Raw genomic sequence first — 230,686 nt, 5'->3', positions numbered from 1 at the left:
GACTCGTACTACAAACCCATTCCTTTCCACAGGCGATGGTATGGCAGCAGCATTCCGCGCTGGTAACGGCTTGAAAGATATGGAAATGATCCAATTCCATCCAACTGGTCTTGGTCGTACTGGTATCTTGATGTCCGAAGCGGTTCGTGGTGAAGGTGGTTACCTTCTTAACGCTGAAGGCGAACGTTTCATGAAAAAATATGCGCCTAACAAAATGGAATTGGCATCTCGTGACGTTGTAGCGAAAGCGATCGAAGATGAAATCGCTGCAGGTCGTGGTTTCGGTTCTGGCCTTAACGCATATGTAGTAGCTGACCTTCGTCACTTGGGCCCTGAAGTTATTATCGAAAAACTTCATGGTATCCGCGACTTAGCTATGTGCTTCGAACATTGCGATCCATTGACTCAACCGGTACCTATTCGTCCTACATGTCACTATACAATGGGCGGTATCGACGTAGTGGATTACAAAACTTGTGCATGTGAATTGCCTGGTTTGTTCGCTTCTGGCGAAGCATCTTGTATCTCCATCCACGGTGCGAACCGCTTGGGTGGTAACTCCTTGGCAGACGGTGTAGTATTCGGTAAGGTATCCGGTGCTGGCGCAGCTGATTATGCTGAAACACATGAACAACCTAACGTAGATGCGGAACTTGCTGCAGCTGCAAAAGCTTGGGAAGCTCGTTTCACAGAAGTAACATCCCGTGAAGGCGGTCGTCCGGTTGTAGAAATCCGCGATGCATTGGCTGATGCAATGTGGAATAAAGTAGGTATCTTCCGTAATGAAGAAGGTATTACTGAAGCCTTAAAAGAAATCGAACAATTGATTGAAGATTATAAAACTTGCTATGTAGGTGACCCTGAACGTACTTACAATATGGCATTCGTAAACTATTGTGAAATCGGCTCCATGTTAACAGTAGCAAAAGCTATTGCTATGGGCGCTTTACACCGCCGTGAATCTCGTGGTGCTCATATTCGTGAAGACCATCCTAAACGTAATGATGAAAAATACTTAAAACATTCTTTGATCAAATTAGGTGCTGACGGTCAATACGAATTAACAGAACGCGACGTAGTGTTCACTAAATACGAACCACAAGAAAGGAAGTACTAAGATGAGACAAATCACCTACCATATTCACCGTTACCAACAAGGTCGCGCGTTTGTACAGACTTTCAAATTTGATTACGAACCTGACCGTACAATCCTCTGGGGCCTTCAAAAAATTAAAGATACACAGGATCCAACATTGACATTCTTGGCAGCTTGCCGTTCCGCAGTTTGCGGCGCTTGCTCCATTCGTGTAAACGGCGAAGCGATGCTCGGCTGTGAATCTAAAATCGATGAATTAACAGAACGTTATGGCACAGACGAATTGACAATCGCTCCAATCGGCAACTTCCGTGTTATCCGTGACTTAGTTGTTGACTGGGAATCCAAAGTTGATCGCTTGAAAACAGTTGCTCCTTGGATTTTCCTTAAAGCTGAATTCAACGAAGGCGACAAAATCGTTCGTCAAACTCCGGCAGACTTCAAAAAATTCGTTGCCGGTACAGAATGTATTCTTTGCGGTTGCTGCGCATCCGAATGTAACAAATTGACTGCTCGTGAAGATGATTTCTTGGAACCATATGTATTCACTAAAGCTAACCGTTTCGTATTGGATAGCCGTGATGATGCACCTATGGCTCACATTCAACCTGCATTCGACAACGGTCTTTGGAAATGCGTTCACTGTATGAACTGTATTTCCCGTTGCCCTAAACACTTAAAACCTGCTCAAGATATTTCCAACTTGCGTAAAGAAGCTACAAAAGCTGGTCTTACTAACAGCAAAGGCGTTCGCCATGCAGTTGCTTTCAAAGACGATCTCTACAAAACTGGTCGCTTGAAAGAAGTTTCTATGAGCTTGAAATCTGATGGTGTTGTAGATTCCGCTAAACAAGCATTCTATGCTTTACGTTTGTGGAAACACAGCAAAATCAATCCATTCGAACTTGTAGTACCTCAAAAACCTGTAAATGGTATTGATGGTGTTCGCAGACTTATGAAAGCAGCTGAGGAGGTAAGCAAATAATGAAATACGCATTTTTCCCAGGTTGCGTTCTTGAAAGCGCTGCCAAAGAAGACTACTTAGCAACAGTTGCTGTAGCTAAAAAATTAGGCATCGAGTTGGAAGAACTTGACGGCTGGACTTGCTGTGGCGCGTCCCACGTTCAAGACATCGCTCCAGAAATCACACTTGCTACAAATGCTCGTAACATTGCATTGGCAGAAGAAAAAGGATTGAACCTTTTAACTGTATGTAACACTTGTACTTTGATGCTTCGTGAAGCTAAAAATGAGCTTGATGCAAACGAAAAAGAAAAGAACGAAGTTAACAAAAAATTAGCTCAAATCGGTAAACAATACCGTGGTACAACTGATATTACTCATTTCTTATGGGTATTGATCCGCGACTACGGTTTGGACAAATTGAAAGCTAAAGTTGTTAAACCTTTAACTGGTTTACGTGTAGCTGAATACTATGGTTGCCATATTCTTCGCCCTCAAACTGAATTGGGCTTCGAAGATTATCAAATGCCTACATCCTTAGCAGATTTGATTTCCGCTATCGGTGCTACACCAATCGACTTCTCTCGTAAACTTGATTGCTGTGGTTTCCATGCTGTATACCCTGCACATGATTCCGTAATGCAAATGACTGGCTCCATTAATAAAGATGCAGCTACAGAAGGCGCAGATTGCGTAGTTACTCCTTGCCCACTTTGCCAAATGCAACTTGATATGTTCCAAAAAGAAGCTAAAGAAGTTGTAGGCGGCGGCAAAGATATGCCAATCTTGCACATGTCCCAATTAGTAGGTCTTGCTCTTGGCATTTCCCCTGCTGAAATGGGCATGCCTAAACGTCACTTAACTGACACTGCAGCAGTGACAAAATTTGTAGGTTAATTCGTTTGATTTAGACATGATCAGAGTTGATCTATATAATAGTCTGAATCTAAACCTATTATCATAATTACCAGAAGAACCCCCTAGCTTAGGCTAGGGGATTTTTCTTTTTTATAAATAGAGCTCCAGTAATGTTAATGGTAATAGTAATAGTAATAGATTTGGATTTAAGTGTACTGAAATATTAATCGTGAAATATATATAAACCGATAAATGTAAAATAAATACAGTAAAATACTAACTTTATAAATAAATTTGATTTTGATATCGATTGATAATTGTAGTATAATAAGTACACAAATTGTATACACTTATATGAGTAATAGCTAATATGTTGTAATTTATAAATTATTATAATGCTATATATACTAGACTATACAATATAAATTTGGGAGATATTATATTGGAAATGCTAGTTATTATGCTTTGAGAGGGCGATTAGCATTATAGAGTGTATATACGGGGGAAAATAATGAATGATATGCTATTAGAATATATCGATCGAATGATTGATCAAGAGACAGAACATCGTGTTTTTTCTGTGGATTTTAACAACAAACAGTACTTTGTAAAACAGGATATAAGTAACCATCGCTCTAGTTGGATTAAGCCCGCACCTAGAGCTTCTTTTGATTATGAGTTTTACAAGATTTCTTTTGTGAATACGCAATTACCAGTAGCTCCTGTTATTGCTGGTTTTAGAGAACATTATTTTGTTACAGAAGATTGTGGCAAAACGTTAACATATTATAGCCAATTGCCTGCTCAACATCCAGAGGATGATAGTTTGCAAGATATGTTAAGTCATATTTTTTATATGTTTGGCAAGACATTGGGTCGCTTGCATGATTATGGTTTAAGTCATGGTCGTCCTGCCATGCGCGACATTACTTATGAGCCAGAAGAAGATAAGATTACTCTGCTAGATTGGGAGAATAGCCGTCGTTGGCCTGAGTTTACACCGCAAGGCTGGGATTTACTCATCTTTGTTCACAGTTTTTTCCGAGAGGATAATTTACCTATATGTTATCTATATGCTATGATGAATGGCTATAGCTCAGCTTGTACAGCCCGTGAGACAGTTCTACATATAAAAGACATTCTGGGTAAACATGAATATCTTTTTAAATTCTGTCGTATGTTAAATCCTCTACATTTTGTGGACACTGAAGCCGCTGTTAAAGCATATGACTTTATGTTGGCTTTGAAAACCGAATAATATGTATATGGATAGTACTCATAGTAAGAGCACTTTATAGACCTTTACCGGTGTTATCTAGATTGATAAGCTTCTAGATAACATTAGGTAGAGGTCTTTTTCTATTTCAATTCATAGTATTACAGTCAGAGTTCAGCTACTTTCACCATAAGTACCTTAAATAACGGCAAGAGGGTTGTCGAATGAGGGCCTCAGGAATATAAGAGGGTGAAAGGAGGTGATACGATGGCTAATATTAAACGCACTAAATTGGTGTTGCGTTTTAACATCGGTACCGAAGATGCGCCGAAGTACAAAGACGTAACCTATACTCGTGTTGCGGAAGAAGCGTCTGACGATAATGTGAAAATCGTTGGTAATGCGCTGGCAGCCTTGTATGACCACAGCTTGTCCGACGTGGTCCGCGTCAATGAAGTATCCTTAGGGCATTAAGTGTAGGTTTTCTACCATTTTGTTTTAGGTGTTCCAAACACATTTTTAATTGCTGGTTTCGTACATTCTTATATAGTCGTAAAAAGGTGTAGAAATAGCAAGTCCACACATTCCCATCCTTATTGATATGAATCGAAGATAGGCATATTTGTAAATTAACTTGTTTATATAGTCTATTTAGATTCGATGAACTTGTTTATGAAACGTGAAAGGAGGCGCCCACATGGCGGAAAAACGCGTTGTATATCTTACATTTTCTACGGTCGGTGGTAAAAGCACATCAGTCACAATTAGTGCTCCTCGTGCTGGAATTACTTTACAAGATGCTAAAACAGCGGCTAATGCGTTAGTGGCTAACAAAGTCATTCTTGGTGCTGGTGATGCAGAATTAGCAGCATTTACTACGGCTCGTGAAGTAAAGACACAAACTACTGAATTGCAATAGTACTGATTATGTACGATGTGATTTGAAGAGTATAAATCTAATAGAATAGAAGTATAAAAACGATCTTGATAACATCAAGGTCGTTTTTATTTTGTGCTCTAATTGAGATGAAAATTCAAAAATATTTCAGATTAATATCTTATAATTTTTATAATATCTTTTAATATATAAGGTTTTTATATAGTGTTGGAAAATCAATTATGATGTGATAGACTTATTAAGTGATTTTGGTTATCAGTTTAAAACAATTTGGTTTAGTTGAAAAGAGTTTGTTAGGAGCAAAAATAAGTTTATAGAATTAAGCTGTTAATAAAGGAGGTTTACGATGAAAGAGGCTTGGGAATTATTTTTACATGGTGGATTTGTTATGTGGCCGTTACTAGTGGCCCTTATCATTGCCGTAGCTATAGCGATTGAACGTATAGCTTATTATCGACAATTGAAGCGGGAAATGTTTGCTCTGAATGATGCATTAGAAGAGAGCGAAATAAACTGGCAATCCTTATTAACTAGCTTAGAATCTAAATATACAGCTAATATTTCATATAATCTGCCTCGCGTGCTTGAACAGTGTCAGGATCGCAATGTATTGCAATCCAAAATGGAGGATATGGTGGCCCATGTTTATACGCACGCTTCCCGTGGACTTGATTGGCTCTCTACCATTGTTACGATAGCACCATTATTAGGCTTGCTTGGTACTGTAACGGGTATGATTGGTGCCTTTCAGGTGTTCGGTGCTGACGGTGCGGTACCTACTGCTATTACCGGTGGTGTGGGGGAAGCCCTTGTCGCAACTGCTTCTGGTCTTTGCGTGGCTATTGTGGCATTATGTTTTCATGCCGGGTTTACTCATCATGTACGTATGACAATATCTCGTTTAGAAGATTCATTTTCTCGTGTCTTAGATTCTTATGATCGGGGGCATGCTGCATGAAACGAATGAGCCGTATGGAGGGAGAAAAGCCTACTTTGATGATTATCCCTATGATTGATATCATCTTTTTCTTGCTCGTATTTTTTATGATTAGCACCATATATACGATTCCACAACAATCCTTATCTATTATGCTACCAAAAACAAAAACACAACAGTCCGCAGAGTTGCGCCCGGTTTTAATTGATTTTGAAAAAAATGGGCAGCTGATGATTGATGATGGATATGTGACGAAAGAACAGCTTATTAGCTCTGTGAAAGCCAAAATTGGAGAGAATAAAAATCAAAATTTCCTTATTCGTGCCGATAAGGATTTGAGTTATGGCAAGGTCGTGGAATTAATGGATGATATGAAAGTAGCCGGCGCTGCAAGTATTAGTATTGCCACTGTTAATAAATAGGTGATGCTATGGCGAAACAATATGTAGATGTGTGGAAATATCCACATATGACCTATAAAAAAGCCTTTGTTATTGCTACCATTATAAGTATTATTACGGTGGGTGTTGCTTTTATTTCTTTTTCTGATTATATCGAATCTCAAATGACCGGATCTTTGCAAATTAATTTTCTAACGGAACAGGAAGCGGAGAAACAAGTAGAAGAAATTAAAGAGCAGATTAAAGAAGAGAAGGTTCATGAGCTTCAATACCAAAAAGAATTGGAAAATAATAAAGTTCAACCTGATAACGGTGGAGCCGGTCACGGAGGACAAAATGGGAACTCTGCTGTTCCTACAAAAAGTGATGTAAGTCCGTCTAGTCAACAAGCGAGTGCTGGTGAAACAGGTACTATTAAACAATCTTCTGTCGGTAGCAATACGGGGAGTGGACTTGTCGGGCCTGAAGGTCCTGGAATTGGATATGCATCGACAGGAAGCGGAGAAGGGCTCAGTGATCGTGAAGGCACCGGGGGTACCGAAGTAGATGTCGGTGGTGGCGGTACATTTAGTTATGATGGATATTGGAGTAATTTACAAAGTGCAATTAATAGTAATTACCCTACAGATGCATATACTATGGGAATTCAAGGTGATGTAACACTAAGAATTTATTTTGCCCCAGGTGGCAGTGTTGCCAGTGTGGAAGTTCTTAATTCTGATGATCCTATGTTATCAGAGCATGCTATGGAATATGCTCGCAGTATTGGTGGCGCTGAAAATTCTACAGGTACACAACAATATGCAGATATTACAATTCACTATAATTTATAAGTATAATGAAAAACTAGTGTCTTTATGGATACTAGTTTTTTTATATGTATATATATTACTTTGATAACATAAAATAATATTGATAGTTATTTCTGATGAATATATAATTGAGATTAGATATCGTTTTATACTATTAGAGCCCTAATATATTTTCTGGAGGTGTGTGATGAAAAAGTCATGGGCAGCACTATTGTGTGTTGTATGTCTAACGTCTGTTGCAGGTGTGGTAGGTGCAGAAAATAATAGTTCTACAAGTGTAGATAGTGTGAATGAATCTCAAAATACTGTGAGTAATGAGCAGTCAAGACGCATGAAAGATATTACGGTTACGGCTACTCGTACGGAGGCTTTAGTTCGCGATGTGCCAATTGCGACAACGATTATTTCACAAGAGGAAATTAAAGATCGCCAATATCGTAATTTAGAGCAAGCCTTACAAAGTGTGCCAGGCGTTGCTTTCAGCACCGATGCCCACGGTGGACAAAATATTACGATGCGTGGTGCCGAATCTCGTCATACATTAATTCTTATTGATGGACGACGTGTTACGGGAGAGTTGACGAAAACAAGAGCTAATGCTATGGGCTGGCTTCGTCAAGGCATGGATAATGTGGAGCGCATCGAAATAACGCGTGGTCCTTCGAGTGCCCTTTATGGTTCCGAGGCGAATGGTGGGGTTATTAATATTATTACAAAGCAATCTAGAAAGCCAAGTGTAGAGGTTAATACTGAAATTTCTCGTCGTGATGCATCGAGTGCGACAGGATATAACTTCAATGTATTGGCTCGTAGTGGGCAAAAAGGAAAGTGGAACGGATCGATTGGTGCAGGTATTCGCAGGAATATAGCGGGTAATAATGATTCTGGCTCGGATAATAATTATCATGGTGATCGGATACCGCTTCATTTTGACGTATCTTATCAAGCGGGAAAAAGAGATAAATTTTCCTTCTTTATAGATCGAGAAACTGAAGACTTGGATATGAATACGAAAAAGGGTAGCTCATTAACTCAATCGGTTGATAAAAATACGACTACTACAAGCACAGGTCTTCGTTGGAATGGTCGTCGCGGTCGGTCATCGCTTATGGTGCAGTCTTACTACAATCATTACAAAGACACCTATGATCAATATAAGCGCATGGGTGGCATAAAAAAACTATCCATTTGGGATGAATATTATAATAAAGAATGGATTACAGACGCACAGGTTAACACATCAATCGATAAGAAGAATCTCTTGACTTATGGCGTTCAATTCCGCCGTCAAGAAGCGATTAGTACGCGTATTAATAATGGCTCCATAGCATGGTCAAGAACTCGAGAAGGCATTACAGATACTGCGGGTAAGGCAACCATTAATTACGGTAGTTACTTTGTGCAACATCAATGGAAACCTAGTCGTAAATGGGTAATTATTCCTGCTGTTCGCTACGATACGTCAAATGCATTTGATAGCCATTGGTCGCCTAAGATTGGTATTACCTATAAAGCAAATGATAGTCTTCGCTTTAAAATGAACTATGGTGCAGGCTACTCCACACCTGGTATGACGGAAATGTATCATCATTGGCTTATGGCATCTAATGTGCCAAGAGGGCGATTAGGGGCTTTCGATATATATTTGCAAGGTAATCCTAATTTGAAACCTGAAAGCTCTTATAACTTTGATTTCTCTGTAGAAAAAGATTGGAAACGGACAAATGTTAAGGCGTCCTATTTCCACAATGTGATTAAAAATTATATTGAAAGTGGTGCCAATCGTATTGATATGGCAAATCGCCGTATTTATGTTTCGTATTCCAATTTACCTCGTGCTGTATTGCAAGGTGTGGAATTATCTGTAAATCATAAACTCAATGATAAATGGGATGTATTCGGTAACTATACTTATTTGGATGCGAAAAATGACGTTACCCATAATCGTCTGTTAAACCGTGGTCGCCATGTATTTAGTGGTGGTGTTAATTATCATCAAGGCCGTTGGACTGGTGCGTTCTGGGGTAACTATTACATTAACTACCTCGATGGCATTGATGCTATCGTTGTTAACCCACGTCTCAGTATCCCGAAAAAGAAAAATATTCAAACTTGGAATATCATGGTTATTCGTCAGTTGAATGACAATGCATCCATGTATGTAGGGGTTGAAAATATATTTGGTGAAAAACAAGACTTACGAGATATTCATGGCGCTACTTATCGCATGGGCCTTAACTTGCGTATGTAATAGTGAGATATTAATGTACGCGTGAAATGCTGAGACCTTAATGTATGAATGAAATACATGCATATGTATGGGTGTATGTAATATAGTGGCATTAATTTGAAACTATAATGTATGAGGTTTAGCTTGCATAAGTAATCTGCGAGGTGATCATTATCAATAAGCCATTATTATGTTTATTGGGGCTTGTTGCCGTTGTGGGAACTTTCACTACGGTTATGAGCTTTGAAGGCAAGCGAGAGGTATTCAGCGAGGCAGGTGCTATTCAGATTGAAGATGATACGAAGCAAATTGTGTCGTTGCCAAACATAGCAAGTCGTGTAGTATCCATTTCTTCGGCGGATAGTGAATTGCTTATCACTTTAGGTGTTAGCCCCGTAGGCGTAGTAAATTCAAGGGAGTTACCGGCAGATGTGCAGGCTAAAATTGCACAGTATCCGAATATGAATAGTGCTGTATCTCCAAGTATTGAACGAATTATTATGTCCGACCCGAATCTCGTTATCGGCATTGCCATGCCGTTTCAAACGGCGTTGCGCAAAGCTTTTAATGCGAATCATATTCCTAGCTTTTACCACTTATCCTCCAATTATAATGACATCATGGACCATATTCGACATGTGGGCACTATGACTGGTCATGATAGGGAGGCGGCTGCGTTGGTCCAGAAATATAATGATATCCTAACGGAAATCATACAGCGTCATAAAGATGAGTCTGCACCGCGTGTCCTCATCGTTTTTGGGACACCTACGAGTTACCAACTAGCCACCAGTAAAACATATGTGGGAGATATTTTCCAAAGATTAGGGGCAAAAAATGTGGCTGATGTATATTTGCCGCAGGATGTATCGGAGAATGCTTTGGATGGATATATTCCGCTTAATCTGGAGACGATGGCCGTTCTTGATTGTGACAAGGTTATCTTGATTAATCATGGCAGTAGCGGTGAGAAAGATATAGCAGCTTTTAAAAAGGCTTTTAAAACGCCGGCATGGCAGAATGTACCTGCTGTTGCTAATGGGAATATAGAGGTCTTGCCCGGTCCTTTGTTTGCGTCGGTGCCGACCGCTCGAATGGATCAAGTGTTATTATATGCGGAAAAGGTGTTATATGGACAATCTCATTAATGTGCAGGAACGTCGTGGCTTACGCGTTTTTGTGGCTGCGCTGATTCTGTTAATAGCAGGAGTGTTGCTGAGTATGAAACTGGGCGCCGTTCCATTAACTTGGGGCGAATTATACCAAATCATAACGGGTGGCGACACATCGAAAATTGGTCAAATTATCATGACTATACGCTTACCACGTGTTGTAGTGGGCTTTTTAGCTGGCATGAATCTTGCCTTAGCCGGTGTGATTTTACAAGGTATCTTGCGAAATCCTTTGGCGGATCCTGGCATTATTGGCATTACCTCTGGCGGTGCTTTGGCGGCTATGATTATTATGATTCTCATGCCTACTTACGTTATGCTTGTTCCTATTGGTGCTTTTGTTGGTGCGTTAGTGGCATCGTTTTTGGTTTATGGGATTTCTTGGCAAGGTGGACTCAATCCGTTACGCCTTATTTTGGCTGGTGTGGCTGTGGCTGCTTTTTTTGGCGGGTTTAATACGATTCTATCCGTATTTTATCCAGATCGTGTTCAAGGAACGGTGAGCTGGATGGCAGGTGGTTTTGTAGGGCGCAGCTGGGACGATGTAATGATGATCTGGCCTTATACGGCTATAGGAATTATTGGATCTATGATATCTATCAGATGGCTTACATTGCTTAGTTTAGGCGATGATACGGCGCGCACTTTAGGTGTGCATGTTGAAAGATGTCGATTGTCCTTACTCGTATTAGCTTCTTTATTAGCCGCATCAGCGGTGAGCGTGTCGGGAATGTTGGGCTTTGTAGGCCTTATCGTGCCTCATGTGGCGCGTCTCATTGTAGGTGTGGATTATCGCTATTTGATTCCTACGTCTATGGTTTTTGGTGGCATATTAATTGTTTATGCCGATACTTTGGCGCGCATGATGATTGCGCCTGGTGAAATCCCTGTAGGCGTACTGATGAGCTTTTTGGGTGCTCCATTCTTCTTGTATCTATTGAAAGGGGTGGGGCGAAGATGAGTGTGTTAACAGTCGATAATATAACGGTAGGTTATGGAAAACGATTGATACTGGAAAATCAATCCATCGTCTTTGATAAACCGGAAATAATATCTATTATCGGTCCGAATGGTTCGGGAAAATCAACGTTTTTGAAAGCTTTGGCCCGACTTATTAAGCTAAAACAAGGCACCATATCGCTGGATGAAAAATCTTTACATTCGTGGAATACAAAGGAATTAGCGCGCCATATAGCTTTGTTACCGCAAATTACGACAGCCCCTGAAGGAATGTTAGTTGAGCAGTTGGTTCGATCCGGACGAAATCCGTATGTATCTATTTTTAAGGAACTATCTGATGCGGATTTAGCTGCTGTGGAGCAGGCGATGAAATGCACAGATGTATGGAAATATCGGTATCGTCACATAGGGGAACTATCCGGCGGTGAACGGCAACGCGTATGGCTTTCATTAAGTTTGGCTCAAGAACCAAATATTTTACTCCTCGATGAACCGACTACTTATCTTGACAGTCGTCATCAAATTGAATTGATGGAACTGGTTAAACGGACACAGCGGGAACGAAATATTATGGTCGTTATGGTGCTACATGATTTGAATCTAGCTTTGCGCTATAGTGACCGCATTATTGCCATCAAAGAGGGGACTATCGTCGGTGATGGAGCTCCGCATATGATGATGACTGCAGAGAATCTAGCAAATTGGTTCGGCATTAAAGCGGATATTTTACAAAGTCCTCGTAGTGAAGAAACATGTCCTATATGTGTACCATATGGTCTTGCTTAAACAGAGGAGGTTGGATGCCGTATAGCTAGTTAATTGTTAGTTGTTTTAATGAGCTGTACACAATAGCAAAAAAAGCTATTGCGAAAATCACATACTGTTTATACCTTAAAGAGGCCCCACTTGTGGTGAGGGTCTCTTTATTATGGTAAAATATATGGTATACCAAATGGTTGGGTGAAACTTTCACGAAATGATGTACAAGAATAAGTACATTATAGAACCCGGATGGGGATTTTTAGTGAGGTAAAATAGTGGAATATATTATTTCGTTTATGGAAACATATGGCTATACGGCCATGTTTATTGCAATGGTTCTAGAAAATGCTAACGTGCCTATTCCGAGTGAAATCGTACTTGGTTTTGCGGGGTATTTGATAGCTCAAGGCATATTTGATATGCATACGACAATGGTAGTAGGTATCTTAGCAGGGATTGTTGGTTCTATAGTATCCTACTGGATGGGTGAGCATGGTGGGCGCCCTTTATTATTGAAATATGGTAAATATATATTTTTTAATGAACATAAATTTGAACTGGCAGAAAAGATGTTTAATAAATATGGCGGTGTAGCTGTATTTTTTGGTCGACTTTTACCCGGTGTTCGTACCTTTATCTCCTTTCCGGCAGGAATGGCACGCTATCCCATGTGGCATTTCATCATCTGGACGGTACTCGGTACGATTCCTTGGACGATTTTGCTCGTTTACTTAGGCAAGGTACTTGGTGAAAATTGGCAAGACCTTATCGAGTACAATCATGAGTTCTTGATTGGTATGATCGTTGTATTTGTCATTATAGCTGCAGTGCTGGGCTTTAGATACTATCGTAATCGTCGATAAGGAGACCCCTTATGAAACTCTCTCGATTAACACCAGTCGTATTTATTGTGTGGCTAGTGTTTTATATGTTTGGCAATAATATGTTGCCTGTTACAGATCCCGTTGAATCTAATTATGCGTTAACGGCAAAGGAAATGGTTCTTTCTGGTGATTGGCTATCTCCACAGATTTATGGTACTTATTGGTATGATAAACCAATCATGATTTATTGGCTCATTGCTCTTGGCTTTAAAGTCTTTGGAATTGCTGATTGGGTGGTGCGCCTACCGAGTGCTATTTTCGGTGCTTTGTCGGTGGCGACCATGTATCAATCTACGCGTACCATGAGCGGTAAGTGGGCGCTTGGTCTCATTGGGGCATCCGTTCTAGGCACATCTCTCATGTTCTGGACCGTAGCTCATGGCGTTATTACAGATATGGTGCTCCTTTATACGACATTGATGGTCATGATTTACTCCTACAAGGGTCTGGTAGAACAGAAACCATATGCCATGATTGTAGCTTATGTATTCGCTGCTTTAGGTGTACTCACTAAAGGTCCTGTAGCTATTGTGTTGCCTGGTATGATTTTACTTGTTTTTGCAGGCATTAATCGTTCTTGGTCTATGGTGAAAGCTATCTTTGATTGGCGTGGCATTTTAGCTTTTTGTGTAGTTTGTTTGCCGTGGTATATGTACATGTACAGTGTTCATGGTCAAGACTTTATCAATGGCTTCTTAGGGCTTCATAATGTGACTCGCGCTACTCAATCGGAGCATCCAGAAGATAATGTGTGGTGGTATTATCTCGCTATCTTCCTTGGTGCATCTATGCCGTGGACCGGTGCCGTTGTTTACGGTATAATCGATGGTTTCAAACAACGCCACACAGGTTTTATCTATAATATGACTTGGGGTGTAGGGATTGTTTTATTCTACACGTTAATGGCTACCAAATATCCACTATATACCTTTGTTAGCTTGGTCCCATTTAGCGCTATCGGTGCTTTGGGCGTTATGAAGCTTATTCGCAAAGGTAAATCTAGAGCCTTAAAATGGATTATTATGGGGCCCACATTGCTTTTGTGGATTGCTTATGTAGCAGGTTCTTTTTTTGCACCATGGGGTTTTTATTGCTTGCTCTATGTCGTGGTTGCTATGGCGATATTGTTTATGTTCTATGCGTGGTATACGAGAAGAGGATATCGTTTAGTTACAATTATTGTACTTGGTACGATAGTTATATCTTCTATAGTTGTTATGGAAGGCTTAGAGCCATTTGTTAAGCAGCGTAGTAATATTGATGTTGTTCCAGTAGTAGATTCCTATGAAGGGGATGTCTATTACTATAATGGCTATAGTACGGCTGTTGTGTATTATACGGGTCATAAGGTTATCAAGATTAATGGTGATGAAAGTCGCTGGGATGATCGAGATAAATTGAAAAAACGTAGCGCTGAATGGCAGAAGAAATATCTCATGGAACAAGTAAGTGAAGAGGAATTTAATAAGACTATCGAATCTGGTAAGCCACTTATGTTAATCGTTCCTAAAGGGGAGGTTAAGCATTTCCGTCAGTCCTCCATTTATCCACATGTATCTGAGTCTAGTGAAGCAGGTACATCTGAAGTTTACGTATTAAATAAAAAGACTCTATTCAAATAATTGTGAAAACTTAATAAACATTAAAAACAGGTAGTATCCAATGATATGTATCCCCTTTACTGGTTGTCTAGTAAAGGGGGTACATATCACAACGAATACTATCTGTTTTTTTGTTAATTAGCACCTTACCACTTTTCGTTAATTAGTTGTTTGCTGTTTTTGGTTAATTAAAATCTTGCGGTTTTATGTTATCTGAAAGTTTACTGGTGTTGATCCTATATATACTATCTATTTATTTGCCTTTTATATTAAAATGCTTATTTAAATGAATAGGATCTTGTCTATATTGACATTTTTCGTACATAAATAATAATACCTACAATATTAATATGATTTATTGACATGATTAATACATATTGATATAGTAGGTTATATTAAGTTTAGAAGACGAGGTGTTCTAAAGCCTGATTTCATCTAAGGTATAGAAAAATGCGAAAAGTGACATGAGTCAGAAACGCCCCTTGTTGTGAGGTAGAAAGAGGGGACATTATGAAGAAAACTTGGTATCTAATCATTGCTATCGTGCTGTTGATAGTAAGTGGGTTGGCGTATGGTTATCATGAACACAGTAAACCAAAGACCGCCCAAGAATTAAAAACTGTACGCGTAGCGTATTTGCCGATTACTCATGCGCTACCCGTATTTGCTACGAAGGAACTGGAGACAGCAGATGGTCCAGTCCATGTAGAGCTTGTTAAATATGGTTCCTGGCCGGAACTTATGGATGCGCTCAATACCGGTAAAGTAGACGCTGCAGCCGTTCTCGTTGAACTCGGAGTAAAGGCTCGTGAACAGGGAATTGATGTGCGCGCAGCGGCATTAGGCCATACGGAAGGCAACATTATCGTTGTAAATAACGACATTAATTCTGTACAGGATTTGAAAGGCAAATCCTTTGCTATCCCTCATAAGCAATCTACACAAAAGATTCTCGTAGACCTTATGCTTGAACGGGCAGGCCTTAGTGAGAAGGATGTACAGATAGTGGAGATGAGTCCTCCTGAAATGCCGTCCGCATTGTCGGTCGGTCAAATCGCTGGGTATAGTGTGGCTGAGCCTTTCGGTTCTCTTGCCATAGAAATGGGCGCCGGGAAGGTCTTTGAAGACCCTGATCACTTATGGCATGACAATATCTGCTGCGCCCTCGTGTTCAACGGTCAATTTGTCGATGAACACCACGACTTGGCGAAGGCTTTCACAAAAGCCTATCTCGATGCAGGTACATATTTAGATGAGCATCCGAAGGCGCAAAAGGAGATTGCCTTGAAATATATGAAATTTAAGGATCCTGTTATCGAGCGTTCCTTGCAAGTAATTGGTTTTGGAGATTTGGCCCTCACCGAGGATCGTTATAATGCGCTCGTGCATCACATGACTCATGTCGATTTGATTAAAAAGGTGCCGAGTTATTCGGAGTTTGTAGATACATCGCTATTGCCATAGGGGGTAGACCATGAAAAAATACACATATGTGCCGGGCGCGTTCATCGCGGTCTGGCTGATTTGGGAGCTGGTTGTCCGCATCGGCGGATTTAACGAAGCCTTGTTGCCGACGCCGTACAAGGTGCTGCTCGGCTTCGGGGAACTCATCGGGGACGGCGTATTGTTCAAGGATATTGCGGACAGTTTGGTGCGCTTTTTCATCGGCTATATCATTTCCGTCGTAGCCGGTGTGTTTTTAGGCCTTATTTTAGGTTGGTATAAGGGCATTTGGAATTATATTAATCCTATCGTTCAGGTGATTCGTCCTATTTCACCGGTAGCATGGTTGCCGTTTATCGTTCTGTTTTTCGGTATCGGTCAAGCGCCTGCTATCGTTATCATCTTTATCGCGGCGTTTTTCCCGGTTCTATTGTCCACGGTGTCCGCGATTCAGAATATCGATCCCGTATACATCAAGGTGGCTCGAAATTTTGGTATCAAGCAGCCGGAGTTGTTATTTAAAATTGTATTGCCCGCGGTGTTTCCTGGTATTGCATCAGGACTTCACATCGCGCTTGGTACGGCGTGGATATTCCTGGTGACGGGGGAAATGGTAGGTTCCCAGACGGGGCTCGGATTCCTCATCATCGATATGCGGAACAATTTGCGCAACGACCTTTTGATGGTGGCGATTCTGATGATTGGCTTTGTGGGACTTTTACTCGATTGGGGCGTATCCCTCATCGAAAAATGGATTTATAGACGTTGGGGCATTGAGGAATAGGAGGTGGACGCATGGGTTACATTTCGGTGCGCAATGCACACAAGGAATTTATGAAAGATGGAGAACCGCTCACCATCCTTGAAAATATTAATCTGGACATTGAACGAGGTGAATTTATTTGTCTCTTAGGTCCTTCCGGGTCAGGTAAAAGTACGCTTTTAAATGCTATGGCAGGCTTTGAGCTCGTTACTTCGGGCTCCGTTACCATCGACGGCGCGGAGGTGAAAGCACCTCAACTGCGGTATGTAACGGTCTTTCAAAATTACGGACTGTTGCCGTGGCGAACGGTGGAAAGCAATATTGAACTGGGCCTTGAAAGTAAGAATGTGCCTAAGGAAGAGAGACCTGCTATCATCGACAAATACGTGAAAATGGTGGGGCTCGACCATGCGCACAATCGCTATCCGGCGGAGTTGTCCGGTGGGATGCAGCAACGTGTATCCATTGCGCGGGCGTTGGCGGTCGATCCGGACATTATCTTCATGGATGAACCGCTAGGGGCCCTCGATGCGTTGACACGCATCAATTTACAGGATGAAATCTCCCGTATCTGCCGTGAAGAGGGTAAAACGGTCGTATTCGTTACGCATGATATCGAAGAGGCGGTGGTTCTTGCGGATCGCGTCGTAGTGCTCGCTGCTAATCCGGGACGGGTGCAAACCATTATCCCCGTCAATCTCATCGATAGGACGGACAGGACCTCGGCGTCCTTCGTCAATATTCGAAACCACATATTTGAACAATTCCAACTCGCCAAAGAAGACAAAATCGAGTTTTATATATAAATGTGATGTTGCATGTAGATATATTTGAGTATTAATTTTGCATCAAACTTTCAGAAATGGGTGCTACTATAAATATAGTAACAGCAACATTTTATGTAGTGCGTGATTATCGGATATAGTATCACATATCATGATTGGGCATCGTAATATATGGATTGTATTACTATAGGTTTTAGTGTATAAATACAGTATATAAAAGCTTGATAATCATGATATACAGCATTATTAATTATATGGTTCGGTAGTATAAATTGGGGGAAATCCTATGTCCTTATTTGCACCAGAGGAAGAAAAAACGCTGTCTTTTGATGAATATATAGCCTCGTTTGATACGAATCAGATTGCAAAAGTACAGCAGTTTGTAGATTGGCTCGGTCAATATAGGGGAGAGCTTGTTCACAATCCGTGGGGTGAGGTGAATACTGCTCTCGAAATTGTTCGGTCTGGCTTTGATGCGGCTCAGGTGCGTCGTAATAATTTGATGGCGTATTTGTTGCCGCGGTTGGGACGCTCCAAAATCTTTGTGGTGGCGGAGGCTGTTGGATATCAAGGTGGGCGCTTTTCGGGCATTGCCATTACTTGTGAACGCATGTTGTTGGATAAGCATAAAACGATTCGGGCCCATCAGATAACACCTGTTACATTACACAGAACTAGTTCCCCTGTGAGTCCTATGCTGAAACGGACTCAACAGGAACAAGGGTTCAACGAACCTACGGATACGGTAGTATGGAGTGCCATCATTGAACAGGGAATCGATCCATACGATGCACTGTTGTGGAATATATTTCCCTTTCATCCTCATAAGGCGGGCGAACCGCTCACTAATCGGACACCGACCGAGTCGGAGCAGCAGCTGGGCTGGAAATATACGAAAAGACTGCTGGCATTGCATACCGAATTAGGTGGACCGAAGCCGCTCGTGCTCGCTGTCGGTCAAAAATCGGCGGACACGATGGGGCGATTCGGCCTTTCAGCCATCGGTCTTAGACATCCGGCTAACGGTGGGGCTAATTTATACCGTGAAGGTTTTGCTAAAGCTATAGGCCAATCAATATGGTGAGGCGTTGAGGAACATCGCCATTGACAAACGGTTGGCATCTATTATGAAGATATCGCCTACGAGTAGCGCTTTCACTACTCGAATTCTCGTTGCATTGCTGGTGAGTGCATATTGAAGGATTTTATAAAAGTATGCCAGATGATAAATAATGAAATGCTTTGGGGCGGTTCGGTTTGAGCCGCCCTTTTAAGTAGTAGTAAAATTTTATGTTACTTTTGATGAATCAAGCGTAGAACTCTTTTGTTTATGTTGTTTTTATGTTATAATGAGCACAACGTATGAAAGTGAGGCTTTCATCAAAACAGATCGGACTATATTGCACTGCGTATCGGATTGAGATAAAAACAGAAGTCTCTTGCGGTTGAAGCATCTGATAGTGCACTATACTCATTTGCTACGGCAAATGGCACACAAACTAGGAACGGCAAAATTTGATAGCGCATTTTTGCGCCCATTTGACGAGACGCTAGTATAATAGCGCCTTTTTCTTTGTGTGACATTTCCTCGTGGCATAGATCAATTCAAGTGATAGGTGAGAAAAACTATGTTAAATAAATTAATGAACAAAATTTTAGGAGGAACTGTGAATACAACAGATAATCAGGTTACTGCGCAAGTGAAAGCAGAACCAACAGTAGCAAAAACTGCTACTCTTACAGCTGCGGCTGAAGGCGAGCAAAAACAAACGCGTCGCCGTACAAATACACGCCGCCCTGCTGGCGAAGGTCGTACGCGCCAACAAACAGCTGGTGAAGGTGAAGGTGCAACACGCCAACGCCGTTCTACAAATACTCGCACAAGTGCGAATGGTGGCCGTACTAATACGACTCGCCGTACAAATACACGTCGCAATGCCGAACAAGGTGAAGGTCAAGAACGCAAAACTCGTCAAACTCGTGCACCGCGTGGTGAAAATACACGTAATACGCGTACTAATAATGGTCGCAATGGTCAAAATGGTCAGAACCGCAATAATAACCGCTCAAATAATCGTTCTACAGGTTGGAACAATCAAGAGGAACAAGTGGAATTAGTCGGTCGCACACCAAATGGCGCCAACAAGGGAAAATTCCAAATCATTCCATTAGGTGGTCTTGGTGAAATTGGTAAAAATATGACTATCTTCCAATACGAGGACGAAATCATCGTTCTTGACTCTGGGCTTGCATTCCCTAGTGAAGATATGCTTGGCGTAGATATCGTTATTCCTGATATGAGCTATATCATCGAGAATAAAGACCGCGTGAAAGCTGTCGTAATTACTCATGGTCATGAGGATCATATCGGTTCTTTGGCATACCTTATGAAAGAAATTAGTTGCCCAGTATACGCAACAAACCTCGTTTGTGGATTAATCGAAGGCAAGTTTAAAGAACATAAGGTATCTCCAAAATGTCTGCGTACGATTGCTGCCGGCGATGAAGTTCAAATTGGTCAAGTGACTGTTGGTTTCATCCAAACAAATCACTCCATTCCTGACTCCTGCGCTGTATACTTTAATACACCAATCGGGACGGTTCTTCATACAGGGGACTTTAAAATTGACCAAACCCCAGTTGATGGCCGTTTGATGGATATGCACAAATTTGCTGAGCTCGGTAACAAAGGCGTATTAGCGCTATTATCGGACTCTACAAATGTAGAAAAACCAGGTACTACTGGTTCTGAAAGTTCCGTAGGTCCTGCGATTAAACAAGCTGTTGGAGAAGCAAAAGGCCGCGTTGTTTTGGCAACATTCGCATCCAACGTATCCCGTATCCAACAAGCTATTGATGCGGCGGTTATGTTCAACCGTAAGGTTGTAGTTATGGGCCGCAGCATGGTCAATGTTACAGAAATTGCCCAAGAACGCGGATACTTGAATATTCCACCAAATACAATCATCGACGTAGATGTAATGCACAACTACACAGATGACCAAATCATGATCTTAACGACTGGTTCTCAAGGTGAACCGATGGCAGGCTTGTCCCGTATGGCAACAAGCAATCATCGCACTGTAGAATTGGCACCGAATGATACTGTTATCATCTCCGCTACACCAATTCCAGGCAACGAAGGTGCTGTAGGTAGAACTATCGATAACTTGCTTCGTTTAGGTTGTAATGTGGTATATGGTAAAGACCGTGGTATCCACGTATCTGGTCATGCGAGCCAAGAAGAGCTTAAAACAATGCTTAACCTTGTTCGTCCAGAATACTTTATCCCAGTTCATGGTGAGTACCGTATGTTGCGTCGTCATGGTGAACTTGGTGTGGCTATGGGCGTAGATCCTAAGAAAGTCCTTATCGGTGACAATGGTCAAATCTTTGAATTTGATAAAGATGGTGGTCGCAAAGGTGGACGCGTACAAGCTGGCGCTATCTTCGTTGATGGCCTTGGCGTTGGTGACGTAGGTAATATCGTTATCCGCGACCGTCAACAATTGGCACAAGAAGGTATGGTTATCGTTGTTATGGCGATGGACAAAGCGTCTGGTACTATCGTAGCTGGTCCAGACCTCGTATCTCGTGGCTTCGTATACGTTCGTGACGCAGAAGAACTCATGCTTGCTGCGGAGCGCCGCGTAGAACAAGTTCTTGAAGATTGTGAAATGCAACGCATCAAAGACTGGACAACCATTAAGCAAAACGTACGTGACGCATTGGGTAAATTCTTCTATGATAAAACCCGTCGTCGTCCTATGATCTTGCCGATTATTCAAGACGTATAATCTTATATAATACAGAAAAGTACCGCACCTCATGGTGTGGTACTTTTGACATTTTAAAAGAGCAATAAAAACTACCATTAATAGCACTGCTATCGCATTCGTCTACTATATGGGGTATTTGAAGTTACCGTTTTAAACTGTTATAATTAAAAGATACCAATTAATATATCTTCTTATGTAAGAATGGTGATTTATGAATAAAACAAATACAAGAGCGATGGTGGAAACTGCCTTTGTTAGTGCTATAGGTGTTATCCTTAGTGCTATCAGTGTTTATATACCAGCTTTCGCCTTTTTATCATTTTTTGTTACACCTGCGGCCATTGGCATAATTGGCACAAAATGGGGCCGCAAATATAGTATATCGGCAGCTATTGTTACTACTTTTTTAGCAGTAATTTTATTTGGACCATGGAATGGTATACCTGTTGGCTTATTTGCTACGGTAGGTGTAGGAGTAGGAGAGGGTAATCGTCTTTCTTTAGGAACAATTAAACGGTTACTACTCCCTAGTATTGCTATGTTTGTTGCTGTATTAGTAACTTTCATTGCACAAGCGTATATATCTGGTATTGACCTATCAATGATAGATATACAGATGACAGAGCAAGCTCGTATGATTGCTGACCAAGCATTACAAACGAATTCTAATATTACACAGGAACAAGCGGATTTATTTGTGAAAAATGTAGATAAGTTAGCTACCGGTTTGAAGGATGCGTTTTTTGTAGCTGTAGCTATAGCTGCCGTATCATATAGTTATATAACTATTCAGATATCTATATGGTTAGGCAAGCGGTTACATATCTCCATACCTCGATTTTTACCGATTGAAGAGTGGAGAATGCCTATCTGGAGTGCCGGTTTATATGCGTTAGGCATTATTGGTATATATGGTGCTCCACATATTAGTATGGACTCTTCATGGGTCACAGCCATTAGTACTAATGTATTACTCCTCGGTAGCTCTATGTGTTCTGTTCATGGCTTTGCAGCTTTAGCAGACTTAATGAGTAGTTATCGCATGAGTAATAAATTGAAGTGGATATTGCTTGGTGTGTATGCCTTCTTCTTTGGACAAGCACTAGCGATATTTGGTGTTATAGATATGTTTTTAGATTTGCGGACACGTTACAAAGCGCGTCAATAGTAATAGAAAGGAGGCCGTTATGAAATCCTTTCAACGGAGATGGAAAGGTTTAGAAATTACCATTGTTGCCGTTCTCGTATTATTGCTATTATTGCTGGCCTATTTAAATTGGGCTATTGCGATTTTAGCATTAATCATTGTAGTAGCGGCGTATTTGGTTAATTATAATACCCTTCATAACCGGCGTCGTTTAGCAAGAGAACAGTTTAGTGCGATGATGAAAAACGTCACACAAGCTTCTAATTTTGCTTTACAAAATTTGCCAATGGGGATTGTTCTTGTTAATAAGCAAGGCACATTGGTGTGGAATAATAGTGTTTTCGCCGACTGGGTTAAGGTGGATTGGAATAAGCTCCAAAAAATGTCTGCTTTGTTGCCTGGTTTCCGTATCGATAAAATCTGGGGTAAGTCCGGATATATGACGGAAAAATATGAAAATCGATACTTCCAAATTATTTATAAATTTATCGATCCTCGGGATACCCGATCAGATATTGATAGTGAAGATGAACTGGCGGAACATGCAGTGATGGCGCTGTACTTCAAGGATATTACGGACCTAGAAAAAGCCCGTATTAAAGCCGAAGAGGGACAGCCTGTATGGGGTATGATTCAAATCGATAATCTCGAAGAATTGACAAAAGGCCTTAGTGATCGTGAGTATACTAGTATTTGGACAGATATAAATAATATCATCATGGATGAAATCGATCGCTACGAAGGCTTTATTCGTAACTTCCAAGATGATATGTATACCTTTGCCATTTCTCGTGGTGCGCTTCATGAGATGGAGGAAGATGGTTTTAAAGTGCTCGAACGAATCCGTAAAGTACCATCTCCGCGTCAAGTTCCAGCTACGATTTCTATTGGTATTAGTGAAAATGTAGGTTCTGTGAAAGATGTATCTGGTCGTGCTCGTGCAGCCTTAGATATCGCCTTAGGTCGTGGTGGTGACCAAGTGTGCATTATGGATGGTGAAAGTACCCGCTTCTTTGGTGGCAATACGGCAGGCGTTGAGAAGAATACGCGCGTTCGTGCTCGTGTTGTATCTCAAGCAATACATGAGCTTATGATTGATTCTGATAAGATTCTTATCATGGGGCATCAACGTGAAGACTACGATGCATTAGGTGGTATTATCGGTGTAGCCGCCATTGCTCGAGCACTTGGTAAAGACGTGCGCATTGCGCTTTCAAAAGAAACTAGTGCCATCGATAAAATGGTGAATGTTCTTAATGAGTCAGAGTTCTGGAAAGAGAATATTATTACTGCAGAAGCTGCAAGAGTATGGGTAGATGCGAATACGCTCACTGTCGTGTGTGATACGCATCGTCAGGAAATGGTGGCGGCTCAAGAGGCGCTTGAAATTTCTGAACGACGCATCGTTATCGACCATCATCGCCGCGCAGCGGACTTTGTGGAAAATCCATTGCTTACCTATTTGGAACCAACTGCATCGTCCACATCTGAGCTCGTAACAGAGCTTGTACAATATGCAGGCGTTCCTGTAAAACTTTCAAAAGCGGAAGCCACAGGTATTTATGCAGGTATCGTATTAGATACGAAGAACTTTATCCAACAAACTGGGGCACGCACCTTTGAGGCCGCAGCATTCTTGCGCCGTGCAGGGGCGGATATCGACAGAGTTAAACAATTGTTTATTGAAACTTTCGATTCTATCCAATTGCGTGCTAAAATGGTATTTGAAGCAAGTCGTACTGAGGGGATTGCTATTTCCGTAGCGCCTGAAGGCTTGAAGGATATGATGGCGTTGGCTGCACAAAGTGCGGACATGCTCATCAGTAATGAAGATATTGAAGCTGCCTTTGTACTATATTCCCTAAATGATGGCGGTATCGGCGTTAGTGCTCGATCCAAAGGTAAGGTAAATGTACAAGTTGTAATGGAAGCCTTGGGTGGTGGCGGTCATAGAACTGTGGCTGGTGCTCAATTACAAGGTATGACCATAGAGGAAGCGAAGCAGGCCATTTTGGAGCATGCTCTTAAGGCGCTTCATTCCGCAGAACAAGAGGAGGAATAACAATGAAAGTAGTATTGTTAGAAGACGTTAAAAAAGTTGGTAAAAAAGGCGAAATCGTTGAAGTTAGTGACGCATATGGCCGTAACGTGTTGATCAAGAAAGGCCTCGGCCTTGAAGGTACAGCAACTAACGTAAATAATGCGAAACAAAAACAAGAATCCATTGCTCATAATAAAGCCGTTGCAAATGACGAAGCTAAGATCTTGGCCGCTCAATTGACTAAGGTTGAAGTGACTGTAAAAGTTCGCATGGGCGAAGAAGGTCGCGTATTCGGTTCCGTTACTGCTAAAGATATTTCCGATGCTGCTAAAGCTCAATATAAAGTAGATATTGATAAAAAGAAAATCGAAATTAAAGAACCATTGAAAACATTGGGCGTACATGACGTACTAGTGCGTGTTCATCCTGAAATTACAAGTACTATCAAGGTTAATGTGGTAGCCGAATAATAGTATTCACCATGCTCTTGGAGTATGGTGAATTCTTTTATCCATAGTGGTTGTGTGAAGGGGATTATCATGGATGTACGCATTCCGCCGCATAATTTAGATGCGGAAAAGGCCGTTTTGGGGGCTTTATTAACTAATGGATCCAATATGGGCGCCGTTGTAGATACGGTGACAAGTATTCTTAAATCTGAAGATTTTTACCGCGATGCACATCGTATTATTTACGATGCCATTTTAGAAATCGTGCATGCCAATAAGACAGCTGACTTTATTACCGTTGGTGAAGAGCTAGATCGTCGTAAGCGCCTCGATGCGGTAGGAGGTCTTGCTTATATTACATCTCTTGCGAATGAATCGGTGTCATACAATGTTGAGGAACATGCGAAAATCATTAGCGAGAAAGCTCAGTTGCGGCGCCTCATCGATGCAGGAAATAAAATTGTTGGCATGACGTATGCTGGCGAAGATGAGCCGACGGCTATCCTTAACAAGGCAGAGCAAATGGTATTAGATGTAAGCGGTCAAACCCAGTCTGAATCATCCTTTGCTGCCATTGGGGAAGTGGTTTTATCTAATCTAGATAAACTTAATGCATTGCAACAGCATGATGGCGCTATTACAGGCGTGCCAACAGGCTTTAAAGATGTGGACCACATTTTTAACGGCTTACAAAAATCTGACCTCATCCTCGTAGCAGCTCGTCCTGCCATGGGGAAAACAGCTTTCACCTTGAACATTGCTCAAAATGTAACGATGTTGTACGACAAGACGGTGGCGTTCTTTTCCCTAGAAATGGGCAAGGAACAGCTTGTGGGCCGTATTTTGTCCTCCGTGGCAGGTGTGAGCTCTGAAAAATTGCGCCGTGCGAATATGGATCCTGCTGACTGGGAAAAGGTGATTGCCGCAGCGGACCGCATGAGCAAATCCAAGCTTTTTATCGATGATACACCGGGCCTTACTGTACAAGATATGCGTTCTAAGTTGCGCCGTCTCAAGGTGGAACATGGCCTTGATCTCGTTATCGTCGATTATATTCAGTTGATGCAAGGTCGAAATGCTGGTAAGGGTAGCGAAAACCGTCAACAAGAGGTGTCCGAAATCTCTCGTAATCTTAAATTGATTGCTCGTGAATTTAACGTGCCGGTTATCGCTTTGTCGCAGTTGTCTCGTAGTGTTGAAAGCAGACCAGATAAACGGCCTGTGCTTTCGGACCTTCGTGAATCTGGCTCCCTCGAGCAGGATGCAGATATCGTTATCTTCTTGTACCGCGATAAATATTACGATGAAAACTCCGAAAAAGGGGACAATGCAGAAGTCCTCATTCGTAAACACCGTAATGGCTCCGTCGGTACCGTGGAACTCCAATTCGTTGGAGAATTAACACAATTTAGAGACGTAGAATTCCGAGACCTAGGGCCGGAACAATAATGAAAACTATCGGGGCGTGCCTATATTGATGGGGCCCCGTGACATAGCTACATTTTAATTAAAAAGAAAGGACTATACTTCTTTGCTCCTCGTGACCTGATGTCGCTGCATAAGTATAGTCCTTTCTTTTTATCACTGTACATATGAAGGTGTCCCATCAATATAGTGGCACTCGATAGTTTTCGTTGTATTGTTGGGAGAGAAGATAATAGAAGTTTTGGCGTTATACTAGTAGAAAATAAATCGTATTCAAGTGTATAATAGTACTAGATAGATTTTATAGTGTCGTACAATACGTAAGTATTGTGAGGTGGAATATAAGGTTTCCATCCTTTGTATGATGAATTTAACTATTAGTGGAAAACAAAATATTGAGTTTTATTTGTTGCTGGTTGGATTAGGTGCTGCAGAGGCTTATAAATACAAGCGTATTAGTCTAGGCGTATTTGAGAGTCTACATTATCATTTGTCTATGATAGATTTAATTGATGAATACCGGTTGTCAAAGGACTTAAGGGAGATTGTTTTCCAAGGTATGGGAATGGAAGATATTGTTGATGCAGCAGAGTGGTTTGAAGACTTTGATTGGGAAGGTCATTTGCGTGATGCGATAGATTCCTTGGAACTGGATTGTGTATCTAGATTAATGGAGTCCTCATATCATACTTGTATTAATGATTTTAATTTGTTTGATGTACCTAATACGGATAGTATTGATCATCTCTATATTTCTTTTGTATCTCATCATAGTTTTGAGCAAATCATGATGATTTTTATGCTAGGGTATACCGTGTTTTTGATTGAGTTAGGTGAGTATTGCGTTGATGCCTTTGATGCTTTTAAGCGTAACTACCTTACTAATCTTCGAGCTATAAACTGTGGTGAGTCCGAGGTTTTTAGTGAAGCTCTTGAATTATTTGATTCTTGTGATAACGGAAAAGATTTTTTGAGCAATAAACGACAACAATTGTGGTTAAGAAAGATTTCTATAGACCTTAGAGGTCACTTTTGTAGCCGCAAAGAGTCTAGCATGGATTATAGTAGTGAAAAGGGTTTAGTTTATTATACAAGTCCTAAAGAAACCATATTGGGTTAAGTTATATGCGTACTTAAGAGTACCTACTATTAGATTTGATGTCTAATAGTAGGTACTCTTTTTATTTTTTATGTTCAAAATTTACTGTTATAAAAACAAACATATGTTTGAAAATACTCTCGGTTTTTGTTATACTAATCATAGAAATTTTTGTGTTCTGTTTTTTGTAAAAGCCCGTTGTTTAGCGGTTTAGGGGGTGTTTGTATGGGTTCAGGTGATACGGATCGGATGTATATGTGTATTGATTTGAAGTGTTTTTACGCGTCTGTAGAGTGTGCCGATTTAGGACTGGATCCGTTTACAACACCTCTGGTGGTGGCCGATGGTTCTCGTGGCAAGGGGGCTATTACGTTGGCTATTTCTCCAGCCTTAAAAAATTTAGGTGTGAAAAATCGCAGCCGATTATTTCAGATTCCACCGCATATTGAGTATTTGACGGTGAAGCCACATATGAAGCGGTATATGCAGGTGTCTGCTGAGATTTATGGAACCTTGCTCAAGTATGTGGCGCCCGAAGATGTACATGTGTACTCTATCGACGAGTATTTCATCGATATCACGCCCTATTTACCACTATATAAAAAGACGCCTCGTCAGTTGGCGCAGATGTTACTCGATGCTGTGCTAGAGGCAACGAAGATTTATGCCACCGTTGGGATTGGTACGAATCTGTTTCTCGCCAAGATTGCCCTCGATATTTTGGCGAAACATGCGCCTGATTTTATAGGTTATCTTGATGTAAGCCTTTTTAAAGAGAAAATTTGGTATCATCAGCCCTTGACTGATATATGGCAGATTGGTAAGGGTATAGCTAATCGCTTGCATAAGTACGGTGCTTATGATTTACATGGTATTACCATGATTCCAGAAGCGAAGTTGTACAAGGAGTTTGGCATTAATGCAGAGCTCATCATTGACCATGCTTGGGGCCGTGAGCCTTGTACGATTGCGGATATCCATGCGTATCGACCTATTAAGCACTCTATCTCGCACAGTCAAATTTTGTTGCGTAATTATACCTATGAAGAGGCATACGTGCCTATGCGCGAAATGGTAGAGTCCTTGGTATTAGAGCTTTTACAAATCAAAGGGGTTACGAACCATATTCACGTTCATATCGGCTATGCTGATGAAATGATGCGCTCTACAGGAGGTTCTAAAAAGCTTAAGCAGTACACTGACTCTTTGCAGGTGTTAACGGCGGCAGTTATTAAATTATACGAGCAGCATTGCCGTAAAAATGAGCTCATCCGTCGCATAGGAATCAGCTTTGAGGATTTAGTCAATCAATCCGCCATACCTCAAGAGGTGGACCTATTTAGCACTCTTACTACAAATGAAGAGGAAAAAGAGCGACAGGTACAAGAGGCTATGCTATCCATTAAGGAACAGTTTGGTAAGAATTCTATTTTGCGTGCATCGAGCTTACAAGAGGAAGGAACCATGCGCTTTAGAAATACCTTGGTAGGCGGTCATAATGGGGAATAGATATTATAATGGATACATTGGAAATACATTAGTCGCGTAAGGGGAGGTATAAATTAATGAAACATCGCATGTCTCGGTTACAGCGAGCAAAACAATTTATGCCCTTTGCGGCATTGAGGGGATTTGAAGCGTTATTAGCCGCTGTAGCAAAGCCAAAAGAAAATCGGGCAGAGTTATCAGAGGATCAAATAGACGAGTTAAATACAGTTTTACAATCTGTACGTTGTGGGGAATGGGTACGAATCGTTTACTACAACAAACGAAAATATACGGAACTTATAGGAGCTGTTGATATGATTAGTGAGCAATTACAAATTCTATCTGTACAAGAAACTGTTATTCCTTTCAGATATATTAAAGAGCTGAACTTGTATGATATATAAATATAAATGATGGCTTTTACTGTGTATGGTAAATAGACTAGAGTTAAGAAATAATTAGGTATACAATAGTATCATGGGTAAATATAGCTTTATAAAGATTTCTTGAGTTTTGTTGACTCTAATATACCTATATAATTTTTCGTGTTTTTTGACTTAGAAAGGCGGTGTATGTAATGCATGATGTCATATCATTACTTATAAATCGCTATGATTTTTTCCTCCAGCTATTATGGGAGCATATAGAAATTTCAGTATTAGCTTCTGTTATTGCTACCATCATCGGTGGATTATTGGGTGTGTTTATATACGAATATAAACGGCTAGCTGTGCCCGTTATGGTAGTAGTTAATTTCCTATATACAATTCCATCTATATCGATGCTAGGTCTCTTGTTGTACGTATCAGGTGTTGGTAATACGACGGCTATCATTGCATTGGTTATATATGCTTTATTACCGATGGTACGAAATACATTTACTGGTCTTAACCAGATTGATCAAGCCATGTGTGAAGCGGGGATTGCATTAGGGCTCACGCGGATTCAACGTTTGTGGAATATAGAGATTCCTTTGGCTATGCCGACGATTATGGCTGGTATACGGACTATGCTCGTTATGACCATTGCCTTGACAGGTATTGCATCCTTTATTGGTGCTGGTGGTTTAGGTGTGGCGATTTATAGGGGCATTACAACGAATCAAAGTGCTTTGACGATTGCCGGTAGTCTACTGATTGCACTATTAGCCATTACTGTTGATGCGCTCTTTTCTCTAGGTGAAAGAGTAACGCGTATTAGCCCTCATATGAAGCGTTATACGATTATATTTGTTTCGATTATGACGCTAATTGCAATGGGTATAGGTGGCTGGGCTATGTATTGCCGTCATGTGAAGACCGATGTTATTCATATTGCAACGAAACCTATGACGGAACAGCTTATTTTGGGGAATGTTTTAAAAGAATTAATCGAGAAGAAGACTGATTTAACCGTAGAGGTTACAGAAGGTGTAGGCGGTGGTACATCAAATATTCAACCAGCTATGCTTTCCGGCCAATTTGATATATATCCTGAATATACTGGTACGGCTTGGTCTGCTGTGCTGAAACGTACGGATGCGTATGATGAAAGCCTATTTAATGAGCTTTCACAGGCCTACAAAGAGGAATATAATTTTGAGTGGGTCGGCATGTACGGCTTTAATAATACTTATGGCATAGGAGTGCGCAATGAGATTGCTCAGGCCTATGGTGTAAAAACGTATTCCGATCTTGCTCGTATAGCACCATCCCTAACATTAGGTGGGGAGTATGATTTCTTTGGTCGTGAGGATGGCTATGCTGGATTACAACGCGTGTATGGTATGAGTTTTAAAGCTACTAAAGATATGGATATAGGGCTAAAATATACGGCTATTGGTCGTGATGAGGTGGATGCAATGCCGATATTCACGACTGATGGTCAATTAAGTATCGCACCGATTACGGTGTTACAAGATGATAAACATTTATATCCATCTTATATGTCTGGCAATGTGGTACGTAGCGAAGTATTGATTGCTCATCCTGAACTGCGCCCTGTATTAGAAAGTTTGAATCATACGATTACAGATCAAGAGATGGCGAAGATGAATTACGCCGTTGAAACGGAACATCAACTACCAGCTGATGTAGCACATAAATTCCTGGTAGAACGAAATTTGATATAAGGTGAATATAGTTAGAACTAAAGTAAATAAAATTTGATATATGTTGAATATGATTTTGTATTGACATTTAATCTCCTTTGATGTAATATAAACATATGAACAGGTATTCATATAAATAAAAATATCTGATGAAAAATGTTTAGGAACATATATAACAAGATATGAAACAAGATATGTCTAATAAGTATTAGAAAAATATTACCTATTAACTTACAATACAGGATAGAAGCGTTCACTATTATCAAAGGAGATATCATGGAAGAAACATTGTTATTGAAGGATTTGAACTGTCCGAACTGCGCAGCAAAAATTGAAGATCGTATCTGTAAAATGGATGTGGTAGAGACTGCCAATTTCACACTTGCTACACATCAATTAAAATTAACCGGCTCTTGGGAAGACCGTGAAGCTCTTAAACGTGACATTCAAGACATTTGTGATGCCATCGAAGAGGGCATAACCGTAGCAGATTATGAACGTAAATCCAAAGCGGCTATGGATGATCATGGTCCTGACCAGGATCGTGATGGTGATGCTGTAACAATTGCAGTCATCGTAGCAGGCTTGTTATTTATGATTTATGATGTTTTGTCATCCTTTGTCCCATCCATCAGCTTACCAGAGAGTATTGAAACTCCAATTTACTATGTTGCGTATATTCTTCTTGCGTTCCCAGTATTGCGCATCGCAGGTCGCAATATCTTAAAAGGCCAAGTGTTCGACGAGAACTTCTTGATGTCTATCGCTACATTGGGTGCTATTGCTATCGATGCATTGCCTGAGGCCGTAGGCGTTATCTTGTTCTACCGTATCGGTGAGTTCTTCGAAGAAAAAGCAACTGATCGTAGTCGTACAGAAATCATGAACGCTGTTGATATGCGTCCTCAAGAGGTGCGCGTTGTAGATACAGACTGCGGTGGTGAAATCGTAGTTATGGCTCCTGAAAAGGTTGAAGTAGGCTGGACTATCGAAGTTCGTCCTGGCGATTTAATTCCTCTAGACGGCACAGTGCTTGAAGGTGAAACACGCGTTAATACAGCACCTGTAACAGGTGAACCTGTACCTGTTCGCGCCGTACCTGGCACTCAACTTATGTCTGGTTGTATCAACGAATCTGGTCGCATTACAATGCGTGTAGATAAGGTTCTTGAAGAATCCATGGTTACTAAAATTCTTGATGCCGTGGAAAATGCAGCATCCTCTAAACCTAAAATCGACCGTTTCATTACTCGTTTTGCTCGCGTATACACACCAATCGTTGTAGCTTTTGCATTGGCTGTAGCTATCATCCCATCCCTTATTACTGGTGAATGGCATAAATGGATCTACACAGCCTTAACATTCCTCGTTATTTCTTGCCCATGTGCATTGGTGCTTAGCGTGCCACTTGCATTCTTCTCCGGTATCGGCAATGCGTCTAAACACGGTATCTTATTAAAAGGTGGTCGAGTTATCGAGGCGTTGGCTAATGTGAAAGCAGTAGCTCTTGATAAAACTGGTACTATCACATCTGGTGAGTTCAAAGTTCACAGCGTAGAAACTGTAGGCTCTCATGTAAGTTCCAGTCAATTGTTATCCATGGCGGCAGCTATCGAAGCCGTTTCTACACATCCAATCGCAACAAGCATCGTGTCTGAAGCAAAAGATCAAGGCCTTACAGTGGAACCTTCTGATTTCGTTCAAGAGTTAGCTGGTGAAGGTATGGTAGGTATGGCAGATGGTCAACAAGTACTTATTGGTAACCGTCGTCTTATGGAACGCTATAATGTGCAAGGCTATCCAACAGAAGCTGCTGAATATGGCACAGAAGTTCTTGTCGCAGAAGGTAATACATACTTAGGTCGTATCATCATCGCCGATGAAGCTCGCCCAGACTCTGCTGAAGCGATTGCTAATCTTAATGGTCAAGATATTAAAACTGTTATGCTTACAGGTGATGCTGAAGCAAGTGCAAATTACATTGCTAAAGAAACTGGCGTAAGTGCTGTACGTGCTCAGTTGTTGCCTCAAGATAAATTGTCTGTTGTACAAGATATTCGCTCTGAATATGGTCCAACTATGTTCGTAGGGGATGGCATCAACGATGCTCCAGTACTTGCAGGTGCTGATGTAGGTGGCGCGATGGGTAGTGGTGCTGATGCGGCTATCGAGGCGGCAGATGTTGTGTTCATGCGTCCATCCTTGACTGCCATTGCACATATCCTAGACTTGTCCAAAGCAACATTGCGTGTTGCTTGGCAAAATGTAGTATTCGCTATTGCCGTTAAAATTCTTATCATGGCGCTAGGCCTTATGGGCTATGCATCCATGTGGTGGGCGGTATTCGGTGATACTGGCGTATCCATTCTTTGTATTTTGAACTCTATTCGTATCTTGCGCCGTTAATTTGGTGAAAGTAATCTTATAGATTAATGCAGAAATATAACAAATGACATGATTCTGATTTGACAGAGTAGGATAAAACAAATAACCTCTATATTAGCGATAAGCTAGTATAGAGGTTATTTTTATAAGATTTAACCTAATGATATATTGCTGATTATTTGTTTGCATACTTACTCACTGTAAGTTTTAGTGGTTTAATCTTTTGGTGGATTTTTTAGTTTAGCAGCTTTATTAATCTATGTGCTCGCTAGATTTTTTGGTAGATTTGATAAAAGGATGTTTTGAGATGCTTTTAACATATACAATTGTGCATTGTTAATAGACATAAAGTGATTTATGTATATACTACATAAACAAAACTTTCACAATTGAATTGAATAATAGCTATAAAATAGTATATAATTTATTAGATGATTACTATATGTTCGTTGAAAGGAGGGATAGCATGATCACGGTGTACAAACACATAGAAGAAGAGTTAGTTTCGGACTGCACTGTATCAGATGCCACAAAAGGTTCTTGGGTAAATTTGGTGAACCCAGACCCCGATGAGTTGTCCCTCATCAATATTTTGACGGAAATTCCAACGGACGTTTTAAAGACCGCCCTCGATATGGAAGAACGTTCTCACGTGGAGTTAGAGGACAACTATATTTTCGTGGTTATCAACATTCCTGCGATTCGCGGTAATGATATGTACGATACGGTGCCGCTCGGTATCTTTTTGACGCCTGACTTCTTCATTACTGTATGTCTTGAAGAATCCGAGGTGTTGTATCCGTTCATTTCAAACCAACTGTCTACATTCTATACATATAAAAAGACGCGGTTCTTGTTCCAAATCTTGTACCGTACAGCCACATTGTTCTTACGTTATTTGCAACAAATTAATCGCCGTACCGACGATATTGAAGTTCAGTTGCGTCATACAACGAAGAATAAAGACTTCTTCCAACTATTGGAATTACAGAAATCCATGACATACTTTACCTCTGCGTTGCGTACGAATGGAACTGTTATGGAACGCCTATTGCGCTTGCGTGGTCACAGCACTTATAGACATTTGCTCAAGATGTACGAAGAGGATGAAGATTTACTAGAGGACGTTATCATCGAGAATAAACAGGCCATCGAGATGGTTGAAATGTATTCCAATATCTTGATGAACATGATGAACGCCTTCACATCTATCATCTCTAACAACCTCAACATGGTTATGAAAATGTTGGCGGCCCTTACGATTACTTTGGCGGTGCCCACAATCATATTCAGTCTGTGGGGAACGAATGTGGCGTTGCCGTTCCAGGATGATCCGAATGGATTCTACGAAGTAGTAGGTATTTCCGTGGTGTGTTCCATCATTGCTATCATAGGCATGTGGAAAAAAGACCTATTCTAGCATATATGACAAATAACTAAAAGATTAGGGCAATACTAAATGTTAAATACAAATGAAAAAGCTGGCTGCAAGTCGGCTTTTTTGCTTGCTTATGTATTATATTATTGCTTCTTTACGTATTACGTTATTGCTTATTATTAGGTCAATTTGATATAATAGTACCGTTATGGAGAGGTGTCCGAGTGGTTTAAGGAGCTGGTCTTGAAAACCAGTGACTCCGCAAGGGGCCGTGGGTTCGAATCCCACCCTCTCCGCCACCAATACATACAACTATCACAGATTATAACAAATTGTAACGAACCACAACAAACACAGTAAAAATAAAGGTTTATAATGATATTATGGAGTTGGAATTATAACGAATTGTAACGAATTATAACACAATTTTGCCACCATTTTGCCACCAAAAGAATAAAATAATTTGCCCCCATTGTATGCAGTATGTAATGGGGGCATTTTATTTATATTCTATAAACTAACACTAAAATGTACTGTCAAAATCTATCTTATCTTGAACAAAGTTAACAAATACCTTCTCAAAATTATTCATAAAATCACTCCAGTTTTTGGAAATTCTCATGATTGCAATGACTTGCATAAGGTGGTCATGTAAATCACGTTGACCAATGTCGTTAGTTAAATGTTGATGGCGGGGTGCTTTTAACATGAATTTATATCTTATTTATATGAGTAATTAATAAAGATACGCTTTGATAATATATTGACTATAAAAGCATTGATAGATAGATTTATCAAAATTATCTTTCGTATATACATGAAGTTTTTCTTTAAGTTTTGGCAATGGTTTATAACATTTGATACAAGTAAGTCTATTGCTTTTTGATATATATGCCAGTATAGCAAATGTTTTTAATGGCAATTGTATGGGGAAAGAGATTATTTTTTTTCTAACTTTTTCTGTTCTTTTTCTAATTGTTTAATACTTTTTGGTGGAGTAGGTAGGTCTTCAGGCATAGTACCACCTAATTCTTTAATTGTTTGACGCACTTTTGCACCGACTTCTCGATGCGCTATGTTTGCATTTTCTTTACCTTGAATATTATCGCGACGTAATTTGCCTTCTGTTTGTGTTAATCTAAACAAATTGGCCGCTAATTCCTCACTTCCCATATGATCTAATATTTTTTGTGAAGGTTTCAGCCCTTTTCGCTTATGGATTTCCTTGTTACCTAAGCCACCATATAAACCTTGATAGCCTGAGTTATGGAATTTAGCAAAGTCCTGAGGTGTTTCAACTCCTGCATTATTGGCTGCTTCTGATAATGCTGTATTATGTTCCTTTATATCTTGCCTGATTAGTAATCGACGTTCATCCTCGGACAAGGATATAAATTGTTCTTGCATTTCACGTTCATGAGTTTTAACTGCAAAATAGGTTTGGGCCTGTGCGATAACCGATTTTTTTGAATCGCCATTCATCGCTATCAGGTAACAAGCATATCTAGATAATACAATATCTTGTATCTCTCTATTAGCAACCCCAACATGTACTATTTTCCCGACGTCGGCAAAATGGTCGGAAATAGATAATTCGCTATTTTGACAAGCTATTTTGGCTTTTTCAATAACATTTAAGAAGTTATCCCATTTTGTATATTCTAAAATAGCTTGTAAATCTCGTGCATACCAAAATTCATTTCCATTAGCATCAATTTGTTTGATAGAGTCGAAAGAGTTTTCAGTATTATTGCCTATGGGCTGAATATCATTAAAGAAAAACATAATACAATCTCCTATGCGGGTAATTACAGATTAGTAATATTTTTAGCATCTATAGTTATATTGCTGGAGATACTAAATTATACTATGAATATTAACAACAAAGACTCTTTATTGCTTTCAGTATAGCATAGGTGAAAGCAAATGAGAATTGACGATAGAGAGAATAGTTTTATGTAGCCAATCTTTACTCACTATGATATGCTATCGATATATTTATTAGATATTCTGTAGAAAGGAGCTCGTATGAATCGACTTAGTTTCTCGCGAACTCAAATATTAATTCTCCTTAGCGTGTGGCTCACGTTCTTGTTGAGCTTTGTTATGCGCTTGTCTTGGGCATCTGTTATGCCTATCCTCAATGAGGCATTGCATTTTACAGCTAAAATGGGGTCTCAACATATTTCGGCCTTTTACTTTGGTTATGCGTTAACGGTATTACCAGGCGGTATTTTAGCCGATAGAATCGGTTATAGACGTACTATCTTGTTTAGTTTGATTGGTATGGCTGCTGTAACGGCTTTGATGAGTACCATTACAGACTATAACATGGCTTGGGGCTTGCGCTTCTTGTTAGGCGTTATGTCTGGTCCTGTACAAGCTTCTTGTTTGAGTGCTATCGGCGATCACTTCGGTCCGAACCAACGGGGTGCGGCCGTAGGTATCTTCATGAGTTGTACCTCCTTTGGTATTACTACGGTAAACCTTTACGCACCTTATGTGGCTACACATTACGGTTGGCAAACTGCATTCCTTGCTACAGCCATCTTGCCGTTGGTAGTACTCGTATTATGTTACTTCACGGTGCGTAAGCCGAGTGCAGAAATTCTCGCACAACGAGAAGCAGAGGCTTCCGAAGCGGCTGCTAAGCTTGGCGTAGGACAAACGTCTTTAGTAGAAAACTTGAAGCATATCGTTTCTAACCGTAACATTCGTTGCTTGGCGATTGCGGGATTCTTCGCAACAGGTACGACTTGGGGCGTAACACAATGGGCGAACTTATACATGGTTAAACAATTAGGTGTAACGGCTATCTATGCAGGCCAGGTCATGAGCGTGTTCGGTACGGCTGCGCTAATTGCGAAACCAACGATCGGTATTTTATCTGATATCTTACCAATTAAGAAGAACCATTTAGCGGCTCTCGTTATGTTCTTGTTTGGGCCAGCTTTAATTTTGTTTGCAAGCACGTCAAATCCAAATATGCTCTTTATAACAGGTCCGATTCTTGGTATTGGGGCCTTCATGCATAGTGCGTTGACCAATGCTCTCGTAGTTCAATCTGCAGCACCTCATTTGCGCGGTACTACAGCGGGCTTTGTAAACTTGTTTAACCAAATTGGTGCACTCTTGGCACCACTTCTCTTGGGCAATGTCCTTGTCATGACGGGTAGCTACCAAATGTCTTTGATGTCTATCGCTATAGCTCCTATTATTGGTGCATGTGCATTATTCTTTATTCGTCTTAAATAATATAAATGGATCCGTACATGAATTGCTCTTCTAAAAATTGCGTCTAATTGGAGGGCAGATCAAAACGGATCCTTTTTTGTAATTAATATGTATATTGTGTATGGTATTCTTTTATTATATGATTAAGTCATAGTACAGGAGGGAGGGGTGAAGATGGGAATCATCTGTTTTGGCGATAGCATTACGCGTGGCTATGATGTGCCCTATGGACGCGGTTGGGTCGAAATCTGTGATGCATCCATAGAGGGTGTTAATTTTACAAACTACGGTGAAGATGGCTGCTCCGTACAGGGTATGATTTATAATATTGAAAATTGGGCGGTTACTGCTGTATCCGATCCAACACGTCATATTTTCTTGATGTGTGGCACTAACGATATTTTACAAGGTCGAGATAGTACCTATGTGTACAAGACTTTGGTCAAAGCTATTGAGCTAGCTAGTACAAAAGGGACGGTAATCATCGGTTTAGAAACTCAAATTGATAGCGATATGGACGGATTGGATCTGGTTGTACGAGAGGTTAATGAACAGCTAAAAGCTTACGCAGAGGCGCATAATATTAAAGTTATAGATTTCTATACTACCTTGTTTGAAGCAGATCAAATTGGACAAATTGTCTTTGCCGGAGAGGTTCATCCCAACGAGCGTGGTTATCGATTAATGGCGTATAAGGCATTAGAGGTCTTTACGCGATTATAACGGAGCTATAATAGAACTGGAACGGGATTATAATACAACGTAATATAAAGAACATAAAAACTCCCCTAATGAGTTGCCTCATTGGGGGAGTTAGTGATTTATAGTCTTTTGTGCTAGTGAAAGTTGGGGGCTTTCACCAGATAAAAATAAATTCGTAACGAATTATTTTTTAGATTTAGTAGATACTTTGTTATTGGACACCTTAGCAGATTGTGCAATTGCGTATGCAGTGCCTTTTACTAAATCAGAAGCTTCAGCAGTGTTGCCAGATACGGTTACAGCTGCTACAGTGTCTTCAGTTACTGCGAATAATGCAGTTGCGTAAGGGTGTTGCGCACCATTTGGTACAGTTACAGCACCGGATTTAACAACAATGTAACGACCGTTGTTGTTGAAGATATCGTAATGAGCTGCTTGTTTTACACCATCATAGCTTTCATTGTAAGCGAACAATGCAGCTACTTCACCACTTGCTACTTGACCAGATTGTTGCATGGAACGCAATTTAGCGGCTGCCACAGCTGTTGGTTGAGTCATGTTTACAGTGATGCGCAAAGAGTTGTTATTTACAACTGCTTCAGTGATTACGTTTGTAGAGAATACATTCGCAACACCGTTGCCAGCACGGTTGTAAGAGCTAGCAGTTTTAACTTGGTAGCCATTAGTGTATGCAGGCAAGTCATATGTATAAGTTTTGCCATTTAACAATAAGTCAAACGCATTCAATTGGTTAGCTTTGTAGCGAGAAACGTAGGAGCTGCCGTTGCCATTAGCTGTTACGGAGTTTACAGTTTCTTGGTATACAGGTTGGGCTTCAGTAGGGATAGGATCCATGATTTGAAGACCTACAGCTGTTGTTTGAGGTGCCACAAAGATTGGATCACCTAATTCTTTAGATACAGGCATTTGTTGAGCCATATCGCCTGCTGTATAAGGCACTGCTGGCAATGGTTTGTAACCAGGACGTGGTGCACTTGTGGCATAACTAGTTTGGTAAGCTGGCGTAGCCGCTTGTGGTGCAGGATAAGAATATTGCTCTGCTGAAGCACGTTCATAAGCGCGTGCATTAGCATCGATAGTTGCAGCAAAAGCAGAGAAAGACATTGTTGTAGCTGCAAATACTGCAAAAGCAGTTGCTAAATGTTTTTTGTTCATAATAATTTACTCCTAAATACATGATTTTACAAATAACACAGATACTAACTTGTATTATATAGGAATTCATGCTAATTGTAAATAAAATATAAAATATTATCTTAATTATAAATAAATATAATCAGATGAGTCAAATATTGTACAATTAGCCATAGAATGTCATATTACTATATAATAATAATCAGTATAGTAATTTATTATATCGAAAAATTTCGTTTAATGCTATATCTAATTCGTATAGTGCTACAACTAATTTGTGTAGTGTTATATCTAATGCGTTAAATGATATGAGCAACATACATTTGTGAATTACATCAATTGAGATGGTGAAAGTTTCACTAGGGAGGTCTCATGAGTATTAGCGTCTATTATGGACGGGCTGGATCAGGCAAGACACGTGCCGTATATGAGCGCATACGTCAGGTCATGACAGATTGTCCAGGGGAACCAATAATTTTACTTGTTCCTGAACCTGCCACCTATCGGGTAGAACGGGAGCTAGCTGAATTTATGCCTGAAAAAGGCTTTACTACGGTTCGTGTCGTAGGCTTTGGGCGTTTGGGTTATCAGGTATATCAATCGATAGGCTCAAAAGGGGCTGGTCAATCAAGTTTATCAAGCTTTGGCCGGTCTATGTTGTTGCGCCTTGTAATGAAACGAAAGCAAAAGGAACTGGGGCTGTTAGAACAGGCTACAAAGCGGCCTGAGTTTTCCTCCGTATTGCAACAGCTCTTTTCTGAATTCCGCGCCTTTCGTGTAGGCCCTGCTGACCTAGAACGAGGGGCAGAATCTGTTAAAAATAATGTATTACAAAAGAAATTACGCGAGCTAGCTATCTGTATGTCTGCTTATGAAGAGGAACTCAGTCATCATGGGGAGCGCGACATCGATCCTATCATGGAAATCGTAGAGGCTTTGCCACAATCTCCTCTCATGGAGAATAGCCATGTCTTTATCGATGGTTTTCATTGGTTTACGCCCACACACTACGAGCTGATTTATACTTTGTTTGACTTGGCGAAGGAAGCCGTTATTACTATTGATTTACCGATGGCTCCAAAGGCGTTAAAATTTGCTCGTCGAGGGGAGCATCTCTTCAGCCGTCCTTTAGAAATTTACGACACCTTAGTTGAGCGTTATGATTCTAGTATCGACTGGGTTGGCTTTGAGGGAAAACGGGGCCCTCAAGTCGTTCAAGAGCTAGAGGCTAATTACTTTGCTAGCCCTAGTAAGAAAAACTCTACAGATGCAACGATTCCGATTATTCGAGGCTATAACAGGGAACGCGAAGCCGATGCGGTGGCTCGTCGTATTTTAGCCTATATAGAATCAGCTGAAGAGGCTCGTTACCGAGATGTATGTATCATGCTCCGCGAGTCTGAAACCTACGGTGATACTTTAGAAAAGGTTTTTGCTCGCTACGACATTCCGCACTTTATTGACCGTCAGCGGCCTATGAAAAACCATCCATTAGGCGAGCTATTGACGGCTCTATTTGATATCGTGCGTCATAACTATAGTCGGGACAGCATGTTTCTCTTGCTCAAGACGGACTTGATGCCGCTTACTCGTGAGGCTGTAGATGAGTTAGAGAACTACGTTCTCGAGTTTGGCATCGATCATTATAAATGGGAACGTGAAAGTTGGCCGTACTTACGAGGCTTTCATGAGGGGCAAGATGAAGAGAGCCACGTAGATGCACCGCGCAGAGCACGTGTTAACAAAGCAAGAGAAACCGTTATGGATATATTATCTCCATGGTTTGACTTTGCTGCTAATACGGAGGGTCATACAGGGGCTGAGTGGGGTACACAACTTTATGGTTTATTAGAAATCTTACAAGTGCCAGAGCGGCTCTATGAATGGGCGAAGGACGCAGAAACTATAGGTGATCAAGAATCCAAAGCTAGTCATGAACAGATGTATAATGCGGTTCTTTCCTTTATAGACGAAATTTCTATGGTCATGAAGGATGAAATATTGACTCTGGATGAGATGATGCTCCTCCTCGAAGAAGGCCTTAGCGATGTAAACTACTCTATGATTCCGCCGTCTTTAGATCATGTGGTGATCACCACTATCGAACGTGGTTACAGCCAGTGGTGGCCTAAGGTGTTCGTAATGGGCCTCAACCAAGGCGTATTCCCTCAAAGTATGGGAGATGAAGGTCTCATCAAGGATAAGGAGCGTCAAGAATTGGCCGATGCAGGCATTACCTTAGCAGAAGGGGCCTTGCCGAAGGCTTTCAACGAGAATTTCCTATTATATCTCGCCATGACACGGGCGTCTGATTCGTTGACCTTGTCCTATGCGGGCTCTGGTGAGGATGGAACAGGTCTTGAGCCATCCCTCGTTGTGAAACGATTAGAATCTCTTGGGTACATAGATCAGGTAGTAGATATTCCGCTCTCCATTGCACCTGATACAGAGGCAGATTACGTGTGGCGCCCGCTCCAAAGTCTGTCATTGTTATCGGAGCGTTGGGGGGCGCTCTTTAGTGGTTATGAGGTCAATCCTCTTTGGTGGGGTCTCTATAACTGGGCTCGTGAAAGCGAAACCTATCGTCCTCGTTTAGCGGAGGTGTCACGTGGCATTCGAGATAACAACGATGTGCCTGTCATAACGCAGGATTTAGTGAATGGTCTATTCTTGTCTAAAGGCTACATGTCTGGTTCTGTGACACGCCTTGAACGATACCAACAATGTCCGTTTAAGTTCTATGCCCAATATGGTTTGAAACTAGAACCACGTCCAGTACGCTCCTTTGGAGCTCCTGAAATCGGTACGTTCTTACATGCTAATTTAGAGCGCTTAGGTAATTATCTATTAGAAAATAACAAACAATGGCGTGACCTTGACGAAGAGGAACAAGAAAATCTATGCCGTACTGTGGCAGACGAAATCTTGCAAGAAAATCAGCTAGGTGAAGAAACGAGCGATGCCTATCAAAAGGCCATCGAACAGCGTGTACAGAGAACATTACATGTGACGGTAGACCGCCTCGTAGAGTGGTCTAAGCGCAGCGATTTTGATACGAAGTATTTAGAGCAAGACTTTGGTCGTCAAGGTGGCTGGGACCCTATTCGAGTTTCTCTTGGTGAAGACCGTTACTTGCGACTCATCGGTCAAATTGACCGCATCGACGAATATACACGGGATGATCAAACCTATGGCATGGTTATCGACTACAAGTCGGGTGGTGCTCATGTGACGGCCCAAGATGTGTATTATGGACTTAAACTGCAACTCATGACCTATCTGTTGGCTTTGGAGTCCGCTTATGGTAAAACACATGGCGGATCTATGTCCCCTGCGGCGGTGGTTTACTCTTACGTGAAGAACCCTAAAATCCCTGCTGATGCGCCTATATCTTATGAAGATGCGGTTTCGTTGGCTAATGAAAGCGATGCTTGGCAAAACAGTGGGTACTTCTCCGATGATATAGAGTTGTTGACGCATATTGACAATAAGTTCTTGTCCTATGGATCTAAGCGAGGGCCTTATGTGCCGATTGCTACGAAAAAAGATCAAACCATTTCTAGCAGAGATTTGCGAAAGGTTAAGTCTACAGGTGAATTTGACATAATGTGCCGCTATACAAATCACGTGATGGCTGAAACAGGCCGTCACATTGGGGACGGGCAGTTTCCGATTAAGCCATATCAATTGAATGGCCTTAGACCTTGTACATTCTGCGACTACAGAACGGTATGTCGCTTTGACTCTAGCCGTAATCGATATAATTATTTGTCTAAATTGTCCGAGAATGACGCATTAGAACGGATGAAAGAGGTCTTAAACGACGGAAATAATAGTAGCAAAGGAGGTGAAAACCATGGGTGTTAAATGGACGCCAGAGCAGGAGTCTGCCATCATAGCGCCTAAGGACTCCTCTTTAGATAATCAGACCTTACTTGTTGCGGCCGCTGCCGGTTCAGGTAAGACAGCGGTCCTAGTAGAACGCATTATTACGCGCCTTAAGGACATGGATAATCCCTTATCTGTTCAAGAACTCATGGTTGTAACTTTCACAAAGGCTGCGGCCCAAGAGATGAGCGCTCGTATTGGCCTTGCCTTGGCTAAAGCCATGGAATCTACAGATGATGCTGCACTACAAGCGCGCCTTGAACGACAGCTCAATCTGTTGCCCTCGGCTCATATTTCTACATTGCACTCCTTTTGCCAATGGGTGATTCGTTCCTATTTCTATAAGCTCGACATTAATCCGACAGCGCGCATCGGCAATGAAGCAGAAATGGCATTGCTACAACAAGAGGTATTAGCCGATTTATTAACTAAATCCTATGAAGAGGGCCTTTATAATATCTATGAGCTAGCGGATTTCTTCAGCGATGATAAATCCGATGCAGGCTTAACGGCGAAGATTATGTCCCTGTATAACTACGCCATGTCCCTCGCCAATCCAGATGGATGGCTACGAAAAGCGTTAGAGCCTTATAAAGAGGCGATGACCATAAACCCTAGCGATACGTTGTGGGGTGAATATATGTGGTCGAATCACATGGCTGTCATCGATCGCATTCGCGAGCGCTTAGAGCGGATGGAACAAATCTTGCTCGATCCGACAGGGCCTCATAAATGGCAAAATATATACGATAATCAACTGGCTGCACTAGGCATGCTTTCAGCGGCTCAAACTTGGGACGACATGGGGGAAGCTTGTAAACATATGGATACCTTTATTAAGGATCAGTTCCGCATGGGCTCCAAAGAGGCGCAAGCCTATGATCCTATATTGGTGGCAGAGTTTAAATCTTTGGGCGGTCAAAATAAAGATGACCTTAAAGCTATGCAAGCCGCTATATTCACCGTTCCGGAAGCTACCTTGCAAGAGCAGTTCAAGGCTCAATGTCCCATCATTGAAGGGTTAGTAGAGCTGACGATTGCGTTCCACCAAGCGTATCGGGATATGAAACAAGAGCAAGGCATCATGGATTTCAGCGACCTTGAGCATTTATGCTTGGCCCTTCTCGTTGAGCCTGGCACAGAGGATGATCCTCAGCCATCTGAAGTGGCGAAGGAACTGCAAGATACTTTCAAAGAAATCATGGTCGACGAATACCAAGATACTAACGGCGTGCAAGAGACGATTATTAACTTGATTTCTCGCGTCGATAATAGGTTCTATGTGGGGGACGTGAAGCAGGCCATTTATAGCTTCCGTATGGCCGATAGTTCTCTGTTCATGGAGAAATATAATACGTACGGCGGCAATGATGCGGTAGAACGTCGTATCGACCTAGCGAAGAATTTCCGATCTCACGAAAATATCTTGGCTGCAACGAATTTCTTGTTCTACCAAATCATGACGGAAGAGGCAGCAGAGCTCAATTATACAGAGGCTGAATCGCTCATTCCTGGCCGCATCGTAGAGGATGCGCCAGAGGATTGGATCGGTGGTGACGTGGAATTACAGCTCTTAGATGTCAGCAAGGATACTCTTGGTGCTGGTGAAAGCGACGAGGACGAAGGGGATGATCCTGAAAACAACGAGCGTGAGCTAGATTTCATCATTCAAAAAATCAAAGAAATCCATGCTGCTAAGAAACAGGTGCAAAATCCAGATGGCACATTCCGTCAAATCGAGTGGCGAGACTTTGCTATTTTGCGCAGATCCTTAGCGGGCTGGGGCACCCGTGCCGTAGAAGCCATGCGGCAAGCGGGGATTCCTGCAGTTGTAAATGAGCGAGACGGTTACTTTGAAGCCCAAGAGATTCAACTCTTATTGGCGTTGTTATCCATCATAGATAATCCTGAACAAGATTTGCCGATGGCTGCCGTGTTGCACTCTGGCCTGGTAGGCCTTGATGCAAACGAATTAGGAGCATTGCGCCTGTCTGGTGAGGGCTCCTTATGGTCTCTTATGCCAGCCTATGCAGAAGAGGCTCAAGATGAGCGTTTATTGGCCTTTATTGGGCATATGGAAAGGTGGCGCACCTTATCGCGTCGTCACGGTGTGACCGACTTGTTGTGGGATATTTACGAATCTCAAGACTATGTAAACTATGTGGGAGCTATGCCGAATGGCCTCGTTCGCCGTGCCAATGTGCTCGCCTTATACGATAGAGCCAAGGGCTATGAAGCCTCTGGCTTCCGTGGGCTCTTTAGGTTTTTGCGCTTTGTGGAAAGCTTGCGCGACAGTAATCAAGATATGCCTCTTGCCAATGTGGTGAGCGAGGCGGACAATGTGGTGCGCCTCATGACCATCCATAAGAGCAAGGGCCTTGAATTCCCTGTAGTATTCCTATCTGGTGTACAAAAGCGATTCAACATGATGGACTTGCGTTCAGAACTTCTTATCGATAAAAATGCAGGTCTTGGTTTGAAAGGGTATTTTCCAGATATTCGAGTGTCCTTCCCGACCATGCCTTGGTTTTATGTGAAAGACGTAAAAGAAGCGGCCCTCAAGGCGGAGGAGCAGCGCATTCTCTATGTTGCCTTGACACGGGCACGAGATAAGCTGTTTATGACAGGCTTTATTAAAGGCTTTAAAAATTCTAAAGGTGTGTTAAGCACCATAGGTGAGCTCATTAAAAATGCGGCTTCCGTAGAAACTCAACAGTTACCGACAGATATTATTACACAAGCTAATACCTATCTAGACTGGATGATTATGGGCTTTGCTCGTCATTTAGATGGTGGCAATCCATTGCGCGTAGCCATTGAGTACGAAGGTCCAACTTATTTTGATTTACCGGATAAACAGTGTCGTTTAAAGGTTGAAATCCATGATGGCTCTCTTTATGGTGATCTCGATTACAAAGCGGATATCGACGAGACAACCATCAACAAGGTGCGTGAGTTAAAAGCTGTTAATTCCGTAGAATTACCGCAGGAAATCGTGGACCGTTTTAACTATACCTATCCATACAACGATGCTACACGACGTACTGCTAAAATTTCCGTTAGTGAATTGAAGCGACGATTCCAAGAACGAGAACTTGAAGCAGGAACTATTGATACTTTGAATGAACCGATTGCAACGGTAGAAGTTTCAGCAGATGACCTAGCAAACTCCGTATTCGGTCGAAAGCCACAAGCATTACAGTCTGAAGATGATGTATTAACCGGTGCTCAATGGGGGACCTTGATGCATGAGGCTATGCAATGGCTACCTCTTGTGACGTATACGCAAGCTTCTTTGACGAAAGAACTCGATGCACTGGTGGCGAATGGGACTTTCACAGAGGAAGAACGGAATTTATTAAGCGATACGAGTTTGTATAAATTTTTTAGCTCTGATCTTGGTAAGCGCCTTATCAATGCAAAACGTATCGAACGAGAGTTGCCGTTTAGCATGCTCTTTGAAGGAAAACGCGTATACGACACCTTAGAGGACGGGGAAAATTTGTTCCTCCAAGGTATTATTGATACGGCCTTTGAAGAGGATGGCGAATGGGTTCTCGTAGATTACAAAACGGATCGCGTTACATCCGGAGAAGAACTCATTAAACGATATAAAATCCAAATGGACCTCTATAAAGAGGCCTTGCAGCGATTGACGGGAATGCCCGTGAAAGCATGTTACATTTATAGCTTCCGCTTGCGTGATGCAATTATTGTGGACTAATGCGCATAGATTCTTATAAATTAATAAACACAAAAGCTCTCTATCCGTTGATAGAGAGCTTTTGTGTTACCAATTACTTGTTATATATGTGGTAGTTTAGGCAGATTTAAGGCTTTTTTCTTTTTGTGTTTTGCAGGTGCAAATACTTTGAGTACGCGTGGCAATACTTCAATATCCACAGGCATATCCGGACCTGCATCACCATCCATATTGGTCGATAAATCATCGACGTCAGATAGAAGTTCGATATGAGCTTTTTTCACAGTTAATGTCGTTGTATAACGAGAATTATAGATGGCACCACTGATAATGAGTGGTAATACGCTGAGAATATCGAGGATAAAATATTCCTTGAAGATAATGATACGCATATAACCATCATCTACTGAGGCTTGTGGCATAAAACGTTCAAAGCTAGAGACTACATTGGTAAGTAGGGCTAAAACGAGAGGGGATTTGCAGATGAAATCGTCGTTCTCTGTTTTGATGCGGTACGTGTAGTCCTTTGTAGTGAACAACGCTTGGCCTGCTCGCAAGAAATACGCAAGAGGGCCGAGTATGCTTTTTTCCTTTGGCGTAACTTCATCCACAACCTTAGGAATAACACCAGCTGCAATATTATTGCAGAAATACCGATCATTACAACGGCCGATATCAATGGTTCGAGTTTCATTGATATCGATACGCCTGATAGCTTGTGTTGGATTTTGGTGAATGCCGAGCGCACGAGACATATCATTTACTGTACCAACGGGGATAAACCCAAAGGTACAGGAGAATCCACCTTGGGCAATACCATTAACGGTTTCGTTAACAGTGCCGTCACCACCCATGCAGAATACGGCATCAAACCCGCGCTCACAAGCGTTCTTAGCGAAACGTGTAGCATCGCCTTCACCTCTGGTGAATTTAACCTCAATCGTTTCGAACAAGGTGCTCAATTTCCATTGTAAATCGAGGGCGTAACGGCGCGCTGCACCGCCTCCTGAGACAGGGTTGATGATAATCAAACAACGGCTCATAGTATACTTCCTTACTTTCAAAAATGAGATATAGCTATTATCTATAGTTAAATTGACAGTCTTAATGATGAGTTCTATAATTGTAATGTATGTACTTAATTTCGCACAACATACTGTCTAAGATATGTTGTATACTATATTATACTCATTTTAACCGTTCTTTGAAAGTCTGAAAGCACGAATGGTTAGCAAGGTTTAGGGGCTAGTAATGGGAAGACAAAGTTCAAAAGATAAATACAAATTGTCCGCAGTGGATTCTATCGAAAGATTACCTCTCAGTGAACAAGTATATTTAACATTAAAAACAGCTATCTTAACAGGCGAATTGATGCCTCAAGAGAAGCTTAACGAAGTAAAGATTGCAGAACAATTACAAGTGAGTGCTACACCTGTGCGTGAGGCATTCCGCAAATTGGCTAAAGATAATCTCGTAGTTATCGTTCCTTGGAAAGGCGTTACTGTAAAAGCTGACACGCCAGAAGAAATCGTAGCGCTTTACCAAGTTCGTGAAGTAATGGAAGGACTTGGTGCTAGATTATGTGCTCGTCATGCTACACCTGAGCAAGTACAAGAGCTAAGAACTCTTTGTAAAGAAATGCATGAAATTGAAGATGCCACAGAACGTGTTGATGTGAATAGCCGATTCCATACAATGATTGCTCATTACTCTGGCAATGAACGCATTGTAGATTATCTAGCAGGTTTCCGTGAACGCGTTAATCGCGACATGTACATCAGTTCTTTCAATGCTGTACGTACACATGACTGTGATGACGAACATGATCAAATCGTAGACGCTATTGAACGTCACGACGAAGTTGCTGCAGAAACAGCTATGCGTCAGCATATTAACAATGCATTTATCTTCAAAAAAGCAAATGCAGAAGTACAACATAAAAAACTTAATGAAGTATAATGCCTGCTGATGCTGTAATAGGCATAATGACATATGAAAAGCTCCGCTATTGACGGAGCTTTTTTGATTGTTATTTTGAATAGTTAATTCAACTTTCATTTAGAGTATTTAGCGTATCTTGATATAAATTAGGTATCATTTGTTGTATTTAATTAACCGCTATTTTAGCCTATCGGATTAGTTTGTTCTTGTTTTGTTTTGAGACGTCCTTTTGGTGTGGTTTAGAAACTCTAGTCGTTTATAGTGTGATGTTAGGTGAGCATTACAGTTTTTATAGTCTACAACACGCAGTCTTACGAGCTGACCTACGTTGATTTGAAAGGCTTGAGCGATTTTAAAAAGAATTTCCAAAGACATGCCGGAGATGCCTGTACCACATTCTAATTTACTTAAATAACTGCGACTGATACCAATGTGACGAGCTAACTCTTGCTGAGACATATTTAGGGATACGCGAATAATGGCGATTTTATGACCTAAACACACATATTGATGTTGTAAAAATGGGTCTTCGTACGTGTTGATCCGCAGTTCGGTGAGTGGTGTAGACGAGGGGTTCATAGGGACTCCTTTCTTTTCCCTACTCTCTAAATATAGTATACTGAGATTATTAGCATCTGACTAATATAGAAAAGTAGATAATTATCGGCTATTACAGATAATTACACGAATTGTGAAAGTAGTATTACATGTATGCTATAGTAATGTGATCATACCATCTAGTATGTTATCTTGAGTAGAGGAGGCAATATGGAAAAATACATAGCCGTTGCCCTCGGTGGCGCCACTGGGGCCTTATGCCGTATGGCTCTTGGTGAATGGGTGATGACAAAGGTCAGCTCGTTTCCGTATGGTACGGTAGTAGTAAACCTCGTTGGTTGCCTCATTATCGGTCTAGTCTTAGGCCTTTATATGCAAAAGCCAGATCTACCTCAATGGGCGAGATTCTTCCTCGTTGTAGGTGGGCTAGGTGCATTTACCACCTTCTCAACCTTTGCCTTTGAAATGCTACAGCTTATGATGGCTGAATCCTATGTACAAGCATTATGGTACGGTGCAGTACAAGTCGTAGGGGGCTTAATCCTCTGTTGGGTTGGTATGCTAATAGTGCGTCTACTCTGTACTATGTAAACATATTAATATTGAATAATAGTATTAAATACATTTTGATGTTATACAGTAACGTATTTTGTTATTAATGACTTGGGAGATATTATGAAATCTATTAGAACACAAGATGCCGTAGGGCAAATATTATTACACGATCTCGTAAGAATCGTCATCGGTGAGGTGAAAGACACGCCCTTCCGCCGTGGACATGTAATTACAGAAGAGGACATTCCTAAACTCTTGGATCTTGGCAAGGAACATGTATTTGTAATGGAGCCAGAAGATGAGGGGTTCTTGCACGAAGAGGATGTAGCTCGTGCTTTATACCATATGGCAGGCGGTGAAAACATGCACGATGGCCCTATGGCACAAGGTAAAATTGAAGCCATTGCGGATGTAGATGGCCTTTTCAAGGTCGATGTAGACCGATTATATGCTATCAATAGCATTGGTGAGTTGACTATTGTAACGAGATTTAATAATACACCTGTGAAAGCTGGTAATAAACTAGCAGGCATGCGCTGTATTCCATTGTTGTTAGAAGAACAACAAGTAGAAGATGCAAAGAAAATTGCTGATGGTAAGCCTTTGTTACATGTAAAGCCGTTCGTGCGCAAAACAATGGGTATCGTTACGACTGGTTCTGAAGTATTTGAAGGTCGTATTAAAGATGCTTTCACACCAATCATTGAAGAACGTTGTGCTGAATTTGGTGTTACAAAGGTAGCTCACGAAATTGTAACGGATAATACAGACGATATCGTGGCGGCTATCGACAAGGTGAAAGCAGCAGGCGCAGATATCATTTTCTGCACTGGCGGTATGAGCGTTGACCCAGATGATCTCACTCCAGGAGCGATTAAACGCTATGCAGATCGAGTAGTTACCTATGGATTACCTGTGTTACCAGGGTCCATGGTTTGCATTGCTTACTGTGCAGATGGCACACCAATTCTTGGTGTACCAGGTGGTGTATTGTTCAGCAAACCGACTGCTTTTGATGAAATTGTGCCACGCCTCATCGCAGATGATGAAATCACCAAAGAAGATTGTATAGCTATGGGCCATGGAGGATTCTTGGGCTAATAGGCTAGTATAACAAGATTAGCTAGAATAACCAATATAGCTATTCTAAGTAATATAGCTAAAGCAAATAATATAACTAGAATAATTAGTATAGCTAATATAATGAATATAGTTAATATAGCCAATATAAGGAGATAAGATAAATCTTATCTCCTTATATTGTTATTATGCTATTAATTTATAGTATGATGAATTTGATAGAATTTTTATTTATAGATAAAATTGATAATTTTATCTATTTTGTTAAAAAATTCGTTTACTTCATTTAATATTTAAAGTACAATAATAGTTAAGGATAATGATAATACATTAGTTAATAATGGACATATTTTATGCTGAGTTTTGTTGAATATATATTATAAATGATAATATATTATCCGTTGTATTTATAATTTTAGATGTAGGGAGGAATAGTAAACGATGAAAAGCAAACAAGTTGCATTATCATTGGCAATACTACTTGCGTTAGGCACGGGAACTGTATTACATGTAGAAGCACAAGGAAATCCGACAGAGTATTCACGTCACTTTGGTGATGAAAACACGGTTACCAGTGACCATAGTTTAGCAGTAGGTTTCAGAAATACGGTATCCGGTTCATATTCAACTGCTGTAGGACAGTCTTCTACCGCATCTGGTGAGACTTCACTAGCTATCGGACGAAGTGCACAGGCAACTGCTAATAATACCAATGCTATTGGTCGGAGTGCACGAGCAGAAGGTGAAAATGCTACTGCAATAGGCCATGGATCAGTTTCTTCAGGGCGTAATTCAAATGCCTTTGGTTCATCCGCTAAAGCATCTGCTGAAGCTTCTACAGCGGTTGGCAATAGTACAAAGGCTAGTGGTATTTCAAGTACCGCTACTGGCTTTAATGCTGAGGCATCTGGTAATTTCTCTTCAGCATATGGTAATGATGCTAGAGCAAAGGGAAATCGTTCAGTAGCCGTTGGATATAATGCAAAAGCTGAAGAGAGTGCAACTGCTGTAGGTAATAATGCTAATGCTGGTGCTGCAAATGCTGTTGCAGTAGGTTCAGGTAATACGATTACTGCACGTAGTGGAGTTGGAATTGGTAGCAGTAATTCTGTTTCTGGCATTGATTCTGGCGCTTTTGGGGTTAGAAATAACGTAGCGCAAGCAAATACATATGTACTGGGCAGTAATGTGACGTCAACACAAGGAAATAGTGTTCTCTTAGGCAATGCATCTACCGATAGAGCTGCCACAACAGAAACACAAGCTAATATAAATGGTATCAACTATTCCGGCTTTGCTGGGGTAGGGTCAGCTCGTAACGGCGTTACGAGTGTTGGTGCATCTGGTAAAGAACGTCAGGTGATTAATGTAGCATCTGGGAAAGTATCTTCTGATAGCACGGATGCTATAAATGGTAGTCAATTATATGCAGTAGCAAATACAGTGGGCGGAATTCTTAATAATCACAATACATTAATTCAAAATAATATTAATGAAATCGATAAAAATAAAGAAAAAATTGCCGACAATGAACGAAAATTAAAAGATCATACAGATGTCTTACAAAAACATGAAGATATTTTAAATGGACATAGTCAAGAATTAGAAAAACATAATAAATTAATTATAAATCATGATAATCAAATTACTCGTTTAACTAAAGAAAATCTTCGTCAAGATGCTGATTTACTTCGTCATGAAGATCAAATTCAAAATCATGACATTCAATTAAAAAATCAAACTGAACGTATGAATAATCAAGAAAAACGTATTGACAATCAAGATAAGCGTTTAGATTATTTAGATAATCGTGTTGATAATCATGATGCTCGAATTGAAAATCATAGTGAGCGTATCGAAAGTCATGAACGTCGTATTGAATATAATAAGACTTTAGCCACAGAAGCATTAAAAGAAGCTAAAAAACATACTAGCATTTCTGCAGGTAATAATGTAACTGTAACTACAAGCACAAATGCTGCTGGTGGTACTGATTACAAAGTATCTGTAGATAAAGTTAAATTTGGTAATGTTTCTTTGGACAATAAAGGTCTAAATAATGGTGGCAATAAAATCACTAATGTAGCCGATGGTGAAGTATCCGCTACATCTAAAGATGCCGTTAACGGTAGCCAATTGTATCAAGCTACTAGCGGTATTAGTAATGGTGTGAACCTATTAAATAGCAAAATAGGAAAAGTTGGTGCTGGTGCGGCTGCATTAGCGGCTATTCATCCATTGGATTTTGATCCTGAGGATAAATGGAATTTTGCGGCTGGTTACGGTAACTATGCCGGTGAAAATGCGATGGCATTAGGTGCTTTCTACAGACCAAATGAAGACACTATGTTCAGCGTAGCTGGATCCATGGGTAACGGTGAAAACATGGTCAATGCCGGCGTTTCATTGAAATTAGGTCAAAAAAATGGTGTATCTACTTCTAGAGTAGCTTTGGCTAAAGAGGTTCAAGACTTAAAGGCCATTGTAAAAGCCCAAAATGTAGAGATTCAACAAATGAAGGTATCCATGGGAATGGCACCTCAGTATGACAAGAAAGATGTGAACTTCCCTGATATACCAGCTAATCATTGGGCTTATGAATATGTAAAAGACTTGGCTGATAAAGGTCTTGTTGAAGGCTATCCTGATGGCGAATTTAAAGGCAATCGTGCGATGACTCGTTATGAGTATGCTGCGATCATTTACCGTGCTTTACAATTGGGTGCCCCAATTGATGGCAAAATGGGGCGTGCGATTAACGAATTTAATCCTGAATTGGCTCGTCTTCGTGACTTGGATCGCATTCGTGTGGATCGAATCTCTGGTAAAGACAATGATCGTCATAAGGTAGAACGACTTCGTGTAAACAATAAAGACAATAAGCAAACTAATGATTACAGAGATGTTTATGGTAGTCATATCGAGCGTAATGCGAAGTAATTACTTGTCATGAATTAACCTTTTAAACTAAAAGGAAGACAACAAAATAGTTCTTGTATAAACTAAAGAAAAAACAAAGGAGGCTGTGATAAACGGCCTCCTTTGTTCAATTAATTGCATTATTGATTGCGTTATTAAAATGATTTTTTACCTAGTGTAGGATGGCTACAACGTTTTAGCGTTAGGGTATCAATCATATGGACGGCTTCGTCCAATGTAATATCTTCGCGCTTCGTTGGTGTTTCTAGGACAGCTAACGGATGCTCCGTACCTACCTCACCAGAGGGCAAGTATATATATTCTTGGTTGACGGTGTCACCAAAGATATAGCCTGCTTGTAAATGTTCTTTGTGAATGCGACTCATGGTCTCTCCTTAGATGATTTGTTTTAGTTTGAAGTCTAGATAGTCTGCAGATACCAATTCTAGTTTTGTCGTACTAAACTCCTTTGGAATTCGGTTAAAAGAAATTTGATCGTGTAAGTGGCCAAAGATGCAGATATCTACTTTATATTGTTCTAATAGGTCCGTAAAGCCAGAAGGAGCGTTGGATTCGTTAAATGGAGGGTAATGTAGCAACAATAACTTTGTTACAGGAATATTCTCTATATCTATAATTGAATCAGGTGTTGATGAATAGGATTTTTTAGAACAGGTCATATCTGTGACGTTTGTTTCCGTCCTGAGTTCTTCAAGCACTTTATGTATTGCTTTATCCATTTCTTGAAGTGCCGCTTCGGTACGCATCAATTCTCTATCGTAAATGGATTGGTCCGTTTCCGGAGAGAAGTGGGAGTCTCCAGGACAGAGGTAGGCACGCGTTCCTCCGAATGCAATAAGGCGCGGACCTTCTTCGGTTTGGATGAGTTCTGCGGTGCCGTGACCTTGTATAAAGGTAATAGCGTCGCCCATGAGATTATGCATCTTGTTCGCCGATGCCCACCAATAATCATGGTTGCCGCGAATCATATATTTTTTACCAGGTAGAGATGCAATTTCTTGTAAATCGCAGGCCGCTTCTTCAAGGCGGAGAGCCCAGCTCATGTCACCTACGAGAAAGACGATATCTTCATCGCTTACATTGGCATTCCAATGCTCTTTGATGCGGGCCCAGTGATCATTCCAGTGAGGACCAAAAATATCCATCGGCTTTGTGGGAGGATTGCCAGATAGATGGAGGTCGCCGATGGCAAATACTTTCATAAAAATCCTTTCAAATATGTATGGTTAAACCATATATAAAATTATATATCAAATTATGTACGGTATATGGTTAGAGCTATTTAGTAGCTTGAAAATAAGGCGTAATATCGTGCTTGATTTTAGCAGCTCGTCCCTCATCGCAAGTTTGTGGTATTTTGTATCCTACATAGAGGGGTGTCGTTACATAGCGCGCCACTACCTTGATGTAATCATAGCCGTCCTCAAGATTATATACAAAGTAATTATAGGACTGGCTAAAGTTTGCTACACTATGCAATACATAGCGCAGAATTTGCTGTAGTCGAAGGGCTACAGCACGAACCGGCGCATCTGGTTTGAAGCGAATATTGTACTCAAAGAACCCAATAATCGGATGGGTAGACAAGGTGATGCGTACATCTTGATCCTCGTGCAAGAGCCAACCCTCCATATTTTGGGCCGTAATATCTTTGTGATAATCGTAATTCTCAAGGCCTATAATCTGGCTGTGTGGATGGCGAATAGAACCGCCGGACATATAGCCGTAATTCTTGAAGAACAGTACGGATTTAAACTCTTTACGCTGACGAGTTTCGCGCCACTTATCGAGGCCAAACTGGAGAATGTGGGCTGCTTCGTCTGTAGGTAAGGTAGAAAACTCGCCTTCGTCAGTTTCCGTTTCAATAATAACGGTAGGCCAAGTTTTTTCTAAGACTGGATATTTGTTCATGAGCCATATAATATGGCCTGATGTATCGAGAATATCCGTTAATTTGGAACGATCACAGAAGGGACAACGCACTTGTTCATTGCGAATATTGACGGGCTTTGTCCGTCCTAATTCGATATTAAATCTAAGTGGTTTGTTCATCATGTGCCTCCTCCCTTGTAAGAAATTCTATACTCTTAATCATACCACAACTAGCACATTCGTACATGAAATAATGGTATAATAATAGTGTGTTATTTTTGTAATTAAGGAGATCCTATGAAACCAACGACACTCGTATTTCCCATTGATGAACAAAATCGTATATTGTTAGGGCGTAAGAAGCGTGGTTTTGGGGCTAATAAATATAATGGTTTCGGTGGTAAACTTGATGATGGTGAAAGCTTCCGAGAGTGTGCCATTCGCGAACTCTATGAGGAATCTGGCCTTCAAGGACGTGTCGAAGACTTAGAATGTGTAGCGGCTTTTGATTTTCAATTTCCTTTTGATGAAAGCTTAACGCACGTAAGCTATGTGTATTTCTTGCGTGCTTTCACAGGCGATGTAGAGGAAACAGACGAAATGGAGCCTCATTGGCTAGAACCAAATCAAATTCCTTATGAACATATGTGGGATGGTGACCGCAGATGGTTGCCGATGTTGTTAGAAGGTAAGAAATTAAAAGGACCTATCGTGTTTGGACGAGATAATAATATGGTGGATAAGATGGATTTGACCACTGTTGATACTGTTCTTGAAAGCGAACACTTGGCGCGCATCGATCTGTATATTAATGGATGATGAATGTACGATTTGTTACAATTTAACGTTAAAATCGTTATCTGGTGGGTATTGGAGTATAAAATAGGGAGTATGTAGCCGTGAAAGTGGTACTAGACTCCTAAATTTATAATATATTGAGGTAATATGACTGATAAAAAGAACCCAAAGTGGGTGCCACAGCTATTGGCGTGGTATGATGTACATAAACGGGAGTTGCCGTGGCGCGGTTGTGGGGACCCTTATAAGATTTGGGTTTCCGAGGTGATGAGTCAGCAGACCCGCATTGAGGCAATGAAACCCTATTATGATAACTGGATGCGTCTATTTCCAACCTTGGAGGATTTGGCAAAGGCCTCCGAAGATGAGGTAGTTCACGCATGGCAAGGGCTTGGCTATTATAGTCGTGCTCGTAACTTGCGTCTTGGCGTAAAGGACGTCGTTGAAAATTACGGCGGTATCGTGCCTCATGACCGTAAGACCATGGAGTCCTTGAAGGGCGTAGGTTCTTATACGGCAGGGGCTGTGCTATCCATGGCGTACAATGAACCAGAGGTGGCTGTAGATGGCAATGTACTGCGCATCTATGCTCGGTTATATCGCATCTTTGATGATATTTTGAGTACTAAAGGTAAAAAGGCTATTACGGCTATCGTAGAGGAGACTTTGCCTCATGATCGACCTGGCGACTTTAACCAAGCCTTGATGGACTTTGGGTCTGCCGTATGTATTCCAAAGACACCCCGCTGTGGCGAATGTCCTATTGTAAATATGTGCGAAGCATACCAAAATAAGGATACAGATAAACTACCTGTGCGCATCAAGAAAACAAAGGTAGTAGAGGTGCCTTTATTTGTGGGGATCTTGCAGTATAAAGGCTATTATTTATTGCATAAACGGCCGAACCGTGGACTTTTACGATCCATGTGGGAATTCCCATCTGTGGAAATGGTATCTGCCTTTGAGGATGGAGAACGAGGCCTTGAGGAATTAGTTCAGGCCCTTGGATTTGATCTATTTTTGCAACCAGTACTTGTGAAAGAAATAACACATGTTTTCTCTCACCGAAAATGGTTTATGAAAGCATTCCGCGGTGATTTAACGTACACAGGGGATGCTAATAATATATCGATTGCAGATATCCAACAGCAATTGCCAAAGGACTGGATGCTCATCAAGCGTGATGAGTTCTCCGACTATGCTTGGGCGGGACCTCATGGTAAACTGACGGAAATCGCAAAGTAATTTGTAGGAGCAATGAATGAGAATTCTATTTAATATCATTTTTTCTGCCATCCTTGCAATAGGTCTGGTAGGATTTTGGGCTCTATTCCTCAACTTGTGGAAGCCTAAAAAGAAATGGCCAGCCTGGGTGGGCTATATAATCATTATCGGTGCGTGGTTCGCGGCTATCCGATACTATATACTCAATCAAGTGGATTTATATGGTACGATGTACTATCCTTTGATGAATATGTTCCGTACTGAAAGCTACGGATTCCTCTTTGGCGTATTCCTAGCGATTCCTGTATTTATCATACTTAGTCTATTATATTGGACAATCAATAAGATTTGGAGCAAAACACCAGAGGAAAATAGAACAGGCCGTCGCGCCTTCTTTAGAACTGCTGCAACTATAGTGCCGTTGGCTACTATTGGTGGCTCTAGCTATGCTGCCTTTGCGGGTCAACAAGAGGTAGTGGTAACTCATGAAAGCTTTGGCTACACGAACCTACCACCTGGTTTGAAAAACTATAAAATTGTTCAACTTAGTGATATTCATATAGGACCGAGTATCGACTTAGATGACTTTGATGAAATCCTGAAACTAGCGCTTTTACAAAAACCTAATCGCGTTGTTATCACTGGCGATCTCATTGATAAACTTGCATGGTTGCCGCAAGTCTGTGAAAGACTGACAATCTTTGCAAAACAAATCCCAGATGGGGTTGACTTTATCTTGGGAAATCACGAGTATCATCACGATGTAAATAAGGTACTTGACGCACTTAAACGAAATACACCTATGAATATTCTCGTGAATAGTAATATTCAAATCATGGGCGGCAAACAACCTGTATATATTGCGGGCGTTGCGTACGATAACGATCGTAAAAAGGACAACCGGGAAGCCATGATTAACAAAGCTTTGTCCGGAATTCCAGACTATGCCTTTGTTATTCTATTGGCTCATCACCCTGAATTCTTCGAAGAATCTATTGAACGAAAGATTCCGTTGACTCTATCTGGACATACCCATGGAGGTCAAATCGTATTCATGGGTATGTCATTAGTACCATTAGGCACACCATATACAAAAGGTCGCTATGTAGAAGAACAAAGCGTATGCTACGTTAATAATGGTACAGGACACTGGTTCCCAATCCGTATTAACTGTCCACGAGAAATTACGGTTATTACATTCTTTGATGGAGTGGCGTAATTTATTGGTTTATTGGTTAGAATGTTAAAGAGGTATTGTACTTCACATACAATACCTCTTTTATTATATAAACTTATATAATAATTGTGATATATTAGAATTAAAATTTTTAGTTATGTTGTGAATATATAGCTTTTATGTTGAGAGTAAATATATGTTTTTAAAAATTTATAATTATTTTGTGAGAGGCTTAGTACTTTTTTTACTTATAGGTATTCCATATAGTCTTGTCACAAATCCAGAGTTGATTGAAGATGAAGTAGACTATTATTTCTTTGTTATCGCGTATGTCATAATACTTTTATTCTATGTGGTATGGAACTATATTTATAACTATTTAACACGTAAAAGAGGTTAGCATTTGTACATATTCATTTACCGTTAGTTCTGAAATCTATCTTTTTTCGGTGATTGTTTTATATATAAACGGTTAAAACGAAATGAGGAAGAATGACTATATTTGAATTAATTCTAAGAATATGGCCATTTAAACTCAAAAGGACGCTATAGTCTAATCTTCAGTAATAAGTAGTACTGAAGGTTTCAAGACTATAGCGTCCTTTTATATTCCGTTCATTTGAGGTATGAGAGGATGTTACAGATATGTCATAGATATGAGAGAGATTTTATTTCATGCGAACTGCTTCGGCAAATTCGTCTTCGGTCATGAGTTTTTCTTCCAAGATGATTTCTTTAATAGAGCAACCGCGTTTGTACGCTTCTTTTACCACCTTGGCGCTCTTGTCGTAGCCAATATATGGTGTTAAGGATGTAGCAATCATGAGAGATTGTTCTACGAAGAAGTTGAGTTTTTCAGGTACAAATTCTACGCCGTCGATGCAGTGTGTTGTGAAAGAGTTCATAGCGTCTGCGAGGAGGCGACAGCTTTCAACAAAGTCATAGATCATGATAGGCATGTATACGTTCAATTGGAACGCACCGCTGCCTGCACAGAGCGTCATAGTTGTATTGTGGCCGAATACTTGGGCGCATACCATGGTCAAAGCTTCACATTGAGTAGGATTTACCTTGCCTGGCATGATGGAGGAGCCCGGTTCGTTTTCAGGAAGATGCCATTCGCCGTAGCCACAGCGAGGGCCAGAGCCTAAGAAGCGCACATCGTTAGCGATTTTGAATAGGGTAGTCGCTAATGTGTTAAGTGCACCGTGAGCCATCATAAATGCATCTTTGAGAGCAAGTCCTTGGAATTTGTTATTCTTAACACGGAATGGAGCGCCTGTTACCTCTGGCAATACAGTTTCCATAACGTCTAGATAGCCCTTAGGTGTGTTCACACCTGTACCGACCGCAGTACCACCGAGTGCTACGTCGAGTAGGTGGTCAGCATTTTGAAGGAGCATAGTTTTGGCAGTTTTTAGGCCGTCCACAAAGGCGCTAATTTCTTGGTCTACCATGATGAAAGTAGCATCTTGTAGGTGGGTACGACCAACTTTTTGCAATCCTTTTCCTTTTTTCTGCAATTTTTCAAAGGATCCGATAAGGCCGTCCAATGCAGGAATTACGCGTTTTGTAATTTCAAAGTATGCACAGATATGCATTGCCGTAGGGAATGTATCGTTTGTACTTTGACCGCGGTTTACATCGTCGTTAGGATGAAGCGGATTGGATTCATCTAACTGTTTAGCTCGGTGAGCGATGACTTCGTTCACATTCATGTTAGTTTGTGTGCCAGAACCTGTTTGGAATACGGTTAACGGAAATTCATCATCCCATTTTCCGTCCACGATCTCATCTACTACTTGAGCGATGAGTTTCGCTTTTTCCTCAGTTAATGCGCCACATTTTGCATTGGTTAAAGCACATGCTTTTTTTACAAGCGCAAGCGCCTTGATTTGTTCAATAGGGATGCGGTGGTCACCGATCTTAAAATTATTGAACGAGCGTTGCGTTTGAGGTCCGTAAATTCGTCTAGCGTCGACTTCGACTGGTCCCATTGAATCATATTCAATTCTTGTTTCCATAATGTTTACAACCTCCTTAAAAGACATGCCGACCCTACTGTCGGTACTTTAATTATATAAAATCCTGTATATTTGTACAGAATAAAAGAGAATGATTTCTATTTTCATATAATTGATAGGTGTATATGCATAATGCGCATATACACCTATCTCCTCCCTACAATATATATGTGATGATTTATATTTAATTTGTATATATGTTTTATATAATGCTGATCTGAGAGGGAGAAGGCGATAGCCCAAAAACGACTTAGCGGCCCCGCGAAGCGGGGTGGGTGGCTTTGGAGGCTTTTGGGCTATTGCCTTTCCCATAGCTCAAGGGTTGGAGAAAATATGTATACATTATAAATATCGCATATATATTGAAATCATCGCTTTAACACGATAAAATGGAAGTAGCTTAGTATATTGTTTTAAGTTTATGATTTCACAGAGGAGGTAAGTACTTATGAAACATGACTTTACGAGCCATGACCTTCATCTGCCGGAACTGACGTTACGTGGGATGCTACTTGGTGCATTGATTACTGTTATTTTTACAGCATCTAACGTATATCTCGGTTTGAAGGTAGGTTTGACATTCTCGTCATCCATTCCGGCAGCAATTATTTCAATGGCGATTTTACGGTTCTTCAAGGATTCTAACGTTCTTGAAAACAACATGGTACAAACGCAGGCTTCTGCCGCTGGTACATTGTCCGCCATTATCTTTATTTTGCCAGGTTTACTCATGCTTGGGTATTGGAATGGCTTTCCGTTCTGGCAAACATTTTTGCTCTGCGCATGCGGTGGTTGTCTAGGTGTATTATTCACCATTCCATTGCGTCGTGCTATGGTAGTGAATAGTGATCTACCATATCCAGAAGGCCGTGCAGCAGCAGAAATTTTGAAAGTTGGCTCTCACAATGGTGAACAAGGCCCTCAATCTAGCTCCGGTATGACCGATATCGTGTCCGGTGGCTTTGTAGCTGGCCTTATTAGCCTTTGTGCAAATGGTTTCAAAGTGCTTGGCGATAGCATGAGCTTCTGGATTCCTGTAGGTAGCAAAGGGATTACTCAAATTCCTTTGGGCTTCTCTACAGCGTTGTTAGGTGCTGGTTACCTTATCGGTATCGCTTCTGGTATCGCTATCCTCGTCGGTGTACTCATCGCATGGGCTGGCTTCGTGCCTTACTTCACTAACATGTTTGCTCCAGATGGCGGTGCTACTGCTAAGTTTGCAATGGCTATTTGGAAATCTAAAGTTCGTTTCATCGGTGCTGGTGCTATTGGTATTGCTGCGATTTGGACTTTGATTACCTTAATCAAACCTATCATCGAAGGTATGAAAATTTCTGTTAAATCCATGAATAGCAGCTCCGCAGAACGTGAATTGCATCGTATGGATACAGATATGAGTACAAAATCCGTTTTAGGTGTATTCATACTTATTCTTATTGGCTTAGTATTTACATTCTGGGATTTCGTATCTGTCGTACCTATTAGTGCAGGTTTAATGTGGACACTCGTTGTAGTAGGTATCGTAGTAGCTTTATTGATTGGCTTCTTCGTGGCTGCAGCATGTGGCTATATGGCAGGCCTTATCGGTACATCTGCTTCTCCAATTTCTGGTATCGGTATTTTAGCGACTATTATTTCTTCCTTAGTTGTATACTTTATCGCAGCGGAAAATAATTTATTTGCTACACAAGAAGGTGTTCAGTTCGCTACTGCTATGGCTATCTTTATGACATCCGTAGTTATTGCGATTGCATCTATTTCTAATGATAATTTACAAGATTTAAAGACTGGCCAACTCGTTGGTGCTACACCTTGGCGTCAACAAATTGCCTTGTTACTTGGTTCTGTAGCCGGTGCCATTGCAATTGCTCCAGTTCTTAACTTGCTTTACCAAGCATACGGTTTCACAGGTGCGTTACCACGTGCTGAAATGGATCCAAACGCTGCATTATCTGCTCCTCAAGCGACTTTGATGACTACCATTGCACAAGGTATCTTCAACTCTAGCATGGATTGGGATTATATCTTAATCGGTGTTGGCGTTGGTGTTGTGGCTATTATCGTCAACTTGATTCTCAAGAGCACAACTGCTACCTTAACATTGCCTCCATTGGCTGTTGGTATGGGTATTTATTTACCGCCTACTTTAGAAGTACCACTTATTATTGGTTCTTTCATCAGCTACTTCGTAGGTCGTTATCTTGTAGCTCGTGCTAAAATGCGTGCCGGTGAGCTTGCTGACTACGATGTAGAGCAATCCAATCGCCGCGGTGTTCTCTTTGCTTCTGGTCTGATCGTTGGTGAAAGCTTGATTGGTGTAATCATAGCTGTTATTATTGTATTGTCTGTTACAACTGGTGGTGGGGAAGCTCCACTTGAATTAGTAGGTCCTGAATTTGAAAGCACAGCACAATGGTTAGGATTGCTTGCATTCATATTTGCTGGTCTCTATCTTGTTCGCCGTGTTGTTACACACAAGTTCAATAAAGAAGAAGCTCTTGCTATGAAAGCTGAGCAAGAACAATAAGAGGTTAAACAATGAAATTAAAACAGTCTGTACTCATCATTATGGCTGCTGCATTGCCAGTAGCCTCCTTCGCAGCAAGCGAAGTAATACCTGTAACGCAAGATACTGTAAATGTACAAGCAAATCAAACAAATGCGAAACGTGTAAATCGTAATGATTTAACATATCGTATTTCTAGTACTGCTACACCTGAGCAGAATCGTGCGTTGCGCTCTAAAGCGTCTAAAGTAGATCGTAATGCAGTTGAAGTGGTAGCTCCAAATGCGGACCGTTATATGGATCGTAAAGAGGTTGCTGTATCACCTGTGGAATCTACTACAGATCATTTGGATTTAGTATTCCCAGAGGTTAAATCTGTTAGCCCTGCAGTAGAAAAAGCAATCAATACGACCATCAAAAAGTATGTTTCTAAAATACAAAATGATGTAGAAAAGTTAAATGCTAAAGAATCTGATAAAACAAATGTAGTTATGTACTATGATGTTAAAACAGATAAAAACGGTATTTTCAGCGTATTGATTCACACATATACTATGCGTGATCATGATGCCAATGGTGTAAACTATGTAAAAGGCTTCACATTTAACACCACAACAGGTCGACAATTGTCCTTGTACGATCTTGGTGGTCTTAATAAAAAAGAACTGGTGAATGCAATTAATAATAATCAAGATGTGAAAGATAAATTAGGTGGCGATGTAAATATCGATAAAATGCCTACTGAATTCTACACAACAGATGATTATTCCGTTGTAATGATCTTGCAACAAGATGTGGATTCAATCCATAGCGCAGGTACGGTATATGTACCAGTTGGTATCTTGCGTGACCGCGAAAATGATGTAACAAAAAAATAATCGAACTGTGTAAATTCGATTATGTGTGTATAGTAACAGCTGTTTAATTGTGAAAAGAACCGCTCCTAAGGGGGCGGTTCTTTTTTATCTATATTATTGTTTGTCGTTATAATAGTTTACGCGTGGTGGTAATGGGAATTGAATGTTTCCGTCTGACTTTGTAAGCGGTTCCGGTGGTAACTGTAAGAATACATTATCATGGAATTTCTTTTTAAATGCTTTCAACGTCGATTTTTGAATAGAATCAACGGTAATGAGAAGGGCACTCGTATCAGTATTTGGGGAGATGGAAAGGATCTTTCCTTGAGGTTCTTTTTGTTGGTAAAGGGCGATGGCATCGGATTGATACTCCTCTAGTTGGGCCTGATTTAATTTACCTTTTGATACGACTACAGTTCTATCTAGCTGTGGATCATGAGCCTCTGTAATCGCTTTGGAAACAAGGTCAGTTTTCTTTTGATCCGTTAAAGATGCATGTAATTGGCCTGCCTCCCAGAATAGAGCTCCGTCTTGACGGAATTTGGTGAAATCATTGCCATAGCCTAATGCTTTGTCGATGATATTAGCTGTTTTGTTTTCTACTTGTTGCTTGAACAATGTATTGTGGAAGGCAAGTGCTTGTTCTGTTTGTGTCATGCGGTACGCAATTTCCGCCGCTTCTGCACGAGTTACATATTTTTCAGGGTTAAACAATGTACCTGGAGCGTAGTTTGTGAACCCAAGATAGGCAAGCTCGCGAACGGCATCTTGTGCCCAAGGAGCCACAAATTTTTGGTCTCCATAGGCTATATTATCAAGAACTGTTGGGTCTTCAGTGGTATATCCTAAGTAATGGATATAGTTATCTGCTACTACCGCAAACTCTTGGCGGGACATATATTTCTCAGGTTTATAAGTATCATCACCATAGCCGCTGATGATATTCTTGCGAGCTACAGATTCAATAGCAAGAGCAGACCAACGGTCAGATGTAATATCTTTAAATTTACTTGATAAGAAGGCGGCTGTACCATCATCCGTAATATTGTTGAAGAGCGCTGCTACTTCTTCACGTGTCATAGGTTGGTTAGGTCGGAATGTACCATCGGAATACCCCTTCATTAGGTTTGCTTTTGTTACAGTGCTAATCGAGTTAGCTGCCCAAAAATCACTAGGCACATCTGTAAAGATGTGGGCGCGGATTTTTTGAATATCTTGAGGTATACCGATAGAGGTGTTTACAATTGCAGGTGATGCGGTATTAGTAGATTTAACGTTAGCAGCTTCTGTTTTAGTAGTCTCCATCTTCGTAGCATCTGTTTTAGCCATTGGTGCTTTAGTTGTTTCCATTTTAGTGGCTTCAACAGTAGTTGCAGGAGTATGAGTTGTAGTGGTTGTGTTTGCAGAAGCAAAACCAAGGCCTGTTGTAGTCAATAATGTGCCGAGTACGAGGGCACGTAATGCGTGAGGGGTATTCTTGTACATAAAAATCCTTCCTAATCATGGTAAAGGCTAGTGCTTGATAGCCGTAGAATATAAACTTTCACCAGCATAAAAAGTTATATCCGTCGCATCATAGTCAATTAGTTGGCATGCATAGTGATATACAACAAAGCAGCGTAGTACTGTCGAGTATACGCTGCCTTGGCTGGTTAAGTGTAACGCCGATTAGCGTTTTACTGTCATTTTTACTTTGGAACCGAATAATTTAGAGATTCCTTGTTGTGTTTCTTTAGATGCTGTAGATACAACTGCGTAAAGTTGGTTATTTTCTACATCAGGGAATGTAGCTAGAATTGTACCTGCTTTTTCATTTTTGTTGTAGTAGTTGCGGAAGTTTGTATCGATTGCATCGTATTCAGCTTGGCTGTATTGGGAGGATTCAACTACAACATAGTTATTTACAGTAGAATCACCACGGTTTGCAAGGTTAGCTTTTACTGTGGAAATATCGCTGTCTGTTTTCAAAGCTACGTGTAATTGATTGTCACGCCAGTACATTACGCCATAATTTTGGAATGCATCTTCTGTTTTATAAGTTTTATTTAATTCAGAAAATACTTTGTCTTCTAATGCAGCTTGTTGTTTTTGATCAAGTGCTTTTAGTGTGCTGCGACGAACAGGGCGAACGGCACGAGTCGGTTCAGCTTTTTCAACTACTGCAGCATCTTTATTGCCTTTTAGGTCTTTTTCAACTTTTTTTGCATCAGATTTTACAGCTTTATCAGCTTTAGCTACATCTTTTTTAGCGTCTTTACTTACTTTAGATGTATCTTTCTCTAATGCTGTATCAGCTTTTTTGGTATCTTCTTTTACAGCTGTTTCAGCTTTAGCTTCTGTAGTAGTATGCTTTGGTGTAGCAAGGCCAGCACCATTAAGCATACGATTTAAGATTGTTGCCGCTTGTGCTCTTGTTACAGGTTGTTTAGGGTTAAAGTTTTCTGTTGCCCCAGATGCTACGATGCCTCGTTGTGCCATGTATTGGATATCTGCCAAGTAAGCAGAGGAGATACTAGCTTCGTCCTTGAATGTTACTTTTTCTGCTTTTACAGGTGTAGAAAGATTCAATTTTTTAGCTAGACTAGCAGCAGATGCAACGAATTGTTCGCGGTCCATAGTTTTGCTAGGTGTGAAAGCTGTTTTAGATGTGCCGTCCATTACGCCTGCAGCACTAACTAATTTGATAGCAGAGCTAGACCAACGATCTGCTTCCACGTCAGAGTAGGCGGTAGAGGATTCTTTTGTTGCAATCTCCGCTAATTCTTGTTCGTTTAAGTTGTGTTGTAGCACTTTGCCATAAATAGCAGCTGCTTGCTCACGAGTAATTTGTGCACTAGGTTTGAATGTATTATCAGCATAACCAGAAAGGTAACCGGCTTGTGTCATTGCTTGGATAGCATCGCGAGCCCAGTTATCTTTTGTGTCAGGGTATACACCAGTAGGTAAGTTTTCTTTAGTTTTTACAACTTTTTTACCTTCTACCTTTGCAGCATCTTCTTTTACATCATTTTTTACGGAAGTATCAATGCGTTTAACGTCATTTTTTACAGAAGTATCAACGCGTTTAGTATCGTTTTTTACGGATGTATCAGCGCGTTTAGCAGCGTTTTTAGCGGATGCATCAGCATGTTTTGCATCACGTTTTACAACTGTGCTACCATGTTTAGCATCATTTTTGACGGATGTATCAATACGTTTAGCATCGTTTTTAACAGATGTATCAACACGGTGTTCATCCGCTTTAGCAGATACCTCAGCTCTAGTAGCCACATTAGATACTTCAGATTTTATATGAGTCGCAGTTGTTTCAGCGTGAGCCATGCTGAATGTAGAACCAAGGGCCAATGTAATTGCTAAAGACAAAGATAATTTATTTAGTTTCATGAAAAGGGCTCCTTTCAAACTATACTTATACAAAATAAATTATAACACTTTTTAAATTTATACACTACTATAAGAAAATGTAATCTATAAGGATAAAACTTACATGAATTTGAAAATTTGAGTACCATTATATAAATATAGAATGAAATATAGATAAAAGTTGATTTTCTAGTAGTTAAAAATGCAAAATGATAAACATTCGCAAAATCTAGATTTTATGGGGCTTTTACAAGAAAAAATGATAAATGAAATAATAGATGTGATAAAATTCAATGTTTGTTATTACAAAAAGTCATAACGATATAAGAAATAAAAGGGTACATACGAATATAGCAATTCTTTGGACAATATCTACATGATTAATTTATAATTATAGCGATGAGCTTTTGAATATTTATTTGAAAGCATAAGTAATGTTCAGGGCAGAAATTTAGTCGAAAAATTCACTACTAAAAATTGCCATAACACATACATATCAAAATTTTTTATTAGGTTAAGTACTAGAAAAGACGAGGAAGATAATATGAAAATTCATCTTTTCCAACAGTGTTTGATTGACATGTTCTACCCTCATGTAGGTATGGCTGGTGTAGAAGTACTTGAAAGATTAGGTTGTGAGCTTGTAGTACCTAAGAAACAAGTATGCTGTGGACAAATGTTCACTAACTCCGGTTATAATGACGCGGCTATGGACGCAATTAAGAATACAATCGAATGCTTTGAGAACGCTGAATATGTAGTCAGCATGTCCGGTTCTTGCGCTTTTGCAATCCGCGATGAATATCATCATTTCTTAAAAGATCAACCAGAGTGGTTGGCGCGCGCAGAAAGATTGAGTGGTAAAATTTACGAATTCACTCAATTTATTACTGACGTATTAGGTGTTGAAGATGTAGGGGCTCGTTTTAACGAATCCGTTACATACCATACATCTTGCCACGTAACTCGTTTGATGGGCATTAAAGAGCCTCCTTTCAAACTCCTTAAAAACGTTAAAGATATCAACTTGATTGAATTACCACGTGCAGATCGTTGCTGTGGTTTCGGCGGTACTTTTTCAGTTAAAAACCCTGAAATCAGTGAAGTTATGACACGCGAAAAAGCATTGGAAATTGCTGGCACAGGTGCCAACGTTATTTCCGGTTCTGACCAAGCGTGCTTAATGAACATCGCTGGTATGCTTGATCGTCTTCATAAAGAAGGCGAAATTGATCGCCGTATCAAAGTTATGCATATTGCTGAAATCTTAAACTGCCGTTAAGGAGGAGACGACATGGCACTTATATATGACAATCGCCCCTATAAAACACGTATAAAAGAATGTTTGGCTGACGATTTCAAAGTTGCAGCTATTAAAAAAGCACAAGACGTGTTTTATGATAAACGTAATACAGTAGTTGCGGATGTTCCTGAATGGTTAGATTTCCGCGCTGAAGCGGCTAAAATTCGCGATCACGTACTTAACAACTTGGATTACTATGTAAGTCAATTTGCTGACAATGCTGAAAAAGCTGGTTCTAAAGTTCACTTTGCGTTCGATGACAAAGAAGCGACTCAAATTGCATTAGATATCCTTCGCCAACGCGAAGCAAAAATGATCGTTAAATCCAAAACTATCTTAACTGAAGAAATTGGTTTGAACGAAGTATTAGAAGAAGCTGGTATTGAAGTTAACGAAACTGACTTGGCTGAATTTATTTTGCAAACTGCAGTAAGTCCTCCATCTCACATCGTAGTACCAGGTCTTCATTTTGAACGTAACAAAATCCGCGAAATTTTCGCTGAAAAATTAGGTTATACAGGAACTGAAAACCCTACGGAAATGACTCACTTTGTACGTGGTTATGTACGTGAGCGCTTCTTAAAAGCTGATGTAGGTGTTAATGGTTGTAACTTTGCAGTTGCTGAATCTGGTACATGTACAATCGTTTCCAACGAAGGTAACGGTCGTATGGCTAGTTCTATTCCTAAGACTCAATTGATTTTCTTAGGTACAGAACGTATTGTTCCTGATTTCAAAGCTCTTGATGTTATGATGGAAATGTTGAACCGTTCTGCAGTAGGTTCTAAGATTTCTAACTACTTCTCCATGATGACTGGTCCTGCGCGTCCTGGTGAAGCTGATGGTCCTGAAGAAACTCATATCATCATTATTGATAACGGTCGTTCTGGCATCTTGGGTGGTACATTCCAAGAAATGCTACGTTGTATCCGTTGTGGTGCATGTATGAATATCTGTCCTGTATACCGTCACGTTTCCGGTCATGGATATGGTTCTGTATATCCAGGTCCAATGGGTGCTGTATTGACTCCATTATTCAAAGGTTACGATGTAGCCGGCGATCTTCCATATGCTTCTACATTATGCGGTGCATGTACAGAAAACTGTCCAGTAGCTATTCCATTGCATGAATTGTTGATGGAGCACCGTCATATCATGGCTGATATTGAAAAGACTCGTCCAAAAGCAGAAGAAGCTATCTTCACAGCAGCTGCTAAGATGTTCGGTAATGCAACATTATTTGATCTTGGCACAAAAGCTGGTGCTATCGGCATGAACTTAATTAGTAATAAAGAAGGTAACATGCCTGAATGGACTCAAGCTATTCCAGTTATGAACGGTTGGACTAAGTCTAAAGAGTTGGGTTCCTTGAAATTCAAGAAATTCCGTGATTTATATGCTGAACATGAAAAGAACAAGAAGAAGGAGAAAAAATAATGGATGTAGCAAAACGTAATCAATTTATTGCACGTTTATCTCGTGCATTAGGCCGTGATCAAGAAATGTGCCCTGCTTTTGTAGAAGGCTTTGATTATAGCCATGGTCCTCAAGAAACTATGTTCCAAGATTTGAATCGCGATCAAATTTTGACAATGTTTAAGGAACAATGTCAACGTGTTGGTACAAAATTCGTTGAAACTACACCTGACAAACTAGGTGAAACAATTTTGGCAGCTATCGACGACTGGGGAAACGGTAAAATTGTATTCCCAAGCTCTCCTGAAGTAGAAGAATATAAATTAAAAGAATTGTTCGAACAAGATGCAGCTAATAATGGCGGCACTCGTACATACTTCCAATGGGATCCAGCTAAAGGTCGTGAAGAATGTATTTCTAATACTGCTAATGCTGATATTGGTATTACATTCCCATACTGCGGTATTGCGGAAACTGCTACTGTAGTACAAGCTTCTGGTGAGGATTCTGGCCGTGTGATTAGTTTGTTGCCTACAACACATATTGCTGTGTTGTATACTGACACAATTAATCCTCGCATGACACAAACAATGGAACATTTGGCTGAACGGTATCACAACGATCCAGCTAAGTTCCCTACAAATATCTGCTTGATTTCTGGTCCGTCCCGTACGGCGGATATCGAATTGGTAACTGTAGATGGTGCTCATGGTCCTATCCAAGTAACCTATATCTTAGTTAACAGATAATATAATAGCTAGATTTACTAAAGGCGATTTTCTTCTGGAAAATCGCCTTTTTGGTGTATATATTACAGAATACATTAAATATTACCAAAAATTAAATATTATACTTGTATTTTTTTCGATATATGCTATACTAAGTTCATAACCTATTGTTGTGATATGAATTAAAGAGGTGTATTATGAATATTCCATTCTTTACAGATTACCTCATGTTAAGCAATCCACTAAGTATTGGTATTATCGCGGTGTTCGTGCTCGTGTTAATAGGTATTTATGTATTGCAACGCAAGGGCACATCCTTCGGTAATCTCGTTATTATTGGTACTATTGTTGGTGCCGTACTTGGTATAGCGGTCCAAATTATTGCAGGCTTCCCTGATGATCCATCCAAAGTGGTTTACATCAAGGAAAGTACAAAGTGGTTCTCTCTCGTAGGGGGCGGTTTCATCGACTTAATCCGCATGCTTGTTATTCCTATCGTTTTTATCTCTATTGTTCACGTTATTTTGCACATGGAGGCAGGTGCTAACCTCAAAAAGTTAGTAGTTGCTATGATTTCTACAAATCTCGGCATGGTAGCCGTTGCTGCTATAGTCGGCCTAATTTTGGGGAATGCTTTCGGTTTAGGTCAAGGTTTTGATATTGTTGAATCTGGCAAGAAGATTCGTGAAATCAAACCTATGGTTGATACATTCCGAGCACTAATCCCAAGCAATCCAATTCAAGCGGCTGCTGAAACAAATGTTATCGGCATTGTCGTATTTGCAATTATCTTGGGTAGCGTAGCTCGTCTATTAAAACAAACAGGGACAAACTCTATGGAGGTGTTCACAAAACTATTTGATGAACTTCACCAATTGATTTCCTGGGTAGCTGATTTCATCATTGGTCTTATGCCATATGGTGTAGTTGCTTTGTTAGCTTCTACATTGGCAACACGCGGTGTACAAGCTATTCTTGATATGGGCTTGTTCGTAGTATTGCTTTACGTTGGTCTTTTGATTATGTTTGTCGTACAAGCAATCTTGATTACTAGCTTTGGCTACAATCCGATTACATACTTCAAGAAAGCGAAAGCACCACTCTTATTGGCGTTCACTTCTCGTTCTTCGATGGGTGTATTGCCATTAACTGTAGAGACTTTAACAAAACGTCTTGGTGTAAATGCTACAACTGCTAATACAGTAGCTTCCTTCGGTACTACTGCGGGCATGCAAGGTTGTGCCGGCGTGTTCCCAGCACTTGTTGTGGTGTACATCTCTAATGTAGCCAATATTCCATTCGATATGACTATGTATATCATGAGTGTTATCGTTATTGCTATTGGTTCTGTTGGTATCGCAGGCGTGCCAGGTACGGCTACAATGGCGGCATCTGTATCCCTTAGTGGTACAGGACTTGGAGCGTACTTCACCTCCATTAGTCCAATTCTAGCTATCGATCCATTGATTGACATGGGACGTACATGTTTGAACGTATCTGGGTCATTAACAAATGCTTTGGTAGTAGACAAAATTATGGGAACCATCGATAAAGACGCATACAATAATCCTAACGAAGGTCGCGTATAAAAACTAGCAACACTTAATCATATAATTATTATAAAAAGGGGCTGTAGCTGAATGTGGTAAAACCACATTTGGTTACAGCTTCTTTTGCCTTTTTAAAAGTGATAATTATTACAGATTGTAAACTATATTATTAATAATCGATATTGAAATTGTGAGCTTAGCTACTAACATACTTATGCATATATGGTATACTAAGCGTTATAAAGTTACGAATTATGCTTAATAAATATAAGCCAAGAGGGTAATAGTATGATTACACAAGAATTGAAAGATCGATTAATTGCAGATTATCCAAAGTTTGAGGATATGACACATAAGTTCTATAAGAAAGAATTATCCATTGCAGACTATAAAGGACAATCTGGTGCTTATGGTAGTTACGCTGAGCGCGGTGCAAATACTGGCATGAGCCGTTGGCGCTTCAACGGTGGTCGCATGACGCGCGAGCACATACAGTTTTTAGCGGACTCCATTCGTAAATATAACCTGCAACATGTACATTTCACTACCGGCCAATGCTTACAAATGCATGGCCTTGATGGTGATACTATATTGAGTCTCTATAAGGAATGTTATGACCACGGTATCTATAACCGTGGTGCTGGCGGTGACAATCCCAATGTGGTGGCTAGTATTTTACGCGGCATTGATCCTCGTGAAACTTTAGATATTACGCCATATACAACAGCTATTAGTGAATTTCTTATGGAGCAAATGTTCTATATCAAGATCCCTCGCAAATTTAAAATGGGTATAGATAATGGTTTTGATAGTACCCCACATTCTACGTTCAAGGACCTAGGTTTTAACTTAACAAAACACAATACTTTTGATGTGTATGCTTGTGGTGGTATTGGTCCTAATCCTCGCATTGGTATTCCGGTGGCACATGATGTAGCACCTGAGGATGTTTTGTATCATGTGAAAGCTATGCTTATGGTTTTTGCTAACCATGGTAATTTCAAAAACCGTGGTAAGGCTCGTACCCGTTACATGCCTGCTGAAATGGGTGGGGCGGAAGCTTTCATCAAGATCTATGAAGAAACCCTAGCTATGGTAAAAGAAGTAGAACACCTAACTATTAATCCAGCTGATTATGCTTATGAAATTACAAAAACTGGTAAGCGTGATGATTCTGTGGAAAATTATCGTATTCACCGTCAAAAACAGGAAGGTTTATATTACGTAGAATACCATCCAGCAGGTGGCGATGTGAACGTAGCACACTTGTTGGCTGCCCTTGACTATGTAGTGACACTTGACCAAGTAGAAGCACGTATTGCGCCAGACCAAGCATTGTTCTTCATTAATCTTACAGCTGATGAAGCACGCAAAATTGCGGAATTAACTGATGACAGCGCTGAAAATGATTTCCGCCGTTCCGTATCTTGCGTTGGTTCTACTATATGTCAGATTGGAATGCAAGACTCTAACGGTCTTTTGAAAGATATCTTCGCACACCTTGAAGAAAAGGGTATAGATACAAGAAAACTACCTCGTTTACATATATCCGGCTGTCCACACTCCTGTGGTACACACCAAATCGGTGAAATTGGTTTCCATGGTGCTGTAAAATTAGTAGATAAGAAACCTATGGTAGCATTTATCCTTGTAGACGGTGGCTCAGAACACATGGGCTCTGAAAACTTCGGTAAAATGGCTGGCAATATTGTAGCTACAAAGATTCCAGAATTTTTGGAATCTTTGGCAAATATTCTGAACGAATCCCCAGAACCAGACTTTGGGACCTGGAGACTTACGCATAAAGGGGACTACATGAATCTTATAAAAGCATTTGAGTAAATATGTAAAAGCATTTGCGTAAATATGTTTGGGTTGCTTGTGATGGGGCCCACTTAGATTGCGACAACTTAATAAATAATAAAAAGAGTTCCCTCTTTGCTCCGTTCTTCGCAAAGTCGCTGCATAGGGAACTCTTTTTATTATTTGAGCGTCTGCTATTAACCAGTCCCATCACAAGCTACATCTGATATTTACTCAATATGCTTTTATATGATGGGGGAAGCTTTTAGAAAACTAGGTATTTCTTTGCTCCGTCCTTCGTAAAGTCGCTGCAGAGGTACCCAGTTTCATTTTTATAACACCTGATGTAAATTAGTCCCATAGCAAAGCGACTTACCTTACTAATATACAGAGCGGCCTCATGACAAGCTACATTCGATATTTACTCAATATGCTTTTATAATTAGAGGAGCGGAGAGGCGAGAGCGGCTAAGTAGTTTTGACTGAATTTGCATCAAGACTAGCCAGTAGATTAGCCTCTGGCTAGTCCTTCCCATACGGTGGGCATGGCGCCACTACTATACAGTTTATTATAATGTGTAAAATGATAGTGTTTTCTATGATTTATTTCAAGGTGTAATTGTAATGACTCTATATAAGTATTAGCTAGATTATTTACGCTTTTGGATGGGACATCTTTATAAATATAGTGATAAAAAAGTAAGAATACGCTTGTGCAGAGACTTTGCGAAGAACGGAGCAAGCAAGCGTATTTTTACCAAGTTGTACTAACGAGATGGGGCCCCATCCTAAAAGCGGATGAACAAATGTTAGTTGAGTCCCAATACAATAAGAATAATTGTTTAAAACTAGATATGACTTGATTTTGTATGTTATAATAGGCTTTATAGTAGTATTTGGAGGATATTCAGATGTTATTTACCGTCAATACAGAAGTCTGTACACGATGCGGCCTTTGCGTTGCTGACTGTCCGACCGGATTGCTGGTGATGTCCGATGCTGGACCTGTAACTGGCAGGGGAGGTTGTATCTCCTGTGGGCATTGTATTTCCGTATGCCCAACGCTTGCTCTTGATAGCGATATGACACCGCGTAAGGAGCAAATCGATATTACAAAGGAACCTAAGTTAACGCCTGAGCAAGCTGAACTATTTATGCGTAGTCGTCGCTCTATTCGTAACTATCAAAATAAACCAGTCCCTGTAGAGCTCATTCGCAAAGTGCTAAACGTTGCAAGAATGGCGCCAACAGCAACTAACACACAAGGTATTTCGTATATAGTAATCCGAGATAAACAAACGTTACGCCGTATTGCTGATCTCGTTCTAGAGTGGATGCATTTAGCGGCAAAAACAGTGCCAATTATGCGCCTTTATGCTCGTGCGGCTCAAGCAGAAGTAGATAAAGGCAAGGAGTATATCTTGCGCGATGCGCCGGCTCTCGTCGTGGCAATTGGCTCTAAAAAAGATATTCATCGTACCCATGATAGTGGTCACTCTTGCTTGTCTTATGCTGAGCTATATGCGCCGACTTTAGGCCTTGGTACTTGTTGGGCAGGCTTTTTTGAACATGCTGGAGAAGCTGAATACCAACCATTATTAGATGAATTAGGTGTACCTGATGATAAAATTGTAGCTGGTGGCATTCTTATGGGATATCCTAAAGTACGATATCGCAATATTGTAGAGCGTCAACCATTAGATGTTACATTTGATACAGAAGAGTAAAAAAGAGATGCCCCAATGATTGTAATCATTGGGGTATCTCTTTTTAGTTATATAGTGACGATATAAACTTTATTAATTGGCAGTTGTAATAGTGCCTTTGAATGTTTCGTCGATGTATTGTTTAATAGCATCAGATTTGTAAATATCTGCAATTTTTTTGTATGTTTCGTTGTCTTTGTCTTCACTACGAACTGCAAGTACGATAACTGTTAGTGGTTCATCTTTAGATTCGAAGAAGAAACCTTGTTTTTCTACACTAAGACCAGCACTTTGCACATAGTTCATTGGAATAACTGCAATTGTTACATCATCTAGACTACGAGGTAATTGAGCTGCTTCTAGTTCTTGAATCTTTATATTCTTCGGGTTAGATGTGATATCTGCAACTGTTGCTTTGAAGCCGACACCATCTTTTAACGTAATTAATCCAGCTTTAGCTAATAATGCTAATGCACGACCACCATTAGTAGGGTCATTTGGGATAGAAACAGTAGCGCCTTCAGGTACATCTTGTACGCTGTGTACACTATTACTATATAAGCCCATACGCACCAAAATTGTTTTACCGATTGCTACTAAGTTGGAACCATTTTGTTTGTTAAAGTTTTCCATAAATGGTACATGTTGATAAGCATTCAGTTGAATATCGCCATCTGCAAGGGCTTTATCAGGTGTTACATAGTCTGAGAATTCAACTACTTTAAGATCGATTCCTTGTTTTTTAGCTTCTTTTGCTACAGCTTCAGCTACTTGTGCATGAGGACCAGATGTAGCACCTATTTTGATTTCTTTTTGTGTTTGTGTTGATTGATTTGATGTACTACCACAACCAGCGATAGCAAATGCAAGAGCACCGATAAGTAATGGTGCTAACAATGTTTTTAATTTCATATAATCATCCCTTTCAAGTCTTATAATGGTTATATCCTATCATGGATGAAGGGGATTTGTATATGATAAAAGCATATCAGTTAGCTATAGATTAAAACTATGGTGAAATTCTAGCTCATTTATAATACAATTCAATATAATATATTGATTAATGTGTTATATTGAATGTGTGATCGCTAGGTAGTAAATTTATATTTTAAATATTTTTGTATAATTCTAATATGGATTCATATATCTATATGTCGGATATATCTATATGTCGGATTAATGGAGGATGTATGTATAATTTTGATTTTTATAACCCTACACATATCGTATTTGGTAAAGACCGTTTAGATGAATTAGATACATTGGTACCAAAGGATGCAAAGGTGCTCATTACTTATGGTGGTGGCTCCGCTGTGCACAGTGGTCTTATTGATCGCATTGTGAAAGCTCTTGGTAACCGCAAGGTTGAGCAGTTTGGTGGTATTGAGCCAAACCCATCTCTTGAAACTTGTGAACGTGCGGTAGCTTTCATTAAAGAACATGGCGTAGATTTCGTTCTCGCTGTAGGCGGCGGTTCTGTAGTAGATGCTACAAAACTTATCGTTATGGGTGCTACCTATGATGGTCCCGTTATTGAGGTAATGAAAGCTGGTGTGCCAGAGGTTCCGGTAGACATGGTACCAAATCCATTACCATTTGGCACAGTTATGACACTACCTGCAACTGGTTCCGAAATGAACAATGGTGCAGTTATTACTTATGGTGACGGTAAATACCCTGTATTCAGTAGCTTAGTATTCCCTAAGTTCTCCATGCTTGATCCAACATTGACTTTCACCTTGCCTGAAAGACAAGTTAAGAATGGCGTTATCGATACCTTTGTGCATACCACAGAGCAGTATTTAACATACCCTGTAGAAGGTCGTATTCAAGATCGTTTCAGCGAAGGTATTTTAAAAACTATGATTGAAATCGGCAAAGAAACAGTAGAAAATCCAGAAAACTACGATATTCGTGCTAACCACGTGTGGGCCTCTACATTGGCATTAAATGGTTTAATTGGTGCCGGCGTGCCACAAGACTGGGCAACTCATCTGATTGGCCATGAGTTAACTGCGGCGTACCATCTTGACCATGGTATTACATTGGCTATCGTATTACCTGCATTGTTAGAAGTGAAAAAAGCAGACAAACTTGAAAAATTGGCACAATATGCTACACGGGTATGGCATATTACAGAAGGTACAAACGAAGAAAAAGCGGACAAGGCTATCGCTAAAACTCGTGAATTCTTCGAGTCCCTTGGCGTATCTACGCATTTGAAAGACTATGGTCTTGGTGAAGAAGCAGTTGAGAAAATTGTGAAACAATTAGAGGACCATGGCATGACACAACTTGGTGAAAATGGTGATGTAACACCAGAAGTAGCTCGCGAGATTTTAACGCGTGCCTTATAATTAAGGGGATTAACAGTGTAAACTTGTATGATATGGAAAGGAGGCGCTCCCTATAAATAAAATAAAAAATAGAAGTGCATTTTCTTTTGCACTTCCGATTATGATTCCCATGGGGCTTAGTTTCCTCTTTCTTGGAGTAGGCTTTGGTTTGTATGCTACCAGTCAAGGGTTTCCTTGGTGGACCGCTCCTGTTTTAGCTAGTACCATATTTGCAGGCTCCATGGAGTTCGTAACTATTGGGCTGTTAATGGCAGGCTTTGATCCAGTGAATACTTTTATGTTGACCTTGTTTGTCAATGGGCGTCATTTCTTCTATGGTCTATCTGCACTACAGCGATATGTGCATATGGGATGGAAGTGGTTTCCTACAGTTGCGTGGATGTGTGATGAAAGTTTTGCAATTAATGTATCTACGAAGTTACCCGATGATGTAGATGAAAAATGGTTCTACTTCCATGTATCGTGGCTTAATTATATCTTCTGGGTTGTGAGTACTCTTGTAGGGGGATTGTTCGGCGATTTATTAGCATCTGTAGATTTGCGAGGTATTGGTTTTGTATTACCTGGCTTATTTATTGTTATATTCCTTGAAATGTTATTTAATGCTAAAAGTAATAATATTCGAGGCTTAGGTGCTGTTGGAGCCGTTGTAGCCCTAGCAATGCTTCTATTAACGGGAAAATCCTTATTTATGCTTGCTTCTATGGGGTGTATGCTCGTAGTATGTTATATAGCGTATAAGTGGGGAGGTGTACATCTTGACTAGTTTTGAAATAGTCATTACTGTTGCTATTGTAGTAGCAGGTACATTGCTTACACGATTTGCTGCTTTTCTCATTTTCCCTCCCGGTAAAAAGGCGCCAGACTTTGTACTGTACTTAGGTAAAGCTTTACCTGCAGCGGTTATGGGGATGCTTGTTGTGTATACCTTTAAAGATACAATTGTGTTATCCTATCCATATGGAGTACCGGAACTTATTGCTTTATTAGTGACCGTTGGCATGCATGTATGGAAACGAAATATGTTTATGTCTATTGGAGCCGGCACTGTAGTATACATGATACTTGTTCAAGCCGTATTTAATATACCTAAATAAAATAAAGTATACTAACATAAACTATAATAAAATAAAGAGCACTAAAATAAACCACTTATATCTATTCCTAAAGGAGGATATAAGTGGTTTTGTTTTTATGTTCTATTTAAGTTGTAATAATCTTTCAAGACCTAGTGCAGTGTGGTGGTCCTCTAAGAAGTCTTGTTGATCTAATAATTCCATAACATCCATGTCGATGTTAGTGAGTTTGAAATCGAATACATCAAAGTTAGCTTCCATATGGCTTACATTATTTGCCTTTGGTAATGGAATGATGCCTCGTTGAATATGCCAACGCAAGATGATTTGATGCTTTGTTACACCGTATTTTTCAGCCAAGCTTTTGATGATAGGATGATCAAAAATCGGTTGGCGATCACGGGTAAATGGAGACCACGCCATGCCCACCACTTGATGTTTTCTCATCAATTGTATAAGAGCTTGGCGTTGGTTGAATGGGTGACATTCAATTTGGTTCACTACAGGTTTTACATTACAGTGATATAGCAAGTCGATTAATCGGTCTTCATAAAAGTTAGAAAGACCTAACCCACGCAATATATTTTGGTCGTATAACTCCTCCATGGCGCGCCAAGAGCCGTAGTAATCGCCCAAAGGTTGGTGAACGAGCATGATGTCAATATAATTGGTATCTAGTTTCTTTAAGGAGCTTTCAACAGCACGCATCGTATTATCGTAGCCTGCATCGGTGTGCCAAATTTTAGTAGTGATGATTATATCTGTTCGTTTGATACCAGATGCTCTGATTCCTTTAGCCACGGCTTCTTCATTGCCATAATAGGCGGCCGTATCGAGTAAACGATAGCCTACGCCAAGTGCATTGGCAACGGCCTGTTCAGTCTCTCCTTCGGTGCCTGTTTTATAGGTACCATAACCGATGGAGGGAATGAAGCTACCATTGTTTAAAATTCTAAAGTCCATCCGTTCTTCCATGAGAACCTCCGTTATATCCATAAATTAAAGGAATTAGCTTTCATACAATTCTAACTGATTTTATGATATACTAAGGTATTGATAAAAATCAATATGATAGGAAGTGACAGAATGCAAATAAATCGTTTCTGCTCTGTAATTGCTATCCTTGGTGTTATGATTATGACACTCGCTATTGCGGGATGTGGTACGAAAACCGTATCCGTCGCAGAGGTAACGTACAAGGATATGCCGTTGCAGATTCATAATGATGCCAATGTAACGGCCCTTAATAAGGCGACGATAACGCCGACCTTGACTGGGCAGGTCGTGTATGCTGTGAAAGTAGGCGACCAAGTACAGCAAGGTCAAACTGTGGCAACTGTAGATACATCGGCTTTACAACAACAGCTAGCATCCTTGCAAGGACAATTAGCACAAGCCCAATCACAATCATATGCCACAGCTGTGACGACTACGACTGCAGCATCTATAGACAGTACTCAACTGGAACAGGCTCAACGTATGCGCGAAGCAGGCATAATCACACAAAAAGAATATGATCGTATTTTGGAACGATCTCAACCACAAACTACAACAGTCACAACTGGTGGTGGGGGAGGCGTCAATACGGCGGCTATCGAGGCACAAATTGCTCAAGTATCTGCACAGATGGCAGCTTCTACAATCGTGGCCCCTATAGCAGGTACGGTGACATCTATTTATAACGAAGACCGTCAAATGGCGATTGCGGATCGTCCGTTTATGATGATTCAGCAATCCACGCCGATGGTAGCATCCCTCAGCATTCCTCGTGATGCGGCTATGAAGTTAGGTACAGCTGAAGCCAAGAATGGTATGAAGGTACTTCTCAAGGTGGGGGACCAAGAAATACCGGGGGAATTGACTTACGTAGATATTACTCAGCCTGAAAATGTGCCAAGTGTTCTTGTAAAAGCTACTTTCAACAATGAGAAAGGCCTTATCAAGGCTGGTGAATTCTATACACTCGTTATTGAATCTAATGTGAAAGCCAAGATGCTGACCGTTCCAACTAAGGCGGTTCGGGAAAATCAAGATGGCAAATATGTATATGTATTAACCGAGAATAATACAGTTGATGTACGTGTTGTTGAGGTAGGCATTACTGAAGGTGATGACGTAGCTATTATTTCTGGACTCAACGAAGGTGACAAGGTTATCACAACCGATGGCACCTTTGAGTTAGGTGAATCTGTAAAATTGTAATTACGAACCCTATGGGTTTAATACTAGATTGTTCGGATTATATTTAAACATAATAGAATCGAAACTTTCACAAATCGTGAAAGTAACCTCAAAAGAGGAATCTGATAGGAGGGATTATTATTTTAGAATTTAAACGTTTTGAATTGCGAGATAAACCATTAATCGACAAATATTTTGAACAACATCATTATGAAGCATCCGATAATTGCTTTACTACATTGTTTATGTGGCAAGATCCGTACGGTATTCGCTGGGCTGAAGAGAATGGCGTATTGTACATCCAAGGTGGTGGCAAGCGTGAGCCATTCCTATTGCCTCCATTTGCTGGTAAAGATGCAAAGTTCCTTGATGGTTTGTTGCGTGCTAAAGAATGGTTCGTAGAAAATAAATTGCCGTTCCGATTTAAAGGCGTTAGCAAAGATGTAAAAGAACGCATGGAAGACCTATGTCCTGGTCGCTATGCATTCACACCTGACCGCGACAATTACGAATATATTTACAAGTCCGAAGATCTTATCAACTTGTCTGGTAAGAAATTCCGTCAAAAGAAAAACCATTTAAATCAATTCCGCATGCAATATTCTAACTATGAATATGTGCCAATTACAGATGATATTATCCCATTATGTCGTGAAACGGCAGCATCTTGGGTAGAAACGCATCACGAAGAAGGTATCGAAGATGAATTGGTAGCCATCAATTTGTTATTTGATAACTGGGATGCGTTGGGCCTTAAGGGCGGTGCCATTAAACTATTCGGCCGTGTTGAGGCTTTTAGTATCGGTGAACTTCTCAATGACAGAATTGCTTTGATTCACATTGAAAAAGCAAATCCAGATATTCGTGGTTTGTATCAAGCTATCAATAATGAATTCATTCGTCATGAATTTAGCGAAGTAGAATTCATCAACCGTGAAGAAGATATGGGCTTGCCTGGTCTTCGTCAAGCAAAAGAATCTTATAACCCAGATCATTTTGCTGAAAAATATGACGCAGTATATGCTAACGAAGCAGATAATGCGACAGGTGGTAAATAAAATCTGAGCTATGAAGTCGATGTGCTTCATAGCTCATTTTGTTATAATAGAATTGTTAGACTATCTATTTGAATGTAATTATCGTATCATCATGGCGATATGGCGATATGGCGATATGGCGATATGGCGATATGATGTGCTTAAATTAGATCAGATTAGATATTATATGCTGTGACGCGACAGATAGATAACGGCTCTTATGATATAACGAGGACATAATTATGGAATTTAGAATTGCGACGGCTCAAGATACGCCTCATGTGGAAAATCTATGGGCGTACTGCTTTGAACCAAAGGAAGATCCATTCTTCCAATATTATTTTACAAATTGCTATGAACCAGAAAATACAATGGTCGGGTTAGAACAGGACCAATTGTTGAGCACTGTTCATTTGCGTCAATATAATCTTAATGTACGTGGTGCCGTATTACCTACGAGCTATATGGTAGGCGTTGCAACGCATCCAGCAGCCCGCCGTGGTGGTGTAGGCGGTGCACTATTAACTGCTGCACTAGAGGAGCTTCGTAAACGCGGTCAAGCTATGACGATTTTGATGCCATCCAAGGCAGCGTTCTATCAGCAATATGGTTGGGAACTTTATGCTCATCAATGGGTGAACACCATGTCGCTAGAAGACTTGCGCCCTATGACAGATAAAACGTTGAGCTTTGGCTTACTAAATAGCGTAGATCAATGGACTTTGTTAGATCCAATATATAAAACATATACGGCTCGTCTTTCTGGCTACGCAGAACGTGGCGAAAAGGAATGGAAACGTTTGTTAGGCAGCTTCTTTGCAGAAGGTGTAAATGTTGCTGTAGTGCGCAACGATGACCATGTCATTGAAGGCTATGCAGTGTATCGTTTAGGTCAGCCTGAAATTCCTGTTACTGAGCTGGTTTACACGACACGCCGTGCACAACGTGCATTATTAAATTATTTCTATAATCACCGTTCTCAAGGTACGTCTATCCGTTGGAATGAAGGCCTTCACGATACATATTATCGCTTCTATCCTGATGGTAGAACTGGCCACGCTACCATGCCATATATGATGAGTCGTATTGTAGATGTAAAAGCTGCTTTCGAAGCAATTCCTGTCAATCAAGAGGCATTGATGATGCCTATAACAATGACCTTTGCAGTAAAAGATGGGCTTTGCAGCTGGAACGAAGGCCGTTATGAAGTGGAATATGGCGGTGCATTAACTCCATCCGTTAAAAAGATTTCTGATACATTTGATGGTGAAGTGGATATTACCGTTGAGGTCGGTGCATTAAGCCAGTTATTAATGGGCACTCTTACGGCTCGAGACCTTGTTTTTGAAGGGAAACTTTCAGTAAGTGAAGAATGGTTAGACTATTTCGATATTCTCTATCCTGAACAAAAAACATATATTAACGAATGGTGGTAATATGAGCTGGAAAACGTATACGGTGAAAGAACCGACAGAGTTGACGGTTTCTAAATATGTAAAGGAACGATTTTCCCTATCCTCTCGGAATATCCAAATGGTATTTCGCAAGAAACGGGTAAAAGTTAATAGCCGTGTGGCTCATTCGCAGCGAGCACTTAAAAAGGGTGATGTATTAACCTTGGAGTTACCACAAGATAAGGATTATGGGGTTGATGTAGAAAAGGGACCGATTACAGTTCTCTATGAAGATGCGCATACGTTAGTTGTAAATAAGGATCCCTTTATGCTCGTTCATCCTGCAGGGCAAACGAAGTCTTGTACATTGAGTAACTATGTGGCAGGGTATTATGCGAAGAAAAACGTAGTTCATAAGGTTCGACCTGTGCACCGCCTCGACCGAGATACATCGGGGTGCATTCTCTTTGGTAAAACAAAAGAAGCACAACAATACTATACGGATGAGCTACAAGCAGGTCGTATCGACCGCATTTATACAGGCCTTGTAGAAGGGCGTATTGATGCGGATGGTATGGTAGATGCGCCTATCGGGGTCGATCCAGTATTTGATAATCGCCGCGTTATCGATGAATTTGGGCAGCCTGCTCAAACAGAATATATTGTTCTTAATCATGAGGGAGACAATACTCTGTTACGTTTTAAGTTATTGACTGGTAGAACTCATCAAATTCGCGTACACATGGAACACATTGGTCATCCTATCGTAGGTGATGCTATGTATGGTACGCGCAATAAGCCTTATACACGCCAATGTTTACATGCATCGGAGCTAACCTTCGTGCCGTATGGTAAGGACGAAGCTATCACGATTACTTGTGAAGTAGGGGATAATTTTGGTCGAGAATAATAACCGTTGATTTTTCTGTTCTAAATAATATGCCTATCGCATCTATCGGACGAGATGCTTATTATCCCTGTATCCTTGTATACAAAAAACAATAGTGATAAAAACTCATAGTCTATGCATGAAAAGCATAGACTATGTTTTTTTTATATTTTCAATTCACAGTGGACAGGAGTATACTGTGTATAGACATAAAATTCTATAGAATGTTAAATTGATAATTTTATAGAGAAATAGTTTGTTAGTTATACTTTTACCAAGACCGAACGGAACGATGCCGCAGTGCTTGGAATAATCAAGTGATATGAAGGAGTGCACGTTATGGATATGAAGCAAAGCACAATAGAGCAACAACGTCTAGATCAAGCTAGACTCGAAGCCAATGGCATGTACAGCAGCCAATTTGAAAAGGATGCGTGTGGCATGGGCTTCGTTGTTAATATTAAGGGGAAGAAATCTCATGATATTATCGACGATGGTTTGCGCATTTTGGAGCGCCTTGAACATCGTGGTGGTGCCGGTGCCGATAAGGACACAGGGGATGGTGCCGGTATTTTGGTACAAATTCCGCACGAGTTCTTCAAGCGTGAGTGCGAAGTGCTTGGTATTCAACTGCCTGCAGCTGGCGAATATGGCGTAGGTATGGTCTTTGCTCATAAATATGAAAGTCTCCGTAACGAGCAAAAACGAATTCTCGAAGAGGTCGTACGCGAAGAGGGGCAAGTTGTCCTCGGCTGGCGTGAAGTACCGGTTGATGGTACAAAGGTCGGTAAAGAGGCAGCTGCGATTCGACCTTGGATGATTCAAATCCTTATCGGCAAAGGTCCCGATGTAACTAACAATAAGGAATTTGAACGTAAATTATATATCATCCGTAAACTGGCGGAAAAACGCATCATTCCATTAAGCAAGGAATTATCTAGCGATTTTTATATCGCATCTTTGTCTTCTAAAACAATCGTATATAAAGGTATGTTAACACCTGGTCAATTGCGAGACTTCTACCTTGATTTGAGCGACCTTGACTTTACATCTGCGTTGGCAATGGTGCACTCTCGTTTCAGTACGAATACATTTCCAAGCTGGGCTAGGGCACATCCTAACCGTTTCTTAGTTCATAATGGTGAAATCAACACCATTCGCGGTAATGTAAACTGGATCAACGCTCGTGAAGGTAAAGCGGAATCTCCATTGTTCCCAGATATCAAAAAGGTATTCCCCGTAGTAGATGATAGCGGTTCTGACTCGGCTATGTTTGATAACACATTGGAATTCTTGCACATGACAGGCCGTTCCTTGCCTCATGCGATTATGATGATGATTCCTGAGCCTTGGGAACGCAATAACCTCATGAGCCGAGAAAAACATGATTTCTATGAGTTCAATAGTTTTATGATGGAACCATGGGATGGTCCTGCGGCTATGGGATTTACGGATGGTACAGTTATCGGCGGTGTCCTTGACCGCAACGGTTTACGTCCTGCTCGTTACTATGTGACAACAGATGACCGCGTTATTATGGCTTCCGAGGTTGGCGTTGTAAACGAAAATGCTGAAAATATCCGCGCTAAAGGCCGTTTGGAACCAGGTAAAATGCTTCTCATCGATACAGATGAACAACGCATCATTTCCGATGAAGAAATCAAACATCGCGTTGCTACTGAATTACCGTACAATGAATGGGTAAAAGAACACGTCATTCACTTATCTGAAATTACTCAGGCCGATGAAAGTACCATTCCAAAGGTAGAGGATTTGTTCAAGGAGCAACAAGCCTTTGGGTATACTCAAGAAGACCTTGTGCGCATGATTGTGCCTATGGCAAAAGATGGTAAAGACCCTGTAGGTGCTATGGGTGCCGATGCACCTTTAGCTATCTTGTCCGATAAACCACAATTGCTATATAGCTACTTCAAGCAAATGTTTGCGCAAGTAACAAATCCTCCTATCGACTCTATCCGTGAGGAGATGGTTACATCTACACGGGTTATGCTTGGTAACTCTGGTAATCTAACAGAGCCTAACAAAGCAGGAACCTATGCGCTGTCTATGCGCACACCAATCCTTACGAACCAAGAGTTGGCGTCCATCAAAGCTCTTGATTGTCGTCGCATGAAATCCGTAACCTTGCCAATTCTCTTCGATCCTACTAAGGGTGCTGAAGGCTTGCGCGATGCGCTAAATGATTTATGCGAAAAGGCAGAAGAAGTAGCTCGTACAGATCAAAATGTGTTGATCTTATCCGACCGCGGTGTCGATGAAAATCATACACCAATTCCAGCGTTGTTGGCTGTAGCTGCTGTTCACAATCACTTGATTAACAAAGTGTTGCGTACAGAAATTGGCCTCATCCTTGAATCTGGTGAACCACGCGAAGTTCATCACTTCTGTACATTAATCGGTTATGGTGTAACAGCTATCAACCCATACTTGGCGCTTGAAACAGTTCGCGATTTGCAAGCTCGTAAACGCCTTGGCGATATTACACCAGAACAGGCAGAAAAGAACTACATCAAGGCCGCTGTAGGTGGCATCATGAAAGTTATGTCCAAAATGGGTATTTCCACAGTTCGTTCCTACCACGGTGCACAAATCTTTGAAGCGTTGGGCTTGAATACTAACTTCATTAATAAGTTCTTCGTAAATACACCAACACGTATTGGCGGTATTGGTCTTGGTGGGGTAGCACATGAAGCATTAGCTCGTTTTGAACGTGCTTTCAAATCCGATGAAACAGTACTCGAACCAGGCGGTTGGTATGGTCCTGTAAAAGATGGGGAAGAGCATCTATTCAATCCTAAGACAATCGAACTTTTACAAGAATCTCTTATCAACGGCGACTACACAAAATATAAAGAATACTCCAAAGCGATTCGCAACGATTACCACGTTACATTGCGTTCCTTGATGGAATTGAACTATCCTGTAGGTGGCGGTATTCCTATCGAAGAGGTTGAACCTGAAGAATCTATTGTAAAACGCTTTAAAGCTGGTGCTATGAGCTACGGTGCCATCAGTAAAGAGGCGCATGAAGCTATTGCCATCGCAATGAATCGTTTAGGTTCTACATCTAACTCTGGTGAAGGCGGCGAGGATGTAGATCGTTTTAAACCATTGCCAAACGGCGATAGCATGAACTCCGAAGTAAAACAAATTGCATCTGGGCGGTTTGGCGTAACCGCAAATTACCTCATTCATGCAAAAGAATTGCAAATCAAATGTGCTCAAGGCGCTAAGCCAGGTGAAGGCGGTCAATTACCAGGTAAAAAGGTATATCCTGAAATTGCCAAGGCTCGTCACTCCACTCCAGGCGTTGAGCTCGTATCTCCACCACCGCATCATGATATTTACTCCATTGAAGACTTGGCTGAGTTGATTTACGACTTGAAATGTGTTAACAAAGATGCGCGTATTTCCGTTAAATTGACTTCTGAAGCAGGTGTCGGTACTATCGCTGCTGGTGTTGCGAAAGCAAAAGCAGATAATATCTTGATTTCCGGATACGATGGTGGTACAGGTGCAGCAGGTCGCACATCTGTAAAACATGCAGGTGTACCTTGGGAACTTGGTCTCTCTGAAACTCATCAAACCTTGATGCTCAACAGATTACGTGACCGTGTTCAATTAGAGGTAGACTCCAAGTTGATGACTGGTTTTGATGTGGCTGTAGCAGCCATGCTCGGTGCTGAGTTATTCGGCTTTGGTACATTGCCTCTCGTAGCGGTAGGCTGTAAAATGGCTCGTGTATGTAATCTTAATACATGCCCTTACGGTGTAGCTACACAAGATGAAAAATTGCGTGCTCGTTTCATAGGTAAGCCTGAATATGTTGAAAACTTGATGATTTTCATCGCACGTGAATTGCGTGAAATCATGGCTCGTTTAGGTATTCGCTCCGTAGCTGAGCTCGTTGGTCGTATCGATCTTGTGCGTCAAAAATCTCAAGATGATAACTTCAAATTGTCTCGCGTCGATCTTAAACGTATATTGTTCCGTCCATACATCGATGCCTCTGTAGGCCATATGCACATGGTTGACCAAGATCACGAGTTGGAACGCACCTTGGATATGTCCAAACTCTTGCGTATGTGCCGTCCTGCTATTGAGGATCAAAAACCGATTCGCGCTAAATTGGCTATCACTAACATCAACCGTGTTGTAGGTACCTTGGTTGGTTCTGAGGTGACTCGTCGTTATGGTGAAAGCGGCTTGCCAGACAATACAATTAAGTTGAATTTCGAAGGCTCTGCTGGTCAATCCTTCGGCGCTTTCAACCCTAAAGGCATGACACTAGAACTTGAAGGTGATGCGAATGATTACCTCGGTAAAGGCTTGTCCGGTGGCACCATCACTGTATACCCACCTAAGAAATCCATCTTTGAAGCGGATGAAAATATCCTTATCGGTAACGTTGCATTTTATGGTGCAACCTCTGGTACATCCTACATCAATGGTGTGGCCGGTGAACGTTTCGCCGTACGTAACAGTGGTATCACTGCTGTTGTAGAAGGTGTAGGTGATCATGGCTGTGAATACATGACTGGTGGCGAAGTGCTCGTGCTTGGTAAAATTGGTCGTAACTTTGGAGCAGGTATGTCTGGTGGCTATGCGTATATCCTTGATTGCGATGAACGCTATGTTAACACAGGTCTCGTAGAATTACGTACTGCTAATAATGATGACCTTAAACGCATTAAAGAACTGATAGAACAACATGTATTGCATACTAACTCCGCTAAAGGCCGTCACATCTTAGAAAACTGGAATAACTTTGTAAATAGATTTACAAAAGTTGTGCCTGTAGCCTATGAAGAAATGCAAGCTGCTATTGAACGCTTCAAAGAACAAGGATTGTCCTTGGAAGAAGCACAATTGGCTGCATTTAAAGAGAAATATGCAAAATAATTTTTAATTTGATTGAATATCGTTTGGATAGGATATATGAAAAGCCTCTATAGCTTTGACTATAGAGGCTTTTTCATGTATAATATTTGTATTGCAATATTGGATCATGGCAGTTCTCGGGCCTGTGCAATGGGGGCCTGTGAATCGTGTCAGGACTGAGAGGTAGCAGCACTAAGCGGTAACCTTCATGTGCCACGGGGAACCCGGGGGCTGTCGTGATCGAATATTGCAAGGCGGCCTGTGGGGCCGCTTTTTTTATGTCTAATTGATGGGCTCAAATGACTAGTGTAAATTACTGATAAAACTCTATAAAATGAGTCAGATTTTCTTGAATATGGTATAATAAAGTATTGTAAGTTTCGGAAAAAAGGGGGTGTTCCAATGGCATATATTGCGCTATATCGTAAGTATCGTCCGCAGACATTTACCGATGTAGTTGGTCAGCATCAGGTGTCTGATACGTTGATGCGCGCTATCCGGGAGGATAAGGTAGCTCATGCCTATTTATTTGCCGGTCCGCGGGGGACTGGTAAGACGAGTATGGCGAAGATTTTTGCGCGCGCTATTAACTGTGAGCAGGGCCCAACGGATCACCCTTGCAACGAATGTAGTGCTTGTAAATCAATTTTGAGCGGCCAGTCCATGGACGTTCTTGAAATTGACGCCGCATCAAATCGCGGTATCGATGAGGTTCGTGCTCTTCGTGAAAGCGTCAAATTTATGCCTGTTGAGGGGCGTAAAAAGGTGTTTATCATAGACGAAGCCCACATGCTCACTACAGAGGCGTGGAACGCGCTTTTAAAAACAATCGAAGAACCTCCTGCTCATGTGATGTTTATCTTTGCCACTACAGAAATTGAAAAATTGCCTGTTACTATCGTGTCTCGTTGTCAGCGCTATACTTTTAGACGCATTACTTCTGATGACATCGCACAACGGTTATCTTACGTAGCAGAAAAAGAAGGCTTTGGTCTTGATTCTGCGGCGGCTCAGCTTATCGCTGTTCATGCAGATGGTGGTTTGCGTGATGCCTTGAGTATTCTAGACCAATGTGCAGGTATGGCAACGGGCTCTATTACACCGCAAGTGGTAGAAGAGTTAATCGGTCTCGTAAGTAAGGAATGGATTATTCACTTCCTAGATGCTTTGCGCAACGGCGATGGCCCTAAAGTATTATCCTACGTTCACGATGCATTGGCGGAAGGTCGCGATGCGACGCAGATTATGGAAGCTCTTATTCAACATGTGCGCGCCTTGCTCGTTGGTAAGGTGGCTCCAGATGCAGATGAGCTCAAGGTATACGATGCCTTTAAGAATGAGTTTCTAGCTCAGGCCAATAGCGTTGATTTCAATGAACTTAACCAATATGTGCGCAGTGCTCAATCCATCATGAATGATGCGAAACAAGTGGACAATCCACGAACCATCATTGAAATGGGTCTACTTGTGCTTTGCGCTAAATTAGGCTCTGTTGATGAAAGCTTAGAAGACCGTGTATATGCTCTAGAAAGTGCTGAGCGATCTGAACGAAATGATTTATTGAACCGCATGGCTCAATTGGAACAACGAGGCCCAGCGGCTCCTACACCAGCTTATAGTGCTAATGCATTTGGTCCACCTAGCGGCTATGCGAACAGCTTTGTTCCTGTAGATAATGCTGCTGTACAGAATACTTCCATGAGTAGTATTCAAAATACTGCTGTTGGCACTGTGCCACCTCCAAGCAGCGTAGGCATGACACCACCACCGATGGGAGCACCAGGTAGTACACCTCCTCCGATGAATGGAGTGGGTATAGCTCCGCCACCAATGGGTGGCGTTGGCATGGCGCCACCGCCAAACAGTGGGGATACGGCTTCCCGAAAACCTACAAGAAACCAAGCTAAAGGTCGCGGTAAAAAAGGCATTAGTACACAGGCCATCATTAGTGAACAAATCTTATCTGCTCAAGAGTATCGTAATGTACAATCCAATGTCATTAAATACTTGAAGGATAGTAATCGCAATATGACCTCTACCGTTATCGGTCAAGGTCAGCTAGTGTATGTAGACCAAAGCAAGGCGGTCATGGCCTTTAAAAATACATTACATCTCAATGTAATGACCAATGAAGTGAACTTGGCGGAAGCGGTTGATGCTTTCACCTATACACTGGGCTATGCAGTACACGTAGAAATCGTGGATGCCCTCACGCAAGTTTATAAAGACTATAAAAAGGCTGCTGGTAGCACCACACAACGCCAAGTAAAAGCACCCCAACGACCACAAGAACCGATGGTTGACGTAAAGACGACCTCTGGTGGGCAACCGACACAAATGGATTTAACCAATGATCCTCAAGAGAGTAAGCCTGATTCTGCAGCCGTGGACGCGGCTAAGGCTGCGGCTATGGCATTCTTAGCCAAGAAAACCGGCGGTGCTGTTGCAAATACAGCAGTTAATGATAGTGCGAATACAAGTACAATAGATACATCAGAAACTGCAGTAGGAGCTGATGTAGAAACAGAGCCAGCATTCGGTGGTGATGTGCCGATTACAACTTTTGATGGCAGTCCATCTAATCAGGTCCCCGATGGTGAGATTCCTATTGAGTCTCTAGCGGGTTCTATTGAAGGGGATGATATTCCAGTTCATTCCTTTGATGATGTGCCTGTAGATGATATGGAGGGTTCTTATGTATCATCCTTAGATGATATGCCGCCACATCCATTAGATAGTGTGACTGTTATCAGCGAGGATGGCGAAGTGTTAGAGCGCCCTATGGATAGCGGCGCGCATATCGAGGTTGAAGCTGTCCCAAAGTCTGATGGGGGTGAACCTCGTGAGGTAACCCCGCATCAAAGTGATGACAAAGCTATGCTTTCATCAGCACCTATTAAAGTAGAGGCTATCGATAGTGTTACGGTGGCTCGAGAATACGCCTGGGATCCAGAGCATATGACAGAAGAGGAACGAAGCAATCCTCTCTTGGCGGAAACATTAGAAAAATTATCTGAAGACCATGACATCATAGTCGAGGTTATCGAAGAATAGATAAAAAAGTAATTGTTAGATAATAACCTTTGGCCTTGGGGCTATTAGGTGACACATATGTTATAAATCTATGTCATATATTGTTAATGATGTGGACTTAGAATGTTAGTATAGGACGATGTCTTAAAAGGAGGAAATACAATGTTTGGTAAAGGTATGGGCAACATGACTGGCATGATGAAAAAAGTTCAAAAAATGCAAGCAGATATGAAGAAAATGCAAGAAGAGTTAAAAACTCGTACTGTAGAAGCTTCCGTAGGTGGCGGTGCTGTAACCGTTGTTATGAACGGTGAAAAAATCATTGAATCTTTGAAATTGAACCCTACAGCTGTTGATCCTGAAGATGTAGAAATGTTAGAAGATCTAGTAATGGCTGCGGTAAACGAAGCTAGTAAAAAAGTAGACGACCTCTTGGCTCAAGAAATGGGCAAGGTAACTGGTGGTCTAAACTTGCCAACAGGTTTATTCTAAATGACAAACGCTTTAGAACGGCTCGTAGAGCAGCTGCGCCGCTTGCCTGGTATCGGCTCCAAGTCAGCTAGACGCTTGGCGTACCATTTGGTAGAAATGCCGAAGGAAGAGGTAGACCGCCTTGTAGAAACTATCGTAGAAGCGAAAGGGGCTACGCGTCACTGTTCTATTTGCTTTAACTTATCAGCTCAAGATCCTTGCGAATTCTGTAGCAATCCAAATCGCGATCAAACGACAATCATGGTTGTTGAAACATCTCGCGATGTCATTGCTATCGAGCGTAGTGGTGATTACAAGGGCTTGTATCATGTATTGGAAGGTGCCTTGTCCCCTATGGAGGGCATCGGTGCTGACGATATTCGCGTAAAAGAATTAATTGCACGCCTTCGCGATGGTGTTGTACAAGAGGTTATCCTCGCGACAGACCCGGATGTCGAAGGGGAAGCAACAGCTCTGTATTTGGCGAGATTATTAAGTCCAAGTGGCATCAAGGTAACGCGAATTGCCCGCGGTGTTCCTGTGGGTGGCGATATCGAATATGCCGATGAATTAACGCTAGGCGGTGCCGTAGTGAACCGTCAAGAAATGAAAGGATAGTAGTATGGGAGCTTTATTAGCGTCACCGATTATATCGGCGGTTATTTCCATTGCTGTAGCCTACATTGCTTTCAAAGTAGCATTTTTCACCATTAAACGGGTGGCTATGAATGTTGTGATTGGTGGGTTAACCTACTGGGTATGCGTTCATATACTTAATATTCCAATGGATATAGGAGTTGGTATTTGGGCATTAACAGCAATTTTAGGTCCTATTCCTATGGTCTTAGCTGCTATATATTACGGCATTAAATAACAGGAGGTTTTTATGCTTATCAATCGTGAGCAACAACGCGTTATTGATGAAGTGGAACAGAATATCCTCTTGTTAGCGTCCGCTGGGACGGGAAAAACGAATACACTTGCTTATCGGGTGGCTCATCTCATCGAGGGTGGCTATGCGAAGGCGGAGAATATCTTGTGCATGACCTTTACGAACAAGGCCGCAAACGAGATGAAAGGCCGCATTCAATCGCTCGTAGGCAGTCTTGCAAAGGCTGTGGAGGTTAGTACATTCCACAGCTTTTGCTTTTTCATTCTCCAACAAGAAGGAAAGCGCAACGAAACCTTGTACACGGACGTGACCATTTTTGACGAAGAAGACTGCAAGGAACTATCTGAACCGTACCGTCCTGGTAAATTGCGAGAAATGTCCTTTGCTAATGTTATCGCTATGGTGAAAGAATATCGTTCCTTATATGGCTTTTATTCTGATGATCTCATAGGGGATTACAAGCGGACAATCGAACGCTTACAGAAGGAACAGCGCGAAGCCATTGAACAGCTCTTCTCTAGCTTTGGTAATGTCCTCTACAGTGAACTCCATGATTTCTTGAACCATGGTCACGAATGGATTGCTGCGTATGATGAAAGCTTAGCTTCCGTGCACGGCCTAGATTTTACAGACCTCATCTGCGGTGTTCATCGCCTATTTCAAGACCCTGTAGTTCGTGAACGCTGGCGCAACCGTTACAGCTATATCTCTGTAGATGAAATGCAAGATACAGGCGTACTAGAGTACAAGGTTCTAGAAATGCTGTGGGAAGGTAATCACGTGCTACTATGTGGAGACTATTTCCAAACCATATACGAATGGCGTGGCTCCGATCCGTTCCGCTTGCTTAAGCAATTTGATGCGGATTTCAAGCCCTTGAAAATCATCTTTTATGAAAATTATCGCTCTAACTGGACGCTTTTTACGATGGCTTTCAAAACCTTGCAAAATATGTTCCCCGATCTAGTTGGGTCTATCTACACTGAATTGCCTCGTGCCAATAGTGAAAGCAAGGGTAAGCCAGTTCTCATTAAAGGCTGTAAAAATAGTTATCTTGAGGGTCGATATATCTACGAATCCATCTGCGCTTTACCAAAAGATGCTAATATCGGCGTTCTTGTGAGGGATAATAAAAAGGCACAGCAGTTAAGTGATTCTTTTGAACGTCTTAACGGCGAACGACCTGAAGAGGAACGCCGTCACTTCATGATTATCGACGAGTTCAAATTCTTTAGACGTCAAGAAATTAAAGACGTTATGGCCTACTTCAAGTTGTTGATGAATCCTAATGATTCTGTCAGTGCGAAGCGCATTATCAAGCGCTATGTTGCAGGTATTGGTGACGCTCGTATCGCTGCAATTGAAAGCCCTGAGACGCGCCAAGTAGGTTTAAAATTGACGGACTTCATGGATATGCCTATTTTTGAAGCGGAGCCTTATGTAAAGCTTGTTAGTGGATTAGAACAGCACGAAGTAGTTGTTTATGACGTGGAGAGCACCGGTACAGATACGGCTCAAGACCATATCATTCAAATTGCGGCTATCCGCATCGATGAACATGGACAGGTCTTAGAGCCTTTTGAACGCTTTATCAATCCTGGTGTACCTGTTGGTCAATCCGAAGAGGTACACGGCTTCTCCGATGCGTATTTACAAGAGCACGGCGAAGAGCCAGCTATAGTGTTACAAGCCTTTAAGGAATTCTCTAAGAATGCTATTATTGTAGGTCACAATGTAAACTATGATGTGACCATCTTTACGAATGAATTGGCGCATCATAACTTAGGCAATCCTGAGTTCAAGGCTATTTATGATACCCTCGATATCTACCGTCGTTTCTATCCTAATTTGCCAAATCATAAATTGGGTTTCCTAGCATCTAAGTTTCCTATACACCATGAGCCAACACATAATGCAATGGATGATATCTTGGCCACTGCACAGCTTTTAATTTATGCGGTGAAAGAAAAAATCGTACCGACCACAACGGGTCGCATGGTAGCTATAAATAAATATAAGGCAGCTTTCACGGATATCGCCTCTCAAATGGCGACCTTGCGTAGAAAAGCCTATACGGAGATGCCAACGAAATTATTGGCGTATATCATGAACCAAATGGGGGTTCTAGAATACTATAAATCTCATGGAGAAGCGGCAAAGGTAGAGCATATACGCGATTTATATCGCATCATGGAAAAACTAGATACGGCTTATGAAGGGCCACCAGGACTAGCGCGGTTAAATCAAATCTTACAGATGGCGGCCCTTACGGCGGGCGAACCTGCACAGCAAGTACGAAATGAAGATCGTATTCCTATCATTACCATTCACCAAGCGAAGGGCAGCGAGTTTGACCATGTATTCTTGGCCGGGCTAAATGAAGGAACTTTCCCGAGTCCCTTTGCCATTGCAGAAGGTCGTGAAGACGAGGAAAAGCGTTTATTCTATGTGGGCATTACTCGGCCTAAACAAGAATTGACCATTACCTTTGAACAGACGAATATACGAGGTAGAGCGGTTCAACCAAGTTCGCTACTCAACTATATGCCACGAGATCCTGAACTCGTAGAAAGGAGATACTAATGGCGCGAAAAACACATCGCCCCGATGATATTCTGTGGACCGTGACAGCTGTAGATATAGAAACTGTACTTAGCAAGAAAAATGCAAGACAAAAGCTAATAGGTAATGGTCAAGATATATCAAGTAAAAATCGAGATATATCGAGTAGCAATCAAGACATATCAAGTCGCGATTCTGAGCATATTGGAGAAGTACGCGATATTTCACTTGGTGAAGTGTTAGATACTAGATATCCTCGAAAATCTTTAGTTAAACTTTTTGAAGAGAAATTAATCCACATTAATGGTCATAAGGCTACGCCAAAAGATGCAATCTCTGAAGGCGACGAGATTTGGATTGCTATGGCGAAGGAAAAAATAGATCATGACCCTATCGAAATGGACTTACGCATTCTGTATGAAGATGATGATCTCCTTATTGTGGATAAACCAAGTGGTGTGACTGTAAACTCTAAAGATCAAGTTTCTCTTGCCAATGGTGTGGCGCACTATTTTAAAGAACATGGTATCAAGCGAAAGGTACGTTTCTTGAACCGTCTCGACAGAGATACGACGGGCTGCATTGTGATTGCAAAAAGTGGTTTAGCACAAAGTATTTATCAACAGCAAATGGATGATAATACCTTTGAAAAGTGGTATATGGCGACTGTGGAAGGCATTGTAGAAGCCGATGAAGATTCTTTGGTATTTCCTATGGAACGCAGTGCTGATGGGATTCATTACGAAGTGAATCCTAAGGGAAAAGAGACTCGTACAGATTTTTCCGTCCTATGTAGACATTCTTCGCAGGCTGTGGATAACTCTGTGAATAAGTCTAAAAATTCTGTGGATATAGCAGCAAAAAATGTGGATATAAACTTAGGAGATGTTGATAAAAGTAATCAAAATGTGGACAAAACTGTGTATAAGTCCAATAAATGTGGATATTCTGAGGTTTTAGTTCGTTTGTACACAGGGAAAACACATCAAATTCGAGTAGCTTTCAGCCATATAGGGCACCCTCTTGTAGGAGATACCTTATACGGTGCACAACCTACGGAACAGCCATTTCAATTACGCGCTCAAAAGGTGGTATTTACACACATGCGCACAGGAGAGCGTATTACGGTTATGGCATAATCTGATCTGATTAACTTGTTACGTAATACAAAATACTAGTTTGTTAATAATAGGTTTGTACTATACATTGTGAAGTCACAATACATCAAATACTCTAATTGAGAAATGAGAATTATTGATAACTCAGTAAAATCAATAAGTTTAAAAATATTTTTCAAGAAAAATAATGACAAATGATAATCGATAAGCTATAATAGGATTATAAGTAAATCGATATAGTTCAATTTAAAAACTATAAATCAGAATGTAAGAGGTGTAGTATGATTTTACAAGATAATGGTGCAGCACGTAATCGGGGGATTACGCTTGCCAGTATAAAAGGCATTATAGGTAATGTCGTTCTCGTTATTTTTAAAATGATTGTGGGCCTTGCGTCTAATTCCATCGCCATCATCCTTGATGCGGTAAATAACTTAACAGATGTATTGTCCTCTGTATTAACTATTGTGGGTACGAAATTAGCCGCCAAAGGGGCTGATAAGGAGCATCCATTTGGCCACGGTCGTATAGAATATATGACTACCATGGCCATAGCTTTCATCATTCTCGGTGCAGGTATTGGATCCCTTAAGGAATCTGTGGATAAAATTATCCACCCTGAGGTATCTACATTTGATATTCCAGGTCTTGTTATCATCGCTGTTGCCATCGTTGTGAAAGTAGTGATGGGTCGTTATATCAAGGCACAAGGTGAAAAATATAAATCTGATGCGCTCGTAGCATCTGGTATAGATGCCCTTTTTGATGCGGTGATTACCTTTGCTACATTGGTATCTGCAGGCTTAGTATTTTTCTTTAACTTTGATATTCAAGGTTATGTGGGCGCTGTTATTTCTGTTTTGATTTTAAAAGCGGCGTATGATATTTTACGTGAAATGTATAACCATTTGCTCGGTGTTCGAGCAGATGATAATTTAATCCGTAATATTAAAGAAACTATCGCACAGCATCCGAATGTGGGTGGTGTATATGACTTGGTATTAAATAGCTATGGGCCAGGAGAAACAATTGGTTCCGTTCATATTTCTGTACCAGATACGATGACAATGGCAGAAGTTCACCCATTAACAAAGGGCATTGCGGTTCATCTTTATAAAAAGTTTGGTATCAATATGACTGTTGGTGTATATGCTGAAAACAAACCAAGTGTAGAAGTACTTGAAATTAGAAAAGCTCTTGATCAAGTTATTAGTTTATATACACATGTAGTACAAGTACATGCCTTCTACGTACAAGAAGAAAAGAAGGTTATCTACTACGATATTATCTTTGACTTTGACGAAGAAGATCCACATAGTACATTAGAAAAAATCAAGGCAGAAATGCAAAAACGTTACCCTGATTATACACAATTCGCTATTGTGGATACGGATTTTAGCAACTAATTTAGTAAATTATAATTTGTGTTGATAAATTCTCTAAGGAGAGATAGAATGAAAAAAATTGCTCTTATCGCATTAGCTGTAATGGCGGTTGTTGGTATGTTCGCGGTTCAGCCTGCAGATGCAAAAAAGGTAGAACAAGATCCAGTAGTGGCACCTATTGATATGCCTATGAATGATGAAATTCAACAGGTTAATGGTGTGTCTAAATCAACAAATAAAGAAACACGACGTTTGTCTAATAATTTAGCAGAAGCTACAAAAGTGATGATTAAAAAGAATTGGAAGACCATTTATATTAAAGCTGTTCCTACGGGAGATAAGGATGCTGTACGCTTTTATTACAAAGATAATAGAGGTCAAGTATACAATGGCCAAGTCATTAGAAATACAGGTCTATCCAAGGGTAAATATATGGCCGGTTCTTTACATCAAACAGAGGCCTTGCAAGAATTAGTTAATCACTTGCAACAGAATGGTCAAGAAGTACCATCCTCTATTGATATCATAATCACTCAAGAAGGCTATCGCATTAAGACTATCTTTAATTACAATGAAGATACAAGTAACTTACCAGCATATCTACAACAATATGAACAACAAAACTTCCCGTCAATGAAGTAAAAGAAAAGCTCGTGCATAGCACGAGCTTTTTTGTTAGATTACGTAATCATCGGAATCGTCTTTTTTAGGTTTTTTGTAAAGTTCTTTTACGCCTGCCATTTCGATGAGTTCTTCCCCAAGGGCATCTTCATCGTCCGTGTTAAGCATGGAGTAGAAGGCCCAAAGAATAATAAACCAAATTGGTGTGAACAAGAGGGCAATTCGCGTATCTTCGTTTAAGGCTAGAATGGCTAAAACGAAAACGAAGAACGCGAGGATAACGTAATTCATTACTGGGTATAGAGGCATTTTAAATTTAGACTGTGCCACTACATCAGGATTTTTTTTGCGATATTTGAGATGACAAATAACCATCATGGCCCAAATAAAGATGAAGCAGAATGTGGAGATTGATGTAATCATAACGAATACTGCTTCAGGCATTACGTAGTTGAGTACAACTGTAATCAATAATACGGCTGCCGAGAAAATCGTTGCTTGGTATGGCACACTGCTGTGGGTCAAGCGCCGCATTGAGCTTGGTGCGTGACCGCGTTTTGCCAAGGCATAAATCATACGGCCTGTACTGAAGATACCAGAGTTTGTAGCGGATGCTGCAGAAGTAAGAACAACGAAGTTTACGATTCCTGCAGCGGCTGTAATACCAACGGCGGTAAATACGGCTACAAATGGACTTGCAGCAGGGTTAACGGCAGTCCAAGGGTAAATACTCATGATGATAGCTAAAGAGCCTACATAGAATAAAATAATACGCAATGGGATATTGTTTATGGCCATTGGAATAACCTTTTCAGGATCTTCTGTTTCGCCAGCCGTTAAACCTACGAGTTCTATGCCTGTGAAAGCAAATACAACCATTTGGAATGATAGGATAAAGCCCATCGTTCCATTCGGGAACCATCCTCCGTAATTCCACATATTGCTAAATGCGGCGACACCGGCATCTGTAGTGAAACCAGTAACAATCATGATGATACCGATGATGATAAGAGAGATGATAGCGATCACCTTAATCAAGGCAAACCAGAATTCCATTTCGCCAAAATATTTTACAGCTGTCAAGTTCATTAACAGCAAGGCGACTAGAACAAGTAAGGCTGGTATCCATTGGGGCAGCCACGGTATCCAGTACTGCATGTAGAGGCCTACGGCCGTTAAGTCTGCCATGGCTAGTGAAAGCCAGCAGAACCAGTATGTCCATCCCGTGATAAATGCTGCTCGATCCCCTAAGTAATCTTCTACAAAGTCGATAAAAGAGTGGTGGTTTAGGTTAGATAACAGTAATTCGCCTAGTGCTCTCATAATAAAGAAGCACATAACACCTGTTATTAGGTAGGCGAATATGATGGATGGACCAGCCAAGTGAATGGCGCGACCGGAGCCTAAGAATAGGCCTGTACCAATAGCACCGCCGATGGCGAGCAGCTGTACATGCCGGTTCTTAAGACCCCGTTTTAACTGATGCGTATCAGACATAATAAAGACCTCTTTTCTACAAACTATCTATAAACATAAAAAGCCATGGATAACCATAACTTTCATAATCTATAGAATCTATAAAACTATTTTCTTATAATACAGTATCTATTCTAAAAAGTCAAATGTATTTTTACAGTAGACAAAAGATGATATGATTTTCTGATAGAGTATATCCTTATATTGATAAAAGCAAAGAATATTCTTTTTTTATGAAGTTTATTGACGAATAATATAAAATAATTTATAATAAGTACACTTATAATAAAAGGAGGATATAAAATGGAATTTAGTTTTAGTTTGAAAATAAAAGTGGCAAAAGAAGCTGTGTGGACGTATTATGCGAATATCGAAAAATGGTATGACTGGGAAGAGGATCTAAAAAATATTACATTAAACGGTAAATTTGAGACCGGTTCATGTGGTACAATGGAGCTTGAAGGTATACCACCTATGGAATATCAACTTACTCTTGTAAAACCTTTTGAAGAGTTTTGGGATAAGACTGAAACTCCATTTGGTGCTATTCTTTTCGGACATCAAATAATTGATAATCATGACGGAAGTGTAAATGTAAAACACACTGTAAGCTTAGAACGTGAAGATAAGCAACATTTAGAATTTTTAAGTCAAGTTTTTTCAGATGTTCCCCAATCTATATTTATTCTAAAAAACTGTTTAGAAAGATAAGGTGATTGCTGTTTGTTTACATCAAAATATAAAGACAATTCAGAAAAATCAACAGGATTATTGTTCATGAGGGTGTACAATAAATGGCATTTTACTATAAAACAAGCGTTAAAAGAGTTGAACTTAACACATCCTCAATTTGTTGTTTTAGCGTCTCTTGCTTATCTATCACAACATGATAACGAAGTCACACAAGTTATGATTTCAAAACTTTCAGGGATAGATGTTATGACGGTATCTCAAATATTGAGCTTATTGGAAAAACGTGGTTTTGTAGAGCGAAAAGAGCACTCTAGAGATACACGTGCGAAAGCTGTTCTTTTAAATGAAGAGGGCGGTGCAATATTACAAAAAGCAGTTCCATTAGTTGAACAAATTGATGAAGTCTTTTTCGGAAAGCTAAAGAGTGATGAAGCTCAATTTAAACATCTTCTTGGTAGATTACATGAAGAGTAAGGTGTATTAATTTTCTGATTCTTGTGGAGGCTATTATGAGACGTCAAGATCGTATGGTTACAAATATAGATGAAATTAAGAGCATTTTAAATAGCACTCGCATCATTCACTTAGGTATGATGGATGGTGATTATCCTTACGTGGTACCTTTACATTTCGGTTATGAAATTGTAGATGATATACTCTACATCTATGTACATGGCTATCATGAGGGGAAGAAGTTTAATTTGATTAAAGTGAACCCCCATGTATTTATCGAAATTGACGGTAATGATGAGGCCCTCGTATCAGGTGGAGATATTCCTTGTAAATATAGCTCGGTTTATTCTAGTGTGATGGGCCGAGGAGAGGCTACCTACTTAGAGCGTGTTGATGAAAAAGTTCATGGTTTACAAGTGTTGATGAAGCATCAGACTGGTCGAGAATTAACCTTTACCGATGCCATGGTAAACTCTGTGGGCGTAGTTCAAATTAAGGTTGTAGACTATACTGCAAAAAGACGAAGACAGCTTGAACAAGATATTATTATGCCTCCATTAACTAAATAATGACAAAACATCCTATTGAACTCTATTGTAATATAGCGTTTAGTAGGATGTTTTATTATGTATAACTAGTTAGCATTAAAGCAGCTAATGGCTCATAACTATACTTTCACAATAGGAAAGATAAAAGTTTTATGAAGTAGCTAGGGCAACAGAATCGGTGGCATGTTTTTGATATAAATAAGAAAATATATCATTATATGTGTAAAGTATATATCAAGTTTTTATAAAAGGAGAGATCATGAAGAAGCTTCTATTTAAGTCCGTTTTATCTGCTATGGCTGTAGGATTATTGTGTGCAGGATATGTTTCAGCTGATGTTGTTAATGATTCTATATCTACAGATACTGTTGGTGTTTCAGCTGCCGTTACATTTGATATGCCTAGAGTTCATCCTGATTCAGCAATCAAAGCATTACCAAGAAAGACTTTATTAGAGTGGCCTATGAAAACTCAAGAAGGGGCTCGTAATTGGAAAGGAATAGTAGAAGCTGCACAGCAACTGCCGTATGAGGTCAAGGCGCCTAGCTATATACCTTATGGTTATCAGCTCTATACAGCGCGTCAAGATCGAAATGATGTATTAGAGGTTGTATATTACAAAAAAGGTGTGACTATCTATCGGGATGGGAAAAAATATATAGATAGTATTATGGCCTATAGAATGGGATATTCCTTGGATACTGTAAGAGATACACCATATGTTCCATCTGAATACGGCGATCTTGAATGGTCTAAATCAGGTGATTCTAGTGAGGTTTATTATACCGGTAATCCTGAAACGCATATGGTTCGCAGCATTACGTGGGCGAAGGATAATATGGCTTATTCCCTATTCTTCTTAGAACAGGTGAAAGAGGCTGATGCGGAATTCTATAAGGACCATGTGGTACCGTTGAAAAGTATTGATAGCTCTCGTTATGAACTAGTTGGTAACTATCCGATGAAACCGATTAAACCTAAAACTATTGAAGAAATAAAACAGGAACATGTAGTTCCTATGAAAGCAAAGACTGGCGTGATTTAGAGAGAGCAGAAATTATGAGATTAAAAACAACAAAATCATTATTAGCAATGGGAATACTAGCTGCTGTGGTAAGTAGCTTTGGAGTACAATCAGTTAGTGCATTATCTCCTTTAGTAGATGAAAATGGACATACAGTTACCACTGATACAGTGGAAAAGAATAAAGAACTAATGAATCGCTATCGGTGGTATGAACAACTTGATAATGGTGATATCCTAGAGCGTAATATTGAGGCAACTACTAATTATTTTGGATATAATTTACAAATTCCGTCCTATATGCCTGAAGATTATGTAGTACGCGATGTAAAGTCAAGAGATCATGACGTATTAGAAATCGTGTATACGGAAACGGGCTATAATGGAGAATATGGTCAGAAATTAACCTTCTCTAATACAGATATTGTGTATCGTATGGGGTGGGCTATCGATACCGTGGTAAAGCCTATATTGGAAAAGACAAAATACGATGCTGATGATGCCGTTAGCTTTACTACCCCTAATGGAGTCCCTGTACATACTTTAGGCTCTAGCAACGACTCTGTTCAAATTGCTTATTGGGAAAAAGATAATAAAGTATATATGCTCTACTTTGCCACTACAAGAAACCAAAACTTTGTAAGCAAAATTGTAGACTCTGTAGGTCCTCTTACTAACGTAGCCGCTGATGATACTCGATTACGTGGTGAACGCAATGATAAGCAACATGTTGAAGAAAACGATGCGCAAAGTGTTAAACAAAATGGTGAACAAGATAGACCTCATTTTGAAACTATTGGTTTGCCACTGCGTACACATACGAATTCTGAGTGGCCTATACTTACGAGTAAATCCATCGGCTTACCTAGCGGTGTAATTGATGCATCTCGTAAGCTGTCCTATGACGTATCCGTACCAAGTTACTTGCCTCTTGGCTATACATACTATGCTACACATTTTTATGATAATGATGTATTAGAAACTGTATATTGGAAGGAAGGTCAAGAATATCAAGAACGCAGCGGACGTTGGGTAAATCATACGATGGTCTTTCGCATGAGCTACTCTATGGATACGGTATGGCCTAAAGAATATGTTCCAACGGAATACCATGACGTACAGTGGATTGACTCTACGCCAACCGGTGATGTGCAGTATACAGGTAATGTAGATAAGGGCTTAGTACGCAGTGTTGCATGGAGCAAAGATAACATGGCATATTTCTTGTTCTTCCAAGTGCCTGTGAAAGTATCTGAAGCAGAGTTTTATAAAGATCATGTAGTACCATTAAAAAATATTGATTCAAGTCGTACAGACTTAATCGGTGTAAAAACGATTCGTTAATACTAAACCCTAATAAGACTCTATAGTACGATTCGGTGATGCCATACGACGTTAGCGTTTAGTAAAAGCGTACATAATAAAAAGAACCTATTTCCTAGATATTAGAGTAATATCTTTGGAGATAGGTTCTTTTAGTGTATGTAATTTACATATATTTTGCTTTTAGGTATTAGTGATTTTATAGTTATCGAATATAAAGTAGCTTTCACTAATAGCATCATTATGGGTATACGTTAATTAGAAGAATACGTAACGGATAATAACGAGAACCGCCAATACGTACATAATCCAGTTAACTTCTTTTGCACGGCCTGCAATGATTTTGAGTAGAGGGTATGCAATGAGACCTGCAGAGATACCGTTAGCGATGCTGTATGTGAACGGCATCAATACGATAACGAGGAATGCAGGGAAGCCTTCAGTCCAATCATCGAAGTCGATGTTGCGAATGGCACCTAACATGAGGGCACCTACGATGATAAGAACAGGAGATGTGGCTGCATTTGGAACCAAGGATACCAATGGAGCCAAGAATAAGCAAATTAGGAAAAGTACGCCTGTTGTGACAGCTGTTAAACCTGTACGGCCGCCAGCCCCTACACCTGCAGCACTTTCAACGAAAGCCGTAATTGTAGAAGTACCGAGTAATGCACCGGCACTAACACCGATAGCATCTACGGTCATGGCTTTACCAAGACCGGGGAATTTACCAGATTTAGGATCTGCTATTTTCGCCTCTGTAGCGGTACCAATCAAAGTGCCCATAGAGTCGAATAATTCTACAAAGGTGAAGGAGAAGATAATCGTAATTAAGCCCATGTGAAGAGCACCAGGAATATCTAATTGCAAGAATGCTGCTTTAGAGAAATCAGGCACGGCCAATACGGTGAAGTTCTCAGGCATTGTGGAAAGGCCTGTCGCATAGGAGATGATTGTTGTTACTAAAACGCCGATCAAGAGCGAACCTTGAATTTTGCGAGCCATCAATAAAGCTGTAAAGATGAGGCTAAATAGTGCCAACAATGTTTCACCACTGTGCAAATTACCGAGCGTCAAAAGTGCCTCAGATGCTGGAGGAACTAGATTACCATGTGTCTGTACGACTTGACCCAAGGAGTTTGGAGACAAACTTATGGAGATAGCCATCAAGCCGGATAACTTTAAACCGATGATAGAAATGAAAAGACCAATACCAACGGTAATGGCAATTTTCATGGAGGCTGGGATACCTTCAACGATCATTTGTCGTATTGATGTCAATGTTAATACGAGGAAAACGAGACCAGAAATGAATACCGCACCTAATGCTGTTTGCCAAGATACGCCCATACCGAGAACTACAGTAAAGGAGTAAAATGCCAAGAGGCCAACTCCTGGAGCGAGAGCAATTGGGTAGTTTACGAATAAACCCATAGCAATCGTCACAAGACCCCCACCTAAGGCTGTGGCAATGAGGACCGCATCCTTATCCATACCTGCAAGACTAAGAATGTTTGGCGCCAAGAATAGGATGTACGCCATCGTGATAAACGTAGTGATACCTGCTAAAATTTCTGTTTTAACGGTTGTACCACGTTCACTGAGTTGAAATAATTTATCTAACATTAGATAAAATCCTCCCTATATGAAATTAAAATCATACCTAAATAAAGATATTTCGATATATGTATAGTGTATCATATTTCCCACCATTTTTTGTATGAATTTGTGATATACTATTAATATATTATGAATGATATAGAGGTTAACTTATGAAAATATCTACAAAAGGGCGTTATGCCTTACGGATATTGGCGGATATTGCAGAACATGGGGTAGAAAAAAATGTACCAATTCGTGAGATTGCAGAACGCCAAGGATTTTCCGATAAATATTTAGAGGGGATTGTATCTCGATTATCCTCCGCGGGCCTCGTTAAAAGTGGACGTGGTAAATATGGAGGATATCGTTTGGTGAAATCTCCGGCTGAATACAATGTATATGAAATTTTATATGCCGCAGAGGACTCCATTGCTCTCGTGTCTTGTTTAGAAGATGATGTAGAACCGTGTCCTATGTTTAATGACTGCTTGACAGCTCCATTGTGGCAGTATTTACAAGATGAGTTCCGACATGTTATGGAACATGTTTCCTTGCAAGATGTAATGGATCATAAATTTCCTACGGAATAATTGATAGCTCGGAAACTTTAGTTTGAATGATCTTTGAGGATTACTACATTGTATACCTATATTTTAGGTATTTTTTATGGAAAGAGTCGCGTTTCGTATGCGGCTCTTCTTTATATATGAAATTAAAATGTAATAACATCTTATGAATAGTAACATAGATTGAAATCTAAGTAGAATCGTAATTTAAATGGAACTGTAATTAAAAGTGATTTATGTGTATATTAGTTTATCTAAACGATTTTATGCGGAAGGGAGGGTACCATGAGTACAAGTGTATATGATGCTCGAGGTGGCATGCGCAACGTGTGGATTATCACAACTAGTATGACGGTGCTAGCCATATGTTATACAATGATAATTCCTTTTTTGCCAATATATTTATTGGAACTCGGTGTTCCAAAGGATGATGTGGCACTTTGGTCTGGTCTCGTCTTTGGTATTACATTCCTAATCGCTGGCATTATGGCGCCAATTTGGGGCAAAATTGCAGATAATAAAGGGAAAAAGCGGATGGCTTTGCGCGCTGGTTTTGCCATTGCTGTCAGTTATGTTCTCATCGGCATGGTAACGGATCAGTATCAATTGTTAATGGGGCGTGCTTTAGTTGGGTTCGCTAATGGTTTCTATCCTGCAGCGATGACCATGGTCTCCCTCAGTGTGGATGAAAAACAGGTAGGCCGTGCCCTCGGCATATTCCAAACAGGTCTAATTTTAGGTAATGTCGTCGGTCCATTTTTGGGCGGTGCCGTTGAAAGTGTTGTAGGTATGCGCCCTGTATTTTATATATCTGGTATAGCCGTATTCATTGCTACTTTAGCGGTATTGTTTCTTGTAAAAGAACCAAAACTAGAAGTTGAAAATACAACTTCTAAGGAGCAGTCCAAACAGCCGGTAAAAGCTACATCCTTGCGAGAAGATTTTAAGTCGGTTCAAGAACAACCTGTATTAGTAAGACTTTTATGGATTTACTTCTTTATGCAATGTGTCATCATGATGCTACAGCCTATTTTGGCGCTTTATGTAGGTGATATGCAAGGCACTATGGAAGGGGCAGCCATCATTTCAGGTACAATCCTCAGCATCGGTGGTTTAGCCGGTTCCTTAACGACCAATATATGGGTGCGCCTCGGTGAGCGTCGTGGGTACTTTAGAACCATTTCCTACTGTATGCTTGGTAGTGGTGTTGTTCTCTTACTTCAAAGCTTACCAGTAGGTATTTGGTGGTTTGGTGTACTACAAGTGCTAATTGGTTCTTGTATTGTGGGCATCAACCCATCTTTGAGTGCAGCCGTAACTCTTAATACAGAACCAGGCTTTAGAGGTCGCATGTTTGGTATGACGACGACGGCCCAACAATTCGGTTCTATGGTAGGGCCTGTGTTCGCAAGTATTGTATCTACCTACATTGGGATATCCTATGTATTTAGTATTACAGGTTTGTTATTACTCTATATGGGATTCCAATCACGGAAACTATCCGTACAACATGATAAATATAGTGTGTGAATTAGAGTCTAACAAGCTCCTTACTAATATATATTGGTAAGGAGCTTTTACTTTTTTAGGCTATTTTTATAATACGAGGCTTTCAGATACAGACCGTTTATTGGTAAGAGGTCTTAATCTAGGGTATAAGAAAAAGTGATGTTAATCGTTAATCTAAGAATACTGTTTTAGTGCATAATAGTAGGCTTTCATACGTTTTTAGTGAATAGCAATCCAATATGGGCCGATTGATTGCTTTTACAAAAATATTGGTATATAGTTAGTTTAAGGTAAGTCACTAGTCTCACCGTGTGGGACAGAAAGGAGTTATTATGGTCCGTATCGGTCATACTGTACTCGGAGAAAAGGGTACAAAAATATGCGTGCCTATTGTGGGCACAACAATGAAAGAGATTCTGGATGCCACCGCAGTAGCATGTAATACACCGTGTCACATAGTAGAGCTACGCATTGACTATTTCGAGCGGGCCCACTCCATTGATGCTATTATTGAACTATTAATGCTCATCAAGCCACAACTGAAAGGTCGTGGATTGCTCTTTACATGGCGCACAAAAGGTGAAGGTGGGGAAAGAACGATTTCTACACAAGATTACTTTACAATGCTAGAACGTTTGATTCCTACAGGATTGGTGGATGCTATCGATATTGAGCTGTTTTTTGATCAAGATAGAATGCTTAAAACGATAGAGTTTGCTAAGATTCATGGAATCACTATTATCATGAGCAACCATGATTTCCACTGTACACCGAGTCGTGAAGTCATTGTAAATCGACTTATTCAAATGAAAGAGTTCTTGGCCGATGTGCCAAAGATTGCCGTTATGCCTCACACAACTGGTGATGTATTGACGCTACTTGAAGCAACTACTGAAGTGAAAGCTTTGTATCCTTCGGATCCAATTATTACGATGGCAATGGGAGAACTAGGTGCTGTTACACGCACTGCAGGTGCTCTATTTGGAAATGCCATGACCTTTGCCTCTGCTGGTAAAGCATCGGCGCCAGGTCAAATCGATGTACATGCTTTAAAACGAATTCTAGATACCATCGACGTAGATGGTGTATTTGACGAACAACAACATAAACGGGTAAAAGTGCATTAAAAAAGTCGGCGAAAGCCGACTTTTTTATATGTTTTGTATTTCTTGTAGTATATTCATTTTTGAAGGGCGGATATAAAAAATATATATGTTATTATTAATGACTTTATATAGAATATTTCAGCTCTCCATATTTATAAATCTTCAAGGAGTTCATTAAAAATTTTTTCCGCAGGTTCACCAATTTCTTTTTCTGCTTGATTTAGCCCTAATTGTATTCTTGTAGTTAAATCTTCTTCAGTCCAGAAATCATTATTAATAGCATCAATCCATTCTGGACGGAGGATAGTAGGTGGAATATCCTTATTAAATTGTATTTGTTTAGATACAAGTGTAACTGTTTGTGACATGGTTAATCCCATTTCTTTTAGAATAGCTGTTGTTAGTGTCTTAACTTTAGGATTGATACGGATGTTAAGAACTCCTGTCTTATCGATTGTATCGAAGGATATTTCTTGATTTTCTTCTCTTGGTGTACTATATGCACCTATATGATCTGAGGCTTTTAATGTAGTTTGTGGTTGTTCATAGGTGCCGTTGTTGAGTGTGCTTGGTGTAGGTGTTTCATCTATAGGTGCCGTTGGTAACGCAATGGCAAACGGAATGCGACGTTCTTTGATGATTTGACGAAATAGTGCGTCTAACATGGAGGTATAGGATAGACCTTGTGCTTTCAATATACTGGATACTTCTTGTTTTAGATCTTCGTTGATGCGGACTTGTAGGTTTACGGTTTTCATAATGCCTCCTATTTATGGTCGTCACGTTAAGACTATTGCTTATAGAAATTAGTTCATTGTATTTTGATAGTTCCATGGTGAAAGCTATTTTAAATTCTTTATGTAATTACATTGTAATTGCTAAAGTGATTTTCTACCAATATATATAATACATAGGACACATAAAAAAGCAGTAGTTATCTTGAGGATAGCTACTGCTTTTCAGTTTATATCATTGATGTCATGATATGAGTTTTAGTTTTATCTAAGAATACAGATGTAAATGCTCTTACTTCTAAAGATGTAGAAGCCCGTACTTATATAGAGGAAATAATCTTATAAATACCGTTATATAAACTCTTACAATAAGTTTGCTTCGAAGTCTTCTAGTATAGCTGCCACTGTTTCCGGTGCATTACGATTATGTTCTACGATGCATTGTGCAAAGCTTTTATACATTGGAGTGCGAGTTTCTTCGAGTTCACGTAAACGTTCTATGCCGCCACTAGAGAGAACACGACCTGACGTAGATAGTTTTTCTACAGGTTGCGTTAATTGGTAAATACGACCATTTTGGCGTAGATGTGCATAGTTTTTAGGTACTGTTACACAGCCGCCACCAGTGGAGATGACAAGGCCAGTTTCTGTGCCTAATTTTGCAATCATTTCTGCTTCTTTTTCACGGAATGCTGCTTCCCCTTGCTCCGTAATATATGTGGATATATCACCGATTTCTTTTGCTAACTCTTGATCGACATCAATACAAGTACGGCCCATCTCTTTGCCGATTGCCTTGCCTACAGTTGTTTTCCCAACACCAGGCATGCCGATGAGGATGATATTTTCCTTTTCACGGCGCATATCTCGCAAAATTTGCTCGATTTCCTTGGTGCCAAAGCTTTCACCTTGGAAATGATTAGCTGCCTCAACGCCTTGTGCCACGAGGAAAGGTAGACCATCACAATGAGGAATATCCATCATTTCTGCTTGTAAAAGCAAAACGGTACGGCGCGGATTGTAGATGAGATCTACAACGCCTTCTAATTTGGAAAATTGCATAATATCTATCAGGCTAGCCGGATTATGCGGATACATCCCGATAGGCGTGCAGTTAATGATAATCTGTGCTGTTTCGTAGTAATTAGGTGCATCGGTATAGAGCGGAGCTGTTTTACGGGATAGATGCGTGATGCTCTTAGCACCTAGATCTTCAAGAGCCACGTGAACGGTAGCAGAAGATGCGCCATCGCCAAGGATGATACATTCCTTACCGGATACATCGATACCAGCGTGTTTTAGGGTGAATACAAATCCATCGTAGTCTGTATTGTAACCATGCCATTTGCCGTCTTTACGGACCATCGTGTTTACACAGCCAATGCGTTCCGCGCGAGGGTCAACTACATCGCAAGCCTCAAGGGCATTCACCTTGTAAGGGAAGGTAATATTAATACCTTGTAATTCTGGATTTGCGAAGAACTCTTGCAGTTGGCTCGGTTCTCGTTCAAATAATTCATAATTAGTATTTCCCAAAGCATTGTGGATGCGTGGGGAAAAGCTATGGCCCAACGTACGGCCAAGTAAACCAAATTTCATAGGACCTCCTAGGTCAATATACACAAAATGGCTAATAGGCTGTCACCTATTAGCCATTGGAGTTTTAAAACTATATCCATTGTACTATATATGCCATTAATAAGCACTACCATAGAGGAAAATATTAATTTTCAGGATAATTACCGAGCAAGCGGAATTTATCTTGCGATGCGTGGAGCTCTGCCAACACGGAGAGTACTTTTGGATCTGCTAAGGATGCTTCCAAATCGAGGTAGAACAAGAATTCAAAGTTATGTCCTACGATAGGGCGGGACTCAAGTTTTGTAAGGTTCACACCGATGTTAGCAAATTTGGTGAGCAATGTACCAAGGCCCCCTGGAGCATGGCTTGCTGTCGTTACTACTGAGATTTTATTAGCTCCTGGGTATACGTGGAAGTCCTTACTAATACAGATAAAGCGCGTATAGTTGTTGTCGCTATTTTGGATGTTTCTTAGCAATGGAGACAAATTATATAGGTCTGCACATTGCGGTGCTGCGATAGCTGCCACCCCTGGGTCATCACTAGCCGCAACGAGCTGTGCAGCTCGAGCCGTGTTATCATAGGAGCGTAATTCTACGCCCTCTAACTTATCTAGGAAGTGACTGCATTGGCCCAACGCTTGAGGGTGGGAAATTATGGTATGAATATCTTCTAGTTTTGTTCCTTTTTTCACGAGCAAGTCGTGAGAAATCCAAAGGCGTGTGCCGCGAACGATATAGCATTTGCGCTCTTCTAAGAGGTCATATACTTCTTTAACAGAACCATTGGAGCTGTTTTCAATAGGCAATACACCGAATTGACATTCCCCTGACTCTACGGCATCGAATACGGCACGGAAACCCGTTACATAATGGATTTGGCTGAGAGGTAATAATTTATCACACGCCATTTGAGCATTGCTGCCGAATACGCCGGCGCAAGCTACACTGCCCCGTTGAGGTGGCAAAGTAGGAGATTGCTCGATGGCTTTTTTCATTTTCAAAGTAAATTCATTGTCTTGGAATAGTTGCTCAGATTGGTATGTACGACTCAAGCTAAATAATGCTTCAAAAAAGCGTCGTGCATATAGATCGAGGTCTGGACCTGCATCTTTTGTTACCTTGTCGAGGATGTCGCGCTCTCGTTTGGCATCGTAAATAGCCTTATTCATTTCTTTTTTTGCAGCCGCTACGTCCTTAGAGAGTTCCATGCGCTCTTTGAAGAGGGCAAGCATTTGGTCGTTTATATCGTTAATCTTAACGCGTACTTCATCTAAGTTCATGGTCAATATCTCCTAAGAAATCAAGAATGACAAGGGCCGTAACGGCTTCGATAACAGGTACAGCACGAAGCGCTACACATGGGTCGTGACGACCTTTAATGGTGAGCAACGTGTCCTCTTTTTTTGAAAGAGACACAGAATGTTGTTCCTTATAAATGGATGGAGTAGGCTTGATGCCCACTTGCATAATGAGGGGCAAGCCGTTGGTGATACCGCCTTGAATGCCACCGCTATTATTGGTAGTTGTTGTGATTGTATCGCCGTCCATGGTAAAAGCATCGTTTACTTCTGATCCAAGGCGAGAACACATGTCGAAGCCACCGCCAAAGGACACGCCTTTGATGGCAGGTACGCCAAAGATAACGCGAGCTAATCGGTTTTCAATGCCATCAAAGTTTGGATTGCCAAGTCCAATTGGTAGACCTGTAGCCACAACTTCAACAATACCACCCGTAGAGTCGCCATCTTTTTTTAGTTTCATGACAAAGTTTTCTACTTCAAAACGCTTGTCTGCATCGAGCATAGCAATTGGTTCTGTAGCAATTTCACGGAGTGCTTTCATATCTGGATGAACCATATCGATAGGAGTATCTTGGATTGTACCAACTTGTTTTAAATGGCCGTGAATTTCGATACCTTTTTCACGCAATAACTGTAGTGCAATGCCACCAGCTACGCAAAGAGGTGCTGTAAGACGTGCCGAGAAGTGGCCGCCACCGCGCATATCTACCTTGTCACCATAGCGCATGCGAGCCGTAAAGTCCGCGTGCGATGGACGAGGTATGTCGCGCAAGTTATTGTAATCGCTAGAGTGCTGAGAGGTGTTGCGAATCATAAATGCCAATGGAGATCCACTGAGCATGCCATCTACCATACCTGCTAAGAATTCAGGTATATCGGCTTCTTTACGTTGTGTTTGTAATTGGTTTTGACCTGGCGCACGGCGCTTTAAGAAGGCTTGTAGCTCGTCGATGTCGATGGTATGTCCACAAGGCAGGCCTTCCACGATACCACCGATGGCGTACCCATGAGACGCGCCAAAGGTAGATACTTGTATGGTTTTACCGAAATTAGATGCCATTATATTAACTCCTACTTATAGTATGTATGACTAGTATTCTTATCTATTGAAACGCATTAGCTGTGACTAGGACGCTATACTTGCTGTGCATTGCCACCTAGCATGTTCCAGTCCTCGAAAAAGTCAGGATAGGATTTTGTAATAGCTTCGCTATCTTGTAAGATGACAGGGGTTTCACTAATGAGAGCCATCAATGTGCCTGCCATAACGAGGCGATGGTCGTTAACACAATCACCTTGTCCTCCTTTTAGTATACCACTACCGATGATATATAGGTCATCACCATCTTCGCGAACCGTGCCTCCTAAATCTCTGACGAGATTAGCAACGGTTTCGAGGCGATCTGATTCTTTTAACCGTAGGCGAGCACCATTAACAAAGGAGCTTTCACCTTGGATAGAGCAAGCGAGGGCTGCCATAACTGGCAACATATCGGGCATTTGCTCGAGGTCGGCATGGATTGGCTTACTAGCGCGACCTGATACAGTGATATTCATGTCGTCCCATGTAATAGTGCACCCTGAGGATTCGATGACCTGCATGATGCGGCGGTCAGCTTGTACAGAATTCTGGTTCATACCCGTAATGGTAATAGGTTGGCCTGTCATAGCGGCAGCAACCATCCAAATCGCTGTATTGGACCAATCGCTTTCGATTTGGTAATTACTTTGACCTTTAAAAGTAGCATTAGCAGTTACCGTAAAGGATTCTTGTACTGTGCCACGTGCGGGTGTATGGTCAACGGTTACGCCGAAGTCTGCCATCGTTGTAGTCGTCAATGTTACATAGTCGCTAGATTGAAGTTGTGTAGTAGATGTAACTGTAGCGCCTCCACATTGTGGGGCTGCTAACAATAATCCAGAGAAAAACTGGCTACTCACATCGCCAACCATGCTAAATTGACCACCTTGGAGAAGACTTGTCATAGTGAATGGTGGTTTATCTTGGGAGAATGTTACGCCGTGAGCTTTCATTTCACCGAGCATGGGTTCTAAAGGGCGATCTGGTAAACGCCCCTTTGCATCCACATCTACCTCATTACAAATGGATGCTGCCACTGGTAATAAGAGGCGCAATGTGGTACCAGATTCATGGGGAACTACATTGCCCTTTGTTGGTGCAGGACCAGGTGTAACAGTGACAACTTTATTTTCATACACAACGTGTGCGCCTAAGCCTCGTAAGGAGTCCATAGTTGCATCGATGTCTTTAGAGGTGCGGCTCAGTAGTATGGTAGATGGTGAGCTGGCGAGAGCGGCACAAATCAATGCACGGTGCGCATGAGCTTTTGCAGGAATGGACGCGATAGTCCCAGTAGGGATGGCGTTCGTTACAGAATGCATATAAATCTCCTTAATCTAAATAGGTAGCAAGTTCCTCGTGCGTTACTACCTTGAGTTCACTGTGACCATAGCTAGTAGGTACTACGATTTTAATGGTTGCTCCTTCGCTTTTTTTGTCGTGCTTAGCGGCAGCTAGAATCTCTTCTTTGCAAATTGTTGTTGTGGTTGGCAAATCGTGTGCTTTGATGAGGGCTTTTAATTTCTCTAAAGCCTCTGCATCTAATTCTCCATGTTTGACAGCACCTTGTGCCATGAGGACCATGCCAATGGCAACGGCATAACCGTGATGCACCTCGAAATGACTCGCTTTTTCGATGCCGTGACCAAAGGTATGACCCAGGTTTAAGAGGGCACGAACGCCAGATTCGCGTTCGTCTTGTTCCACGATATCCGCTTTTGCTTGTACGCAGCGGGCAATAACGCCACTTACACTACCGCGATGTTTAATTAGTGGTCTATTCTCAAGTTGCGTGAGTAAGCCCGGTACGTCTAGAAAGCCATATTTGATAATTTCACCGTATCCATTAATCCATTCCATTTCAGGTAATGTATTGAGTGTAGCTGGATCACAAAGGACTAGAATTGGTTGTTTGAAAGCGCCCCATAGGTTTTTGCCGGCTTCGAGATTGACTGCAGTTTTACCACCTACAGACGAGTCTACTGCGGCTAATAGGGATGTAGGAACCTGAACATAGTCGATACCACGTAAATAGGTCGCTGCCGCAAATCCTGCCATATCGCCTACAACACCGCCGCCAAGGGCGATGAGCAAGTCTTTGCGAGTCAATGATTGGGCCGCCATGTATTCTACTAAATTGATGAGTTGATGAGCATTTTTGGAGCTTTCACCAGCAGGAAAAACATAATCACAAACAGTATAACCCGCATGTTCCATATTAGCTTTCACAGAGTCCAAATAGTGGGGCGCTACATTGCTATCGCTGACGATGATAACACGGCAATTTGGTTTTAATGGTTTAATATAATCGGTGATGCGTTGTAAAGCGCCTTCCTCGATGACAACATCATACGGTGTAGATGCATTAATATGGATGCGAGTCATAACGGTTCCTTTCTTAAAAGAATAAGCTAGTATCTATTATAACGGATACTAGCTTATTTGTGTGATATGTAAGATTATTTAGTGCATTCTACCAATGCTTGGCGTAACGCATTAATTTCTTTCATAAGGCTAGTGAATTGGTCTGGACGCAATGCTTGCGGACCGTCGCACAATGCTTTGGCTGGATCGTTGTGAACTTCGATCATAAGGCCGTCTGCACCGCCGCCTACGGATGCAAGTGAAAGCGGACGAACCATGCGGCTCATACCTGCTGCGTGGCTAGGGTCCATGATAATTGGCAAGTGAGATAATTCATGCATCATAGGAATTGCTGTTACATCTAAGGTATTGCGAGTCTTTGTTTCGAATGTGCGGATACCGCGCTCGCATAATACAATTTGTTCATTGCCTTCGGACATGATGTACTCAGCAGCCATCAACCATTCTTCGTATGTTGCAGATAAACCACGTTTTAAAAGAACTGGTTTATTTAATTTGCCCACTTCTTTTAAAAGCGTGAAGTTTTGCATGTTACGAGCACCGATTTGAAGCATATCTACATTATCAAAGTATTGTAATTGGGAGATATCCATAACCTCAGAAACGATAGGAAGACCTGTTTCTTTTTTAGCAAGCTCTAATAACTCTAAGCCTTCTGGGCCCATACCTTGGAAGGAGTATGGGGATGTACGAGGTTTGAAAGCGCCGCCACGAAGGATTGTAGCACCAGCTTCTTTACATGCTTTAGCAGTGGCTAATACTTGTTCAGGTGTTTCCACAGAGCAAGGACCGGCCATTACTGCGAAGTGGCCACCACCGATAAGTGCACCACCTACATTGATTACAGAATCATCGGGATGGAACTTGCGGTTTGCTTTTTTGTATGGCTCTTGAATGCGAGTTACTTTATCTACGAAATCTAGGGACTCGATTTGACGCGCATCAAGAGATGCAGTATCACCAATCAGACCTAGAATATTGTATCGTGTTCCTTCTACTGGGTGGATAACAAATCCTTGAGCCTCTAATTCACTGCGTAAACGAGATACTTCTTCCGCTGCTGCATTTTGTTTCAATGTAATAATCATGATAATTCCTCCTTGTAACTACAGTGAATAGTTGGGCTGACCATACGGATAGCAAACAAAAAGGGCTACCCGTAATCTAATACGGGTAGCCCTTTTACTATTCTAAGCAACTAATGTTGAATAATCCTTTATTAGCGCATCACAAATAGTTCCTTACCCGTACGTTGGATAAAGAACCAATAAAAGTATTGCTTTGCTGTGAGGCTAATTTGGTTAGTCATCTTTGGTTGCTCCTTTCTAAAATGTTGGGTATAGTATAAACCCAAATGATAAAATTATGCAATACCTAAAAGTGAATTTCATGGAAGTTTTAAAATATTTTTGATGTGGGAATTAATAGGAACTGAGGTGCTTTGTGGTATTAATCGTATTTTTGATATAATAAAAACAAGAAGTTTTCATTGTTTATAGAGTATTTCGTAATACGCCTAAATCAATTCTTATAAATATGCTTATAATCAGAAAGGGCACCTATGATTATTCAAATCTTAGATCATATAACAGAGGAAATAAAACAAATTCGTGTCGATGTATTTATAAAAGAACAAGGGTTTGAAGACGAGTTTGATGAAATCGATGAGACTGCAAAGTTTGTGCTCTTATCCATTGATGGTAAAGCGGCTGGTACGTGTCGATATTTTCCCAGTGACACAGCTGGAGATGCACATATTGGGCGTATGGCGGTACGCAAGTTGTATCGTGGACAACATTTAGGTACTAAGATCATGATGGCCGCCGAAAATGCTATTCGTCGTGACGGCTTTAAGACGTGCTCCTTGTCAGCGCAAGTACAGGCCAAACCATTCTATGAATCCCTTGGATATCGTGCTGAAGGGGACGAATACCTTGATGAAGGCTGTCCGCATGTGATGATGCGGAAAGTATTATAAGCCGTTCAATAGTGTTGTATAATAAGAATTGATGGATATATTATTATTGTACATAGTATTTTATAAGTAAATTGATATATCTTTTTGAGAGGTGAGAGTTTATGAAACTAGCAGAAGCATTACAAGAACGATCTGATTTAAATTATAAAATAAGCGATTTAGAGCTTCGCTTAACTCAAAATAGTTTAGTGCAAGAAGGGGAAGTACCGAATGAGAACCCTGAAGAACTTTTGAAAACATTAGAACAATGTGTAAATAGACTTCAAAAATTAATTGCAGATATTAATTTAACAAATTGCAAAACTATTATAGAAGGTCGATCTATTACTGAAATCATTGCCGAAAAAGATTGCGCTGCTTTGCGCCTAACTGCTTATCGAACTTTGGCATCTAGCGCAGGAAGTATCAATTTCCGTGCGAGAGGGTCTGAGATTAAGCTAATGCCGACTGTGAATGTGGCAGACATCCAAAAAGAAGCTGATCATATCGCAAAACAAGTACGTTTATTAGACAATCTATTGCAGTCTGCTAACTGGACAACTGAATTGATTGAAAGCTGATAATAGTTGGTAGTTTGAAACAGGGTGGACACAAAAACTTTTGCTTTTACCAAGCTTATTATGAATACATTCATGGGGCGAATGAAAATCTACGGTGTAGGCCTATTTGCGCACAAATGTATTGATATAATTTACAATGTATAACCATGTGTCAACTGTAAAACGAGGGTGGCGTTTGGGGACTATATTTCTAGCAACATATACACTGATATGATAGTTTTTTGTTTTTTAGAGATAAATAGGAGAGAGCTGTTTAAATTTGCAGCAATTCCTCATAACTAAGGTTTAAATAATCATGAAAAAAGAGCTGATAGCGTTATAGCTATTAGCTCTTTTCTATTGGCTCGTATGTCCTTAGATATTGTATTTTATAACGTCTATTATTCTAAATCGTCAAAATCAAATGCCGCTGCTTTTGTATAGTTTGTAACTTTAGCTTCGAAGAAGTCAGTTTTTGTGCTATTCAAGTTAGAAAAGCTTTCGATCCACTCCATTGGATTATCCTTGATTTCAGGATATAAATGAGGTAAGCCGATTGCTTCTAAGCGGATATTGGCAAGGTATTTGATGTAGCGCTCGATAAGAACGTTGTTAAGGCCGAGGATTTTATCGTCGGTGATGTATTGACCCCAAGCGATTTCGTTTTCTGTACCTTGACGAATCATGTCCGTAATTTTCGCCTCTAATTCAGGTGTAAATAAATCAGGGCGTTCACGGCGTAACTCACGGATGATGTTTTGGAACAATACAAGGTGAGTTACTTCATCGCGATTGATATATTTGAAGATAGTGGATGTAGCTGTCATCTTGCCTTGACGTGCCAAAGTGTAGAAGAAGCTAAAGCCAGAGTAGAAGTAGATGCCTTCTAAGATATAGTTAGCGATGATTGTATGAATGAGATTTGCTTCGCTAGGCTCATCACTGAAACGTTGGTATGCATCGGCGATGAAACGGTTACGTTCAAGCAATGTTTTATCTGTACGCCATTCATCATAGATTTTGTCACGTGTAATAGGATTTGTTACAGTGTCCAAAATGTAGGAATAACTTTGAGCGTGAATTTCTTCTTGGAATGCTTGGATATTCAATAAGGATGCCACTTCAGATGCTGTAATATAGCGGCTCAAATTAGGCAAGTTTTCAGATTGAATGGAATCAAGGAAGTTCAAGAACGCAATAATTTTATCAAAGGCACGACGTTCATAATCTGTTAAATATGGGAATTGTTTAACGTCTTCGTTCAAGGAAATTTCTTCCGGAATCCAGAAGTTGTTGAGCATCGTACGGTACATTTGGTTTGCCCAGTCGTACTTGATACGATTCCACTCGCGAAGGTTCGTGGTATTACCGCCAATCATAGATTGCGTGCCACGGTCACCATTTTCGTTGAAAATCAGTTTTTTATCCATAGTAGGACTCCTTTATACGATGATGCGACCTATACTGCTATAGGTCGTCATCAGATTTACATTGTTCGTGAAAGCATCTTTCCCGAGTTTAGTGCTCTCTAGTTATAGAGCATATTTTTTGTAAACTATGGCAATGATATCTTTAACTTTTACCATAGCTTAAATTGCATTATAGAATGTAGCGTGTATCTATCCTATATTAGGAGGAACAGCTTGTGCATTCATCCATTTCAAGGGATTGATTGCGGATGTAGTAGATTGTTTTAATCCCTTGTTTGTAGGCTTCTACGTAAAGGTCAAGAATTTCTTTCGCTTTCATTTGAGGCGTGATATACAAGTTGAAAGATTGTGCTTGGTCAATATGACGTTGACGTACGCCACAAGCTTTGATGGACCATTGTTGGTCGATTGTATGTGCCTCTTTGTATAGCCAGAATGTTTTGTCGTTCAAATCTGGTGCCGTTTTTGGTGTGAAAGAACCTTTCTTCTCTTCGATGAAGAATTTTTTGAAGATAGGGTCGATACCAGCTGTTGTATTAGCGATGTTGGATGTAGAACCTGTAGGAGCTACGGCCATCAAGTAACCGTTGCGGATACCGTATTTTGCAACATCTGCAGCGAGTTGTTTCCAACGATCAGATATGTAGCCACGACGTGTGAAGTATTCACCAGTTTCCCATTCGGAACCTTTGAATGCTGGGTACGCGCCTTTTTCTTTTGCAAGCTCCATAGAAGCTTTAATCGCATAGAATGCAATGTTTTCAAATAATTTGTCCGCTACTTCGATGTGTTCATCAGATTCCCATTGGATATCATGGTTTACAAGGTAGTGGTGATAACCAGACGTACCAAGACCGATAGCGCGGTATTTATCAGAAGTCATGCGAGACTCTGGTACTGGTGCTTGGTTGATGGAGATAACATTGTCTAACATACGAATTTGAAGGGCAATGTTTTCTTCCAACTCTTCGTCTGTAATACGGCCAAGACTGATAGAGTTCAAGTTACATGTAACCATGTCGCCTGTATTTGTTTTAGTAGTAATTGTACCGTCTTCGTTGATGATTTCTTCAGCAAGATTAGTGAAGCCAACGTTTTGTGCGATTTCGTGACACAAGTTGGACGCGTAAATCATACCTGCATGTTTGTTAGGATTTGCAGCGTTTACAGTGTCGCGGAAGAAGATAAATGGCGTACCAGTTTCAACAGCGGAGCGCATGATTTTTTTCATCATGTCCAACGCTGGCACTTCGATGCCGTGTAAATTAGGATCTTGTTCACATTCGATATAGCGTTTCGTGAACTCTTTTTCGTCCTCTGTATCGAAGTAGTCCTCTAAAGAGTAGCCTTTTACAGCTAAAATTTCATGAGGGTCGAAGAGGGTGAAGTTTTCACGAGCTAACATACGTTCCATGAAGATGTTTGGAACGGAAATAGCAGGGAATATATCGTGCGCTTTACGGCGGTCATCACCGTTATTTGTACGAAGTTCTACGAATTCGTAGAAGTCTTTGTGCCAAATATCAAGTGTTACTGTAGCGCCGCCCTTACGTTTACCCAATTGGTCTACTGCAACAGCTGTATCATTGTACAAGCGAATCCAAGGAATAACGCCGCCAGAGGAGTTTTTAAAACCGCGGATATCGGAGTTCAATGCACGAACTTTACCAAGGTAGATACCAAGAGCACCACCGTGTTTAGATACGCGAGAGAACTTGCTATTTACGTCGTAGATAGACCATAAATTGTCGTCTACACCAGAGATAAAGCAAGAGGACAATTGGTGGAATGGTGTACCAGCATTTGCCAAAGTAGGTGTAGCTGTCGTCATTTTTAATTGGCTCATCAAATCGTAGAATTTCTTAGCGTATTTTACTTTATTTTCCCCTTCTACAAGAGCCAAATGCATTGCGATAGCCATGAAACGTTCTTGCGGTAATTCAAAGATTTCTTTGTTGAAGCCTTTTACTAAGTAACGGTCAGCCAATAATTTGAGACCTTCATAGTTGAAGAGATAGTCGCGCTTAGGTTTGATGTAATCGCCTAATTCTTGTAATTCGTCAGCGGTGTATTCTGTAACGAAGAAGTCTGCGTATTTTTTCTCTTCTACAAGCATGTTTACAAGATTTGGAAAGTTGCCGTAGCCAAATGCTTTGTAACGACGAGTAATAGCGGCTTCTTTATAGAGATCGAACAAGAATAGGCGGGCTGCTACGAACTGCCAATCTTGGTTCATTTTATTAACTTGGTTGCCGAAGCCGTCGTCTTTTTTAGATATAACTTTTTCGATGGCTGTTTGGACTAAAGTTTTTTGAATTTCTTTAGTGGTCATGCCATCAACGAATTGCAACTTCGCATCCATTTCCAATTCTAGTGGATCACAAGAATCTAACCCCAAACATGCGAAGGCTATCATTCGTTTCGTTTTTTCAACGGACAACGGCTCGAAATGGCCATCCCGTTTCTTGATCATAATCTCCATTACTGTTCCCCTTGAGAGCAAAAAGTCATAAAACTGTTAATATAGTCGTATAAGCATATATAAGATTAGAATGAATTATATAAATTATCTTTAAGTTGAGTCTAATCAGAAAAATAAGAAAACTACTATATATGGTAGTTTTCTTATCTAGCTTATACATTATGTTACGATTATAGCGAAAAATTTCTATATAATCAATATTGACATTTGTAAAATTTTTAATATAGTTTCGCAAAAAATGTTGATATGGTTAAAGATGCGTGAAATTACTGGATTTTATAATTAATTATATAATACGCTAAAAATAATTCTTCGTGCACTGTCTTGATATGCGTAGTAGGAGTGGATTAAGAGTTTATATCCCGTGCCTTCTATAATGACTGAATCTGAAGCCGTTTTTGGCACAGTGAGGAATTTTTCATATATATGATGAACCTCGGTCACGCCATTTGGTAGAGATACCTCTAAATCAAGCCCTTCATTGATGAATCTAAAGTTGATCGATTCATATGACGCTGTTGGTATGTCAGCTGTACTATCAGTAGGCTCACGTACCTCTAATTCAATGTTAGAAATGAATTTATTATATCCTACAAGCGAAATAACATGTGGTTCTTCAACGGCCGTAAAGCTAATAAACTGAATATTTCGTTCCTTATATATTTCCGTTGCTCCTAGTTTTGAATAATCCCCCTGTATAATCGTCCTGCCATAGTCTGTAAAATCAGGGTTAAATGTTTCTGTAATAGGCAAGTATACGTGCCATTGACCGTCAATTTTCGTATAGTTTGTAAACTCTCGATGGGATGTGTAACCGATAAAAGGCATTAAAAGGACTGCACCTAGGGCGAGTGCCATAATCGTTGTATGGATCGATGGAGTCAAACGCTTTACAAAGGAATATACGTTATGTGCTAAGAAGATTAGATTGAATGCGGCTACGTAAATCGTATTGAGCCAGAGTACAGGCTCATTTATTACGCGTTTGCCAATCAGGATTAGGCACAATATTGTAATCGTAATAAATAAGAAACATAGGATCCTTTGTGTCTTGCTGCTTTCACTAGATCTGAAACTAGCCAAGTAAAATAGATAGAAAATGGCTACATACGGATAATATGTATAAAGGAACCGCGCATCTTCGCGGAGGCCTAAGAGAATCAATACCAAGTAGATATTAGCTAGAATACCTGTAATGATGGAAGCCTTTGGTAGTATGATTCCAAAAACAACATTATAGAATGTATTTGGTTCTGGTGGTCCATCAGGCTCCTCTTTGTAAGTGCACAGCATGGACATACAGATAAATATATTGATAGCGGCTAATACTTTAAAGATTAGATCATCAAAGGTAAATGGTTTGTTCAGAATGATGAAGAAAAACCATAGAGTCATGATTATGACGACATTATACAGTGTTGATGTAACAATGGTAATACCAATCCGTTTCAGGCGATTGATGATTTCGCCAATGTAGTATTCTCCAGGCGATGTAAAATATAGAGCAATCATAGAGTACAGCCATAGATATGATATGTTTTCTGTGGCTAGCTCGATGCCTCGTATGTGATGGTACGTTTCATGAATCGTATATAGACCAACGCTGATGCCTATGCTTAATAATGTATATACTATGGAGTACTTTCGATCTCGTGTTATATATGATTGTAGTATGACGATGAAGAAATACAGCCCATAGAACCAAAGGTCTATATCGGCAAACCAATCTTGCTCTAGATAAAACGGTGTACATGAAAATACGGCAATTAATGCTAGTAATATAGGTGACTGCGTAGCTAGGTCCCGCAGCGAAGACCATAAATGTGTAATTGCAAATTTCATAGATTCTCTCCCTCTATAAAAATAAATGACCCCCCTCTTATCTGTAGTATACATGTTTTCTAGTGAAAGTCCTATGAGGTTTTACAGGCGTCTGAATTTACATTACAATAACATTAAGAGCTAGTATTTATAGAAAAGAGGTCGTTCACATGGAGTTCTCTTATTTTTTACCAGTACATATCCAATTTGGTTGGGATAAAGTCGATAGTGTTGCTAGTTTTGCTAAGCCTTATGGCAATAAAGCGCTAATCGTAACAGGGCGGACAAGTGCCAAAAAATCTGGACTATATGACCGTGTGACAGCAAAACTTGATGCGGCACATATTGAACATGTGCTGTTTGATCAAGTGGATGCCAATCCTTTAACGACGACTGCATTGGACGGCGCTGCTTTAGCTAAATCTGAAAGCTGTGATATGGTCGTTGCCATTGGTGGCGGCTCTATCATGGACTGTGCAAAAGGCATTGCATTTATGGCCGTTAACGAAGGTGATATTAATGACTATATCTTTAACCGTAAAATCAGTGATAAGGCGTTGCCTCTTATTGTAATTCCTACAACCTGTGGCACCGGCTCTGAAGGCAATGGTTTCGGGGTGCTTACCAATCCTGAAACGGGAGACAAGAAATCCTTGCGATGTAATGCCATCGTACCAAAAGTATCCATCGTAGATCCGGCAGTGATGGGCACAATGCCGCCCCATGTATTGGCATCTGTGGGCTTTGATGCACTCTGTCATAATATCGAGGCGTATACCTCTAAAACGGCACAACCTTTTACGGATGCATTAGCTCATTATGCGGTAACCTTATTAGCACAATATCTTGTGCCACTATATAAACATGTGAAAGCAATGGCTGAAGGTAAATCAGCTGTTCTCAACGAAACTCAACTTACAAAAGCTTGGGAGTCCGTTACATTGGCTAGCACAATTGGAGGCATGGTTATTAATACTGCCGGTGTAACACTTGCTCATGGCATGGAACATCCTGCTAGTGGGCTTAAGGATATTACCCACGGTGTAGGCCTTGCCGTTATTGAACCTGTTGCAGTGGAATATACATGGAGTGCAAACCCTGATAAGTTTGGTGCCTTAGCTCGTATATTCAACCATGGAGATGGCTCCGAACTAGGTGAAGCATTACGTTTGATTGTACATGACCTGGATCTTACCACGAACCTTACAGAACTAGGCTTAACGAAAAAAGACATTCCTTGGCTCGTCGATAACGTATACGTTGTAGCTACCGGGAATATTGCTAATACAGTGGCCAATGTGAGTCGGGAAGATATAGAAATGTTGTATAAGAAAATGTTCTAAGTATTGTCATGATAGGAGAGAGTTTTGTTTCAAGGATTTTATGGCCTATTAACGGTTATGCTATGTGTGTTGTTTGCAGTTGTGGCAACCCTATTTAATATAGCGCCTATTACATACATGGTTTTTGGTATAGCTATAGTATTGAGTGTGTTACTGCAATATGGTCGCTTTAAGAAACGAACTATATCTGAAAGAGCCTATAATCGATTGGCTTGTGGTTTGTTTGTTGTCATAACCCTTTGTATATCTTGGCTCGTAGCTGATTGGCTTAAATATGATACTCAAACGACTCGTGATCAAACTGATGGTTTTGAGTTTAGTACGATGGATTGGAAACGTGGTTGGCCTGATAGTGATGAATTACCAGAAGGATTAAAGCGTCCTAGTGTACTTCCAGAAGGGATTATTAGAGCCTCAGCATCTGGTGATGACTTAGCTTGGGCGGGTGCATATCCTACGAAATATACCGTTTTAGAAGGGGACCCTGCAGTTATTGCACAGTATGAGAAAATTGCAAAGGCACAAGCTACTTATCAAGTACAAATCGATAAGCATGGTGTTTTACGTGATTTAAATACGGGAGAACGAAAAACGTCAATATCTCATCCGAGTGAATATAATATTATTGAAAGTATAAATGAAGAACCAATAAATCTACCTAAGCGAGATTTTGTTGAATGGTTGCGCTTTGCACCTAGAAAAGAAACAAAAACGGTGGTTAATCAAAGTACTAGCTCCGTTCGTAATCATAGACTATATGTATTTGTAGATAATGGTGATATAAAAAGGCCTCATTTTGTAGAACTGTTAATCAATGATGATGGGACTCGAGCTGTGTTTTATCAGTCGAATTAAAATACTTAAGACTTTTACAAATTCGATTGTGGAGAGTGTATATGCGACAGTGTTTAATGTATTTAAAGAATTTGTTTACTGAGCCTCCATATAGAAAAAGTATATGGTTCTTTATAATTCTTTGGATACTAACATTTTTGTTTTCGGATGAGATATCATATTCTGGGTTATACTATCTGATTTTGTTAGTAGCTACGATTGTGTTATTGCTTGAAAAATGTGGAGTAATCGATAGTGAGAAAGCTATACGAAAAAGATTTTTAACATATTTTTATGTAATCTTTTTCCTGTGTATGCTTCCTACATTAGCTGTTAATTTAGCATTTTCTGCTATAGGGGTATCTCATTATGATACAAAACAGTGGCACTCTACATGGCCCTCATCTAAAGCGGGGTATATTCCGGCTCCATTACAAACACCTAAGTCTTTACCAGAGAGCTTGAAAGTGGTTTCTTCTGCTGAGGTAATTGGATTGGGTGGGAGTTATAGTTGCTTGGTATTAGATGGTGATAAAGCTACTATTTCACAGTATGAGGAAACTGTTAAATCTCATGCTTGGTATTCGTTTGTAAATGGTAGGAAAAATGATAGTACCTTTAAAGCACTTAATTCATTTACATATCCAAAGGATAGAAATTTATTAGTTAGTGACGTGAATGAATATTATGAGATTATTACCGTTCAACGACAAAACTGGAAATTATTTCCCTGGGTAATTGATGGTACACAGAGTGTCGGTGATGATCCTAAGGAAGATTATTATTATAGTACTCGGATATCAGCTGAGAAATATATAGTATATGTTGTTTACCATAACTTTGATCATGACCAGCCTAGAGTCATTTACTTTATGTTTAATCCAGAGCAAACGCGAATGATTACTGTAGATATAGATATGTATCATTAGTTTTTATTAGAATGTCTATATAAAATTGAAATAATACTTGAATATATTATAATGTGTTCAAATATTGGAATTGACAATTTTAAATCATATCTCTATAATGTGAATTAAAGAGAGACTCGGATATTCACTGTCCCAGCCCTAGGGCTGGGATTTCTTTTTTAGTCTCTAGTAGTTTAGTTTGTAGAGAGGTGTTATCATGGCAGATCAAAACAACAAAAATGTGGATGCCTTAGCGCAAGAGATTACCTTAAAAAGTCGTGGCCAAGGTAAATTGCGTCAGTTCATTTTATGGATGGGGGCACTCATCATTGGTGCTATCTTAGGATGGCAACATATTCCGGCTTTAAATGAGCTCTTTAATTTTATTGCAGCGGTCTTTACCCGTTTGTTCCAATTTATCGCAATTCCAACCGTATCCTTAGCGGTAATTACAACATTATCCATGCTAGGTGCTAAAAAGGATACAGGTCGTATCTTTGGACACGCTGTAGTGTATACCTTGCTAACTACAATCTGTGCGGCAGCTGTAGGACTTGGCTTATTCCTATGGATTGCACCAGGTAACTTACCGCTTGATGTAATCGGTGCCGGTGCAGCTCAAGTGCCTGAAAAACTTGGCAATGTTACGTATTATGATCATTTCTTATCTGTTATTCCAAACAATATCTTGCAACCATACTTACAAGCCAATGTATTGTCTGTAATGTTTATTTCTGCTTCCGTTGGTTTAGCCTTTGCGTTCATGCCACGCACTGAAAATCGCGAAGCGGTGTTGAAAGTCTTATTTGGTTTACAAGAATTACTATTTACATTGATTAAAGCATTACTTTATGTATTGCCAATCGGTATCCTCGCCTTTGCAGGTCAATTATCTGCACAAATTGAAGCGGGCGTAATTGTTGGTGCTTTAGGTAAATATACGGCTGTTGTTATCGGTGGTAACTTGATCCAATTCTTTATCGTAATTCCATTGTTCTTGTTATTCCGAGGTTTGAACCCTGTGGACGTATTCCGCAAAATGTCTCCAGCCGTAGCTGTTGCGTTGTTCACAAAATCTTCTGCTGCAACTTTGCCTGTTACATTGGCATCTGCTGAGGATAATTTGAAAGCTCATCCTGCAGTAGCTCGTTTCGTATTGCCAATTTGTACAACTATTAATATGAATGGTTGCGCAGCTTTCATTCTTGTCACATCTTTATTCGTAATGCAAAATGCGGGAATGGAATTGACTATGGGCACAATGGTGGCCTGGTTATTTATTGCTGTTCTCGCTGCGATTGGTAATGCGGGCGTTCCAATGGGTTGTTATTTCTTAACCTTATCCTTGATGAGTTCCATCGGTGTACCAATTGGTTTGCTTGGTATCATCTTGCCAATCTATACGATTATCGATATGATTGAAACCGCTGAAAACGTATGGTCTGATGCATCTGTATGTGCCATGGTTGACCATGACCTTCAAGGTAAATTGGACGACTCTAGCGGCGACGATATGCCTCAATTCCAAGGTGCTTAAATTCGTAGGTTAGATAAACTTAAGAAAATACTTAATTATATAACTCAAATAAAAGGTTATCCTGTAAGGGGATAACCTTTTTTATCTGCTAGATTGATTGTAATTATATAATGATAATTTCAACTAAAAATATAGATGCTAAAAGACTAAAATTCAAAACTAAATTATATTTTTAAAAACTAACAATAGTCACATTACTAGATATATAATTTATGCTATACTTTCAGATAGAATAATATCGAATTAATAGAAGGCTAGTTGGTACATTAGGTGCGGATTAGAGAATAAAATGAAAGATAAGTCAGTATTACCGATAGAGAAACAATTAAATAAATTTCTCCAACCAAAATGCCTCATCCCAGGTGGTCTTGGTTTATGGGAAATATATTTTCGTAAGATTTGCGCGGCTTGGGGTGAGATTAATGGCGAAATTCGACCACAGCATATCATATTTTCTGCCGATAATGGTTGTAATATGGAAGGCTATGTTGGGTATAACTACGAGGTGACGCAAAAGCAATCCCGTAATATGCTCTTAGGTCGCTCGTCAGCCACACAATTTTGTAACTTTAATAATATTCCTTATGAGGTCGTGGATGTAGGCATTGCCTCAGATGATGGTATCGGCGTTAATCGCAAAGTAGCGAAGGGAACAAAGAATATTTTGCACCATGCTGCCATGACTGACGATGAATTTAATAGAGCCTTTCAAGCTGGCTATGAACGGGTTCAGTATTATGTAGAACAAGGAATCAATCTGTTCTCCTTTGGTGAAATGGGTTTAGGGAATACGACAACCTCTGCGTGTGTGTTGTCTGCATTGACGGGGGCTGATCCGACGGAAACCGTGGGCCCTGGTTCCTGGCCTGACAAACCAGATTTGATGAAGCGTAAAATTGACTTTGTCCGTTCTGTATTAGATATACATAAGGAGCGTATTATTGCTGAAAGTGAGACTCACCGAGTTCGTAAAATTGTAGCCCATGTAGGGGGCTTTGATATTGCCGCTATTCTTGGAGCCATGCTAGCTTGTGCAGATTTTGAAAAGCCCTTTGTTATTGACGGTTTTATTACAGCTGTAGCAGCTGCTTGTGCAGCACATATAAACGCTCGTGTTGTGGACTATGCGTTACCATCGCATCAGTCTAAAGAAAAAGGCACGGAACTGGCTTTGGCTGAGGTGGGGATTACACAAGATATGGTTCCTATTCAAGCCCACATGTCGATGGGAGAAGGTACAGGTGCCATCTTGATGGTTCAAATGTTAAAAACCACACAATACATGTTTGTAAATGTGGGGACCTTTGCAGATTTGATGAAATTATGAGGTAGAAGAATGGAACTAAATAAATACTTTGATATACATTTTGAACGAGCCGATGATGCAACTATTGCTAAAAGGTTGATAGGTGGGGCTAAGGTTAAGGGTCCTGCTTTGGTTATCCTGATCCTCTCCATGTTTATTGCCTCTATTGGGTTGAATATGAATAGTACAGCCGTTATTATTGGTGCTATGCTTATATCGCCGTTGATGGGACCGATTCTAGCAACTGGCTTTGGCTTCGCTACGCTTAATTTTACAGTTGTGAAAAGTGCTATTTTAAGATTGTCCTTACAGATTACGATTGCTGTTTTGGCATCTGCTTTATATTTTTATATTTCTCCCGTTCAGGCGGCTACATCTGAACTATTAGCACGTACAGAACCGAATATTTTTGATGTATTCATTGCTATATTTGGTGGGTTAGCTGGGATTATTGGGCAAACGCGTAAGACCTTAGATAATGTTATACCAGGTGTTGCGATTGCGACTGCACTTATGCCACCACTATGTACGGCAGGATATGGACTGGCTAATGGAAATTGGCAATATTTCATTGGGGCTGGCTATCTATTCTTTATAAATGCATTTTTCATCTTCTTTGCAGCTTTTATTGTTTTAAAGGGTGTATATAGTTTGCCATTCCATAAACAAGCAGAAGAGGTTAATCGTCGTAACCAGCTAATATTTCTCCTGATTGGTCTTATTATGGCTATACCAAGTATTTATGCAGGCTATGATATGACCATCAAGTATTCTGAGTCAAATCATATGGAGCAGTTTATTAAGAATGATATTAATCAAGAGGGACGTCGACAAGTAATTGATTATTCATTGGATCAAACGAATAAGCTAGTAGACATAGTAGTTATAGGCGCTCCTGTGACTTCAGAGGAGCAAGCCAAGTTGGATGACAAGTTACAGAAAGATGAGTACTTGCAGCCTTATACATTACGATTTGTTACTAGCGTAGATGAGAAAAAATCTACTACGGATAAGGTGAACTCGAATAAATCTTCAGAGAATCTTGAAAAATATAAAAACTTGAGTAATCTGTACCAGCCGACTTATGAACTAGTAAGTGAAACTATAAATACTATGAAAACGGCAGATGCTGAAGCAAAGGCGTTATTCCCGTTTGTAAGCAAAGTAGAAGGCATGCCTTTGATAGATAATCTAGAAGAGCCTAAAGCGAGTCGCTATATGGTGATCATCCATACCACATCCGCTGTATCTGATGCAGATTCAGGACGAATAAAAGCTTGGTTAGAGGCTAAATTATCAGCACCTGTAACTATTTCTGTGGAGCAAACAAAGTCAACTTTATAATTTGATTTTGATTAGGTTATTTATTATATAAAGCGATATGTATAACGGTACTAAGTTTGATTGTACCTATTAGGTATATTACCTAGTAGTACGGGGAATCATCTTAGTACCGTTTTTATGTACTTGGCATAGCTAAATGTAATTACTCTTATCTTGCTATAGATTAAAGTTATATTATTACATATGTAAAATCTATTATACGAGTAGGAATTAAATTGCTATACTTACTACATCGAAATTATTAAATAATTAAATGTAGATACAAGATAAGAAGAATAGATTTATTACAATGTCTACGAATGTTGTATACGTATGAGTCCTCGTCAGAGATGTAGGTTTTCATCGTAGATAGGAGGATTACATGAAAAAATGGTTAGCATTAGCAGCGACGGCCGTACTGGGTGCGTCCTTATTGATTAGTGGTTGTGGTTCTTCCACAAATAACGCAAGCTCCAGTGGTGCTGGCAGCTCTAAAGCAGAGGTATTAAAAGTAGCAGCAAACCCTGTACCGCATGCGGAAATTTTGAATCAAATTAAACCTTTATTGGCTAAAGAAGGTGTAGATCTTCAAGTTATTGAGTTTACAGATTACATCCAACCAAATATGGCATTGTCTAGTAAAGAAGTAGATGCAAACTTCTTCGCTAACGTACCTTACCAAAATAACTTCAATAAAGATCATGGTACAAACTTCGTAAGCTTCGCACCAGTTCACATTGAACCATTGGCTATCTACTCTCAAAAAATTAAAGATTTGAAAGACTTGCCAAATGGCGCAAAAGTAGCAATTCCATCTGATCCAACAAACAGTGCTCGTGCACTTCTCTTGTTGCAAAGTGCGGGTCTTGTAACTTTGAAAGATCCAACTGGTTTGACTAACACACCATTTGATGTGACTAGCAACCCTAAAAACATCCAAATTACTGAGTTAGAAGCAGCTCAAATTCCTCGTTCCATCCAAGATTTAGACGCAGCTGTAATCAATGCCAACTATGCATTGCCAGCCGGCCTTAATCCTACAAAAGATGGCTTATTCGTAGAAAAAGCTGACTCTCCATATGCAAATCTTCTTTCCGTTAACCCTGGTGATGAAAACAAACCAGCTATCCAAAAATTAGCTAAAGCATTACAATCCCCAGAAGTTAAGAAATTCATTGAAGAACACTACAAAGGTGCAATCATCCCAGCGTTCTAATCAAATGAATGGTTAATAACATAGTGTATTTCACAAAACATCTCCTCAGATTAACTCTCTAATACAAAAAAGGCGTAACACCGTTTGGTGTTACGTCTTTTTGTTATTTTATCTGCTGCGTAGAAATTGATTTATACATTGATAAAGGGCTCTATTTTCAATATAGAGCCCTTTATCTTTGCTAGTTATAGCTTTGTTTTGGATTATGCATCAATAGGTTTAGCATATTTTTTTCTGTACGAATGTGGTGTTTCGGTGGTAGCTAGCTTGAATATTTTACAGAAGTAGCTTGTTCTGTTATAGCCTAATGTTTTGCTAATCTGATTAACTGTTAGTTGGGAATATACCAATAGTTTTTTTGCTTCTTGGATGCGCAATAGTGTTATATATTGAACTACTGAAAGTCCCGTATCATCTTTAAAAATCTTGGAGAAATAAGACTCACTTAAATGAATATGTTCAGAAATCCGCCTGAGCGACACTCGTTTGCTCAGGTTTTTTTCTATGTACAAGATAGCTTTTCTGATTTCAGGACGACTAATAGGCTGCTCAGACTCGACAAAGTCTGGTAATTGCTCATATGGTAGTTCTTCTGCTACTGAATCATTGAATGGGAAGAAATGCTCTACCAAGATCCGTAACACCTTTGTAGCACTGTAAATTTGTTCTGCTGTAAGAACTGGTAATGCCTGATATAGTGCACGAAGCTTAGTGTCTTCGTGCCAATCTGTCTGAGTAGGTAAAATCGGCTTGATTGTAGTATCCTCTGTTTTAGTTTGCTCTGCCATGATAAAGCCTAAAATAGCTCCCTCTTTCATAACGGGAACAGAGAAATCTATGAGTCCCATGTGACAACGATAAGGACACGATGATAGTTCTTTTGTAGCATCGAGTCCGCTATATAAATCACATTGATTACATCGCTTGGCATAAGCTGGATTACGCCTTACTACCTTACAGAAGGGGGAAAAGTTATATTCTTGAGATAACACTTTACCGCGATTATTGACAAAAATGGCCGCAATTTTTGTTATGTTTGTGAAATCTCGCATGATTTCGTTGATAAGTTTTGTATCTTCCCGAGTACAAATCATAGTGAAACCTCCAATCACAAATGTGCTAAGAGGTCTAGTAAGCTCACCGCTATAATCGCCTTAATTGCTCTCTATTTTGTGGGCTTGCTCATAAACCTAAGAAAAGAAAAAAGTGATATACCACTTGAAATTCATATACTTATAACTCTGCGTTATTACTCATATAAATTCTTCTATATATGTATGAGTATAACAGGATTGTGGCATTTTTGTAATAGAAAAATCGCATTTTACGAATACACATAAAAAAGTTGTATGACAGAATTTTTATAATATTTTATAATAAAGGTAGAAAAACCCTTATATTACATATATTTGGAAAGGATTGAGCCCAATGGACAGTGATTGAATAGCGAGGCATGCTCTATAAAATTATATGGTGTACAGGGGATATTGCTGTATATATATGAAAAATAAATGAAACGATAAAAAGCGATATAAGGCGACTTAAAACAATAACAGGAGAATGGCATAACATACAGCAACATACATTCCTGTACAAAGATACTTTCATTACACGTATGGAGGGCATTATGGTGACAACATGTGGATTAACTGAATTTGTAGGGACTAGTAAAACTGGTGATACTATAGGTCTCGTAATTGCTAATGTAGATCAACAAGTATTAGATGCAATGCAATTGAAGAAAAAATATCGTTCTATCGGTATTTTAGGGGCTCGTACTGGTGCAGGTCCTCATATTATGGCAGCTGACGAAGCAGTAAAAGCGACAAATACTGAAATCGTTAGCATTGAATTACCTCGCGATACTAAAGGTGGCGCAGGTCACGGTTCTCTTATCATCTTTGGTGGTGATGATGTATCCGATGTTAAACGCGCTATTGAAGTGGCATTAGCCGAAGTGGAACGCACCTTTGGCGATGTATACGCAAACGATGCTGGTCATCTTGAATTACAATATACCGCACGCGCTAGCCATGCAGTAAATGCAGCATTTGGTGCTCCTGAAGGTAAAGCCTTTGGCCTTATTGTAGGTGCTCCAGCAGCTATTGGTGTAGTTATGGCCGATGTAGCTGTTAAATCTGCTAACGTAGATGTAATCGGTTATGCATCTCCTTCTGCAGGCACAAGCAATTCTAACGAAGTTATTTTACAGATTTCTGGTGATTCAGGGGCTGTGCGACAAGCGGTTATTTCTGCTCGTGAAGTAGGTAAAAAACTGCTAGGTACGATGGGTGACGAACCAGTGAACGGAGCCCCTTCCTATATCTAATCTGAAAGGATGGTATGCCCTATGAAATCAAAACGTTTCGAAGTCTTAAGTCAACGTCCTGTCAATCAGGATGGTTATGTAAAGGAATGGGTAGAGGAAGGTTTTATAGCCATGGAATCTCCTCAAGATCCAAAGCCTAGCCTCAAAATCGAAGGTGGTCGCATCGTTGAACTCGATGGTAAACGCCGCGAAGATTTTGATCTTATCGATACATTTATTGCAAATTACGGTATCGTTCTCGATGGTGCTCAAGAAGCAATGGCAAAGGATTCAAAAGAGATTGCTAATATGATGCTTACACCATCAGTACCTCGTGAAGAAATCGTTAAGATTTGTAAATCTATTACTCCAGCGAAAATGTTGGAAGTTGTTTCTTCTATGAACGTTGTTGAAATGATGCAATGTATGCAAAAAATGCGTGCTCGTCGTACAATGGCTAACCAAGCCCATGTAACGAACGTAAACGATAATCCAGTGCAAATCGCGGCCGATGCTGCGGAAGGTGCACTTCGTGGGTTCGCAGAAGAAGAAACAACAGTAGCCGTTGCTCGTTACGCACCACTTAATGCGATTAGCTTACTCGTAGGCTCTCAATGTGGTCGACCAGGCGTATTGACTCAATGTTCCTTGGAAGAAGCGACAGAGTTGGAACTTGGTATGCGTGGCTTCACAGCATATGCAGAAACTATTTCCGTATATGGTACAGAAGACGTATTTACCGATGGTGATGACACACCTTGGTCTAAAGGATTCCTCGCATCTGCTTATGCATCTCGTGGTCTTAAAATGCGCTTTACTTCTGGTACAGGCTCTGAAGTACAAATGGGCCAAGCAGAAGGCAAATCCATGTTGTATCTTGAAATCCGCTGCCTATATATTACAAAAGGCGCTGGCGTGCAAGGTATCCAAAATGGTTCTGTAAGCTGTATCGGTATTCCAGCAGCCGTACCTTCTGGTATCCGCGCTGTATTAGCAGAAAACCTTGTAGCAGCTATGCTCGATCTAGAATGTGCATCTAGTAATGACCAAACATTCAGTCATTCTGATTTGCGTAGAACAGCTCGTACATTGATGCAATTTGCACCTGGTACTGACTTCATTTGCTCTGGTTATAGCTCTACACCAAACTATGACAATATGTTTGCTGGTTCTAACTGGGATGCAGAAGACTATGATGACTGGACAGTTATCCAACGTGACCTCAAGGTAAATGGTGGTCTTATTCCTGCTCGTGAAGAAGAAGTAGTAGCGGTTCGTAATAAAGCGGCTCGTGCACTTCAAGCCTTGTTCAAAGCATTAGGTTTGCCTCCGATTACAGATCAAGAGGTAGAGGCTGCTACCTATGCAAATGGCTCTAAAGATATGCCTCCTCGCGACAAGGTTGCAGATATTAAAGCGGCTCAAGACTTGTTGAACCGCGGTGTTACAGGTGTTGACTTTGTAAAAGGCTTAGCTAAGGAAGGTCATCCTGATGTAGCACAAAGTGTTTTGAATCTATTGAAGCAAAAAATTACCGGCGATTACTTACAAACATCGGCCATCTTTGACCGTGATTTCAACGTTATCTCCGCTATTAACAATAGAAATGACTATCAAGGTGTTGGCACAGGGTATCGTGTGGACGGTGAAGATTGGGAACGCATTAAAGATATTCCAAACGCCATTGATCCACGGGATATATAAGGAGGTGTCATGATGGCTGAAATTAACAGAGATGTATTACGTTCTATTATCCTAGACGTTTTACAAGAAATGGGTGGTGTTCATGAAGCACCACAATTCAAGGCTAGTGCTGGTAAAAGCACAACACCAAGTGCGGCACCTAGACATGAAGATCCAACTGGTGACGATAGCTGGCTCCAAACTGGTGGCCCTGCACAACCTGGTACAAGCGCAGATGAAGTGGTTATTGCTGTTGGCCCTGCCTTTGGTCGTAGTCAACGACAAACTATCGTTGGTGTACCGCATCAAGAAGTGATTCGCCAATTAGTAGCTGGTATCGAAGAAGAAGGTTTAAAAGCTCGTGTGATCCGCGTATACCGTTCCTCTGACGTAGCGGCCGTAGCCGTTGAAGGCGATTCTATTTCTGGATCTGGTGTATGCATCGGTATTCAATCTAAAGGTACTACTTTGATTCACCAACGGGACTTACAACCACTTTCAAACTTGGAATTATTCCCTCAAGCACCTCTATTAACAGCTGAAACATACCGCGCTATCGGTAAAAATGCTGCTAAATATGCTAAGGGCGAATCCCCAACACCAGTACCAACATTGAACGATCAAATGGCTCGTCCAAAATATCAAGCATTATCTGCATTGCTTCATATCAAGGAAACTAAGCATGTAGTAAAAGGTAAGCCAGCTGATGAAGTTCGTGTCACTGTATAAGGAGGTTTACTATGGCTAACGAATTAGAAGCCTTAATTCGGCAAATCGTATCTGAAATAGACGGGGCAAAGAGAAATACCACACAATACTCTGCGCCTCATACATCCTCTACACCTAATACAACAGTTGTAGATAGGGTGGTTACCATCGAGGATTATCCGATTGCTAAAAAACATCCAGAATGGATTGATCTTGGTCAAGGCCGAGATTTAAGCCATATTACGATGGATAACGTAATGGCCGGACATATTACAATGGACGATTTAAAAATTTCTCCATCTATTTTGAAAGCTCAAGGTCAAATTGCTAAGGCTGGGGGCCGTGATCAAATTGAACTCAATTTCTCCCGCGCCGCAGAAATGACGAAAGTTAGCGATAAACGCTTACTTGAAATGTATAATGCACTTCGTCCATATCGTTCTTCTAAACAAGAACTGTTAGATATTGCTAGCGAACTTGATGGTTTAGGGGCTCCAATTTGTGCAAACTTTGTACGAGAAGCTGCAGAAAATTACGAACGTCGTAAAAAACTTAAAGGTGATAATTAACCTATAGGAGATGTCATTATGAAACGAATTGTTGGCATCGATATCGGAAACTCTACAACAGAAGCGGCCTTGGCCGAAATTCATAGTAATGGAGAGGTAAAGTTCTTATCTTCTGCCATCGCTAGTACCACTGGTATTAAAGGAACACGCGAAAATATCGTAGGTCTCATGGATGCCCTCAAGTTGCTAATTAGGTCTGCTAATCTTACACTACGAGACATTGACTTAGTTCGCATTAATGAGGCTACACCAGTTATCGGCGATGTGGCCATGGAAACGATTACAGAAACCATAATTACGGAATCTACCATGATAGGGCACAACCCTAAAACACCAGGTGGCTTAGGTCTTGGTGTAGGGTATACCGTTCCCATTGAGCAACTAATTGATAAGCCACAAGGTCAGCCATACATCGTGGTAGCTCCAAAGATTATCGATTTTGAATTGATAGCACAGCTGATTAATGCATATTGCAAACGAGGTTATGATATTCGAGCTGCTATCCTTCAAGCCGATGACGGCGTACTCGTTAACAATCGATTGGATCATAAAATTCCTATCGTAGATGAGGTTGCGTATATCGATAAAATCCCAATGGGCATGCTTTCTGCCGTAGAGGTTGTAGAACCGGGGCAAGTGGTATCACAATTATCAAATCCTTATGGGATTGCCACTGTATTTGAGCTTTCACCAGAGGAAACAAAGAATATTGTACCTATCGCTAGAGCTCTTATCGGAAATCGCTCAGCTGTAGTCATCAAAACACCGGCAGGGGACGTTAAGGAGCGGGTAATACCGGCAGGATCCATCATTGTTATGGGGAATGATCGAACTGTATCCGTCGATGTATCTGCTGGGGCAGAGAGAATTATGGAAACCCTCGAATCTGTTCATCCTATCGATGATATCAGTGGTGAAGCAGGTACGAACGTAGGTGGCATGCTTGAAAAGGTTCGCCTTACAATGGCTCAATTGACGAATAAATCCCCGCAAGATGTATTCATCCAAGACTTGCTAGCCGTAGATGTAGCTGTTCCTATCAATGTAAAGGGTGGCCTTGCAGGTGAGTTCTCTATGGAACAAGCCGTAGGCATTGCCTCCATGGTTAAGTCAGATCATCTACAAATGGAAATCATTGCAAAGCAGGTAGAAAAAGAGCTAGGCGTACCAGTTGAAATCGGTGGTGAAGAGGCTGAATCAGCTATCTTAGGCGCTTTGACTACACCGGGGACAGCAAAACCAATGGCCATACTCGATCTAGGGGCAGGCTCAACTGATGCATCCATCATTAACCAAGAAGGAAAAATTAAAGCCATTCATCTTGCAGGAGCAGGAAATATGGTAACAATGCTTATCAACTCCGAACTTGGTTTAGAGGATATGCATATTGCTGAGGCCATTAAGAGAGATCCATTAGCTCAGGTACTTAGCGTATATCACATTCGTCATGAAGATGGAACCGTACAGTTCTTTAATGAACCGCTGTCGGCTACATTGTTTGGCCGCGTTGTTATCGTCACTCCTGATGGACTTGTTCCAGTAGAACGAGATATTCCTTTAGAAACGATTAAACGTGTCCGCCAAACTGCAAAGAAACGAGTATTTGTTACAAATTCACTCCGTGCCTTAGCATCTGTCAGTCCTACTCATAATGTGCGAGATATACCATTCGTAGTTATTGTAGGTGGCTCTGCATTAGACTTTGAAATTCCTCAACTCGTAACCGATGCACTTTCACAATATGCATTAGTAGCGGGGCGAGGCAATATTCGAGGTGTTGAAGGGGCACGTAATGCTGTTGCAACAGGACTTGTCCTTTCCTATTCACGGAAGGGAGGCCTATGATGGATCAAAGCATCATCAGTAAGCCAACCATCTTGCTCTATACTACACCGTATATCGGTGAGGATGTATTAAAGCCTGTTTTATATGGCATTGAGGAGGAAGGACTGCCCGTGGTAATCGAGGCCCATAGTGGTACTCATATGGATTTGGCTGATTTAGCATCTCGAAACTCAGCTTTGTCAGTAGGTATTGGTGTTGATGAGCAGGCTATTGTATTGACCTATAAAAATATACCAGCTCATCAGTTTATCTATCAACTTACGGGCTATGCTCAATATCCAGATAGCTTGCGCACATTAGGTGTCAATGCAGCTCGCCTTGTAAAAGGTAATCCATTCGCTTCTGATGAACGATTGGAAGTGGCCTTTTAAACACAATGAAATTGAGAGGTGGTGCATATGGCTATTTATACGAAAACCGGTGATGCAGGTACAACGGCTCTCTTTGATGGCACTAGAGTACCTAAGAATTCACTTCGTGTGGACACATATGGAACCTTTGATGAATTAAATGCACAGGTTAGTGTTTGTGAGAAATTAGTTATTTCACAGGACAATAAACATGTGCTTCACACATTACAACATCAGCTATTCCGCTTATGTGCGGAGGTAGCAACACCTCATGTTGAACATCTTAGTGAAAGTAGTAATTTGATTTCACAACAAGATATAAGCGAATTGGAATACATGATCGATGACTATACGAAGCGTTTGCCACAGCAACATAGCTTTATATTAAGCGGTAATTACTTATCTGCCGCAGAGCTTCATGTAGCGCGCACTATATGTCGTCGAGGGGAACGATTACTCATTAGTTTAGGTGAGGTAGAACCAATTCGCGATGAGGTTCGAAAATTTATTAATCGATTATCTGATGCTCTTTATATCATGGCTCGCATGGAAGACTATGTGCAATTTGTAGAAACAATTGTAGAACGCGTAGCAGAACGTGTTAAGAACAATCATGCAGAAGTACTGGCAGAAACGAATCGGAGCCTATGGGATATGGGGCATACTATTGAAAATGGAGTTAGTTATATGGCAACTAGAACAAAGCTAGAACAGATTATGACAAAACTTTCACAAACAGCCTTGGACTATGCTCAGTCCATAGGCGTACCTATTGTTGTATCTATTGTGGATGCAAAAGGTGTATTAATGTATTTCCATCGTATGTCAGATGCATTGCTCATCAGCAACGATATCGCACAGGCAAAGGCGTACACAGCAGTGGCTCTCAAAGCGGCAACTCATGAAGTACATCAAAGTGCACAGCCTGATGGCGATCTATTCAACATTGAATCCATGGTAAATCGTAAAATCTGCACTTTTGGTGGCGGTTATCCTATCATCATCGACGGAGAAATTGTCGGTGGGTTTGGTATTAGCGGTGGTACTGTGGCTGAAGATATGGACATTGCATCTCATGCATTACAATCTTTGTTAACTCGATGAGGTGAAAACAATGGAATTAACGCAAATGTATATTAGTGAGTTTGTTGGTACTGCCGTTTTACTTGCATTTGGTAACAGTACAAATGCATCGATTTTATTAAAGAAAACCATCGTTAGTATCTATGGTACTAACTGGTTACACATTATTTTTGGATGGGCCTTTGCCGTAACCTTCGGTGTGTATATAGGAATTACACTAGGTGGGCCTGGTCATTTGAACCCTGCTGTTACCTTTGCTCTTGCTGTAGCAGGTGTCTTCCCATGGGAACAAGTGATTCCAATGGCTATCGCTCAAACTGCCGGCGCTTTTGTAGGTGCTACTATTGCAGCAGTATTCTATTATCCGCACTTCAAGGAAACAGGCCCTGATGAAGGTAACTGCGTAGGCATCTTCGCGCCTGGTCCAGCTATTGACCATAAACCTTGCAATTTGATGTCTGAAATCATTGCTACCTTTATGCTCATTCTAGCAACCCTTTGCTTGGGCAAGATGGCAGATGGCTTAGCTCCAGTGGTTAGCGGTATCCTCATTGCATCCATCGGTATGTCCTTTGGTGCAACTACAGGTTATGCGTTAAATCCAGCTCGTGACTTCGGTCCTCGCCTGGCATATACTATTTTGCCTATTCCTAATAAGGGAACGGCGAATTGGCAATATGCATGGGTTCCATTTATTGGTCCATTGATTGGGGCTGGTTTAGCAGTAGTATTTTTTAAATTAGTGGCACCTTAAGAGAAATCTATATTGAGCGACTAGCATGTATAGTCCGTGTCACTATATGAACTGTACATTTTGTATTAGGAGGAGATTATATGGCCTTTCAAGAGGTAATTGATGCTAAACAACGCATCATCCAAGAATTTGTACCCGGAAAGCAGGTTACTATAGCCCATGTTATTGCTAATCCTAAGCCCGATTTGTTTAGAAAAATGGGGCTTGAGGAAAAAGGCCGCAATGCCATTGGAATTCTTACAATCACACCTGGCGAAGGGACCATTATTGCAGCCGATATAGCAAGTAAGTCTGGTGACATTGAAATTGGTTTCATCGACAGATTTTCGGGGGCACTTCTCATAACGGGAGATGTATCTGCTGTTGAATCCGCATTGCAGAGCGTTATTGAAGGCTTGCAACGCATATTAGGATTCTTCCCAACGGATTTAACAAGATCCTAATGAAAGGGTAATTATGAGTACCGAAAAGAAAGAAAAACGCATCCTTCTCGTAGGGCGCAGCGGATGTGGTAAGACCACATTGGCAGATACGATTACTCATGGCTCTGCAACGTATCATAAGACACAAGCCATAACGAGAGTGGGAAACTTTATCGATACCCCTGGAGAATATATGGAGAATCCTAATTACTATCGAGGCATTATCTTGCACGCCTATGATGCGGACGTAGTGATTTTCATGATTCCTGCAGGTGATGAAACAACCATATTCCCACCAAACTTTGGAAACTCCTTAAATCGCGAGGTTATAGGGGTTGTATCAAAGGTGGATACGGGTAAAGATGTTGAGGCGCCTCGGCGCAATCTTAAACTAGCGGGAGCCACTAATATTTTTGAAATATCAGTTCACGACGAAGAGTCGTTAAAACAATTATGTAACTACATATACGGTTAGTTGAAAGAAGGTTTTTCCATGGACAAAGTGTTTGAAGAACAACTTAATCAATTTATTTTAAATAAGGCGATCATTCCAAAAAGCTTGGGTCTATGGGAACGATATTTCAAAAAAATGTGTCTCGCTTGGCAAGATATGAAACCTGAGATTCAGGCTCAGCATATTATCTTTTCTGCAGATAATGGTATTTCCGTAGATGGTCTAATCGGTTATAACTATGAGATTACTCGTAAACAGTCTCAGAATATGATTGATGGTAAAAGTGCAGTTGCTAATTACTGTATCTTTAACCATATTCCTTATGAAGTGGTAGATGTAGGCATTGCTTATCCACAAGGTATTGGAGTCAATCGAAAGGTAGCTCAAGGCACAAAGAATATATTAGATGGTGCTGCTATGAGTGATGAAGAGTTTGACCTAGCATACCAAGCTGGATATAACCGAGTTGTTTACTATGCAGAATCGGGTATCAATCTATTTTCCTTTGGCGAAATGGGTGTTGGTAATACAACTACTTCAGCAGCTGTTCTGAGTGGTCTTACAAAACTAGACCCACGGATAACTGTAGGTCCTGGATCTGGCCCTGATGAAGAGGCGTACATGAATCAAAAAAGAGAGTTTGTACGTACTGCACTATCTCATCATAAGGGACACTTAAATAGTCCTAAAGAGGTAATTAGCCGCGTAGGAGGCTTTGATATAGCCGCTATTACAGGTGCTATGGTAGCTTGTACAGACTTACATATCCCATTTGTAATCGATGGATATATTACAGCCGTTGCCATGGCTTGTGCTACTCAAATGAATGGAGACGCTCCATTATACGGTATTCCATCTCATTATTCTCGCGAGGTAGGGATGGCCGCAGCATTGGCTTATGCAAATATTCGTCTTGATGAAGTTCCAATCCATGGACAAATGGCGTTAGGTGAAGGTACTGGTGCTGTACTCATGGTACAACTACTTAAAACAGCGCACTTTGCCTTTATGAATATAGGTACTATGGTGGAACTATTAGAAAAATAAATTTGTAATCTTTATTCTATGTTTTGTAAAAGGAGAGAAAACAGATGACACAAGAAGCATTAGGTATGGTGGAAACTAAGGGTCTAGTAGGCGCTATTGAAGCAGCTGATGCAATGCTTAAAGCAGCTAATGTGGAACTCGTAGGCAATGAAAAAATTGGCTCTGGTCTCGTTACTGTTATGGTTCGTGGTGATGTAGGTGCTGTAAAAGCTGCTGTAGACGCAGGTGCAGCTGCTGCAGAACGGGTAGGTGTTGTTATCTCTACTCATGTAATTCCAAGACCACATAAAGATGTAGAAGGTATTTTACCAACAAAGGGTGAATAATTATGGCCGATACTAAAAGTATGGTAGATGAGATTTTAAAGCGCGTATTGATGCGTATCGATAGTGCTGATTTAAGCACAACTTCAGGTGCGACTAGTAATGCATCATGTGCTTCGGCACCTGTAAGTTCACCTGCTGTAAGTCAACTACAAACTTCTATGATTACTGAGCACGTAGGTAGCACTACAACAGGCGATACAATTGGTCTCGTAATTGCCAATGTAGACAGTCAAGTATTGGAAGCTATGAAGCTCACTAAGTCATATCGATCCATCGGTATCTTAGGTTCACGTACAGGTGCAGGGCCGCAAATTATGGCCGCTGATGAAGCTGTAAAAGCAACGAATACAGAGATTGTTAGCATTGAACTGGCCCGTGATATGAAAGGTGGCGCTGGTTCTGGTTCCCTTATCATATTTGGTGGTGATGACGTATCCGATGTAAGACGTTCTGTGGAAGTAGCATTACGTGAATTAGAACGCACCTTTGGCGAAGTATATATGAATGACGCAGGCCATGTGGAGATCCAATATACAGCGCGTGCAGGAGAAGCCTTAGTCACTGCTTTTGGGACACCAGAAGGTACAGCCTTTGGGTTATTAGTAGGTGCCCCAGCAGCAATAGGTGTAGTTATGGCAGATACAGCAGTTAAATCAGCTAATGTAGATGTGGTAGATTATCAGTCTCCATCGAGCTCAGATATGTCAAATGAAGTTGTTTTACTAATTTCTGGTGACTCTGGCGCTGTTAAACAAGCTGTAAAAGCAGCACGTGATGTGGGGTTAGCGTTACTAGAAACTATGGGAGAAAGACCTAAAAACAAAGGTAATGCTTACATCATCTAATGAATGATATTTTGACTCAAGAACCAGAGTTAAAATATTTGATTCGTCAAATGTTAGTAGATATGCAACGTAGCTAACATTATAGGAATGCATGAATCCTAGGTGCGAATTAGCAAAGGAATAAACGTCGGGAGGTGGCATGGTGAAAGATTCACTAGGGTTACTAGAAGTAGCTGGTTTGCTGGGGGCTATCACCGCATCAGATGCAATGGTTAAAGCTGCAAATGTACGGCTCATGGGAATAGAAAAGGCGAGAGGTCTTGGCTGGATGACCGTAAAGGTAACTGGTGATGTGGCAGCTGTTGAAGCAGCTGTTCAAACAGGTGTGGCGATTACAAAAGGTATGAACTTGTATGTAGCTCACAAAGTAATTCCTCGACCTGCAGAAGGCTTAGTAGAATCCTTTAATGATGATTTTACAGATAAGCCGGCTAAGGTAGCTGATGAAACAGAGAAACCCCAATTAGATGAAAAGGTTGTTGAGGTATTAGATGAGATAGTATCTAAGATCATAGAACCGAAAAGTTCTAAATCAACAGGTACAAAGAAAATAACACCAAAGAAAAACACTAAAAAGAAATAAAGTAGTAAATAATAAAGGAGATTATCATGAATAACGCATTAGGCATGGTAGAAACAAAAGGTTTAGTAGGCGCAATTGAAGCGGCTGACGCAATGGTAAAAGCAGCTAACGTTACATTAGAAGGTACTGAAAAAATCGGTTCCGGTCTTGTAACAGTAATGGTTCGCGGTGATGTAGGCGCTGTAAAAGCAGCTGTTGATGCAGGCTGTGCAGCAGCACAAAAAGTAGGTGAAGTAGTATCTACTCATGTAATTCCACGCCCTCATAGCGATGTAGAATTGATCTTACCTAAGAAAGGATAATAGCTTATGGATCGGGAACAGATTCGTGCTATCGTACGAGAAGTGATCGAAGCCATGTTCGAATCGTCCATTCCCGTAGGTGTGAGCAATAGACATGTCCATCTATGTCAGGAGGACTGGGATATATTATTCCCTGACCGGGCTATTACTAAAAAAAGTGACTTAAAACAAACTGGAGAATTTGCTTCAGAACAAACGGTTACTTTAGTGGGGCCTAAAGGGGTCATTCAAAACGTCCGCGTATTAGGTCCTCTTAGAAAACAGTCACAAGTAGAGGTATCTTTGACCGATGCTCGTACATTGGGTATAAAACCTCCTATTGTGCTATCTGGTCATTTAGAATCAGCCGTAGAGATTACTCTATGTACTGAAAATGGGGAAATTACAAAACCTATTTGCATCGTTGCAAAACGACATATTCATATGTCACCTGATGATGCAAAACGGCTTAATGTAAACGATGGCGATAGCGTTAATGTTGAACTTCAAACGCCAGAGCGCACCACTGTATTTGGTGATGTCATCGTTCGAGCCGTACCCGGTTTTGTCCTAGAACTCCATATTGATACAGATGAGGCAAACGCTGCCAATGTACAAGGTACAGTGATGGCGAGAATTGTACAGTAAAGTAGGTGATATGATGAAAGGTTTGAAAAAGGCAAATAATACCTTGCAAGAGTTCTCTGATCTTGTAGAGTCCAAACAAGTGAGCTCTCATAATCAAAAGAATTTACGCGTAGGCATTGACCTTGGTACATCATCTATTGTCCTATCCGTAGTAAACGATAAAGGTAAACCTATATATGGTGCTTTTGAATACAACGAATCTATTCGAGATGGCCTTGTAGTTGACTATGTGGGAGCTGTTACAATTACGAGAGCTTTAAAGGCTAAGGCGGAAGCCGCCTTATGCACAGAGCTTGTATATGCCGCAGCAGCTGTTCCACCTGGAACGATAGGCAAGAATAAAGAGGTAGTAGGTCATGTTCTTGAAAGTGCCGGTTTTGAAGTAACCTGCATTTTAGACGAGCCTACCGCTGCTGCTAATGTGCTCGGAATCACCGATGGCGCTGTTATCGACGTCGGAGGTGGTACTACGGGCATAAGCATTTTAAAAGATGGCCGAGTTGTATATACCGTAGATGAGCCTACAGGAGGCACCCATATGAATCTTGTTATTAGCGGGGCCTATGGCATCTCTATTCCTGAAGCGGAAGCTTATAAGCGCAATGAAGCGAATAAACGCGATGTATATGCAACCATACGGCCTGTGGTTGAAAAAATGGCAGCTATTTCTAAGCGTGCGTTACAAGAGGGTGGCTATGAAAAGGGGACTCCTATTGTTGTTGTAGGTGGTGCTTCTAATTTTGAGGAGTTTACAAAAACTTTCAGTCAATATATAGGATTATCCGTAGATAAGCCATTATACCCAGAGTTTGTAACGCCCTTAGGGATTGCCATGGGAAGTGAGCATTAATATGGATGCATTAGTTAAACTGGTGCTAGAACGCCTAGAAAAGCGCATGACATCCACTGCTACTTTTATGGTCACAGAGTGCAATAGCTATGATGAGCATATATTGTTGCAGAACCAACTCATTTCTTTCGCTGGTATAGATTATGGTCATTTACGAGAGTTAATGTGCGATACATTGGTGCCTTGGGTTGCCTATTTACATCGTGCATTAGCGTATGACTGTGAGGTGACGATACACCTAGCAGTTCCTGTAACCTCGTTGATGAATCCATCAGTCATTCTAGATTGGCCTATCAAATTTCTAGATAAATTTGGTCGTCCTATATATGCCAGTCATCAAGCGTGGATAACGACCTCTTTTGTTAGATCTTGTGAAAGTCAGTCTATTATCGTCATATATAGGGGACAACGGTTCACCATGGCTGCTCGAGATGAAATCGAGCGCTTAGGTATCACAATAATTGAAGGGAACGAGAAGTATGCAAGTCGGTAAAGTTGTGGGTAGTATCGTATCTACTCAAAAGCATGAATCTCTAAAGGGAATGAAACTGATGATGGTAGATATTCTCGATGGAGAACAAGAGTTGACGGGGCGCATAGAAATCGCCGTCGATACAGTATGTGCTGGTGAAGGTGAATATGTGCTTCTAACTCGAGGCTCATCGGCACGGCATATTTTCGAAGATGATAAAGGCACCGCAGTAGATTGCGCTATTGTGGGTATTATTGATAGTTTTGAAAAATAATTGTATAGGAAATAGCTGGTGCCAGAGTTAAACCTAGTTATTGTGTCACATCATGAATGTATCCTTGATTGTGGACACCGTTAGTTGACATGGTCATTGCATCAGCAATGCAACCTATATGGAGGTTCATGATGGAAAACAATACACAGTTGAAAGAAATGATCCGCTCCATGGTTATAGATATATTACAGGGGCAAAAGCAAGAAATGGCCTCATCACAACCTATTAAACAAGCGCCTAGAGGTCAAGTTGAGCCAGGTGTGTTTGATACGGTTGATGAAGCAATTCAAGCTGCAAAAGCAGCGCAAGCACGCTTTGAAGATTGTACCTTGGCAACCCGTGAAAAGGTAATAGCAGACATCCGTGCTGCTATGCGTCCACGAGTGCAAGAGTTGGCTCAGAAAACCGTTGACGAAACGGGGATGGGTCGCGTTGCGGATAAAGTACTAAAATTAAACCTTACACTAAATAAAACACCGGGCGTAGAAGACCTTGTTACAGAGTGTGAAACTGGTGATAATGGTATGACATTATATGAATTATCAGCCTATGGTGTCATCGGTGCTATAACGCCAAGTACGAATCCGGCAGAAACATTAATATGTAATTCCATCGGTATGCTGGCGGCCGGAAATGCTATATTCTTTAGCGTTCATCCAGGCGCCAAGAATTTGAGTCGAGAGCTTGTTAGTGAGCTCAATCAAGTTATTGCTAAATCGATTGGCATTGAAAACCTTATTGTTACACTTCGAGAGCCATCTATTGAGTCTGCTCAAGAGATGATGCTACATCCAGATGTGAGCCTATTAGTTGTTACTGGAGGTCCTGGCGTAGTAAAACAAGCGCTTCAAAGTGGTAAAAAGGTTATCGGTGCTGGTGCAGGCAATCCACCGGCCTTTGTAGATGAAACGGCAGATATTAAAAAGGCCGCTCAAGATATTGTTCTCGGCGCTAGTCTAGATAATAATATTCTATGTATCGCTGAAAAGAGCGTTGTAGCCATGCGTCAAATTGAGCCACAGCTAGTTCAAGAAATGGTAAAAGCAGGTTGTATTCTCGTTGAAAATCAACAGGATATTCAACGCCTAGTCGATTTAACAGTGTTGCCGAATGGGACACCAAATAAAAAATTTGTCGGTAAAAATGCAAGCGTTATTCTTGATGCAGCTCACATTCCGTACAACGGTGATCCACGGTTAATTATCTTGCGAACTCCAAAAGACCATCCATTTGCAGTAATTGAAATGTTAATGCCTATTCTACCTGTTATAACCGTAGATAGCTTTGAGGAAGGCCTAAATGTATGCTTGATGTTAGAAGCTGGTTTACATCATACGGCAACGATGCATTCCTTAAATATGGAACGCCTCAATCAGATGGCACGTAAAATGAAAACATCTATTTTTGTTAAGAATGGTCCATCTTATGCTGGCCTTGGTTTTAGTGGAGAAGGAACAACGACCTTTACTATTGCTACACCAACAGGGGAATCTACTACATCTGCTCGATGCTTTGCTCGTCGCCGTAGATGTTGCTTAACAACGGGCTTTAATATTCGATAGGTGGTGAGCATATGAATCAATGGACATTCCCAACCAAAATTTATGCAGGGGAAGATTCATTACAACGTCTTACAGAATTTAATAACGAATCTATCCTCATCATATGCGATCCATTTTTGAAGGACTCACCAAACCTTACGTATGTGATGAGCCTAATGGACAGTAGAAATAAGGTAACTATCTATACAGACGTAGTACCTGATCCGCCCATAACTCACGTAGTAAAAGGCATTGAGTTTATGGACGGTATTAAACCAACTGTTATCATCGCCATAGGTGGAGGGTCCTGTATCGATATGAGTAAAGGGATAGCCTATTTTGGTCGTAAGCTAAAGCATATGGATATCAAATCCTTCATCGCCGTTCCTACCACAAGTGGAACAGGCTCTGAAGTAACATCCTTTGCTGTTCTTACAGATAGCGAAACACAGATTAAATATCCTCTTGCAGATGATGCGGTATTACCTGATGAAGCTTTATTAACGCCATTATTTGTAAAAACATCGCCTCCCAATGTTACTGCTTTTAGCGGTATGGATGTTCTTGTTCATGCGCTTGAAGCCTATGTGGCAACGGCGGCAAATAATTTTACTGATGCGTTGGCACAGCAAGCAATTGAGCTTGTCTTTGAATACCTACCAAAATGTCATAAGCCAACAGCCACAGACCAAGATCGCATGTCAATGCACGAAGCATCATGCCTTGCAGGACTTTCCTTTAACAAGGCCGGCGTGGGTATCGTTCATGCCATGGCACATCAGTTGGGTGGGCAATTTCATGTACCTCATGGTTTAGCTAATAGTATGCTTTTGCCATATGTAATTGGCTTTAACTGCTCTCGTAATCCAGCGGTAGCGAAGAAGTATGCCCGTTTATCTGCTAAACTTGGCTTTGCAGCCCATAATTCATCAGAGGCTGATAAATTAGCTGCTCTTATAGAGGCTATAGTTACATTGGAACATACATTAGACTGTCCAATGAACCTTACGGCCTTTGGTGTAGATAGATCTACATCAGAATCAAAGCTTGATCTTATGGCAGATAGAGCGTTAGAAGATATGTGCTATAGATTTAATCCATATCCTGCTAACCATGATGATCTAGTTAGCTTGTATAAAAAAGTGCTGTAAATCCATATAAAACCGATATTAACATAATGTTTTGAAAAGAGACTTTGATGATTTCATTGAAGTCTCTTTTCTTATTTTTATATGACTGTTATCAGTTTATTTAAGTACTGGTAGATACATCTTTTTTTATGTTAAAGTGTTATAATATTCTTTATATCCTATAGGAAATATGACGTTGCAATTCAAAATTAGTTATATTCTTTATAACTCTTTGGAATATAAGAAAACTTAGATTTTAGCTGCTTTTGTTGTATAATATAGGTAGGATATTTAAAAAATTAGATATTTTCGTGAAAGTATAATATCCTCATCTAATTTTTAGTTTTATAAGTTAGGTGTTTAGTACATCATATATGGTATTTTATGATGTGCTACTTTCACAAAAACGAGTATGATCGCCTAGGTGGTCATACGGTTGTTAAAAAGAGAGGTATTTATGCAGCACATGCTACGCATGGGTATTGACGTGGGGTCTACAACGGTTAAAGTTGTACTATTGGACGAACACGATAATTATTTGTATAAGAAGTACGTACGCCATTATGCGAATATTTTGGACACAGTATATACCTTGCTTCAAGAGGCTCAAGTGGGCCATGAAGATGATCTAGTTCACGTATGTATTACTGGTTCTGGTGGTATGGCGATGGCCGAAAAGGTGCGCATTCCATTCGTACAAGAGGTTATTGCTGAAACGCGAGCTGTAAAAGCGCTCTATCCAGAAACAGATGTTATCATCGAACTTGGTGGTGAGGATGCGAAGGTTACTTACTTAGGCCAAACTGCAGAACACCGTATGAATGGTTCCTGTGCTGGTGGTACAGGTGCTTTCATAGACCAAATGGCGACCTTATTGCAAACTGATGCATCTGGTCTCAACCAATTGGCTATGAATTCTGATACAATTTACCCAATTGCGGCACGTTGTGGCGTGTTTGCAAAAACTGACGTTCAAGCCTTGTTAAATCAAGGGGCATCCCATGAAAACATTGCTAAATCTGTATTCCAAGCTATTGTAAACCAAACGATTGCAGGCCTCGCATGCGGCCATAAAATCGAAGGTAATGTGGCATTCCTTGGCGGTCCGTTGACATTCTTGTCCGAATTGCGCCAATGTTTCTGTGACACATTAGAGCTGGAAGAATCTCAACGTATCATCCCTGAGAATGGTGAATTGTTCATCGCTTTAGGGGCGGCATTGATGAAAGATGAATGTCGTGAGATTACAGTTGGTCAATTGACAAAGGAAATCGGTGCTCTTATCGGTATTCCTATGGAAGCTACAGACCGTGTAGATCCACTATTTAAAAATGAACAAGAATTAGAAGAATTCCGAGCTCGTCATGCTAAGGCGGTAACGCCAAAGGCGAATATTGAGGATGCTCAAGGTCCTTGTTACCTTGGTATCGATGCTGGTTCCACTACTTTGAAAGTAGTGCTCATCAACAGCAATAAGGAAATTATCTTCTCTCACTATGGTCCTAACCATGGTAAACCATTAGAAAAATCTCGTGAAATTATCGAACAAATTTACACATTATTGCCTAAAGGTGCATATATTGCACACTCTGGCGTAACTGGCTACGGCGAAGCCTTTCTTAAACGCGCCCTTGGCATCGATATTGGTGAAGTAGAAACGATGGCTCACTATCGTGCGGCCCGCTTCTTCTGCCCTGATGTATCCTTTATCTTGGATATCGGTGGTCAAGATATGAAATGTTGTAAGGTTCGCGATGGCTATATCGAAGATATCGTATTGAACGAAGCTTGCTCCTCTGGTTGCGGCTCCTTCATCGATACCTTCGCATCCGGTCTACGCATTCCAATCGATCAATTCGCGAAGGAAGGTTTATTGGCATCCTTGCCAATCGACTTGGGTTCTCGTTGTACTGTATTCATGAATTCTAAGGTTAAGCAGGCCCAAAAAGAAGGGGCTACAGTACAAGATATCGCAGCAGGCCTTGCTTATTCTGTAATTAAAAATGCCCTTTACAAGGTTCTTAAGGTAAAAGACCCTAAAGAATTGGGCAATCATATCGTTGTACAAGGCGGTACATTCTACAATGAATCCGTTTTGCGCGCCTTCGAAAAATTGATGGGCGTAGAAGTAATTCGTCCTGACGTATCTGGCTTGATGGGCGCATACGGTATGGCTCTTCTTGCTGCTGAAACAGCTGAAGAGTTGCAAAAGGGTAATAGTACATTGTTAGATAGCGAAGGGCTTAATTCCTTACAAGTTGCTACGACAATGCGCAATTGCGGACTTTGCTCCAATAACTGTATGCTTACCATCAATGCTTTCTCTGATGGTCGTACGTACGTAACGGGCAATCGTTGTGACCGCGGTGCGGGCGGTATGATTCAAGAGGAACGCAAAGCAGTTCCTAACTTAGTAGACGTTAAATTACGTCGTTACTTCGACTATTATTTGAAGAAAAATATTCCAGAGTTCGAAGGTAAAATGCGCGTAGGTATTCCTCGCGTCCTCAACATGTATGAGGATTTCCCATTCTGGTTTACATTCTTCAATACCTTGGGCTATGAAGTAATCCTTTCCGATTACACTACAAAGGAACAATACAACAAGGCTATTGATACGATTCCATCCGATACAGCTTGCTACCCAGCAAAAGCGGTACATGGTCATATTCGTGACCTTGCGAATGCACAAGTAGACTTTGTTTGGTACCCTTGTGTGCAACATGGTCCTAAGGAATTTAGCCGCGACAATAACTACCATTGTCCAATGGTTATTTCCTATCCAGAACTTATCAAAAATAACATGCAGGAGGTTCTGGGGGATACTCCATTCCACGCGCCATTCTTGCCGTTGGCTGATAAAAAATCTCTTGTTCCTGCCCTTGTGAAAGCATTGGACTTCTTGGATCTCAAGAAGAAAGATATTGCTAAGGCAGTAGACCTCGCTTGGGAAGAGCAAGAAAATTGTAAAGCCTCTTACCGTGAAACGACGAAGAAAACTGTTTCTCGCCTCGTAGCAGAACAAATTCCAACCATCGTTTTAGCTGGTCGTCCATATCATTTAGACTCCGGTATTAATCACGGTATTCCTGAGCTCATTACATCTCTAGGGATGGCTGTTCTTACTGAAGATGGTGTAGCACCTCTCGGTAATGATATCAAGCATTTGCGCGTTGTAGACCAATGGTCCTACCATAGTCGTTTATACCGTGCTGCTGAATTCGTAAGCAGAACAGAAGGCTTCCAAATTGTAGAGCTTAATTCCTTTGGTTGCGGTCTCGACTCTATCGTAGCAGATCAGGTGAAAGATATTCTTTCAGCAAACCACAAAATCCATACCTTACTCAAAATTGATGAAGGTACCAACCTTGGGGCCGTTACGATTCGTCTCCGCTCCTTGCAATCTGTAATGGAACGTAGCTTGCGTCGTCATAATAACCCAGAGGCACCGGAAGAAGTGGTGGTAGAAGAATTACCAACTTACGATTATAATCGTGTGGTGTTCACTGAGGAAATGCGTAAGACCTATAAAATCTTGGTACCACAAATGTCACCATTACATTTTAGCCTCTTAGAGCCAGTCCTCAAAAACGAAGGTTATGACTTTGAAATGTTGCCAGCGCCTACGCGCGATGATATTGAAGTGGGCCTAAAATACATCAATAATGATGCATGTTATCCAGCAATCATCGTTGTAGGTCAGCTCATGGCGGCCTTACTGTCTGGTAAATATGACGTAGAAAAAACAGCTGTTATCATCTCTCAAACGGGTGGTGGCTGTCGTGCGACGAACTATATCGGTTACTTACGTAAAGCATTAATTGATGCGGGTATGAAACAAGTACCAATCCTATCTCTCAATGCGAGTGATATGGAACGTCAACCAGGCTTTAAGGTGACAAAAGGCTTCTTGCATCGCATGATTCAAGCCGTAGTATACGGGGATGCTATCATGCAATGCGTATTGGCTACACGCCCATACGAAAAGAACCCTGGTTCTACCGATGCATTATGTGATTACTGGCTTAAAAAGCTCCGTGAAAACATTACATCTGCAAGCCTTCGTCAATACAACAAGTATATTAAAGAAATCATTCATGACTTTGATAACTTGCCAGTCAACAAGGATGTACAGAAACCTCGTGTTGGCGTTGTAGGGGAAATTTACGTTAAATTCCATCCAAGTGCTAACAATCATATTAATGAGCTCATTGAAAAGGAAGGCGGCGAAGTCGTTACATCTGGCTTGCTAGATTTCTTCTTGTATTGTGCAATGGATAGCACATACCGTGCTAAGCACCTTGATGGTACATGGCTATCTGGCTTCTTCGGTACATTGGCTCGTGAAGCCCTTGAACTCTACCGCTTGCCATATGCAAAAGCCGTAGCAGCGTCAAAACACTTTGACCCGTTACAACGTATGACAGAAGTAGCGAAAGAAGCAGCTCAATTCATCGGACTTGGTAACCAATGTGGTGAAGGCTGGTTCCTCACAGGCGATATGATTGACCTCATCGAAAAAGGGGCTAAACAAATCGTATGCTTACAACCATTTGGATGTTTACCAAACCACGTAACAGGTAAAGGCATGGTAAAAACACTATCCGCTGCATACCCAGACGTGCGAATTGCAGCTATCGACTACGATCCAGGCTCCAGTGCGGTGAACCAAGCAAACCGATTGAAATTACTACTATCGACAATGTTTGAATAAAGGTGTGCTCCGTTATATTTTCAATGGGGCCCCGTTACAACTGCATATTACTAGTATAGAAAAAACACAGCCCTCTCTTGGCTCAGTACGGCGCTACGCTTCGTAAAATCGCTGCAGAGAGGGCTGTGTTCTTTTCTATATACAACCGTTATGAAGATGTCCCATTGAAAATATAACTAGTGCAGTGGGGAGAAGTTGGGATGGAATTTAGTGAATAAGCGATAAGGTCCCTTACATTTTATAATGGGGCCCGAATACAACTGCATATTACTAGTATAGAAAAAATACAGCCCTCTCTTGGCTCAGTACGTCACTACGTTCCGTAAAATCGCTGCAGAGAGGGCTGTATTCTTTTCTATATACGCTAATTATGAAGATGTCCCATTGAAAATATAACTGGATAGAGGAGGGGGAAGAAATGTGGAGATGTGCCTATGGCACATCTCCTTTCTCCTACAATCAGTTGTGTAGGTGGTTTTCGTTATTATGCCTAGGTGTTTGTAGAGTTAAAGAATTAATCTATTTTGAAATATGCTTGTAAAGTCCCGCAATGGGACGCCTTCACAGGTAGTGTTAATATAAATAAGATACCCCTTTACGAAGCGATTTTACGAAGTACTGAGCAAGGAAAGGGGTATCTTATTTATATACTAATATTATTCTGTTGTAGTCGGGCCCCATTGTGGGGCTTATACAAATGTGTAAAAGAGATTAATCTTTTTCTACCAAACCATATAGGCACAATAAGGAAAGCGCTGAACATACTAGCATTGTAGTCCCCATGGGGATCCCCGTATATTCCCCACCAATACCAACTAATGGAGATACGATTCCTGCAGAGAACATGCTAGCAAAGCCAAGTACTGCAGAGGCACTTCCAGCCATTTTACCGTATTTAGCCATTGCCATAGAGAAAGAGGCAGAGCCAAATAGGGATACTGTACATACGGTAAAGAATAGAATGGCCGTTACAGGAATAAGTGGCCATTCGAAAAGCATAGCTATTAAGAATAGCAAGGAGCCGATTGTTAGTTGCCAGAGGGCAAATGTTAGTAATTGTCGAACTGTGATTACATTACTTAATCTAGCGCTTATGGCACTAGCTAAGATAATACCACAGCTATTGATACCAAAGAGATAGCTAAATTCTTGTGCAGATAGTTGGAAGATGTTTTGGTATACAAAGGATGAACCTGAGATATACGCAAAGAATCCACCAAAAGCAAAGAATTGGATTAGTGTTTGCCCAAGGAATCGCTTATCTTTAATAAGCGTAATGTAGTTCTTTGTAGCAGTTGCAACGCCACCTGTAACGCGTTTTTCTTTAGGTAAGCTTTCACGGAAGAGAAGAGATCCCGCTAATAGAATAGCAGAAAATATTGCTAAAATAACGAAGATAACGCGCCATGTAGTGAATAGTAATAATTGACCGCCGATGAGCGGAGCGATTACTGGCGCCAAACCGTTAACCATCATGAGCAATGCAAAGAGTTTAGTCAATTCTTGACCAAATGCAAAATCTCGAGCGATGGCCTTAGCAATTACAACGCCCACAGATCCTGTTAAACCTTGTAGAAATCTTCCGAGTAAAAGTATTTCAATGCTTGGTGCATAAGCACAGATTATGCTAGAGATAACGCAAAGTAAGTTGCCTGTTATAAGAGGCAACTTGCGGCCCATAGTATCACTAATAGGACCTCCAAATAATTGACCTAATGCAACACCAAAAGTCATCACACCAATGGTCATTTGAATATTTGATGCAGATGTATTTAGTTCACTAGGCATAATTGGTAATGCTGGTAAATATAAATCTGTTGCAAGTGGTGTGATGGCTGTCAACAGACCAAGGAATACTACTAAGATGAAAGAGACCTTAGCAGAATTTTCTTGAGTCATAAAACCCTCCTATACTAAAGTGAGAAAAATAAAAGTCTGCGAATCGCACTTCGCAGACTGCATTTAATTTTTTCTATTTGATACGATGTATTTTACCATGATTGAGAAAAAATATCTATATGAAATATTGAGTTTGCTATATCTCTATTTATAGATTACAATTAGTATATTAATTATATCTAAAAATATCAATGTGTTTATTGGCGATGGGAGAATTATATGAAATATTAACTAAAAGGTTTTGTGTTAGCTGCAATAGTAGTAATCGGGACAGCTACGGTTTCATCTGTAGAAGCAATATCATTAAACCATGTTATATGTAGTATTCTCATATGTGGCAACAAAAAAGAACAGCTCGTGAAGAGCTGTTCTTTTTTTGTTACCAGTTCTTAGAAGAAAAAGTGGTGAATTTCATGGATGAAATGTTGACCGAAGAAGGAAATACAACCGTGCATTACGATGAATACAATGAAGTATTTGAAGGCACTGTTCATGATAACGCTTGCTTCGATTTCATGTTCTAGTTTATGAGCTTCTTCAGCACTGATTTCTTTGTGGTTTTCTAGGTATGCTTTCAAAGCAGGCCCTACGGCACCAATAGAAATCGCGATGGATTGTGGGGACAACATTTTGCCGATACCAGCTGCACCGGAGTTAACTGCTGCCAACCAGAAACCAAGGTCTTCGAAGTTTGTAGGATCTAAGCCTTGGGCTGCAGCAATTTGAAGTGGGCCAAACAATACGTTGGAGTTTGTACCAGAACCAGTCAAGAAGGCACCTAACGCACCTACGATAGGTGCGAATAGAGGGTACAATGTACCTGTACCAGCAACCATTGCTTTTGCAATATCTGCAGTCATACCAGAGTAAGTCATCAATTTAGCTGTCATAACAACTGTGATGATTGTAAGGTATGTGAATTTCAAGTTTTTAACTGTGCTACCCAATGTACCGAAGATTTCGCCAGCTTTTGCTTTTTGGATGAAACCACCAACAATACCAGCGATAAAAATCATAATACCAGGAGTTGCAATCCATACGAATGTGTAAGGTTTTGCACCAGCACCTTGATAAATAGGTACAGATGTTTTAATGGACGCAAGAGGACCATTAATTGCAGGGAACAATTTAGAAGTTAATAACAATAATACGAAGATTAAGATGAATGGCATTGCAGCTACAAGGCCTTCGCCACCAGAAACTTTAGGGACTTCGCCAGTTTGTTTAACTGCGTATTTAGGATCATTAGGAGGCATGATTTTTGCACAACCAATGATAACTGCCATGATAACGATGGATGCAGAAATTACGGATAATTCTGGACCCATTACAGCGTTGATTACAGTTTCAGGAACTGCTAATGCTAAACCAGAAAGTAATGTTACAAGGAATACGCCTTTTAACGCTTTAATACCGCCACCAATAATCATAACAACAAAGAATGGAGCGATAAGGTTAAGCAAGAACAATTGTACGGAAATGAATGTACCTAAATGGCTTGGATCAAGGTTTGTTAAGGATGCCAATGTAGTTGTTGGAATCCCGATAGAACCAAATGTTGTTGGTACGGAGTTTGCAACGAGACATGCGATGATAGATTTAAGTGGGTCAAAACCTACGGCAACCATCATAGCTGCAGGAATTGCAACGGCAGTACCGAAGCCAGCCATACCTTCCATGAAGGCACCAAAGCCCCATGCAAGTAGTAATGCAAGTACACGAGTATCAGATGTTACAGAAGAAAGCATGGTTTTAATAGTTTCCATTGCTTTCGTATGTACTACCAAGTTATAAACGAAGATAGCAGCTGTAATAACTAATAGGATTGGCCAGATTGCCAATGCGGCACCTTCAAGGGCACCAGTGACCATAATAAATGGGTCAGCTTGGAATGCTGTAATAGCGATAATGAAAGAACCAATCGCAGCAACACTTGTTGCTTGCCATGCAGGTAATTTCAAGATGGATAACGCTACAATCAACCAAATGATTGGAGATAGCGCTAATAGAACGGTGATAGCACTCATTTCTAAGATCATCCTTTCAAGTAAAACAAAAATATATGCTCAACAGGACGACGTAGTTTAATCAATTTAATTGATGAATAAATCGCTATGATGTTAATTTGTAAAAGTTCAGTTAAAATAAAAGCTTACAATAAAATAACAGATATACTTATCATAAAAATTGATATAGTACATAAAATTTTTTAACCTCATAGCCTATGAGGTTAAAAACATAAGAGAGGGGACATAAACAGTGTTTATGTCCCCTTCTGTACTAACTACAAGTCCTTGTTAGGGCCATTACTAAGTTTAGGTATTAGTAGTTACCTTTGAACATTGTAGCAGGAGCTTCTGGTACATAATCGCCGAAGTAGGATTTGAAGTCTAGACCTAATTCATTGCAAAGGTCTTGAACTTCAAGCATTGTACCGTTAAGTACAGGGATGCCTTCAGCTTTAACTTTTTCAACGGATTCATGTTCTTTTTCGCCATGAGTATAGATACGATCTTGACCTTGAGCTTTAGGTGCTTCACGTAATTCTTGTAAGAATTGGGAGAAGTGTTTTTTGATTTCCGCAGGGTCACCGAAGAATTCAGGGTTGATAGCCATGAAGCCGTGGCAGATATTGGATTTACCACCAACCATACATTTGTTGGAAGTACCACCTTGGGACAAGATAGAGGAGAATAATTCAGCAATCATGCCGTTACCATAACCTTTGTGGCCCCCAAGAACTTCTGTAGCACCACCTAAAGGAAGGATACCGCCGCCTTCATGACGGGAGATGTTGCCCAATACTTCAGCTGCATCAGTGGAAGGAACGCCGTCTTTATTAACAGCCCAACCATCTGGAGTAGCTTTGCCCATTTTATTGTACATTTCAAGTTTACCACGAGTTACTACTGTAGTGGAGCAATCGAAGAAGAAGTCAACAGGATCAGCTGGTACAGTCCAAGCGATAGGGTTAGAACCAAGCATAGCTTTACGAGCATATGTAGGAACCATGATTGCTTCGGAGTTTGTACAAGAGAAACCGATTAAGCCTTGGTCGGATGCCATTTTAGCATAGTAACCGGCGATACCGTAGTGGTTGGAGTTACGTACGGATACGATACCAACACCGGATTTTTTAGCTTTTTCGATAGCCATTTCCATAGCTTTATGACCCAATAATTGACCCATGCCGTCATGACCGTCGATAACTGCAGAAATTGGAGTTTCTTTTACGATTTCAGGTTTAGCGTCGATTTTAATCAAGCCATTAGTGATACCTTTATGGTAACGAACCATACGTTGCATACCATGGCTTTGAATACCGAACAAGTCAGAAGTCAAAAGTACGTCTTGGATGATGTCAGCTTCTTTTTCGGAGAAACCAAATTTTTGGAAAGCGTCCATGCTCAATTTTTTTAGTGTTTCATAAGGGAATAACACAGTGTTTTTTGCGTCTGCCATCGTTAAAACCTCTTTTCAGAAAATATGTACCTGATATAGCTACTTCACATTAGATAACCATGAATTCAAAATGATTTCTTGTGAGTTCTATATCCTCTCAAATGACACTGTCAGTATAGCACAGAAACAAGTGAGATTGAATAGTCTTACAGTCTGAACGACATTACTAAATACGCATACGTACCGGTGATTTTTGTCACATAATCTATACGACACTATTAAAATGTCTGATTATACCTAAAACTATATGGTTATGACTTTTAGTAATGATTACATGATTTTTTTGAAGAATTTTGGTATTTTTATAGAACTTATTAGTATATCTGTTTAGGCATTGGACAAGAATGATAATGGATAGATATCGATAAAACTTGAAATGTCTAACTATATATATCAAAATAAATGATGAGGTCATAAATGTAATGTGATAATCGAATGCATTGATATACATAAAATAATCATTTCTAAAACCTTTTTAATTCAGAAGATGTGCAAAAGGTTATACTTATACGAGTCATACTATAATATAATATAAATATACATCCTATAGTTTATACAATTTATAAGCGAGGTGCTTATCATGAAAGAATATAAATCTGTATGCCCATACGATTGTCCCGATGCATGCGGTCTCATTGTATCAGTCGATAATAATAAAGTAATATCTGTTCGAGGGGATAGAGCACATGCTTTCACAAGAGGTACACTATGCCCTAAGATGGCACATTATGAAAAGGTAATCCATTCTCCATTGCGCTTGAAGTCCCCTATGAAGCGTGTCGGTAAAAAGGGAATTGGTGAAGATCAGTACACTCGTATTAGTTGGGATGAAGCCCTTGATGCAATTGTCAATAATTTCAAAGAAACTATTGATACTTATGGCAGTGAAAGTATTTTGCGTTACTCTTATGCAGGAACAATGGGGGTTATTCAGAGTCCTGCAGCAGATTATTTTTTCCGTTGTATTGGTGCTACAGACCAAGATCGAGGTATTTGCTCTCCTGCTAAACAAGCGGGGTTCCGTTCTGTTTACGGTGATACCTTAGCGATTAAACCACAAGAGGCGCAACATAGTGATCTTATCGTCTTGTGGGGGATAAATGCGACAGCCACAGATGTTCATATTTTACATGATGTGAACATTGCGAAAAAGAAGGGGGCTCGCGTTTGGATTATCGACACTCATAAAACTTATACTTTTAGCCAAGCTCATGAACATATTTACGTTAAACCAGGAAGTGATGGGGCACTAGCTTTAGGGATGCTCCATATCATTCATCGTGATGGCTTGGCAGATATAGATTTTATTAAGAAGCATGTCCAAGGCTACGATGAGTTGGTAAAAGAGGTGTTGCTTGACTTTACGCCGGGAAAAGCGGCTGAAATTTGCGGTGTTTCTGTGGAGCGGATGACTGAGTTTGCTCATGCTTATGCAAAGTCAAAAGCGCCGTTTATTCGTCTCGGCAGTGGACTATCTCGATATGGCAATGGTGCTATGACATGCCGTGCTATTAATGCCTTGCCTGCTGTGGTTGGAGCATGGCAATATCCTGGGGGTGGATTGTTGTCGAGTGCTAGTGGTAGTAAATTTATTGGCAAAGATGTGATGCAACAGGCTCATGTTCATGCGCCAGCTAAACGATTGATGCCTATGATTAAACTGGGTGAAATGCTTATAAACCCTGAAGGAACTAAAGTTCATAGTTTATATATCTTCTCTTCAAATCCGGCTATCACAGCTCCTGACCAGAATGTTGTACGTAGAGGGTTGATGCGCGATGACTTATTCACTGTGGTACATGAGCGTTTCTTTACGGATACTTGTAAGTATGCTGATATTATTTTACCAGCCACAACATCTGTGGAGCATGATGATATTTATAATTCTTATGGTCATTACACAATTGGGACGGGTTACAAATTGATTGAGCCAATTGGTGAATCTCGTTCCAACTGGCAAGTTATTGCTGAGTTAGCAAAACGCATGGGGTTGGAGGATGATTTTTTTGACCTTAGTGAAAAAGATCTTATTGAACAAATTGTGCGGACTTCGAGTCGTATATCCAAGAGGGACCAAGAGTTGATTTTAAATGGTGAGCCTGTGGAGATGACGGTACCTGAGAGTTATAAGATGGATTTCAAAACACCGTCTGGAAAAATTGAATTATATAATCCGCAGGATGTAGAACCATTAATTCGGTATATGCCTCCATATGGTGATAATGCACCGTTTTGGCTTATAAATGGTAATGATATTCGAATTTTGGACTCTAGCTTCTGCGAATTAGACTTTAATGATCCTGAGTTGATGAAACTTCGCATCCATCCAGAAGATGCAAAAATGTATAACATAAACGATGGTGCTGAGGTAGAAATCTATAACGATCGTGGCAGTGTAAAAATTAAAGCATACTACGACGATGAAGTACAGAGAGGGACATTGGTAACACTAGGTGTATGGTGGCAATCTCAATCGAGTGATCCTCACGTGGCAATCAATGCGCTTACCGCAGCTCGTCCTACCGATCAGGGATGGGGGAGCACCTTTTATGATGTACAAGTTCATATAAGAAATCTTTTGTAGTGAATGACCAATTAATAGTCTGTAATGATTACTGTAAAATAGGAATTTATCTACTTATTTCTATAAGTAAAAGTTAAAGTCTGTTACTTATGGGAATAACTCTATACGGATATAGAATAGTGAGGATATTTTTCTTGTATACCCAAGCCCCTTTAGATTATAATAGTAATATTATTTTTATATAACCTAAAGGGGGTTACATTTATGAATGGTAACGATAATCTGTCGACCCGTGCTTATCTGGCTATAGGCATGATGTTATTTGCTCTATTCTTTGGGGCAGGGAACTTGATCTTCCCAGCGGCCTTAGGTCAACAAGCTGGTGATAATGTCGGTTGGGCATTGCTCGGTTTCGTATTAACTGGTGTAGGACTTCCACTCTTAGGGGTTGCAGCTATGGGTTACTCTTCCTGTAAAGATGTTGAAGAACTTGCAAGTCGTGTGCATCCGATTTATGGCTTGTTGTACACAATTTCTTTATACTTGAGTATTGGTCCAATGTTTGCGACGCCGCGTACTGGTACTGTAGCTTATGAAATCGCAATTAAACCTTTTGCTGAAGGTTTAAGCATGAATATGAATATGGAACCAATTTTCTTGGCATTATTCTTTGGTATTTCTTTGTGGTTATCTATTAGTCCGCAAAAACTTGTTAACCGTATCGGTAATATTTTGACACCAGCTTTACTACTTGTAATTTTGTTGTTGATTGTTAAATCCTTTATTACTCCACTTGGTGGGTATGCGGTACCACAACCGGCATATGGTGATGCACCAACGGCTGTGTTACAAGGCTTCTTAGATGGCTACAATACAATGGATGCCTTAGCTTCCGTAGTATTTGCTATTCTTGTAATCGATTTTGTACGCCTCAGTGGTGCTACATCTCGTGCTGTGATTACAAAAACAGTAATGGAGGTAGGTGCAATTGCGGTAGGCCTTCTTGGTATCGTGTATGTATTTATCGCTAATATCGGTGCTACAAGTGTTGAACGCTTTGGTTTGTTCGAGACAGGGGCTCCTGTATTGTCCGTAAGTGCTAACTATTTGTTTGGTGAGTTCGGTCAAATCATCTTGGCTATCATCGTTCTGCTAGCTTGCTTGTCTACAAGTATTGGCCTTATCACTTCTTGCGGTACGTATTTCCACAAGCTGACACCAAAGATTAGTTACAAATTATATGTAGTAATTTTCTCTCTAGCGGCGTTTGTCCTCAGTATGTTTGGCTTGAAAACAATCATCAGTGCAGCAATCCCTGTGTTGATGCTCTTGTATCCGTTGACTATCGTAATCATTTTGTTGGCACTTCTTCATAATGTGTTTGGTGGTCGTCGTTGCGTATATGCATGGACTATGGCTTTCACAATGATCTCTGCCCTCATGACTGGTCTTGAAACTGCAGGTATTGCACCTACAGCTTTGGAACAGCTCTTTGCTCAATATATTCCATTCCAAAGTGCTGGTATGGGATGGGTGAGCTTTGCGGTATTAGGCTTCGTTGTAGGCCTTATCCATAAAGGTCTTGCTTCCGATAATAAGTAATAAAGATAAAGGCTCTATGCTTTCATTTTGTGAGAGTATAGAGCCTTTTTATGTTTTGATTGTTGTCATATAAAATTGATTTTGTGTGTAGAAGTTTCTATAATAAGGATAAATAAGGATATAAATGATAAAAGAAGGAAGGAAATTTTATGCGTAGTACTCATTGTTTACCTAGTTATAGTTTTGGAGGTCATGATGTATTTGACGCTATTCCAAAGTTTACAAAATTATATGGCAAGTCTGTAGCTATCATCGGTGGCGAAACAGCTCTTTCTAAAGCTTTGCCACACATTCGTCCCGTGCTTGATAAAGCGGGGATTAAGGTGCTAGATATTATCCACTTTGGTGGAGAGTGTACTTTTGCTCGAGGCAAGGAAATTGCACAAATGGCATCTGTAAAAGATGCGGACTTTTTGTTTGCTGTTGGTGGTGGTAAGGCCATGGATACAGTAAAAGTAGTAGCTATAGAGTTAGATGATAAACCATTCTTTACAATTCCAACCATTGCATCTACTTGTGCGGCAACGTCAGAAGTGGCAGCTGTATACACGGCAGATCATACTTTTGATGACGTAGCTTTTGTAAATCATCCTCCTGTGCACTGCTTTATTGATGCTGATATTCTCGTAGAAGCACCAAGCCGTTACTTGTGGGCAGGAATGGGAGATACTATTGCAAAACACTATGAAACTCATCTTTCTGCTCGCAATCGCGAGCAAGACTATAATACTCAGTTAGGCCTTACTCTAGCTTCTATGTGTAGTGAACCAATTTTAGCACATGGTATACAAGCCTATAAAGATAGTCAAGCTAATAAACGTAGTGATGCCTTTGATACCATTGCTATGACTGTTATCTTTACTACCGGTGTTGTATCAGGTTGTGTTCCTATGGCATATAATAGCAACATGGCTCATGCTGTATGTTATGGCTGTGTTACTAATAAAGAAACAGAAGAAAATCATTTGCATGGTGAAATAGTAGCTTATGGCTTACTTATTTTGTTAACCGTTGACCAACAAATGGATGAGTTACAACGGTGGTTGCCAGTATATCGCGAATTAGGTTGGCCTACTAAACTTTCACAATTAGATCTTACTGCATCGCATATTCCTCAAATTGTTGAAAAGGCTACATCTGTTCATGATATTGATGTATCTCCATATAAAATTACAGCAGATATGTTGACTAAAGCTATTCAATATATGGAATCTCTTGATTAATATGGTTTGTAACTATTTGTGTATGTTATGTGATGAGGTTATAAATGCAAGAAATTGTAAAGGGTGGCTTATATCGTCATTTTAAAGGCATGTATTATTATGTGCTAGATGTAGCGACTCACTCTGAGACGGGTGAAAAGTTTGTAGTATATCAGAAACTGTATGATGAGCGCGATATGTATGTACGTCCCTTAGAAATGTTTGTGAGCGATGTGGATTGTGAAAAATATCCAGATGTAGTGCAAAAAGAACGATTTAAGTTAATGAGTGGACGTGATTAGGAGGGCCTGTGGAGCAGAAGTTTTTCTTTTTCGATATCGATAATACTTTAGCTGTATGGCCTGAAGGTAAAATCCCTGAAAGTGCTCAATACAGTTTAGATGAGTTAAAGCGTCGTGGTCACCGTGTAGCCTTAGCAACTGGTCGTATTCAAGTGGATGCTAAGCGTTTCGCAGAGCAAGCAGGCCTTACTGATTTCGTAGCAGATGGTGGTCACAGTATCACTGTTAATAATGAATTGGTATCCATGATAGGTATGGATCGTGATGCATGTATTAAATATTTAGAGTATTTAGAATCACATAATATTCCTTGGGCCGTAACTGACCGTAATAAACTCGGTCGTATTACGCCGTATAAGGAAATTTTAGAGTGGCATCCAAATTGGGATGTATTTAAAACAACTGTAGACCCTAATTTTGACTTTCATAGTGTTGAAGAATTTTATAAGATATATGTGTTTTTCAAGGAAGGAGAGGAAGAGGAGAAGGATATCGAGCATATGACACATAAGCTCATTCGTTATGGTGATGGCTGTGTTCTATATGAGCCTATGGAAAAGGCGTTGGGTATTCGTAATATGCTTGAACACTTTGGAATGAAGCCAAATCAGGCTGTTGTATTTGGTGATGGGTATAATGATTTGTCTATGTTTAGGCCTGAGTGGCTAAATATTGCTATGGGTAATGCGCGCCCTGAATTAAAGGCAAAGGCTGATTATATTACTACAGACTGTGATAAAGATGGTATTTATAATGCGTGTAAGCATTTTAAATGGATCGATTAATTATTGATAATTCCTCTAAACTAGGTGAAGCTTATATGAAGATTTGTTTTTGTAGCTGTGGCTACAGAATTGGTGTAGTATAGTTAGTATAATGCGCTTAGTTCAATATTCATGTGTTAAAAGGAGAAGAGAAGATATGAACAATAAACGCAGATTATTTTCAACTTTACTTTGTGTAGCAGCATTGACAGCTGGTTTATTTGTTTCTGGTTGCGGCAGTGATAAAGCGGGTGGCATTGGCTCCGTAGTATCCTCCGTAGTTGATGGCGGTAGCGATGAGAAAGCAGCTGCTAAGCTTAATACACTTATTGATGCAACAAATCGCTTCAATGGTGACAATGCTACTTGGGGTCAAAACTATGCAGACAGTTTGGCTAAATTAAAGGGTGGTTTCCAAGAAGGTGCTATTGGCCGTCAACCTCACTATGATACTTTAAAAGAAGCTTTGGAACAATCTAAAAAAGAGGGTTCTACGTTCAAAGAAGTTGATACAGAACGCGATAATGTATTAAATGTTCTTAATGAATTAGTACCAACATTCAAAGATTTGAAAGCTTATGATGATTCTAAAGCCTACATGAACGATGGTGGTGCTAAAGGTAAAGAACTAGCAGCTAAATATGTAGCACAAGTAGAAAAATTTGATGCAGCTTATGCGAAGTTCAATGATGCTCTTAACAAAGCTAACACCGAACAAACTAAGAAACAAATCGAAAAATTGAAAAAAGACGGTAAAAAAGGCTATGCAGCAGCAATGGAATCTACGCTTCGCTTGACTACTCTTGTAGAAAATGTAGAAAAAGCTCCTAAAAATGCAGATAAACAAGCTGTAGAAAAAGAACTTAATGAAATTCAAACATTGCTTAAGAGCATAAATAATGATCGTGGAGAAGTGCTTGTTAACTCTTATAACTCTGTAGTTGGTTCTGTACGTCAAGTACTTACTGATGCAAATGAAAACAATCTTAACGACATGATTGAGAATTTCAATAATTATATTGAGTCTTATAATAATACAACTCCAGACCAATTTGACTCTAAATAATCGAATTAACTAAGTGATTAGTTGAGGCCTACAAAAACAGAGCTCCTTTGAAGCTCTGTTTTTTGTTGTTATATTATTTTTTTATATTTTTAATCTCAATAGTGCCATAATATGATATACTAAAAAAGAGCCGCTCATGGGTTGAGCGGTTTTTCTATGTAAATTTTAAATCTACATTTAGTTAAATATAATATTAGTATTTTGGGGGACATATGAACTGGAAACGCTTGGCTTTATGCGCAATGTTGGGGATTACAGTACTTAGTACAACAGCATGTAGTACCAAAACTGGGGAGCAACCACAAGGTAATACTGTGAAAGCAGAAACTGTGGCGATGCCTAATTTTACGAATGCGCCAATTGCAGATGAATATGCTATTTTTGATACAAACTATGGTCAATTTAAGGTTCGTTTGTTAGGGTCTAAAGCGCCGATTACGGTCAAAAATTTTGATTATCTCGTGAAAAAAGGCTTCTACAATGGTGTAACATTTCACCGCGTTATCGAAGGCTTTATGATTCAAGGTGGAGATCCTGATGGCACAGGTGCCGGTGGACCGGGCTATACAATTCCTGATGAATTCTCCAATGATTTACATTTCAATAAAATGGGCGTTCTTGCCATGGCAAACCGTGGCCCTAATACAGGAGGCTCTCAATTTTTCATTACCTTGGGACCTACGGATTGGTTAGATAATAAACACACCATCTTTGGTACTGTAGTACAAGGTATGGATGTAGTTGAAAAAATTGGCAAGGTTAAGACTGGTCGCAATGATAAACCAGTTGAACCAGTAATTATCAATTCTATCACATTGGAACCAATCACTGATGATGCGAAAAATGGCAAATAAGGATGCTAAGTCTGAAGAACGGCACTATGTGTACTTGGTGCGATGTGCAGATGATTCTTTGTATTGTGGATGGACTACAGATCTCAAACGTCGAATAGATGCTCACAATGGAGATATCCCAGGTGGTGCAAAATATACGCGAGGACGTCGTCCTGTGACCTTGGTATATTCTGAAAGCTTTCATCAAAAACAAGAAGCACAACGCAGAGAATATGCTATTAAACGGATGACGAAGACTAAGAAATTGGGACTCATTAAGGGTGCAAAATAGTCCTTGATTATGGTATAATATGATGATTAATTACTACCATGGAGGTTGAAAATGAAGCGGGTTCTAGTGTCCGTAAAGAGTGTACAACGAGATATGGATGGCAAGGATACCGTAGTGGAACTGATTTCCCCAGGTACGTCACATGAAAAAGGTAATGCTCAATATGTGCGTTATGAAGAATCTAGTGTGACTGGATTGGATGGGGTTAAGACGACCATTAAAATTCATGATGATTCTATCGTGTTGCTCCGAACAGGGGCTGTCAATATGCGTCATCAATACGTCCGTGGTGAAGAACGTGAAGCCGTATATGAAACACCATATGGTGATTTACATATGGCTGTAAATACTCATGAATTAACAGTAGACTTTCATGATGGCGTAGGTCATGTTCATTTAGGATATGATATTTCCGTCGAAGGTGAATGGCAATTTTATAATCAGTTAGATATAGACGTGCGGGAGGATATAGAGCATGGACATGAAGGAAATCCTGAAATCGGGGATTGAACAGGCATTACAAGATACGATTAACAGCGGTGATTTGCCGGCTGGGGAATATCCAGAAATCGTTCTCGAAGTGCCACCTCAAAAGGAATTCGGTGATTTTTCTACAAACATCGCTATGCAATCCGCTCGTGTAGCTCGTCAAAATCCTCGAGCCATTGCTGAAGCTTTGATTAGTCATATGAATTTTGATTGGCTTGAACGTGCTGAGGTTGCCGGCGCAGGTTTTATTAATTTCTTTTTGAAATCTGATATGGTGTACGATACGTTAAAAGCCATTTTGAATGCTGGTACTGAGTATGGTGTTCAACCATTGCGTGCGCGCGATACGATTCAAGTAGAGTACGTAAGTGCAAACCCAACAGGTCCATTGCATGTTGGTCATGGTCGCGGTGCTGCGTACGGTAGTGCTCTTGTAAACTTGTTGCGTGCAGCGGGTTATAATGTACAATCCGAGTACTATATCAATGATGCAGGTAATCAAATCGACAACATGGCTATTTCCATTGAGTACCGTTTCCAAGAGTTACAAGGTGCTACATTAGTATTCCCACCTAAACGCAATGAAGACGGTTCTATGCCTGAGTTCGATATTCCAGAAGGGGCTTTAGTGTTCCCTGAAAATGGCTATCGTGGCCCAGATATTATTGAAACAGCGAAAGCGATTGCAGAACGCGAAGGCTTTGATAAATTAAATGCTATGAACGAAGCAGATCGTGTAGCCTTGTTTAAGGAAGAGGGCTTAAAAGAAAAATTAGCTCGCTTAGAGGAAACATTAAGAAACTTCCGCGTTACTTTTGATAATTGGTTCTCTGAACGTACAGTTCATGAAACGGATGAGATTCATCATTCCGTAGAGGCATTAAAGGCCCTTGGCAAAGTTTATGAAAAAAACGGTGCTTTATGGTTAAAATCTACTGATTATGGTGATGATAAAGACCGCGTAGTTATTCGTGATAATGGGGTTCCTACATATTTGGCGGCAGATATTGCGTATCATCGCAATAAATTTGATCGTGGCTTTAAAGAAATGATTGATATTTGGGGCGCTGACCATCATGGCTATGTATGTCGTGTAAAAGCGGCTATGGCGGCATTTGGTTATGACCCTGATAAATTAACAGTATTGTTATTACAAATGGTAGCATTGTTCCGTGACGGACAACTTGTTAAATTGTCTAAACGTAGTGGTGATAGCGTTACATTAGATGAATTGATTGAAGAGGTTGGCGTAGATGCGTCTCGCTATTTCTTCTTGATGCGTTCCTTAGACAGCCAACTTGATTTCGATATTAACTTGGCAAAATCTCGCAGTAATGACAACCCGGTGTATTATATCCAATATGCTCATGCTCGTATTCACAGCATTTACAACCAAGTGCGTGAAGCTGGCATCGCATTTGGCGATTATAGTGAAACTGATTTCACAACACTTACAAGTGAAATGGAATTAGAATTAATTAAGAAATTAGCTGAATATCCGGAAGAGGTCGTTCAAGCTGCTGAACATCGTGCACCTCATCGTATTGCTCGGTACTTATACGATTTGGCAAGCATGTTCCATTCATTCTACCGTCAAGGTCGTATCATTGGCGTAGATCCAGCGTTGCAACAAGCTCGTCTTGGATTAATCACAGCGATTGCCCTCGTTCTTCGTCAAGGCTTGGGTATTTTAGGTATTTCCGCTCCGGAAAAAATGTAATAGGTGGGAGGCATCATGGCAACTAAGTATATTTTCGTAACTGGCGGCGTTGTTTCTTCTCTTGGAAAGGGGATTACAGCAGCATCTTTGGGTCGCTTACTAAAAAACCGCGGTTTCAATGTAACGATTCAAAAATTTGATCCATACATTAATATCGATCCTGGTACGATGAGCCCTTACCAACATGGTGAAGTATTCGTAACAGATGACGGCGCCGAAACGGACCTTGATTTGGGGCATTATGAACGCTTTATCGATATTAACCTTAGCAAACGTTCTAATATTACAGCTGGTAAAGTATATTGGTCTGTAATCAATAAAGAACGCAAAGGTGATTACCTAGGTAGCACTGTACAAGTAATTCCACATATTACAAATGAAATTAAACAAAATGTTTACCGTGTAGGTAAAGAGGATAATGCTGATGTAGTTATCACTGAAATCGGCGGTACTGTAGGTGATATTGAAAGCTTGCCATTTATGGAAGCTATTCGCCAGGTGAAAAAAGAAGTAGGCCGTAACGATGTACTTTACATTCACGTTACGTTAGTGCCTTACATCAATGCCGCAGGCGAGTTGAAAACAAAACCTACACAACATAGTGTAAAAGAATTGCGTAGCATTGGTATTCAACCAGATATTTTGGTATGTCGTAGTGAGAAACATATCTCTGATGATATGAAAGAAAAACTTGCTTTGTTCTGCGACGTAGAACCTGAAGCAGTTATTGAAAATCAAACTTGTAGCTCTATCTATGAAGTGCCATTGATGATGCAAGATCAAGGTCTTGATGATATTGTTATCAAAAAGTTAGGTCTTGAAGATCGTCCATGTGATATGACTGCATGGAAAGAAATGGTTCATAAGATCTTGAATCCTAATAAAGATATTACAGTTGCTATCGTTGGTAAATATGTAGCGTTGCATGATGCGTATTTATCCGTAGTTGAAGCTCTAGATCATGCTGGTATTGCTACAGGTACTAAAGTGAATATTCGTTGGATTGACTCTGAAGAACTTGATGATACTTCTGTAGATCCTAAAGAGGTATTTGAAGGTGTTGAAGGTATCATCGTGCCTGGTGGCTTTGGTTCCCGTGGTGTAGAAGGTAAAATTCGCACAATCCAATACGCTCGTGAAAACAATATTCCATATCTTGGCCTATGCCTTGGCATGCAATCTGCAGTAATGGAATTTGCTCGTAACGTATGTGGCATGGAAGGAGCAACCTCTAGCGAATTCGATGAAAATGCTAAGTACAAAGTAATTGACTTGATGAGTGATCAAGTTGATGTAGATAAAAAAGGCGGTACAATGCGTTTAGGTATCTATCCATGCAAAGTAGAAGCAGGTACGAAAACTCACGAGGCTTATGGGGAAGATTTGATTTATGAACGTCATCGTCATCGCTATGAGTTCAACAATGAATACCGTCAACAATTGACCGATGCAGGTCTTGTGATTTCAGGTACATCTCCAGATGGCCGTCTTGTTGAAAGTATTGAAGTAAAAAATCATCCATTCTTTATTGGTACACAAGCACATCCAGAACTTAAATCTCGCCCAAATAATGCACATCCATTATTCCGTGGTTTCGTAGATGCAATCTTAGAACTTAAGAAATAGATTAAAACGATGGGATCTGTTTTATCTATTATAGGTTTATTTATATTAGCTGCACTCAAACTAGAGCAGTTTGTATATGGTAAATCGGGAAAAGAACAATCTACAACTGGTCACATAGCACGAAGAGGGCTTGCTAATATAGCGGATTTAATCGCTTTTGATCACGCTACTGTGAACAGTAAGTCTATTGTAGTACGTAAAAAAAAGAAAGGTGCTCAGAAATGAGCATCTTTCTTCTTTTTTTGCTTACATTGAAAAAAGTTGGGAAAATATATCGATAAATTTAAAAATAACGCTTGCAATATTGAATGATATTTGTTATTATATAGACAAAGATAGATATAGATATGGTGTTAAGTACACCAATATAAATATATTCGTTAAATATGGAACTCAAATAAGGAGGACATAACATGTCTATTATTGGTAAACAACTTCCTGAATTTACACTTGATGCTTTCAAAAAACCTGAATTGGTAAAAGTTAGCACTGCAGACGTGTTGGGTAAATGGTCTGTATTCGTATTCTATCCAGCAGACTTTACATTCGTATGCCCTACTGAGTTGGAAGACGTACAAAACTCTTATGCAGAGTTGAAAGAATTGGGTTGCGAAGTTTACTCCGTATCTTGTGACTCCGAATTCGTTCACAAAGCATGGTCTGATGCTTCTCCAAGCATCAATAAAATCGAGTACTACATGTTAGCTGACAAAAAACATGAATTGGCTGACTTCTTCGATGTATTCCAAGAAGAATCTGCTATGGCTTACCGTGGTACATTCGTAGTAGATCCAGAAGGCTTCGTGCGTACAGCAGAAATTCATGATATGGGTATCGGCCGTTCCGCTGAAGAATTGGTTCGCAAAGTACAAGCTGCTCAATTCGTAGCTAAACATGGCGATCAAGTGTGCCCTGCACGTTGGAAGCCAGGTAAAGACACTTTGAAACCAGGTCTTGATCTTGTAGGTAAAATCTAATTAAGAAACTTATACTTAAATGCTAGAGTAATCTAGATAACTCCTCAAATGACATAAACACGGGCGCGCATCGTTTTCCTGACGATACGGTAAGTCCCAATACCAGATGAACCCTCTCCAATTCATCATGGTAAACCTCATATAACAAACTACAAACTATACGCAAAAGGACTGGCCTTCGGGCTGGTCCTTTTGTGTTGTTAATATCCCTTTATAAAAGTAGGAAATAAGTTCTTGCATTTTTATAGTGAGTGGTCTATAATGAAATTAATTCCTATTAATGTGAAAGGTTTTATAAATAGCTTTATAAATATAATATAAGCACTTTTTAATATGGGTGTGTTTAACACTAACGTTTACAAAGAAAGGCAAGATATATGAGGATTTCCACAAAAGGTCGTTATGCATTGATGGTTCTCATCGATTTGGCAGAGCAAGGGCAAGATAAACCAGTTTCCTTGCGATCTGTGGCAGAACGACAAGGCATATCTGAAAAATACCTAGAAGGTATCGTAGCTCGTTTAGGCGCTGCTAACCTAGTGGATAGTATCCGCGGTAAATACGGCGGATATCGATTGTCTAAAAGCCCTAAGGAGTACACAATTATTGAAATATTGCTTGCTACTGAGGAATCGATGGCTATCATATCTACTCTTGATGAAGGGGTGAGTACTGATACAGTAATCAACGAACGCACCGTTGGTTTCTGGGCAGGCTTACAAAACTATATTCATGATTATTTAGAAAACGTAACCCTACAAGATGTAATTGATGGGACTTACGCTAAACTTGATACAAAATATGATAATTGGGATGGTTCTATTTAATTAAGGAGTGACCACTATGTCTAAAATTGCTAAATCTTTTGTTGAATTAATCGGTAAAACACCATTATTGGCAGCTACACGTTTTGGTGCTAAATTTGGTGCAGAAGCAAATATTTTTGCTAAATTGGAATACTTTAACCCAGGTGGATCTGTAAAAGATCGTATCGCAGCAGCAATCATTCAAGCGGCTGTTGAGTCTGGTGAATTACAACCAGGTGGTACAATTGTAGAAGCTACATCTGGTAATACAGGTATTGGCTTATCTGCTGTAGGTGCTGCGCTTGGCTATAAAGTTGTAATCGTAATGCCTGAAACAATGTCCATTGAACGCCGTAAATTAATGCTTGGTTATGGCGCTCAGCTCGTATTGACTGACGGTTCTCTTGGTATGAAAGGCGCTATTGCAAAAGCTAAGGAAATCGTAACGGCTACAGCTGGTGCTATTGAAGCAGGTCAGTTCGTAAATCAAGCTAATCCTGCAATTCACTACAGAACAACTGGCCCTGAAATCTGGCAAGATACTGATGGTACCGTAGATATCTACGTATCTGGTGTTGGTACAGGCGGTACGTTGACAGGTGCAGGTCGTTACTTAAAAGAACAAAACCCTGATGTACATGTGGTTGCCGTAGAACCAGCAGATTCTCCTGTATTATCTAATGGTAAACCAGGCCCTCATAAAATCCAAGGCTTAGGTGCTGGCTTCATTCCAGATACATTGGATACTAACATTTACGATGAAGTAATCCAAGTTTCTAACGAGGATGCTTTTGCTACATCTCAAGCTTTTGGTCACACAGAAGGCGTATTGGTAGGTATTTCCTCTGGTGCTGCGCTTTGGGCGGCTCAAGAATTGGCAAAACGCCCTGAAAATAAAGGTAAAAATATTGTAGTAATTCTCCCTGATACAGGCGAACGCTACTTATCTACAGCTTTATTCCCTGAAGTGTAATCACCTATCATGGTGAAAGCATAATAATTGCTTTTACCTTAATATAATTAAGTAGTCTCTTGCTTAGTACTATGCATCGATTTTTTGGATACATAGTATTTATTGGCTCAGACACTCAGATGCCCTCTGTATTTTACAGGGGGCATCCTTTTTTGATTGAATTCTTTTATTATTATAATAGGGTGATGTACTGATTAAATAATGGTGCAGATTATTCATAGTCGGAGAGGAACTTTCACAATAACATTTATAATTGAAAACACAAGAAAATTTATAATTGTATATGAAAAAGGAGCTACTGGGTAGCTCCTTTAGTATTTTGGTATGTATTTAATTGTAATTATCTACCGTTTTTAACGATATTATCCATCCAGTTGAATAATTCTTCTAAATCGTAGTCACCAGAGTGATCTACATTAAATGGTGTTGCCATATCTACTCTGTACCCAAGGTTTTGAGCACGTGTACCTACGATTAAAGGAATTGCAACAGATGTATTACTGTCGGCTGTGCCATAACGAATACGATAGAATCGTGCATTTGTCGCAGCAGGAGAACCAAGATAGTTCATTGGGTTCATCATAGTAACGATCTTAGCATTTTCTACGTATACATCTTGGTTAGCTGTTGAATCGTGTAATGCAGCAGTAATGGTAAAGTGATTATTATCTGTAGTACTTGTACCAAATAGATTGTTTTCACCTGTATCATTAGCACGAGAGTCAAAGGCACCAGGCGCTTTTGAGCGACTTACAAAGTGGTTATATGCTTCCCAGTTTATGTCTTTGATAGTTCCTGTTTTATTATCTCGTACAAGGTATGTATGCTTGGATAAATCAGTACCTTTAGCTGCTGCTTTATTAGCGGCAGCAACAATAAATTCTTTTACATAATTTTTGAAAGTACCGTTACCGTTCTTGTCAAGTTTTAGTACACGACCTAGAGAGTCACGTAATTGTAAGTTATTTACGTAATCAGGGAAGTGTTCGCTGAGCATTTTAGAGTATGATAGATCGTCTGCATTCAAGTTTACACGTTGCATCGTGCGTTGTGGTGGAGCAGAGTTGCCACCTACATTAGCTTGTGGTAATTCGCCTTGGCCCATAGTTACTTTGTTAAAGGATGTGATACCATTATAGCTCCATTCGTAAGCCATATCAGCCGCATCAAGGTTAGTGATAGGGGCATACGCAGATACTGCGTATACATTAGTTGCCGCTGTAGCTGCACCTAATGCTTGTAAATATGGTTGGAAGTCGGAACTGTTACCAGTTGCACCTTGTAACAAGGATACACCACCGCCTGCACTTGTACCATTTGTGATAATGCGGTTTGCATTACCTGGCATAGCGGAATCGTTAGCGTGTAAGTAGGCTGTAGCCGCTTGTAAGTCAACGATTACTGCCGGGGCCTTACCGATGAAGTTGCCATCGGAAGCTTTATTGGTACGACCACGAGTAGATGGGGAAGCTACTACATAACCACGGGATAATGCGTAAAGAACACTGTTAGGTTTTCCATTTTCCACCTTAGGCGTCATAGCTTGGCTCGGCATGTAACCACCTACTGCATTTGGCATGAAGATAGGGGCTGTTTGGGTATTGTAACCATTGATTGTACCGTTGTTGAAATATTCCTCTGGTACATAAATGTTCATGTATTGCTGATCTATGTCGATTGGATTAGCCACGTAAGGGATATACTCGAAGGCGCGATATTTAATTTCCTTATTATCTACTGTGGTAGACATGGATTCATAATTTTTCGCGTCGAAAGCAAGACTAATCTTTGCAGACGCATCAGCTTGCAATGGGGGTTCAATTGGTTGGGAGAGAATATTTTTCTCTTCTGTAACAGTAGAGCCCTTTGTGGAAGCTTCATTACGAGCGTTTACATAAGATTGCGGTAATTTACTTTCTTGAACCTGTTTAGTCTCTGCGTCAGATTTAGCTTTTGCTTCGGCTTCAGATTGAGCTTTAGCCTTAGCCTCGGCTTCAGCCTGAGCTTTAGCAGCAGCATCTACTTCTGCTTTAGCTTTTGCCTCTGCTTCAGCTTGCGCTTTAGCAGCAGCGTCTGCTTCTGCTTTAGCTTTTGCCTCTGCTTCAGCCCGAGCTTTAGCAGCAGCGTCTGCTTCTGCTTTAGCTTTTGCCTCTGCTTCAGCCTGAGCTTTAGCTGCAGCTGCCGCTTCTTCTTTTGCTAGTTGTTCAGCAGCTAAACGTTCTTGTTCTTCTTGGATCACAGCTTGTCTTGCAAGTTCCGCTTGTTTAGCAGCAATACGTTCTTGCTCCGCTTTTATAGCGGCTTCGCGTTCAGCTTTAGCTTTCTCGGCCGCGATACGCTCTTGTTCAGCTTTTAAAGCTGCTTGCCGTTGAGATTCAGCCTGTTGTGCGGCGATACGTTCTTGTTCTGCTTTAATAGCTGCTTGGCGTTGAGCTTCAGCCTGTTGAGCTGCCATACGTTCTTGTTCTGCTCTAATAACTGCTTGTCGTTCGGCTTCAGCTTTAGCGGCGGCTTCAGCACGTTGGCGAGCTGCTTCTTCAGCCGCTAAGCGTTCTTCTTCAGCCTGTTGAGCGAGGATACGCTCACGTTCAGCTTTTAAAGCTGCTTGGCGTTGAGCTTCAGCCCGTTGAGCGGCAATACGCTCTTGTTCAGCTTTAATAGCTGCTTGGCGTTGCGCTTCGGCTTGCTGAGCGGCGATACGTTCTTGTTCTGCTTTAATAGCGGCTTGCCGTTGCGCCTCAGCTTGTTGAGCGGCGATACGTTCTTGTTCAGCTTTAATAGCTGCTTGGCGTTGAGCTTCAGCCTGTTGAGTGGCAATACGCTCTTGTTCAGCTTTTAAAGCGGCTTGGCGTTCAGCCTCAGCTTGTTGAGCAGCGATACGTTCTTGTTCAGCTTTAATAGCGGCTTGCCGTTGCGCTTCTGCTTGTTGAGCGGCGATACGTTCTTGTTCAGCTTTAATAGCTGCTTGGCGTTGCACTTCGGCTTGTTGAGCGGCAAGACGTTCTTGTTCCGCTCTAATAGCGGCTTGACGTTGCGCTTCGGCTTGTTGAGCGGCGATACGTTCTTGCTCGGCTCTAATAGCGGCTTGGCGTTCAGCCTCTGCTTGTTGAGCGGCGATACGTTCTTGCTCTGCTTTAATAGCCGCTTGACGTTGCGCCTCGGCTTGTTGAGCAGCGATGCGTTCTTGTTCAGCTTTAATAGCTGCTTGGCGTTGCGCTTCGGCTTGTTGAGCGGCAAGACGTTCTTGTTCCGCTCTAATAGCGGCTTGACGTTGCGCTTCGGCTTGTTGAGCGGCGATACGTTCTTGTTCTGCTTTAATAGCGGCTTGACGTTGCGCTTCGGCTTGTTGAGCGGCGATACGTTCTTGTTCCGCTCTAATAGCCGCTTGACGTTGAGCTTCAGCTTGTTGAGCAGCGATACGCTCTTGTTCCGCCTGTTGCTCAGCAATACGGCGTTGTTCCTCTTGGATACGAATGCGTTCCAGCTCTGCCGCTTGACGACGTTCTTCTGCAATACGCGCTTGCTCAGCTTGTTGGGCCGCAATACGTTCCTGCTCAGCACGTAAAGCCGCTTGGCGTTGAGCCTCTGCTTGTTGAGCTACCACACGTTCTTGTTCCGCCTGCAAAGCTGCTTGCCGTTGGGCTTCTGCTTGTTGTTGTGATTGTAGTGCGGCTTGCCGTTGTGCTTCAGCTTGCTTTTGAGCAAGTTGTTGTTGATCAGCTTGTGATAAATTTTCTTGTTGGGATGCTTCTTCAGCGGCTAGTTGAGCTAGACGCTCACGCTCAGCTCGTTGAATATCTCGAATCGTAAGCCTCTGTTTTGCTACTACGGCTTTTGTTACTGTAGTATTTGATACAGTTAATGGAGCTATGGATTCTTGTTGAATAACAACAGGCGTACGCTCTACTTGTGTAGTTTGTACTTGTTGCTTACCATCCACTGGTTTCTCTACAGTAACAGGTTCAGTTTTTCGTTGTACATTTATCAAACTGTGCATTGCTAATGTAGGCTCCATGACAGTTTTTGTATCTTTATTGACAACATACTGAGGTTGAGTTTGAACCTGTTGTTGAGATTGCATTGGTACTACTTGTTGCGGTACTGATTGCAATGGTGTAACTTGTTGAGTTTGTACAGGGCTAACCGTTGCTGGTTGCATCACGTAGGATGGTTGAGGTTGTGCCATCGGTGGTGTTTGTTGTTGTACAACGGTGGCCGGTTGTGGTGTAGCTGGTAAGACTGGCTGAGTTGCAATTGGTTTCACGACTGGAGTTGCTACACTTGTAGGACTCTGTGTCGTTGATTCAGCACTGGTACTCGTACCTACTAAATCATTCATGTTAAGTGTAGGCTCTGCATGGGCAACACCACCCAATGCAGCTGCAGCAAGAAATGCAGCAGTGACCTTACAATTTTTGGATGATTTCATGAATTAGCTCTCCGAACTAGATTTCTAATAATAGTTTATAATTTTAAAGTTTATTAATATTTATATAGTTTAACATAAATCGATGTGATTGTACAATTTTGAGGACTTGCTTCCACTTTTGAAAGTAGTCTAGATTATAAAATATAAAATAATATTAATTATTTTTGAATATCAGAAAAGGACTAGATCACGTATACTTCTGAATTGTTGTTCCAAAATTGTGTCCAATTTTAGGTCAGTTCAGAATACGTATATTCTAGTCCTTTTACTATATCTACTGGTGTGACACCAGCTTTCACCATCGATAAGAGTCATTAATCAATTAGTCGCTAAATGTTAACTATTAGTTACTAACTGCTAATCGTCGAAACTCATCATAAACAATCAACAATTATCAGCCATCAATCAATCATATATAAGCTATAATTGATGGTTAATTTTAATGATTTATTTTGTGATACTATTTTTTAAGCTTGGCTTTACAAGTGCTAAGATAAAGCAAGCCACAACGGAACCGATTGCGATGGACGCAAGGTATAGTAGTGGATTACCAATTGTTGGTACTACAAAAATGCCGCCGTGTGGAGCGCGTAGTGTGCATTCGAAGAACATGGATAACGCACCGGCTGTACCAGCACCGATAATACAAGCTGGTAATACGCGAACTGGATCGGCTGCTGCAAATGGGATGGCACCTTCTGTGATGAAGGAAAGGCCCATGATGTAGTTTGTGATACCAGATTTACGTTCAGCCTCTGTGAAGCGGCTAGGGAAGAATGTAGTACAAAGAGCGATTGCCAATGGAGGAACCATACCGCCTGCCATGACAGCCGCCATAATACCGTATTCGCCAGTTGCAAGAGCACCAGTACCGATAACATAAGCCGCTTTGTTTACAGGGCCGCCCATGTCAACGGACATCATAGCACCAAAGATAAGACCTAACAATACGCGGCTCGTTGTGCCCATGGATTGCAAGGAGTCCATCAACCAGTGGTTAAGTGCGGATACAGGAGGATTGATGATAAAGGTAATGGCGATACCAATGAATAATACGCCAAGCACAGGGTAGAAGAGAACCGGTTTTGTACCTTCTAAGGCTTGAGGTAAACCAGATACTAATTTCTTAACTAATAATACCAAATAACCTGCTGCGAAACCGGCAATCAATGCACCTAGGAAACCAGAGCCACCTTGGTTAGCTAATAAGCCTCCAACAAAACCAGCTACAAGACCTGGACGGTCCGCAATACTCATAGCGATGTAACCCGCTAATACGGGTAACATGAAGCCAAAGGAAGCGCCACCGATTTGCATTAAGAAAGCTGCAAGAGGTGTACCGGAACCAAAGTTTTTAGGATTTGCTGGGTCGAATACATCGAATAAAAAGGCAAGGGCAATTAAGATACCGCCACCGATAACGAATGGCAACATGTGGGAGACACCATTCATCAAATGTTTGTAGATTTGACGACCAAAGTTATCTGCCGCATCGAATGCAGCCACTGCACCATTTTTGTCAGATGGGGAAGCATGGTATACAGGTGCTGTACCAGCCATAGCTTCACGCAATAACTCTTCCGCTTTATTGATGCCGTTCGCAACCTTAGTTTGAATCATAGGTTTGCCATCAAAGCGTGCCATCTCTACTTGACGGTCAGAAGCTACGATAATGCATTTAGCGTGCTCGATTTCTTCTGCTGTAAGAGCGTCTTTAACACCAGATGCACCATTCTTTTCTACTTTTAAAGAAACACCCATTTCTTTAGCTTTGCGTTCTAAAGATTCAGCCGCCATATAGGTATGTGCAATGCCTGTAGGGCAGCCAGTAACAGCAAGTACATCATAATGCGGGTTATCTACAGAAATCTTAGGTGCTACCTTTTCAATTGCTTCTGTAGCCTTTGCTTCGATAGCATCGGTAATGCTGGTTGCTTTTTGATCCTCTGCTGGTTTGATATATCCTTCTACGGATGGGTCAAAGTTTCCTTCTTCTTTAGCTGTAATGAGCTCTAAGAATCGATCAACAGTAGCCGCTTGAATTAGGGCTTCTTTGAAGTCTGGGTCAATCACCATAGTTGCTAGTTTGCTCAATACCTCAACATGAGTGTCAGCGGCGCCTTCTGGAGCCGCAATCATGAAGAATAGGCGAGAAGGTTGACCATCTAATGCTTCAAAGTCTACCCCATTAGGTACAACCATAGCGGCGAGGCCTGGTTCTTTTACTCCTGCAGATTTAGCATGTGGTGTGGCAATACCGTCGCCAAGGCCTGTAGAACCAGACTCTTCACGAGCGAAGACAGCTTTTAAATATTCTGCCTTGTCTGTCAAATAGCCTCCTTTGTCCATCAATTCACCTAAGGTGTAAATGGCGTCAGCTTTTGTGACAGGATCTGCATTCAGTAGGATAGATTGAGGTTTTAATAGATCAGTGATTTTCATATGTGTACTCCTTGATGCACATAAAATATAAAACTATTTAACTCGTACTTGTGAAAGCAGTGTTTCTACTTCTTCAAGGGTTGCGAGGTTTTCAGAGTAAGCGGAGGCAGAGCCACTGGAGATACCCCAATAGAGCGCCTCTTGTAAGTCACCCGTCTTTTCATAGCCCGTAATAAAGCCGGCTACCATGGAGTCGCCAGCACCCACGGAATTCACGAGAGTTCCTTTAGGGGCAGGACTGGTATATACAGTGCCGTCAGCGGACACCAAAATAGCACCATCACCAGCCATGGAGATGAGCACGTGTTGTGCGCCTTTCTCTTGCAATGTTTTTGCTGCTTCTACAAGCTGATCTTTTGTAGATAAAGTGCGCCCAAAGATTTCACTAAGCTCGTGATTATTTGGCTTAATTAAAAATGGTTTATAAGGCAAGACTTTTGTGAGTAGATCCTTTGTAGCATCGACTACGATGCGAATATTTTTATGTTGTAAGCGCTCCATAATGAGTTCGTACATATCGCTTGGTAGGCTAGAAGGAATGCTGCCAGCAAGGATTAAGGTGTCCTTTTCGGTCAACGCATCAAGCTGTTTGTATAGAGCTTCTAATTCGTCGGTAGCAATGATTGGGCCGCGGCCATTAATCTCTGTTTCCTCATCAGAGGCTTTTACCTTAACATTGATGCGGGTTAATCCTTCGCGAAGCCGGATGAAATCTTCTTTCACGCCGAATTTCTTGAGTTGTGTTACGATTTCTTCGCCTGTAAACCCTGCGATGAAGCCGAGTGCTGTCGTATCCATGCCAAGATTGTTGAGCACGATAGATACGTTGATACCTTTGCCACCACCGAGAACGTATTCTTGGATGGTGCGATTAATAGTACCCGTCTTGAGGTGATCAAGGCGCACGATATAATCGAGAGCTGGATTAAAGGTAATGGTATAAATCATACAATTTCCCCTTTTGAGATAATACTAATTAGCGTATGATTGGTTGATCTTGCTTCCGTAATCGTAACCAATAGATGAGTGGTACTAGATATAGGAAGAAGGCAAATGGTACATAACCTGTTGAACTTGTACCCATCATGACAATGGGCACGTAGGCAGCGATATTCCATGGTTGTAATGGAGCGATGAGAATGCCACTATTTTCAAAGTCTAGCATTACATCTTCGTCTTGAATACCTCGCTGTGCGTAGGTAATACGCATAATAGAGTGCGTCATAACTACCGCAATAGCTTGGCTGCATCCAACCGCACCTGTTAAGAAAGCAAGACCTACATTGGCAGCAAATACATCGCTCCGTGTTTTAGCTCGCTCTAACAGTTGTCGTATATCGTTCCAGAAGCCAACCCCTTCGAGCATGCCTGAAATGGCAGTAGCCATAAAAATTGAAAGGGTAGGGATAAACATCGTTTGTAGACCGCCGCCATGAATGATATTAGCTAGTGGATTATAGTGCGGTAGTTCAAAGCCTGTTAAGGTATACCATCCCAACTCTGAGAGGCTCGCATCCTGATTGGTATAGGCTAGAATGGCCGCCGCTAATGCACTGAGTCCGATAGGCCAACGGATAGATACTTTCAAAGGCAATAGACCAATGACGATGATGACTGGAATCCATAATGTCCAATCGATATTGAAAATAAAGTGAATTGTATCGGATAGTAAACTATTTTCGTAATTGAGTGGGTACCACTGAGATAGTAATAGATACAACACTGTAGAGATGATGAGTGCTGGAATACCATCTTTAAACATAATGGGAATATTCGTCGATACCTTTGTATGGGTCAAGGCCGCTACAAGAGATGCACTAGAGGATAGTGGACCGTTTCGATCACCAAAGTAAGCACCTGCAATAATGGCACCAACTACGATATTTTCTGGAATACTTCCAGCTCTTGCCATGGTGATGAGTACGATGCCTATCGTTCCTACAGTGCCCAGTGCAGTACCTAACAGCATACTCACTATGGCTGTTATTAAAAAGGCACAGACGATAAAGATGGATGGATCAATTAAATCGATACCTGTGGCGATAATCATAGGAATAACGCCTGCTGCTTGCCACATGGCGATGAGCCAACCGATGAGAAGGAAGATTTGCATCACTATGATGGATGTTTTCGCACCTGTCCAAGATAGGTTTAATAATTCTTTTAGGGCATATCCTTTGCGGTAGAACACGTAGGCCATGATGCTCCATACGACAATCAAGGCATAACCAATAGCGATGCTATTGGCTACGGCTATGAGGATGACGAGAATGGATGCAAGTAGTCCCAAAAGGGGCTCTATATTCCGTGGTATGAGTGTGCGACCCTGTTGGTACCTTAGGAACGCATTTAATATAAGTTGTAACCACTTCATTTTAATCGATAGGAAGTTCTGTTTCGAAGACTTCCTCAGCCGGGCCTGTCATGAGCACCGTGCCATCCTCCAAGTATGAAATATGCAATGTTCCTAAATAGAGTTCCACATCTACTTCGCGGCCTGTTAAGCCCTTTTCAAAGGACATAGCGGCAGAGGCACAAGATCCTGTTCCACAAGCTAAAGTAGCGCCAGCGCCGCGTTCCCATGTGCGCACCTTGATGTGTTTGTCGTTTACCACTTCAATGTAGTTTACATTGGTGTTGGCAGGGAAGGCATCGTGCTTTTCAAGGATAGGGCCTTGTGTTGTAACAGGGGCTTTTGTAATGTCGTCGATGAATACCTCCGTATGAGGCACACCGAGCAATACAGAACTCACTGTTACGGTTTCACCGTTTACATTAAGGTCTACGTCGATAACCTTATCCATGTTTACATTCATAGGAATGTCTTGGGCCTTAAAAAATGGTTTGCCCATGTCTACAGTAACTTGTGTGACTATACCGTTTTCGATAGTCAATGTAGGCTTCATTACGCCAGCTAAGGTTTCAATGGTGAAAGTCTCCTTCGTTGTTTCACCGTGTTCATAAGCGTATTTGGCAAAGCAACGGATGGCATTACCGCACATTTCTGCTTCACTACCATCGGAGTTGATGATGCGCATGCGCACATCACAGGTTTCGGAAGGAACTAGGATAGCAAGACCATCAGCACCAATACCCGTGCGACGATCGCAAAGGCGGATGGCGAGGTCTGTGTAGTCTTTAGACGTCCCTTGTGGGTCGGCAAAGAGGATGAAGTCATTGCCGAGACCATGCATTTTCGTTAATTTCATAAAGTCTCCTATCAATAAGTAAGACTTTCACCATGAAGCCCGTGAAAGTCTCATATGTTTATTATTATATATTCTATATTATAATATTATATCATAAATAGGTCCTAAGCATGGCATGGAATCGTATAAATTTATAGCAAAATAAAGGGAAAATAAGGAAAGCTTACAACGTTTATTGAGAGTTATAGTAAAACAAAAAATGCCCCATATGGGACGGTTATTTAAGGGAGTATAGGTATTTGGATTACTTTATTGTTTAACAGAGAAATGATAAAATAAAGAGTAATGTAGTTAATCGTAATAGAAAGAGGAACACATATGCGAATTCAAGGGATTTCTGGATCTCGTGGCGTTGCAGTAGGCAATGTATATAGATATATTCAAGAGGAAATTGTCATTCCTGATTACAATGTAACGGAAGACAAGGTAGAAGAAGAAATTGGCAAGTTTGCAACTGCTATGGCATCTACCTTAAAACAATTGGATACTATTCGTAAAAAAGCGTTGGATGAAATGGGGCCAGAAGAGGCGGCTATTTTTGAAGCGCATATGCAAATTGCTCAAGACCCATCCTTATCTGACGGAATTAAATCCCTTGTTGAGTCTAGCCATATGAATGTGGGAGCGGCTACGGCTCAAACAATTGAAACCTTTGCAAATATCTTTCTCGGCATGGAAGACGCCTATATGCGTGAACGAGGCGCAGATATTAAGGATATCGGTGATCGTTTGATGCGTAATATGTTAGGCATGAACCCTCGCGGTTTATCACATATTTCTGGCGAGGTTATCTTGGTGGCTCATGATTTGGCACCATCTGATACGGCATCCCTTGATAAAGCGGTAGTAAAAGGTATCGTTACGGCAGCAGGTGGCCCTACATCTCATGCGGCTATTATGGCTCGCACCTTAGAGATTCCTGCAGTTATGGGCGTTGGTGATATTGAAAGCTTTGCAGATGGCGATAAGGCAGTCGTTCTTGGTACGGATGGTATCGTGGAAATCAATCCATCTGATGCGGATTGGACGGAGTATACAAATCAAGCGTTGGCGTTCCAAGAAGAGTTAAAACGGTTACGCGAATCCGCTAATCTTGAAGCTACTACCATTGATGGTCATCATGTAGAACTATTCGGCAACATTGGTAAGGCGAAGGATGCTAAACATGCGCTCACTATGGGCGCACAAGGTATTGGTTTGTATCGTACAGAATTCCTTTACATGGAAAACGATGAACTGCCTTCGGAAGATGTACAATTTGAAGAATATAAAAAGGTGGCCCAAGAGATGAAGGGGCAGCCTGTTATTATCCGTACCATGGACATCGGTGGAGACAAGGAATTGAAATGCCTTGATTTACCAAGTGAAATGAATCCATTCCTAGGATATCGCGCTATTCGTATATCCTTAAATCGTCCAGACATCTTTAAGGTACAATTGCGTGCCTTATTACGAGCTAGTGCGTTTGGTGATATTCACATCATGTATCCTATGATTGCTTCCGTTGAGGAAGTGAAGCAAGCGAATGCTATGCTTAGTGAATGTAAGGAGGAACTGGAGGCTGAGGGTAAGGATTTCAACAAGGATATCAAGGTTGGCATCATGATCGAAGTACCAGCGGCAGCTGTTATATCTCCAATCCTTGCTAAATATGTAGACTTCTTTAGTATCGGTACGAATGATCTTTGCCAATACACATTGGCAGTAGACCGTATGAACGAAGCAATCGGTAGCTTGTATCAACCATTGCATCCAGGCGTGTTACGTCTTATTAAGCACGTCATTGACGCTAGTCATGAGCAAGGTAAATTTACAGGTATGTGTGGTGAGCTTGCTAGTGATCCTGTGGCGACCATGATTTTATTAGGTTTTGGTCTCGACGAATTTTCCATGACTGCTTCTTCGATTCCTCTTATTAAAAACATCTTGCGTTCTGTTTCCAAAGCAGAATGTGAAGAGGTGGCAAATAAAGTACTTACTATGGACACAGCAGAAGAGATTACAGAATACGCTAAATCTGTATTAGCTGAAAAAGGTTTACTATAATCTAGTTTTACCTTAAATAGAATCATTACATAGCAAATACGATGTAATATACTTGAATTGAAATGCGTAATATTGATACAATATATCTATTAGAACGTATGGATAGGCACCGCCTATCGAGATAGAAAGAGGTTATCATGAAAGAATTAACAGTAGAAATTACTAACGAATCCGGTTTACATGCTCGTCCTGCTACAGCTTTCACACAATTGGCGGCTAAATTTGCATCCAAAGTGACCATCGCTGCTAATGGTAAAACAGCAGATGCTAAATCCATCTTAACTGTATTGACCTTGGGTGCTACAAAAGGCACATCCGTTACCTTGGCTGCTGACGGTGCTGACGAAGATGAGGCACTCACTGCATTGAGCGAATTCTTAACAACTAACCACGATTAATATGAGGGTAACAAAAAGGACCCTACATTTTGAACTGCACCTCCAAAAATTATGTCCAATTTTTGGGTGCAATTCATTTGTAGAGTCCTTTTTTATTTACCCATATTTGCAAAGCGCTCTACAGCTTTTGTAAAGTCGCTAATGGTTTTTTCTACGTCACCATGTTCAATACCATCTCGTACGCAGTGGTTGATATGACCTTCAAGAATTACTTGTCCTACTTTATGTAGTGCAGACTTAGCTGCATTAATTTGGCTCAACACATCTTCGCAGGGAATGTCTTCTTCAATCATTCGATCAATAGCTTGCACTTGACCTAAGATTTTACGCAATCGACGATGCAGATTTTCTGAATCCATACACTGTTTCATTTTACTCCTCCATAGGCATGTTTTTATCATCTTATATATTATACTCTATTTAAAGTTTTTAATACAACTTAATAAGTATAACTAATATGCATTAATCGGTATTTATAGATATATAGTATTGTGCCGTTATAAGATATATTAAATATATTTGTAGTATGAGTGGACGTAAAAACTAGTGTTTTACATATCTTCTTATTGATTGATGTGATACAATACATTTAATATACTTTATATTTGTATATGTATATAAGGTATTGTATATATGGCTAGATTATAAACCTATATTTACATGTGTTTATATTACAGACCTTTAAGAAATAGGTGAAAGAAATGAAAGTATTTCGCTACCTTCGAAATCTAGTGGTGTTCGTGGTGGTCATGATTTTGGCTATGTTTATATATGACGGATATCATAGCTTTCAAGGGACAAATCATGAGAGTAAAGCTCATACACTTGTTGAAAAACAAATAGAACAAAGTGAAGACACGCTCAGTCGTACGGAGCGAATTATACGACTGTTTACATTTAGAGATAAAGTACAGATAGCTCTTAATCAACGTGTTTCAAAAGAGCATTGGGTGAAAGGGGATGTTATTCCTGAGTATACAAAGAATGCACTAATCGCTATTGAAGATAAGCGGTATTATAAACATGGAGCTATTGATGTACTCGGTATTATTCGCGCCTTGTACACAAATACCATAGCAGGTGAAACGCTAGAAGGCGGTAGTACTATTACACAACAACTCGTAAAAAATCTGTTCCTTTCATCGAAGCGCATCATGAGCCGTAAGGTGGAAGAGGCTATTCTCGCTAGTGAAATGGAACATTACTATTCTAAGGAAGAGATCCTTACCATGTATTTGAATACCGTATATTATGGTCATAATTATTATGGTATCTACGAAGCAGCTCACGGATATTTTGGTACGAGTCCTAGTCGATTAACATTGGGGCAAAGCGCTTTGCTTGCTGCATTACCCAATGCACCGTCCTATTTAGATCCTTACACGAACTATGAAGGGGCTAAAGCTCGACAAAAGCTGGTGCTCGAACAAATGGTAGACCAAGGTATGATTACACAAGCCGAGGCAGACTATGCGTACGAACAGGACTTGGAGCTTGTGGAAGAATAACTTAATATATTTAATAAGCTATATCTGGTGTTCGATTACTAGATATAGTTTTTTTATTAGTTCGGAAAGGAAATATATTATCAAAATGAATAAAAATAATGCTTGCATTTATAATTATACAGGTGTATACTATTTTTTGTCAGAAGGAGAAAATGCCTGTCGGTAATAGAAGATACCAAGGTGCTTTCACAATTATCTGATATTGTATTGATTATATGAGTCTAAATAGATAGTGGTTTATGAGGTGTTATCATGGGTAAAGCAAATAAAGTAGTACTCGCATATTCTGGTGGCTTAGATACTTCTGTTATCATTCCTTGGTTAAAAGAAAATTATGGCGCTGAAGTTATTGCTGTGTGTGTAGACTTGGGCCAACCTGAGGATTATGATGCAGTTGAGAAAAAAGCAATCAAATCTGGCGCATCTAAAGCGTACATCGTTGACGCTAAGGAAGAGTTTGTAAAAGATTATGTATGGCCTACAGTAAAAGCTGGTGCGATCTACGAAGGTAAATATTTATTAGGTACATCCTTTGCTAGACCTTTAATCGGTAAAATCCTTGTAGATATTGCAAAAAAAGAAGGCGCTGATGCAATCGCTCATGGTGCGACTGGTAAAGGTAATGACCAAGTTCGTTTTGAGTTGACTATCAAAGCATTAGCTCCTAACATGAAAATCATTGCTCCTTGGAGAGAATGGGATTTGAAATCTAGAACAGATTGCATGGAATATGCTGCTAAACACGATATTCCAGTTGTAGCTACAAAATCTCATCCATATTCTATGGACCAAAACGTATGGCATTTGTCCCATGAAGGCGGCGAACTTGAAAATCCAGCAAATGCTCCTAAAGATGATGTGTACTTGGTAACACATACACCAGAACAAGCTCCAGATGAAGCTGGTTATGTAACTGTATCCTTTAAAGAAGGTGTACCTGTAGCCGTAGATGGTCAAGAAGGCACCCCATTACAAATATTAGAAAAACTCAATGAAATCGGCGCACATTATGGTGTGGGCGTTGTAGATATCGTTGAAAATAGATTGGTAGGTATGAAATCCCGTGGTGTTTATGAAAACCCGGGTGGCTCCATCATCATGTATGCTCACAGAGAACTTGAATACCTTTGCTTAGATAGAGCTACATACCACTACAAAGAACTCATTGCTAACAAATACGCTGAACTCGTATATGATGGCATGTGGTTTGCGCCATTGATGAACGCATTACAAGCGTTTGTTGATGAAACTCAAAAAACTGTAACCGGTGAAGTAAAACTTAAATTGTACAAAGGCAATATCATTTCTGCGGGCAGCACTTCCCCATATTCCTTGTACAGCGAAGATTTCGTAACATTTGAAGAAGATGATGTATACGATCAATCTGATGCAGAAGGTTTCATCAACTTGTTTGGTTTACCTCTCAAAATTAATGCATTGATGAAAGAGAAAGCAGGTAAATAATGGCTAAATTGTGGGGCGGGCGTTTCATAAAAGGCACTGATAAAGCGGTAGAGGATTTTACATCCTCTATCGCTTTTGATGCGCGGATGTACGCCGAAGATATTGCAGGTAGCAAGGCACATGCGACAATGCTGGCAAAACAAAATATTATCTCCGACGCAGATCGAGATGCTATTTTAGCAGGTTTAACAAAAATTAAAGGGCAAATCGATAAAGGGGAATTCCCATTTTCTATAGCTCTTGAAGATATTCATATGAATATTGAAAAGCGTTTAACTGATGACATCGGTGAAGCAGGTGGTCGTTTGCATACAGGTCGTAGCCGTAATGACCAATGCGCAGTAGACTTGCACATGTACGTGCGTAAAGCTGTTGTGGAAATGGGTGAACTCATCGTAGATATGCAGAAGGCTCTCATCGAAACAGCTGAAAAGTATAGTGATGTTATCATGCCTGGCTATACGCATTTACAACGGGCTCAACCTGTATTGTTTGGGCATCATATGATGGCCTATTTCTCTATGTTGGAACGCGATTTTGATCGTTTGTTGATGGTATTCAAACATGCTGACATCATGCCACTTGGGGCCGGCGCATTAGCTGGTTCTACATACGGCATTGATCAAACATATACGCAAAAGCTTTTGGGCTTTTCTCGTATTTACGAAAATAGTATGGACGCCGTATCTGACCGTGACTACGTAGTTGAATTCTTGTCCTTTGCATCTCTAGTGATGATGCACTTGAGTCGTCTTAGTGAAGAATTGATCTTATGGTCTACCAACGAGTTTAATTTTATTGAACTTGATGATGCTCACTGCACGGGCTCTAGTATTATGCCGCAAAAGAAAAATCCTGACGTTTGCGAGCTGGTTCGTGGTAAAACAGGCCGTACCTATGGTCATTTGTTAGGCCTTTTAACAACTTTGAAAGGCCTGCCTCTTACATACAACAAGGATATGCAAGAGGATAAAGAAGGTATCTTCGATGCTATTGATACAGTACACTTCGCATTGTCCATTAATGCGGCTATGATTCGTGGTATGAAGGTCAATGGGGCTCATATGAAAGCAGTCCTTGATGACGACTTCTCTAATGCTACGGATATGGCAGATTATCTTGCGAAGAAAGGTGTCCCATTCCGTGAAGCCCATGAAATTGTAGGTAATGCAGTGCATCATTGCATCGAAAAAGGCTGTGTACTCCTTGATCTATCCGTAGAGGACTTCAAAGCTATTTCCAACCATTTTGATGCAGATATTCTTGACGCTATCTCCATCGAAGCTTGCGTTGCAGGTCGTAATAACTATTCTGGTACGGCTCCAGAATGTGTGGAACGACAACGTAATAATGGTAAAATTATTATCGCTGCTGAGGAAAAGCAAATTGCTGAATGGAAAGAAATCGTTGAATCTGTAGAAGAGTAGAGCTTAGTGCGGAATAAGCAGTAGATAAAAATAAAGAATAGTTATCAATAAAATCTGGAAAAATAAGATTGATATACATATAAGGATTTCATTAAGGGTCTAATATTGCCCATTATACTTATATGTATATCGATTTTTTATTTAAAAGCTAGACGATACCTATAAAGCCCAAAATTCTAATTGATAATCCACTATTAAAATGATGTATTTACATGTACATGTATAGTGGACTGTGAGAGAATAATAGTCTTGTACTAGGACACTATAACCGTGATAGATAGGAAAAATTACATCTATACACAGAATAAAATGGGGTAAAAATATACTTTGCCACGATTAAAATGAGTTCTGTTCGATTTTGATGATAAATTACCTATGATTTATTCAATTCGTGTAATATGCCTTGTCCGCCAATAAAGTACTTTTATTTTGGTTTCATAGGTGTTATTATTTAACTCGTAATAAGAATAAAAACGGTAAATTCACATTCAAGCCCATCACAGCACGAACTGAATTTACTTAGCGGTATATATATTTTAAGTGAATTATGGACGAGAAAAAATTCACCTTAGTGAAAGGGGATTGATACATGAAAACCACCGCTAAAAAAATGTCTGTATTCCAGCTAACCACAATGGTAGCAGCCAATATGCTAGGAGCTGGGATCATTATGTTACCAACTAATTTGGCTCAAGTTGGTACTATTTCAGTTTTATCTTGGCTCGTGACAGCTGTGGGTGCGCTTTTACTAGCGTATATTTTTGCTCAAGCGGGTATGTTCTCCCAAAAACAAGGGGGCATGGGCGGTTATGCAGAACATCGCTTCGGTAAAACTGGACATTTTATGGCGAGCTATGCTTACAGCATATCTCTCATCATTGCTAATATCGCCATCGCGGTATCTGCCGTAGGTTATGGCGCAGCTTTCTTTGGTGTTGACCTCAATGCGACACAAACAAGTCAGGTAACAATTGTGCTCTTGTGGTTTGCAGCGATTCTAAACTTCAGAGGGAATCGTTTCACAGGTCGACTCAGCAATATGACTATTTGGGGCTCTATTGTTCCGGTTTTATTAATCGGTACAATCGGCTGGTATTGGTTTGATCCATCTATTTATTGGGCGGCATGGAACCCAAATGATCTTCCGCTTTATGATGCGGTAAAGCAATCTATTTCCCTAACTTTATGGGGCTTCCTAGGATTTGAGTCCGCAGCGGCTAATGCTGATGCTGTTGAGAATCCAAAGAAAAACGTACCTATCGCAACTGTGGCGGGTACATTAGCAGTGGCAGTGGTTTATATCTTGTCCACAAACGTTATGGCAGGTATTGTGCCTAACGTTGATTTATTAAATTCTAATGCACCATTCGGTTTGACATTCGTATACATGTTCAATGATACAATTGCAAACATCGTTATGGCTGCTATGGTTATTTCTTGCTTTGGCGCTTTGCTTTGCTGGCAATTCACATTGTCTCGCGTCTTCAAAAGTGCAGCAGAACATGGTTACTTCCCTAAAATATTCGCTCGTGTAAATAGCAAAGATGCTCCTGTTCGTGGTGTATTGATTTTACTCGCTGTTGAAACATTACTTACTTTATTCACTGCAAGCGAATCCTTGCGTGAGCAATTTGAAATCTTAGTAAACTTAGCGGTTGTAACTAACGTAGTACCGTATGTATTGTGCATTTTGGCAGTACCTACAATGATGCGTATGGCTGGCGTAGCTGAAAGTCGTATTAAACGCTCTAATTACTTGTTCGGTATAGGCGTTCTTTATTGTCTATATGCAATCTACGCATGTGGTTTTGATGCTATGGTAGGTAGCGCAGTGGCAGTAAGCATAGGTTTGGTGATTTATGTTTTGCGTAAAGCGTGGGATACACGCAGAGCACACCGCTTACAACAAAGTATTGATTAACTGAATACATCTCGTCTTATTAGAGGCTATTACTTGGTAATAGCCTCTTTTTTATCATAATCATGCATTAGACTCATAATTAATGCGAGCTAGATATGAAAAAACATGAAGAGTATAATTATTAATCAAATTTTTGCTGTGTATAAAAAGATTTTATAATAAAGTTTTTACATTGCTTTATTATTAATAAAATTAATATATATACTGTCATATACAGTAAATATAATAAAAAATTATTTATATAAGTTAATTTATATAATTTTATGCAGGATTGTGAATTTAATCATTAATCAATATTTTTTATCAGTATAAAAATTATATTGAAAATATGCGAAATACATATACCCATAAGGGGTATATGTATTGTAAATAGAGTGTTAATATAGTATATTTATAATCGATAAAAATGAATGAACTAGTGAGTGTCGGTATTTACCGAGCGTAAAAGAGGAAAATGGGTGAAAAACCCATACTATGTAAATAGCTGTAATGAGGAGCAAGGTTTCATTATAGGGTCACTGGGAAACTGGGAAGGCCGAAATATTGCGATGAATCAGAGTCAGAAAGCCTGCTCTAAAGGCATGGTATGCATATGCTGTGCTTAATTTGGGTTAGTCGGGCGACTAACCTTTTTTCGTTCCCTAGCCTTTAAGCTTCATCGCTATATAAAAAAGCTAGTACCATTAGTTTGTCATTTGAATTGTTGTTAGTGTTTAGAGAGTTTAGGAGGCGCCTATGGGCAAACGCTTTGTCAAACAATTGGGGCAATTTATTGTTACCTTGTTTGGCATCACATTTTTGACATTTTGTCTCACCTATTTAGCACCAGGTGACCCAGTAACGATGTTACTTGAAACGGCAGATACTATCGTATCTCAGGAGCTTATCGATGAAACTCGGGCTCAGCTTGGGTTAGATAAACCATTTGTAGTACAGTATGCAAACTGGGTCGTCAATGCCGCACAAGGTGATTTAGGGATGAGTTATTCTGCTAAAAAACCAGTAGTAGATCGTATGTTGGAGGCTTTACCAGGTACATTAATGTTAGCGGGTACGGCTTTAGTATTTACGCTGCTCTATGCATTGCCTGCAGGTATTATAAGCGCCTTAAATCGTAACAAATGGGTTGATTATGTGTTGAGATTTCTATCCTTCGTAGGCGTATCTATGCCTACGTTCTGGTTAGGTCTTGTACTGATTTACATCTTCGGTCTTAAATTGGACCTTGTACCGATTGCATCCTCTCGAGTGACTGCGTCTGGTGTTATTTTGCCCGCTATTACTTTGGCAGTTGTTGTTGGGTCTAAATACATGCGTCAAGTGCGGCTCGTTATCCTTGAGGAAATGCAAAAGGATTATGTTATTGGCGCTCGTGCTCGCGGTGTTAGTGAGATAAAAATTTTATTCGGTCATATTTTACCTAATGCGGTGTTACCACTCATCACTATTCTTGGTGTTGTTATTGGTTGGTTACTAGGTGGTGTGGCAGTCGTAGAAATGGTATTCTCTTGGCCGGGACTTGGGAATATGGCAATTTATGCTATTACTATGCGCGATTATCCATTGATTGAAGGTTTTGTGTTGTGGGTTGCTTTAGCATATATGTGTATTAACGCATTGGTTGATGCATCATATATCTTATTAGACCCTAGATTGAAAAGGGAGAGAGCATAATGGCAGAATTTATTCAAAAACATAAATTGTTCTCTTTCTATAGTGGGTTGATGATTATCATTGTTCTCATCGCTATCTTTGCACCCTGGCTTGCACCGGGCGATGCTTTCACCTCAAATATAAGTCAGGCATTGCAAGCACCAAGCAGCCAACATTGGTTTGGTACAGATAAATTAGGACGTGATGTATTATCTCGTATCATTTATGGTACTCAATTATCCTTGTTCATGGGCGTATCCATCGTCGTTATCATGGTGAGCATTGGTACTATCATCGGTGCTATAGCAGGCTATTTTGGCGGTAAAGTTGAAATGGTTCTTATGCGTTTAGCAGACATCATGTTATCATTCCCTGGTATCGTATTGGCTATTGCTATTGCTGGTATTCTAGGTGGTAGCATTGTAAATACGATTTTAGCCTTATCTGTTGTAGGTTGGGCAAAATATGCTCGTATTGTACGTTCTATGACGCTCAAGGTGCGCGGTGAGGAATATGTAACGGCTGCTGTTATGATGGGCGCATCTACGACGGCCATCATCAGACGTCATATCATTCCTAATATTATGCCTCTCGTTATTACAACAGGTGCATTAGATATCGGGGCTATCATGATTGAGGTAGCAGGTTTATCCTTCCTTGGCTTTGGTGCTCAGCCACCGACTCCAGAATGGGGTCTTATGCTTAACGAGGGTCGCCAGTACTTGCAAACGAGTCCATGGCTCATGGCATTCCCTGGTATGTCCATCCTTATCGTGGTTGCTATTTTTAATCTTTGGTCTGACTCCTTACGAGATGTAGTGGATCCAAAAAATCAAGGATAAAATTGTTTTTACCTTCATAAATTTGAATCTTTATCTAGTGAAAGTTTCATTATGATTGGTAAGAAATTATGGTTTTTCCATCACAACTATTTTAGATAGTGATGATGTTAAATGTTTTTATGTTTTACATGTAGTTGTAAAAGGAGATTTTAAATGAAAAAATCTTGGAAAAAGGCCCTATTAGCAGGTCTTAGTATTGTAATGATGGGTTCCTTCATAGCTGGTTGTGGGTCTGATAATAATGGTGCTGCTAACAAAGATGTATTAAAAGTAGGCGTTACTAACTTCGCATCCACATTAGAACCTACAGAAAACTTCTTCGCATGGGTTGTAATGCGCTATGGTGTAGGTGAAACATTGGCTAAGTTTGACGAACAAATGAAACCTCAACCATGGATTGCATCTAAATGGGAAGTATCCCCAGACCATAAAACGTGGACTTTCACAATCAATGATAAGGTGAAATTCTCCAATGGTAAAAAAGTTGATGCAGCAGCTGTAAAGGCGTCTATTGAACGTGCTTTTGCAAAGTCTAATCGTGCGAAAACATTCTTTGAATATGACTCTATGGAAGCTAATGGTCAACAATTAGTTATTCATACAACAAAAGAATATCCTAATATGCCTGGCCTTTTAGCGGATCCGTTGTTCCTAATCGTTGACGTTCAAGCTGAAAAAGATGGCCGTAACTTTGCGAAGGAAGGTCCTATCGGTACAGGCCCATATGTAGTTAAATCCTTCACTAAAGAACGTGCTGAAATGGCTGCGAACGAAAACTACTGGGATGGTACAGTACCATTTAAAACTGTAGAAATTCCTTCCATCGATGATCCTAATACGCGTGCTTTGAGCTTACAATCTGGCGACGTAGATATGGCTGTTAACATCGGTCCTGGTGAAATTGGTTTATTCCAAGGCAATGATAAATTCAAAGTAGATGAAATCGCATCTCTTCGTGTCGTATTGGCCCGTATTAATCAAAAAGGTATTCTTGGGGATGACAAAGTTCGTGCTGCAGTTATCTCTGCAACAGACCGTAAAAACTATGCTGATGTATTGTTAAAAGGTACATTTATTCCTGGTTCTGCTCCAATTCCACCATCCATGGACTATGGCTTCAACGATTTGAAAGATCCTAATGCGTATAATCCTGAACGTTCTAAACAATTGTTGGCTGAAGATGGTTGGAAAGATACTGATGGCGATGGGATCCTTGATAAAGATGGCAAACCATTAACATTCAACTTCATAGTATATAACTCTCGTGCAGAATTACCACTTTATGCAGAAGCTGTTCAAGCAGACCTTAAAAAGGTTGGCATCGATATGAAAATCAAAACAGTTGACTATAACTTGATCGATAAAATGGGTCAAGACGGCGACTATGATATGCTTATCTCCAACATTGTAACAGCTAATACAGGTGATCCAATCTGGTTCTTGGCTAACTATTGGCACACTAACAACAATGGCTCCAACCCTCAAAATGGTTCTGGTTACTCCAATCCACAAGTTGACCAATTGTTAGATGCAGCTGAAACTGAATTCGACCCAGCAAAACGTCGTGATTACGCAATGCAAATTCAACAATTGTTGATGAATGATGGTGCTGCATTATTCTTAGGCTATCCTAAAACTAATATCGTTACAGGTTCTTACTTGAAAGGTGCTGTAATGTACCCAAGTGATTACTACTGGATTACTAACAAAATTACAAAATAGTGAGGAGCTATAATGGCAGAAAACATACTAACTGTAGAAAACCTTAACATTGCGTACCAAGGTGTGCCTGCTGTTATGGATGTGAACTTTACCTTGGAACGCGGTAAGGTATTAACCATTGTAGGTGAGTCCGGATCCGGTAAAACTACTGTAATCCGGGCCCTCATGGGTTTATTACCTGTAGGTGGTGAGGTTACAGACGGTACAATGATCTTTAACGGTCACAACCTTCGTACCCTATCTAAGTCAGAATGGAGAGCCATACGTGGTAAAGATATGGCTATGATTTTCCAAGATAGTGGTAGTGCATTAGATCCAATTGTTCGCATTGGTAAACAATTTAGAGAATTGTTTACATCTCATATTGAAATCACTAATGATGAATGTGATCGACGAGCAATTGAGTTATTAGAATCTGTATCTCTTCCTAATGGAGCGGATATATTGCGCCGTTATCCACACGAATTATCTGGTGGTCAACGTCAACGTGTTGGTATTGCTATGGCGTTAGCATTGGACCCAGCATTACTCATCGGTGACGAACCGACATCTGCACTCGATGTAACAACACAATCTCAAGTGGTTATGCAAATGCTTGAACTAGCTAAAGAGCATAATTCTGCAATAGTCATGGTAACTCATAACCTTGGTGTAGCAGCGTATATGTCTGACTATATTATTGTTATGAAAAAGGGCCGTGTTGTAGATGCTGGAACCCCACAAGACATTTTGGAAAATCCATCTAATGAATATACGAAACAACTAAAAGACGCTGTGCCAAAATTGGGAGGAGGTCGTTACATTGACTAATTACGCAGTAGAAATTAAGAATGTATGTAAACGATTCCCACTTCCTACTGGTGGTGAGCTTGAAGCATGTAAGGATATTAATATAACTCTCGAAAAAGGTCAGTCCCTTGGGATTGTAGGGGAATCTGGCTCTGGGAAAACAACATTGGTTCGTATGATCATGAAAATGCTTCCTATTACGGAAGGCGAGATTTATGTAGAGGGTGTAGAGATTCAACATATGAATTCTGAACAAACGAAAGAATATCGTAAAAAGATTCAAATGGTATTCCAAGATCCATCTGCAGCTTTTAACCCACGTATGAAGGTTAAAGATATCATTCTTGAGCCACTTTATAATTTTGGTCTTCTTGAAAAGGGAAAAGAAGAGCAAATCGCAGGTGACTACCTGGAAATGGTAGATTTACCTCGCGAGTTTATGCATCGCTATCCTCATGAAATGTCTGGTGGTCAACGCCAACGTGTTGCCATTGCTCGTGCTATCGTTTTAGAGCCCGAAATCCTCGTGTTAGACGAGGCTACTAGTGCCCTAGATGTATCTGTACAAGACTCCATTGCGTACCTTTTGGCGCGTTTACAAAAAAAGAAAAATTTAACATACCTATTTATTGCTCATGATATTGCCTTTATTCGTACTATGTGCCACAAGGTGGTCGTAATGTACAAAGGTGCTATCGTTGAAGAACTAGATGCTTTCCACTTGGCGGATGCAAAACATCCATATACAAAGGTTTTATTGAGCTCTATCTTTGAAATTGGTCAAGATCATAAGCCGCTTACCTTGGATGAGGCTGCATTAGAAGCTTAATAGGAAAATTTACTTTCAAAATTTCAAAAGTATAAATTTGAAATGTAGAGAGTTACATCGGATAGGTAAACTTAAAATAGCAGTTAGTTTCAAGACTAACTGCTATTTTTATGCATAGTTAAGATATGAAATTTTTTAATAGATATATTGAAATGTTTCTCAAATTATACATTGTGTTAACACCTAATATATAGTATAGTTGACTGTATAAAATATACCCCTATGGGTATAATAAGATATGCTCATATGAAGTGATGTACATAGATTCTCTTTATATTAACTATTGTAAAAGCAGGTTATATTTACTAGATTATGTTAATGCAAAAAATAGTGAGTATCTGAGTATAAATAGATAGTTAATGTGTGTAGAAAGGTTAGGTGTATAAATGAAAGGATTACGCAAGGCTTTACTAATTGGTATGACCCTTGGTGTGACTATGCTCGGGACTATTGGTTGTATGAATCAAGATTCTGCTTCATCTAATGATGTATTAAAGGTAGGGGCTATTAGTTTTGCTGGCACATTAGAACCAACGGAAAATTATTTTAGTTGGGCCGTTGTACGATTTGGTATAGGTGAAACGCTTATCAAGTTTGATGATCAAATGAAAGCAACGCCTTGGCTTGCCACCTCTTGGAAGCAAGGTGATGACAAGTTAACATGGACTTTCACCATCAATGATAAAGTTAAATTCTCAAATGGTAATAGTTTGACAGCTGAGGCGGTAAAAGCATCTTTAGAACGAACTTTTGCTAAAAGTAAACGAGCAAAAACGTTCTTTAACTATACAGAAATTACTGCTAACGGTCAGGAGTTGACCATCAAGACTGACAAGGAATATTATAATTTGCCCAACTTGTTAGGAGATCCATTGTTTTTGATTATGGATGTGACAGCAGAGGCGAATGGTCGTGATATTGCAAAGGAAGGTCCTATTGGTACTGGTCCATATGTAGTATCCTTTTTCACAAAAGAGCGTGCTGAACTAAAGCGCAATGATAATTACTGGGATGGCAAGGCAGGCTTTGCTAAGGTTGAAATCCCATCTATTAATGATGCGAATACTCGTGCTATGGCGTTACAAGCGGGCGATGTAGATATGGCCGTTAACATTGGACCTGGTGAATATAGTATCTTCCAAAATGATAAGAAATTCACTATCTATGAAGTGGCTTCCTTGCGTGACGTATTTGTTCGTATAGGGCAAAAAGGGAAACTACAGAATCCTAATCTTCGTGCAGCCCTCATTGCAGCAGCAGACCGTGAGTCTTATGCGAAGAACCTCATGAAGGATACCTTCGTAGCCGGTAAGGCTCCATTGCCACCATCCATAGACTATGGCTTTAACCAATTGCGTGATCCTAATAAATATAATGTAGAACGTGCTAAAGAATTACTGAAACGTGAAGGTTATGAAGATACAAATGGCGACGGTATTGTAGATAAAGACGGTGAAAACCTCGTACTTGATTTTTATGCCTACACAACTCGTCCTGAATTGCCATTATATGCGGAAGCATTGCAAGCGGACTACAAAAAAATCGGTGTAGATTTACGAATTAAAATCGTAGATTATGCGGTTATCGACACATTATCTCAATCTGGTGATTATGATATGATTATCTCCAGTGTTGTAACCGCTAATACGGGTCAACCAGTATGGTTCTTGAAACAATATTGGGGTATAGGCGTTGAAACTAATGGGTCTGGCTTCTCTAATCCTCGTTTCGATGAATTGTTGGCTCTTGGTGAAAGTAGTAGCGATCCAGTGGTGCGTCGTAATGCGGTTATCAATGCCCAACAACTGATGTTAGATAACGCTGTAGCATTATTCCTTGGGTATCCTAAAATTAATATTGTAGGTAATAAACATATTGATGGTATCAAGATAACACCGTCTGAATATTACATCATTACAAAAGATTTGAAAAAGAAATAAAGTTTGCTGCTTACATAAAAATAAAAGGACTAGCTCGCATGGGCTAGTCCTTTGTGTTATCTAAATATTATTTTTTTTCTGTTACATCTAAGTCTGCCATGTTAACTGCATTGGCCTTGCCAATCATTTTATTATACTTGGTAAATAATTGCGTATAAGCTTCGCCATAAGATGAGTTGATAATAATGTAGTTGCGTGCCTCTGCAACAAATTCTTTTACTGAGTCTTGATACTCTCTTACCGCATTTTGTACTTCTGGTGTAGTACCAGGTTGTAATTTATTGAGGCGTTGTGTAATTTGTTGTAAGTTTGATTCTACCTTTTGGGTGTCTGTATTCCCATCTGGATCAATAAGGTCAATAGTTTGTGCTGTTATGAGATTTATCTCTATAAAGTTAACCGCATTTTCCCGCTTTTCTCCCTGATACTCAGTCATGCGTTCGTTATAAAGCTCATTATTACGATTATCTAAAGCTAAGTCTAATGCATTATATGTAGCGTAGAACTGTTCTGCTAAAGGTACATATTGAGCTGCTAGCTCATCGCTACCTTTATAATTATCCTTTTCATAACGACGTTCCACATAGTAAGATTGCAACTGATCAGCAATAGGAATAATTTGATCAAGTACTACGAGGACGTCATTTGTCGCTTGGTTTACGTCTTCGTAGGGTGTAGAACTATCTTGTTTTGCTACCTCTAATGCAGCTTTAAGTTCCTTATATTTAGGTAAGGTAATCGTCGTATTATGAGACCCATTGCGCAACTCTTCAAGAGTTGGCTGTAATTGGTTAGCATAGGCTACACTGTATGAGTTATATGCATCTAATGCAACAATATAAGGTCGTATGGCGTTGATTTTATCGTCAACGGTTGATCGATATAAAATTGTCGTTGTATTGGATGATAAGAGTGTATACACCCCATAGATCCCACCACCGATAATAGCAGCACCGAGCACAATGGCTGCTATTAACTTGATGTACCCCTTTTTCAACTGCGCACGCTCCTTGAAAACACACTAACTCTTTTGGATCCATTTGGACAGACTAATGTCCTAAGAGTAATTATTTACATTATATCACAACTTTACGTGGCAAAAAAGACGTATAGATACGATAATTATAAGGAATAGATGAAAATGTTAGATTTGGACATGTATTTATATTTATAATTAGCGATTAAACGATGAATGAGGCTGTAAGCTGTTATAAAAATATACTTTTAAAAGTAAAACTATATACTCTCTAGACGTTGTAGCTGCGGCTGGTATAATAGCAAGTATAGTATTCATTATATAGGGAGTTCGTTATGTCAGAATCGAATCAATTAATCAATTTTGCTACATCTTCGGAACTTATTGCTAATGGGGAAGGGCGTAATGTATTATCTGCCATTGAAGATGGGTTACGCAATTGTGATGAGTTTTTAATATCAGTAGCTTTCAATTGTATATCCCGCTATAGTCGTATATAATAATATTAAAAGATTTGTATTTTTCGATATAATCAAAGAAAGGAGTACAACATGTCAAATTTTATCACTCCTAAAGAATTATTAGCTTGTTTCGATGAGGTCATCATTTTAGATGCTAGAGGGTATCAAGATTATAAAAAAGGCCATATTAAGGGGGCTTATGCGGTAGATTTAGACAAGGATTTGACTGGTCCTTTAGGCGAGCATGGTGGTCGTCATCCATTGCCAGATATGGAACAGTTAGCTCATACCTTTGAGTCTTATGGCATCACTCGTAACTCAAAGGTTGTAGTATATGATTCGTGGCTATTCTTAGCGGGCCGTCTTTGGTGGACGTTACGTTACATGGGCTTAACAGATGTACGCGTTTTATCCGGTGGTATTGAACGATGGGTTCGAGAGGGCCATCTCTTAACTAAAGAGCCGACCCCGTTACCTGCTGAACCATCTATTTTTAACTACGAGTTGCAAACGGATATGGTTATGAGTCGCGATGAGGTGCTCAAGGCTAGTGAAAGCGGAGATCATGTTATTATTGATGCTCGTGCGCCATTCCGTTATGATGGATCTCAAGTGGATACGATGGATGGTATGACAGGGCATATTCCTGGGGCTGTTAATCATTTTTATGAAAGTGGCTATACCGTAGATGGTCCTAAATCCTTGAAAGATTTAGAGGCTGAGTATTACAACGAAATCTACCAAAATAGGCCAGTTGTAACGTACTGTGGGTCTGGTGTGACTGCCTGCAATGCGTTGTTAACCATGAGTGAAGTAGGACTTGAATCTGCTTTATATGTTGGTAGTTCTAGTGACTGGGTAACGTATGAAGGCTTCCCGCTTAGTACAGGTGTAGAAACATTAAACTAACTTAGGAGGGCGAATGAATCTATTAAAACAATTACTAACAGTCGTTGCCTTTGGTTATTTGTGTTATCACATCTATACCTTTGGACCTGGTATGTTTAATGTAACTGTATTAGTGATTCTTGTCTTGTCGGCGGTGGCTAACTATTTCCGTGAGAAACGTGAAAGTGATCTTAAAGCCAACGAAAACGCCCGTAAGGCTCGTGCAGAAGCAAGACATGCTAAGAAACATAAAAAGCAGTAGTATTGCTAACATATAATCTTTAGATTAGCTTACATTAAGCAAAAACTTGACGTATATTCTATGTGAAAGAGACTTTCACCAAGTTAAATACGGTGAATAGTATTAGATTGATGCGAAGTATTATAAAGAAGTATTATAAAGGAGTAAGAATTGAAATTAATTTCTTGGAATGTAAACGGCCTCCGCGCCGCTGTAACAAAGGGTTTCATGGAATCCTTTAATGAATTAGATGCAGATATTTTCTGCCTGCAAGAAACAAAATTGCAACCCGATCAAATTTCTTTGGAGTTGCCAGGGTATGAGCAATATTGGAATAGTGCAGTTAAGAAAGGCTATAGTGGCACGGCTGTATTCACGCGTATTAAGCCATTGTCCGTAACTAATGGCATCGGTATTGAAGAACACGATCAAGAGGGCCGTGTTATCACTGCTGAATACGATAATTTCTATTTGGTATGCTGTTATACACCGAATAGCCAACGTGAATTAGCTCGCCTTGATTATCGTATGACTTGGGAAGACGCATTCCGTAATTATCTACTTGAATTAGATAAGAAAAAGCCTGTCATTCTATGTGGTGATCTCAATGTAGCCCATCAAGAAATCGACCTAAAAAATCCTAAGACAAACCGTAAAAATGCGGGCTTCTCCGATGAAGAACGTGCAAAGATGACAGAACTCTTAGGGGCAGGCTTTACAGATACATTCCGTCACCTCTATCCAGATGCTATTGAGCAATACAGCTGGTGGTCCTATATGGGGAAAGCTCGTGAACGGAATACAGGATGGAGAATTGACTATTTCATCACATCCAAACGCCTTGATGATAAAATCCAAGAAGCGAAGATTCATCAACAAATCTTTGGCTCCGATCACTGTCCAGTAGAATTGGTTATTGATCTATAAAATTTTAGTGAATGTAAAAGCACAGCCTCATCTACGGATGAGGCTGTTGTGATAGAAAAGGAGATACTATGGCTCAAAAACAAAAAGCTGTTGTTCTATTTAGCGGTGGCGTAGACAGTACTACTTGTTTGGCCCTCGCCATTGAACGATTTGGTAAAGACAATGTGGTGCCCTTATCGATTCAATATGGTCAAAAACATAGTAAAGAATTAGAAGCTGCCATAGCTATTTTAGAGTACTATAATATGAAAGGTAAAACGATGGATGTTACCAAGCTATTTGCCTTCAGTAACTGCTCCCTGTTAGTACAATCTAGTGAAGACATTCCGCAAGGTTCCTACAAAGAACAACAAGATGCAGAAGGGAAGGGTACGGTGAGCACTTATGTACCGTTTAGAAATGGTCTATTCCTATCTGCGGCAGCATCCTTGGCACTATCTCTAGACTGCGGTTATATCTATTACGGTGCTCACAGTGATGATGCGGCGGGTAATGCCTATCCTGACTGTACAGAACACTTCTACAAATCTATGGGCGACGCCATCTTTGAAGGCTCTGGTAAAGAATGCTCCTTAGAAGCACCCTTTATTAACGCCAACAAAGCTGACATCGTAAAAGAAGGCCTACGCCTCAACGTACCATACCACTTAACCTGGTCTTGCTACGAAGGCGGAGACAAACCATGCGGACACTGCGGTACCTGCATCGACAGAGCTAAAGCCTTCCACGCAAACGGAGTCGAAGACCCAGCACTATAATACCCATAAACTGGCTTAGACAAGCAGTCGCCTTTTAGGCGACTACTTTACATATATTCTAATAGAGTAGCATGTATATGTGATTCAAGGCGGACTTGTACGTCACTAGTATTAGGGGATAAGCAGAGTTGCTAAATTTGAAGTGGTGGCAGATACCTTTTCAAAGAGCGACTTTGGCAGGTCAAGGCCCTAGGCCGATGGCCGGTTCGCCAGTGGAGCGATGAGGAAAGGTATCTGCCACCACCCCCACCTTACAATCTTGATACTAATCGTAGATGATCCTACAAGTCCGCCTTAATCCCAATTAATTGCGAAAATATTAGATATATGATATATTAGTACTGCCTAAAGGCGACAACTAAATAAGACAGTTTGAAACCATCCTGTCTCTAAACAAAACTACGGAAATTCATAAGCATTGTAAGCATGGTAGTTTTGCCATGCTTTTTTATTTTGAGGAGGTGAGTGTTATGATTTCTACACGCAAATTGACTATTTCTGCCATGGTTGTGGCATTGTACATCGTTGTATTGTATGTAACGCAAAGCGTTTCCTTCGGGGCGTATCAAATTCGTATAGCAACATCATTATATGCACTTGCTTATGCCTTTCCGTTCTTGGTGATTCCCATGGGGATTGGCAACCTCATTTCTAACTTCCTATTCGGTGGTCTTGGTATCTTCGATATGATAGGGGGCTTTGGTGTCGGTGTAGTAACGACAGGCATCATCGTAGGCATGCGCAAGCTTGGCCTTAGTGCTTGGTGGGCAATGCTTCCCATTGTTTTTGTGCCTGCACTATGTGTGCCATTGTGGCTCAGCCCATTACTTGGCCTACCGTACTGGCCATTAGTGTTGAACCTCATCGTGGGTCAAACTGTTCCAGCGATTCTTGGTTCTGTATTGGTGAAAGCTTTGATGAGCCGTCCTAGTGTGGCTGCTTTATTAGGTGCTTTTAAATAATAAGTGGTTTTATTGACAAAACTAAGTAAATAATTGAATCTCAAGAGATGTTTCGATTATGTATATAGGTAAATAAAAAGGCGTAAGCTCAATGTGAGCTTACGCCTTTTCCATGGCTAACATGTATGGAGGTATAGGAGTTTAACAGTTGTAGCCACGCCACTTAGTTTCAACTACGAGTCGTTCAAGAGCAACCATGTATGCTGCTTGACGAGGAGGTACATTATATTTATGTTGCATTTCCCAAACAGCTTCGAAGCTATTTTGCATATTTTTAGTTAATCTTTCATTAACCTCTTCTTCAGTCCAGTAGAAGCTTGCTTTGTTTTGTACCCATTCGTAGTAGGATACAACTACGCCACCACCGTTGGCAAGCACATCAGGAATGATATCGATGCCCTTTTCATAGAAGTATTTATCCGCATCATTAGTAGTAGGGCCGTTAGCGCCTTCCAAGATGATCTTAGCTTGGATATTTTCCATGTTGTCTTTGTTTAATTGGTTTTCAAGGGCCGCCATGTACAATACATCCACTGGTTGAGCCAATAACTCTTGAGGCCCAATTGTAGTCATGCCTGGTTCGCTGTAACCTTCTAGGGAACGACCGTGGGAGTTAGCATATTCGTATGCTTTTTCAACATCGAGACCGTTAGGATTGTAGATGTTAACACTTACGTCGCCGATAGCCACAACTTTTGCACCTGCTTGTGCAATGAGACGAGCACCTACGGAACCTACGTTACCAAAGCCTTGAACTGCAACTGTAAGGTTTTTAATATCTAAGTTTTTCTTAGCAAGATAGCTTTGCAATGCGATGAGACAACCGCGACCAGTCGCTTCATTACGGCCTAAGGAACCGCCTACTTCGATTGGTTTACCTGTAACGATACCTGGGCTCCATTCGCCTTTTAATGTGCTGTATTCGTCAGCAATCCAGCTCATGATTTGGGCATTCGTATTTACGTCTGGTGCAGGAACGTCAGTATTAACACCAATGATAGGTGCAATACGGCGTACGAAGTTACGAGTTAAGCGTTCTAACTCACGAGGGTTTAAAGTTTTAGGATCGACTTTGATGCCCCCTTTACCACCGCCATAAGGAATGTTAGCGATAGCGTTTTTAATAGTCATCCATGCCGCAAGTGCACGCACTTCATTTTCGTCGGAATCTGGATGGAAGCGAAGACCGCCCTTAGCACTACCACGCAATGTGGAATGTTGGCATCGATAGCCTTCGTATACGCGAACTTCGCCATTGTCTAGTTGAAGAGGAACTGCTACTTTTAGTTCCCGTTCTGGGTGACGCAATACTTCGTATTCACTACGAGTATAGCCGAGCTTTTCAGCTGCTACGTCTAATGTGTTTAACATGTTTTCATATGGGTTATAACCGCTCATAATTACCTCCCGGATAACAGAGTAAATTAATTAGTGCTAATTTTTCACATACTTAAGTATTCGACATTATAAATAGAATACCCTTTATATTTTTATAAATATATTCTATAGTTTTTAACCTTTAAAAGTAGGAAAAATATAGATGGTTACTGTGATATCTGTCACTTTAAAATCTCTTGGTGGAGGATAGTCTTATCTATGAAAATGGATACTTTTACAAAAAATAAAAATCTATATTCCGAAGAATATAGACCCATCTGTATGCATTAATAAAGTATTTTAAAGATTATACGAATTTAAAGATTATACGAAAAAGACTGGTGAAAGATACTTTCACCAGCCTCATAGGTCAATATATTTTATTTTTCCACTGTATCTTCAATCGGAGTAGGAGGTACGGAGGAGTCTGTAGTTTGACCATCGCCCCACCATACGATGCCATATGTGTGATTTAGGATGGAACGGTTAAATACAGGCGTTTCAATACCTGCTTTGCGTTGTTTGATATAGTCGTCAAGGGCAAGACCTGCTGTGCGCCCCATGCGTACGATGGAACTTACGTTAGTTAATACTAAGAAAGCCATGAATAAATCGGCTAGATTCCATACGAGATCTAGAGAAGCAATAGAGCCCACAAATGTCATAAGAATTACGCCAATACGGAACAAATGTAGGTAGAATCGTTTATTTGTTAAGTGGCTGATATTGATTTCACCGTAGTAATAGTTACCAATTAAGGAACTAAAGGAGAACATAACGATGAAAATGGCTACGGCTGTAGGCGCCCAAGAACCAAGTTGTTGAGCTAGATTATGTTGTACAAGAGCAATGCCTGTTAGACCTGTAGTGCTGTAATCACCCACGATGAGTACGATGAAAGCAGAAGCTGTACAAATGATGAATGTATCAAGGAATACGCCGAATGCTTGTACAAGACCTTGTTCTACAGGGTGGTTAACAGCTGCCGTAGCGGCTGCGTTTGGAACAGAACCTTCCCCGGCTTCGTTAGAGAAGAGCCCCCGTTTGATACCATTCATAACAGTAGCACCTAATAAGCCACCACCTGCTGCAACAGGCTCAAATGCGGAGGCGAAAATAGTATAGATTACATGTGGGAATTGGGTGATATTCATAATTACCACAAATAATGCAGTAGCAATGTATAGAATCGCCATGATAGGAACAATGATTTCAGATGCTTTTGCAACGCGGTTGATACCACCGAATATGATAATACCAAGAAGGACTGCTACTACAGCGCCTGTATAGGACACATCAAGGTTAAATACCTGGAGAGATGCAGCCAAAGTATTGGCTTGTACAGAATTGTAAATCCAACCATAGGTAATACTGATTAAAATAGCAAATAGAACAGATAATGCCTTGTTGTTTAGACCATACCGAATATAGTAAGCTGGTCCGCCATAGAAACCGCCCTTAGCAACAGGTTCTTTGTAGATTTGTGCTAATGTAGATTCGATGAAGCCCGTGGCAGCACCGATGAGTGCGATAACCCACATCCAGAAAATAGCACCAGGGCCACCAAGTACAACGGCAATAGCTATACCTGCGATGTTACCAACACCTACACGAGATGCGGTACTAACACAGAATGCTTGAAATGAGGATACATGGTTCTTTTCTGTAGAGCTACCTGCGCCGTTAATTACGAGGCGAATCATTTCTTTAATCATGCGAATTTGTACAAAATTCGTTGTCATCGTAAAGAAGAGACCTGCGCCGATAAGAATAAAAATGATGAAATAACTCCATAAATAACCGTTTATGGTGGATATAGCATCATTAAGCATTGCTTCCATAAAAACTCCCTTTCTTATAAAAAATCCATATTTCATACTAATCAATGATATTGTATCAATTTCTATAGACTATGTAAAACAAAAATCCTTCACAAATAGGAAGGATTTTGCTTTATATAGTATTTTGTAGGATGTTTTTTATGCCTTAGTAAATTCTTGTGACTCTTCCATTCCTTGCAACAAGGTTTGTTCAGAATGTTCCATGTGAATTCGAGCTAGTTTACGAGCTTGTGCGGCATTGTGAGAGGCAATGGCTTCCACTAATTGACGATGTTCCTCCCAAGTTTTTCTAAGACGACCTGGTTGGTTCATAGAAAAACTACGGAAGCGGTAGGTTTGTTCTCGCAAATTGTGAACAATATCCGCCAATCTTTCATTACGAGATGCGCGGTAGAGGACTTCGTGGAATTCTACGTCCGCAGCCACAACGGATTCCATATTTTTGTTTTCCATATGATCGCCGATTTCTACAAGCATTCTCTCCAGCGTTTCGATTTCCTCTTCTGTAATGCGTTCTGCTGCAAGGCCTGCCGCAAGTTCTTCCAGGGCAGAACGGATTTCAAATACTTGCGTGATATCCTTCAAAGAGATGTTGGCAACGTAGGTGCCGCGGCGAGGCACCATAACGACAAAGCCTTCTAGTTCAAGTTTACGTATGGCTTCACGAATGGGGGTACGACTTACACCTAACTCTTCGGCAAGGGGAATTTCCATGAGGCGCTCCCCAGGTTTTAACACCCCATCTTGGATGGCTTGACGCAATGTTTCACTTACCACTTCTCTTAGTGGTTTATACGCATCGAGTCGTATAGGTTGTAACCGTTTTGTCATACTAAGTCCTCCTGTGTACATGTTTTAGTAATGAGTGACAGCCAATCATGACCAGCTGCTTTAATCTCTTCTTGTAATTGTAAGGCTTCCATAGGTTTGTTAAGTAATACTACCATCGTAGGACCGCTTCCTGTCATGATGGTTGGGTAACCACGGCTAGTGAAAAACTCCTTACATATTCCTAGTTCTTCGTGATCTGGGAATAATAATTCTTCGAAAGTATTAGCGCTACTAGTGAAAGCAGATTGTAAATCATTATTCTGAAGATGATTCAGAACGGTATCGATTGTTTTTGCGGTGGCATTAGATTTACCACTGAAGCGACCATAAGCAATCGCTGTAGAAATAGATACCTTTGGCTTTACTAGTAATAGCCAATGTGCCTCTGGCGATTGGCTATAGGTTAACACTTCGCCACGACCTGTTCCGCGAGCGGTACCACCTTGTAGTAGGAACGGCACATCAGATCCGAGTGAGGCACCAATGTTTAAAAGTTCCTCTTGTGTGAGCCGTAAGTCCCAAAAGCGGTTGAGACCTAATAACATGGCCGCTGCGTCTGCACTACCGCCACCAAGACCCGCTTGAATAGGAACGCGTTTTAATAGGTGGATGGCGGCACCGGCTTTACAACCCGTATAGGCTTGTATGGCACGCAACGCTTTGAGCGCGAGATTATCTTCTCCATAGCTTACGAGCTTTTGCATGTAATCGGGTAACTCAGGAGCGCCACCAGAAAAGACTACGGAATGATGCTTAGCGAAATAAATAGAATCACTAAGGCGAATCGATTGAAATATAGAATCGATGTCGTGGTATCCATCGTCACGCTTGCCTGTAATAGCAAGCCCAATATTAATTTTGCTGCAACCGAGTTGCTCAAAACTTTTACTCATAATAGCCTCGTTTGTAATGTACAAAATATATGCAGTTTATATGTTTATTTTATACTGTTATAAAGTGATTGAAAATAACCATTAAGTGGTTTATGATGATTTTGTATATACCTGTTGTTTGATTATTAAAAGCATTGTAAACAGTGTATGTTTTAATTAGTTCATTATAGAATATTTATAGTGAAATGGCAATTTGGAGGGAGCTATGTTCGCCAAGTATAAAGATGTTGTCTATCAATGTGTCATAGTTGCTGTTGGTTGTGCAATTTTTGGCGCTGGTTTAGATGCCTTTGTACTACCTCACAAACTGGTTAGTACTGGTATTAGTGGGGTAGGGTTGATTTTGTATTATCTAACGGGATTATCCGTTGGTTCTTGGAACGTTATTTTGAACGTCCCTATATTTTGGGCTGCTTGGAAGTGGCTTGGTAAACGTGTAGTGCTTAATACTTTGTATGGTACGCTCATGTTATCGTGGATGATTGATCTGTTTAGTTTCTTGCAATATGACATGATTATTAAGGATCCACTACTCAGTTCTATGATGGCAGGTATCACAACTGGACTAGGACTTGGTATCGTCTACCGTGTAGGTGGTAATACAGGAGGCCTTGATCCAATTGCACTTATCGTTCGCAAATATTATGGTCTTCAAATGGGGTCCATTAATAGCGCTATCAACTGTGCCATCCTCTTAGTTGCTGTCGGTGTTGTTGGACTTGAAGCGGTAGCTGTAACTCTTATCAGTGTGTATGTGTATACTATTATTACAAATAAGGTGGTAATCGGCTTTAATCAACGTAAAGTTGCTTTTATCATTACCTATCGCACCGATGAAGTATGTGAGTGTATTATCAATAAGGTTGGTCGTGGTGCCACTATTATTAATGGTATTGGTGCCTATACACGGACGCCTAAGCAAATTGTGATGGTTGCCGTTAACTTGCTGCAGGTAAATAAATTGAAAGAGGTTATTCAAGAAGCGGACCCAAATGTGTTTATCTTGATTACTGATGCCCAAGAGGTTATCGGTCAAGGTTTTACTCAACCTATTGTTCCTGCGGAAATATCTAAACAGCTGAAATCACAAGATATAACTACCGAAGCGAACAATAATGTTGTAATAGATGAAAATAGTTGTAACAGATAAAAATAAAGAATTATGATAAAATCTCTGGCTGTTGTCATCTTATATTAATTATGCGTAAATATAATATTTTATGAATGATACATACATTTTGAAAATAATTTAATGTAATTGATCGAATATCAAGGTTGTAAAATGAGAGGGCTTGCCCTCAAGATAAGATTAGAGGTTTCTATGACTCATAAATTAGCAGGTACTCCTGTACAAGAACAAGATATTATCGATGTGCAAACCCTTGTGGATGCATATTTTGATAATGCTCCGGATATTACAGATCCGACACAACTCGTATCCTTTGGTACATCTGGCCATCGCGGTACATCTTTAAATGGTACTTTTACAGATTTACATGTGGCGGCTATTACACAAGCTATTTGTGATGGCCGTGGTCAATTCGGTGCCACAGGTCCGCTTTTTGTCGGTCAAGACACACATGCTTTATCTCAGCCAGCCCTTGTAACGGTTCTAGAGGTTCTTGCTGGCAATGGTGTAACGGCAATGGTTGATTCCGATATGGATTTCGTTCCGACGCCATCTATATCTCGGGCCATTATTCGTTATAATGAAAGCCACGATGATAAGGCAGATGGTATCGTGATTACGCCATCTCATAATCCTCCAGATAACGGTGGCATCAAGTATAACGCTACTAATGGCGGTCCGGCGGATACTCTCGTTACAAAATGGATTGAAACTCGAGCTAATGAGTATGTTCGTGCATATTGTGAACTAGAAGGGTTCAAACGTATTAGCATCGACAATATTGAACCTGACCAACAAGTTCCGTATGACTATAAAGGCCTGTACGTAGAAGAACTGTCTTCTATTATTAATATGGAGGCAATACAAAGTGCAAAACCTAAGGTCCTCGTTAATGCCCTCGGCGGTAGTGGACTAGGTTATTGGCGAGCTATTAAAGAGCGCTATAATCTCAACATGGATATTATCAATGATGAATATGATCCAACTTTTAGCTTTATGACCTATGACCATGATGGTAAGGTCCGCATGGATTGTTCCTCCGAATACGCTATGGCCGATGTTATCAAGCAAATTGGTAATTACGATTTGGCTGTTGGTAACGATCCCGATTATGATCGTTATGGTATTGTTAGTGCAGAAGGGCTTGCTTCACCAAATGCATTCCTCGTAGCCGCTGCCGATTATCTATTCACAACCCGTGGTTGGAAGGATAAAGGGGTAGGCAAAACGGTTGTTTGTACAACCATGATTGATAAGTGGGCATCCGTTAAAGAAATTCCTGTGTATGAAGTTCCGGTAGGCTTTAAATACTTTAGTTCTCTATTATTCGATGGGGAAATTGGCATTGGAGGCGAAGAATCTGCTGGTGCATCGTTCCTTAAAAAAGATGGTACCGTATGGACCACAGATAAAGATGGTATGATTATGGCTCTCTTAGCAATGGAGATGTATGCTGTAATGGGCGCAACTGTTGAGAGACTATATAACAATATTGTGGAAGGCTGTGGGGATCCACGATTTGGTCGTATTGATGCGCCTTGTACAAAGGTGGCCAAGGCTAAGTTGAAACAATTAAATGCAAGCTCCATTACGGCTACCGAAGTAGATGGTGATGCGATTACTAATGTTCGCACTACTTCTCTGTATAAAGATATGCCTATTGATGGCGTTCGTGTGGAAACGGAAACAGGCTGGTTTGTAGCACGTCCATCTGGTACTGAAGATTTATATAAAATTTATGGTGAAAGCTATAAAGGTGACAAAGGTCTTATTGCATTGTTAACTGCTGGTGAAGAGATTGTAACAAGTGCTTTGTCTGACGAAGTATAACATATTGTTTTCACTAGAAAACTCATAAAGATTTCACTCATGAAAAATAATAAATGTGTTATAATATATTAATATAGTTTATTGAATGCCCTATACTGGCTATATAGTTTGTAGTGCTTAGAGAAGGTGATGTTATGAAATTAGTTGTTACCGTTGTCGGCGTAGACCGCGTTGGTATCATTGCTGGGGTTAGTACCGTACTCGCTAACTACGGTGTAAATATTATGTCGATAAATCAGACCATCCTTGATGGTGTTTTCAATATGATTATGATGTGTGAAACCAAGTCTGAAGATATGAAAAATCTTACAGCTATCCAAGAGGCTTTGACGACTCAAGGTAAAGAACTAGGTGTTGAAATCCGTGCACAACATGCTGATATTTTCTTGAGCATGCACCGTGTAGGATAGGAGGCACTATGTTATCTATCGACAATATTTTAGAAACGAATCAGATGATTCACGATAATAAGCTTGATGTGCGCACTATTACGATGGGGATTAGCTTGCTAGAATGTGCATCTAGTTCTGGTAAAGAGCTGTGTGACCGTATTTATGACCGTATTACAAAAGAGGCAGAACATCTTGTATCTACAGGGGAAGATATTGAGCGAGAATTCGGCATTCCTATTATCAATAAGCGTATTTCTGTAACACCCATTTCTCTAGTTGCAGGGGGGAGTGATTTAACAGCTTATGTTCCTGTGGCGGAAGCTATGGATCGTGCTGCAAAAACTGTAGGTGTTAATTTTATTGGTGGCTTTTCTGCGCTTGTAACAAAGGGCGCCACTCGAGCTGACCGCATTTTGATTGACTCTATTCCTGAAGCGCTGGCAACTACGGATATCGTTTGTAGCTCTGTTGCTGTGGGCTCTACTAAAACTGGTATCAACATGGACGCAGTGCGAGACATGGGAATCATCGTTAAGAAAACTGCAGAGCTTACAAAGGATAATGATGCTCTTGGTTGTGCTAAGCTCGTAATATTCTGTAATCCTGTAGAGGATAATCCATTTATGGCGGGTGCTTTCTTCGGGGTAACAGAAGGGGATAGTGCTATTTCTGTAGGTGTATCTGGCCCGGGCGTTGTAAAACATGCGCTTGAATCCGTTCGAGGTCAATCCTTTGACGTTGTAGCAGAAACGATTAAACGTACTGCTTTTAAAATCACGCGCGTAGGTCAATTGGTAGCGCAAGAGGCATCTCGCCGCCTAGGTAAACCATTTGGTATTATTGATTTATCTTTGGCGCCAACGCCAGCTGTAGGTGACTCTGTAGCTCATGTTCTTGAAGAAATGGGCTTGTCCTCTTGTGGTTGTCATGGCACTACAGCGGCACTAGCATTACTTAATGATGCGGTGAAAAAAGGTGGTCTTATGGCTTCCTCTCACGTAGGTGGTCTTAGTGGTGCATTCATTCCTGTCTCGGAAGATGCAGGCATGATTGATGCTGTATCCTGTGGCAGTTTGACACTTGATAAATTAGAGGCCATGACATGTGTTTGTTCTGTAGGGCTTGATATGATTGCTATTCCTGGAGACACTACTGCTGATACCATTTCTGCTATCATTGCAGATGAATCAGCAATTGGTATGATTAATAATAAGACAACTGCGGTTCGTGTAATTCCTGTACCTGGTAAGACTGTTGGAGAGGTTGTTGAATTTGGTGGATTATTAGGTTATGCTCCTATTATCGAAGTGAGTCCATATAGTGCAGCCGAGTTCATTGCCCGCGGTGGCAGAATTCCTGCTCCTATTCGTAGCTTAACGAACTAATCCGTTTTTACAACCTACTTGTTGGAGGTGTCTTATGAGTGAATATGTGCTCGATTATGTGTGGGCCTTTGCAGTAGCGCTCATCATAACCTTTGCACTTACCCCATTGGTAAAACGCTTTGCCGTTGCTGTTGGGGCAATAGATAAGCCTGATGCTCGAAAGGTGCATCATGGTGCGATTCCACGACTTGGTGGATTAGCAATCTTTCTCGGTTATGTGGGATCGGTTCTTTTTAACGATTCCATTCCGCATGATCATAAATTGTTTGGGTTTGTCCTTGGTACAGTCATTTTGGTGCTAGTTGGTATTTGGGACGACATTAAACAAATTGAGCCAAAAACTAAGTTAATGGGCCAAATTATAGCAGCCGCTATCCTGGTGGCTTATGATATTCGAGTAGATTTCATTAACCTTCCTTGGGGTGGTGTAGTATATCTCAAGTATTGGGCTATTCCATTGACTATTTTCTGGATAGTTGGTTTTACAAATATTGTAAACCTCATCGATGGCCTTGATGGCTTGGCTGCAGGTATTTCCTTTATCGCATGTATCGCTGTTTGTGCAATGACATTGCAACTTGGTCAAACTGATCTTGCTTGTATCTCTCTTGCTTTAGCAGGTGCGACTGTAGGTTTCTTGCGGTATAACTTCAATCCTGCAAAAATATTCATGGGTGATACGGGATCCATGTTGTTAGGCTATACATTAGCGGCTATTTCCGTTATGGGGGCCGTAAAGACGGCTGCTACGATTGCTCTAGTGGTACCTGCTATTGTGTTAGGATTGCCTATTTTGGATACCTTATTTGCCATTGTGCGCCGTAAAATCAGTGGACGTCCAATCTTTAAACCCGATAAAGGTCATGTTCACCATCGCTTGTTGGCACAAGGGTTAACACAAAAGCAAGCTGTATTGTTGATGTATGCAGTAACAGCTCTTTTCGGCGGTGTATCTGTTATCGTTGCAGAGGTTAATGCTTGGGTCGGCGCGACCTTGGTATTAGTAATTTTCTTGTGTAGTATTTATATTGCACGACGTCTTGGCGTTATCATGCATAGTGATGCGGCAGGGCATCCGTTACCACGTCCTACAATTGAACGTAGCGACTCGGATGATACCATATCCTTTGATCGCGATGAATTGGCTAAAGCCTTGGAGAATACTGATGATTCTCATAAGGAATAACCATCTGTGGGGCGCTTGGCGCCCCATTTTTTCTATCCTACTACGTTGGAGGCAACTATGTTAAAAGTTATGACAATCTTTGGTACAAGACCTGAGGCTATCAAGATGGCTCCTCTTGTAAAAGCATTACAAGCAGCACCAGATATGGAACCTATCGTCACCGTTACGGCACAGCATCGAGATATGCTCGATCAAGTACTAAACTTGTTTAATATTACCCCAGACTATGATTTAAATATTATGAGCCAAGGTCAAACACTATATGATGTAACTAATCGTGCTTTGATGGGCCTTAAAGATGTATTAGAAGAAGCAAAACCTGATGTGGTACTCGTTCATGGTGATACTACAACTACCTTTGCTGGTGCCTTGGCTTCTTTCTACCAAGAAATTCCTGTAGGTCACGTGGAAGCAGGACTACGGACAGGTGATATTTACTCTCCGTTCCCTGAAGAGATGAATCGCAAATTGACGGGGGCTATTGCGACGTATCACTTTGCGCCTACTTCTAGTTCTGAAAGCAATTTAAAAAAGGAAAATATTAATACAGAACATCTTTATGTAACAGGGAATACTGTTATCGATGCTCTTGATACGACGGTACAAGACAACTATGTATTCGATGATGCAGCTATTAATGCTCTTGATCCTAAAAAACGTACGGTTCTTGTTACCACACATCGCCGAGAAAACTTAGGTGAACCTATGCGCCATGTATATCAAGCCATTCGCGATTTAATTAATGAATTTGAAGATATTCAAGTTGTTTTCCCTGTACATAAAAATCCTAAAGTTCGCCAAGTTGTACAAGAGGAGCTTGGCTCTGTGGATCGTGTTACATTAATCGATCCTCTTGACTATGAACCATTTGCAAACTTGATGGCTAAATCTTACTTGATTTTGACTGATTCAGGTGGGATTCAAGAGGAAGCCCCAGCTCTTGGTAAGCCAGTTCTCGTATTGCGTGATACGACAGAACGTCCTGAAGCAGTAGAAGCAGGTACCGTTCGCCTTGTAGGTACTGATAAAGATGCGGTACATAAAGCCGCTTATGAATTATTGAGCAATGCTGAAGCGTATAAGTTGATGTCTAACTCTGTTAACCCATATGGTGATGGTAAAGCATCTGAACGCATCATCCAAGCGTTGCGCCATGAGTTCTTAGGCAATCCTAATCGTCCTGAACGATTTGGTAAATAATATGGATAAGGATCTTGTGAAAGCCCTCGCCATGGCAACATCAGCGGGGGTCACACTGGTCTCCTGTATAGGAGGTTTTATTTGGCTAGGTTATAAATTGGATACTTGGCTTCAAACGGAACCACTCTGCATGGTCATATTTGGCCTAATAGGAGCTATAACAGGGTTTTATATGTTATATAAACAAGTTAAGTAGTGAGGTATGTATGAATCAATATATAAAATTCATAGTGCGCGTGCTACTGACTTGTTTTTTTATTGCCTTTTTAGGAGTAATAATACAGGTTACATGCGGATTACAACACTATGTATGGGGCTGGCTGTGGGGCATTTTTATAATGGTGCTCTACTTGCTTAGCCTAGCTTTGCATGGACAATCTATTGTGTCAGGAGATCCTTATAAAGCCGTATGTAAATCTCGTAGACAGATGATTTGGCGCCTTATGTTAGTAGGTTCTCTAGTGGTCTTAGGTCTGAAAATTCCGGGTGTAGAGGCTGTTAGCATGTTTATAGGTATCGCGCTTATTCAGCCTGCATTATATGCTGTGTACTGGTGGCTCAGTCGTCAGTTTTAGTTCTAAAATGACGTAAAATAGGAACAACAAAGGTATTCCAATTATGCATTGTATACATTATATTTATGATTAATTGGAATTGCTTACCCTTCAAGTGTTGATTATATATCTATAACGATGTATGATGATACATATATGTTATATTTATATTAATTGTAAATATATTAGGTTTTATTATATCTATGAAAGGGGTTGAGAACGTGGTATTACATGCGGGACACCATGAGGTCGTGCAGTGGTTGGGGTTGACATTTAATATAGATACCTTGATTGCTACATGGGTTACTATGGCTATTGTAATATTAATAACAATACTAGCCACCCGAGGACGTAAATTGGTGCCTGTAGGCTTGCAAAATATAGTGGAATCTATATTAGAAGGCTTAGAGGGGCAATTAGCTCCGAACTTGGGTCGTCATTGGCCGATGGTGAGTTCCTTGTTATTTACGTTTTTCTTATTTATTTTTGTAGGAAATGAATTAGGCTTAATGCCTACACTTAAGGCGTTAACATCACCAACATCTGATATCAATACTACAGTTGCATTGGCTTTATGCAGTACATTAGTAGTATGGGTTATGGGTATTAAAGTTAAAGGCTTATCTTACTTTAAGCATTTTGTACGACCTTATAAGGCTTTGCTAGTACTTAATATCTTTGAAGAGATTGCTAGACCTGTTACGCTTGCTTTCCGTCTATTCGGCAATATCGTAGCTGGTGAAATTTTGTTAGAAGTATTATACAAGTTGCCTTGGTTTGTACCTGTACCATGGGTGTGGATTGCTTTTAGTTTGTTTATCGGCATTATTCAAGCCTTTATTTTTACCGTTCTTACAGCATCCTATTTAGGGATGGCTCTTAGTGAGGAACATTAATTATTATATATGGAGGATATATTATGGAAGCTCAAGGTTTATTCGCATTAGCAGCAGCAATCGCAGTAGGTTGTGGTGCCATTGGTGCAGGTATCGGTGACGGTCTTGTATCTAGTAAAGTAATCGAAGGTATTACACGCCAACCTGAATTGCGTGGTCAATTGATGTCTACTATGTTCGTTGCGATTGGTTTGATCGAAGCGATGCCTATCATCGGTGTAGTAGTTGCGTTTATTTTGTTATTCAGATAATAACGAGGAGGAATAACCTTGGTTGACTTAAGCCTTGGAACGATTCTTGCTCAAATGTTGAACTTTTTTATATTAGTTTGGCTATTGGCGCGTTTTGCATATAAACCATTATTGGCTATGATGACAGAACGTAAAGAACGAATTGCTAAAGATTTAGAAGCTGCTGAACAAGCCCGTGCAGAGGCAGAAACGTTTAAAGCTGATTATGCAGCTCAAATTTCTAATGCTCGTGTAGAAGCACAACAAATTGTTGAAAAAGCAGTTCAAGAAGCAGAAAATACAACACGTGAACAATTGTCAACAGCACGCGAGCAAATTGAACAAGAAAAAAATCGTGCTCGTCAAGATATTGCCATCGAACGTGATCGTGCTATGAATAGCTTGCGTAATGAAGTTGTTTCTTTGTCTGTAGCTATGGCTGGTAAAGTTGTTGCAAAAGATATGAACAGCGAAACTAATACAAAATTGATCGAAGACGCTATTCGTCAACTTGATAGTAAAACGATAGGGTTGTGATACGATGAGCATAGAAATTGTAGCAGATAAATACGGTTCGGCTATGTTTGAATTAGCTCAAGAACAAAATAAGTTGGAACTCATGGAGGAGCAATTAGGTTATGTAGCGTCTGTAATGGCGGAACAGCCTGAACTTCGTTCATTCCTTGAAAATCCAATCGTTACAGAAGATGCAAAGATTAAGTTAGTTGGTTCTATCTTTGAATCTAGTATCGACAAAGTTGCTTTACATTTTATTTATGTGATGATTAAACGCGGGCGCCATCGTTATATTGCTCAGGCCATTGCAGCGTTTATTCAAAAATCACGAGAGGCTCGTGGTATTTTGGAAGCTACTGTAACTGTAGTAGAACCAATCACAGCTGATGTAGAAGCATCTGTACAAGCTAAATTACGAGAAGTAACAGGGAAAGATGTTATTTTATCTGTGCGTCAAGATCCATCTATTATGGGTGGTATTATTATCCAAGTAGGGGATAAACGCATTGATGGCTCTGTATCTCGTCGTTTAGAGGAATTAGAAAAATCTTTATTAAGAACGAACTCTATTAGATAGGGGTGAATGGGTATATATGAAAATGAAGCCTGAAGAAATCACTGCTATAATCAAACAGCAGATTCAGGACTATGATGTTGACCTCAATGTCGATGACGTGGGTACTGTTCTCGACGTAGGGGATGGCATCGCCCATATTTATGGTCTTGAAAGAGCCATGGCCGGTGAGTTGCTAGAATTACCACACGGCGTATATGGCTTGGTTTTGAACTTAGAATTAGATAATGTGGGTGCCGTACTATTAGGTGATGACTTCTTGATTAAAGAAGGGGACCAAGTGCGCCGTACTGGCAAAATTATGGACGTTCCTGCTGGAGATGCCTTGATTGGTCGCGTAGTAAACCCTCTTGGTCAACCTCTTGATGGCAAGGGTGCTATCCAAGCTACAGAACGTCGTCCTATCGAACATCCAGCACCTGGTATTGCGGATCGTCAATCCGTAAACGAACCATTGCAAACAGGTCTTAAAGCGATTGATGCGATGGTACCAATCGGCCGTGGTCAACGTGAGCTTATCATCGGTGACCGTGGTACAGGTAAAACTGCGATTGCCTTAGATACTATTTTGAACCAAAAAGGCAAAGATGTTATTTGTATTTATGTAGCTATTGGTCAAAAAGAATCTACGGTTGCTCGTGTAGTACAAAAACTTGAAGAAGCAGGCGCTATGGAATATACAATCGTAGTTTCTGCGAGTGCCTCCACCGGTGCACCTCTTCAATATATTGCACCATATGCTGGTGTTGCCATGGGTGAATACTTTATGTACCAAGGTAAACACGTATTATGCGTATATGATGACTTAACAAAACAAGCGGCTGCATACCGTGCTATGTCCCTATTATTGCGCCGTCCACCAGGGCGTGAAGCATATCCAGGTGACGTATTCTACTTACACAGTCGTCTATTAGAGCGGGCTGCGAAACTTTCATCTGAACTTGGTGGAGGTTCTATTACAGCGTTGCCAATCATTGAAACACAAGCAGGTGACGTATCTGCATACATTCCAACAAACGTAATTTCTATTACTGATGGTCAAATTTTCTTGGGAACAGATATGTTCTATTCTGGTATTCGTCCAGCTGTTGACGTAGGTTTGTCCGTATCCCGTGTAGGTGGTAGCGCACAAACTAAAGCGATGAAGCAAGTGGCGGGCCAATTGCGTTTGGACCTTGCTCAATATCGTGAGTTGGCTGCTTTCGCTCAGTTTGGTTCTGACCTTGATGCGGCTACACGCGCTCAACTTGATCGCGGTGAACGCTTAACTGAAATGTTGAAACAAGGTCAATATGAGCCTATGAGCGTAGCGGAAATGGTTATCAACCTGTACGCTGGTACTAAAGGGTACTTAGCAGATATTCAAGTGGCAGATGTATTGTCCTTTGAATCTGAACTTTTACGCTATGTAAAAGCAAATTACCCTGAAATCATCACTAACATTGAAACGTCTAAGAAAATTGACGAAGAAACTGAAAATCTATTGAAGCAAGCAATCCCAGAATGTGTTGAAGCATTTGGCTCTACACATACATTAGTGTCTCGTAAGGAGGCGTAATGTATGGCTAGTGCACAAGATTTGCGAAAACGCATAAAAAGTGTTACCAATACGCAACAAATTACAAAAGCGATGAAGATGGTAGCTTCTGCTCGTCTTCGTAGGGCACAAACAAAAGCGGAAGCTACTCGTCCTTACGCAGAAAAGATAGGGCAAATCTTGCGTCATATGTCTAATAGTGATTTAGAAGGCTTTGAAAGTCCTCTTTTAGATGTGCGACCTGTAGAGCGCACTTGCTATATTGTAGTAGGTGCAGATAAAGGTCTTGCAGGGGCATTTTCGTCTAATGTATTGAAATTTGCCATGGAACAATTACATGGTAAATCTCCTGATACATACCGTGTTATCACGGCAGGCAGAAAGCCTAGAGACAGCATGAAATCTAGAGGTGTTCGCATCGATAAGTCTTATGCGGGCTTCTCGGATAAACCATCCTATGAACATGCGCGTACTATTATGCATGAAGCACTTTCACTATATGAACGTCATGAAGTAGACGAAGTCATCATGATCTATACACGTTTTGTAAATTCTATGACGCAAATTGCACAGGCTGAGCGCTTGTTGCCAATAGAGCAACCACAAGATGAGGTAAAAGGCGAAGAGTATGATTTCATGCCGTCCGCCGTATCCGTCTTGGAGGCGTTGCTGCCAAAATACTTAGAAATTACAGTTTATAATGGATTGTTGCAATCTGCAGCTAGTGAATTAGGTGCTCGTATGACGGCCATGACATCGGCTACAGATAATGCAGGGGAACTCATTGAGTCCTTAGGCCTTGAATACAACAAGTTGCGTCAATCTAGTATTACAAACGAAATTTCTGAAATCGTTGGTGGCGCTAATGCCTTGCAATAGATAAGGAGACATCTGTCGATGAGTAATAATATTGGTAAAGTTGTGCAGGTCATCGGCCCAGTTGTAGACGTGCGCTTTGATGCTGGTCATTTACCAGCTATCTACAACGCCATCCACATCTACCATGACCACAAGGCACACGATAGACAAAAAATCGTAGTAGAGGTTATGCAACACTTAGGCGACGATACAGTTCGTTGCGTTGCCATGAGTTCTACTGACGGTATGACACGTAATATGGAAGCAGAAGATACTGGTGCTCCAATTTCCGTTCCTGTAGGGGAAGGCGTATTGGGTCGTATCTTTAACGTACTTGGTGAAACTGTAGACCATGATCCAGCTCCAGTTGTGGCTGATGAAAAATGGCCTATTCACCGTCCAGCACCTAAATTTGATGACCTTTCTCCAGATACACAAATCTTGGAAACAGGTATTAAGGTCGTTGACCTTATCGCTCCATACGTAAAAGGTGGTAAAATCGGTCTTTTCGGTGGTGCCGGTGTAGGTAAAACCGTATTGATTATGGAATTGATTCACAATGTTGCTACAGAGCACGGCGGCTATTCCGTATTCTCCGGTGTAGGGGAACGTACTCGTGAAGGTAATGACTTGTGGAACGAAATGAAAGAGTCTGGCGTTATCAATAAAACAGCCCTCGTATATGGACAAATGAATGAGCCACCAGGGGCTCGTATGCGCGTAGGTCTTACTGGTCTTACAATGGCTGAATACTTCCGTGATGTGAAAAAACAAGACGTGCTCTTGTTCATCGATAACATCTTCCGCTTTATTCAAGCGGGGTCCGAAGTATCCGCCCTCTTAGGTCGTATGCCATCTGCCGTAGGTTACCAACCTACATTGGCTAATGACGTAGGGGCATTGCAAGAGCGTATTACATCTACAAAAGAAGGCTCTATTACCTCCGTACAAGCTGTATATGTACCTGCCGATGACTTGACTGACCCGGCTCCAGCAGCGACATTCGCTCACTTGGATGCGACAACAGTATTGTCTCGTTCCATTGCGGAACTTGGTATCTATCCAGCGGTGGATCCTCTGGACTCTACAAGCCGTATTTTGGACCCACATGTACTTGGTGAAGAGCACTACGCAGTAGCTCGTGGAGTACAAGAAGTATTGCAAAAATATCGCGATCTTCAAGATATTATCGCAATCCTCGGTATGGAAGAATTGTCTGACGAAGATAAACTCACTGTATCTCGCGCTCGTAAGATTCAACGTTTCTTGAGTCAACCATTCTTCGTAGCAGAAGTATTTACCGGTTCTCCTGGTAAATATGTGCCATTGTCCGAAACATTGAGAGGCTTCAGAGAGATCTTGGATGGTAAACATGATGAATTGCCAGAAGGTGCATTCTACATGGTTGGTACCATTGATGAAGCCATTCAAAAAGCAAAGGAAATGCAAGAGAAGGGGGAATAATCCATGGCGGAACCTATGACCCTACAGATAATTACACCTGATGCAATCGTATTCGAGGGCCAATCTACATTCTTTGTAGGTAAAGCTATCGATGGTGGTTTTGGTATTTTGCCAAATCATGCGCCTATGATTATTGCATTAGACTTGGCACCTTTACGCATTGAACAACCAGATGGAACATCTCGTGAATATGCTGTATTTGGTGGCTTCTGTGAAATTGAACATAATAAGGTGAGTATTGTAACCCCTGACTGTCAAGATCCAACATCCATTGATGTGGAACGTGCTCGTCGAGCTAAAGAGCGTGCAGAAGGTCGGTTATCAAATCCTACACCTGATATTGATGTAGAAAGAGCGGAAGCAGCATTGCAACGTGCTTTACTGCGCTTGCATGTTACAAAAATGTTATAAGAAAAAGGCTAGCCATCTGGCTAGCCTTTTTATCTTTCTAATTTTGATTATAAAACGCTCACACCTTTTAAGGAGTATGCAGTATTCTTAGGTTGTTCTACTTGAAAATCTAATACAACAGGTGCCTCAGAATTGATACCAGGTGCTTGGTAGCGGTCACGATCTGTTGGAATTCGTTTGTATGGTAATTTATCAAGTAATATAGTCATAACTTTGTTCCAAACTGATTTATGTGTTGGCATAGTTAAAGAGTCATCAGTTTGGTTGAAGCCCGTACGAACAGTATGGATTATCTTATCGTTTACATCATAATAGTATAAAAGGGCATTAACCTTTGCAGCGATATAAATTTCATGATTATCCTTATTGTATGGATCTGGGCTGTTAATAGTATTAACTTGTACATATACGTCTTGTAATGGTACAGGCATAATAACGATTTCAGAATTTTGGGCCTCTGCAATTTGAGCAAGATCAGCGGCTTTAATTTCTGCAGTTGGTGTGTTAGTACTTACAATGGTTGTATCATAGTAAGGATATTTAAGTGTATTTGATAAGCGATCTGTCATGTAGTGACCAAATTGAGCTGTGTTTTCATTGCGCAAATTTGCTGGTACAACAATAGTTACTTTGCGGCTTGGAAAGTTTTCCAAGTGACCATCATGACTTGTACTAGTAGCATTAATAGTTGCTTTTTCTGAAACTCCAGAAATTGGTGTAGATGTTGGTGTGGCAGCTACTTTTATGACAGGCTCCATATTTGTTTTAGGGGTCAATGTAGAAGCCTCATTACTTGTGTTACTTTGTATAGTGCTAAGAACCACAGGTTGCGTTGTATTTGGTGTTAGCTGACTCAAATCGATCATAGCGGCACTGGCTGTTGTAAATGCAGTTGTGAGTAGTACAGCAAGTACTGTAAGTAGTGGACGTTTATAGAGTCCGAAGTTATGTAACATAATTCCTCCTCTTAATAAAACTCTTTTAAAATTACAAATTATACAATTTATATTATTATATCATATATATAAAAAAAAGGAGCAAGCTTAACAGCTTGCTCCTTTAGTTTGGTGGACGATGACAGGATCGAACTGCCGACATCCTGCTTGTAAGGCAGGCGCTCTCCCAGCTGAGCTAATCGTCCATATGTGGTGACCCGTCCGGGAA

Annotated in this window: 193 protein-coding genes, 2 tRNA genes, 1 other RNA gene, 1 pseudogene and 1 riboswitch (1 of these 198 cut by a window edge); of the genes and pseudogenes, 156 read left to right on the top strand and 41 right to left on the bottom strand. The window is 40.5% G+C overall.

Annotated elements, in window-relative coordinates:
* The 32 genes and pseudogenes from E7B10_RS03540 to E7B10_RS03385 form a co-directional block, all read left to right on the top strand.
* Positions 1-1,117, top strand: the 3' portion of a protein-coding gene (locus E7B10_RS03540; protein ID WP_004694652.1) for an FAD-binding protein. Its footprint begins 602 nt before the window's first position; 1,117 of the gene's 1,719 nt are visible here — the last part of the coding sequence; its start codon lies off the left edge, out of view; it ends in the stop codon at positions 1,115-1,117.
* Position 1,118: 1 nt separating this feature from the next.
* Positions 1,119-2,081 (top strand): succinate dehydrogenase/fumarate reductase iron-sulfur subunit, encoded by a 963-nt coding sequence (locus E7B10_RS03535; protein WP_004694655.1) that lies wholly within the window; start codon positions 1,119-1,121, stop codon positions 2,079-2,081.
* Positions 2,081-2,956: a CoB--CoM heterodisulfide reductase iron-sulfur subunit B family protein gene (locus E7B10_RS03530; protein ID WP_004694656.1), complete on the top strand. Its 876-nt coding sequence runs from the start codon at positions 2,081-2,083 to the stop codon at positions 2,954-2,956. The genes E7B10_RS03535 and E7B10_RS03530 overlap by 1 nt, the downstream gene beginning before the upstream one ends.
* A gap of 472 nt (positions 2,957-3,428) precedes the next feature.
* On the top strand, positions 3,429-4,175 hold the full coding sequence (locus E7B10_RS03525) for a hypothetical protein (protein WP_004694659.1): 747 nt from the start codon (positions 3,429-3,431) through the stop codon (positions 4,173-4,175).
* Positions 4,176-4,400: 225 nt separating this feature from the next.
* Entirely contained in the window at positions 4,401-4,607 is a 207-nt protein-coding gene (locus E7B10_RS03520; RefSeq protein ID WP_004694660.1) for a DUF1659 domain-containing protein, read from the top strand.
* A 223-nt stretch (positions 4,608-4,830) separates the two neighbouring features.
* Positions 4,831-5,052: a DUF2922 domain-containing protein gene (locus tag E7B10_RS03515; RefSeq protein ID WP_004694662.1), complete on the top strand. Its 222-nt coding sequence runs from the start codon at positions 4,831-4,833 to the stop codon at positions 5,050-5,052.
* Positions 5,053-5,377: 325 nt separating this feature from the next.
* Positions 5,378-5,989, top strand: a complete 612-nt coding sequence (locus E7B10_RS03510; RefSeq protein ID WP_004694665.1) for a MotA/TolQ/ExbB proton channel family protein — start codon at positions 5,378-5,380, stop codon at positions 5,987-5,989.
* On the top strand, positions 5,986-6,390 hold the full coding sequence (locus E7B10_RS03505) for a biopolymer transporter ExbD (protein ID WP_004694668.1): 405 nt from the start codon (positions 5,986-5,988) through the stop codon (positions 6,388-6,390). The genes E7B10_RS03510 and E7B10_RS03505 overlap by 4 nt, the downstream gene beginning before the upstream one ends.
* 8 nt (positions 6,391-6,398) lie before the next feature.
* Entirely contained in the window at positions 6,399-7,202 is an 804-nt protein-coding gene (locus tag E7B10_RS03500) for a TonB family protein (protein ID WP_287510670.1), read from the top strand.
* 166 nt (positions 7,203-7,368) lie between these two features.
* Positions 7,369-9,432: a TonB-dependent receptor gene (locus E7B10_RS03495; protein WP_316055494.1), complete on the top strand. Its 2,064-nt coding sequence runs from the start codon at positions 7,369-7,371 to the stop codon at positions 9,430-9,432.
* Between the two features lie 215 nt (positions 9,433-9,647).
* Positions 9,648-10,559, top strand: a complete 912-nt coding sequence (locus E7B10_RS03490) for an ABC transporter substrate-binding protein (RefSeq protein WP_316055493.1) — start codon at positions 9,648-9,650, stop codon at positions 10,557-10,559.
* On the top strand, positions 10,543-11,544 hold the full coding sequence (locus E7B10_RS03485) for an iron ABC transporter permease (protein WP_008602154.1): 1,002 nt from the start codon (positions 10,543-10,545) through the stop codon (positions 11,542-11,544). Before E7B10_RS03490 ends, E7B10_RS03485 begins: the two co-directional genes overlap by 17 nt.
* On the top strand, positions 11,541-12,329 hold the full coding sequence (locus tag E7B10_RS03480) for an ABC transporter ATP-binding protein (RefSeq protein WP_278457352.1): 789 nt from the start codon (positions 11,541-11,543) through the stop codon (positions 12,327-12,329). The genes E7B10_RS03485 and E7B10_RS03480 overlap by 4 nt, the downstream gene beginning before the upstream one ends.
* A 251-nt stretch (positions 12,330-12,580) precedes the next feature.
* Positions 12,581-13,168 (top strand): DedA family protein, encoded by a 588-nt coding sequence (locus tag E7B10_RS03475; protein ID WP_004694680.1) that lies wholly within the window; start codon positions 12,581-12,583, stop codon positions 13,166-13,168.
* A gap of 11 nt (positions 13,169-13,179) precedes the next feature.
* Positions 13,180-14,811: a glycosyltransferase family 39 protein gene (locus tag E7B10_RS03470; protein ID WP_316055492.1), complete on the top strand. Its 1,632-nt coding sequence runs from the start codon at positions 13,180-13,182 to the stop codon at positions 14,809-14,811.
* A 489-nt stretch (positions 14,812-15,300) separates the two neighbouring features.
* Positions 15,301-16,254, top strand: a complete 954-nt coding sequence (locus E7B10_RS03465) for an ABC transporter substrate-binding protein (RefSeq protein ID WP_287510663.1) — start codon at positions 15,301-15,303, stop codon at positions 16,252-16,254.
* A 10-nt stretch (positions 16,255-16,264) separates the two neighbouring features.
* Positions 16,265-17,017 (top strand): ABC transporter permease, encoded by a 753-nt coding sequence (locus E7B10_RS03460; RefSeq protein ID WP_287510661.1) that lies wholly within the window; start codon positions 16,265-16,267, stop codon positions 17,015-17,017.
* A gap of 11 nt (positions 17,018-17,028) precedes the next feature.
* Positions 17,029-17,802 (top strand): ABC transporter ATP-binding protein, encoded by a 774-nt coding sequence (locus E7B10_RS03455; RefSeq protein ID WP_287510659.1) that lies wholly within the window; start codon positions 17,029-17,031, stop codon positions 17,800-17,802.
* A gap of 265 nt (positions 17,803-18,067) precedes the next feature.
* Positions 18,068-18,865: a uracil-DNA glycosylase gene (locus E7B10_RS03450; protein ID WP_123138167.1), complete on the top strand. Its 798-nt coding sequence runs from the start codon at positions 18,068-18,070 to the stop codon at positions 18,863-18,865.
* Positions 18,849-18,974: pseudogene (locus E7B10_RS03445) on the top strand (DUF805 domain-containing protein); the annotation flags it as partial. The gene E7B10_RS03450 and the pseudogene E7B10_RS03445, both read left to right, overlap by 17 nt.
* A gap of 435 nt (positions 18,975-19,409) precedes the next feature.
* A complete protein-coding gene (locus E7B10_RS03440) occupies positions 19,410-21,578 on the top strand; it encodes a ribonuclease J (protein ID WP_083791382.1) in 2,169 nt (722 codons plus the stop codon).
* Positions 21,579-21,771: 193 nt separating this feature from the next.
* A complete protein-coding gene (locus tag E7B10_RS03435) occupies positions 21,772-22,728 on the top strand; it encodes a DUF2232 domain-containing protein (RefSeq protein WP_024066473.1) in 957 nt (318 codons plus the stop codon).
* 19 nt (positions 22,729-22,747) lie between these two features.
* Complete coding sequence (locus E7B10_RS03430) at positions 22,748-24,769, top strand: DHH family phosphoesterase (RefSeq protein WP_155085848.1); 2,022 nt, start codon at positions 22,748-22,750, stop codon at positions 24,767-24,769.
* 2 nt (positions 24,770-24,771) lie between these two features.
* Complete coding sequence (gene rplI, locus E7B10_RS03425) at positions 24,772-25,218, top strand: 50S ribosomal protein L9 (RefSeq protein ID WP_004694699.1); 447 nt, start codon at positions 24,772-24,774, stop codon at positions 25,216-25,218.
* 69 nt (positions 25,219-25,287) lie between these two features.
* Positions 25,288-26,646: a replicative DNA helicase gene (gene dnaB, locus E7B10_RS03420; protein WP_004694701.1), complete on the top strand. Its 1,359-nt coding sequence runs from the start codon at positions 25,288-25,290 to the stop codon at positions 26,644-26,646.
* A gap of 472 nt (positions 26,647-27,118) precedes the next feature.
* A complete protein-coding gene (locus tag E7B10_RS03415; protein ID WP_316055491.1) occupies positions 27,119-27,742 on the top strand; it encodes a DUF3969 domain-containing protein in 624 nt (207 codons plus the stop codon).
* 204 nt (positions 27,743-27,946) lie between these two features.
* Positions 27,947-29,230: a DNA repair protein gene (locus E7B10_RS03410; RefSeq protein ID WP_077707765.1), complete on the top strand. Its 1,284-nt coding sequence runs from the start codon at positions 27,947-27,949 to the stop codon at positions 29,228-29,230.
* A 56-nt stretch (positions 29,231-29,286) separates the two neighbouring features.
* The gene (locus E7B10_RS03405; protein WP_077707764.1) at positions 29,287-29,613 is read left to right on the top strand and encodes a YolD-like family protein; all 327 of its coding nucleotides are present in this window, start codon (positions 29,287-29,289) and stop codon (positions 29,611-29,613) included.
* Between the two features lie 173 nt (positions 29,614-29,786).
* The gene (locus tag E7B10_RS03400) at positions 29,787-31,319 is read left to right on the top strand and encodes a glycine betaine ABC transporter substrate-binding protein (protein ID WP_316055490.1); all 1,533 of its coding nucleotides are present in this window, start codon (positions 29,787-29,789) and stop codon (positions 31,317-31,319) included.
* 255 nt (positions 31,320-31,574) lie between these two features.
* A complete protein-coding gene (locus E7B10_RS03395) occupies positions 31,575-33,704 on the top strand; it encodes a heavy metal translocating P-type ATPase (RefSeq protein ID WP_004698110.1) in 2,130 nt (709 codons plus the stop codon).
* Between the two features lie 445 nt (positions 33,705-34,149).
* The gene (locus E7B10_RS03390) at positions 34,150-35,103 is read left to right on the top strand and encodes a magnesium transporter CorA family protein (protein WP_004694714.1); all 954 of its coding nucleotides are present in this window, start codon (positions 34,150-34,152) and stop codon (positions 35,101-35,103) included.
* 168 nt (positions 35,104-35,271) lie between these two features.
* Positions 35,272-35,360 (top strand) — tRNA-Ser (locus E7B10_RS03385).
* Between the two features lie 640 nt (positions 35,361-36,000).
* Here E7B10_RS03385 and dinD read toward each other — a convergent pair.
* Entirely contained in the window at positions 36,001-36,846 is an 846-nt protein-coding gene (dinD, locus tag E7B10_RS03380; RefSeq protein ID WP_119562616.1) for a DNA damage-inducible protein D, read from the bottom strand.
* A 243-nt stretch (positions 36,847-37,089) separates the two neighbouring features.
* Between dinD and E7B10_RS03375 the strand changes: the two genes are divergently transcribed.
* Positions 37,090-38,316, top strand: coding sequence for an MFS transporter (locus E7B10_RS03375; protein ID WP_077707760.1), 1,227 nt, complete (start codon positions 37,090-37,092; stop codon positions 38,314-38,316).
* A 153-nt stretch (positions 38,317-38,469) separates the two neighbouring features.
* A complete protein-coding gene (locus tag E7B10_RS03370) occupies positions 38,470-39,018 on the top strand; it encodes a GDSL-type esterase/lipase family protein (protein ID WP_077707759.1) in 549 nt (182 codons plus the stop codon).
* A 162-nt stretch (positions 39,019-39,180) separates the two neighbouring features.
* Here the strand turns inward: E7B10_RS03370 and E7B10_RS03365 are convergent, their stop codons facing one another.
* Positions 39,181-40,173, bottom strand: coding sequence for a hypothetical protein (locus E7B10_RS03365; RefSeq protein ID WP_004694840.1), 993 nt, complete (start codon positions 40,171-40,173; stop codon positions 39,181-39,183).
* A 351-nt stretch (positions 40,174-40,524) separates the two neighbouring features.
* Between E7B10_RS03365 and E7B10_RS03360 the strand changes: the two genes are divergently transcribed.
* Positions 40,525-44,019 (top strand): PD-(D/E)XK nuclease family protein, encoded by a 3,495-nt coding sequence (locus tag E7B10_RS03360; protein WP_316055489.1) that lies wholly within the window; start codon positions 40,525-40,527, stop codon positions 44,017-44,019.
* A complete protein-coding gene (addA, locus tag E7B10_RS03355) occupies positions 44,009-47,764 on the top strand; it encodes a helicase-exonuclease AddAB subunit AddA (protein WP_316055488.1) in 3,756 nt (1,251 codons plus the stop codon). Before E7B10_RS03360 ends, addA begins: the two co-directional genes overlap by 11 nt.
* An 80-nt stretch (positions 47,765-47,844) precedes the next feature.
* Here the strand turns inward: addA and E7B10_RS03350 are convergent, their stop codons facing one another.
* On the bottom strand, positions 47,845-48,786 hold the full coding sequence (locus E7B10_RS03350; RefSeq protein ID WP_316055487.1) for a diacylglycerol kinase family lipid kinase: 942 nt from the start codon (positions 48,784-48,786) through the stop codon (positions 47,845-47,847).
* Positions 48,787-48,994: 208 nt separating this feature from the next.
* On the opposite strand from E7B10_RS03350, the gene E7B10_RS03345 reads away from it, so the two are divergent.
* Positions 48,995-49,702, top strand: a complete 708-nt coding sequence (locus tag E7B10_RS03345; RefSeq protein ID WP_004694848.1) for a GntR family transcriptional regulator — start codon at positions 48,995-48,997, stop codon at positions 49,700-49,702.
* A gap of 177 nt (positions 49,703-49,879) precedes the next feature.
* Here E7B10_RS03345 and E7B10_RS03340 read toward each other — a convergent pair whose 3' ends face one another.
* Positions 49,880-50,263, bottom strand: a complete 384-nt coding sequence (locus E7B10_RS03340; protein WP_038150489.1) for a helix-turn-helix domain-containing protein — start codon at positions 50,261-50,263, stop codon at positions 49,880-49,882.
* Positions 50,264-50,452: 189 nt separating this feature from the next.
* Between E7B10_RS03340 and crcB the strand changes: the two genes are divergently transcribed.
* The 3 genes from crcB to E7B10_RS03325 all read left to right on the top strand — a co-directional run bounded on the left by crcB (position 50,453) and on the right by E7B10_RS03325 (position 54,817).
* Positions 50,453-50,833: a fluoride efflux transporter CrcB gene (gene crcB, locus E7B10_RS03335; protein WP_077707756.1), complete on the top strand. Its 381-nt coding sequence runs from the start codon at positions 50,453-50,455 to the stop codon at positions 50,831-50,833.
* 84 nt (positions 50,834-50,917) lie between these two features.
* Entirely contained in the window at positions 50,918-51,898 is a 981-nt protein-coding gene (locus E7B10_RS03330; RefSeq protein ID WP_156697308.1) for a molybdopterin-binding protein, read from the top strand.
* A gap of 420 nt (positions 51,899-52,318) precedes the next feature.
* Positions 52,319-54,817: an S-layer homology domain-containing protein gene (locus E7B10_RS03325; RefSeq protein WP_156697307.1), complete on the top strand. Its 2,499-nt coding sequence runs from the start codon at positions 52,319-52,321 to the stop codon at positions 54,815-54,817.
* A gap of 134 nt (positions 54,818-54,951) precedes the next feature.
* On the opposite strand, the gene E7B10_RS03320 is transcribed toward E7B10_RS03325, so the two are convergent.
* The 3 genes from E7B10_RS03320 to E7B10_RS03310 form a co-directional block, all read right to left on the bottom strand.
* Positions 54,952-55,182, bottom strand: coding sequence for a hypothetical protein (locus tag E7B10_RS03320; RefSeq protein WP_004694858.1), 231 nt, complete (start codon positions 55,180-55,182; stop codon positions 54,952-54,954).
* A 9-nt stretch (positions 55,183-55,191) separates the two neighbouring features.
* Entirely contained in the window at positions 55,192-56,019 is an 828-nt protein-coding gene (locus E7B10_RS03315) for a metallophosphoesterase (protein WP_004694860.1), read from the bottom strand.
* A 76-nt stretch (positions 56,020-56,095) separates the two neighbouring features.
* Positions 56,096-56,869, bottom strand: coding sequence for a DUF4931 domain-containing protein (locus tag E7B10_RS03310; RefSeq protein WP_004694861.1), 774 nt, complete (start codon positions 56,867-56,869; stop codon positions 56,096-56,098).
* Positions 56,870-56,986: 117 nt separating this feature from the next.
* On the opposite strand from E7B10_RS03310, the gene E7B10_RS03305 reads away from it, so the two are divergent.
* From E7B10_RS03305 to E7B10_RS03295, 3 genes are all read left to right on the top strand, one after another.
* A complete protein-coding gene (locus tag E7B10_RS03305; protein WP_058948160.1) occupies positions 56,987-57,508 on the top strand; it encodes an 8-oxo-dGTP diphosphatase in 522 nt (173 codons plus the stop codon).
* 126 nt (positions 57,509-57,634) lie between these two features.
* A complete protein-coding gene (mutY, locus tag E7B10_RS03300; protein WP_287508116.1) occupies positions 57,635-58,732 on the top strand; it encodes an A/G-specific adenine glycosylase in 1,098 nt (365 codons plus the stop codon).
* 16 nt (positions 58,733-58,748) lie between these two features.
* Positions 58,749-59,930, top strand: a complete 1,182-nt coding sequence (locus E7B10_RS03295; protein ID WP_278617739.1) for a metallophosphoesterase — start codon at positions 58,749-58,751, stop codon at positions 59,928-59,930.
* A 626-nt stretch (positions 59,931-60,556) separates the two neighbouring features.
* Here E7B10_RS03295 and E7B10_RS03290 read toward each other — a convergent pair.
* Positions 60,557-61,912 (bottom strand): lyase family protein, encoded by a 1,356-nt coding sequence (locus E7B10_RS03290; RefSeq protein WP_278617740.1) that lies wholly within the window; start codon positions 61,910-61,912, stop codon positions 60,557-60,559.
* Positions 61,913-62,360: 448 nt separating this feature from the next.
* On the opposite strand from E7B10_RS03290, the gene E7B10_RS03285 reads away from it, so the two are divergent.
* Together E7B10_RS03285 and E7B10_RS03280 are read left to right on the top strand one after the other, a co-directional pair.
* Positions 62,361-64,439, top strand: a complete 2,079-nt coding sequence (locus tag E7B10_RS03285) for an OPT family oligopeptide transporter (protein WP_278617741.1) — start codon at positions 62,361-62,363, stop codon at positions 64,437-64,439.
* Between the two features lie 11 nt (positions 64,440-64,450).
* Positions 64,451-65,296 carry a hypothetical protein gene (locus E7B10_RS03280; protein WP_156697305.1) on the top strand — a complete coding sequence of 282 codons (846 nt, stop codon included), beginning with the start codon at positions 64,451-64,453 and terminating at the stop codon, positions 65,294-65,296.
* A gap of 93 nt (positions 65,297-65,389) precedes the next feature.
* On the opposite strand, the gene E7B10_RS03275 is transcribed toward E7B10_RS03280, so the two are convergent.
* Both E7B10_RS03275 and E7B10_RS03270 read right to left on the bottom strand, forming a co-directional pair.
* Positions 65,390-66,760: an S-layer homology domain-containing protein gene (locus tag E7B10_RS03275; protein ID WP_123138145.1), complete on the bottom strand. Its 1,371-nt coding sequence runs from the start codon at positions 66,758-66,760 to the stop codon at positions 65,390-65,392.
* Between the two features lie 183 nt (positions 66,761-66,943).
* Complete coding sequence (locus E7B10_RS03270) at positions 66,944-68,659, bottom strand: S-layer homology domain-containing protein (protein WP_278618253.1); 1,716 nt, start codon at positions 68,657-68,659, stop codon at positions 66,944-66,946.
* A gap of 523 nt (positions 68,660-69,182) precedes the next feature.
* Here E7B10_RS03270 and E7B10_RS03265 point away from each other — a divergent pair.
* From E7B10_RS03265 to E7B10_RS03240, 6 genes are all read left to right on the top strand, one after another.
* Entirely contained in the window at positions 69,183-69,920 is a 738-nt protein-coding gene (locus E7B10_RS03265) for a (Fe-S)-binding protein (RefSeq protein WP_004698263.1), read from the top strand.
* 12 nt (positions 69,921-69,932) lie between these two features.
* Complete coding sequence (locus E7B10_RS03260) at positions 69,933-71,378, top strand: LutB/LldF family L-lactate oxidation iron-sulfur protein (RefSeq protein ID WP_004694882.1); 1,446 nt, start codon at positions 69,933-69,935, stop codon at positions 71,376-71,378.
* Entirely contained in the window at positions 71,378-72,106 is a 729-nt protein-coding gene (locus tag E7B10_RS03255) for a lactate utilization protein C (protein WP_004694884.1), read from the top strand. Before E7B10_RS03260 ends, E7B10_RS03255 begins: the two co-directional genes overlap by 1 nt.
* Positions 72,107-72,282: 176 nt before the next feature.
* Positions 72,283-73,674 carry a cation:dicarboxylate symporter family transporter gene (locus tag E7B10_RS03250; RefSeq protein ID WP_077707741.1) on the top strand — a complete coding sequence of 464 codons (1,392 nt, stop codon included), beginning with the start codon at positions 72,283-72,285 and terminating at the stop codon, positions 73,672-73,674.
* Between the two features lie 249 nt (positions 73,675-73,923).
* A complete protein-coding gene (locus E7B10_RS03245; protein WP_278457314.1) occupies positions 73,924-75,477 on the top strand; it encodes a nitrite/sulfite reductase in 1,554 nt (517 codons plus the stop codon).
* Between the two features lie 872 nt (positions 75,478-76,349).
* Positions 76,350-77,165, top strand: a complete 816-nt coding sequence (locus tag E7B10_RS03240) for a nitroreductase family protein (protein WP_004698259.1) — start codon at positions 76,350-76,352, stop codon at positions 77,163-77,165.
* 72 nt (positions 77,166-77,237) lie between these two features.
* Here the strand turns inward: E7B10_RS03240 and E7B10_RS03235 are convergent, their stop codons facing one another.
* Entirely contained in the window at positions 77,238-78,056 is an 819-nt protein-coding gene (locus E7B10_RS03235; RefSeq protein WP_004694891.1) for a MetQ/NlpA family ABC transporter substrate-binding protein, read from the bottom strand.
* Between the two features lie 278 nt (positions 78,057-78,334).
* Between E7B10_RS03235 and E7B10_RS03230 the strand changes: the two genes are divergently transcribed.
* From E7B10_RS03230 to E7B10_RS03220, 3 genes are all read left to right on the top strand, one after another.
* Positions 78,335-79,501: an iron-containing alcohol dehydrogenase gene (locus tag E7B10_RS03230; RefSeq protein WP_287509162.1), complete on the top strand. Its 1,167-nt coding sequence runs from the start codon at positions 78,335-78,337 to the stop codon at positions 79,499-79,501.
* Positions 79,502-79,601: 100 nt separating this feature from the next.
* Complete coding sequence (locus tag E7B10_RS03225) at positions 79,602-80,267, top strand: AzlC family ABC transporter permease (RefSeq protein WP_004694895.1); 666 nt, start codon at positions 79,602-79,604, stop codon at positions 80,265-80,267.
* Positions 80,260-80,598 (top strand): branched-chain amino acid transporter permease, encoded by a 339-nt coding sequence (locus tag E7B10_RS03220; protein ID WP_316055486.1) that lies wholly within the window; start codon positions 80,260-80,262, stop codon positions 80,596-80,598. Before E7B10_RS03225 ends, E7B10_RS03220 begins: the two co-directional genes overlap by 8 nt.
* 102 nt (positions 80,599-80,700) lie before the next feature.
* Here E7B10_RS03220 and E7B10_RS03215 read toward each other — a convergent pair whose 3' ends face one another.
* Positions 80,701-81,552, bottom strand: coding sequence for an aldo/keto reductase (locus E7B10_RS03215; RefSeq protein ID WP_316055485.1), 852 nt, complete (start codon positions 81,550-81,552; stop codon positions 80,701-80,703).
* A 111-nt stretch (positions 81,553-81,663) separates the two neighbouring features.
* Between E7B10_RS03215 and E7B10_RS03210 the strand changes: the two genes are divergently transcribed.
* The 14 genes from E7B10_RS03210 (at position 81,664) to E7B10_RS03145 (ending at position 101,083) form a co-directional block, all read left to right on the top strand.
* Positions 81,664-82,779, top strand: a complete 1,116-nt coding sequence (locus E7B10_RS03210; RefSeq protein WP_101928527.1) for an efflux RND transporter periplasmic adaptor subunit — start codon at positions 81,664-81,666, stop codon at positions 82,777-82,779.
* A 101-nt stretch (positions 82,780-82,880) separates the two neighbouring features.
* A complete protein-coding gene (locus E7B10_RS03205) occupies positions 82,881-83,816 on the top strand; it encodes a DUF2156 domain-containing protein (RefSeq protein ID WP_399427682.1) in 936 nt (311 codons plus the stop codon).
* A 221-nt stretch (positions 83,817-84,037) separates the two neighbouring features.
* Positions 84,038-85,231 (top strand): enhanced intracellular survival protein Eis, encoded by a 1,194-nt coding sequence (eis, locus tag E7B10_RS03200; protein ID WP_101928526.1) that lies wholly within the window; start codon positions 84,038-84,040, stop codon positions 85,229-85,231.
* Between the two features lies 1 nt (position 85,232).
* A complete protein-coding gene (locus tag E7B10_RS03195) occupies positions 85,233-86,099 on the top strand; it encodes an RluA family pseudouridine synthase (protein WP_316055483.1) in 867 nt (288 codons plus the stop codon).
* 318 nt (positions 86,100-86,417) lie between these two features.
* Entirely contained in the window at positions 86,418-91,001 is a 4,584-nt protein-coding gene (gltB, locus tag E7B10_RS03190; RefSeq protein ID WP_316055482.1) for a glutamate synthase large subunit, read from the top strand.
* 27 nt (positions 91,002-91,028) lie between these two features.
* Positions 91,029-91,243: signal recognition particle sRNA large type (gene ffs / locus E7B10_RS03185), an RNA gene on the top strand.
* 139 nt (positions 91,244-91,382) lie between these two features.
* Positions 91,383-94,034: a DNA polymerase III subunit gamma/tau gene (gene dnaX, locus E7B10_RS03180; protein ID WP_278451771.1), complete on the top strand. Its 2,652-nt coding sequence runs from the start codon at positions 91,383-91,385 to the stop codon at positions 94,032-94,034.
* A 141-nt stretch (positions 94,035-94,175) separates the two neighbouring features.
* Entirely contained in the window at positions 94,176-94,505 is a 330-nt protein-coding gene (locus E7B10_RS03175; RefSeq protein ID WP_008714816.1) for a YbaB/EbfC family nucleoid-associated protein, read from the top strand.
* The gene (recR, locus tag E7B10_RS03170; protein ID WP_004694915.1) at positions 94,506-95,102 is read left to right on the top strand and encodes a recombination mediator RecR; all 597 of its coding nucleotides are present in this window, start codon (positions 94,506-94,508) and stop codon (positions 95,100-95,102) included. It abuts the gene before it with no gap.
* 4 nt (positions 95,103-95,106) lie between these two features.
* Positions 95,107-95,358, top strand: a complete 252-nt coding sequence (locus E7B10_RS03165; RefSeq protein WP_004694917.1) for a hypothetical protein — start codon at positions 95,107-95,109, stop codon at positions 95,356-95,358.
* Between the two features lie 12 nt (positions 95,359-95,370).
* Positions 95,371-97,959, top strand: coding sequence for a 3'-5' exonuclease (locus E7B10_RS03160; protein ID WP_316055481.1), 2,589 nt, complete (start codon positions 95,371-95,373; stop codon positions 97,957-97,959).
* Positions 97,959-99,077, top strand: a complete 1,119-nt coding sequence (locus E7B10_RS03155) for an RluA family pseudouridine synthase (RefSeq protein WP_156697294.1) — start codon at positions 97,959-97,961, stop codon at positions 99,075-99,077. Before E7B10_RS03160 ends, E7B10_RS03155 begins: the two co-directional genes overlap by 1 nt.
* Positions 99,078-99,337: 260 nt before the next feature.
* Positions 99,338-100,462 (top strand): cation diffusion facilitator family transporter, encoded by a 1,125-nt coding sequence (locus E7B10_RS03150; protein ID WP_227037312.1) that lies wholly within the window; start codon positions 99,338-99,340, stop codon positions 100,460-100,462.
* A 48-nt stretch (positions 100,463-100,510) separates the two neighbouring features.
* Positions 100,511-101,083, top strand: a complete 573-nt coding sequence (locus E7B10_RS03145) for an immunity protein YezG family protein (protein WP_278457294.1) — start codon at positions 100,511-100,513, stop codon at positions 101,081-101,083.
* A 33-nt stretch (positions 101,084-101,116) separates the two neighbouring features.
* Here the strand turns inward: E7B10_RS03145 and E7B10_RS03140 are convergent, their stop codons facing one another.
* Positions 101,117-102,559: an amino acid permease gene (locus E7B10_RS03140; protein WP_008602276.1), complete on the bottom strand. Its 1,443-nt coding sequence runs from the start codon at positions 102,557-102,559 to the stop codon at positions 101,117-101,119.
* A 282-nt stretch (positions 102,560-102,841) separates the two neighbouring features.
* Between E7B10_RS03140 and E7B10_RS03135 the strand changes: the two genes are divergently transcribed.
* The 5 genes from E7B10_RS03135 to E7B10_RS03115 all read left to right on the top strand — a co-directional run bounded on the left by E7B10_RS03135 (position 102,842) and on the right by E7B10_RS03115 (position 106,599).
* Positions 102,842-103,249: a polyketide cyclase gene (locus tag E7B10_RS03135; protein ID WP_278604703.1), complete on the top strand. Its 408-nt coding sequence runs from the start codon at positions 102,842-102,844 to the stop codon at positions 103,247-103,249.
* Positions 103,250-103,261: 12 nt separating this feature from the next.
* Positions 103,262-103,705 carry a MarR family winged helix-turn-helix transcriptional regulator gene (locus E7B10_RS03130; RefSeq protein WP_278604704.1) on the top strand — a complete coding sequence of 148 codons (444 nt, stop codon included), beginning with the start codon at positions 103,262-103,264 and terminating at the stop codon, positions 103,703-103,705.
* A gap of 35 nt (positions 103,706-103,740) precedes the next feature.
* Positions 103,741-104,253 (top strand): pyridoxamine 5'-phosphate oxidase family protein, encoded by a 513-nt coding sequence (locus E7B10_RS03125; RefSeq protein WP_287509150.1) that lies wholly within the window; start codon positions 103,741-103,743, stop codon positions 104,251-104,253.
* A gap of 238 nt (positions 104,254-104,491) precedes the next feature.
* A complete protein-coding gene (locus E7B10_RS03120; protein ID WP_287509148.1) occupies positions 104,492-105,277 on the top strand; it encodes a hypothetical protein in 786 nt (261 codons plus the stop codon).
* A gap of 14 nt (positions 105,278-105,291) precedes the next feature.
* A complete protein-coding gene (locus E7B10_RS03115; RefSeq protein WP_195394750.1) occupies positions 105,292-106,599 on the top strand; it encodes a hypothetical protein in 1,308 nt (435 codons plus the stop codon).
* 237 nt (positions 106,600-106,836) lie between these two features.
* Here E7B10_RS03115 and E7B10_RS03110 read toward each other — a convergent pair whose 3' ends face one another.
* A complete protein-coding gene (locus tag E7B10_RS03110) occupies positions 106,837-108,204 on the bottom strand; it encodes an NCS2 family permease (protein WP_004694940.1) in 1,368 nt (455 codons plus the stop codon).
* A gap of 146 nt (positions 108,205-108,350) precedes the next feature.
* On the opposite strand from E7B10_RS03110, the gene E7B10_RS03105 reads away from it, so the two are divergent.
* The 3 genes from E7B10_RS03105 (at position 108,351) to aroD (ending at position 111,382) form a co-directional block, all read left to right on the top strand.
* A complete protein-coding gene (locus E7B10_RS03105) occupies positions 108,351-108,770 on the top strand; it encodes an Rrf2 family transcriptional regulator (RefSeq protein WP_004694942.1) in 420 nt (139 codons plus the stop codon).
* Positions 108,771-109,031: 261 nt separating this feature from the next.
* Positions 109,032-110,276 (top strand): MFS transporter, encoded by a 1,245-nt coding sequence (locus E7B10_RS03100; RefSeq protein WP_038125678.1) that lies wholly within the window; start codon positions 109,032-109,034, stop codon positions 110,274-110,276.
* 311 nt (positions 110,277-110,587) lie between these two features.
* Positions 110,588-111,382 (top strand): type I 3-dehydroquinate dehydratase, encoded by a 795-nt coding sequence (gene aroD, locus E7B10_RS03095; protein ID WP_316055514.1) that lies wholly within the window; start codon positions 110,588-110,590, stop codon positions 111,380-111,382.
* 131 nt (positions 111,383-111,513) lie between these two features.
* On the opposite strand, the gene E7B10_RS03090 is transcribed toward aroD, so the two are convergent.
* The 7 genes from E7B10_RS03090 to aroF all read right to left on the bottom strand — a co-directional run bounded on the left by E7B10_RS03090 (position 111,514) and on the right by aroF (position 119,533).
* Complete coding sequence (locus tag E7B10_RS03090) at positions 111,514-112,119, bottom strand: type II toxin-antitoxin system RelB/DinJ family antitoxin (protein WP_316055480.1); 606 nt, start codon at positions 112,117-112,119, stop codon at positions 111,514-111,516.
* Between the two features lie 339 nt (positions 112,120-112,458).
* Positions 112,459-113,694 carry a shikimate kinase gene (locus E7B10_RS03085; RefSeq protein ID WP_316055479.1) on the bottom strand — a complete coding sequence of 412 codons (1,236 nt, stop codon included), beginning with the start codon at positions 113,692-113,694 and terminating at the stop codon, positions 112,459-112,461.
* A gap of 124 nt (positions 113,695-113,818) precedes the next feature.
* Positions 113,819-114,958, bottom strand: a complete 1,140-nt coding sequence (locus E7B10_RS03080) for a bifunctional chorismate mutase/prephenate dehydratase (protein ID WP_008602300.1) — start codon at positions 114,956-114,958, stop codon at positions 113,819-113,821.
* The gene (aroC, locus tag E7B10_RS03075) at positions 114,945-116,039 is read right to left on the bottom strand and encodes a chorismate synthase (RefSeq protein WP_316055478.1); all 1,095 of its coding nucleotides are present in this window, start codon (positions 116,037-116,039) and stop codon (positions 114,945-114,947) included. Before aroC ends, E7B10_RS03080 begins: the two co-directional genes overlap by 14 nt.
* Positions 116,040-116,113: 74 nt before the next feature.
* Complete coding sequence (gene aroA, locus E7B10_RS03070; protein WP_316055477.1) at positions 116,114-117,382, bottom strand: 3-phosphoshikimate 1-carboxyvinyltransferase; 1,269 nt, start codon at positions 117,380-117,382, stop codon at positions 116,114-116,116.
* 10 nt (positions 117,383-117,392) lie between these two features.
* On the bottom strand, positions 117,393-118,445 hold the full coding sequence (gene aroB / locus E7B10_RS03065; protein WP_316055476.1) for a 3-dehydroquinate synthase: 1,053 nt from the start codon (positions 118,443-118,445) through the stop codon (positions 117,393-117,395).
* Between the two features lie 74 nt (positions 118,446-118,519).
* Positions 118,520-119,533: a 3-deoxy-7-phosphoheptulonate synthase gene (gene aroF, locus E7B10_RS03060; RefSeq protein ID WP_101928505.1), complete on the bottom strand. Its 1,014-nt coding sequence runs from the start codon at positions 119,531-119,533 to the stop codon at positions 118,520-118,522.
* Between the two features lie 473 nt (positions 119,534-120,006).
* Here aroF and E7B10_RS03055 point away from each other — a divergent pair, with 473 nt between their 5' ends.
* Complete coding sequence (locus E7B10_RS03055) at positions 120,007-120,423, top strand: GNAT family N-acetyltransferase (protein WP_004694957.1); 417 nt, start codon at positions 120,007-120,009, stop codon at positions 120,421-120,423.
* 101 nt (positions 120,424-120,524) lie between these two features.
* Complete coding sequence (locus tag E7B10_RS03050; RefSeq protein WP_101928504.1) at positions 120,525-120,983, top strand: DIP1984 family protein; 459 nt, start codon at positions 120,525-120,527, stop codon at positions 120,981-120,983.
* Positions 120,984-121,363: 380 nt separating this feature from the next.
* On the opposite strand, the gene E7B10_RS03045 is transcribed toward E7B10_RS03050, so the two are convergent.
* The 3 genes from E7B10_RS03045 to E7B10_RS03035 all read right to left on the bottom strand — a co-directional run bounded on the left by E7B10_RS03045 (position 121,364) and on the right by E7B10_RS03035 (position 126,716).
* The gene (locus tag E7B10_RS03045) at positions 121,364-122,392 is read right to left on the bottom strand and encodes a ribonucleotide-diphosphate reductase subunit beta (protein WP_058948130.1); all 1,029 of its coding nucleotides are present in this window, start codon (positions 122,390-122,392) and stop codon (positions 121,364-121,366) included.
* Positions 122,393-122,591: 199 nt separating this feature from the next.
* Positions 122,592-124,874, bottom strand: a complete 2,283-nt coding sequence (locus tag E7B10_RS03040; protein WP_287510620.1) for a ribonucleoside-diphosphate reductase subunit alpha — start codon at positions 124,872-124,874, stop codon at positions 122,592-122,594.
* 282 nt (positions 124,875-125,156) lie between these two features.
* Entirely contained in the window at positions 125,157-126,716 is a 1,560-nt protein-coding gene (locus tag E7B10_RS03035; protein ID WP_287510619.1) for a hypothetical protein, read from the bottom strand.
* Between the two features lie 149 nt (positions 126,717-126,865).
* Here E7B10_RS03035 and E7B10_RS03030 point away from each other — a divergent pair, with 149 nt between their 5' ends.
* The 7 genes from E7B10_RS03030 to E7B10_RS03000 all read left to right on the top strand — a co-directional run bounded on the left by E7B10_RS03030 (position 126,866) and on the right by E7B10_RS03000 (position 135,162).
* Positions 126,866-128,038 carry an iron-containing alcohol dehydrogenase gene (locus E7B10_RS03030; RefSeq protein ID WP_279008919.1) on the top strand — a complete coding sequence of 391 codons (1,173 nt, stop codon included), beginning with the start codon at positions 126,866-126,868 and terminating at the stop codon, positions 128,036-128,038.
* Between the two features lie 24 nt (positions 128,039-128,062).
* A complete protein-coding gene (locus E7B10_RS03025; RefSeq protein WP_287510618.1) occupies positions 128,063-128,893 on the top strand; it encodes a hypothetical protein in 831 nt (276 codons plus the stop codon).
* Positions 128,894-128,934: 41 nt separating this feature from the next.
* On the top strand, positions 128,935-129,801 hold the full coding sequence (locus E7B10_RS03020) for a hypothetical protein (RefSeq protein WP_038125682.1): 867 nt from the start codon (positions 128,935-128,937) through the stop codon (positions 129,799-129,801).
* Between the two features lie 196 nt (positions 129,802-129,997).
* Positions 129,998-131,317 carry a dicarboxylate/amino acid:cation symporter gene (locus tag E7B10_RS03015; protein ID WP_287510616.1) on the top strand — a complete coding sequence of 440 codons (1,320 nt, stop codon included), beginning with the start codon at positions 129,998-130,000 and terminating at the stop codon, positions 131,315-131,317.
* Positions 131,318-131,606: 289 nt separating this feature from the next.
* Positions 131,607-132,644, top strand: a complete 1,038-nt coding sequence (locus E7B10_RS03010; RefSeq protein ID WP_287510614.1) for a nicotinate-nucleotide--dimethylbenzimidazole phosphoribosyltransferase — start codon at positions 131,607-131,609, stop codon at positions 132,642-132,644.
* Between the two features lie 9 nt (positions 132,645-132,653).
* Positions 132,654-133,967, top strand: coding sequence for a DUF389 domain-containing protein (locus E7B10_RS03005; RefSeq protein WP_287510613.1), 1,314 nt, complete (start codon positions 132,654-132,656; stop codon positions 133,965-133,967).
* 361 nt (positions 133,968-134,328) lie between these two features.
* Entirely contained in the window at positions 134,329-135,162 is an 834-nt protein-coding gene (locus E7B10_RS03000) for a MetQ/NlpA family ABC transporter substrate-binding protein (RefSeq protein WP_105098123.1), read from the top strand.
* A 203-nt stretch (positions 135,163-135,365) separates the two neighbouring features.
* Here E7B10_RS03000 and E7B10_RS02995 read toward each other — a convergent pair whose 3' ends face one another.
* A complete protein-coding gene (locus E7B10_RS02995; protein ID WP_316055475.1) occupies positions 135,366-136,256 on the bottom strand; it encodes a PocR ligand-binding domain-containing protein in 891 nt (296 codons plus the stop codon).
* Between the two features lie 494 nt (positions 136,257-136,750).
* Here E7B10_RS02995 and pduB (E7B10_RS02990) point away from each other — a divergent pair, with 494 nt between their 5' ends.
* From pduB (E7B10_RS02990) to E7B10_RS02885, 22 genes are all read left to right on the top strand, one after another.
* A complete protein-coding gene (pduB, locus tag E7B10_RS02990; protein ID WP_215675903.1) occupies positions 136,751-137,491 on the top strand; it encodes a propanediol utilization microcompartment protein PduB in 741 nt (246 codons plus the stop codon).
* Positions 137,492-137,512: 21 nt separating this feature from the next.
* Complete coding sequence (locus E7B10_RS02985; RefSeq protein WP_316055474.1) at positions 137,513-139,174, top strand: propanediol/glycerol family dehydratase large subunit; 1,662 nt, start codon at positions 137,513-137,515, stop codon at positions 139,172-139,174.
* Between the two features lie 12 nt (positions 139,175-139,186).
* Positions 139,187-139,882 carry a propanediol/glycerol family dehydratase medium subunit gene (locus E7B10_RS02980; protein WP_043006225.1) on the top strand — a complete coding sequence of 232 codons (696 nt, stop codon included), beginning with the start codon at positions 139,187-139,189 and terminating at the stop codon, positions 139,880-139,882.
* Between the two features lie 11 nt (positions 139,883-139,893).
* Complete coding sequence (locus E7B10_RS02975) at positions 139,894-140,430, top strand: diol dehydratase small subunit (protein ID WP_316055473.1); 537 nt, start codon at positions 139,894-139,896, stop codon at positions 140,428-140,430.
* 18 nt (positions 140,431-140,448) lie between these two features.
* Complete coding sequence (locus E7B10_RS02970) at positions 140,449-142,275, top strand: diol dehydratase reactivase subunit alpha (protein ID WP_316055472.1); 1,827 nt, start codon at positions 140,449-140,451, stop codon at positions 142,273-142,275.
* Positions 142,275-142,646, top strand: a complete 372-nt coding sequence (locus E7B10_RS02965; RefSeq protein WP_316055471.1) for a glycerol dehydratase reactivase beta/small subunit family protein — start codon at positions 142,275-142,277, stop codon at positions 142,644-142,646. The genes E7B10_RS02970 and E7B10_RS02965 overlap by 1 nt, the downstream gene beginning before the upstream one ends.
* Positions 142,647-142,673: 27 nt before the next feature.
* Positions 142,674-143,729, top strand: coding sequence for a cob(I)yrinic acid a,c-diamide adenosyltransferase (locus tag E7B10_RS02960; RefSeq protein WP_287510601.1), 1,056 nt, complete (start codon positions 142,674-142,676; stop codon positions 143,727-143,729).
* A gap of 10 nt (positions 143,730-143,739) precedes the next feature.
* The gene (locus tag E7B10_RS02955; RefSeq protein ID WP_287510599.1) at positions 143,740-144,462 is read left to right on the top strand and encodes an MIP/aquaporin family protein; all 723 of its coding nucleotides are present in this window, start codon (positions 143,740-143,742) and stop codon (positions 144,460-144,462) included.
* Between the two features lie 80 nt (positions 144,463-144,542).
* Complete coding sequence (gene eutS, locus E7B10_RS02950) at positions 144,543-144,905, top strand: ethanolamine utilization microcompartment protein EutS (protein ID WP_008602338.1); 363 nt, start codon at positions 144,543-144,545, stop codon at positions 144,903-144,905.
* Positions 144,906-144,918: 13 nt separating this feature from the next.
* A complete protein-coding gene (locus E7B10_RS02945; protein ID WP_129823408.1) occupies positions 144,919-145,359 on the top strand; it encodes a EutP/PduV family microcompartment system protein in 441 nt (146 codons plus the stop codon).
* A gap of 18 nt (positions 145,360-145,377) precedes the next feature.
* Positions 145,378-146,385, top strand: coding sequence for a nicotinate-nucleotide--dimethylbenzimidazole phosphoribosyltransferase (locus E7B10_RS02940; RefSeq protein ID WP_119208955.1), 1,008 nt, complete (start codon positions 145,378-145,380; stop codon positions 146,383-146,385).
* Between the two features lie 44 nt (positions 146,386-146,429).
* Entirely contained in the window at positions 146,430-146,711 is a 282-nt protein-coding gene (pduA, locus tag E7B10_RS02935; RefSeq protein ID WP_008602344.1) for a propanediol utilization microcompartment protein PduA, read from the top strand.
* A 2-nt stretch (positions 146,712-146,713) separates the two neighbouring features.
* Positions 146,714-147,556, top strand: a complete 843-nt coding sequence (pduB, locus tag E7B10_RS02930; RefSeq protein WP_316055470.1) for a propanediol utilization microcompartment protein PduB — start codon at positions 146,714-146,716, stop codon at positions 147,554-147,556.
* A 139-nt stretch (positions 147,557-147,695) separates the two neighbouring features.
* Positions 147,696-148,139, top strand: a complete 444-nt coding sequence (locus tag E7B10_RS02925) for a BMC domain-containing protein (RefSeq protein WP_316055469.1) — start codon at positions 147,696-147,698, stop codon at positions 148,137-148,139.
* A gap of 26 nt (positions 148,140-148,165) precedes the next feature.
* On the top strand, positions 148,166-148,441 hold the full coding sequence (gene pduA / locus E7B10_RS02920) for a propanediol utilization microcompartment protein PduA (RefSeq protein ID WP_005385294.1): 276 nt from the start codon (positions 148,166-148,168) through the stop codon (positions 148,439-148,441).
* A gap of 6 nt (positions 148,442-148,447) precedes the next feature.
* Complete coding sequence (gene pduL / locus E7B10_RS02915; protein ID WP_316055468.1) at positions 148,448-149,068, top strand: phosphate propanoyltransferase; 621 nt, start codon at positions 148,448-148,450, stop codon at positions 149,066-149,068.
* Complete coding sequence (gene eutJ / locus E7B10_RS02910; protein WP_316055467.1) at positions 149,058-149,918, top strand: ethanolamine utilization protein EutJ; 861 nt, start codon at positions 149,058-149,060, stop codon at positions 149,916-149,918. The genes pduL and eutJ overlap by 11 nt, the downstream gene beginning before the upstream one ends.
* A gap of 1 nt (position 149,919) precedes the next feature.
* Positions 149,920-150,411: a PduM family microcompartment protein gene (gene pduM, locus E7B10_RS02905; protein WP_024066334.1), complete on the top strand. Its 492-nt coding sequence runs from the start codon at positions 149,920-149,922 to the stop codon at positions 150,409-150,411.
* A complete protein-coding gene (locus E7B10_RS02900; RefSeq protein WP_024066335.1) occupies positions 150,398-150,664 on the top strand; it encodes a EutN/CcmL family microcompartment protein in 267 nt (88 codons plus the stop codon). Before pduM ends, E7B10_RS02900 begins: the two co-directional genes overlap by 14 nt.
* A gap of 131 nt (positions 150,665-150,795) precedes the next feature.
* A complete protein-coding gene (locus tag E7B10_RS02895) occupies positions 150,796-152,226 on the top strand; it encodes an aldehyde dehydrogenase EutE (RefSeq protein ID WP_316055466.1) in 1,431 nt (476 codons plus the stop codon).
* Between the two features lie 11 nt (positions 152,227-152,237).
* Positions 152,238-153,356, top strand: coding sequence for a 1-propanol dehydrogenase PduQ (locus E7B10_RS02890; RefSeq protein ID WP_287510588.1), 1,119 nt, complete (start codon positions 152,238-152,240; stop codon positions 153,354-153,356).
* Between the two features lie 436 nt (positions 153,357-153,792).
* On the top strand, positions 153,793-158,049 hold the full coding sequence (locus E7B10_RS02885) for an acyl-CoA dehydratase activase-related protein (RefSeq protein ID WP_287510586.1): 4,257 nt from the start codon (positions 153,793-153,795) through the stop codon (positions 158,047-158,049).
* A gap of 711 nt (positions 158,050-158,760) precedes the next feature.
* On the opposite strand, the gene E7B10_RS02880 is transcribed toward E7B10_RS02885, so the two are convergent.
* From E7B10_RS02880 to E7B10_RS02870, 3 genes are all read right to left on the bottom strand, one after another.
* On the bottom strand, positions 158,761-159,948 hold the full coding sequence (locus E7B10_RS02880) for a multidrug effflux MFS transporter (RefSeq protein ID WP_008602366.1): 1,188 nt from the start codon (positions 159,946-159,948) through the stop codon (positions 158,761-158,763).
* 389 nt (positions 159,949-160,337) lie between these two features.
* Positions 160,338-161,975, bottom strand: a complete 1,638-nt coding sequence (locus E7B10_RS02875) for an L-lactate permease (RefSeq protein WP_008602367.1) — start codon at positions 161,973-161,975, stop codon at positions 160,338-160,340.
* A gap of 295 nt (positions 161,976-162,270) precedes the next feature.
* Positions 162,271-163,410: an Ldh family oxidoreductase gene (locus E7B10_RS02870; protein ID WP_004698291.1), complete on the bottom strand. Its 1,140-nt coding sequence runs from the start codon at positions 163,408-163,410 to the stop codon at positions 162,271-162,273.
* A 580-nt stretch (positions 163,411-163,990) separates the two neighbouring features.
* On the opposite strand from E7B10_RS02870, the gene E7B10_RS02865 reads away from it, so the two are divergent.
* The 15 genes from E7B10_RS02865 to cysK all read left to right on the top strand — a co-directional run bounded on the left by E7B10_RS02865 (position 163,991) and on the right by cysK (position 178,586).
* On the top strand, positions 163,991-165,994 hold the full coding sequence (locus E7B10_RS02865) for a molybdopterin-dependent oxidoreductase (protein WP_021148570.1): 2,004 nt from the start codon (positions 163,991-163,993) through the stop codon (positions 165,992-165,994).
* 204 nt (positions 165,995-166,198) lie between these two features.
* Positions 166,199-167,536 (top strand): branched-chain amino acid transport system II carrier protein, encoded by a 1,338-nt coding sequence (gene brnQ / locus E7B10_RS02860; RefSeq protein WP_004694992.1) that lies wholly within the window; start codon positions 166,199-166,201, stop codon positions 167,534-167,536.
* A 149-nt stretch (positions 167,537-167,685) separates the two neighbouring features.
* The gene (locus tag E7B10_RS02855) at positions 167,686-168,759 is read left to right on the top strand and encodes an iron-containing alcohol dehydrogenase family protein (protein WP_004694993.1); all 1,074 of its coding nucleotides are present in this window, start codon (positions 167,686-167,688) and stop codon (positions 168,757-168,759) included.
* Between the two features lie 44 nt (positions 168,760-168,803).
* Positions 168,804-169,040, top strand: a complete 237-nt coding sequence (locus E7B10_RS02850) for a DUF1653 domain-containing protein (protein WP_021148568.1) — start codon at positions 168,804-168,806, stop codon at positions 169,038-169,040.
* Positions 169,041-169,048: 8 nt separating this feature from the next.
* The gene (locus E7B10_RS02845; protein WP_004695003.1) at positions 169,049-169,825 is read left to right on the top strand and encodes an HAD family hydrolase; all 777 of its coding nucleotides are present in this window, start codon (positions 169,049-169,051) and stop codon (positions 169,823-169,825) included.
* A gap of 136 nt (positions 169,826-169,961) precedes the next feature.
* Positions 169,962-170,870 carry a DUF3829 domain-containing protein gene (locus E7B10_RS02840; RefSeq protein ID WP_038125684.1) on the top strand — a complete coding sequence of 303 codons (909 nt, stop codon included), beginning with the start codon at positions 169,962-169,964 and terminating at the stop codon, positions 170,868-170,870.
* A 212-nt stretch (positions 170,871-171,082) separates the two neighbouring features.
* The gene (locus tag E7B10_RS02835; RefSeq protein WP_105087149.1) at positions 171,083-171,724 is read left to right on the top strand and encodes a peptidylprolyl isomerase; all 642 of its coding nucleotides are present in this window, start codon (positions 171,083-171,085) and stop codon (positions 171,722-171,724) included.
* Complete coding sequence (locus tag E7B10_RS02830) at positions 171,714-171,995, top strand: GIY-YIG nuclease family protein (protein WP_105087148.1); 282 nt, start codon at positions 171,714-171,716, stop codon at positions 171,993-171,995. Before E7B10_RS02835 ends, E7B10_RS02830 begins: the two co-directional genes overlap by 11 nt.
* A gap of 51 nt (positions 171,996-172,046) precedes the next feature.
* Entirely contained in the window at positions 172,047-172,505 is a 459-nt protein-coding gene (locus E7B10_RS02825) for a DUF1934 domain-containing protein (protein WP_004695011.1), read from the top strand.
* The gene (gene argS / locus E7B10_RS02820; protein WP_004698104.1) at positions 172,471-174,204 is read left to right on the top strand and encodes an arginine--tRNA ligase; all 1,734 of its coding nucleotides are present in this window, start codon (positions 172,471-172,473) and stop codon (positions 174,202-174,204) included. Before E7B10_RS02825 ends, argS begins: the two co-directional genes overlap by 35 nt.
* A 15-nt stretch (positions 174,205-174,219) precedes the next feature.
* The gene (locus E7B10_RS02815; protein WP_004695015.1) at positions 174,220-175,830 is read left to right on the top strand and encodes a CTP synthase; all 1,611 of its coding nucleotides are present in this window, start codon (positions 174,220-174,222) and stop codon (positions 175,828-175,830) included.
* Positions 175,831-175,839: 9 nt separating this feature from the next.
* The gene (locus tag E7B10_RS02810; RefSeq protein WP_101928487.1) at positions 175,840-176,055 is read left to right on the top strand and encodes a hypothetical protein; all 216 of its coding nucleotides are present in this window, start codon (positions 175,840-175,842) and stop codon (positions 176,053-176,055) included.
* 188 nt (positions 176,056-176,243) lie between these two features.
* The gene (gene ahpC / locus E7B10_RS02805) at positions 176,244-176,807 is read left to right on the top strand and encodes an alkyl hydroperoxide reductase subunit C (protein ID WP_004695016.1); all 564 of its coding nucleotides are present in this window, start codon (positions 176,244-176,246) and stop codon (positions 176,805-176,807) included.
* 377 nt (positions 176,808-177,184) lie between these two features.
* Positions 177,185-177,634, top strand: a complete 450-nt coding sequence (locus tag E7B10_RS02800) for an Rrf2 family transcriptional regulator (RefSeq protein WP_004698292.1) — start codon at positions 177,185-177,187, stop codon at positions 177,632-177,634.
* A 16-nt stretch (positions 177,635-177,650) separates the two neighbouring features.
* On the top strand, positions 177,651-178,586 hold the full coding sequence (gene cysK, locus E7B10_RS02795) for a cysteine synthase A (RefSeq protein WP_278457218.1): 936 nt from the start codon (positions 177,651-177,653) through the stop codon (positions 178,584-178,586).
* Positions 178,587-178,926: 340 nt separating this feature from the next.
* Here cysK and E7B10_RS02790 read toward each other — a convergent pair whose 3' ends face one another.
* From E7B10_RS02790 to dapF, 5 genes are all read right to left on the bottom strand, one after another.
* A complete protein-coding gene (locus tag E7B10_RS02790) occupies positions 178,927-183,015 on the bottom strand; it encodes a subtype B tannase (RefSeq protein ID WP_287510581.1) in 4,089 nt (1,362 codons plus the stop codon).
* 447 nt (positions 183,016-183,462) lie between these two features.
* Positions 183,463-185,457 carry a fructose-specific PTS transporter subunit EIIC gene (locus tag E7B10_RS02785; RefSeq protein WP_004695026.1) on the bottom strand — a complete coding sequence of 665 codons (1,995 nt, stop codon included), beginning with the start codon at positions 185,455-185,457 and terminating at the stop codon, positions 183,463-183,465.
* A 33-nt stretch (positions 185,458-185,490) separates the two neighbouring features.
* Entirely contained in the window at positions 185,491-186,405 is a 915-nt protein-coding gene (gene pfkB / locus E7B10_RS02780) for a 1-phosphofructokinase (RefSeq protein WP_004695028.1), read from the bottom strand.
* Between the two features lie 28 nt (positions 186,406-186,433).
* Complete coding sequence (locus E7B10_RS02775; RefSeq protein ID WP_050774475.1) at positions 186,434-187,831, bottom strand: Na+/H+ antiporter NhaC family protein; 1,398 nt, start codon at positions 187,829-187,831, stop codon at positions 186,434-186,436.
* Between the two features lies 1 nt (position 187,832).
* The gene (gene dapF, locus E7B10_RS02770; protein ID WP_004695030.1) at positions 187,833-188,666 is read right to left on the bottom strand and encodes a diaminopimelate epimerase; all 834 of its coding nucleotides are present in this window, start codon (positions 188,664-188,666) and stop codon (positions 187,833-187,835) included.
* A 318-nt stretch (positions 188,667-188,984) separates the two neighbouring features.
* Between dapF and ptsP the strand changes: the two genes are divergently transcribed.
* Together ptsP and E7B10_RS02760 are read left to right on the top strand one after the other, a co-directional pair.
* A complete protein-coding gene (gene ptsP / locus E7B10_RS02765) occupies positions 188,985-190,712 on the top strand; it encodes a phosphoenolpyruvate--protein phosphotransferase (RefSeq protein ID WP_287510580.1) in 1,728 nt (575 codons plus the stop codon).
* A gap of 137 nt (positions 190,713-190,849) precedes the next feature.
* The gene (locus tag E7B10_RS02760) at positions 190,850-191,110 is read left to right on the top strand and encodes an HPr family phosphocarrier protein (RefSeq protein ID WP_105087143.1); all 261 of its coding nucleotides are present in this window, start codon (positions 190,850-190,852) and stop codon (positions 191,108-191,110) included.
* A gap of 92 nt (positions 191,111-191,202) precedes the next feature.
* Here E7B10_RS02760 and E7B10_RS02755 read toward each other — a convergent pair whose 3' ends face one another.
* Positions 191,203-191,481: a metal-sensing transcriptional repressor gene (locus E7B10_RS02755; protein WP_004697521.1), complete on the bottom strand. Its 279-nt coding sequence runs from the start codon at positions 191,479-191,481 to the stop codon at positions 191,203-191,205.
* Between the two features lie 330 nt (positions 191,482-191,811).
* Between E7B10_RS02755 and E7B10_RS02750 the strand changes: the two genes are divergently transcribed.
* The 10 genes from E7B10_RS02750 to E7B10_RS02705 all read left to right on the top strand — a co-directional run bounded on the left by E7B10_RS02750 (position 191,812) and on the right by E7B10_RS02705 (position 205,205).
* Positions 191,812-192,618, top strand: a complete 807-nt coding sequence (locus E7B10_RS02750) for a biosynthetic peptidoglycan transglycosylase (RefSeq protein WP_287510578.1) — start codon at positions 191,812-191,814, stop codon at positions 192,616-192,618.
* Between the two features lie 252 nt (positions 192,619-192,870).
* A complete protein-coding gene (locus E7B10_RS02745) occupies positions 192,871-194,082 on the top strand; it encodes an argininosuccinate synthase (protein ID WP_008602405.1) in 1,212 nt (403 codons plus the stop codon).
* Positions 194,082-195,509 carry an argininosuccinate lyase gene (gene argH / locus E7B10_RS02740; protein WP_008602407.1) on the top strand — a complete coding sequence of 476 codons (1,428 nt, stop codon included), beginning with the start codon at positions 194,082-194,084 and terminating at the stop codon, positions 195,507-195,509. Before E7B10_RS02745 ends, argH begins: the two co-directional genes overlap by 1 nt.
* Positions 195,510-196,098: 589 nt before the next feature.
* The gene (potE, locus tag E7B10_RS02735) at positions 196,099-197,430 is read left to right on the top strand and encodes a putrescine-ornithine antiporter (RefSeq protein WP_004697529.1); all 1,332 of its coding nucleotides are present in this window, start codon (positions 196,099-196,101) and stop codon (positions 197,428-197,430) included.
* Positions 197,431-197,833: 403 nt separating this feature from the next.
* A riboswitch (cobalamin riboswitch) is annotated at positions 197,834-198,021 on the top strand.
* Positions 198,022-198,165: 144 nt separating this feature from the next.
* A complete protein-coding gene (nikB, locus tag E7B10_RS02730) occupies positions 198,166-199,104 on the top strand; it encodes a nickel ABC transporter permease (RefSeq protein ID WP_316055465.1) in 939 nt (312 codons plus the stop codon).
* Positions 199,104-199,925, top strand: a complete 822-nt coding sequence (gene nikC / locus E7B10_RS02725; RefSeq protein WP_004695039.1) for a nickel transporter permease — start codon at positions 199,104-199,106, stop codon at positions 199,923-199,925. Before nikB ends, nikC begins: the two co-directional genes overlap by 1 nt.
* Positions 199,926-200,078: 153 nt before the next feature.
* Positions 200,079-201,647 (top strand): ABC transporter substrate-binding protein, encoded by a 1,569-nt coding sequence (locus E7B10_RS02720; RefSeq protein WP_004697531.1) that lies wholly within the window; start codon positions 200,079-200,081, stop codon positions 201,645-201,647.
* A gap of 12 nt (positions 201,648-201,659) precedes the next feature.
* Complete coding sequence (locus E7B10_RS02715) at positions 201,660-202,457, top strand: ABC transporter ATP-binding protein (protein WP_287510576.1); 798 nt, start codon at positions 201,660-201,662, stop codon at positions 202,455-202,457.
* Positions 202,450-203,265: an ABC transporter ATP-binding protein gene (locus tag E7B10_RS02710; RefSeq protein ID WP_004697532.1), complete on the top strand. Its 816-nt coding sequence runs from the start codon at positions 202,450-202,452 to the stop codon at positions 203,263-203,265. The genes E7B10_RS02715 and E7B10_RS02710 overlap by 8 nt, the downstream gene beginning before the upstream one ends.
* Positions 203,266-203,651: 386 nt before the next feature.
* Positions 203,652-205,205: an ABC transporter substrate-binding protein gene (locus E7B10_RS02705; protein WP_287510575.1), complete on the top strand. Its 1,554-nt coding sequence runs from the start codon at positions 203,652-203,654 to the stop codon at positions 205,203-205,205.
* Between the two features lie 67 nt (positions 205,206-205,272).
* Here the strand turns inward: E7B10_RS02705 and E7B10_RS02700 are convergent, their stop codons facing one another.
* Positions 205,273-206,202, bottom strand: coding sequence for a DUF3829 domain-containing protein (locus tag E7B10_RS02700; RefSeq protein WP_008602411.1), 930 nt, complete (start codon positions 206,200-206,202; stop codon positions 205,273-205,275).
* A gap of 314 nt (positions 206,203-206,516) precedes the next feature.
* On the opposite strand from E7B10_RS02700, the gene E7B10_RS02695 reads away from it, so the two are divergent.
* From E7B10_RS02695 to E7B10_RS02670, 6 genes are all read left to right on the top strand, one after another.
* Positions 206,517-206,681: a hypothetical protein gene (locus E7B10_RS02695; RefSeq protein ID WP_008602413.1), complete on the top strand. Its 165-nt coding sequence runs from the start codon at positions 206,517-206,519 to the stop codon at positions 206,679-206,681.
* Between the two features lie 51 nt (positions 206,682-206,732).
* On the top strand, positions 206,733-207,551 hold the full coding sequence (locus tag E7B10_RS02690) for a sulfurtransferase (protein ID WP_008602416.1): 819 nt from the start codon (positions 206,733-206,735) through the stop codon (positions 207,549-207,551).
* 13 nt (positions 207,552-207,564) lie between these two features.
* Entirely contained in the window at positions 207,565-207,792 is a 228-nt protein-coding gene (locus tag E7B10_RS02685) for a hypothetical protein (protein ID WP_008602417.1), read from the top strand.
* A gap of 150 nt (positions 207,793-207,942) precedes the next feature.
* The gene (locus tag E7B10_RS02680; RefSeq protein WP_004695049.1) at positions 207,943-208,698 is read left to right on the top strand and encodes an exodeoxyribonuclease III; all 756 of its coding nucleotides are present in this window, start codon (positions 207,943-207,945) and stop codon (positions 208,696-208,698) included.
* A 68-nt stretch (positions 208,699-208,766) separates the two neighbouring features.
* A complete protein-coding gene (gene queC, locus E7B10_RS02675) occupies positions 208,767-209,456 on the top strand; it encodes a 7-cyano-7-deazaguanine synthase QueC (RefSeq protein WP_008602419.1) in 690 nt (229 codons plus the stop codon).
* A 470-nt stretch (positions 209,457-209,926) separates the two neighbouring features.
* Complete coding sequence (locus tag E7B10_RS02670; protein ID WP_008602421.1) at positions 209,927-210,418, top strand: QueT transporter family protein; 492 nt, start codon at positions 209,927-209,929, stop codon at positions 210,416-210,418.
* A gap of 141 nt (positions 210,419-210,559) precedes the next feature.
* Here E7B10_RS02670 and E7B10_RS02665 read toward each other — a convergent pair whose 3' ends face one another.
* From E7B10_RS02665 to ispE, 4 genes are all read right to left on the bottom strand, one after another.
* On the bottom strand, positions 210,560-211,816 hold the full coding sequence (locus tag E7B10_RS02665; protein WP_008602423.1) for a Glu/Leu/Phe/Val dehydrogenase: 1,257 nt from the start codon (positions 211,814-211,816) through the stop codon (positions 210,560-210,562).
* A gap of 359 nt (positions 211,817-212,175) precedes the next feature.
* Positions 212,176-213,636 (bottom strand): sodium:alanine symporter family protein, encoded by a 1,461-nt coding sequence (locus E7B10_RS02660; protein WP_021148542.1) that lies wholly within the window; start codon positions 213,634-213,636, stop codon positions 212,176-212,178.
* Between the two features lie 138 nt (positions 213,637-213,774).
* Positions 213,775-214,467, bottom strand: coding sequence for a GntR family transcriptional regulator (locus E7B10_RS02655; protein ID WP_004697535.1), 693 nt, complete (start codon positions 214,465-214,467; stop codon positions 213,775-213,777).
* On the bottom strand, positions 214,464-215,360 hold the full coding sequence (gene ispE, locus E7B10_RS02650; protein WP_008602429.1) for a 4-(cytidine 5'-diphospho)-2-C-methyl-D-erythritol kinase: 897 nt from the start codon (positions 215,358-215,360) through the stop codon (positions 214,464-214,466). The genes E7B10_RS02655 and ispE overlap by 4 nt, the downstream gene beginning before the upstream one ends.
* Positions 215,361-215,565: 205 nt before the next feature.
* Between ispE and E7B10_RS02645 the strand changes: the two genes are divergently transcribed.
* The 16 genes from E7B10_RS02645 to atpC all read left to right on the top strand — a co-directional run bounded on the left by E7B10_RS02645 (position 215,566) and on the right by atpC (position 229,522).
* Positions 215,566-216,510 (top strand): YitT family protein, encoded by a 945-nt coding sequence (locus tag E7B10_RS02645; RefSeq protein WP_008602433.1) that lies wholly within the window; start codon positions 215,566-215,568, stop codon positions 216,508-216,510.
* 171 nt (positions 216,511-216,681) lie between these two features.
* Complete coding sequence (locus tag E7B10_RS02640) at positions 216,682-218,319, top strand: phosphoglucomutase (RefSeq protein ID WP_039965238.1); 1,638 nt, start codon at positions 216,682-216,684, stop codon at positions 218,317-218,319.
* Between the two features lie 134 nt (positions 218,320-218,453).
* Complete coding sequence (locus E7B10_RS02635) at positions 218,454-218,729, top strand: ACT domain-containing protein (RefSeq protein ID WP_004695058.1); 276 nt, start codon at positions 218,454-218,456, stop codon at positions 218,727-218,729.
* Between the two features lie 8 nt (positions 218,730-218,737).
* Positions 218,738-220,096, top strand: a complete 1,359-nt coding sequence (locus E7B10_RS02630) for a PFL family protein (RefSeq protein ID WP_101928468.1) — start codon at positions 218,738-218,740, stop codon at positions 220,094-220,096.
* Positions 220,097-220,130: 34 nt separating this feature from the next.
* Positions 220,131-221,282, top strand: coding sequence for an MraY family glycosyltransferase (locus E7B10_RS02625; RefSeq protein WP_316055464.1), 1,152 nt, complete (start codon positions 220,131-220,133; stop codon positions 221,280-221,282).
* A gap of 57 nt (positions 221,283-221,339) precedes the next feature.
* Positions 221,340-222,482, top strand: coding sequence for a non-hydrolyzing UDP-N-acetylglucosamine 2-epimerase (gene wecB, locus E7B10_RS02620; RefSeq protein ID WP_004695061.1), 1,143 nt, complete (start codon positions 221,340-221,342; stop codon positions 222,480-222,482).
* Between the two features lies 1 nt (position 222,483).
* Complete coding sequence (locus E7B10_RS02615) at positions 222,484-222,678, top strand: AtpZ/AtpI family protein (RefSeq protein WP_012864790.1); 195 nt, start codon at positions 222,484-222,486, stop codon at positions 222,676-222,678.
* 10 nt (positions 222,679-222,688) lie between these two features.
* A complete protein-coding gene (locus tag E7B10_RS02610) occupies positions 222,689-223,057 on the top strand; it encodes a Tat pathway signal protein (protein ID WP_316055463.1) in 369 nt (122 codons plus the stop codon).
* A gap of 182 nt (positions 223,058-223,239) precedes the next feature.
* Positions 223,240-223,932, top strand: a complete 693-nt coding sequence (atpB, locus tag E7B10_RS02605; protein ID WP_038149920.1) for a F0F1 ATP synthase subunit A — start codon at positions 223,240-223,242, stop codon at positions 223,930-223,932.
* Between the two features lie 23 nt (positions 223,933-223,955).
* A complete protein-coding gene (gene atpE / locus E7B10_RS02600; protein WP_004695064.1) occupies positions 223,956-224,183 on the top strand; it encodes a F0F1 ATP synthase subunit C in 228 nt (75 codons plus the stop codon).
* Between the two features lie 18 nt (positions 224,184-224,201).
* Entirely contained in the window at positions 224,202-224,699 is a 498-nt protein-coding gene (atpF, locus tag E7B10_RS02595) for a F0F1 ATP synthase subunit B (protein WP_316055462.1), read from the top strand.
* Positions 224,700-224,703: 4 nt separating this feature from the next.
* Entirely contained in the window at positions 224,704-225,255 is a 552-nt protein-coding gene (gene atpH, locus E7B10_RS02590) for an ATP synthase F1 subunit delta (RefSeq protein WP_004695066.1), read from the top strand.
* 16 nt (positions 225,256-225,271) lie between these two features.
* Complete coding sequence (gene atpA / locus E7B10_RS02585; RefSeq protein ID WP_004695067.1) at positions 225,272-226,810, top strand: F0F1 ATP synthase subunit alpha; 1,539 nt, start codon at positions 225,272-225,274, stop codon at positions 226,808-226,810.
* Positions 226,811-226,813: 3 nt separating this feature from the next.
* The gene (atpG, locus tag E7B10_RS02580; RefSeq protein WP_021148536.1) at positions 226,814-227,668 is read left to right on the top strand and encodes an ATP synthase F1 subunit gamma; all 855 of its coding nucleotides are present in this window, start codon (positions 226,814-226,816) and stop codon (positions 227,666-227,668) included.
* Between the two features lie 18 nt (positions 227,669-227,686).
* Complete coding sequence (atpD, locus tag E7B10_RS02575) at positions 227,687-229,111, top strand: F0F1 ATP synthase subunit beta (RefSeq protein WP_004697530.1); 1,425 nt, start codon at positions 227,687-227,689, stop codon at positions 229,109-229,111.
* A gap of 3 nt (positions 229,112-229,114) precedes the next feature.
* Entirely contained in the window at positions 229,115-229,522 is a 408-nt protein-coding gene (gene atpC, locus E7B10_RS02570; RefSeq protein ID WP_004697509.1) for an ATP synthase F1 subunit epsilon, read from the top strand.
* Positions 229,523-229,569: 47 nt separating this feature from the next.
* On the opposite strand, the gene E7B10_RS02565 is transcribed toward atpC, so the two are convergent.
* Positions 229,570-230,478 carry a hypothetical protein gene (locus E7B10_RS02565; RefSeq protein ID WP_316055461.1) on the bottom strand — a complete coding sequence of 303 codons (909 nt, stop codon included), beginning with the start codon at positions 230,476-230,478 and terminating at the stop codon, positions 229,570-229,572.
* Positions 230,479-230,587: 109 nt separating this feature from the next.
* Positions 230,588-230,663, bottom strand: a tRNA-Val gene (locus E7B10_RS02560).
* Positions 230,664-230,686: the final 23 nt, after the last annotated feature.

Source organism: Veillonella sp. (assembly GCF_032470285.1).
GTDB lineage: Bacteria > Bacillota > Negativicutes > Veillonellales > Veillonellaceae > Veillonella.
This window is presented reverse-complemented; position numbering and strand designations above follow the sequence as displayed.

Bases quoted from the DNA above. Each gene is read 5' to 3' on its own strand.
- E7B10_RS02715 (WP_287510576.1), top strand. From the start codon at position 201,660: ATGGCAGAAAACATACTAACTGTAGAAAACCTTAACATTGCGTACCAA.
- E7B10_RS03235 (WP_004694891.1), bottom strand. From the start codon at position 78,056: ATGAAATTAAAAACATTGTTAGCACCATTACTTATCGGTGCTCTTGCA.
- E7B10_RS02970 (WP_316055472.1), top strand. From the start codon at position 140,449: ATGAAACGAATTGTTGGCATCGATATCGGAAACTCTACAACAGAAGCG.
- addA (WP_316055488.1), top strand. From the start codon at position 44,009: ATGGGTGTTAAATGGACGCCAGAGCAGGAGTCTGCCATCATAGCGCCT.
- eis (WP_101928526.1), top strand. From the start codon at position 84,038: ATGGAATTTAGAATTGCGACGGCTCAAGATACGCCTCATGTGGAAAAT.
- E7B10_RS03100 (WP_038125678.1), top strand. From the start codon at position 109,032: ATGAGTACAAGTGTATATGATGCTCGAGGTGGCATGCGCAACGTGTGG.
- E7B10_RS02660 (WP_021148542.1), bottom strand. From the start codon at position 213,636: ATGGAAGCAATGCTTAATGATGCTATATCCACCATAAACGGTTATTTA.
- E7B10_RS03305 (WP_058948160.1), top strand. From the start codon at position 56,987: ATGAAACCAACGACACTCGTATTTCCCATTGATGAACAAAATCGTATA.
- E7B10_RS02775 (WP_050774475.1), bottom strand. From the start codon at position 187,831: ATGAAGTGGTTACAACTTATATTAAATGCGTTCCTAAGGTACCAACAG.
- atpC (WP_004697509.1), top strand. From the start codon at position 229,115: ATGGCGGAACCTATGACCCTACAGATAATTACACCTGATGCAATCGTA.
- pduA (WP_005385294.1), top strand. From the start codon at position 148,166: ATGAATAACGCATTAGGCATGGTAGAAACAAAAGGTTTAGTAGGCGCA.
- E7B10_RS02830 (WP_105087148.1), top strand. From the start codon at position 171,714: ATGGCAAATAAGGATGCTAAGTCTGAAGAACGGCACTATGTGTACTTG.
- E7B10_RS03530 (WP_004694656.1), top strand. From the start codon at position 2,081: ATGAAATACGCATTTTTCCCAGGTTGCGTTCTTGAAAGCGCTGCCAAA.
- E7B10_RS03005 (WP_287510613.1), top strand. From the start codon at position 132,654: ATGGAACTAAATAAATACTTTGATATACATTTTGAACGAGCCGATGAT.
- E7B10_RS03115 (WP_195394750.1), top strand. From the start codon at position 105,292: ATGAGATTAAAAACAACAAAATCATTATTAGCAATGGGAATACTAGCT.
- E7B10_RS03215 (WP_316055485.1), bottom strand. From the start codon at position 81,552: ATGGAAGAACGGATGGACTTTAGAATTTTAAACAATGGTAGCTTCATT.
- E7B10_RS03050 (WP_101928504.1), top strand. From the start codon at position 120,525: ATGAAACTAGCAGAAGCATTACAAGAACGATCTGATTTAAATTATAAA.
- E7B10_RS02625 (WP_316055464.1), top strand. From the start codon at position 220,131: ATGAGTGAATATGTGCTCGATTATGTGTGGGCCTTTGCAGTAGCGCTC.
- E7B10_RS03405 (WP_077707764.1), top strand. From the start codon at position 29,287: ATGAAACATCGCATGTCTCGGTTACAGCGAGCAAAACAATTTATGCCC.
- E7B10_RS03535 (WP_004694655.1), top strand. From the start codon at position 1,119: ATGAGACAAATCACCTACCATATTCACCGTTACCAACAAGGTCGCGCG.
- E7B10_RS02870 (WP_004698291.1), bottom strand. From the start codon at position 163,410: ATGGCAGACGCAAAAAACACTGTGTTATTCCCTTATGAAACACTAAAA.
- aroF (WP_101928505.1), bottom strand. From the start codon at position 119,533: ATGATTATTACATTGAAACAAAATGCAGCAGCGGAAGAAGTATCTCGT.
- E7B10_RS03120 (WP_287509148.1), top strand. From the start codon at position 104,492: ATGAAGAAGCTTCTATTTAAGTCCGTTTTATCTGCTATGGCTGTAGGA.
- E7B10_RS03315 (WP_004694860.1), bottom strand. From the start codon at position 56,019: ATGAAAGTATTTGCCATCGGCGACCTCCATCTATCTGGCAATCCTCCC.
- cysK (WP_278457218.1), top strand. From the start codon at position 177,651: ATGTCTAAAATTGCTAAATCTTTTGTTGAATTAATCGGTAAAACACCA.
- wecB (WP_004695061.1), top strand. From the start codon at position 221,340: ATGTTAAAAGTTATGACAATCTTTGGTACAAGACCTGAGGCTATCAAG.
- brnQ (WP_004694992.1), top strand. From the start codon at position 166,199: ATGAATGGTAACGATAATCTGTCGACCCGTGCTTATCTGGCTATAGGC.
- E7B10_RS03165 (WP_004694917.1), top strand. From the start codon at position 95,107: ATGGGAGCTTTATTAGCGTCACCGATTATATCGGCGGTTATTTCCATT.
- dnaX (WP_278451771.1), top strand. From the start codon at position 91,383: ATGGCATATATTGCGCTATATCGTAAGTATCGTCCGCAGACATTTACC.
- E7B10_RS02695 (WP_008602413.1), top strand. From the start codon at position 206,517: ATGTCAGAATCGAATCAATTAATCAATTTTGCTACATCTTCGGAACTT.
- E7B10_RS03245 (WP_278457314.1), top strand. From the start codon at position 73,924: ATGATTACACAAGAATTGAAAGATCGATTAATTGCAGATTATCCAAAG.
- gltB (WP_316055482.1), top strand. From the start codon at position 86,418: ATGGATATGAAGCAAAGCACAATAGAGCAACAACGTCTAGATCAAGCT.
- E7B10_RS03020 (WP_038125682.1), top strand. From the start codon at position 128,935: ATGCGACAGTGTTTAATGTATTTAAAGAATTTGTTTACTGAGCCTCCA.
- E7B10_RS03210 (WP_101928527.1), top strand. From the start codon at position 81,664: ATGCAAATAAATCGTTTCTGCTCTGTAATTGCTATCCTTGGTGTTATG.
- E7B10_RS02865 (WP_021148570.1), top strand. From the start codon at position 163,991: ATGAAAGAATATAAATCTGTATGCCCATACGATTGTCCCGATGCATGC.
- nikB (WP_316055465.1), top strand. From the start codon at position 198,166: ATGGGCAAACGCTTTGTCAAACAATTGGGGCAATTTATTGTTACCTTG.
- E7B10_RS02615 (WP_012864790.1), top strand. From the start codon at position 222,484: ATGGATAAGGATCTTGTGAAAGCCCTCGCCATGGCAACATCAGCGGGG.
- E7B10_RS03350 (WP_316055487.1), bottom strand. From the start codon at position 48,786: ATGAGCCGTTGTTTGATTATCATCAACCCTGTCTCAGGAGGCGGTGCA.
- dapF (WP_004695030.1), bottom strand. From the start codon at position 188,666: ATGAAATTAACGAAAATGCATGGTCTCGGCAATGACTTCATCCTCTTT.
- E7B10_RS02895 (WP_316055466.1), top strand. From the start codon at position 150,796: ATGGAAAACAATACACAGTTGAAAGAAATGATCCGCTCCATGGTTATA.
- E7B10_RS03010 (WP_287510614.1), top strand. From the start codon at position 131,607: ATGAAAGATAAGTCAGTATTACCGATAGAGAAACAATTAAATAAATTT.
- E7B10_RS03030 (WP_279008919.1), top strand. From the start codon at position 126,866: ATGGAGTTCTCTTATTTTTTACCAGTACATATCCAATTTGGTTGGGAT.
- E7B10_RS03295 (WP_278617739.1), top strand. From the start codon at position 58,749: ATGAGAATTCTATTTAATATCATTTTTTCTGCCATCCTTGCAATAGGT.
- ispE (WP_008602429.1), bottom strand. From the start codon at position 215,360: ATGAGTAAAAGTTTTGAGCAACTCGGTTGCAGCAAAATTAATATTGGG.
- E7B10_RS02645 (WP_008602433.1), top strand. From the start codon at position 215,566: ATGTTCGCCAAGTATAAAGATGTTGTCTATCAATGTGTCATAGTTGCT.
- E7B10_RS02945 (WP_129823408.1), top strand. From the start codon at position 144,919: ATGAGTACCGAAAAGAAAGAAAAACGCATCCTTCTCGTAGGGCGCAGC.
- E7B10_RS02975 (WP_316055473.1), top strand. From the start codon at position 139,894: ATGGCTAACGAATTAGAAGCCTTAATTCGGCAAATCGTATCTGAAATA.
- E7B10_RS03500 (WP_287510670.1), top strand. From the start codon at position 6,399: ATGGCGAAACAATATGTAGATGTGTGGAAATATCCACATATGACCTAT.
- E7B10_RS02810 (WP_101928487.1), top strand. From the start codon at position 175,840: ATGGGATCTGTTTTATCTATTATAGGTTTATTTATATTAGCTGCACTC.
- E7B10_RS02995 (WP_316055475.1), bottom strand. From the start codon at position 136,256: ATGATTTGTACTCGGGAAGATACAAAACTTATCAACGAAATCATGCGA.
- E7B10_RS02835 (WP_105087149.1), top strand. From the start codon at position 171,083: ATGAACTGGAAACGCTTGGCTTTATGCGCAATGTTGGGGATTACAGTA.
- E7B10_RS03105 (WP_004694942.1), top strand. From the start codon at position 108,351: ATGAAAATATCTACAAAAGGGCGTTATGCCTTACGGATATTGGCGGAT.
- E7B10_RS03515 (WP_004694662.1), top strand. From the start codon at position 4,831: ATGGCGGAAAAACGCGTTGTATATCTTACATTTTCTACGGTCGGTGGT.
- E7B10_RS02705 (WP_287510575.1), top strand. From the start codon at position 203,652: ATGAAAGGATTACGCAAGGCTTTACTAATTGGTATGACCCTTGGTGTG.
- E7B10_RS03330 (WP_156697308.1), top strand. From the start codon at position 50,918: ATGAAATCTATTAGAACACAAGATGCCGTAGGGCAAATATTATTACAC.
- E7B10_RS03230 (WP_287509162.1), top strand. From the start codon at position 78,335: ATGTATAATTTTGATTTTTATAACCCTACACATATCGTATTTGGTAAA.
- aroB (WP_316055476.1), bottom strand. From the start codon at position 118,445: ATGACTCGCATCCATATTAATGCATCTACACCGTATGATGTTGTCATC.
- atpA (WP_004695067.1), top strand. From the start codon at position 225,272: ATGAAAATGAAGCCTGAAGAAATCACTGCTATAATCAAACAGCAGATT.
- E7B10_RS03520 (WP_004694660.1), top strand. From the start codon at position 4,401: ATGGCTAATATTAAACGCACTAAATTGGTGTTGCGTTTTAACATCGGT.
- queC (WP_008602419.1), top strand. From the start codon at position 208,767: ATGGCTCAAAAACAAAAAGCTGTTGTTCTATTTAGCGGTGGCGTAGAC.
- E7B10_RS03255 (WP_004694884.1), top strand. From the start codon at position 71,378: ATGGATGTAGCAAAACGTAATCAATTTATTGCACGTTTATCTCGTGCA.
- E7B10_RS03285 (WP_278617741.1), top strand. From the start codon at position 62,361: ATGAAACATGACTTTACGAGCCATGACCTTCATCTGCCGGAACTGACG.
- E7B10_RS02745 (WP_008602405.1), top strand. From the start codon at position 192,871: ATGGGTAAAGCAAATAAAGTAGTACTCGCATATTCTGGTGGCTTAGAT.
- atpB (WP_038149920.1), top strand. From the start codon at position 223,240: ATGAAAGGGGTTGAGAACGTGGTATTACATGCGGGACACCATGAGGTC.
- E7B10_RS02750 (WP_287510578.1), top strand. From the start codon at position 191,812: ATGAAAGTATTTCGCTACCTTCGAAATCTAGTGGTGTTCGTGGTGGTC.
- aroC (WP_316055478.1), bottom strand. From the start codon at position 116,039: ATGGCATCTAATTTCGGTAAAACCATACAAGTATCTACCTTTGGCGCG.
- atpG (WP_021148536.1), top strand. From the start codon at position 226,814: ATGGCTAGTGCACAAGATTTGCGAAAACGCATAAAAAGTGTTACCAAT.
- E7B10_RS02885 (WP_287510586.1), top strand. From the start codon at position 153,793: ATGCAGCACATGCTACGCATGGGTATTGACGTGGGGTCTACAACGGTT.
- E7B10_RS03505 (WP_004694668.1), top strand. From the start codon at position 5,986: ATGAAACGAATGAGCCGTATGGAGGGAGAAAAGCCTACTTTGATGATT.
- E7B10_RS03440 (WP_083791382.1), top strand. From the start codon at position 19,410: ATGTTAAATAAATTAATGAACAAAATTTTAGGAGGAACTGTGAATACA.
- E7B10_RS02985 (WP_316055474.1), top strand. From the start codon at position 137,513: ATGAAATCAAAACGTTTCGAAGTCTTAAGTCAACGTCCTGTCAATCAG.
- E7B10_RS03490 (WP_316055493.1), top strand. From the start codon at position 9,648: ATGAGCTTTGAAGGCAAGCGAGAGGTATTCAGCGAGGCAGGTGCTATT.
- E7B10_RS02840 (WP_038125684.1), top strand. From the start codon at position 169,962: ATGAACAATAAACGCAGATTATTTTCAACTTTACTTTGTGTAGCAGCA.
- E7B10_RS03320 (WP_004694858.1), bottom strand. From the start codon at position 55,182: ATGAGTCGCATTCACAAAGAACATTTACAAGCAGGCTATATCTTTGGT.
- E7B10_RS03040 (WP_287510620.1), bottom strand. From the start codon at position 124,874: ATGGAGATTATGATCAAGAAACGGGATGGCCATTTCGAGCCGTTGTCC.
- E7B10_RS02610 (WP_316055463.1), top strand. From the start codon at position 222,689: ATGAATCAATATATAAAATTCATAGTGCGCGTGCTACTGACTTGTTTT.
- argS (WP_004698104.1), top strand. From the start codon at position 172,471: ATGGACATGAAGGAAATCCTGAAATCGGGGATTGAACAGGCATTACAA.
- E7B10_RS03015 (WP_287510616.1), top strand. From the start codon at position 129,998: ATGGCAGATCAAAACAACAAAAATGTGGATGCCTTAGCGCAAGAGATT.
- E7B10_RS03265 (WP_004698263.1), top strand. From the start codon at position 69,183: ATGAAAATTCATCTTTTCCAACAGTGTTTGATTGACATGTTCTACCCT.
- E7B10_RS02800 (WP_004698292.1), top strand. From the start codon at position 177,185: ATGAGGATTTCCACAAAAGGTCGTTATGCATTGATGGTTCTCATCGAT.
- E7B10_RS02785 (WP_004695026.1), bottom strand. From the start codon at position 185,457: ATGAAAATCACTGATCTATTAAAACCTCAATCTATCCTACTGAATGCA.
- E7B10_RS03465 (WP_287510663.1), top strand. From the start codon at position 15,301: ATGAAGAAAACTTGGTATCTAATCATTGCTATCGTGCTGTTGATAGTA.
- E7B10_RS03090 (WP_316055480.1), bottom strand. From the start codon at position 112,119: ATGAAAACCGTAAACCTACAAGTCCGCATCAACGAAGATCTAAAACAA.
- pduL (WP_316055468.1), top strand. From the start codon at position 148,448: ATGGATCGGGAACAGATTCGTGCTATCGTACGAGAAGTGATCGAAGCC.
- E7B10_RS03325 (WP_156697307.1), top strand. From the start codon at position 52,319: ATGAAAAGCAAACAAGTTGCATTATCATTGGCAATACTACTTGCGTTA.
- E7B10_RS02670 (WP_008602421.1), top strand. From the start codon at position 209,927: ATGATTTCTACACGCAAATTGACTATTTCTGCCATGGTTGTGGCATTG.
- argH (WP_008602407.1), top strand. From the start codon at position 194,082: ATGGCTAAATTGTGGGGCGGGCGTTTCATAAAAGGCACTGATAAAGCG.
- E7B10_RS02940 (WP_119208955.1), top strand. From the start codon at position 145,378: ATGGACAAAGTGTTTGAAGAACAACTTAATCAATTTATTTTAAATAAG.
- aroD (WP_316055514.1), top strand. From the start codon at position 110,588: ATGGTCCGTATCGGTCATACTGTACTCGGAGAAAAGGGTACAAAAATA.
- E7B10_RS03160 (WP_316055481.1), top strand. From the start codon at position 95,371: ATGCTTATCAATCGTGAGCAACAACGCGTTATTGATGAAGTGGAACAG.
- E7B10_RS02955 (WP_287510599.1), top strand. From the start codon at position 143,740: ATGGAATTAACGCAAATGTATATTAGTGAGTTTGTTGGTACTGCCGTT.
- E7B10_RS03435 (WP_024066473.1), top strand. From the start codon at position 21,772: ATGAATAAAACAAATACAAGAGCGATGGTGGAAACTGCCTTTGTTAGT.
- E7B10_RS03140 (WP_008602276.1), bottom strand. From the start codon at position 102,559: ATGTCTGATACGCATCAGTTAAAACGGGGTCTTAAGAACCGGCATGTA.
- ahpC (WP_004695016.1), top strand. From the start codon at position 176,244: ATGTCTATTATTGGTAAACAACTTCCTGAATTTACACTTGATGCTTTC.
- E7B10_RS03275 (WP_123138145.1), bottom strand. From the start codon at position 66,760: ATGTACAAGAATACCCCTCACGCATTACGTGCCCTCGTACTCGGCACA.
- E7B10_RS03360 (WP_316055489.1), top strand. From the start codon at position 40,525: ATGAGTATTAGCGTCTATTATGGACGGGCTGGATCAGGCAAGACACGT.
- E7B10_RS02640 (WP_039965238.1), top strand. From the start codon at position 216,682: ATGACTCATAAATTAGCAGGTACTCCTGTACAAGAACAAGATATTATC.
- E7B10_RS03415 (WP_316055491.1), top strand. From the start codon at position 27,119: ATGATAGATTTAATTGATGAATACCGGTTGTCAAAGGACTTAAGGGAG.
- ptsP (WP_287510580.1), top strand. From the start codon at position 188,985: ATGCGAATTCAAGGGATTTCTGGATCTCGTGGCGTTGCAGTAGGCAAT.
- E7B10_RS03525 (WP_004694659.1), top strand. From the start codon at position 3,429: ATGAATGATATGCTATTAGAATATATCGATCGAATGATTGATCAAGAG.
- E7B10_RS03150 (WP_227037312.1), top strand. From the start codon at position 99,338: ATGATTTTACAAGATAATGGTGCAGCACGTAATCGGGGGATTACGCTT.
- E7B10_RS03085 (WP_316055479.1), bottom strand. From the start codon at position 113,694: ATGAAATTTGGTTTACTTGGCCGTACGTTGGGCCATAGCTTTTCCCCA.
- E7B10_RS02755 (WP_004697521.1), bottom strand. From the start codon at position 191,481: ATGAAACAGTGTATGGATTCAGAAAATCTGCATCGTCGATTGCGTAAA.
- E7B10_RS03345 (WP_004694848.1), top strand. From the start codon at position 48,995: ATGGGAAGACAAAGTTCAAAAGATAAATACAAATTGTCCGCAGTGGAT.
- atpD (WP_004697530.1), top strand. From the start codon at position 227,687: ATGAGTAATAATATTGGTAAAGTTGTGCAGGTCATCGGCCCAGTTGTA.
- E7B10_RS03365 (WP_004694840.1), bottom strand. From the start codon at position 40,173: ATGAACAAAAAACATTTAGCAACTGCTTTTGCAGTATTTGCAGCTACA.
- E7B10_RS02790 (WP_287510581.1), bottom strand. From the start codon at position 183,015: ATGAAATCATCCAAAAATTGTAAGGTCACTGCTGCATTTCTTGCTGCA.
- E7B10_RS02855 (WP_004694993.1), top strand. From the start codon at position 167,686: ATGCGTAGTACTCATTGTTTACCTAGTTATAGTTTTGGAGGTCATGAT.
- potE (WP_004697529.1), top strand. From the start codon at position 196,099: ATGAAAACCACCGCTAAAAAAATGTCTGTATTCCAGCTAACCACAATG.
- E7B10_RS03340 (WP_038150489.1), bottom strand. From the start codon at position 50,263: ATGAACCCCTCGTCTACACCACTCACCGAACTGCGGATCAACACGTAC.
- E7B10_RS02815 (WP_004695015.1), top strand. From the start codon at position 174,220: ATGGCAACTAAGTATATTTTCGTAACTGGCGGCGTTGTTTCTTCTCTT.
- atpH (WP_004695066.1), top strand. From the start codon at position 224,704: ATGAGCATAGAAATTGTAGCAGATAAATACGGTTCGGCTATGTTTGAA.
- E7B10_RS03395 (WP_004698110.1), top strand. From the start codon at position 31,575: ATGGAAGAAACATTGTTATTGAAGGATTTGAACTGTCCGAACTGCGCA.
- mutY (WP_287508116.1), top strand. From the start codon at position 57,635: ATGACTGATAAAAAGAACCCAAAGTGGGTGCCACAGCTATTGGCGTGG.
- E7B10_RS02900 (WP_024066335.1), top strand. From the start codon at position 150,398: ATGCAAGTCGGTAAAGTTGTGGGTAGTATCGTATCTACTCAAAAGCAT.
- E7B10_RS02925 (WP_316055469.1), top strand. From the start codon at position 147,696: ATGGTGAAAGATTCACTAGGGTTACTAGAAGTAGCTGGTTTGCTGGGG.
- E7B10_RS03470 (WP_316055492.1), top strand. From the start codon at position 13,180: ATGAAACTCTCTCGATTAACACCAGTCGTATTTATTGTGTGGCTAGTG.
- E7B10_RS03125 (WP_287509150.1), top strand. From the start codon at position 103,741: ATGAGACGTCAAGATCGTATGGTTACAAATATAGATGAAATTAAGAGC.
- E7B10_RS03510 (WP_004694665.1), top strand. From the start codon at position 5,378: ATGAAAGAGGCTTGGGAATTATTTTTACATGGTGGATTTGTTATGTGG.
- E7B10_RS03135 (WP_278604703.1), top strand. From the start codon at position 102,842: ATGGAATTTAGTTTTAGTTTGAAAATAAAAGTGGCAAAAGAAGCTGTG.
- recR (WP_004694915.1), top strand. From the start codon at position 94,506: ATGACAAACGCTTTAGAACGGCTCGTAGAGCAGCTGCGCCGCTTGCCT.
- E7B10_RS02890 (WP_287510588.1), top strand. From the start codon at position 152,238: ATGAATCAATGGACATTCCCAACCAAAATTTATGCAGGGGAAGATTCA.
- E7B10_RS02720 (WP_004697531.1), top strand. From the start codon at position 200,079: ATGAAAAAATCTTGGAAAAAGGCCCTATTAGCAGGTCTTAGTATTGTA.
- pfkB (WP_004695028.1), bottom strand. From the start codon at position 186,405: ATGATTTATACCATTACCTTTAATCCAGCTCTCGATTATATCGTGCGC.
- E7B10_RS03450 (WP_123138167.1), top strand. From the start codon at position 18,068: ATGTCCTTATTTGCACCAGAGGAAGAAAAAACGCTGTCTTTTGATGAA.
- E7B10_RS03410 (WP_077707765.1), top strand. From the start codon at position 27,947: ATGGGTTCAGGTGATACGGATCGGATGTATATGTGTATTGATTTGAAG.
- E7B10_RS02960 (WP_287510601.1), top strand. From the start codon at position 142,674: ATGGCTATTTATACGAAAACCGGTGATGCAGGTACAACGGCTCTCTTT.
- E7B10_RS02825 (WP_004695011.1), top strand. From the start codon at position 172,047: ATGAAGCGGGTTCTAGTGTCCGTAAAGAGTGTACAACGAGATATGGAT.
- E7B10_RS03290 (WP_278617740.1), bottom strand. From the start codon at position 61,912: ATGGAAACAAGAATTGAATATGATTCAATGGGACCAGTCGAAGTCGAC.
- E7B10_RS02880 (WP_008602366.1), bottom strand. From the start codon at position 159,948: ATGACTCAAGAAAATTCTGCTAAGGTCTCTTTCATCTTAGTAGTATTC.
- E7B10_RS03175 (WP_008714816.1), top strand. From the start codon at position 94,176: ATGTTTGGTAAAGGTATGGGCAACATGACTGGCATGATGAAAAAAGTT.
- E7B10_RS03480 (WP_278457352.1), top strand. From the start codon at position 11,541: ATGAGTGTGTTAACAGTCGATAATATAACGGTAGGTTATGGAAAACGA.
- eutS (WP_008602338.1), top strand. From the start codon at position 144,543: ATGGCCTTTCAAGAGGTAATTGATGCTAAACAACGCATCATCCAAGAA.
- E7B10_RS03280 (WP_156697305.1), top strand. From the start codon at position 64,451: ATGAAATTAAAACAGTCTGTACTCATCATTATGGCTGCTGCATTGCCA.
- E7B10_RS03455 (WP_287510659.1), top strand. From the start codon at position 17,029: ATGGGTTACATTTCGGTGCGCAATGCACACAAGGAATTTATGAAAGAT.
- E7B10_RS03000 (WP_105098123.1), top strand. From the start codon at position 134,329: ATGAAAAAATGGTTAGCATTAGCAGCGACGGCCGTACTGGGTGCGTCC.
- aroA (WP_316055477.1), bottom strand. From the start codon at position 117,382: ATGCATTCTGTAACGAACGCCATCCCTACTGGGACTATCGCGTCCATT.
- E7B10_RS03260 (WP_004694882.1), top strand. From the start codon at position 69,933: ATGGCACTTATATATGACAATCGCCCCTATAAAACACGTATAAAAGAA.
- E7B10_RS02685 (WP_008602417.1), top strand. From the start codon at position 207,565: ATGAATCTATTAAAACAATTACTAACAGTCGTTGCCTTTGGTTATTTG.
- E7B10_RS03035 (WP_287510619.1), bottom strand. From the start codon at position 126,716: ATGAAATTTGCAATTACACATTTATGGTCTTCGCTGCGGGACCTAGCT.
- rplI (WP_004694699.1), top strand. From the start codon at position 24,772: ATGAAAGTAGTATTGTTAGAAGACGTTAAAAAAGTTGGTAAAAAAGGC.
- E7B10_RS02850 (WP_021148568.1), top strand. From the start codon at position 168,804: ATGCAAGAAATTGTAAAGGGTGGCTTATATCGTCATTTTAAAGGCATG.
- E7B10_RS03045 (WP_058948130.1), bottom strand. From the start codon at position 122,392: ATGGATAAAAAACTGATTTTCAACGAAAATGGTGACCGTGGCACGCAA.
- E7B10_RS02760 (WP_105087143.1), top strand. From the start codon at position 190,850: ATGAAAGAATTAACAGTAGAAATTACTAACGAATCCGGTTTACATGCT.
- E7B10_RS03370 (WP_077707759.1), top strand. From the start codon at position 38,470: ATGGGAATCATCTGTTTTGGCGATAGCATTACGCGTGGCTATGATGTG.
- E7B10_RS03400 (WP_316055490.1), top strand. From the start codon at position 29,787: ATGCATGATGTCATATCATTACTTATAAATCGCTATGATTTTTTCCTC.
- E7B10_RS03155 (WP_156697294.1), top strand. From the start codon at position 97,959: ATGGCGCGAAAAACACATCGCCCCGATGATATTCTGTGGACCGTGACA.
- E7B10_RS03055 (WP_004694957.1), top strand. From the start codon at position 120,007: ATGATTATTCAAATCTTAGATCATATAACAGAGGAAATAAAACAAATT.
- pduM (WP_024066334.1), top strand. From the start codon at position 149,920: ATGGATGCATTAGTTAAACTGGTGCTAGAACGCCTAGAAAAGCGCATG.
- E7B10_RS03225 (WP_004694895.1), top strand. From the start codon at position 79,602: ATGATTCCCATGGGGCTTAGTTTCCTCTTTCTTGGAGTAGGCTTTGGT.
- E7B10_RS02635 (WP_004695058.1), top strand. From the start codon at position 218,454: ATGAAATTAGTTGTTACCGTTGTCGGCGTAGACCGCGTTGGTATCATT.
- dnaB (WP_004694701.1), top strand. From the start codon at position 25,288: ATGGATGTACGCATTCCGCCGCATAATTTAGATGCGGAAAAGGCCGTT.
- E7B10_RS03430 (WP_155085848.1), top strand. From the start codon at position 22,748: ATGAAATCCTTTCAACGGAGATGGAAAGGTTTAGAAATTACCATTGTT.
- E7B10_RS03145 (WP_278457294.1), top strand. From the start codon at position 100,511: ATGAAAAAAATTGCTCTTATCGCATTAGCTGTAATGGCGGTTGTTGGT.
- crcB (WP_077707756.1), top strand. From the start codon at position 50,453: ATGGAAAAATACATAGCCGTTGCCCTCGGTGGCGCCACTGGGGCCTTA.
- atpE (WP_004695064.1), top strand. From the start codon at position 223,956: ATGGAAGCTCAAGGTTTATTCGCATTAGCAGCAGCAATCGCAGTAGGT.
- E7B10_RS03390 (WP_004694714.1), top strand. From the start codon at position 34,150: ATGATCACGGTGTACAAACACATAGAAGAAGAGTTAGTTTCGGACTGC.
- E7B10_RS03240 (WP_004698259.1), top strand. From the start codon at position 76,350: ATGTTATTTACCGTCAATACAGAAGTCTGTACACGATGCGGCCTTTGC.
- E7B10_RS02665 (WP_008602423.1), bottom strand. From the start codon at position 211,816: ATGAGCGGTTATAACCCATATGAAAACATGTTAAACACATTAGACGTA.
- E7B10_RS03080 (WP_008602300.1), bottom strand. From the start codon at position 114,958: ATGAACTTAGATGAAGTACGCGTTAAGATTAACGATATAAACGACCAA.
- E7B10_RS02875 (WP_008602367.1), bottom strand. From the start codon at position 161,975: ATGAGTGCTATCACCGTTCTATTAGCGCTATCTCCAATCATTTGGTTG.
- dinD (WP_119562616.1), bottom strand. From the start codon at position 36,846: ATGTTTTTCTTTAATGATATTCAGCCCATAGGCAATAATACTGAAAAC.
- nikC (WP_004695039.1), top strand. From the start codon at position 199,104: ATGGCAGAATTTATTCAAAAACATAAATTGTTCTCTTTCTATAGTGGG.
- E7B10_RS03460 (WP_287510661.1), top strand. From the start codon at position 16,265: ATGAAAAAATACACATATGTGCCGGGCGCGTTCATCGCGGTCTGGCTG.
- E7B10_RS02690 (WP_008602416.1), top strand. From the start codon at position 206,733: ATGTCAAATTTTATCACTCCTAAAGAATTATTAGCTTGTTTCGATGAG.
- E7B10_RS03375 (WP_077707760.1), top strand. From the start codon at position 37,090: ATGAATCGACTTAGTTTCTCGCGAACTCAAATATTAATTCTCCTTAGC.
- E7B10_RS02655 (WP_004697535.1), bottom strand. From the start codon at position 214,467: ATGACAAAACGGTTACAACCTATACGACTCGATGCGTATAAACCACTA.
- E7B10_RS03195 (WP_316055483.1), top strand. From the start codon at position 85,233: ATGAGCTGGAAAACGTATACGGTGAAAGAACCGACAGAGTTGACGGTT.
- E7B10_RS03310 (WP_004694861.1), bottom strand. From the start codon at position 56,869: ATGAACAAACCACTTAGATTTAATATCGAATTAGGACGGACAAAGCCC.
- pduB (WP_316055470.1), top strand. From the start codon at position 146,714: ATGGCCGATACTAAAAGTATGGTAGATGAGATTTTAAAGCGCGTATTG.
- E7B10_RS02965 (WP_316055471.1), top strand. From the start codon at position 142,275: ATGGATCAAAGCATCATCAGTAAGCCAACCATCTTGCTCTATACTACA.
- E7B10_RS03110 (WP_004694940.1), bottom strand. From the start codon at position 108,204: ATGTTAGATAAATTATTTCAACTCAGTGAACGTGGTACAACCGTTAAA.
- E7B10_RS02980 (WP_043006225.1), top strand. From the start codon at position 139,187: ATGGCTGAAATTAACAGAGATGTATTACGTTCTATTATCCTAGACGTT.
- pduA (WP_008602344.1), top strand. From the start codon at position 146,430: ATGACACAAGAAGCATTAGGTATGGTGGAAACTAAGGGTCTAGTAGGC.
- E7B10_RS02630 (WP_101928468.1), top strand. From the start codon at position 218,738: ATGTTATCTATCGACAATATTTTAGAAACGAATCAGATGATTCACGAT.
- E7B10_RS03485 (WP_008602154.1), top strand. From the start codon at position 10,543: ATGGACAATCTCATTAATGTGCAGGAACGTCGTGGCTTACGCGTTTTT.
- E7B10_RS03270 (WP_278618253.1), bottom strand. From the start codon at position 68,659: ATGAAACTAAATAAATTATCTTTGTCTTTAGCAATTACATTGGCCCTT.
- E7B10_RS03250 (WP_077707741.1), top strand. From the start codon at position 72,283: ATGAATATTCCATTCTTTACAGATTACCTCATGTTAAGCAATCCACTA.
- E7B10_RS03495 (WP_316055494.1), top strand. From the start codon at position 7,369: ATGAAAAAGTCATGGGCAGCACTATTGTGTGTTGTATGTCTAACGTCT.
- E7B10_RS02565 (WP_316055461.1), bottom strand. From the start codon at position 230,478: ATGTTACATAACTTCGGACTCTATAAACGTCCACTACTTACAGTACTT.